This is a genomic window from Brachyspira sp. SAP_772, from assembly GCF_009755885.1.
GTDB lineage: Bacteria > Spirochaetota > Brachyspiria > Brachyspirales > Brachyspiraceae > Brachyspira.
This window is the reverse complement of record NZ_VYIX01000001.1, coordinates 461,372-692,057: the sequence shown is the minus strand read 5'-3', so window position 1 is coordinate 692,057 and position 230,686 is coordinate 461,372. Positions and strand designations below refer to the sequence as shown.

At 27.9% G+C, this 230,686-nt stretch carries 187 protein-coding genes, 2 tRNA genes and 3 pseudogenes (2 of these 192 cut by a window edge); 66 read left to right on the top strand and 126 right to left on the bottom strand.

Features of this window, described 5'->3' with window-relative positions:
• Window positions 1–130: the beginning of a trehalose operon repressor gene (treR, locus tag GQX97_RS03005; protein WP_157150470.1), read on the bottom strand. The gene continues 581 nt to the left of window position 1, outside the view; only the first 130 of its 711 coding nucleotides appear in the window; it begins with the start codon at window positions 128–130; the stop codon falls past the left edge of the window.
• A 223-nt stretch (window positions 131–353) separates the two neighbouring features.
• On the opposite strand from treR, the gene GQX97_RS03000 reads away from it, so the two are divergent.
• Window positions 354–1,544, top strand: a complete 1,191-nt coding sequence (locus tag GQX97_RS03000) for an acetate/propionate family kinase (RefSeq protein ID WP_157150469.1) — start codon at window positions 354–356, stop codon at window positions 1,542–1,544.
• A gap of 88 nt (window positions 1,545–1,632) precedes the next feature.
• Here GQX97_RS03000 and dut read toward each other — a convergent pair whose 3' ends face one another.
• Genes dut through GQX97_RS02985 form a run of 3 tightly spaced genes read right to left on the bottom strand, consistent with a single transcriptional unit; the run spans window position 1,633 to window position 3,829 of the window.
• Window positions 1,633–2,067 (bottom strand): dUTP diphosphatase, encoded by a 435-nt coding sequence (gene dut, locus GQX97_RS02995; RefSeq protein WP_157150468.1) that lies wholly within the window; start codon window positions 2,065–2,067, stop codon window positions 1,633–1,635.
• Between the two features lie 17 nt (window positions 2,068–2,084).
• A complete protein-coding gene (locus GQX97_RS02990) occupies window positions 2,085–3,470 on the bottom strand; it encodes a GntP family permease (RefSeq protein ID WP_157150467.1) in 1,386 nt (461 codons plus the stop codon).
• Window positions 3,471–3,511: 41 nt separating this feature from the next.
• On the bottom strand, window positions 3,512–3,829 hold the full coding sequence (locus GQX97_RS02985) for an HPr family phosphocarrier protein (protein WP_157150466.1): 318 nt from the start codon (window positions 3,827–3,829) through the stop codon (window positions 3,512–3,514).
• A gap of 130 nt (window positions 3,830–3,959) precedes the next feature.
• Here GQX97_RS02985 and GQX97_RS02980 point away from each other — a divergent pair, with 130 nt between their 5' ends.
• Both GQX97_RS02980 and GQX97_RS02975 read left to right on the top strand, forming a co-directional pair.
• Window positions 3,960–4,523: an ankyrin repeat domain-containing protein gene (locus GQX97_RS02980; RefSeq protein WP_157150465.1), complete on the top strand. Its 564-nt coding sequence runs from the start codon at window positions 3,960–3,962 to the stop codon at window positions 4,521–4,523.
• Between the two features lie 102 nt (window positions 4,524–4,625).
• Window positions 4,626–4,937 (top strand): DUF1232 domain-containing protein, encoded by a 312-nt coding sequence (locus GQX97_RS02975; RefSeq protein ID WP_157150464.1) that lies wholly within the window; start codon window positions 4,626–4,628, stop codon window positions 4,935–4,937.
• Window positions 4,938–4,973: 36 nt separating this feature from the next.
• Here the strand turns inward: GQX97_RS02975 and GQX97_RS02970 are convergent, their stop codons facing one another.
• The 3 genes from GQX97_RS02970 to yedE form a co-directional block, all read right to left on the bottom strand.
• Window positions 4,974–6,272 (bottom strand): glutamate-5-semialdehyde dehydrogenase, encoded by a 1,299-nt coding sequence (locus tag GQX97_RS02970; RefSeq protein WP_157150463.1) that lies wholly within the window; start codon window positions 6,270–6,272, stop codon window positions 4,974–4,976.
• A 90-nt stretch (window positions 6,273–6,362) separates the two neighbouring features.
• Complete coding sequence (locus GQX97_RS02965; protein ID WP_013243047.1) at window positions 6,363–6,596, bottom strand: SirA family protein; 234 nt, start codon at window positions 6,594–6,596, stop codon at window positions 6,363–6,365.
• Window positions 6,597–6,851: 255 nt separating this feature from the next.
• A complete protein-coding gene (yedE, locus tag GQX97_RS02960; protein ID WP_157150462.1) occupies window positions 6,852–7,931 on the bottom strand; it encodes a YedE family putative selenium transporter in 1,080 nt (359 codons plus the stop codon).
• Window positions 7,932–8,192: 261 nt separating this feature from the next.
• Here yedE and GQX97_RS02955 point away from each other — a divergent pair, with 261 nt between their 5' ends.
• The 3 genes from GQX97_RS02955 to GQX97_RS02945 all read left to right on the top strand — a co-directional run bounded on the left by GQX97_RS02955 (window position 8,193) and on the right by GQX97_RS02945 (window position 13,376).
• Window positions 8,193–8,543 (top strand): aspartate 1-decarboxylase, encoded by a 351-nt coding sequence (locus GQX97_RS02955; RefSeq protein ID WP_157150461.1) that lies wholly within the window; start codon window positions 8,193–8,195, stop codon window positions 8,541–8,543.
• Between the two features lie 54 nt (window positions 8,544–8,597).
• Window positions 8,598–12,902 (top strand): BadF/BadG/BcrA/BcrD ATPase family protein, encoded by a 4,305-nt coding sequence (locus tag GQX97_RS02950; RefSeq protein ID WP_157150460.1) that lies wholly within the window; start codon window positions 8,598–8,600, stop codon window positions 12,900–12,902.
• Between the two features lie 231 nt (window positions 12,903–13,133).
• Window positions 13,134–13,376 carry a PepSY-like domain-containing protein gene (locus GQX97_RS02945; RefSeq protein ID WP_157150459.1) on the top strand — a complete coding sequence of 81 codons (243 nt, stop codon included), beginning with the start codon at window positions 13,134–13,136 and terminating at the stop codon, window positions 13,374–13,376.
• Window positions 13,377–13,443: 67 nt separating this feature from the next.
• On the opposite strand, the gene GQX97_RS02940 is transcribed toward GQX97_RS02945, so the two are convergent.
• Complete coding sequence (locus GQX97_RS02940; RefSeq protein ID WP_157150458.1) at window positions 13,444–15,531, bottom strand: glutamine synthetase III; 2,088 nt, start codon at window positions 15,529–15,531, stop codon at window positions 13,444–13,446.
• 475 nt (window positions 15,532–16,006) lie between these two features.
• Between GQX97_RS02940 and GQX97_RS02935 the strand changes: the two genes are divergently transcribed.
• A complete protein-coding gene (locus GQX97_RS02935) occupies window positions 16,007–17,986 on the top strand; it encodes a DUF4954 family protein (RefSeq protein ID WP_157150457.1) in 1,980 nt (659 codons plus the stop codon).
• 6 nt (window positions 17,987–17,992) lie between these two features.
• Window positions 17,993–18,850, top strand: coding sequence for a 50S ribosomal protein L11 methyltransferase (locus GQX97_RS02930; RefSeq protein ID WP_157150456.1), 858 nt, complete (start codon window positions 17,993–17,995; stop codon window positions 18,848–18,850).
• Window positions 18,851–18,865: 15 nt separating this feature from the next.
• Here the strand turns inward: GQX97_RS02930 and GQX97_RS02925 are convergent, their stop codons facing one another.
• The 8 genes from GQX97_RS02925 to GQX97_RS02890 form a co-directional block, all read right to left on the bottom strand.
• On the bottom strand, window positions 18,866–19,864 hold the full coding sequence (locus tag GQX97_RS02925; RefSeq protein WP_157150455.1) for a DUF4931 domain-containing protein: 999 nt from the start codon (window positions 19,862–19,864) through the stop codon (window positions 18,866–18,868).
• Window positions 19,864–20,226 carry a response regulator gene (locus tag GQX97_RS02920; RefSeq protein WP_013243056.1) on the bottom strand — a complete coding sequence of 121 codons (363 nt, stop codon included), beginning with the start codon at window positions 20,224–20,226 and terminating at the stop codon, window positions 19,864–19,866. Before GQX97_RS02920 ends, GQX97_RS02925 begins: the two co-directional genes overlap by 1 nt.
• Before the next feature lie 116 nt (window positions 20,227–20,342).
• On the bottom strand, window positions 20,343–21,131 hold the full coding sequence (gene proC / locus GQX97_RS02915; RefSeq protein WP_157150454.1) for a pyrroline-5-carboxylate reductase: 789 nt from the start codon (window positions 21,129–21,131) through the stop codon (window positions 20,343–20,345).
• The gene (locus GQX97_RS02910; RefSeq protein WP_157150453.1) at window positions 21,128–21,571 is read right to left on the bottom strand and encodes a PaaI family thioesterase; all 444 of its coding nucleotides are present in this window, start codon (window positions 21,569–21,571) and stop codon (window positions 21,128–21,130) included. Before GQX97_RS02910 ends, proC begins: the two co-directional genes overlap by 4 nt.
• A 13-nt stretch (window positions 21,572–21,584) precedes the next feature.
• Window positions 21,585–23,549, bottom strand: a complete 1,965-nt coding sequence (gene nagA, locus GQX97_RS02905; RefSeq protein WP_157150452.1) for an N-acetylglucosamine-6-phosphate deacetylase — start codon at window positions 23,547–23,549, stop codon at window positions 21,585–21,587.
• Window positions 23,550–23,558: 9 nt separating this feature from the next.
• The gene (locus GQX97_RS02900) at window positions 23,559–24,326 is read right to left on the bottom strand and encodes a glucosamine-6-phosphate isomerase (RefSeq protein WP_157150451.1); all 768 of its coding nucleotides are present in this window, start codon (window positions 24,324–24,326) and stop codon (window positions 23,559–23,561) included.
• A gap of 33 nt (window positions 24,327–24,359) precedes the next feature.
• Complete coding sequence (locus tag GQX97_RS02895; protein ID WP_157150450.1) at window positions 24,360–27,086, bottom strand: heparinase II/III family protein; 2,727 nt, start codon at window positions 27,084–27,086, stop codon at window positions 24,360–24,362.
• Between the two features lie 9 nt (window positions 27,087–27,095).
• Window positions 27,096–29,225, bottom strand: coding sequence for a hypothetical protein (locus tag GQX97_RS02890; RefSeq protein ID WP_157150449.1), 2,130 nt, complete (start codon window positions 29,223–29,225; stop codon window positions 27,096–27,098).
• A gap of 407 nt (window positions 29,226–29,632) precedes the next feature.
• Between GQX97_RS02890 and GQX97_RS02885 the strand changes: the two genes are divergently transcribed.
• Complete coding sequence (locus tag GQX97_RS02885) at window positions 29,633–30,823, top strand: sodium:proton antiporter (RefSeq protein ID WP_157150448.1); 1,191 nt, start codon at window positions 29,633–29,635, stop codon at window positions 30,821–30,823.
• 120 nt (window positions 30,824–30,943) lie between these two features.
• Here the strand turns inward: GQX97_RS02885 and GQX97_RS02880 are convergent, their stop codons facing one another.
• From GQX97_RS02880 to GQX97_RS02850, 7 genes are all read right to left on the bottom strand, one after another.
• Window positions 30,944–31,162 carry a putative Se/S carrier-like protein gene (locus GQX97_RS02880; RefSeq protein ID WP_157150447.1) on the bottom strand — a complete coding sequence of 73 codons (219 nt, stop codon included), beginning with the start codon at window positions 31,160–31,162 and terminating at the stop codon, window positions 30,944–30,946.
• Between the two features lie 12 nt (window positions 31,163–31,174).
• Window positions 31,175–32,290, bottom strand: a complete 1,116-nt coding sequence (locus GQX97_RS02875; protein ID WP_157150446.1) for an aminotransferase class V-fold PLP-dependent enzyme — start codon at window positions 32,288–32,290, stop codon at window positions 31,175–31,177.
• A gap of 5 nt (window positions 32,291–32,295) precedes the next feature.
• On the bottom strand, window positions 32,296–32,868 hold the full coding sequence (gene yedF, locus GQX97_RS02870; RefSeq protein WP_157150445.1) for a sulfurtransferase-like selenium metabolism protein YedF: 573 nt from the start codon (window positions 32,866–32,868) through the stop codon (window positions 32,296–32,298).
• Between the two features lie 36 nt (window positions 32,869–32,904).
• Window positions 32,905–33,315 (bottom strand): biopolymer transporter ExbD, encoded by a 411-nt coding sequence (locus GQX97_RS02865; RefSeq protein WP_157150444.1) that lies wholly within the window; start codon window positions 33,313–33,315, stop codon window positions 32,905–32,907.
• 31 nt (window positions 33,316–33,346) lie between these two features.
• Complete coding sequence (locus tag GQX97_RS02860) at window positions 33,347–34,120, bottom strand: CAP domain-containing protein (RefSeq protein WP_157150443.1); 774 nt, start codon at window positions 34,118–34,120, stop codon at window positions 33,347–33,349.
• Window positions 34,121–34,241: 121 nt separating this feature from the next.
• Window positions 34,242–35,609, bottom strand: coding sequence for a phosphoglucosamine mutase (gene glmM, locus GQX97_RS02855; protein WP_157150442.1), 1,368 nt, complete (start codon window positions 35,607–35,609; stop codon window positions 34,242–34,244).
• 256 nt (window positions 35,610–35,865) lie between these two features.
• Complete coding sequence (locus GQX97_RS02850; protein ID WP_157150441.1) at window positions 35,866–36,654, bottom strand: hypothetical protein; 789 nt, start codon at window positions 36,652–36,654, stop codon at window positions 35,866–35,868.
• A gap of 242 nt (window positions 36,655–36,896) precedes the next feature.
• Here GQX97_RS02850 and GQX97_RS02845 point away from each other — a divergent pair, with 242 nt between their 5' ends.
• The 5 genes from GQX97_RS02845 to GQX97_RS02825 all read left to right on the top strand — a co-directional run bounded on the left by GQX97_RS02845 (window position 36,897) and on the right by GQX97_RS02825 (window position 43,686).
• Window positions 36,897–37,679 (top strand): SDR family NAD(P)-dependent oxidoreductase, encoded by a 783-nt coding sequence (locus tag GQX97_RS02845; protein ID WP_198391192.1) that lies wholly within the window; start codon window positions 36,897–36,899, stop codon window positions 37,677–37,679.
• Window positions 37,680–37,737: 58 nt separating this feature from the next.
• Entirely contained in the window at window positions 37,738–39,225 is a 1,488-nt protein-coding gene (locus GQX97_RS02840) for an FAD-binding oxidoreductase (protein WP_157150440.1), read from the top strand.
• An 81-nt stretch (window positions 39,226–39,306) separates the two neighbouring features.
• Window positions 39,307–40,740: an FGGY-family carbohydrate kinase gene (locus tag GQX97_RS02835; protein ID WP_157150439.1), complete on the top strand. Its 1,434-nt coding sequence runs from the start codon at window positions 39,307–39,309 to the stop codon at window positions 40,738–40,740.
• 103 nt (window positions 40,741–40,843) lie between these two features.
• A complete protein-coding gene (locus tag GQX97_RS02830; RefSeq protein ID WP_157150438.1) occupies window positions 40,844–42,142 on the top strand; it encodes a nitrate/nitrite transporter in 1,299 nt (432 codons plus the stop codon).
• 17 nt (window positions 42,143–42,159) lie between these two features.
• Complete coding sequence (locus tag GQX97_RS02825) at window positions 42,160–43,686, top strand: BCCT family transporter (protein ID WP_157150437.1); 1,527 nt, start codon at window positions 42,160–42,162, stop codon at window positions 43,684–43,686.
• 40 nt (window positions 43,687–43,726) lie between these two features.
• Here the strand turns inward: GQX97_RS02825 and GQX97_RS02820 are convergent, their stop codons facing one another.
• The gene (locus tag GQX97_RS02820; protein WP_157150436.1) at window positions 43,727–44,293 is read right to left on the bottom strand and encodes a hypothetical protein; all 567 of its coding nucleotides are present in this window, start codon (window positions 44,291–44,293) and stop codon (window positions 43,727–43,729) included.
• A 326-nt stretch (window positions 44,294–44,619) separates the two neighbouring features.
• Here GQX97_RS02820 and pyrB point away from each other — a divergent pair, with 326 nt between their 5' ends.
• The 8 genes from pyrB to GQX97_RS02780 all read left to right on the top strand — a co-directional run bounded on the left by pyrB (window position 44,620) and on the right by GQX97_RS02780 (window position 54,412).
• Window positions 44,620–45,699, top strand: a complete 1,080-nt coding sequence (gene pyrB, locus GQX97_RS02815; protein WP_157150435.1) for an aspartate carbamoyltransferase — start codon at window positions 44,620–44,622, stop codon at window positions 45,697–45,699.
• Complete coding sequence (locus GQX97_RS02810; protein ID WP_157150434.1) at window positions 45,696–46,898, top strand: dihydroorotase family protein; 1,203 nt, start codon at window positions 45,696–45,698, stop codon at window positions 46,896–46,898. Before pyrB ends, GQX97_RS02810 begins: the two co-directional genes overlap by 4 nt.
• 219 nt (window positions 46,899–47,117) lie before the next feature.
• Window positions 47,118–47,699, top strand: a complete 582-nt coding sequence (gene nadD, locus GQX97_RS02805) for a nicotinate (nicotinamide) nucleotide adenylyltransferase (protein ID WP_157150433.1) — start codon at window positions 47,118–47,120, stop codon at window positions 47,697–47,699.
• A gap of 7 nt (window positions 47,700–47,706) precedes the next feature.
• Window positions 47,707–48,597, top strand: a complete 891-nt coding sequence (locus GQX97_RS02800) for an ABC transporter substrate-binding protein (protein WP_157150432.1) — start codon at window positions 47,707–47,709, stop codon at window positions 48,595–48,597.
• A gap of 139 nt (window positions 48,598–48,736) precedes the next feature.
• A complete protein-coding gene (locus GQX97_RS02795) occupies window positions 48,737–49,261 on the top strand; it encodes a hypothetical protein (protein WP_157150431.1) in 525 nt (174 codons plus the stop codon).
• A 26-nt stretch (window positions 49,262–49,287) separates the two neighbouring features.
• Window positions 49,288–50,949, top strand: coding sequence for a carbon starvation protein A (locus GQX97_RS02790; protein WP_157150430.1), 1,662 nt, complete (start codon window positions 49,288–49,290; stop codon window positions 50,947–50,949).
• 138 nt (window positions 50,950–51,087) lie between these two features.
• Window positions 51,088–51,507 (top strand): hypothetical protein, encoded by a 420-nt coding sequence (locus GQX97_RS02785; RefSeq protein ID WP_157150429.1) that lies wholly within the window; start codon window positions 51,088–51,090, stop codon window positions 51,505–51,507.
• 52 nt (window positions 51,508–51,559) lie between these two features.
• Window positions 51,560–54,412 carry a tol-pal system YbgF family protein gene (locus tag GQX97_RS02780; RefSeq protein ID WP_157150428.1) on the top strand — a complete coding sequence of 951 codons (2,853 nt, stop codon included), beginning with the start codon at window positions 51,560–51,562 and terminating at the stop codon, window positions 54,410–54,412.
• 5 nt (window positions 54,413–54,417) lie between these two features.
• Here the strand turns inward: GQX97_RS02780 and GQX97_RS02775 are convergent, their stop codons facing one another.
• From GQX97_RS02775 to GQX97_RS02760, 4 genes are all read right to left on the bottom strand, one after another.
• Window positions 54,418–55,446: a glycosyltransferase family 9 protein gene (locus GQX97_RS02775; RefSeq protein WP_157150427.1), complete on the bottom strand. Its 1,029-nt coding sequence runs from the start codon at window positions 55,444–55,446 to the stop codon at window positions 54,418–54,420.
• Window positions 55,447–55,466: 20 nt separating this feature from the next.
• Window positions 55,467–56,090 (bottom strand): SIS domain-containing protein, encoded by a 624-nt coding sequence (locus GQX97_RS02770; protein ID WP_157150426.1) that lies wholly within the window; start codon window positions 56,088–56,090, stop codon window positions 55,467–55,469.
• A 22-nt stretch (window positions 56,091–56,112) separates the two neighbouring features.
• Window positions 56,113–57,048 carry an alpha/beta fold hydrolase gene (locus GQX97_RS02765; protein WP_157150425.1) on the bottom strand — a complete coding sequence of 312 codons (936 nt, stop codon included), beginning with the start codon at window positions 57,046–57,048 and terminating at the stop codon, window positions 56,113–56,115.
• 83 nt (window positions 57,049–57,131) lie between these two features.
• Window positions 57,132–57,755 (bottom strand): flavodoxin, encoded by a 624-nt coding sequence (locus tag GQX97_RS02760; protein ID WP_198391191.1) that lies wholly within the window; start codon window positions 57,753–57,755, stop codon window positions 57,132–57,134.
• 175 nt (window positions 57,756–57,930) lie between these two features.
• Between GQX97_RS02760 and GQX97_RS02755 the strand changes: the two genes are divergently transcribed.
• Entirely contained in the window at window positions 57,931–59,442 is a 1,512-nt protein-coding gene (locus GQX97_RS02755; protein WP_157150423.1) for a DUF4836 domain-containing protein, read from the top strand.
• Between the two features lie 7 nt (window positions 59,443–59,449).
• A complete protein-coding gene (locus GQX97_RS02750; RefSeq protein ID WP_157150422.1) occupies window positions 59,450–60,172 on the top strand; it encodes a TlyA family RNA methyltransferase in 723 nt (240 codons plus the stop codon).
• Here the strand turns inward: GQX97_RS02750 and GQX97_RS02745 are convergent, their stop codons facing one another.
• The 6 genes from GQX97_RS02745 to GQX97_RS02720 all read right to left on the bottom strand — a co-directional run bounded on the left by GQX97_RS02745 (window position 60,173) and on the right by GQX97_RS02720 (window position 69,623).
• On the bottom strand, window positions 60,173–61,372 hold the full coding sequence (locus tag GQX97_RS02745; RefSeq protein ID WP_157150888.1) for a cyclic nucleotide-binding domain-containing protein: 1,200 nt from the start codon (window positions 61,370–61,372) through the stop codon (window positions 60,173–60,175).
• An 84-nt stretch (window positions 61,373–61,456) separates the two neighbouring features.
• The gene (locus GQX97_RS02740) at window positions 61,457–62,734 is read right to left on the bottom strand and encodes an oligosaccharide flippase family protein (protein ID WP_157150421.1); all 1,278 of its coding nucleotides are present in this window, start codon (window positions 62,732–62,734) and stop codon (window positions 61,457–61,459) included.
• Window positions 62,735–62,761: 27 nt separating this feature from the next.
• Window positions 62,762–64,390, bottom strand: coding sequence for a GldG family protein (locus GQX97_RS02735; protein ID WP_157150420.1), 1,629 nt, complete (start codon window positions 64,388–64,390; stop codon window positions 62,762–62,764).
• Window positions 64,391–64,488: 98 nt separating this feature from the next.
• A protein-coding gene (gene prfB, locus GQX97_RS02730) for a peptide chain release factor 2 (protein ID WP_157150419.1) occupies window positions 64,489–65,593 on the bottom strand; the annotation gives its coding sequence in 2 pieces (ribosomal slippage) (window positions 64,489–65,520 and window positions 65,522–65,593; 1,104 coding nt in all).
• 23 nt (window positions 65,594–65,616) lie between these two features.
• Window positions 65,617–66,795: a galactokinase gene (galK, locus tag GQX97_RS02725; protein ID WP_157150418.1), complete on the bottom strand. Its 1,179-nt coding sequence runs from the start codon at window positions 66,793–66,795 to the stop codon at window positions 65,617–65,619.
• Window positions 66,796–66,974: 179 nt separating this feature from the next.
• Entirely contained in the window at window positions 66,975–69,623 is a 2,649-nt protein-coding gene (locus tag GQX97_RS02720; RefSeq protein WP_157150417.1) for a calcium-translocating P-type ATPase, PMCA-type, read from the bottom strand.
• Window positions 69,624–70,056: 433 nt separating this feature from the next.
• Between GQX97_RS02720 and GQX97_RS02715 the strand changes: the two genes are divergently transcribed.
• On the top strand, window positions 70,057–70,746 hold the full coding sequence (locus tag GQX97_RS02715) for an L-fuculose-phosphate aldolase (RefSeq protein WP_157150416.1): 690 nt from the start codon (window positions 70,057–70,059) through the stop codon (window positions 70,744–70,746).
• A gap of 152 nt (window positions 70,747–70,898) precedes the next feature.
• Window positions 70,899–73,133 carry a transglycosylase SLT domain-containing protein gene (locus tag GQX97_RS02710; protein ID WP_157150415.1) on the top strand — a complete coding sequence of 745 codons (2,235 nt, stop codon included), beginning with the start codon at window positions 70,899–70,901 and terminating at the stop codon, window positions 73,131–73,133.
• Here GQX97_RS02710 and GQX97_RS02705 read toward each other — a convergent pair whose 3' ends face one another.
• The 6 genes from GQX97_RS02705 to GQX97_RS02680 all read right to left on the bottom strand — a co-directional run bounded on the left by GQX97_RS02705 (window position 73,134) and on the right by GQX97_RS02680 (window position 76,777).
• The gene (locus GQX97_RS02705) at window positions 73,134–74,147 is read right to left on the bottom strand and encodes a hypothetical protein (RefSeq protein ID WP_157150414.1); all 1,014 of its coding nucleotides are present in this window, start codon (window positions 74,145–74,147) and stop codon (window positions 73,134–73,136) included.
• Between the two features lie 9 nt (window positions 74,148–74,156).
• Window positions 74,157–75,443: an LptA/OstA family protein gene (locus tag GQX97_RS02700; protein ID WP_157150887.1), complete on the bottom strand. Its 1,287-nt coding sequence runs from the start codon at window positions 75,441–75,443 to the stop codon at window positions 74,157–74,159.
• A 46-nt stretch (window positions 75,444–75,489) separates the two neighbouring features.
• On the bottom strand, window positions 75,490–76,056 hold the full coding sequence (gene lptC, locus GQX97_RS02695; RefSeq protein WP_157150413.1) for an LPS export ABC transporter periplasmic protein LptC: 567 nt from the start codon (window positions 76,054–76,056) through the stop codon (window positions 75,490–75,492).
• Window positions 76,022–76,582 carry an HAD family hydrolase gene (locus GQX97_RS02690; RefSeq protein ID WP_157150412.1) on the bottom strand — a complete coding sequence of 187 codons (561 nt, stop codon included), beginning with the start codon at window positions 76,580–76,582 and terminating at the stop codon, window positions 76,022–76,024. The genes lptC and GQX97_RS02690 overlap by 35 nt, the downstream gene beginning before the upstream one ends.
• Before the next feature lie 14 nt (window positions 76,583–76,596).
• Window positions 76,597–76,669: transfer RNA gene (locus GQX97_RS02685), tRNA-Arg, on the bottom strand.
• 25 nt (window positions 76,670–76,694) lie between these two features.
• Window positions 76,695–76,777: transfer RNA gene (locus GQX97_RS02680), tRNA-Ser, on the bottom strand.
• Between the two features lie 222 nt (window positions 76,778–76,999).
• On the opposite strand from GQX97_RS02680, the gene GQX97_RS02675 reads away from it, so the two are divergent.
• Window positions 77,000–77,404 carry a metal-dependent transcriptional regulator gene (locus GQX97_RS02675; protein ID WP_157150886.1) on the top strand — a complete coding sequence of 135 codons (405 nt, stop codon included), beginning with the start codon at window positions 77,000–77,002 and terminating at the stop codon, window positions 77,402–77,404.
• A 242-nt stretch (window positions 77,405–77,646) separates the two neighbouring features.
• On the opposite strand, the gene lysA is transcribed toward GQX97_RS02675, so the two are convergent.
• A complete protein-coding gene (lysA, locus tag GQX97_RS02670; RefSeq protein ID WP_157150411.1) occupies window positions 77,647–78,885 on the bottom strand; it encodes a diaminopimelate decarboxylase in 1,239 nt (412 codons plus the stop codon).
• Window positions 78,886–79,053: 168 nt separating this feature from the next.
• Here lysA and GQX97_RS02665 point away from each other — a divergent pair, with 168 nt between their 5' ends.
• Together GQX97_RS02665 and GQX97_RS02660 are read left to right on the top strand one after the other, a co-directional pair.
• Window positions 79,054–79,416, top strand: coding sequence for a hypothetical protein (locus GQX97_RS02665; RefSeq protein WP_157150410.1), 363 nt, complete (start codon window positions 79,054–79,056; stop codon window positions 79,414–79,416).
• Between the two features lie 20 nt (window positions 79,417–79,436).
• Complete coding sequence (locus tag GQX97_RS02660; protein ID WP_157150409.1) at window positions 79,437–80,222, top strand: hypothetical protein; 786 nt, start codon at window positions 79,437–79,439, stop codon at window positions 80,220–80,222.
• Between the two features lie 6 nt (window positions 80,223–80,228).
• Here GQX97_RS02660 and GQX97_RS02655 read toward each other — a convergent pair whose 3' ends face one another.
• A complete protein-coding gene (locus GQX97_RS02655) occupies window positions 80,229–80,651 on the bottom strand; it encodes a response regulator transcription factor (protein ID WP_157150408.1) in 423 nt (140 codons plus the stop codon).
• 126 nt (window positions 80,652–80,777) lie between these two features.
• On the opposite strand from GQX97_RS02655, the gene GQX97_RS02650 reads away from it, so the two are divergent.
• The 4 genes from GQX97_RS02650 to GQX97_RS02635 all read left to right on the top strand — a co-directional run bounded on the left by GQX97_RS02650 (window position 80,778) and on the right by GQX97_RS02635 (window position 85,094).
• Window positions 80,778–82,511 carry a motility associated factor glycosyltransferase family protein gene (locus GQX97_RS02650; RefSeq protein WP_157150407.1) on the top strand — a complete coding sequence of 578 codons (1,734 nt, stop codon included), beginning with the start codon at window positions 80,778–80,780 and terminating at the stop codon, window positions 82,509–82,511.
• Between the two features lie 75 nt (window positions 82,512–82,586).
• Window positions 82,587–83,702 (top strand): Xaa-Pro peptidase family protein, encoded by a 1,116-nt coding sequence (locus GQX97_RS02645; protein ID WP_157150406.1) that lies wholly within the window; start codon window positions 82,587–82,589, stop codon window positions 83,700–83,702.
• Between the two features lie 3 nt (window positions 83,703–83,705).
• Window positions 83,706–84,311, top strand: a complete 606-nt coding sequence (locus tag GQX97_RS02640; protein ID WP_157150405.1) for an HNH endonuclease family protein — start codon at window positions 83,706–83,708, stop codon at window positions 84,309–84,311.
• An 84-nt stretch (window positions 84,312–84,395) separates the two neighbouring features.
• Window positions 84,396–85,094, top strand: a complete 699-nt coding sequence (locus tag GQX97_RS02635; protein WP_157150404.1) for a hypothetical protein — start codon at window positions 84,396–84,398, stop codon at window positions 85,092–85,094.
• A 270-nt stretch (window positions 85,095–85,364) separates the two neighbouring features.
• Here GQX97_RS02635 and GQX97_RS02630 read toward each other — a convergent pair whose 3' ends face one another.
• From GQX97_RS02630 to GQX97_RS02580, 10 genes are all read right to left on the bottom strand, one after another.
• A complete protein-coding gene (locus GQX97_RS02630) occupies window positions 85,365–85,895 on the bottom strand; it encodes an SRPBCC family protein (RefSeq protein ID WP_157150403.1) in 531 nt (176 codons plus the stop codon).
• Window positions 85,896–85,924: 29 nt separating this feature from the next.
• Window positions 85,925–86,617, bottom strand: a complete 693-nt coding sequence (locus GQX97_RS02625) for an ankyrin repeat domain-containing protein (protein WP_157150402.1) — start codon at window positions 86,615–86,617, stop codon at window positions 85,925–85,927.
• A gap of 96 nt (window positions 86,618–86,713) precedes the next feature.
• The gene (locus tag GQX97_RS02620; protein ID WP_157150401.1) at window positions 86,714–87,793 is read right to left on the bottom strand and encodes a hypothetical protein; all 1,080 of its coding nucleotides are present in this window, start codon (window positions 87,791–87,793) and stop codon (window positions 86,714–86,716) included.
• 101 nt (window positions 87,794–87,894) lie between these two features.
• Window positions 87,895–89,175 carry a hypothetical protein gene (locus GQX97_RS02615; protein ID WP_157150400.1) on the bottom strand — a complete coding sequence of 427 codons (1,281 nt, stop codon included), beginning with the start codon at window positions 89,173–89,175 and terminating at the stop codon, window positions 87,895–87,897.
• 199 nt (window positions 89,176–89,374) lie between these two features.
• Window positions 89,375–91,255: an ankyrin repeat domain-containing protein gene (locus GQX97_RS02610; protein ID WP_157150399.1), complete on the bottom strand. Its 1,881-nt coding sequence runs from the start codon at window positions 91,253–91,255 to the stop codon at window positions 89,375–89,377.
• 203 nt (window positions 91,256–91,458) lie between these two features.
• A complete protein-coding gene (locus tag GQX97_RS02605) occupies window positions 91,459–93,333 on the bottom strand; it encodes an ankyrin repeat domain-containing protein (RefSeq protein ID WP_157150398.1) in 1,875 nt (624 codons plus the stop codon).
• A gap of 79 nt (window positions 93,334–93,412) precedes the next feature.
• Window positions 93,413–93,967 carry a DUF2271 domain-containing protein gene (locus GQX97_RS02600; protein ID WP_157150397.1) on the bottom strand — a complete coding sequence of 185 codons (555 nt, stop codon included), beginning with the start codon at window positions 93,965–93,967 and terminating at the stop codon, window positions 93,413–93,415.
• Between the two features lie 45 nt (window positions 93,968–94,012).
• Window positions 94,013–97,105, bottom strand: coding sequence for a type I restriction endonuclease subunit R (locus tag GQX97_RS02595; RefSeq protein ID WP_157150396.1), 3,093 nt, complete (start codon window positions 97,103–97,105; stop codon window positions 94,013–94,015).
• Window positions 97,106–97,526: 421 nt separating this feature from the next.
• On the bottom strand, window positions 97,527–98,786 hold the full coding sequence (locus tag GQX97_RS02585; protein WP_157150394.1) for a restriction endonuclease subunit S: 1,260 nt from the start codon (window positions 98,784–98,786) through the stop codon (window positions 97,527–97,529).
• An 8-nt stretch (window positions 98,787–98,794) separates the two neighbouring features.
• Window positions 98,795–100,384, bottom strand: a complete 1,590-nt coding sequence (locus GQX97_RS02580; RefSeq protein WP_157150393.1) for a type I restriction-modification system subunit M — start codon at window positions 100,382–100,384, stop codon at window positions 98,795–98,797.
• Between the two features lie 427 nt (window positions 100,385–100,811).
• Here GQX97_RS02580 and GQX97_RS02575 point away from each other — a divergent pair, with 427 nt between their 5' ends.
• The 4 genes from GQX97_RS02575 to GQX97_RS02560 all read left to right on the top strand — a co-directional run bounded on the left by GQX97_RS02575 (window position 100,812) and on the right by GQX97_RS02560 (window position 106,608).
• Entirely contained in the window at window positions 100,812–101,225 is a 414-nt protein-coding gene (locus GQX97_RS02575; RefSeq protein WP_157150392.1) for a rhodanese-like domain-containing protein, read from the top strand.
• Window positions 101,226–101,430: 205 nt separating this feature from the next.
• On the top strand, window positions 101,431–102,588 hold the full coding sequence (locus tag GQX97_RS02570; RefSeq protein ID WP_157150391.1) for an MFS transporter: 1,158 nt from the start codon (window positions 101,431–101,433) through the stop codon (window positions 102,586–102,588).
• 272 nt (window positions 102,589–102,860) lie between these two features.
• Window positions 102,861–104,606 (top strand): cytochrome c biogenesis protein CcdA, encoded by a 1,746-nt coding sequence (locus tag GQX97_RS02565; RefSeq protein WP_157150390.1) that lies wholly within the window; start codon window positions 102,861–102,863, stop codon window positions 104,604–104,606.
• A gap of 433 nt (window positions 104,607–105,039) precedes the next feature.
• Window positions 105,040–106,608, top strand: coding sequence for an ankyrin repeat domain-containing protein (locus GQX97_RS02560; RefSeq protein WP_157150389.1), 1,569 nt, complete (start codon window positions 105,040–105,042; stop codon window positions 106,606–106,608).
• Between the two features lie 73 nt (window positions 106,609–106,681).
• On the opposite strand, the gene rpiB is transcribed toward GQX97_RS02560, so the two are convergent.
• The 11 genes from rpiB to ilvB form a co-directional block, all read right to left on the bottom strand.
• Window positions 106,682–107,131 carry a ribose 5-phosphate isomerase B gene (gene rpiB / locus GQX97_RS02555; protein WP_157150388.1) on the bottom strand — a complete coding sequence of 150 codons (450 nt, stop codon included), beginning with the start codon at window positions 107,129–107,131 and terminating at the stop codon, window positions 106,682–106,684.
• 38 nt (window positions 107,132–107,169) lie between these two features.
• The gene (locus tag GQX97_RS02550; protein ID WP_157150387.1) at window positions 107,170–107,877 is read right to left on the bottom strand and encodes an acyl-[acyl-carrier-protein] thioesterase; all 708 of its coding nucleotides are present in this window, start codon (window positions 107,875–107,877) and stop codon (window positions 107,170–107,172) included.
• 537 nt (window positions 107,878–108,414) lie between these two features.
• Entirely contained in the window at window positions 108,415–109,131 is a 717-nt protein-coding gene (locus GQX97_RS02545; RefSeq protein ID WP_157150386.1) for a polyphenol oxidase family protein, read from the bottom strand.
• Window positions 109,124–109,360 carry a hypothetical protein gene (locus GQX97_RS02540; RefSeq protein ID WP_101503436.1) on the bottom strand — a complete coding sequence of 79 codons (237 nt, stop codon included), beginning with the start codon at window positions 109,358–109,360 and terminating at the stop codon, window positions 109,124–109,126. Before GQX97_RS02540 ends, GQX97_RS02545 begins: the two co-directional genes overlap by 8 nt.
• Window positions 109,361–109,498: 138 nt before the next feature.
• The gene (leuB, locus tag GQX97_RS02535; protein ID WP_157150385.1) at window positions 109,499–110,587 is read right to left on the bottom strand and encodes a 3-isopropylmalate dehydrogenase; all 1,089 of its coding nucleotides are present in this window, start codon (window positions 110,585–110,587) and stop codon (window positions 109,499–109,501) included.
• Between the two features lie 18 nt (window positions 110,588–110,605).
• On the bottom strand, window positions 110,606–111,088 hold the full coding sequence (gene leuD / locus GQX97_RS02530; RefSeq protein WP_014936083.1) for a 3-isopropylmalate dehydratase small subunit: 483 nt from the start codon (window positions 111,086–111,088) through the stop codon (window positions 110,606–110,608).
• A 215-nt stretch (window positions 111,089–111,303) separates the two neighbouring features.
• Window positions 111,304–112,551, bottom strand: coding sequence for a 3-isopropylmalate dehydratase large subunit (gene leuC / locus GQX97_RS02525; protein WP_157150384.1), 1,248 nt, complete (start codon window positions 112,549–112,551; stop codon window positions 111,304–111,306).
• 221 nt (window positions 112,552–112,772) lie between these two features.
• A complete protein-coding gene (locus GQX97_RS02520) occupies window positions 112,773–114,269 on the bottom strand; it encodes a 2-isopropylmalate synthase (RefSeq protein ID WP_157150383.1) in 1,497 nt (498 codons plus the stop codon).
• Window positions 114,270–114,645: 376 nt separating this feature from the next.
• Entirely contained in the window at window positions 114,646–115,641 is a 996-nt protein-coding gene (gene ilvC, locus GQX97_RS02515; protein ID WP_157150382.1) for a ketol-acid reductoisomerase, read from the bottom strand.
• 67 nt (window positions 115,642–115,708) lie between these two features.
• Window positions 115,709–116,236 carry an acetolactate synthase small subunit gene (gene ilvN, locus GQX97_RS02510; RefSeq protein WP_157150381.1) on the bottom strand — a complete coding sequence of 176 codons (528 nt, stop codon included), beginning with the start codon at window positions 116,234–116,236 and terminating at the stop codon, window positions 115,709–115,711.
• A gap of 21 nt (window positions 116,237–116,257) precedes the next feature.
• A complete protein-coding gene (gene ilvB, locus GQX97_RS02505) occupies window positions 116,258–117,931 on the bottom strand; it encodes a biosynthetic-type acetolactate synthase large subunit (protein WP_157150380.1) in 1,674 nt (557 codons plus the stop codon).
• A gap of 399 nt (window positions 117,932–118,330) precedes the next feature.
• On the opposite strand from ilvB, the gene GQX97_RS02500 reads away from it, so the two are divergent.
• Window positions 118,331–118,639: a phasin family protein gene (locus tag GQX97_RS02500; protein WP_157150379.1), complete on the top strand. Its 309-nt coding sequence runs from the start codon at window positions 118,331–118,333 to the stop codon at window positions 118,637–118,639.
• A 66-nt stretch (window positions 118,640–118,705) separates the two neighbouring features.
• Complete coding sequence (locus tag GQX97_RS02495; RefSeq protein WP_157150885.1) at window positions 118,706–120,382, top strand: AarF/ABC1/UbiB kinase family protein; 1,677 nt, start codon at window positions 118,706–118,708, stop codon at window positions 120,380–120,382.
• On the opposite strand, the gene GQX97_RS02490 is transcribed toward GQX97_RS02495, so the two are convergent.
• The 7 genes from GQX97_RS02490 to GQX97_RS02460 form a co-directional block, all read right to left on the bottom strand.
• Window positions 120,383–121,060 carry an SH3 domain-containing protein gene (locus GQX97_RS02490; protein WP_157150378.1) on the bottom strand — a complete coding sequence of 226 codons (678 nt, stop codon included), beginning with the start codon at window positions 121,058–121,060 and terminating at the stop codon, window positions 120,383–120,385.
• Between the two features lie 9 nt (window positions 121,061–121,069).
• The gene (locus tag GQX97_RS02485; protein WP_157150884.1) at window positions 121,070–122,749 is read right to left on the bottom strand and encodes a BatD family protein; all 1,680 of its coding nucleotides are present in this window, start codon (window positions 122,747–122,749) and stop codon (window positions 121,070–121,072) included.
• Entirely contained in the window at window positions 122,733–123,575 is an 843-nt protein-coding gene (locus GQX97_RS02480; protein WP_157150377.1) for a tetratricopeptide repeat protein, read from the bottom strand. The genes GQX97_RS02485 and GQX97_RS02480 overlap by 17 nt, the downstream gene beginning before the upstream one ends.
• A gap of 14 nt (window positions 123,576–123,589) precedes the next feature.
• On the bottom strand, window positions 123,590–124,606 hold the full coding sequence (locus tag GQX97_RS02475) for a VWA domain-containing protein (protein ID WP_157150376.1): 1,017 nt from the start codon (window positions 124,604–124,606) through the stop codon (window positions 123,590–123,592).
• Between the two features lie 45 nt (window positions 124,607–124,651).
• On the bottom strand, window positions 124,652–126,238 hold the full coding sequence (locus tag GQX97_RS02470) for an amidohydrolase (protein ID WP_157150375.1): 1,587 nt from the start codon (window positions 126,236–126,238) through the stop codon (window positions 124,652–124,654).
• A gap of 57 nt (window positions 126,239–126,295) precedes the next feature.
• Window positions 126,296–128,107 (bottom strand): ABC-F family ATP-binding cassette domain-containing protein, encoded by a 1,812-nt coding sequence (locus GQX97_RS02465; protein WP_157150374.1) that lies wholly within the window; start codon window positions 128,105–128,107, stop codon window positions 126,296–126,298.
• Between the two features lie 418 nt (window positions 128,108–128,525).
• Complete coding sequence (locus tag GQX97_RS02460; protein ID WP_157150373.1) at window positions 128,526–129,884, bottom strand: FAD-dependent oxidoreductase; 1,359 nt, start codon at window positions 129,882–129,884, stop codon at window positions 128,526–128,528.
• Between the two features lie 254 nt (window positions 129,885–130,138).
• On the opposite strand from GQX97_RS02460, the gene GQX97_RS02455 reads away from it, so the two are divergent.
• Window positions 130,139–130,855: a gamma-glutamyl-gamma-aminobutyrate hydrolase family protein gene (locus GQX97_RS02455; RefSeq protein ID WP_157150372.1), complete on the top strand. Its 717-nt coding sequence runs from the start codon at window positions 130,139–130,141 to the stop codon at window positions 130,853–130,855.
• 75 nt (window positions 130,856–130,930) lie between these two features.
• Window positions 130,931–132,541 (top strand): peptide ABC transporter substrate-binding protein, encoded by a 1,611-nt coding sequence (locus GQX97_RS02450; protein ID WP_157150371.1) that lies wholly within the window; start codon window positions 130,931–130,933, stop codon window positions 132,539–132,541.
• Between the two features lie 24 nt (window positions 132,542–132,565).
• On the opposite strand, the gene GQX97_RS02445 is transcribed toward GQX97_RS02450, so the two are convergent.
• From GQX97_RS02445 to GQX97_RS02430, 4 genes are all read right to left on the bottom strand, one after another.
• A complete protein-coding gene (locus tag GQX97_RS02445) occupies window positions 132,566–133,072 on the bottom strand; it encodes a DUF2147 domain-containing protein (protein ID WP_157150370.1) in 507 nt (168 codons plus the stop codon).
• A gap of 29 nt (window positions 133,073–133,101) precedes the next feature.
• Window positions 133,102–133,839 carry a hypothetical protein gene (locus GQX97_RS02440; RefSeq protein WP_157150369.1) on the bottom strand — a complete coding sequence of 246 codons (738 nt, stop codon included), beginning with the start codon at window positions 133,837–133,839 and terminating at the stop codon, window positions 133,102–133,104.
• A 142-nt stretch (window positions 133,840–133,981) separates the two neighbouring features.
• Entirely contained in the window at window positions 133,982–135,238 is a 1,257-nt protein-coding gene (locus GQX97_RS02435) for a tetratricopeptide repeat protein (protein ID WP_157150368.1), read from the bottom strand.
• A 23-nt stretch (window positions 135,239–135,261) separates the two neighbouring features.
• Complete coding sequence (locus GQX97_RS02430) at window positions 135,262–135,564, bottom strand: hypothetical protein (RefSeq protein WP_157150367.1); 303 nt, start codon at window positions 135,562–135,564, stop codon at window positions 135,262–135,264.
• 253 nt (window positions 135,565–135,817) lie between these two features.
• Between GQX97_RS02430 and GQX97_RS02425 the strand changes: the two genes are divergently transcribed.
• Together GQX97_RS02425 and GQX97_RS02420 are read left to right on the top strand one after the other, a co-directional pair.
• Entirely contained in the window at window positions 135,818–138,835 is a 3,018-nt protein-coding gene (locus GQX97_RS02425) for a DEAD/DEAH box helicase (RefSeq protein WP_157150366.1), read from the top strand.
• A 281-nt stretch (window positions 138,836–139,116) separates the two neighbouring features.
• A complete protein-coding gene (locus tag GQX97_RS02420; protein ID WP_157150365.1) occupies window positions 139,117–139,986 on the top strand; it encodes a leucine-rich repeat domain-containing protein in 870 nt (289 codons plus the stop codon).
• A gap of 492 nt (window positions 139,987–140,478) precedes the next feature.
• Here the strand turns inward: GQX97_RS02420 and GQX97_RS02415 are convergent, their stop codons facing one another.
• The 3 genes from GQX97_RS02415 to glgP all read right to left on the bottom strand — a co-directional run bounded on the left by GQX97_RS02415 (window position 140,479) and on the right by glgP (window position 144,988).
• Complete coding sequence (locus GQX97_RS02415; protein WP_157150364.1) at window positions 140,479–141,594, bottom strand: hypothetical protein; 1,116 nt, start codon at window positions 141,592–141,594, stop codon at window positions 140,479–140,481.
• A 38-nt stretch (window positions 141,595–141,632) separates the two neighbouring features.
• A complete protein-coding gene (locus GQX97_RS02410) occupies window positions 141,633–142,331 on the bottom strand; it encodes a DUF554 domain-containing protein (protein WP_157150363.1) in 699 nt (232 codons plus the stop codon).
• A 92-nt stretch (window positions 142,332–142,423) separates the two neighbouring features.
• The gene (gene glgP / locus GQX97_RS02405) at window positions 142,424–144,988 is read right to left on the bottom strand and encodes an alpha-glucan family phosphorylase (protein ID WP_157150362.1); all 2,565 of its coding nucleotides are present in this window, start codon (window positions 144,986–144,988) and stop codon (window positions 142,424–142,426) included.
• Window positions 144,989–145,275: 287 nt separating this feature from the next.
• Between glgP and GQX97_RS02400 the strand changes: the two genes are divergently transcribed.
• Complete coding sequence (locus GQX97_RS02400) at window positions 145,276–146,523, top strand: hypothetical protein (RefSeq protein ID WP_157150361.1); 1,248 nt, start codon at window positions 145,276–145,278, stop codon at window positions 146,521–146,523.
• A gap of 181 nt (window positions 146,524–146,704) precedes the next feature.
• Window positions 146,705–147,361: a hypothetical protein gene (locus GQX97_RS02395; protein WP_157150360.1), complete on the top strand. Its 657-nt coding sequence runs from the start codon at window positions 146,705–146,707 to the stop codon at window positions 147,359–147,361.
• A gap of 75 nt (window positions 147,362–147,436) precedes the next feature.
• On the opposite strand, the gene GQX97_RS02390 is transcribed toward GQX97_RS02395, so the two are convergent.
• On the bottom strand, window positions 147,437–149,251 hold the full coding sequence (locus GQX97_RS02390) for a methyl-accepting chemotaxis protein (RefSeq protein ID WP_157150359.1): 1,815 nt from the start codon (window positions 149,249–149,251) through the stop codon (window positions 147,437–147,439).
• Window positions 149,252–149,441: 190 nt separating this feature from the next.
• Window positions 149,442–151,579: pseudogene (locus tag GQX97_RS02385) on the bottom strand (ankyrin repeat domain-containing protein).
• 284 nt (window positions 151,580–151,863) lie between these two features.
• Between GQX97_RS02385 and GQX97_RS02380 the strand changes: the two are divergent.
• The gene (locus GQX97_RS02380; RefSeq protein ID WP_157150358.1) at window positions 151,864–152,736 is read left to right on the top strand and encodes a flagellin; all 873 of its coding nucleotides are present in this window, start codon (window positions 151,864–151,866) and stop codon (window positions 152,734–152,736) included.
• 132 nt (window positions 152,737–152,868) lie between these two features.
• On the opposite strand, the gene GQX97_RS02375 is transcribed toward GQX97_RS02380, so the two are convergent.
• Window positions 152,869–153,240 (bottom strand): ArsR family transcriptional regulator, encoded by a 372-nt coding sequence (locus GQX97_RS02375; protein ID WP_013243179.1) that lies wholly within the window; start codon window positions 153,238–153,240, stop codon window positions 152,869–152,871.
• Between the two features lie 2 nt (window positions 153,241–153,242).
• Window positions 153,243–153,476, bottom strand: coding sequence for a hypothetical protein (locus tag GQX97_RS02370; RefSeq protein WP_157150883.1), 234 nt, complete (start codon window positions 153,474–153,476; stop codon window positions 153,243–153,245).
• A 193-nt stretch (window positions 153,477–153,669) separates the two neighbouring features.
• On the opposite strand from GQX97_RS02370, the gene GQX97_RS02365 reads away from it, so the two are divergent.
• Window positions 153,670–153,855 (top strand): (2Fe-2S)-binding protein, encoded by a 186-nt coding sequence (locus GQX97_RS02365; RefSeq protein WP_157150357.1) that lies wholly within the window; start codon window positions 153,670–153,672, stop codon window positions 153,853–153,855.
• Between the two features lie 5 nt (window positions 153,856–153,860).
• Here the strand turns inward: GQX97_RS02365 and dapF are convergent, their stop codons facing one another.
• Window positions 153,861–154,700: a diaminopimelate epimerase gene (gene dapF / locus GQX97_RS02360; RefSeq protein WP_157150356.1), complete on the bottom strand. Its 840-nt coding sequence runs from the start codon at window positions 154,698–154,700 to the stop codon at window positions 153,861–153,863.
• Between the two features lie 56 nt (window positions 154,701–154,756).
• Window positions 154,757–155,011 carry a hypothetical protein gene (locus tag GQX97_RS02355; protein WP_232473246.1) on the bottom strand — a complete coding sequence of 85 codons (255 nt, stop codon included), beginning with the start codon at window positions 155,009–155,011 and terminating at the stop codon, window positions 154,757–154,759.
• Window positions 155,012–155,316: 305 nt separating this feature from the next.
• On the opposite strand from GQX97_RS02355, the gene GQX97_RS02350 reads away from it, so the two are divergent.
• Entirely contained in the window at window positions 155,317–155,883 is a 567-nt protein-coding gene (locus GQX97_RS02350; protein ID WP_157150355.1) for a hypothetical protein, read from the top strand.
• 81 nt (window positions 155,884–155,964) lie between these two features.
• Here the strand turns inward: GQX97_RS02350 and mtnK are convergent, their stop codons facing one another.
• Window positions 155,965–157,161 carry an S-methyl-5-thioribose kinase gene (gene mtnK, locus GQX97_RS02345; RefSeq protein ID WP_157150354.1) on the bottom strand — a complete coding sequence of 399 codons (1,197 nt, stop codon included), beginning with the start codon at window positions 157,159–157,161 and terminating at the stop codon, window positions 155,965–155,967.
• A 197-nt stretch (window positions 157,162–157,358) separates the two neighbouring features.
• Between mtnK and GQX97_RS02340 the strand changes: the two genes are divergently transcribed.
• Both GQX97_RS02340 and GQX97_RS02335 read left to right on the top strand, forming a co-directional pair.
• Window positions 157,359–157,841, top strand: coding sequence for an ATP-binding protein (locus GQX97_RS02340; RefSeq protein ID WP_157150353.1), 483 nt, complete (start codon window positions 157,359–157,361; stop codon window positions 157,839–157,841).
• 25 nt (window positions 157,842–157,866) lie between these two features.
• Window positions 157,867–159,405, top strand: coding sequence for an ATP-binding protein (locus tag GQX97_RS02335; protein ID WP_157150352.1), 1,539 nt, complete (start codon window positions 157,867–157,869; stop codon window positions 159,403–159,405).
• 2 nt (window positions 159,406–159,407) lie between these two features.
• Here the strand turns inward: GQX97_RS02335 and GQX97_RS02330 are convergent, their stop codons facing one another.
• From GQX97_RS02330 to GQX97_RS02320, 3 genes are read right to left on the bottom strand one after another with little or no spacing between them, the layout of a single operon-like run.
• Window positions 159,408–159,875, bottom strand: a complete 468-nt coding sequence (locus GQX97_RS02330) for a zf-HC2 domain-containing protein (protein WP_157150351.1) — start codon at window positions 159,873–159,875, stop codon at window positions 159,408–159,410.
• On the bottom strand, window positions 159,872–160,426 hold the full coding sequence (locus GQX97_RS02325; protein ID WP_157150350.1) for an RNA polymerase sigma factor: 555 nt from the start codon (window positions 160,424–160,426) through the stop codon (window positions 159,872–159,874). Before GQX97_RS02325 ends, GQX97_RS02330 begins: the two co-directional genes overlap by 4 nt.
• Before the next feature lie 9 nt (window positions 160,427–160,435).
• On the bottom strand, window positions 160,436–160,882 hold the full coding sequence (locus GQX97_RS02320) for a Spy/CpxP family protein refolding chaperone (RefSeq protein WP_157150349.1): 447 nt from the start codon (window positions 160,880–160,882) through the stop codon (window positions 160,436–160,438).
• A 211-nt stretch (window positions 160,883–161,093) separates the two neighbouring features.
• On the opposite strand from GQX97_RS02320, the gene GQX97_RS02315 reads away from it, so the two are divergent.
• Entirely contained in the window at window positions 161,094–162,131 is a 1,038-nt protein-coding gene (locus GQX97_RS02315; RefSeq protein WP_157150348.1) for a hypothetical protein, read from the top strand.
• Between the two features lie 64 nt (window positions 162,132–162,195).
• Entirely contained in the window at window positions 162,196–162,918 is a 723-nt protein-coding gene (locus tag GQX97_RS02310) for a polyprenol monophosphomannose synthase (RefSeq protein ID WP_157150347.1), read from the top strand.
• A 5-nt stretch (window positions 162,919–162,923) separates the two neighbouring features.
• Here the strand turns inward: GQX97_RS02310 and aroA are convergent, their stop codons facing one another.
• Together aroA and ftsY are read right to left on the bottom strand one after the other, a co-directional pair.
• Window positions 162,924–164,192 (bottom strand): 3-phosphoshikimate 1-carboxyvinyltransferase, encoded by a 1,269-nt coding sequence (gene aroA / locus GQX97_RS02305; RefSeq protein WP_157150346.1) that lies wholly within the window; start codon window positions 164,190–164,192, stop codon window positions 162,924–162,926.
• Between the two features lie 18 nt (window positions 164,193–164,210).
• Window positions 164,211–165,167, bottom strand: coding sequence for a signal recognition particle-docking protein FtsY (ftsY, locus tag GQX97_RS02300; protein WP_157150345.1), 957 nt, complete (start codon window positions 165,165–165,167; stop codon window positions 164,211–164,213).
• Between the two features lie 179 nt (window positions 165,168–165,346).
• Between ftsY and GQX97_RS02295 the strand changes: the two genes are divergently transcribed.
• The gene (locus tag GQX97_RS02295) at window positions 165,347–166,627 is read left to right on the top strand and encodes an ankyrin repeat domain-containing protein (protein ID WP_157150344.1); all 1,281 of its coding nucleotides are present in this window, start codon (window positions 165,347–165,349) and stop codon (window positions 166,625–166,627) included.
• Here GQX97_RS02295 and hisS read toward each other — a convergent pair.
• Window positions 166,624–167,865, bottom strand: a complete 1,242-nt coding sequence (gene hisS, locus GQX97_RS02290; RefSeq protein ID WP_157150882.1) for a histidine--tRNA ligase — start codon at window positions 167,863–167,865, stop codon at window positions 166,624–166,626. The genes GQX97_RS02295 and hisS overlap by 4 nt on opposite strands.
• Before the next feature lie 41 nt (window positions 167,866–167,906).
• Window positions 167,907–169,175 carry a protein kinase gene (locus tag GQX97_RS02285; protein WP_157150343.1) on the bottom strand — a complete coding sequence of 423 codons (1,269 nt, stop codon included), beginning with the start codon at window positions 169,173–169,175 and terminating at the stop codon, window positions 167,907–167,909.
• 198 nt (window positions 169,176–169,373) lie between these two features.
• Between GQX97_RS02285 and GQX97_RS02280 the strand changes: the two genes are divergently transcribed.
• Together GQX97_RS02280 and GQX97_RS02275 are read left to right on the top strand one after the other, a co-directional pair.
• The gene (locus GQX97_RS02280; protein WP_157150342.1) at window positions 169,374–171,185 is read left to right on the top strand and encodes a glycoside hydrolase family 10 protein; all 1,812 of its coding nucleotides are present in this window, start codon (window positions 169,374–169,376) and stop codon (window positions 171,183–171,185) included.
• A gap of 129 nt (window positions 171,186–171,314) precedes the next feature.
• Entirely contained in the window at window positions 171,315–172,415 is a 1,101-nt protein-coding gene (locus tag GQX97_RS02275; RefSeq protein ID WP_198391200.1) for a SpoIID/LytB domain-containing protein, read from the top strand.
• Window positions 172,416–172,994: 579 nt separating this feature from the next.
• On the opposite strand, the pseudogene GQX97_RS02270 reads toward GQX97_RS02275, so the two are convergent.
• A pseudogene (locus GQX97_RS02270) lies at window positions 172,995–173,324 on the bottom strand (tyrosine-type recombinase/integrase); the annotation flags it as partial.
• A 64-nt stretch (window positions 173,325–173,388) separates the two neighbouring features.
• Window positions 173,389–174,045: a suppressor of fused domain protein gene (locus GQX97_RS02265; RefSeq protein ID WP_157150340.1), complete on the bottom strand. Its 657-nt coding sequence runs from the start codon at window positions 174,043–174,045 to the stop codon at window positions 173,389–173,391.
• Between the two features lie 403 nt (window positions 174,046–174,448).
• Here GQX97_RS02265 and GQX97_RS02260 point away from each other — a divergent pair, with 403 nt between their 5' ends.
• The 3 genes from GQX97_RS02260 (at window position 174,449) to GQX97_RS02250 (ending at window position 179,927) form a co-directional block, all read left to right on the top strand.
• Window positions 174,449–175,534, top strand: a complete 1,086-nt coding sequence (locus GQX97_RS02260) for a carbamoyl phosphate synthase small subunit (protein ID WP_157150339.1) — start codon at window positions 174,449–174,451, stop codon at window positions 175,532–175,534.
• Complete coding sequence (gene carB, locus GQX97_RS02255) at window positions 175,527–178,718, top strand: carbamoyl-phosphate synthase large subunit (protein WP_157150338.1); 3,192 nt, start codon at window positions 175,527–175,529, stop codon at window positions 178,716–178,718. Before GQX97_RS02260 ends, carB begins: the two co-directional genes overlap by 8 nt.
• 264 nt (window positions 178,719–178,982) lie before the next feature.
• On the top strand, window positions 178,983–179,927 hold the full coding sequence (locus GQX97_RS02250; protein ID WP_157150337.1) for an ADP-ribosylglycohydrolase family protein: 945 nt from the start codon (window positions 178,983–178,985) through the stop codon (window positions 179,925–179,927).
• Between the two features lie 246 nt (window positions 179,928–180,173).
• Here GQX97_RS02250 and GQX97_RS15135 read toward each other — a convergent pair whose 3' ends face one another.
• The gene (locus GQX97_RS15135; protein ID WP_368666549.1) at window positions 180,174–180,371 is read right to left on the bottom strand and encodes a pentapeptide MXKDX repeat protein; all 198 of its coding nucleotides are present in this window, start codon (window positions 180,369–180,371) and stop codon (window positions 180,174–180,176) included.
• A 143-nt stretch (window positions 180,372–180,514) separates the two neighbouring features.
• On the opposite strand from GQX97_RS15135, the gene GQX97_RS02240 reads away from it, so the two are divergent.
• Entirely contained in the window at window positions 180,515–181,504 is a 990-nt protein-coding gene (locus GQX97_RS02240) for a hypothetical protein (RefSeq protein ID WP_157150335.1), read from the top strand.
• A gap of 59 nt (window positions 181,505–181,563) precedes the next feature.
• Here the strand turns inward: GQX97_RS02240 and GQX97_RS02235 are convergent, their stop codons facing one another.
• The 4 genes from GQX97_RS02235 to GQX97_RS02220 all read right to left on the bottom strand — a co-directional run bounded on the left by GQX97_RS02235 (window position 181,564) and on the right by GQX97_RS02220 (window position 185,186).
• Window positions 181,564–181,956, bottom strand: coding sequence for a hypothetical protein (locus tag GQX97_RS02235; protein ID WP_157150334.1), 393 nt, complete (start codon window positions 181,954–181,956; stop codon window positions 181,564–181,566).
• Between the two features lie 62 nt (window positions 181,957–182,018).
• A complete protein-coding gene (locus GQX97_RS02230) occupies window positions 182,019–182,594 on the bottom strand; it encodes a phosphoglycerate mutase family protein (protein ID WP_157150333.1) in 576 nt (191 codons plus the stop codon).
• Window positions 182,595–182,695: 101 nt separating this feature from the next.
• Entirely contained in the window at window positions 182,696–183,466 is a 771-nt protein-coding gene (locus GQX97_RS02225) for a hypothetical protein (protein WP_157150332.1), read from the bottom strand.
• 115 nt (window positions 183,467–183,581) lie between these two features.
• Window positions 183,582–185,186, bottom strand: coding sequence for a gamma-glutamyltransferase family protein (locus GQX97_RS02220; RefSeq protein ID WP_157150331.1), 1,605 nt, complete (start codon window positions 185,184–185,186; stop codon window positions 183,582–183,584).
• Window positions 185,187–185,350: 164 nt separating this feature from the next.
• On the opposite strand from GQX97_RS02220, the gene GQX97_RS02215 reads away from it, so the two are divergent.
• Window positions 185,351–186,553, top strand: coding sequence for a pyridoxal phosphate-dependent aminotransferase (locus GQX97_RS02215; protein WP_157150330.1), 1,203 nt, complete (start codon window positions 185,351–185,353; stop codon window positions 186,551–186,553).
• A gap of 44 nt (window positions 186,554–186,597) precedes the next feature.
• On the opposite strand, the gene GQX97_RS02210 is transcribed toward GQX97_RS02215, so the two are convergent.
• From GQX97_RS02210 to GQX97_RS02195, 4 genes are all read right to left on the bottom strand, one after another.
• A complete protein-coding gene (locus tag GQX97_RS02210) occupies window positions 186,598–187,308 on the bottom strand; it encodes a hypothetical protein (RefSeq protein ID WP_157150329.1) in 711 nt (236 codons plus the stop codon).
• A 782-nt stretch (window positions 187,309–188,090) separates the two neighbouring features.
• Window positions 188,091–188,522, bottom strand: coding sequence for a rhodanese-like domain-containing protein (locus tag GQX97_RS02205; protein WP_157150328.1), 432 nt, complete (start codon window positions 188,520–188,522; stop codon window positions 188,091–188,093).
• An 88-nt stretch (window positions 188,523–188,610) separates the two neighbouring features.
• The gene (locus GQX97_RS02200; protein ID WP_157150327.1) at window positions 188,611–190,353 is read right to left on the bottom strand and encodes a CASTOR/POLLUX-related putative ion channel; all 1,743 of its coding nucleotides are present in this window, start codon (window positions 190,351–190,353) and stop codon (window positions 188,611–188,613) included.
• Window positions 190,354–190,362: 9 nt separating this feature from the next.
• Window positions 190,363–190,899 carry a hypothetical protein gene (locus GQX97_RS02195; protein ID WP_157150326.1) on the bottom strand — a complete coding sequence of 179 codons (537 nt, stop codon included), beginning with the start codon at window positions 190,897–190,899 and terminating at the stop codon, window positions 190,363–190,365.
• A 162-nt stretch (window positions 190,900–191,061) separates the two neighbouring features.
• Here GQX97_RS02195 and GQX97_RS02190 point away from each other — a divergent pair, with 162 nt between their 5' ends.
• Complete coding sequence (locus GQX97_RS02190; protein ID WP_157150325.1) at window positions 191,062–191,979, top strand: DUF4912 domain-containing protein; 918 nt, start codon at window positions 191,062–191,064, stop codon at window positions 191,977–191,979.
• Between the two features lie 49 nt (window positions 191,980–192,028).
• On the opposite strand, the gene ispH is transcribed toward GQX97_RS02190, so the two are convergent.
• The 16 genes and pseudogenes from ispH to GQX97_RS02110 form a co-directional block, all read right to left on the bottom strand.
• On the bottom strand, window positions 192,029–193,762 hold the full coding sequence (ispH, locus tag GQX97_RS02185; RefSeq protein WP_157150324.1) for a 4-hydroxy-3-methylbut-2-enyl diphosphate reductase: 1,734 nt from the start codon (window positions 193,760–193,762) through the stop codon (window positions 192,029–192,031).
• Entirely contained in the window at window positions 193,762–193,953 is a 192-nt protein-coding gene (gene rpmB, locus GQX97_RS02180) for a 50S ribosomal protein L28 (protein ID WP_014932896.1), read from the bottom strand. Before rpmB ends, ispH begins: the two co-directional genes overlap by 1 nt.
• 124 nt (window positions 193,954–194,077) lie before the next feature.
• Window positions 194,078–194,722, bottom strand: coding sequence for a phosphate signaling complex protein PhoU (phoU, locus tag GQX97_RS02175; protein ID WP_157150323.1), 645 nt, complete (start codon window positions 194,720–194,722; stop codon window positions 194,078–194,080).
• A 43-nt stretch (window positions 194,723–194,765) separates the two neighbouring features.
• The gene (gene pstB, locus GQX97_RS02170; RefSeq protein ID WP_157150322.1) at window positions 194,766–195,563 is read right to left on the bottom strand and encodes a phosphate ABC transporter ATP-binding protein PstB; all 798 of its coding nucleotides are present in this window, start codon (window positions 195,561–195,563) and stop codon (window positions 194,766–194,768) included.
• 22 nt (window positions 195,564–195,585) lie between these two features.
• Window positions 195,586–197,376, bottom strand: a complete 1,791-nt coding sequence (gene pstC / locus GQX97_RS02165) for a phosphate ABC transporter permease subunit PstC (RefSeq protein ID WP_157150321.1) — start codon at window positions 197,374–197,376, stop codon at window positions 195,586–195,588.
• Window positions 197,377–197,457: 81 nt separating this feature from the next.
• The gene (locus GQX97_RS02160) at window positions 197,458–198,264 is read right to left on the bottom strand and encodes a substrate-binding domain-containing protein (RefSeq protein WP_157150320.1); all 807 of its coding nucleotides are present in this window, start codon (window positions 198,262–198,264) and stop codon (window positions 197,458–197,460) included.
• 454 nt (window positions 198,265–198,718) lie between these two features.
• The gene (locus GQX97_RS02155) at window positions 198,719–200,170 is read right to left on the bottom strand and encodes a catalase (protein ID WP_157150319.1); all 1,452 of its coding nucleotides are present in this window, start codon (window positions 200,168–200,170) and stop codon (window positions 198,719–198,721) included.
• Window positions 200,171–200,474: 304 nt separating this feature from the next.
• Window positions 200,475–200,762 (bottom strand): thioredoxin family protein, encoded by a 288-nt coding sequence (locus GQX97_RS02150; protein ID WP_081445689.1) that lies wholly within the window; start codon window positions 200,760–200,762, stop codon window positions 200,475–200,477.
• 101 nt (window positions 200,763–200,863) lie between these two features.
• Window positions 200,864–201,148: pseudogene (locus GQX97_RS14900) on the bottom strand (thioredoxin family protein); the annotation flags it as partial.
• A gap of 139 nt (window positions 201,149–201,287) precedes the next feature.
• The gene (locus GQX97_RS02140) at window positions 201,288–202,235 is read right to left on the bottom strand and encodes a hypothetical protein (RefSeq protein ID WP_157150317.1); all 948 of its coding nucleotides are present in this window, start codon (window positions 202,233–202,235) and stop codon (window positions 201,288–201,290) included.
• Window positions 202,236–202,270: 35 nt separating this feature from the next.
• Window positions 202,271–203,695: a PTS sugar transporter subunit IIC gene (locus tag GQX97_RS02135; protein ID WP_157150316.1), complete on the bottom strand. Its 1,425-nt coding sequence runs from the start codon at window positions 203,693–203,695 to the stop codon at window positions 202,271–202,273.
• Between the two features lie 139 nt (window positions 203,696–203,834).
• The gene (locus GQX97_RS02130; RefSeq protein WP_232473242.1) at window positions 203,835–203,978 is read right to left on the bottom strand and encodes a hypothetical protein; all 144 of its coding nucleotides are present in this window, start codon (window positions 203,976–203,978) and stop codon (window positions 203,835–203,837) included.
• 110 nt (window positions 203,979–204,088) lie between these two features.
• Window positions 204,089–204,406, bottom strand: a complete 318-nt coding sequence (locus tag GQX97_RS02125) for a thioredoxin family protein (RefSeq protein WP_157150315.1) — start codon at window positions 204,404–204,406, stop codon at window positions 204,089–204,091.
• Between the two features lie 55 nt (window positions 204,407–204,461).
• On the bottom strand, window positions 204,462–205,472 hold the full coding sequence (locus GQX97_RS02120; RefSeq protein WP_157150314.1) for a permease: 1,011 nt from the start codon (window positions 205,470–205,472) through the stop codon (window positions 204,462–204,464).
• A gap of 27 nt (window positions 205,473–205,499) precedes the next feature.
• Window positions 205,500–206,543 (bottom strand): ACR3 family arsenite efflux transporter, encoded by a 1,044-nt coding sequence (gene arsB / locus GQX97_RS02115; protein ID WP_157150313.1) that lies wholly within the window; start codon window positions 206,541–206,543, stop codon window positions 205,500–205,502.
• A gap of 28 nt (window positions 206,544–206,571) precedes the next feature.
• The gene (locus tag GQX97_RS02110) at window positions 206,572–206,892 is read right to left on the bottom strand and encodes a helix-turn-helix transcriptional regulator (RefSeq protein ID WP_157150312.1); all 321 of its coding nucleotides are present in this window, start codon (window positions 206,890–206,892) and stop codon (window positions 206,572–206,574) included.
• 162 nt (window positions 206,893–207,054) lie between these two features.
• On the opposite strand from GQX97_RS02110, the gene GQX97_RS02105 reads away from it, so the two are divergent.
• Complete coding sequence (locus tag GQX97_RS02105; protein WP_157150311.1) at window positions 207,055–207,570, top strand: flavodoxin family protein; 516 nt, start codon at window positions 207,055–207,057, stop codon at window positions 207,568–207,570.
• A 32-nt stretch (window positions 207,571–207,602) separates the two neighbouring features.
• Here the strand turns inward: GQX97_RS02105 and GQX97_RS02100 are convergent, their stop codons facing one another.
• The 3 genes from GQX97_RS02100 to GQX97_RS02090 form a co-directional block, all read right to left on the bottom strand.
• A complete protein-coding gene (locus GQX97_RS02100; protein WP_157150310.1) occupies window positions 207,603–208,187 on the bottom strand; it encodes an RlmE family RNA methyltransferase in 585 nt (194 codons plus the stop codon).
• 11 nt (window positions 208,188–208,198) lie between these two features.
• Window positions 208,199–209,605: a lipopolysaccharide assembly protein LapB gene (locus GQX97_RS02095; protein ID WP_157150309.1), complete on the bottom strand. Its 1,407-nt coding sequence runs from the start codon at window positions 209,603–209,605 to the stop codon at window positions 208,199–208,201.
• Between the two features lie 128 nt (window positions 209,606–209,733).
• Window positions 209,734–210,270, bottom strand: coding sequence for a PadR family transcriptional regulator (locus tag GQX97_RS02090; RefSeq protein WP_157150308.1), 537 nt, complete (start codon window positions 210,268–210,270; stop codon window positions 209,734–209,736).
• A 225-nt stretch (window positions 210,271–210,495) separates the two neighbouring features.
• Between GQX97_RS02090 and GQX97_RS02085 the strand changes: the two genes are divergently transcribed.
• From GQX97_RS02085 to uvrA, 3 genes are all read left to right on the top strand, one after another.
• Window positions 210,496–211,743 carry an OFA family MFS transporter gene (locus GQX97_RS02085; protein WP_157150307.1) on the top strand — a complete coding sequence of 416 codons (1,248 nt, stop codon included), beginning with the start codon at window positions 210,496–210,498 and terminating at the stop codon, window positions 211,741–211,743.
• Between the two features lie 181 nt (window positions 211,744–211,924).
• Window positions 211,925–213,871: an NAD(P)/FAD-dependent oxidoreductase gene (locus tag GQX97_RS02080; RefSeq protein ID WP_157150306.1), complete on the top strand. Its 1,947-nt coding sequence runs from the start codon at window positions 211,925–211,927 to the stop codon at window positions 213,869–213,871.
• Between the two features lie 512 nt (window positions 213,872–214,383).
• Window positions 214,384–220,200 carry an excinuclease ABC subunit UvrA gene (gene uvrA / locus GQX97_RS02075; protein ID WP_157150305.1) on the top strand — a complete coding sequence of 1,939 codons (5,817 nt, stop codon included), beginning with the start codon at window positions 214,384–214,386 and terminating at the stop codon, window positions 220,198–220,200.
• 296 nt (window positions 220,201–220,496) lie between these two features.
• Here uvrA and GQX97_RS02070 read toward each other — a convergent pair whose 3' ends face one another.
• Together GQX97_RS02070 and GQX97_RS02065 are read right to left on the bottom strand one after the other, a co-directional pair.
• Window positions 220,497–222,776 (bottom strand): hypothetical protein, encoded by a 2,280-nt coding sequence (locus tag GQX97_RS02070; protein WP_157150304.1) that lies wholly within the window; start codon window positions 222,774–222,776, stop codon window positions 220,497–220,499.
• Between the two features lie 42 nt (window positions 222,777–222,818).
• Entirely contained in the window at window positions 222,819–223,643 is an 825-nt protein-coding gene (locus GQX97_RS02065) for a viperin family antiviral radical SAM protein (RefSeq protein ID WP_157150303.1), read from the bottom strand.
• Between the two features lie 177 nt (window positions 223,644–223,820).
• Here GQX97_RS02065 and GQX97_RS02060 point away from each other — a divergent pair, with 177 nt between their 5' ends.
• Window positions 223,821–226,358 carry a helicase C-terminal domain-containing protein gene (locus GQX97_RS02060; RefSeq protein ID WP_157150302.1) on the top strand — a complete coding sequence of 846 codons (2,538 nt, stop codon included), beginning with the start codon at window positions 223,821–223,823 and terminating at the stop codon, window positions 226,356–226,358.
• A gap of 723 nt (window positions 226,359–227,081) precedes the next feature.
• Here GQX97_RS02060 and GQX97_RS02055 read toward each other — a convergent pair.
• From GQX97_RS02055 to gyrA, 3 genes are all read right to left on the bottom strand, one after another.
• Window positions 227,082–227,870 carry a hypothetical protein gene (locus GQX97_RS02055; RefSeq protein WP_157150301.1) on the bottom strand — a complete coding sequence of 263 codons (789 nt, stop codon included), beginning with the start codon at window positions 227,868–227,870 and terminating at the stop codon, window positions 227,082–227,084.
• 371 nt (window positions 227,871–228,241) lie between these two features.
• Window positions 228,242–228,949 (bottom strand): hypothetical protein, encoded by a 708-nt coding sequence (locus tag GQX97_RS02050; RefSeq protein WP_157150300.1) that lies wholly within the window; start codon window positions 228,947–228,949, stop codon window positions 228,242–228,244.
• Window positions 228,950–229,166: 217 nt separating this feature from the next.
• Window positions 229,167–230,686, bottom strand: partial view of a DNA gyrase subunit A gene (gyrA, locus tag GQX97_RS02045; RefSeq protein ID WP_157150299.1) — the 3' portion only. The gene runs 979 nt beyond the window's last position; only the last 1,520 of its 2,499 coding nucleotides appear in the window; the start codon falls outside the window, past its right edge; it ends in the stop codon at window positions 229,167–229,169.

Genomic DNA, 230,686 nt, shown 5'->3' with positions numbered 1-230,686 from the left:
TAGTGTCTCTTGAAGCATCATATTCTTTCATCAAGTCATGTTCGCTTGGAAGTATATCTCCTTTTTTGTAGTATCCAAATTTTATTTTATCAAGTAAACTATTATAAATATCTTCGTACTTCGATGCCATTAAAAACCTCTATTTAAAATTAAGGTATTATAATACAAAATTATATCCTTGTAAAGATTAATTATAAATAAAAAATATTTTTACATAGTAATAAATATATTATTTAATAACTTCTTTTTATATGTTTATGCTATTTTAAAATCAAAAAATATTTAAGTTTTATTGATAAATATAATTAGTATGTTATAATGAGTCAATTATAAATAATAATGGAGTTATTTTTATGAATGTATTAGTGATAAATTCTGGTAGTTCTAGTATTAAATATCAATTATTTTCTATGCCTGAAGCAAAAGTATTAGCAAAAGGTCTATTAGAAAAAATAGGCGAAGAGACAAGTGCTTTAAAACACACAGCAGTAGAAAAAGGCAAAGAAAAAAAGATAGAACAAAAAGTTCCTGATCATAAAGCAGGTATGAGTTTAATTTTTTCTCTTTTAACAGATAAAGAAGTAGGCGTAATATCTGATATGAGTGAAATATCTGGAGTAGGGCATAGAGTAGTACATGGCGGAGAAGCATTCAGCAAAAGTACTTTAATAACAGATGAAGCTATAAAAGCTATAGAAGCTTGCTGTGAAATTGCTCCTTTACATAACCCAGCAGGTTTACAAGGTATAAGAGCTTGTCAAGAAATATTAAAAGATGTAAAAATGGTTGCTGTATTTGATACAAGCTTCCATCAAACTATACCTGAACATGCTTATATGTATGCAGTGCCTCATGAATGGTATGATAAATATAAAGTTCGCCGTTATGGTTTCCATGGTACTTCTCATAAATATGTATATGGTGAATTCTGTAAGGCGACCAATAAACCTAATGCTAATGTTATAGTTTGCCATTTAGGTAATGGTGCTAGTGTAACTGCTGTAAAAAATGGAGAATCTGTTGATACTAGTATGGGTTTAACTCCATTAGAAGGTTTAGTAATGGGTACTAGGTCTGGTGATATGGACCCTGCTGTTGTTACTTTCATGATGGGTAAAGAAAATTTATCTGCTAAAGAAATTGATAATATTTTAAATAAAAAAAGCGGACTTTTAGGTGTTTCTGGTGTTAGTAATGATATGAGAAACTTGGAAGAAGCTTCTAAAACTAACCCTAAAGCTGAGCTTGCTATAAAAATGTTTGCTTATAGAGTAAAAAAATATATAGGTTCTTATATGGCAGCACTTGGACATCTTGACGGTATAGTATTTACTGGTGGTATTGGTGAAAACAGTGCTTCTGTAAGAGCTAGAATACTTGAAGGTTTAGATGAACTTGGCATTAAATGTGATGCTGATAAAAATGCTAAGGCTAGAGGTTGTGCTAGTTTTGAAAAAGATGGTGCTCCTATTAAACTTTATGTTATAGCTACAGATGAAGAAAAAGCTATAGCAATGGACACTTACAATATTGCTTTGAAATAATAATTAAATAAAAAAGTTTAAAATAAAAAATAGGGTGCTTAAGTGCATCCTATTTTTATTTTAAATAAAAATGTAAAAATCATATTAATTATATACTTGTGCTTCCAAAACCACCTTCTCCTCTAATAGAGTCAGAAAGCTCTAGAACCTCTTCAAACTCTGCTTTTTCTACCTTTGCAAATACCATCTGTGCAATTCTATCACCTGCATTAATAGTAAAAGGTTTATCTGTTAGAGCAGCTAATATAATTTTTAATTCCCCTCTATAATCGCTATCAATAGTAGCGGGAGAGTTCAAACAAAATATTCCATGTTTTAAAGCTAATGAACTTCTGCTTCTAATCTGAGCTTCATAACCTTCTGGTATTTCTATATATAAGCCTGTAGGCACTAAAACTATGTCATTTTTATTTAATGTAATAGGCTCATCTATATTGGCATGTAAATCTAAACCTGAAGCTCCAAGTGTTTGATATTTAGGAAGTGGATTTTTTGATTTATTGATTACTTTTATTTTTAACATTTTCACCTTCTTTATATTTATTTTAATAAAAATGAGAATATCATAATTATAATTAGAGCAGTAGCCCCTTGCACTACAGTAGCTAAAGTTCTTGCTTTATATGCATCCTGAACACTTAAACCAGATAATTCTACAACTACCCAGAAATAGCTGTCATTGATATGAGAAAATACCATAGAACCAGCACCTATAGACATTAACACTAAAACTTGTGATATTGGAGTAGTATATCCTAATGTATCAAGTAATGGTGCAAACAAACTAGCAACTGTAACAACCGATATAGTTGAAGAGCCTAAAGAAATTTTTAAAAGAGATGCAAGCAAGAAAGGAAGTACTAATCCCAAATTCACAGAAGCAAACACATCTCCAAGTTCAAATATAATGTTTGTAAGCTCTGTAGATTTCAAAACTTCAGCAAAAGCTCCGCTTGCCCCAACTATAACTAATATATTTCCAGAATCTCTTACCCCATCACCAATCCACATATACATTTCATCTCTATTAAAATTATGTATAAGTAGTAGTGAAAATAAAAATCCTATAAATAATGCCATAGTAGGCTCACCAAGAAATATAAACATATTCTTTATAAAGCTATCTTCATCTAAATGCAAAGAATTAAATCTTACTATAGACCCTATAGCCATGAGTATAATCGGTACAAATATAGGTGCAAATGATTTGAATGCTGAAGGAAGCTTTTCCATATCATCAATAACACTTTCATAACTATAATTATTTTGTTTATATTCCTTCTTTTTTACATATTTTGATATAAATATACCATATATAGCACCAGCTAAAGAAGTAGGTATAGCTACAATAAGCCCTATTGCTATAACAGTAAATAAATGCTCTTGTAAATTGAAAAGATTAATAACAGCAGCAGGTCCTGGGGTAGGAGGTATTAATGCATGAGAAGCATATAAACCTGTTGATAATGCTACAGATAATGCTACAGGTGAAGCTCCGCTTTTTTTTGCTAATGCTTTTCTTAATGGTGTTAATATTAAATATCCAGAATCACAGAACACAGGTATAGAAACAATAAAACCTAATATATTCATAGCAAGGGCAGGGTGGGATTTTCCAACTATTTTTAAAATTATCTCACCAAGCTTATATGTAGCTCCAGACATCTCTAGTATATTACCAATAATACTTCCCAAAATTATTATAATTCCAACACTTCCCAAAGCATTTCCAAAACCTTTGCTTATTAGAGAAGCAATTTCATTTATATAATTAGGATTTCTGTTTGAAGGTACATGCAAAGTAAATGATAAAAATATAGCAACCATTAACATTGCTATAAAAGGATGCACTTTAAATTTAATAGTAAGTAACATTACTATTAATATAGAGATTATAAGCATGGTTATTATTGAATAGCTAATCATAGTCTACAACCTGAAAGTATTTATTTTGAAATGAATATTATTTACTCTTCTTCTTCTTCTGGAACTTCTGCATTAATATAGCCTTCTTCAAAGAAATACAAAAGTTCTTTTTCAGCATTTTTAGCAGCTTCTTCCATTCCTTCTTCATATTCAATTTCAAGTATTAATTTAGCATCGCAAAAAGCACCAAGCCCCATGATATTAAATACACTTTTTGCATCTGCTCTCACACCATTATAAAGTAAAAATATGCCTAAATCAGAGTATTCTATTTTACTTGCTATTTGTGATAATACTCCAGCTGGTCTTAAATGCATACCATTTTTACTTTTAATTGTTACTACATTAGTTAATGTCATTCAATAACTCACTATATTTGTTTTTCTTTATAATAACATATATTTAATAATTTTCAATAATATGTTATCATAAAAAATATTGAGAAAAATTAATATTTTGTTATACTTATTATATTATTGAGGTTATAAAATGAGAAATACTTTTTTACTATTATTTTTTTTGATATTATTTTCATCAAATTTATATAATATAACTCCAGATGAAGAAGAGTTTTTATTTTGGGCTAGTTATGGACATATGGATAAAGTAAAAGATTATGTATATAACAAGAAAGTTCATATAAATGTACAAGATAATGATGGTAATACTGTGCTTATGAGAATAGCTTCTTCAAAAGCAATTACTAAAGAAAATATGCAAGTAGCAGAATTCCTTATAGATATGAAGGCAGACCTCAATGTAGTAAACAATTACAGATATACAGCTTTAGTTTTGGCAATAAATAATAACAACACAGAAATAGCAAAACTTTTTGTAGAGAAAGGTGCTAAACTTGATATAGCTGACAACAATGGATATACCGCTTTGATGTGGGCAATAAAAAAAGAAAATGCCGAAATGGTAAAACTTCTCATAAATAAAAGAGCAAATATTTATCTTAAAACAAAAGACGGTGAAACAGCTTCCAGCATAGCAAAAGATACAGGAAACAGCCTTATAATAAGAATGCTTGAGATTGCTGAGGCTTATTAACATATTTTTATAGAATTATGTTGACAAATTAAAATCCTTATATATAATGACTTTAAATTATTTCAATCTATATATATTTTTTATCAAAAATAGGGGTTATTTATGAGCGAATATACAAATAAACCTGCACAATATAAAATAACACCTTGGATACCTTTAATATTAGCAATTATATACACAGTTTCACCTGTAGATTTAGTGCCTGATGTTGTACCTGTAGTAGGCTGGTTAGAAGATGCATTATTTCTTATAGTAGGAGGACTTAACGGTATACAGAATGGTGTTTTAGAAGATAATAGTTCATTAAAGAAAATAATTAAATTTTTAAAATGGGGACTTTTAATTGTTGGGATAATAGGTATATTGATAATTATTCTTTTGGCTGTTTTAGTTTTTAAAGTGACTACAAACTAAAAAATAACATTAAATATATATTATTAGTTTTTAATATTATTTTATTCTTTTATGTTTAAAACTAGCTTTGTGGTTTACATAATCATCTACTATCTGGTAATTGCCAAAAAGTTTATATTTGTATATAGTTAAACCCTCTAAGCCAACAGGACCTCTTGCATGAGTTTTGTTTGTAGATATTCCAACTTCCGCACCAAAACCATATCTAAACCCATCAGAAAATCTTGTTGAAGTGTTGCAGTATACATTAGCAGAATCTACATAAGTCATAAACTTTTCTATATTGTCTTTATTTTCTGACACTATTGAATCTGTATGATGAGAGCCGTATTGGTTTATATGATTATATGCTTCTTCTGTGTTTTCTACTATTTTTAATGATACTTCTTTATCTCCATATTCTAAATGCCATTCTTTTACTTCGCCTATATCCGATTGATTAAGTATTTTTCTTACTTCTTTACAACCGTTCATTTTTATATTATTTTCTTTAAATAGATTATAAAGCTTTGGCAAATATTCATTAGCTATGTTTTTGTTTATAAGTATAGTTTCAACAGCATTGCATGCACTTGGATATTGAGCTTTTGAATCTAAACATATTTTTAATGCTTTTTCTTGATTAGCTGATTCATCTATATATAAATGGCATATGCCATCAGCATGCCCAAGCACAGGTATATTAGTGTTTGATTTTATATATTGTACTAAACTGTTTCCCCCTCTTGGTATTATAAGATCAACATATTTATCCATTGATAATAATTCTTTTATATCCTCTCTTGTAAATACCAAATTAACAGAGTTCTTTGGAAACTCTTTAATACTTTCTAATGTTTCGTTAATGATGTTAAATATTGCTTTGTTTGTGTTCTCTCCCTCAGCACCGCCTTTAAGTATAACAGCATTAGAAGATTTTATACATAAAGAAGATATTTGAGATATAACATCAGGACGAGCTTCAAATATTACAGCAATTAAACCAATAGGGCAGGATATTTTTTTTAATAATAAATTATCATCAAGCTCTGTTTCTAATAATACTTTATTAATAGGGTCTTCCAATTTTACAACATCTTTTATACCAGAAATAATATCTATCATTTTGTTTTCGTCTAATTTTAAACGATTAAACATTGAAAGAGAAATTTTATTTTCATCAAGAAGTTTTTTGGCATATTCCAAATCTTTTTTATTTGCTTCAAATATAATACTTTTATTTTCTTCTAATTTATCTGCTATTTCTAATAATGCTTTGTTTTTTATATCAGTATTTAATGATTGTAATTTGTATGTAGAATCTTTTGCATTTTTTACCAAGTCTATTAATTGCATTATCTCTCTCCAAAAAAAGTATGTTTAAGTATTATAATAGTTAATAATTAAATTGTCAAAAAAGTTTATTATTCTTTTTTATTATTTTTATTATTTCTTTTTTATTAAAGTAACCAATATATCTTCATTTTCTATATGTTCAAAACTTCCTTCATATCCATATTTGATGCATCCTCGAATCACACTTTCACAGCTTGAATGCCCGCTAACTAAAACTTCTATAACTGTATTTAATTCTGTATTGTTTATAGCGGCACATTTAGCCTGAAAAGATGCCTGCGAACAAGACATTCCTCTAGTATCTATTTTTATAGTCTCTTGCATAAAAAATCCTTTTATGTATTTTTGATATTTTGTAAGATAATATCATCATAATAATATTAGGATATCAAATTATTATAATCAACTTATCAATAAATTCTTAATTAAGTTATTATAACCTCTACCGCTACTTTATATTACTATAATATATATATTCTAATAATATAACGTAGCGGTAGAGTTCATTATATAATCCTTATTATATGGTATATTTCTTATTATATAATGACAACAACCTGCTGCACAGTAAGAAACATATCATTGATTTTCTTTCATAGTAAATCCTATAATAACACAGAATACTAAACCTAAAATAACAGCAAACATACCATATATTGTAGGGCCAGCAGTAGAACTTGCCAAATTAAAATTATGAGCAAATCCAGCACCAACAAGCATTCCTATAACAAATACAAAACTATCCATATTTCCTTCAGCAGATTGTATAAACTGTCTTCCCGGACAACCAGCACCTAAGGTAAATGCCAAACCTGTAAGAATCATTGATACAGTGTTCCACAATATGTTAGTATGAGCTATAGGCTGATTTTCCATAGAAACATTAAATCTGCTTGTTATTATGTTTACTACTAAAGCAGCAACAATAAAAGCTATAACACCTTTAGTCATATGGAAATCTTTCATAAATATTCCATCTCTAACACCGCCAACAGTACAAAATCTTGATTTTTGAGCTATGAAACCTATTATAATAGAAACTATTAAGGCTACAATTAAAGGAGCTTTCATGCTTCCGGGACCAGACTCAGAGAAAAATATAGCTCCGCCTTCAGAGAATTTTGTTTGTTTTAATAATAATATTAATAGTATTATTGATATTATTAGAGGTATGAATCCTACTAATTTATTATTATATGCTTTTGGCTGACCCAAAGAGAAATTTTGTTTCCAGAAGAAAACACCAATTCCTCCGCCTATAATAATACCTATTAATCCAAATATAGCATTAATATCTCCGCCAGCTATTCTTAATAATGTTCTCCAAGGACAACCCAAGAAAACTAAAGCACCAATCATAGCGAAGAAACCTAAAATAAATCTTATAATAGGAGAACTTCCGCCTTTAGGAGAATATTCTTTAGAGATTAAAGCAGATACTGTAGCACCAATAACAAGCCCTATAAGTTCAGGTCTTATATACTGCACAGCAGCTGCTCTATGCAATCCCAAAGCCCCAGCTAAATCCCTAGTGAAACATGCAACGCATATTCCCATATTGGCAGGGTTTCCCATTACAGAAAGCCAAGCCGCTAAAGCTCCAATAATGGCACCAGATACTATAATGCCAATGGAGCTTGTGAAAATGTTTTTGTTCATTTTCAACTCCTTTAATAAAATTTTTTCATACTATTTTTATTTAAATATAAATAGTATTTTTATGTAGTTAATTATAGAGAATTTTTATGCGTTTTTCAATAGTTATGTTTATTAAAATATGTATTAAATGTATAACAATATACAAAAATACAATAGTGTATATTAACTATTATAATTGAATAGTGTCAAATCTTATATTGACTTTTTTCACCATAAAAGTAAAATATTTGTAAGTTTTATTTATGGAACATTATTTTTATTATGATGCGTGAAGTAATAAAATCTAAAATAAATAGATTGACTGTAACTAGAACTGATCTTAATTTCAAAGATTCAATTACCATAGATGAAACTTTAATGGATAAATCTGATATACTTGAGGGGGATATAGTATCTGTAATAAACCTTAGCAATGATAATAGATTCGAAGCTGAGGTGATAAAAGGTATAGCAAATACTGGTATAATAAGCATAAATGGCAAGTATGTTCATCTAGCTAAAAAAGATGATGTAATAGTTGTATTATCTTATGGCAATATACCAGAAGAGCATATAAAAAAACATATTACAAATATTATTCAAGTAAATATGCATAATATGGTTATAGACTAAATAGAGTTTATGGCTTTTAATATAGATATTTAATTTTTATTTATGGAGAGATATATGAAAATTATTTATAAGGCTGGTATTGATATTGGTTCAACTACTGCAAAAATGGTTGTATATGATAATAAAAACAATATGATATTTAAAACTTATACTAGACACAATGCTGATGTCAAAGAAACATTACTTTCTATATTAAGAGATTTAAAAACCAATCATGGAGATATAGAGTTATTAGTATCTATGACAGGTACTGCTGGTATGGGTATTAGTGAAAAAACAGGCATTAGTTTTGTACAAGAGGTAATTGCTTCTTCAACAGCTATTAGAAAGATTTATCCTTATGGAAGAACATTGATAGATATAGGCGGAGAGGATGCAAAAATCATAGTATTCGATGACAACTTCAAAGCTGATATAAGAATGAATGGTAACTGTGCAGGCGGAACCGGTGCCTTTATAGACCAAATGGCTACACTTCTTAATGTTCATCCATCAGAGCTTTCAACACTTGCAGAAGAGTCTACTTCTATTTACCCAATGGCAAGCAGGTGCGGTGTATTTGCTAAAACAGATGTACAAACTCTTATTAGCCGCGACATACCAAAAACTGATATTGCTAAAAGTATATTCCAAGCAGTGGCTGTTCAAACAATTAATACTCTCGCTAAAGGTTTTGAAATTAAGCCTAAAATATTATTTACAGGCGGACCTTTAACATTCCTTCCAGAATTAAGAAGAACATTTTTAACTCTTTTGAATGCTACAGAAGATGATATGTATACAGTTGATCACCCAGAATTAACTGCTGCAATAGGAGCTGCTTTTGGTGAAGATGAAGAGCAAACAGAAATAAAAGTTTCTGATTTTATAAACTTGGTAGAAAACATTTCTTCTGATGTAAAAATAACTAATTCTAAACATAGAGAAGCATTATTCAGCGGACAAGAAGAATATGAAAAATGGCTAGAGGAACATAGCAAAGACAAAGTAAAATCTGCTGATGCCTCAACTGTTAATGGTAAAAACACATTCTTAGGTATAGACTCTGGTTCTACTACTACAAAAATCGTTATTATTGATGATAAAGGACAAGTGGTATTAAGACACTATAGAAACAATAACGGTAATCCAGTAGGTGCTGTTACAGAGGGACTTACAGAGATTAAAAAAGAATTAGATGAAAAAAATATAAAAATAAATATAGCAAGAACTGCTGTTACAGGATATGGAGAAGATTTAATAAAAGCTGCTTTCAACATGGATGAAGGTATTGTTGAAACTATGGCTCACTACAGAGGTGCTAAGGCTTTTGATAAAGATGTAAGCTTCATTCTTGATATAGGCGGACAGGATATGAAAGCTATATTTATTAAAGACGGCATTATAGAAAACATTGAAATAAATGAGGCTTGTTCATCAGGCTGTGGTTCATTTATAGAAACATTTGCACGCGGCATGGGTTATAAAGTAGCTGATTTTGCTAATATTGCTTGCGAATCTGCTAGCCCTTGTGATTTGGGAAGCCGCTGTACAGTATTTATGAATAGTAAAGTAAAACAATCTTTAAGAGAGGGCTCTTCAGTTGCTGATATTTCTGCTGGTCTTGCTAAGAGTGTTACATTAAACTGTTTTACTAAAGTATTAAAAATTACAGACACTTCTATTTTGGGTGAACATATAGTTGTTCAAGGCGGTACTTTTAAGAATGCTGCAGTGCTTCGTTCTGTAGAAAAGTTCTTAAACAAAAAAGTTATTCGTCCTGATATCTCTGAACTTATGGGAGCTTATGGTTGTGCTTTGCTTGCTTTGGATACTTACAATAAAGAAAAAGAAGATACAACATTTATAGGTTTAGATAATTTACAAGAAGCTAATGATTATGAGAGAAAACAGCTTACTTGTAAGGGCTGTGAAAACCTTTGTACTGTTACAAGATTAAAATTCAAAGACAGTAAATCATTCTACACAGGAAATAAATGTGAAAGAATATTCACTAATAAAGGCTCTAAAGAAAGAAATTATGGAATGGATATTACTCAGAAAAAACTTTCTTTACTATTTGACAGACCTTTAGCCCCTGTTTCAGATGATGTAAAAGGCGTTATAGGAATACCTAGAGTACTTAATATGTATCAAAACTTCCCATTCTGGGCTACTATACTTGTAGAATGCGGATATAGAGTACAATTATCATCACCTTCAAGCATGGCTGTTGCTGAGAAGGGTTCTGGTACTGTTATGAGTGATAATATATGTTTCCCTGCTAAAATAGCTAATGGACATATATATGATTTAATAGAATCTAATGTAGACAGAATATTCTATCCTTCTGTTGTTTTAGAAAAAAAAGAAAATGATGGTAGTGATAATAGCTATAACTGTCCTGTTGTAACAGGTTATCCTGATGTAATAGACAGTTCTATAAGCCCATTAACTAAATATGGTATAGCTTTTGATGCTCCAACAATCTCTTTCTTAAATGAAGATTTACTTTATAAAGGCTGTAAAGCTTATTTTGTAAAAACACTCGGTATAGATAAAAAAGATTTCGACAGAGCATTCAAATTAGCTCTAAAAGAACAAGAGAGAGTAAAAGCAGAATTAAAAGAAGAAGGCAAAAAAATAATAGAGCATGCTAAAGAAACTCAAACACCTGTTATACTTATAGTAAGCAGACCTTATCATATAGACCCGCTAATCAATCATAAAATACCTGAAACTATTGCTTCATTTGGTATTAATGTACTTACAGAAGATGGTCTTGATATTGATGAATCTCTTGCTGATGTTCAAGTATTAACTCAATGGTCTTATCCTAACAAGATGTTTAGAGCAGTTTTGTGGGCAGCTAAACAAAAAGATATAAAACTTGAAGTTGTACAAATTAATAGTTTCGGCTGCGGTCCTGATGCTACTACTTCTGATGAAATAAAATCAATACTTAATGCTTATGGTAAAAATCCTACTTTGGTAAAAGTTGATGAGATTTCAAGCCCCGGAAGCATAAGACTTAGAATACGTTCTATGATAGAAAGTATGAAGATGAAAGGTGATTTTATACCAAAAGAAAAACCAGAAAGAACTATTATTAAAAGATATGAGAAAAATGATAGACGTGCAATACTTGTTCCTAAATTCGCACAATTCTATGACCCTATGATTTTAACTCTGCTTCAAAGAAGCGGATATGATACAATACCTCTTCCAGAGCCAGATATAGATTCTGTAGAAACAGGTTTAAGATATGCTAACCAAGATATATGTTATCCAGCAACAATAGTAGTAGGAGATATTATAAAAGCTGTACAAAGCGGTAATTATGACCCTGACAAAATAGCTGCTGGTATCACTCAAACAGGCGGACAGTGCCGTGCTAGTAACTATGCTTCGCTTATAAAAAGAGGCCTAATTAATGCTGGTTATCCTAATGTGCCTGTTATTACTGTGGGTTTAACTGTTATTAATGATCAGCCCGGATTTAAGCTTTCAAAAATAGATATGATGAAAGAAGGTATTATTGCTATGCCTTATGCTGATGCTATATCTACAATGTATTATTATACTGCTGTGCGTGAGGTTAATAGGGGAGAATCTTTGGCTCTTGCTAATAAATATATAGCTTTACATCCAAAAGATTTTAACCTCGGTGATACTGACAAATTATTAAAGCAGGCAGTTAAAGAGTTTAATGCTATTGAAACTAAAGACTTATTATTGCCTAAGGCAGGTCTTGTTGGTGAGATATATGTAAAATACAATAACTTTGCTAATGGGGATGTTTGTGATTGGCTTATGGCTAAGGGAATAGAAGTTATAGTTCCTCCTGTATTTGACTTCTTTGTACAAAAGGTTATAAGTGAGCAAGTAAACAGAGAAACTAATGCTAGGGATGTATCTTTACTTGGCTATTATGGTTCTAAATTGTCTGAGAAGGTTATAGATGCTAGAATAGATTCTATAAACCAAATAATGTCTAAGTTTAAAGGATTTAGACCTGTACACCATATAAGACAGATTGCTGAGAATGCTGCTAAGGTTACTGCTATGACTAACCAATTTGGTGAAGCTTGGCTTTTACCCGGTGAGATAGCTACTTTTGCTGAAGAGAATATCAATAATGTGCTTTGTTTACAGCCTTTTGGTTGTATTGCTAACCATATTATAGCTCGAGGTATTGAAACCAGACTTAAAACTATATATCCTAATTTGAATCTTCTTTATTTGGATATGGATGCTGGTGCTAGTGAAGTTAATACTGTAAACAGATTAGAGTTCTTTGCTCGCTCTGCTAAAGACAGTATGAACTCTATTATGGTTGATGATGATATAAAAGAGGCTATCGGAGCATATCATAAATAATTAGTAAAATAAGAATGTAAATATAAAAAGGTTTGCAAATAAATATTTGTAAACCTTTTTTATTATATATAGTCAAAATGTAAAGTTTTACCTATATTTTTTAAAAAATAATAAAAAATTGTAAAAAAATTGTTATTTTTTTGTAAAATAAATTGACATTACTCTAAAATTGTATTATAATATAATTATAAGATAACTTAATAAGGATAAATAAAACAAAGGAGTAAATTTATGAAAAAATTATTTTGTTTATTATTTGCTTTTTCTATAATTGGAAGTTCTTCTCTTTTTGCTGATTGGATTGTTCCTCTTAGTAAAGTTCCTGCTGCAGTTAAAAACGCTGTAAAAAGAAATTATCCAAGAGCAAGAATTTGGAAAGTAGAGATGGACGATGGGTTGTATCATGTGGAACTTAGTAATGGTATAGAGTTAGAAGTAACTAGAAGAGGAAGAATTGTTGATATAGATTATTAATTTTATAACAAAAAGGCTTGCAAAACAATGTAATTTTGCAAGCCTTTTTAAAAAGATATTATAATCTTTAAGCTAAGCTATATAACATATCTCCATAAGTTGGAAGTTTCCAATGTTTTCTAGAAACAGTTTTCTCTAGCTCATCAATTATAGGACGCATTTCCTCTATACAAGCTAATACTTTATCTCTAAAAAATACACTAGACTTTGATACATTCTTTATCTTTTTTGATTCAGATAAATAATCTTCTAAAGTTTTTAATTTCTTATAGAGATTATTAGTTAAATTAGTTATTTTATCTAACAAATCTTTTTCTATATCATATTTTATTTTTAAATCTTTCTTTTTCTCACATATATTAACAAGCTCTTCGGTATAATCTAAAGAGAATGGAATAATATATTTATTAATCATATCTATTAAAGTAAGTGCTTCAATATTAATTACTTTACTATATTCTTCTAAGCTTATTTCATATCTTGAAAGAACTTCAGCTTTTGTTAGAACATTATGTTTTGTAAACAAGTCTATATTTTTTTGAGCTATAAATGTTTCAAGTGCTTCAGGAGTTGTTTTTAAATTACATAAACCTCTTTTAGAAGCTTCTTTTACCCATTCATCAGAATAATTGTTTCCATTATAAACTATTCTTTTATGTTTTTTAATGTTTTCTTTTAATAGCTCTTCTAAATCTTTATCAAAATCTGAAGACTTTTCTAATATATCAGCAAATTGAGATAATGCTTCAGCTACTATTGTATTTAATACAATATTAGGACCAGATACTGATAAACTAGAACCCACCATTCTAAACTCAAATTTATTTCCAGTAAAAGCTAAAGGAGAAGTTCTGTTTCTATCTGTTGAATCTTTTGTGAATCTAGCAAGAGATGGTACTCCCATTTCCATTTCTACCGCTTCTCTTTTTTTGTATTTTTTTGAGTTTTCCATAGACTCTATTATTTCAGTAAGTTCATCTCCAAGAAATATTGATATGATAGCAGGAGGTGCTTCAGATGCTCCCAAACGATGATCATTACTTGCACTTGCAGTTGTTGCTCTTAACAAGTCCTGATATTCATCAATAGCTTTCATTATTGCAACTACAAATAATAAAAACTGCTTATTTTCTGAAGGTGTTTTACCGGGTTCTAACAAATTAAGACCTGTATCTGTACCTATAGACCAGTTATTATGTTTTCCGCTTCCATTAACTCCAGCGAAAGGTTTTTCATGCAAAATACAAGCTAAATTATGTTTTTCTGCTATTACCTTCATAAGCTCCATTGTAATTTGGTTTTGATCTGTTGCCATATTAGTTATTGTAAACTCTGGAGCAAGTTCATATTGACCGGGTGCTACTTCATTATGTTCTGTTTTTGCAATTATACCAAGTTTCCAAAGTTCATTATCCAACTCTTTCATAAACTCTAAAACTCTTGGCTTTATAGCACCAAAATAATGATCTTCCAATTCCTGACCCTTTGGAGGACAAGCACCAAATAATGTTCTCTTACAATATCTTAAATCTGGTCTTTGTAAATATAAATCTCTATCTATTAAAAAATATTCTTGTTCTGCACCTACTGTTGTATATACTCTATTAATATCATTATGACCAAATAATTTTAATATTCTCTTTGCTTCTTTTTCTAAAACCTGCATAGAGCGAAGCAGAGGTGTTTTTTTGTCTAAAGATTCTCCGCTATAAGAACAAAAAGCACTTGGTATGCATAAAGTATTATCTTTAATAAAAGCATAAGAAGTAGGGTCCCAAGCAGTATATCCTCTAGCTTCAAAAGTACTTCTTAATCCTCCAGAAGGGAAACTTGAAGCATCAGGCTCTCCTTGAACAAGCTCTTTACCTGTAAACTCCATACGAACTTTTCCGTCTTTAGTTTGAGTTATAAAACAAGTATGCTTTTCTGCAGTTACACCTGTCATAGGCTGAAACCAGTGAGTAAAATGTGTTGCTCCCTTTTCTATAGCCCATTCTTTCATCGCATGTGCTACAACATTTGCCAACTCTAAATCCAATCTCTCACCATTTTTGATTGTTTTTATTAACTTTTTGTAAATGTCTTTAGGAAGTTTTTCCTGCATTACATTATCATTAAATACATAACTTTCAAATATATCAGGTAATTTATCCATATTCTTCTCCCAAAAAGAAATTATATATTTTAAATTAAATATTATAACACTATATAGAAATAATTTCAACATTACTATATACAGTTAAATTAATTTTTTTTTGTTTTTTTTTATAATAAATTTATATTTTTTTATATATACTTACCGCACGGTAAAAGAAATTTAATATACAAATAAAGTGAAAATATAGTTTTAATTATGTTAATAAGTTAGTTTAACGTGCGAAAAAAGAGATAAAAATTTAATGAAAATTGGATAAGGTATACTTTTATAATAGAACATTTTAGAATATTAAAGCAATAATTTTACACAATGCACCAAATTCAATATGATGATAATAAAAAATGCTAATATACTTTCAACTAAAATATTAATAAACATAATATTTACAATTATTTTAAATTGATATATAATAATTATAATTTTTAATTTTTTTACATAATTATGAAATTATGTTTTAAACAAAGGAATAGTTATGAGTTATTTTTTTGTAAAAGAAGATAAAGAGTTTAGAAAATTAAAAGAAAATGAAATTGATTTCTTAAAAAGCCAAGGATGCTCTTCTCAAAACTGGGATAAGATATTAATAAAGAATGTTGATTTAACTAGAATAAAAGATGTTACTTTTCATGGGAAAATAAAGATTAACGAGCTTAATGGAAATGTAAGATATTATAATAAACTAAAAGTACTTGCATCAATAAATAGAGCTACTTTAATAAATGTATCAATAAATGGTAATGTTTATATAAATAATATAGGACGCTTTATTGCAAATTATAAAATACAAAATGGGGTTATAATAGAAAACGCTGGTGCTATATATATGGAAGGGGAGAGTAGTTTTGGAAACGGAGTAGAAACTTCTCCTATAATGGAAGGAGATGGAAGAAGCGTAAAAATATTTTATAGGCTAAACTCACATATAGCTTATATAGTTGCAATGTATAGACATAAAAAATTAATGCGTGATAATATAAACAAAATAATAGATGATTATGCTAAAAGTAAAACTAAGAAATTTGGAAAGATAAAAAAGCATGCTCAAATAATTAATGCAAGAATAATAAAAAATTCTCTCATAGACCCTTATGCTACAATAGAAAATACAGATGAAATAAATAACACCACTGTAATAAGCACAAAAGAATGTCCATCATATATAGGCACATCTGTCATATTAAAAGATTCTATTGTATTAAAGGGAGCTCATATAGTTGATGGCACTGTTATAAAAAAAGCATTCATTGGAGAGGGGGTTAAATTAGGAAGACAATTTTCTTGTGAGGATTCATTACTATTTGCAAATTGTGAAGGAGAACATGGAGAGATGTTTTCTATATTTGCTGGTCCTTATACAGTTACACATCATAAAGCAACACTTTTAATAGCTAGTCATTTCTCATTTTTTAATGCAGGAAGTGGCACCAATCAAAGCAACCATATGTATAAATTGGGTCCTTACCATCATGGTTTTATGGAGAGAGGATGCAAAACAGGAAGTAATTCATATATATTATGGCCTTCTCATATTGGTGCTTTCACTACAGTTATAGGTTCTCATTATGATAATGTTGATACTTCTGATTTTCCTTTTTCATACATTACAGAACATGGTTATCATCAGACAAGACTTATTCCTGCTTTAAATTTATTTGGTGTTGGGCTTTCTAGAGATGAAAACAAATGGAAAGAAAGAGATAGAAGAGTAGGGGATAAAAAAGATTTAATTATATTTGATGTTTTTAGTCCTTATACTGTTTCAAAAATGCTTAAAGCAGAAGAAATATTAAATAATATAAAAAAAGAAATTGTAAATGAAGATGTTGAATATATCAAATACAAAAATATGATTATAAAAACATCATCTCTAAATAAATATTCAAACAGATATTCCATTGCAATAGATTTGTATTTGTACAATAAACTTCTTGAATATATAAAAAAATCTGATAATTTAAATGATATTTTTAATGATACAAATAAATTTTATGAAACTTGGGTTGATGTTGGCGGGCTTATATGTGCAAAAGAGAAGTTAGATAATGTTATATTAGACATAGAACATAATAATATTAATAATGTTCAAGATTTAGTACAATCTTTTGAAAAACTATATAATGATTATAGTATAGATGAAAAATCTTGGGTTATAAATATTATTAAAAAAAGATACAATATAAATACTATTAATACAGATGCTATATTAAAAATACTCAAAGAACATTTATCACTTCTTACTACTTCATATGAAATATTTTATAGAGATGTAAAAAAAGAATATGATTTAGCAAAGATGGTTAGCTGTGGAATAGACGATAAAACTGCAATGGAAGAAGATTTTAAAGCTATAAGAGGAACTGCTAAAGATAATGCTTTTGTTATTAAGTATAAAAATGATGTAGAAACAAAGATAGAAGAGATAAATAAATTAATAAAAAAGTTAGGAAATTAATAAACGATGAAAATATATTCACTTTCAATAAATATAAATATAGGTTTTGAGGACATAATAGAAGCTACTATAGAAAGCGGAATATTAGATATATTAGGCTATAATATAGAGTTTCCTATAAACAACAATAATATTGCTGTAGTTAATATATATAATGAGAATCAAGAAAAATTAGAAAACAATTTAAATATAATAAAAGAAAATATTGATGATATATCAGAATATAATTATGAAATAAAAGAGTTAAACTCAGATGAATATTTAACATCATATATGGCATTTTTAAAACCTTTTCAAATTGGAGAAATAACAATAGTTCCAAATTTAAAAGATGATAATAATACTAATGAAGATGCTCTATATATAGCTAAGCAATATGCCTTTGGTACAGGTACTCATGAAACAACATCTTTAGCTTTAGATATGATTAATCAATATTCTAAAAATAATAATATCTCTTCTAAAATGGTAGCGGATATTGGATGCGGAAGTGGTATACTTTCTTTATTTTGCTATAAATTGGGTGCTAGAAATATTACTTCTGTAGATATAGATATTGATGCTGTTAATTGCACTTTAGATAATGCTAAATATAATAATATAAAATTAAATAATGTTTTTTTAGGAAGTGCTGATAGTTTAAGTAATTTTCAATATGATTTAGTAATATCAAATATAGAAACAGATGTATTGATAGAAATATTACCTAGTCTAAAAAAAATACTAAAAGAAAATGGACATTTAATATTGTCTGGAATATTATCAGAAAAAGAAAGCTCTATGAATGAAGCTATAAAAGAAAATAATATAACAATATTAGATAGAAAACAAAAAAATGATTGGGTATCTCTTCTTTTAAAATAACTTTTTTATAAGTTTTTATAAAGCATTTTTTAAATCATTAGTAGCATCTTCTGGCGTAATTGAGTTTATAAATACACCGCTTCCAAGTTCATACCCTGCAAGTTTGCTCATTTTAGGCATTATATCCAAAAACCAATGACTTGAATGAGAATATTTTTTTTCTAATGCTGGAGTAAGAGTATGAAGCACATAATTAAAACTAATTTCTCCAAGAACTTTATTAATTCTATTAAATACATCTTTAACAATACTTGCAAATTGAGATATACAATCTTCAGAATATACTATACTGTCTGAATGTTTTTTTGGCAGTATATAAATTTGATATGGTGATTTCGAAGCGAAAGGAGATATAGCTATAAAATCATTGTTTTCACATATCACTCTTTCATTAATTTTTTTCTCTTCTTCTATCATACTACAATAAACACATTTTTTATTTTCATTATAATATTCTAAAGAGCCATATATCTCTTCCATTATTTGAATAGGTATGAATGGAGTAGTCATCATCTGTGCATGTGAATGTATTAAACTAGCTCCAGCTTCCCTTCCAAAGTTTTTAAAAAGCAAACTATATAGCATATCTTTTTCTTTTGATAACTCTTGAAATCTCATTATTATAGCTTCAAAAATAAAAAATAAATCTTTTTCTGTGGCATTATAATAATTAAAGTTATGATTAGGGTTTTCTATAATAACATCATGAAACCCCTTACAAATATCCGCTTCAAAGAAATTATTTTTATCAGGCAGCTCATTAGGGCTACTTTGTGCAATTATTGGATATTTATTTGGTACTATTCTTACTATCCAATTTTTATTATCATCAAATATTATAGTAGAATGTTCAGGAGTTTTATCCTCATTTCCTTTACAAAATGGACAAGTAGCCTCAGAAGTTAATATGCTATGCTTTTCTTCAGTATTAATATAATCACTTGGCCTTCCCATTCTTTCGGAAGCTATAATAACAGATTGCTTAGTAATTGGATCTTTTCTTATGTGAGGCATTACCCTATAAGCCTTTTAATCTTATCTTTAATTTCTGTAAGATTACCAGATTTTAATATATATCCATCTGCATTCCATACTTGAAACTCATGTCTATAATTATTATAGGCAGTACATATTATAATAGGTAATTCTCTATGATTTTCACGAACCTTTCCGAGAAAGTCTAATCCGTCCATTTTAGGCATCTTTATATCTAATGTTATTAAATCTATATGTGGATTATCTTTATTAATCATTTCTAGGGCTTCTTCTCCACTATCTGTGGATACTACATTATATCCCTCATCTTTAAACTCTTCTTCGAAAAGTGTTCTGATGCTTTTTTCATCATCAAGCACTAATATAGTTTTCTTAGGCATATAAATGCTCCTTAATAATCTTAGTTATATTATAATTATAGAATAAAAAAAGTCAAATAGATTTTCACATAATAAATATAACAATATTTTACCAAAAGTGTCAATACTATTTTTAACTATTTTCTCTCACTATCTATAGATTTTTGATAAGTAGCTATTAAAGCTTCTATCATAGCACTTCTTGCAGCCTTTTGTTCCAATACTTCAATACCTTTTATAGTAATACCAGCAGGAGTACAAACATTATCTTTAAGCTCAGCAGGGTGCTTTGTTGATTCCAAAACCATAGAACCCGCACCTTTAAATACCTGACTTGCAATCTCTATAGCACTTTTTCTGTCTATACCCATTAATACTCCAGCATCACTCATAGACTCTATTAATACATACATAAAAGCAGGTGAACATCCAGCCATAGCATTATAAGCATGTATCTTCTCTTCTGGTATTATTTTAACCATTGCAACCTTACTTAAAAGTTCAACTATAGCTGCTTCAAGTATTTTATTCTGAGATTCTACAATAGATATAAATCCATTACAAGTTTTTACAGGAGTATTCGGCATTATTCTAATAATGTTTTCTGTATTAAATAATTGTTTTAACTCAGCAATAGAAACTGATGCTGCAACACTTACTATTGTAGTATCTTTTTTTATATTGTTTTCTATCTCTTTAGCAATATCCTTAACCATATAAGGCTTAACTGCTATAAATAAAATATCTGCTTCTTCTGCTATTTTTTTATTATCATTAAATGTTTTTACTTCAAGATTTTTTTCTATTTGTTCTTTTTTTTCTTTTGTCTTTACGCTTGCTATTATATTATCTTTATTTATACCAGCTTTAATAAAACCTTCTATTAGAGCTAACCCCATAGCACCAGCACCAATAAAACCTATCATTTTATATCTCCTTTATTATCATCTCCATAACTATTTGGAACTACAACCATAGTACCAAGCATTTTAGCTAATATTTTATTCTCTTCATCTAAAACATTAGCCTCAACAACTATTAAGCTTTTTCCTGCCTTCAAAACTTCTCCAATACATTTTATTTTTTTACACACAACAGGACGAAGATAATTAATTTTTAAATCTGATGTTACAACATGCTTTCCTTCTTCAAGAACACTAAAAGCAGCAAACCCAGAAGCAGTATCAAGCATAGTAGCAACCATACCCCCATGCATAAACCCTAAAGCCTGAGAGAACTCCTTCTTATTTTCTAAAGATATTACAACTCTTCCAACATCTGCATCTTCTAATTTACAATCTATAAAATTCAAAAAATCCTGATTATAAAATACATCAGAAAGTTTTTTATATATATTCTCTTGCATTTTTTATTTTCCTTTATACATTACTTTCCCATTCATAGTCATAATTATATTCTTTATAATTACCCTTAAATACTACACCTTTTACAACTAACTTTTCATCTAATATAACTAAATCAGCAATATATCCCTCTTTTATCCTTCCATATTTATCATCTATACCCATAACCTGAGCAGGATAAAGCGAAGCCATCTTTAAAGCCTCCTCAACTGTAGCACCAACTTGATTAACAATATTTCTTACAGACTGACTCATAGTAATAGAAGCCCCACCTAAAGTACCATTATCATCTATAAGTCTGTTTCCATCTCTATGTATCTTTTTGCCAGCCCAGTTATATTCTTTTATCTCTGGAGCAGCGGCAGGAGCTATAGCATCCGTTACAATACAAATGTGCCCTGTCTTTAATTTGTAAGCAAGCTCCACAGAAGCAAAATCACAATGCACCCCATCACATATTAAACCAGCATACATATCCTTAGTTTCAAGCACAGCACCCACAGCGCCGGGCTCTCTAGAACCCCAAGGACGCATAGCATTAAATAAGTGAGTAGCAAAAGTTATTCCATAAGGGATTTTCTCTTTTATTTCACTGTAAGTACCGTTAGTGTGTCCTACAGATACCACCTTTCCAGCTTTAGCAAATGCCTCAATTACTTTACCGTCTACCATCTCTGGAGCTAATGTTACCATAACACATTTTGAAGCATTAATCTTTTTTATCATATTCATATCTGCTTCTCTTATAAACTTATCATTATGAATACCTCGTTTTTCATGAGATATATAAGGACCTTCAAAATGTATGCCAAGTACACCTATAACAGATAAATCTTCTATTCTGTTAAATAGGTCTATAATCTTTAACATATATTCATCACCGTTTGTAATTACTGTAGGCAAATAAGAAGTACAGCCATATCTCTGGCAAACTTCATTCATATTTTTTAAAGTATCAACTGTTGGAGTAGAGTTAATATCATAGCCTCCTATGCCATTAACTTGCAAATCTATATATCCGGGAGCTACTATTTTTCCTCCCAAATCTATTCTTGTAATTACAGCATCAACATCTATTTCTTTCTCTACGCTTTTTATAATATTGTTTTCTATTATTATACAATGCCCATCTATAAACTTCTCTCCATCAAATATTCTAATGTTTGTAAGAGCATAATAGGATTTATAAAGCCCTTTAATAAGCTCTTTAGGATGAAGGCTCTTACTCTCTAAGCTCTTAGCATATTTATAAGTTTTTACTTTTAAATCGCTGCTTGACTCTTCATCTGCTACAATTATAAGTTTTTTATGTTCCTGTAAAACAGAAGTAGGGTAGAACTGACTTATTGCTCCTTCAACACAATGAGACAATGCATCAGATACATCATAACCATTAGCCATAACAAGCACATATCTTGCATTAAAAGCCTCTTCAAATCCAAGAGTAAATCCTTCTCTCGGAAACATTTCTACAGGCATATTGAATTTTTTTGCCTCATAGCTTCTAATTATCTCACTTATCTTTTTATCCCTCACACTTCCTTCTAATGATGAACTTGGAGTATTAAGTAAAAAACTTCCATCTTCTGCTAAATTGTCTATTAGTAATGTTATGTTTCCTAGTTTTTTTATTATGTTTGACATTCTCCTTGCTTCTTTTTTTCTGTCTGTAACTTTACTGTTAAATAAGTGCACATTTTCTTTAGGAATGTCTATGTATTTTAAAAAGTTTTCTTCTAAATAGTTTTGTGATATGTCTGAGTCTATATATTCACCAGAAGAGACTATATGTATATTTTTAAATGATACTATATTATCATTATAAAAAGATAATAGTTTGTCATAATAAGCTTTATCTACATATCTTAAAGGAAAAGACAATACAAAAGGCTTTTTTCTGTCAGAATAATCTAATATACATTTTACAGTATAATATGCTGCCCATTCATAAACGCTTTCATTAGTTATAATTATTCTCATATATCCTCCTTAAAATAATTTTTGTTTTATCTTCATTGATACTGTTTGACTTGATAATCTCAAAGATGATTCATAATCTGCTATTACAGTAACATCACTATGTTTTTGCAATTTGCTTAAAGGCGAAGAGTTACTTATACCGCATTCTAGGCAATCTCTAAGAGAGCAAGAATTTTCTATACCAGATGATGTGAGTAAAATTGTATCAACTATATCTATAATGCCCATTCCCATACTAAATACCATAGTTGGCACTTCTTTTTCAAATTTTGTTTTAATTGCTTTTATGGAATGTTCGCTTAATGTTTTTAATCTAAATAATGATGATAATGATGACATTCTCTCATTTCCTGCTGAAGTAGAATCTGGGGTTAGTGAATACCATACAACATCGAATCTGCCTATTTTTTTTATTATTTCTAATTGATTGTCCATTTGACTTTCATCTTTACTTCCGTCAAATAAAAATTGATTTTTTTTGGGGATATCTAATTTTGAAAGTAAGTTCTCTTTTAAAAAATATGCTTTACTATTTTTATCATCTTGAGATAATCCAACATATTCTGATTGCTGAAATATAAATATATTTTTAAAATTAATATTATAATTTTTTACGTTTTCTATTATTGCTTTATAAATATCTTTTGTATCATATTCGCTGGATACGGAAATATAGAGTTTTTCTTTCATTTTTTGTTTCTTTTCCAAAAAATGCAAAATATGATTTGCTGTGAAATATGTATAATCCTTATAAGAATCTGCTATATATATATTCATAAAAAAAATAAGTCCTCAACAATTTAATTAAAATTAATGCGGGCTTATTATAACACTTTCTCTATTTTCTGTATATACTATTTTATCATTATTATTTGTAGAAGAAGATTGATAAATTATATTATAGTCTTTATATCCTGCTTTAAATGATAAATTTGTATAATTAAAACTATTTATTGATATATTTGTATTAATAATATTTCTTCGTTCTTTTATATCCACATTATTTTTAGGCATTGTTATAACCATTACCCAAGGACTAAATCTTTTTGTATTATCTATAGTTGAAACTTTTGCTGTATATAACTTTTGATTTCCTATATTAGTTTCTGATACTTCATAGTTTAATTTATCTTCTGATAAAAGTTTTATATAACTTGTAGAATATTTACCATCAATAACAAAACCATCATTATTATTACTAATAGGAAGTTTGCTATTTATATTCCATTTATATTTATAGCCGTTAATATAGTTTTCATTATTTATATTAGGCAAGGCTTCTATATCTTCTTTTATTACTAATACATTTGGTTTTAAATAATAAAATGTTCTTTCAAAGTTTCTGAGTGTTGTTTTATAAGTATAAACATTATTTGCTTTAGCTTTAACAAAAAATAGTTTATTGTTATTAGTTGTGCTTATTATTTTTGAAAAACTTGATGGTTTTTCTTCTATTCTATATTCATTAGTGGTATCAGATATTATTATAGTATTATGAAAATCAGCATATGCAAATATTTCTTTATCATCATTATAATAAAAATATCCAAGTTCATCTATTATGCTGTCCCCATAATTATAATAAACAAAACTCATTCTGTCATTATGATTAAGACCATAGGAATTATATGCATTATAACCTTTAGCATATACTCCTAAATATTGACTGCTTAATGATTTTATATCTCTATTGTATATCGCAGTTTCTATATTTCTAAAATAGGCACTTTGATAGTCGTTATTTAAAGCACTAATAGCATCATCTTTTATAGAATGATTATTCCATAAAAGCATATAAGGCAAATACTTTATATCAATAGCTTCGCTTTGTCCAAATACAGAATAGTTTTTATAAAGTGCATTGTTATATGTTTTGCTTAATAGCTCCATAATTGCACTTCTTGCACCATTATCAAAACGCATTTTACTTCTGCCGTCTATCAATGTGTATCCAACAGGTAAAGTATATCCTGATGGGTATCCTACAATAGATAAATATTTGCCTATATTTCTAAATGATTCATATTCAAAAGCATTAACAATACCAGCATTTTTTAAAGCATTAGCATATATAAAAATATTAAAAATAATTTCAAAAGAATTATCCAAAGAAGCTTTTAAACTTCCATCATCTTCAAACATGCTAAATATTACAGAGTTTATATATTTAAGAGAAAATAAATACCAGCTTCTCACTTCTTCTTGATATAGGTTTTCATTTAGCATATTTAATGATATTAAACCTAATGTTGTTATATATTTTATGTTGTTAGCATCTCTATATAATGAAGGATTATTAATTATGTATTTATATAATATGTTTCCATAATCTATAAATTTCTGTTTTATTAACACTATCTCTTCAGATGATAATTCATTGTATAATATATCAAAAGGCATTAATAAGGAATTTGCTAATATGTATGATGCTTCTATATTATTAAAGTTTTCTATGCTGTTTTCATTTAGAAGTGTAATATCTTTTATTATTTGTTTTATATCATACTGAAATGTGTTATTCTCTTTTTCTAAATAAGCTCTTAAGCTCATAAGCATTATATGTGATGGAAGACTAGCAAAATATATTTTATTATTATTTTCATTAGTGTATGATATATTATCTAAATACCATTTACCTACATTGTTTGAAGTGTATAGCTTAAAATAATTAAAATTTCTTAAAAATGCTGATTGAGGCATTTTTTTAGAATTATATATATTATTTAACAAATTTAGAGTGGCAGCATCTGTAAAAATAAAAGGTCTTTGAGTATTAGCTCTTGTATTTGTTATAGTATTAATATCTTTAGTTTTATCGGTTATAAAAAAGTGATATATTTTTCTTAAATTAGTATCTCCATTTTCATCTAAAGCAATATACCATTTTCCATAATCTAGTTTATTTGTAATATCAAAAAAATTATTATTTCTAATTGTATATTCATATGAATTATTAAAAGATAAGTCTTGTGATAAATACACTCTAAACAAATTCAATTTTTTATTAATCATAAAAAAAGGCGGATTGCTTCTTGCTATATGACCGCTTTCAGGTAAAACTAATACCATTGTATTAATGTTTTTATATTCATTTATTTTTTCATTTAGAGAAATTGTAACTTTTTCTTTTGTATCATAACTTCCAACACTCTCTAAGCTTATTTCTATATTTTTTATTTTTTCATTAGATAAATACGGAGTAAAATTTGTGGCGTATAATTCTACATTAATAGTTTGATTAACAACTGGGTTTACAATAGAATATCTTTTTTTTATATTATCTTCTTCAACACATATATCTAGTAGGGTTGGTATATTATCAGTTTCTATATTATAACTTAACATAATACCATTTTTTATTTTTTTATTCATTTCTAATTCTATGTATTTAGGATATATTTTATTATATTCAGGAAAAGTTATAGTATATGAATCTTCTTTTTTATTATAAACTGCATTTATCTCTCCAACAGTAACATTTTTTGATGAACAAGAGATTATGTTTATAATAATAATAAAAATAAAAAATAAATACATAAAAAACTTCTATTCCAATCTAACTCTATGTAAACCTCTAAGATAATAAGTTATATCTTGTATGTTTTTATCTATCATTTGTTTATATTCATCTGGTATATTTTGATCTCTTATAAGCTTAAACATATCAAGACCTTCTTGCAAATTACCAAGCAAACTTATTCTAGCAGCATTTCTTAATATTTTTTTGTATTTTGAATAATACATATTTTCAGGCATATTATCAAAGCCATAAGTAATAACAAGTTTCTTTTCATAATCATCAGTATCATCGAGAAGTTTCATTCTCATAGTAGGAGTTTCACTAGCAGGTCTTAATTGAGTTTCTGGTTTTGATAATTTACTTGTTTCTTTTGGAGCTTCTACTTTTACTGTGATATTTGGAACTTGCTGATTTGGAGATGATGTTGTTATAGTTTGTTTGCTTCCATCTTCATTGTTTGTAACTATTGTTTGACCTGCAGATTGAGGGCTGTAACCTTCATTTATTTCAACTCTGCTGTTTTCAATTTTATCTATTATTGTAAATGGACGTTTTTGAGCATTATCATTTTGGTATGTGTCTTCTAATCTGCTTTCCACCAAATCTTCTAATTGTTCTGATGCTTTGTTTAATCTATCTTCTCCTTCTGTTATAGTTTCTTTTTTATTTTCTTTTTCTTTTTGTTCCCTATAATCGTCCATAGCAGCACACATTATGCCTGCCATTTTTTTTATACCTTCTTCTGTTGCGGGGTCTATATCAAAAGCTTTATCTTCTTGTATGTTCAAAGTATCAGTGGTTCCATTAGGGTCTAATGGGTTTTCTGGCATGTTTGGATTATTATAATAATTAACTTGACTGTTTTTAATAGTTGAAGCTATGTCTTTTGCTGAACTTTGTATATTGCTTCTTATTAGTCTTAATTTCTCTTCTTCTTTTTTGAGGTGCTCTCTTTTTTTGTCTAATAACTCTCTTTCTTTTTTTATTCTTTTTAATATTTTTAAATTTTCTCTAAATTTTTCTTTATCTTCTTTTGAAAGTTTATTAGCATTTTTTTTGTTTTCTTTTAATTGTTGTATTGCATTTTTTAATTTCTCAGTAACTTCTTTTCTTAAAGCTTCAGACTGTTCTAATCTCTTTTTTAAATCATTTATTTCTTTTGCATTACCTTTAGAGCCTTTATTTTCTTCTTTTAATGATTCTATCTGTTCACTTAATTTTATATTGTTAGCTTCAATTTTACTTTTTTGATTCTCTGATTCTTTTAACTTGCTTTCTAAATCTTTTATAAGTTTTGAACTTTCTTTGTCCTTCTTGTCTGTATCTTTATTTGCCTGTAATGCTTCTTTAATTTTTGAGTTAAGCTCTTTATTTTGATTTTCTATTTTCTCTTTTTCTGCTTCTAGAGTCTTTAATTTGCTTTCTAAATCTTTTATAAGTTTTGAAGTTTCTTTGTCCTTCTTGTCTGTATCTTTATTTGCTTGTAGTGCTTCTTTAATTTTTGAGTTAAGCTCTTTGTTTTGATTTTCTATTTTCTCTTTTTCTGTTTCTAAAGCTTTTAATTTACTTTCTAAGTTTTTAATTAATTTTGAAGTTTCTTTGTCTTTTTTGTCTGTATCTTTACTAGTTTGCAATGCCTCTTTTATTTTTGAGTTAAGCTCTTTGTTTTGTGCTTCTATTTTCTCTTTTTCTGTTAATAAAGCTTTTAATTTGCTTTCTAAGTCTTTAATTAATTTTGAAGTTTCTTTATCTTTTTTGTCTGTATCTTTATTAGCTTGTAATGCTTCTTTAATTTTTAAGTTAAGCTCTTTGTTTTGTGCTTCTATTTTTTTCTTTTCTTCTTCAAGTTTTTTATTATTTTTTTCTAGTAGCTCTAATCTTTTTTTTAGTTTAGTTATATCTTCATTAATTGTTTTTACATTGTCGGTTTTGTATTTTTTTATATTTTCTTCTAACTGTTTTATTTTTTCTTTATATTTATCTTCAAGCTTTTTATATTTATCTTCTAATTTCTTTTTTTGCAAATCTATTACTTTTATGTATTTTTCATTTAGTTCAATGATTTTTGCTTCAGATTTATCTAATTTTGTTTGCAATTTCTCAGCAATTTTTTTATAGTTTTCTTTATTTTCTTCAGTTGTTTTTTTTACAGCCATTTTTTAAACCGCCATTAAATATATTATAATACCTATTCGTATTAACGGTAATTTTTTTAATATGTTAACAAAAATATTTTTTTATTTTATATTAAAAATTAATAGTTTACAAAAACTTGAAATAAAAAATATTTGTGATAGAATATTTTGCAAGATAAGGAATGAGGTCTCCTTAGATTATTTAATTAATTTTAAATAATTAAACCGCTTATTTATTTTTAATTAATCAAAAAAATATAAAAGCTGATGACTTCTGCAAATTTACAATTTTTTATAAACTTAAATTATTTTTTAATACTTAATTTAAGTGATTTATGATTTTTGCAGATAATAGTTTTTATATTTTCTAAAATCTCTAATTCATAAATCAAAAAACTATATAACACAATTAAAAAGGATTTAGTTTTATGCTTCTTAGCTTGGCATTAATATTTTTATGCGGAATGATACTTGGAAAAATATTCTCCCTTCTAAAACTTCCATCGCTTTTAGGACTAATAATTACAGGTATAATACTTGGTACATACTGCTTTAATTTGCTAGATAATTCAATACTTTCAATATCAGCAGATTTAAGAGAATTGGCTCTCATTATAATATTAACAAGGGCAGGGCTTAATCTTGATATAGAAGATTTAAAAAAAGTAGGGCGTCCTGCAATATTAATGTGCTTCGTGCCTGCAAGTTTTGAAATAATAGGAATGATTTTAATAGCCCCAAGACTTTTTGATATTAGTTTATTAGATGCGGCTTTAATGGGTTCTGTTGTAGCTGCTGTATCTCCTGCTGTGCTTGTGCCGAAAATGCTTAAACTTATAGATGAAAAATACGGCACCAATAAAAGCATACCGCAACTATTAATGGCAGGTGCTTCTGTTGATGATATATTTGTAATAGTGCTATTTACATCTTTTACTTCACTTGTTAAGGGTGGCAATATTTCTTATCTTAACTTTATAAAAATACCAACTTCTATTATATTTGGACTTTTACTAGGGGTGATTATAGGCTTTATATTATCAAAGTTCTTTACTAAATTCCATATAAGAGACAGTGCCAAAGTAGTGATAATATTGAGTGTATCTTTTATACTTGTAAGCATAGAAACTTCTATATCAAATTTATTCGGCGGTGTTATAGGAATATCTGGGCTTCTTGCTGTTATGAGTATTGGGGCTTATCTTAAAAAATCAAAAGAAGAGTTATCAAAAAGGCTTTCATTAAAATACTCAAAACTTTGGGTAGCTGCTGAGATTATTCTTTTTGTGTTAGTTGGGGCTGCTGTAAATATTAATTATGCTCTAAAGAGTGGAGTTTTAGGAATTGTATTAATATTTGCTGTTTTAATATTTAGAATGCTAGGAGTATTTGTATCATTAATAAAAACTAAACTCAACAAAAAAGAGAGAATATTTTCTATGATAGCATATTGCCCTAAAGCAACAGTGCAGGCTGCAATAGGCTCTATTCCTTTGTCGTTAGGTTTTGCCTCAGGAGAGATTATACTTGTAATAGCAGTACTTGCAATATTAATAACAGCACCGCTTGGAGCTTTTGCAATAGAAGCTTCTTACAAAAAGCTATTAGAACATGAATAATATATATGGTATCATTATATATATTTATTTCTTAGATATAAAATTTAAATACTTGCACTTTTTGCAACGGGAAAAAGTTGATAATTTTTATAAAATAAATTAGCCAATTATATTTATATATTATTCGCTATCTTTTATTAATACCACTAAACCTGCTGCCTCAAGCAGAGAAACTATATATACTTTGTCATTATCTTTTATATCTATAGCCATATTGCAAACACCAAATATAGGTTCTGGTGCAGGACGTACAATTACTTCAATACCAGCATCCTCTAATATTTTTTCTGCCTTTATTAAATCTCTCGGTGTTTTTAAATAACAAAAACTTTTAGTCATATATTAAAAATCCTATAATTTATTTATAAGTACATCAGCTAAATATTCTAAATCTTCTTTTGTAGTATATGGTGAAAAAGAAAATCTTATAGCACCATTATTATTGTTGTAAAAATTATGAGCTAAAATTGCACAATGAAAACCATATCTGCATTCTATATTATAATCATCATACAATCTATGAGCAATTTCAGCCATATGAGAATCACTCTCTATAGAAAATAAAAAACCCTGTGAAGATTTATCTCTAGACCAAATTAGTTTATATTTATTTGAGCTTTCTATTTTTTTTATAGTGTCTATCATGTCATCTATTGTTATATTCCATGATGGTCTATTCTTTAATGCAGCCAAAAGCCCTATAATACCCACAGTATTAGGAGTTCCAGCTTCATATATCTCTGGCACACTGTAAGGAGTTTCAAATCCATCTCCAAAGCCTCCGCCAAAATAAGACGCTTTAAGCTTACTAGGGTCTTTCACATAAAAACCGCCTGTACCAGTAGGACCAAGCAACCCCTTATGACCAGTAAATGCTAAATAGTCTATATTCCACTCATCAGCAAATATATCGCCAACACCTACATATTGTGTGGCATCAACGAGTAGGGGAATATCTTTGAGAGTTTCTTTTATCTCTTTTATTGGCTGTATAACTCCGCTAATATTGCTTTCCATATTAACTATAGCAAGCGATATTTTATTATTTTTTACTATTTTAGATAAAGCTTCAATATCAATTTTGCCTCCTTCTTTTGAAGGTATTAATTGATATTCAACTTTTTTGTTTTTATATAAATGATAAATAGGTCTAAGTACTGCATTATGCTCTAATGATGAAATTAGAATTTTTGTGTCATGCAAATCTAAGCCTATTAATATATCATTAACAGCCCTTGTTGCCCCAGAAGTAAATACAATGTTAGAATCTTTTTTTGTGCCTATAAACTTATTTGCTAAAAGCTCTCGGCACTCTTCTATCTTTTCAGTAGTGTATTTGCCTCTTTTGGTGTTTACCCTTCCATAAGTGCCTCCGATATTAAGTAAAAAATTACTCATATCTTCAGCAACTTCTTTAGGTTTAGGGAAACTCGTTGTTGAGTTATCAAAATAATAATATTTGCTCATAAAAATTATGCTCTTATTACAGCAGAAGCATTAGCCATAGCCTCTATTATACCAAGCATATTAGTTTGTTCTTCTACTTTTATTCCTTCTAATTCATAAAACTTAACACAAGTTCCGCAGAAAAATATTTTTATTCCAGCATCTCTAAGCTCTTGTAATAAGCTTTTATAAGGCTCATCTATTCCTAAATAAACACCGCCATTATAGCAATATAAAGCTTCAGGTTTTGGACTAGCATCTTTTAAAGCTCCTAAAAATGCTTTTAATAATAATTCTCCAAGTTCATCGTTTCCTTGTCCCATAGCTTTTTTATCTACTACAGCTATTACAGGGCCTGATGATTTTTCTTTTGATGATTCATTTTGAGATAATTCTTTGTTTTTTGTTATTTTGAAATTCATTCCATCATTAGTATAAGTTATATTATTATTATTAAGAAAATCAGTTATATTATGGAATGCTACCTCATCATCAATAAGAACCTCAATCTCTTCATTAATACTAGCATTTGTTAAAGCTGTTTTAGTTAATATTAAAGGTTTTGGGCAAGGAACGCCTCTTGCATCTACTGTTTTCATAAAAATACTCCTAATTTATTATATATTAATAATTTTTTAATTATTATTTTGCGTGTCTGTTGCTATACCTAATCTTGTAAAACCAGCATTTTTTACACTGTCTATCACAGATATTAAAACTTGAGTTCTAACATCTTCATCTGACCTTATCTCTACAGGTTTGGCTAATTCTCCTTCAATTTTTGCTAAATTGTTAAGATGTTCGTCTATATCGTTTACTGCCTCTTCATTAACATATATGCTACCTTCTTTTGATATAGTTATTATTATATTTTCATTTTTTTCTTTGCCTACAGCCGAAGTAGACTTTGGTAAACTAATTTCTATTTGAGGAGTTTGCATGATTGTAGCTCCTATCATAAAGAATATTAGCAAATTAAATACTATATCCATCATAGGAGTTAAATCTATACCTTTTTTTATTGTAAACCTATGTCTAAACTTCATGGCATTAATCTCTTTTATTATTGTTTAATAATTATTTAACTGTTATAACTCTTGTGTTGCTTGAGAAATGTTCTCCTTTATAAAGAAGTGAAACTTTGTATTCTCCTTTGCCATATTCTGCTTTAAATGTTTTACTTATAACAGTGTTTCCTGCATCTGTAACATCATATATCACTTTACCAACATAAGTTTGACCATCATCTCCAACTATTTTAGCTTGAGGATCAGCCATTTCAACAGCTATTTTAAAATCTGTGAAAGGTGCTTTATTTAATATTCTATATTGTACAGTAATATCATCACCATATTTCACTTCAGGCTTAAAATTAACAGACTCAGCTACAATATTTGCCATAGTTACAGTAGCATATACCCCAATACCTCTTTTTGAAGCACCAACTCCCATAGCATTAAAATCTTTTGATAATATTACTTTTTTGTAGTCTGGTGTATTCATTAAATTTTTAACAATACTAGCTGCTGCATTTTTATCAGTTAATGGTATGACATCTAGCTTTGTAAAACTTTCTGTAATATTTCCAACCATCTCTGGATATAATTTTAATTGTCTTCCTTTAGAATCAAGACCTTCTAAATCTGTATTACTAAAAAATTTATTCTTAGCCATATTATCACTATGATAAAGTGCTAAAGAATGTAATCTTTGATTGTTTGGAAGAGGTGGAAGTGATACTTTGCTTCTTTCTAAATTAATTAATCTAAATACCTCATCTTCTATAACATCCGCGTGTAATGCAAAAGATGATATTAATATAAAAATCATTACTAAACTAATTTTTTTCATTGTAATTTATCTCCAATTTATTTTTCTATTATAATAATAAAACTATTTTTTTATAATTTGTAAAAAATATAAATTACATAATAAATAAAAAACATAATAGAGTAGGGTAGTAGTAAGTTTTTTATTTAGCTTTTTTAGATTTATTATTATCTTTTATCATATTAATTGCTGTAGAAATTAACTCTTTAGCTTCTTTTTTAGTCTTTGCCTCAGCAATAATACGAACTATAGGCTCTGTATTTGATGAGCGAACATGAAGCCAAGAGTTTTCTAAATCTATTTTTATTCCGTCTATAGTTGTTATTTTAGATTTAGGATATTTCTCTTTTATCTGCTTTAAAAAACTATTTTCATCAATTTTTGCTACTTCCAATTTTTCTTTTACAATTTCATATTTTGGTATTTCGTTAACTAATTCTTTTATACTTTTTCCAGTAGATGCCATTAATTCTAATATTAAAGCAATACCTAAAAGCGAATCTCTTCCGGGAGTTACAGCAGGAACTATTATTCCTCCGTTTCCTTCACCTCCAAAATATAATTTATTTTTCACAACATGAGAAGAAACATTTATTTCACCAATCTTTGTGCGGTCAACTGAATATCCTTTTTCTTTAGCTAAATCATCTATCATTCTAGAAGTAGACAAATTTACAGCAGCATTTCCTTTTCCAGATAACCATAAATACTTAGCACATAAAGCTAAAGTATATTCTTCGCTTATTATACTGCCGTCATCTAATACTAAAGCAAGTCTGTCAGCATCAGGGTCTTGAGTGAATCCTATATTTACTTTGTTTTTCTTTACTAATTCAGATAAACTTTTCATACTTGCAGCAGAAGGCTCAGCAACATGGGCAAACTTACCAGTATGCTCTTTGTTTATAGAAACCTCTTTAACTCCTAAAGCTTTAAGTAATGGTGGAGTAGCAAATAATCCAGTTCCATTAACATAATCACAAGCAACCTTAAAATTAGCTTTTTTTATCTTTTCAACATTTATAAATCTTAAAATGCGCTTTATATGCTCTTCTATAGCATTATCTATTTTTTGATAAGTTCCAGTCTCTAATGCCTTAACAAATCTTTTAGCATTTTTATCATAAAGCTTCATAAGCTCATTAACAGCCTTTTCATCTAAAAAATGCCCGCCTTTGCCTATAAGTTTTAAAGCATTCCATTCTATAGGATTATGGCTTGCAGATATCATAATTCCGCCATGTATTTTTAATTTTTCTACCATATATAATGCAGTTGGTGTTGGTGTTATTCCTATATCTATTACATTTATTCCAGATGCCATCAATGTAGCTGCAACAGCATTTAATATAGATTCTCCTGTTATTCTTGTATCCCTTGCTACTAAAATTTTTGCCTTCTTTGGAAAAAGAGATGCAAATGCAGACGTATAATCTACTATAGTACTTATATCTAAACCATCGCCAATAATACCTCTAATTCCTGATATACTTGTTTTTAAAGTTGGCATTTTATTAAACTCCAATTTTTTTATATTTATTTGCTTTTATTTTTAATTATTTTTTAAATATGATAATTTATCAATAATCTTTTGTCAAGGAAAATAAATAAAATATTAAATATAATAAGAAGATTATATAAAATTTTGCTTGCTGTAGCTGTATAAATAAGTAAATATATACTTTATAAAAGAACCTATATATAAGTTAACATAATATACATTATCGGAATATAAAAATAATTCCAATTTTATTTATAGAGATTACTTACCAATTTATATCCTCTATTTTCATAGAATATTTTTCTATGTTTTTATTTGAAAACTCTATTTCTTCTAAATCAACATCACTAATAATGCCTTTTAATTCATATAAATCTGCCCATTTAAATAAACCCTTAGTTTGGAATTTTTCGTAGTTTGCTATAAGATAATTATTCTTAGAAATTTCCATAAGTTTTTTTTCAACCATATTTTCTAATAATGTATCCATAAAAAGACCTCTTTGAGGATCTATAGATTGCGTTCCAAAGAAAGCTTTTTCTATATTGAGATTATTAGCTATATTATCAACATACTCCCCATTAAAGGCGTAAAATTGCTTTTTTATAGTACCTCCTATTACTAAAAGTATTATATTTTTATTTATAGCTAAATCATAATAATTCAAATAGCTTCTTAATACCAATACAGAGTTACTTATAATTGTAATGTTTTCTTTATTCATTATTATAAACGGTATCATTAGAGACATTGTTGTGGAGCTTCCAGACAAGCATATAACATCACCATTATTAATTAATTGATGAGCTTTATAAGCTAAAGCATTTTTTAATATGTTTTTAATATTATCTTCTTGTATATTAATATATGAAAACGGCTTGTATATTATATTGTTTTTATCTATTAATATCCAATTTTCATCTTTTAATTGCTGCAGCATTCTATATGCGGTAGAAGTGCTTATATTAAAATTCTCTTTTAAAGAATCAATATTTGTATTTATGTTTTTATAAATGAAAGATAATAAATCTTTTTTTTCTATTAATTGTTTCATAACCATCCTAATAAAAAATTAAATAAATTATATATTTATTTAAAAAATTATCAAACATCTTATATAGTGTTTCTAATATTTTTTGTAAATATAGCATTTTAATCATTATTTTTCAATATTATTAATAATTTTCTCAAATATTTAATAAAATATTAAAAAAAATACTGATTTTATTGACAATCATGCTTAAATTTCTATACTAATTAACATAAGAATTAAATATAATTTTTTTGGAGGAAATTATGTATAACATAACAGATTTCAATATGAATTATTTCTCATTAGCTGGTAAAAATGCAATAGTTACTGGCGGAAATACAGGTTTAGGACAAGCTTTTTCATTGGCTTTAGCTACAGCTGGAGCTAATATATTTGCCCCTACTATTATGGATGATAATGGAGAGACAAAAAAACTTGTAGAAGCTAGAAATGTAAAAATGGAAACTATTATTGGTGATATAACAGAAAAAGGCTTCCCTAAAAAGATTGTTCAGGAATGTGTAAATAAATTCGGCTCTGTTGATATATTGGTTAACTGTGCTGGTATGTGTATAAATAGACCTAATGTTCTTGAGTTTACAAGAAATGAATGGGATAAAATGATAGCATTAAATTTAACAGCAGCTTTTGAAATGAGTTATGAAGTAGCACATTATTATATACCTCAAAAAAGTGGAAAAATAATTAATATTTGTTCTATGTTTAGTTTCTTAGGCGGTCAATGGTCTCCTGCTTATGCTGCTTCTAAACATGGTATTGCTGGACTTACTAAAGCTTATTGTGATGAATTAGCACAATTTAACGTACAAGTTAATGGTATTGCTCCGGGATATTTTGCAACACCTATCACTAAAGAGACAAGAGCTAATCCAGAATCTAATCAAAGAGTATTAAATCACATACCTACTAATCGTTGGGGAGATACTCATGATTTAATGGGAGCAACAGTATTTTTGGCTAGTAAAGCATCTGATTATGTTAATGGACATATCTTATGCGTAGATGGCGGATACTTAGTAAGATAATAAATTATTTAAAAAATTATTAAAAATAAATTAAATGATTATATATAGGAGTAAACTTATGAAATGGAAACAAGTAGAAATTCATGAATCTAGAAGTAAATTATCTAGAGAAGAAATAGTAAAAGGTCTTTTAAATATTCTTCCTAAAGAACAAGTTATAACAGATGAACAAACATTAAAAGAAAACAGCTGCGACAGATTTAGAAAATACCCTTCAAAAGGTTTTGGTATATATACCCTACCCTATCCTGCTGCTGTTGTTAAAGTAAAAAGCACAGAAGAAGTTGCTAAAGTATTAAAATTTTTGAATGAGAATAAAATCAACTGCGTACCAAGAACAGGAAGCACAGCTACTGAAGGCGGTTTGGAAACTACAGTTAAAGATTCTGTTGTTGTAGACGGTTCTTTAATGAAAAAAGTTATAAAAATAGATGAAGAAGCTATGCAAGTTACTGGAGAATGCGGTGTAATTTTGGGAGATTTGGAAGATAAACTTAGATCTATGGGATATACTACAGGACACTCTCCTCAATCAAAACCTCAAGCACAATTAGGCGGTTTGGTTGCTACAAGAAGTATTGGACAATTATCTACTTACTATGGTGCTATAGAAGACATGATAGTTGGAGTTGAAGCAGTATTCCCAGATGGTACTATCACTAGAATTAAAAATGTTCCTAGAAGATCTGCTGGTCCTGATATTCGTCACGTTATAGTTGGTAATGAAGGTACTTTATGCTATATTACAGAAGTTACAATCAAAATATTTAAATATATGCCTGAAAATATGGTTTATTTAGGCTGGAAAATAGATGATATGCATAAAGGTTTAGATATTATTCGTGAAATAATAGTAAGTGGTTTACGCCCTTCTTTATGCCGTGTTTATTCTGAAGAAGATGCTCATCAACATTTCTATGCTTGGCATGAAGGCAAATGTGTTTTAACATTCGCTACTGAAGGTCTTGCTTCTGTAGCAAAAGCTGCATCAGAAGAAATAATCAAAATAGTAGAAAAATATCAAGGCGTTGAAAGAGTTGATCCTAAACTCATAGAAAATTGGTTCTCTAATTTGTGCTGGGGACAAGATAAAATAGATGCTGAAACTGCAGATATGAAAGCTAATCATAGATTGGGATACACTACCGAAGTTTCAGGTACTTGGGCTGTAATAAAACAAATATATGATAATTGTATCGCAAGAATTAAAAAAGATTTTGCTCATATGGATGACATCACTATGTTAGGAGCACATTCTTCTCATAGTTATCAAAATGGTACTAATTTGTATTTCGTATACGATTATAATATAAATTGCAAACCTGAAGATGAAATAAACGAATACCATATACCTCTAAACGCTATGATAGTAGAAGAAACTTTGAAAGCTGGCGGTTCTATGTGTCACCACCATGGTATAGGAAAATATAGAACAGAATGGACTAAAGAAGAGCATGGCAGTGCTTATTATATCTTAGAAAAGTTGAAAAAGACTTTTGACCCTAATGATATTATGAACAAAGGTTCTATATTTAGAGATAATTAATTTATAAATTTTATACGTTTTGGGTTCCTTGCTGTATAATAAAATTATATAGCTTTGGAACCTTATTTATGGAGTTTTATTATGAGCAAAAAATACATTTTAGGTATAGATGGCGGTTCACAAAGTACAAAAATAGTTATTTTTGATACTGAAGGAAACATTGTTTGTGAAGGCAAAGAAAATTTAAGACCAATGATATATAGAAAACCGGGATATGTTGAACACCCTGATGATGATTTATATGATTCATTGAGAGTTGCAAGTAAAAAAGCATTGGCTAATTTTAAAGGAGACTTAAAAAATATAATCGGCGTTGGTTTATGTACTATAAGATGCTGTAAGGCATTTTTAAAGGCTGACGGAAGTTTGGCTGAACCAGTAATGAGCTGGATGGATGTTAGAGCTTATACACCTTATGTGCATGAAAACAAAGAAGTTAAATACATAACAGCTTCTACTGGTTATATGACTCATAGACTTACAGGTGAGTTTAAAGATACAATTTCAAATTCTATACCATTTCAATTTCCAACAGATATAAAAACTTGGGATTGGGATTCTAATGATGAAGCTTTCAAAAAGTTTAATGCTCCAAGAGATATGTTTTTTGAATTACAAATGCCAGGCACTATATTAGGATATATTACCAAAAAAGCATCTGAAGAAACTGGAATACCTGAGGGCATACCTGTTATAGCAACAGCAAATGATAAAGCAGTAGAAGCCTTAGGTGCTGGACTTATAGATCATGATACTTGTTTAATTTCTTTAGGTACTTATATAGCTTCTATGGTTTTGGGAAGCGAGAATACAGACGATGGAAAGAGTTATTTTACTAATTTTGCAGATATACCTAATGAATATTTATATGAAAGCTCTGGAATAAGAAGAGGAATGTGGACTATTAGTTGGTTTAGAGATTTGCTTGGAGAAGAAGTAATAAATAGAGCTAAAGAAAATAATATGCATCCAGACCAATATCTTGATAATTTAGCTAAAGATATTCCTGCTGGTACTTATGGATTAATGGTAATTTTGGATTGGCTTGCTTTAACTAGTGAACCTTATAAAAGAGGTGTAATGATAGGATTTAATGAAAAACATCATGCTGAGCATATATTTAGAGCTATTATTGAAGGAATAACTTTAACTATGAAAAATCATGCTCAAAATATGTTCAATGAATTAGGTATAAATCCAAAAAGACTTATAATTTCTGGAGGAGGTTCAAACAGCCCAGTATTCATGAAATGTATGGCTGATGCTTTCGGACTTCCTGCATATAAAAATGTTGTTAATGGTGCTGCTAGCTTAGGTACTGCAATAAATGTTGCGGTTGGACTTGGTGTTTATTCTGACTATAAAGAAGCTGTAGAGAAAATGGTGAGAATAAAAGAAGTTATAGAGCCAGATATAAAAAATAATGATATATATAATAGAATGAATGAAGTTTATAAGAGTATACCTCCTTCTATAGAAGATATATTGAAAAGAAGTCATGAGATTTTTAAATAATAATTTATGATTTTTTAATATATTCATTAATTTTTATTCATATATATGAAAGGCTATTATTTAATTACGGCTAAGATGATTAATTAAAATAATGGAGTGCAACATGAGTGATATATCTAATACAAGCAATAAATTAAGATATTTTAGAATATTCTTATTAATATTAGGTTCTGGGGTAATATATCCTGTTTTATATTTGAGACAGAACTATCAAACTTCTATAACTTTAATATTTGATATGACTGTTCAAGAGCTAAACTTTTTATATTTAATTTTGGGTATTATGAACATAATAGGATATGTTCCAAGCGGATTATTGGCTGATAAATTTTCTGCTAGGAAATTAGTTTCATTATCATTATTCCTTACAGGAGTTTTTGGTCTTTGGTTTGCTCAAATACCAGATAAAAAATTTCTAGTGTTTATTTATATTGGTTGGGGTATTTCAGCTGTTTTTACATTCTGGAGTGCCTTGATGAAAGGTATAAAACTATTAGCTAAAAAAGATGAACAGGCTAGAATATTTGGTTTCTTGGATGGAGGAAGAGGTTTAATAGAAGCTATACTTGGAGTTATAGCGGTAAGTATGTTTGCATTTATATTAGGAGATAACACTAATGATGAAGTATTAACTAAGAAAGCATTGCAATCTATTATATATATGTATTCATTTTTATGTATACTAATAGCTATATTAATTTTCATGTTTCTTAAAGAAGATAAAAAAGAGAATATAGAAAATACTAATTCTCAAAATAATGAAAATAAACCTGTAGTAAAAAGAAATATGCTTGAAGATATAAAAGTATTACTTACTATTAAAGAATATTGGTTAGCTACAGCTATAATATTTTGCGGTTATACTATTTATTGGACAGTATATTATTATTCAGGTTTTTTAACAGTTAATCATGGCGTTACAGCAGTAATGTCTGGGTATATTTCTGTAGCAATGTTATGGATGCGTCCTGTTGGAGGAATTGGCGGAGGTATGCTTGGAGATAAAATAGGAAGAACAGTTACAATTTCTATAGCTATGTTCTCTGGTGTTGTATTATTATTACTAATGTCATTATTCAACTCTTTCCCTATAGTTATATATTATGTATTAGTAATATTAACAGCTTTAATAGGATATGCTTTAAGAGGTTTATATTGGTCTACATTAGATTACTGTGATATACCTGAACATATTTTAGGAAGAGCTATAGGACTTATGTCTATGCTTGGATATTCTGTAGATATTTTTATTCCTTATATAGGAGGAAGAATATTTTCACATTATAATGACGGCCCAATGGCATATACTGCTTATTTTTTAATGTCAGCATTTATAGGATTAATAGGATTAACAGTTACTTTGATACTTCATTTTAGATTGAAAAAAGCATCAAAATTATAAAATGGAGGTTAACGCTTATGAAAGAAAATAAGTTAAGATTATTAGCTTTTATCCCAGCTGCTATCGTTCTTATAACTGTAGTAATATCATCAATATTGATTCCAAAATCTTTTATTGGTGTATCTACTAAGATAAATGATTTTATTTTGGATAAATTTAGCGGTATATTAAGTTTAACAGCATTTTTAAGCTTAATATCATGTTTCATCGCATATTTTTCTAAAATAGGTAATATAAGAATAGGCGGGGAAAATGCCAAACCTATGTTTTCGCGGCTTAAAAGTTTTTACATTACATTATGTACAACAATAGCTGCAGGTATAGTATTTTGGGGGACGGTTGAGCCTAGTTATCATTTAGCTTATCCGCCTGCATCTTTAAATATAGAGCCTTTCTCCAAAGAAGCTATTAAATTTACTATAGAAACTATGTTTATGCATTGGACATTTAATCCATATGCTATATATACTTTGCCTACAATAGTATTTGCATTAGTATATTTCAATATGAAAAAACCTTTCTCTGTATTGAGTCAATTTTCTTTTTCTAAAATAGAAAATAAAGACTGGTTATTTCAAATTGTAGATGCTATATGTTTATTGTCATTATCTGCTGGTATTATATCATCATTTATGACTGTTACAATTAATATAGGCGGGGCGGTTTCATCTATAACAAAAATTAAAAGCGGTGAATTATTATGGGCTGCTATATTGATAATTATGTTTTTATTCTTTACATTATCTTCTATAAGCGGTCTTGCCAAAGGTATAAATTTATTATCTAATTTTAATATGATAATATATTTTATAATATTGGCATTTGTAATATTATTCGGTCCATTTAGTTATTCTTTAAATGCATCGATAGAATCTTTTGGAGGATATTTAAGCAACTTTTTTGATAGGAGTTTAATGACTGGTACAATATTTGAAGACCCATGGTCAAAATCGTGGACTACTTTTTATTGGTCGAATTGGATTGCATGGGCACCTATATCAGCATGCTTCTTAGGAAGATTAGCTTATGGGCATAGGGTTAAAGATGTTATACTTTACACATTTATATATCCTTCAATATTTTCTATTGTGTGGATAACTTTTTTCAGCGGATATTCTATATATTTGCAGATTAATAATGAAATAGATGCTATAGGTTTAATAAATAGCGGAAACATTGATTTAATTCCATATATCGTATTAAATCATTTGCCTCTTGGAAATATTTTAGTTCCATTTTTTCTTATTATAGTTTTTATAAGCTTTGTTACTTCAGCAAATTCAATGACGAATGTTATGGCTGCTTTATCTTCTACTGGGATCACTCCCGATAATCAAGAAGCAAAGATGTCTTATAAATTATTTTGGGGTATATCTATAACTATTATAACATATGTTATGTTGAAATATACTAATATAGATGGTATAAAAATGTTTTCTAATTTGGGCGGTTTTCCTGCTATGTTTTTTCAAATATTTACTTTTATTAATTTAATGATTATTATAGCTAATAAACATAAAGATAAATATAAAGATATTTTTTAGCTTTATAAAAGGCAGTATATTTAATATGCTGCCTTTTTTATTAAAACCAATACCTAAAACCAAAATCCCCATAAAACCTAAAGAAATCACTAAATGCCCAACCGCTATTTTCTGGATACCATCCAAATGTTGCAAAGCCTCTAGTACCCACAGATATAACGTTTAATGCAGGGGTTAATTGCAAAAATATCTCCCAATCTTTCTCTACTATAAATGACACCCCAACAGGTATTCTAAAATCAGCTTCTATATTTACATACTTAGTTCCAAAATTAAAAATAGCTTCTACACCGGGACCTAAGTAAAGCATAACATCAGAATTGCCTAATTGCCCTAACCTAGTCGTATATCCCCACCAATCTGCACTAGCACTAAAACCAAACCAAGATGCTCCCTTACTAGATATACCAAGATTTAATATTCCTCCAAACATAAAAGGTATCCCTTCAAATTTACCAGTTACTCCTAAAGAAGCTTGAAGAGGAAAACTAAATCTTAAAGAAAAACCAAATGCTGAATCTGTTGGATAATATGAAAACAACTTATGGCTAGATGCAGTATAAATTAAAACAGTAAAAATTGAATATATTATTATCTTTTTTAACATAATGTAAACTCTATATAATTATTATAATATATTATATTTTAAAAATAAATACAATAATTACATATCTATTTTTAATCTAAGCTGCTAAAAAGAAATTTTATATATTGATTTTTTTTTATTTTAATATAAAATTAGGCTAATTTATAGAATATAGGAAATATTATGAATGGTATAATAAAAAATACATTTTATTTATTGTCGTATTTTCTATGTTTGTTTAAATTAACAAATGCAGAATTTTTAAAAGGGAATAAAATTGCTGTTTGGTGATTTTATTCCCTTTTTTTATGATGTAAAAAACAAATAATTATCTAAGGGATGTTAAAATGAAAAATTTTATAGGTATTAAAGAAATGTCAAAAGAAGAGATTTTGGAAGTATTAGATGTTGCTAAAAAGTTAGACAATACTCCAAATATGGAAAGAAGAAAAATAATGGATGGAATGATAATGACAAGCCTTTTCTTTGAGCCTTCAACAAGAACTAGACTTTCTTTTAATTCGGCAGCATATAAAATGGGATTAGATGTTATAGGTTTTGACAACCCTGATGTTTCTTCTATAAAAAAAGGAGAATCTTTAAGAGATACTATAATAATGGTTTCTGCATATTCTGATGTAATAGTTATGAGACATTCTATAGATGGAGCTGCTAAGTTTGCTGAAGAAGTTACTGACTGCCCTATAATTAATGCTGGAGATGGTTCTAATGAACATCCTAGTCAAACATTACTTGATTTATATACTTTAAGAGAGGAATTCGGAGGCATTGAAAATAAAAAAATAGCATTCGTTGGAGATACCAAATACGGAAGAACTGTTCATTCTCTTTCTAAGGCATTAAAAATGTTTAATGGAGAGTTTTATTATATTTCTCCTGATATTATTCAAATTCCTGATTACATATTAAAAGAGTTAGATGATGCAGGAATTAAATATCATAAAGGCAGTAATTACGAAGAAATATTAAAAGAAATTGATTGTTTATATATGACAAGAATACAAAGAGAACGTTTTGAAAATATAGAAGATTATGAGAAAGTAAAACATGCTTTTAATATTTCAAAATCCACAATAGTAGGAAAATGTAGAGAAGATATGATTATAATGCATCCGCTTCCAAGAGTTGATGAAATTAGTATTGATTTAGATGATACAAAATATGCTAAATATTTCATACAAGCTAAAAATGGTATACCTATAAGAATGGCTATGTTAGCTTTATCTATAGGTGTAATAGAAAGCAGTGCTAAGAAAAAAGAAAAAGATTATGAGTTAATAGAAAATAAAGAAATTGTTTGTCAAAATAAAAAATGTGTTACTCATTTTGAAGAGACAAAAAATAAAGTCGCTAGAAGAAATTATGGAGATTTTTGTTATTATTGTAATAAAGAGATAAGAAAATGATAATAAAGAATGCAAAAATAGAAAACAATATAGTGTCAATCATTATAGAAAATGAAAAGATAAAAAAAATAGATTTTGATAATAATTTTGAAATCTATAAAGACAGTAATATAGTAGATGCTAATTATAATTATGTTTTATGCGGTATAATAGACCCTCATGCTCATATGCGAGACCCGGGGCTTACACATAAAGAGGATTTTTCTTCAGGAAGCAAAGCTGCAGCAAGAGGAGGCGTTACAACATTTTTTGATATGCCTAACACTATTCCAAACACTATAACAAAAGAAAGCTTAGAAGAAAAAAAGAATATGATGATTGGCAAGTCTTATGTTGATTATGGTTTTCATTTTGGAGGAAGTAAGGCTGACAACACCGAAGACATAAAACAAATTATAGATAAAGCAGCCTCTACAAAAATTTTCTTTAATGCTTCTACTGGAAATATGCTTGTTGAAGATGATAAAATTTTGTATAAATTATTTGAAGCTTCAAAAATTGTTACAGTACATGCAGAAGACAAAATGGTTGATAAGGCAATAAATATAGCAAAACAAACAAATACTCCATTATATTTATGTCATTTATCATTAGAAAGCGAAATTAATTCTCTTAAAAAAGCAAAAGATTCTGGTATGATAATTTACGGCGAAGCTACCCCACATCATTTATTTTTGAATACTGAAGATGTTAATAAAAATGAAAAAAACAAAATGCTTCTTAGAATGAAACCAGAGCTTAGAGAGAAATCAGACAATAAAGCATTATGGAATGCAATATTAGACGGCACAATAGACACTATAGGAACAGACCATGCACCGCATTTGTTAATCGAAAAATTAGAGAAACTTACCTACGGCATACCTTCTATAGAGCATTCATTGGAATTGATGTTTAAAAAAGTAAAAGATGCTACTATAGATATAAAACTACTAACAAAAATTATGAGTGAAAATGCTGCGAAAATATTTGGCATAAAAGACAAAGGCTTATTAGAAGAAGGATTTGATGCTGATTTTGTAATAGTAGATTTGAATGATGATTCTCTTATAGAAGAGAAAGATATAATTACAAAAGCCTCTTGGTCGCCTTATGTAGGTTTTAAAAGAGGGGCTAAGGTTATAACTACTATAGTGAGAGGCAATGTAGTTTACAATAATGGCAAGTTTTATGAAGGTTTTGGCAAAGAAGTTTTTTAAGTAAAAATATATACATTATTTTATATTTAATTATATTCTAAAGATATAAAACATAAATATTTGCACTTTTCGCGAAGCGTACCCGGAGGGTAAAAACTTTTTGCGACGGGAAAAAGTTGATTAAAATACACTTACAAAATATAATTCTCTAAATATATAAAAAATATGCTTGCAAATTATTATTTAATAATTAAACTATAATTCTATTTGGTAGTTTCTATGAAAATTGCAATACTAGGCGGAAGTTTTGACCCTCCTCATTTGGGGCATTTAATATTAGCTGATACTATACTGCATGAACTTAAATGCGATAAAATATTATTCATTCCAAGTAAAATACCTCCGCATAAAAATATAAGCGGCAAAGTTTCTGATGATGATAGAATCAATATGCTAAAATTATCTATAGAAGATAATAACAACTTTATATTAGATGATTATGAGATAAAAAATGATTGTGTGTCTTATACAATAAAAACTTTGGAATATATTTATAATAATTATAATTTTGAAGATAAACCAATTCTTATAATAGGTGCTGATTTGGTAAAGGACTTTGATAAATGGAGAGAGCCTGAAAAAATTTCTAATTTATCTAATATTATAGCTCTTAATAGAGATGATAATAGCAATTTAATTAGCGAAAATATTGAAAAATATAATATAAAAACTATACTAGCACCAAGAATAGATATTTCATCAAGCCTAATTAGAGATAGAATAAAAAATAACGGCTCTTTTATGTATTTTGTGAAAGATAAAGTTTATAAATACATAAAAGAAAACAATTTATATTTATAGGAATGCTATGAAAAAAACATTTGCTCTTTTATTTTTTTTAATGTCTTTTAGTTTGTATTCTTTTGAAATGAGTTTATTAAATGGCCCTACTGCAATAGGGGCAATAAAAATGATTAATGATTATAAAAAAATAAATATAAGCATTATAAACTCCCCTAACAATATATTAGCTTCTATCATAAAAGGTGAAGTGGATATTGCTGCTGTTCCTGCAAATATGGCTTCTATAATCTATAACAGAGGCTTAGATTATAAAGCGGTGGCTGTTGTATCTGAAACAAAAATGTTTATAGTATCTAGTGATAAAAACATAAAAAGCATAGACGATTTAAAAAACAAAACTATTTACTGCGGATTAAAATTATCTACTCCAGATTTAATGCTTCAATATTTAATAAAAAATGAAAATATAAAAGGAGTAAATATCAATTATTCTCTAGGTAATTTAGATTTATCAAAAGCATTAGCTTCTAAAAATGTTGATATTGCCATACTTCCAGAGCCTTTTTTATCTTCTGCATTATTAGAGAATAAAGGCATCAATATAGTAGTTGATATTTCAAAATATGTTCCACCATACCCTGTTGCTGTGCTTATTGCCAAAAAAAGCTTTATAGAAAATAACAATGATTTATTAAAAGAAATATTAAATGAATATAAAAAATCTACTGAATATATTTTAAATAACAAAGAAAAAATCGAATCTTTAATTAAGCAAACTTCAATATTGATTAATGCTAAGGCTGTTGTTTATGGTATAGATAGGATGGGGATTACTTTTTATAATGATAATAACATGAAAATAGAATTAAATAATTATTATAATTTTATATACAATTTTGATAAAAAACTTATAGGAAATAAGATTCCAAAAGATGATTTTTATTATATTTTTTAACAAATAATAATATTTTCTAATAAATAATAATTTTTTCTAAAAAAATGATATTTTTTTAGAAAAAATTCACATTACTTTATACAATAACTTGACAAAGCCTTTATTATTTATATACTTTCTTACACAAGAGAGTTTTTATATGGCTAGATTAAATATTGATAATGAAGAAGTAAAAAAATATATATTTTCTTTGTCAGAAAAATTAATGAGGCATTTTGACTTAGAATATCAAATTGATAAAGAAAATGAATATTTTGATCTCTATGCTTTTCATAGAAATGATTTTTTTAAATCTTTTATTACTACATCTACAGTTTATGAAGGATATTCTGTATTCGAGCATATGCTTGTTCGTTTTATAAAAGATTGTAAATTAGAAAACATAGAAGAATTTCAAGATATGTTAGTTAGATTAACACCTATTCTTTCAAACCCTAATAAATTTCATAAAAGAAGTATAATCACAGGAATAATTATAACAGATATTTCTTTAGAAAAAGAATGGGAGAAAATAGTAAAAAAGTTCTTTTATAGAGTAAGCTATAAATTATCATTTCATGGCTGGTCTGAAACTGAATATGCAATAGTGTCTATAAAGGACAAAAATATTTATTTGCCAAAAATGAGAAAAAAGGAATTAAAAAACCTTCTTTTGGATTTTTAATATAAAAAATTAATTAAGGAGATTTTATGAATGCTTTTCTATTATTAATCATTGGGATAATAGCCTTTTTTGTAGCTTATGTAACCTATGGTTCATATTTAGCTAAAAAATGGGGTGTTGATCCTTCAAGACAAACGCCTGCACATACTTTAAAAGATGGCAGAGATTATGTACCTACTGATGCTAAAGTATTATTAGGTCACCACTTCTCGTCTATAGCTGGTGCTGGTCCTATTACAGGTCCAATTATTGCTACTATGTTTGGTTGGCTTCCTGTATATTTATGGATTATATTCGGTTGTATATTCTTTGGCGGTGTGCATGATTATGGTTCTCTAATAGCTTCTCTAAGACATGAAGGTAAATCTATTGGTGAAGTTATTAGACATAATGTTGGTCAAAAAGGTAAAATAATGTTTACTCTTTATGCATTCATTACTATTTGTTTGGTAGTGGCTGCATTCTTGGACATTACTGCTAGCACATTTGCTGTAAATGTTGACACTTACAGAGAATCTGCTGCTGCTGGTACTGCTAGTATGTTATTTATCGCTTTGGCTTTATTATTTGGTTTCTTAGTATACAGAAGAGGAGTTAATGTTGCTGTTTCTACAATAATAGGTGTTGTATTATTAGCTGCTATTATATTTATTTCTGACAAATTCCCATTCCTTGCTTTAGAAAAAACTCCTTGGCAAGTTATATTAACTATATACATCATATTAGCTTCTTTAATGCCTGTTTGGATATTATTACAGCCTAGAGACTATTTATCTTCTTTCTTACTTTACGCTATGATTATAGGCGGTGTATTAGGTTTAGTTTTAATGCGTCCTACTTTGACTGCTCCTGTATTTACAAGCTTTACTCCTAGTGAAGGTAACTATTTATTCCCTATTCTATTTATTACAGTAGCTTGCGGTGCTATATCTGGTTTCCACTCACTTGTAAGTTCTGGTACTAGCTCTAAACAGCTTAACAGTGAAAAAGATGCTAAATTAGTAGGTTATGGTGCTATGCTTATAGAAGGTGTAGTTGCTATAGTTGCTTTAATGAGTGTTGCCGCTATAGAAAGTACTGGTACTCCTGCTGCTAGATTTGCTTTAGGTGTTGCTACTTTCATGACTTCTTTTGGTGTACCTCTTGGTATAGGTCAAACTTTTGTTACTTTGGCTTTTGCTTCTTTTGCTCTTACTTCTTTAGACAGTGCTACTCGTATTGGAAGATATTTGATACAAGAATTAGGTGAATATACTGCTGCTGATGGTAAAGTACACAAAACTATACTTACTAATCCTTATATTGCTACTGCTATTACAGTTCTTATATCTTTAGGATTTACTCTTTATGGTTATACTAGAATATGGCCTATATTCGGTAGTGCTAACCAATTATTAGCTGGTTTATCATTGCTTGCTGTTGCTGCTTGGATAAAAAATCGTCAAGGCAGAACTTCTTGGGAAAATGTTATACCTTTAGTATTCATGTTTGCTGTTACACTTTCTGCTTTATGTTTAGTTGTTTATACAAACTTCAAAAAAGCTACTTTCGACGGTTATGTATTAGCTTGTATTGCTGTTGTAATGATTATATTAGCTGTTATAGAATTATTCATCACTGGTCAGTGGGCTAGAAAATTACCTAAAGAGGGTGCTGTTAATCCTAATGACCCTATTAAAAACAAATAATATTAAATCATTTTATTGATATTAATACCCGCTTTCTTTAATGGAGGCGGGTTTTTTACTGCACTAAATTTTAATCTAATCTAAATTTTACTCTTGTCGATAATTAAGAAAAATATATTAATTAAAGAGTGCTGTTTTATGTCTAATAAAAAATTCATGATAAAAGAAGAGAAGGCAGTGTTTGCCGATATTCGTTCTGCTATATCTATTAGTTTATTCGATAGCGAGTTGAATAATTTTGATGGAAGCATTGATGTGGACGTGAGGAGAGCTGTTATATATAATAAAATCGTATTTGAAAACTTAAGCAAAAGATTACTCTCATATTATGCAAGCAGAGAAGATAATAGAAACAAAAAAAAGGAGCTTTCTCTAATAAGAACTCTAAAAAAAGAAAATAGTATATCTAAAGAAAAATTATATTATTTAGAAAATCCTGATGAAAATAGTTTTAAGTTTTTAGATGATGTTCTTGATAAGAATAAAAATGTTAGAGGATACAGTGAATATATAATTTATTCACTATTTAATCATTATTTTGACTATATCAAAAACTAATAGTTTTAAATATTATTATCCTTAAAAAAGTAGTTAAAAGGATTATATTATTATGAAAAAAATAGCTATAGCATTTTTAATATTGATTTTTACCTGCATAAACATATTTTCTCAGAATGCTGCTCCTAATGATGAAAGAAATATAGATAGAGAATTCTATAATGCAGAAAAACTTTTCTTTCAAAAAAAATATAATTTTGCAAGAGAAGCTTTTTTACTTTATCTTAAAAGAAGACCTCTATCAACAAATGATATGCTTTATTATTATATAGGGGCTTGCTATTTCCAAGATAAGCAATACGAAAATGCTATAAATTATTATAAATTAGCTTTTGATATTAATGATTCTTATTCTTTTTGTAATAATATAGCCAATTCTTATTATCAATTAAAAAATTATGAGGAAGCTTTAATTTGGTATAATAGAGCAATAGAGAGACTTTATTCTCCGTATAATGCAAAATTAAATTATGAAGTATTAACCAATTACACAGTATCACAAAATGTTGTAACTAATACTATTTTTATTCTTGATAACAGTAGTAGTAAAAATAACATTACTAATTTATCATTGTCAAACGATGTTATATCAAATGATACTTTATTAGGCACAAACAATATTATAACTAATACTATATTATCTAATAATATTATAGCATCTAATACTATCTCTACAAATAATGCAAATAATTTTACTAACACAACAGACACTATATCTGATGCTATAAACAATCTAAATCAATCAAATGAAAACATAAAAAATCTTATAAACAATACATTTACAAAACTTCCATTATTTACAAATGTTGTTGTAACTAATACATTTACTAATGAATATGAATACACAAACACAACTGTAATTTTTGAAGTTAATACTAATTTTATGTTGGAAGTGGTAGACCCAACAGTATCAGAAACTAGTCTCCCTCCAAACTTAGAAGCTACTAATGAAAATGCTACAAACTCTAACTCCCCTATTCTTGCAACCAATTCAACTGCTACAGGTTCTACTTATGTGATAACAGAGGAAAATCCTTATATAGTAACAAATATAATGATAATGACAAATATAATAGACACTAACGGAAATAGTGTTTCAATAAAAACTAATGTTGCTTCTGTTGATTTATATAATACTTGGGGACTATATTATAGTGCTTATCTTAATATGGGACATACTTATTTAACTTTAGGCGACATCACTAATGCAGCAATATCTTATGAAATATTTTTAACTAATGTGGGAAGTGATTATTATCAAAAAGAATCTTTAGAGAAAGTAATATCTCTTATAAGAAGCAATGATACATCTATAAAGTTTATGCCTTTTACAAACAATTACAGAGTAACAACAAACAATGACGGAAGTATTACTACAGAAAATGTATTTCCAAATTTTGACTATGAGAGAGAGACAATATATCCTAATGGGGTTAGAATAGTTTATGAGAATGGAAAGATAGAAAAAACAAAAATATATTCTAATAATTATGAAGTATCTGACACTATATATCCTTATGGAAAAAGAGAAATAGAGATAGTGTCTGAAAATGGAGATAAAAGAGTAGAAACTTATATGATAGATAATTCAAAATCTATTAACACTAAAACATCTTCAGGTGACATATATGAATATACCCTATATCCAGACGGCTCTTTTATAAATAGAAAAACTTTAGAAAATAATAAAGCATTTGTAGTAGAAAGGTCAGACGGCTCTATTACCACAAATTATAAAGATGAAAATGGAGCATTTTTCTACAGCAGAAGCTTAGACGGTACAGAAGTAAAAAGAACAGAAGACATTGAAGGAAATATTACTACAGAGACAAGAAGAGTTGATGGAGCTTTAATAGTAAAAACAGAAAATCCAGACGGAAGCTACACAGTTGTTGCTAACTATGTTGACGGAAGCATAGGCACTACTACAGTTGATACAAATGGAATGAGTAATTTAAAAATAGTTTATCCAGATGGAAGAGTTGAAGAGAGAAGTTCACAAGGAGCAGGAGCTGGTACTTTCTCTTATAATGTAAAAGCTGATGACGGAAGCATTATAACAAAAACATATAATGAAGACGGTTCTTTTACAGTGGTAACTAAAAAAGTTGATGGAACTGTAATTACTGATACTGTGGGCACTGACACTATAAGCGAAATAAAAATGCCAAACGGCACTACAATAAAAAGAATAATAAGACAAGACGGTTCAAAAGAAACAACTACGCTTAATAAAGATTCAAGCAGTATAACAGAAGTTGTAGCGGCAGATTCCAGCAGTGTAACAACAACAATAAAACCAAATGGAAGCAGCATAGTTGTTGTAAAAGATATTTATGGAAATACAGAAACTACAACTACAGAGGCAGATGGAAGTACATCTACTACAAAAACTACAACAGACGGAAAAACTACAATTAATGAAGTAAGAGCAAATGGCGTTACAATAGATATAGAAAATGACGGAAGAAATAAAACAACAATAGCAAAAGATGCAGAAGGTTATGTGTTGGAAATGAAGCAGTATAGAAATGAAGACCCAGAGATTATATTAGTTGATGCTTTAGGAGAGGCTGTTGATATAGAAACTGCAAGAACAATAATAAGAAATATGGATTTAAATATTAAGGCAGAAGATATAGACAATTTAAAAGTTGTTCAAGAGGAAGTTGAAAATGTTGCAACAGAAGATAATACTACAGTAGATGAAAATGAAGAAGAAAATATTACTGAACAGAATACACAAAATACAGAAAACACAACTATAGAGGAAACTACTACACAAGAAACAGACTCTACTCAAAACATAGAAGCTAATACAGTTGAAAATAATAATGCAGAAAATGCTGATAATAATATAGGAAATAACACACAAACAACAGAAAACAATACTCAACAACAGTAAAAATATTATAAATATCCTATCTTTTTCAGTATTCTAGTTGCTACTAATTTTGCATCTATATCTTCTATACATATGTGATTATTTGGGCAGTTTTTTCTTTTATAGCATCTTGCACATTCTAAACCTTCTACTCTAATGGTTTCAGAGTTTTCTGCTATAGGTCCTACTCTCAATTCACTAGTTGGGCCAAATATAGCTATAAGCTGTTTTTTAAAAGCACAGCCTGTATGCATTGGAAAAGAATCAGCTGTAATCATTCCCAATGACTCTTTTATTAAATAAGCTAACTCATTTAAATTAAAATAACTTGATGTGTTTAATACATTTTCAAAACCATTAGCTATTTCAATACATTTGTCATTATAGTCCTTTGTTGCTGATATTACTATTTGTATTTTACTTATCTTTCTTATCTCTTCAATTATCTCTCTAGATTTTTTTACAGATAAATCTTTAGTATCCCATCTTGAAAAAGGAGAAAACACAATATAATCTTTATCTAATTTGATATTTAAACTTTCTATTTTTTTATTAAAAACATTTTCTATATCGCTTGGCAAAAAATAGTCTAAATCAGTACCATCACTTGGGCAGCCAATATAATCCAAAAAAGAAAGAAGTCCAACTATAGCATTAATATCTTTATAATAATTGCTTTTAATTCCAAACCATTTTCCTTTAGCAAACTTCTTTTTTGAATGGCACAAATAAAGAAATATAACGCTCCTCTCAAGACCTTGTAAATCTATTGCTATATCATAGTGCTCTTTTCTCACTTCTTTAATATGAGAAAAAAACTCTTTAATTGTAGAGAAAAACTTAGAAGGCGAAGCAAATATTTCTTTTTCGTATTTATATATATCAAGCACATATAATTTATTGATATATGGATTATTTTCAAGTATACCCAAAGCTCTTTTATCTGTTACTACATCAATAGTACAGTCACTTTTCCATTTCTTTAACGCCCTAATAACAGGTGTTGCATGAAGTACATCACCAAGAGAAGTTTGTTTTATTAAAAGTATTTTCATAAACTTTATAAAATATTATATTACCTATCTTCTTTAAAGAAATATTCTTCTACTCTTATACAAATTTCATGATAAATAGCTTCATGATATTCCTGAGCAATATATGTTTCTTTTGCAGGAGCCTTTATAGCAATATCTGCCATCTCTGCAAGTTTACCGCCATTATTATTTGTAAAAGATATTATTTTTATCCCCATAGCCTTAGCAACTTTAGAGGCATGTATAATATTTTTAGCGTTACCTGATGTACTTATAGCGATAAAAACATCCCCCTTGTCACCAAAAGCTAATATCTGCTGAGCAAATATTAAATAAGGGTCTCTATCGTTTAAATAGGCAGTAGAAAGCCCCATATGCGATGTTAAAGCAATCGCCCTAAGAGGAGCTTCTAAATTATCAGCAATATATTCCCCCTCTTCCATAGATAAAAGCTCTTTTCTAATCTCTTCTTTTATTGGTCTTTTTTTTACAAAACTTTTTAATAATTCACCCGCAATATGCTCACTGTCACAAGCACTTCCTCCGTTCCCAGCTATTAAAACTTTATTTCCATTTTTATAACAATTAATTATAGACTCTATTGCCAAATCTATATTGCTTTTTATAAGTTCTAATTCTTTAAACCTCTCAATTAAATTAGCCATAATAAACAACTTCCTTTATTCATTAATTTTTAATATGAGCATTAAGCCACTCAACTATTTCATTCATTACATCATACCTTTGCACATCGTTTAATATTTCATGTCTTCCGTCTTTATATAAACTTATATTAACATCATTAAGCCCCAAAGACTTATACATTTCATATACCCATTTTACACCCTTTCCCATATCTCCAACAGGGTCTTTATCTCCAGATATTAAAAGTATAGGAAAATCCTTACTCATATTAGAATAATTATCTTTATCTGAAATCTTATCTATCAAATTAAATAATTGTATATAAGTCTCTATACTAGCAGGCTTATTAGCAAAATATTCATCTTCTAATACTTTATTAATCTCTTCTTTATCTGAAGTAAGCCAAGCTAAATGTGATTTATCTTTAGGAAAATATTTTTTTCCATATCCTCCAACAGATAATTTATCTAATAATTTAGCTCTTTTCCTTCCTCCAAAAATTGACTTTTGAACATTTGCTATTAATTTGCCAATACTTTCTATTTTAGTAGGTTTCCCCTTAGTACCCATTATAATAGCACCATTCAAATCTCTATGATATTTTATTAAGAATCCCCTTGTTAAAAAAGAACCCATACTATGCCCTAGCATAAAATATGGGATATTAGGATAGTCAGCTTTCACTGTAACCATTAGATGCTTCATATCACTTATTATTAAATCAGCTCCTTTTTTATCAGAAATATGTCCTATACCATCTTTACTAATTGTACTTCTTCCAAACCCTCTATGATCATCAGCACATACTAAAAAGCCATTCTCTGCTAATTTAGTACCCAACTCCTTATATCTTCCAGCATGCTCGCCAAGTCCATGAACTATTTGTACTATTGCTTTGGGCTTAGTATCTGGAGTAAAAATATAAGTATACATTCTATGTCCGTCATCAGATATTAATACTCTATTTTCCATTTTCATAAATACATCTCCAAATCACAATTATTATGTAAATTGTATACTATTTTTTTTCTTTATGCAAATATTAACATAATATTGAAAAGCTATTTAGATATATCTACTTTTATTTTTTTTAGCCAATTATTAATTTTTGAATCTAAATCAGATACATCTTTTCTCTTTATAGATATATAATTTAATACTTTGCTTTCAGGGCATGTTTCTTTTATATAAGAAATACTTTTATATACTCTTGAACCGCCACTCAAAATAAATGGGGCTATATTTTTACCACTCAAATCATTTTTTGATAAAAAACTTTTCATAGGCAAAGCCATATCCCCTATCCATATTGGATATCCTATAATAATATTATCATATCTAGATAAATCAACACTACCATTCAATTCTGGAAGTTTATCATTATCTATATCCTCTTCTACTTGAGCTACCATGTCATCATATTCATTTGGATATGGTATTTTTGTTGTAATTTTATATATATCCGCCTCAGTAATTTTTTTAATCTTATTAGCTACTATTTCTGTAGTTCCATTCCATGAATAATATACTATAATTGTTTTACTTCCATTAAACTCTGTATTTACAACAGATGCATTATGTTCATTTAATAAAGCAGATTTAGTTATTTTCCTATCGTTAATATTTGAATTGCATGATATTATAAACAACGACAATAATGCAAAAACTTTAGTTATTCTTTTCATTTTATATAATACTCCCATATATATAACTAATAAACTATACACTTTGAAATATTTTTTTTAATTAAATTTAAAATATTTTTTATTAAATAGTATTTACATTATACTTGACTTTTAATTTTTAGTCTAATATAATATATTAAGTTGGTTTATAAAATTTAAGGAGAGTTTTAGTAAAATGAAAAATATAATATCTATAGTTGTTTTAATGATAACTCTATTTTCAACTTCTGTAATACAAGCAGTAGAAACAAAATATATTCCAAGTACTTCTCAGGCTGTATTTTCTATAAAACTAAATGAATTATCGTCAAAAGCTGAAATTAGTTTACAAAAGACTCTTAATAAATTATTTATGCAAAAATTTGCTGATAATTTCACTGCATATAGAGATGATGAGTATGTAGTAGAAGCTATGACTAACAAATTAGAACAGATATTAGATTTTTCTAAACCTTCAAAAATAGTTTCATTTAATAGTTATCAAGAAGTAGCAGTAATGATTGATGTATTAGATGCAACTGAATTAAATAGAATAATGATAAAAATAGCAAGTCAGGAGGATAAATTAATATCTTTTAGTGAAAATTATACTTATAGATATTTTTATCTTGATGATACAACTTTAATATCTTGGAATGATGAAGTATTTACAGTAGAAATGAAATTAGATGATGTTTATTGGTATAATGAAGAGCTTAATAAAGAAAATAATATAATAAATATTGCTAATTTAATATTTGATACTACTTCTCCTCTTACAAATGAAAAATTTATAGAATTAGAAAATCAAACTAATGATTTTTATGCTTGGGTTGATTTATCTTTACTTTCTGATGAAACAGATGAGTTTACAAAGTTCTTATTTGGAAGAAGCTATGAAGGAATATCTAAAGAAAGCTATAAAGATGCTATATTAACAACTAAGGTTAACTTTAATGTTGGAAATGCTGATATAGTTATAGACACATATTCTCCAAATTATCCTTATGATAGTTCTTTACTTAAAAAAGAATTAGCAGATAATATATATACTTTTGTTAATGGTGAAAACAATTATGGATTTTTATCATTAGCTTTCAATAGCACTGAACTTTCTAAACATTTAAAAACTATGTTTGGAGAACAATTTCCATTTACTGAAGATTTTGCTCAGTTAGAAGAATATGGAGTTGATGTTTATAAACTTGTAGAACTTTTAGGCGGTGATATATTTATATCTGCTTGGGATACTGGTAATGAAAATGAAGATCCTGATTTATTAATTTCTGCTTCTATTACTGATGAAAACACAATAAAAATCTTACTTGATGCTTTGGCTGATGATGTTAATAATGATATCTATACACTCGCTGGTAATACTTGTTATGTTAAAGATTCTATACTTTATATATCTAGCAACCCTACTGTTATAGAAAAAATAGTAAATAATGAAATACCTAATGTTAAGCTAAGTGAAAATCAAATTAATTTAGCTAAAAATAATACTCTTGTATTTTATTTAGAGTTAAATTCTAATTTGGATCTATATGGTATTGGAGATGAATATACTGAAAACTTTGAATCTGTATATTTTACTTCAAATATATTAGAAGCTAATCATTCTCAATTTGTAATAAGAATAAATACAAGAGATAAAGAAAAAAATGCTTTAAGCGTTATTAAATATTTTGTTGGCGGATTAGAATAATATTTAAATGAGATTAGATGAGTATGTACATCATAACGGATATACTGAAAGCAGGGCTAAAGCACAGGATATAATATTAGCTGGCTGTGTATTTGTTAATGGTGTAAAAGTAACTTCTAAGGCTCAAAAAATAAAAGATACTGACAAAATAGAAATCATACAAAATAGAAAATATGTATCTAGAGCTGGAGACAAGCTAGAGAAAGCATTATTAGAGTTTAATCTTTCTGTAGAAAATAAAATATGTTTGGATATAGGAGCTTCTACAGGAGGCTTTACTGATTGTCTTCTTCATTATGGAGCTGAAAAAGTTTATGCTTTAGATGTTGGTCATAATCAGCTTGTATACAAACTTAGAAGCGATAAAAGAGTAATTTCAATAGAAGATTTTAATGCCAAAAATATAAAAAGAGAAATGTTTGAAGGAGAAATACCTTCTATTGTAGTTAGTGATGTTTCTTTTATATCTATTTCAAAAATTGCTCCTATTATATTTAAAGAATTATATGATTTAGAATATTGGGTGAGTCTTATTAAACCTCAATTTGAAGCAGAAAAAGGTGAAGTTTCAAAGGGTGGAATTATTAAAGATGATGTATTAAGAGAAAAGATAGTTAATAATGCAATTGATAAAATTACAGCGATAGGATTTAAAGAAATAAATAGAACTATCTCTCCAATAAAAGGCTCTAAAGGAAATATAGAGTATTTATCATATTTTATTATTTAATTATTTCTTTATTTTATTTGATGTTCTTTGTTTATATATCTCATACTCTTTATAAAACTCTTCTATATCTTTTATCATAATATATCCATCATCAGTTATAGAAACAGATTTTATTTTTTTCAACTCTGCTTCTTTATTAGCATCAGCTGTGATACCAACCATAGAACAAAGGTCGTTAAAATTGTATGGGAATATTATCTGTCTTGTATTTTTAAATATTAATTCATATTTGATTAAAGCTTCTAATATAATTACAAATCTACTAACATTATTATTAGCATTAAAAGATTTTATTCTAGATATTGTAATATAAACTCTCATGCTCATAACTTTTATAAGATAGAGCCTTATACTATTATCTCTTAATACTAATTCCATAAACTCCTCTTTTTTGGCAAGCTGTATAATAGAGTCTTGCAATACCACCGCTGTTGTAAAAAGAGGCCTAATATCACTTTTTGGTGCATATCCATTGAGTATTTCATTATTTACGCACACCCTTCTTGTAACTTGTCTAGAATTAAATATATTATATACCCCTAGTTTTCCATATCTAATAATATAAATATAATCATTATACTGAAACTCTGTATATAAACAATATCCCTTTTTAAACTTATAAACATTATTATCTATATATTCTGGCTCTTCTATTTTTCCTAACTGCTGTATTTTATTTCTTATAACCCCAGCATCTTCTGCATTAGGGTTTAATTCTAAATATTTACTGTATATCTTTGATGCCGCATCAGTATAACCATTCTCTTCATATATGCTAGCCATACTTATCATATCTATTCTATTTTTATCAGTATAATAATTATAGCCTGTATTAACTTTACTCAAAAAATAATAATATCTATTAATCCATCTCTCCATATTAAGAAGCAAATACTCATATACCTTATTTATTATATTAGCATTTTCAATCTTTTCTATCTCATAAACATTCATTTCCAAAACTTCAACATCTTCTATTGCCTTAACTGTAGATGTATAAGGTTCATTTATAACAGCATTAAAGAGTCCTATTATTTCACCTTCTTTATATTCTATTGTATAATCATCTGCAAAATAATTGTATGCCAAAACTTTTCCTTTGATAATTATATAGAATTTATATTTAGGGTCTTGCCCATCTATGAATATTGTTGATGATTTTGGAAATTTAATTGTTTTGTTAGTCTTCTTATTCATAATACAAACCCATTATTAAAACTTGATAGTTTAATTTTAATAAAAATAATAAGTATGTCAATAGTGTTTATGTATTTTTATTTAAAATTAATATTTTTTATTAGTTTTTAATATTATTCTATGTATTAATATAATTAAAATATTGTATACAAGTAATGCTATAAAAAACACTTTCATTACAAACATAAAATTTTCAAAAGTTCTTAGTCCATTTCTCAGAGAAAAATACACATAAGCAAATATAATTAAGTACCCATAAAAAGGAGCAAATAATTTATAAGCAAGTCCATAATTAAATGTAATAACAGTAAATCCCAAAGAAAAGCCAAATATTACAGCTTGCGGTATTAATGGAATGATAGCCTCATATCTATTTGTAAACTGTATCAATACAACTTGTTTAGCAAATATAATTAAAAATACTGACAAACAAATAGAAGCAAATACAAAAAGTGCTATAGAATAATAAAGTATCTTTTTTTCTTTATTTTTATTATTATCTTTTTTAGCAATTAATATGTAAGAAAACATCACAGAGGCTATCGGAGTGCCTATATAAAAAAACATTTTTATTATTAATGATATTGTAGAATAGTACCCAGCACTCGTTTTATCTAAATATCTATTGGCCATTAATACATCGCTTAATGATATCCAATTAAATATAAAATTTATTATAACAATATTTATTATGTAAGTTAAAAATATATATAAGTTTTGCTTAGAGAAATATGTATTTATTTTTTTGGGAGAAACAAAATAAGGAAGTTTAAGTTTTTTTAGTTCAATTAAATTAATAATCAAATACAAAACACAAAATAAAGATACTGATATAATAGCTTTTTCTAATGTAAGCCCAGTTATAATAAAATATGCTAAAAGTAAAATCTTAGCTAAAAATATTGCTATTAAACTTGCTATATAATCATAAGCTATATAATTATTAATTTTTAATATAGATTGCGACACTATAGTTAAAATACTAGTAAATATTCCTATAGATATTATCAAAAGAGAAGTGTAGCTTTTTATATTAAAAAGTATATCAAAAAGAGGTATAGATAATATATATAATAAAAATATTACAATAGCAATAATATATCCATAAGCCCAATAGCTTTTGGCATCTTCATCATCTTTATAGTTATGCATTATATAATAACTAAAACTAGATACCGTAAGAATTATTATAGAATATATATTTATAATACCATTATAATGAGCAAAATCTGATATTGATAAACTTCTATTTATATAAATTGAAGAAATATAATTTAATACACTTGCAACACCATTTATAAATACTAATAATGCATAATTAATATAATATGAATATTTTTTATATAATGCTTTTATATTATACATATTATATTAATTACACAACCTTTATATTTATCTTCTTCTTAAGAACCATATAAGAATACCTAATATACCAAACAAACAAGGCAAACCAATTTGAGCAACATATCTAATAAAATTAGTTTGAGTTGTTGTAAGAGTAAGATTTTTAATACTAGCCTCTTTTGGTCTTATAGTTATTTTCTGTCTTGCCTCTAATAAATAAGCAACAGTATTCATAAATAAATCTTTATTACCCGCAAAAGCAACATCCACAGATTGACCTTGATCAGGGTTAATATATGCATTTAGAGCAAAAGTAGCATCTCCAAACACAACAATTCTTGCAGGTATATCCCTTCCTTCTATATCATAAGTTCCAGCAATAGCCAAAGGTACAGGACCAGCAATATCTGTTCTTGGATTAAATCTTGCACGAGATAAATCAAAAGTAGCTTCTTCCTTACCATACCCTTGTGGAGAAGTAGTAATTATATTCTCAAAACTTCCGCTATACTTGCTTTCTCCAGATAAAATACTTCTTGCCACAACCAAACAAGCAAATACATTCCCCTCTTTTAAAGTTTGAGTTATAGGGTGAGTTGTATATTGAGGAACTACATTAACAGGTATAACAACACTTGATACAGGGTCTATTATATAATCATTTTTAGTTTTAAATCCCCAATCAGATAAAAATATATCTAAATTAGAATTAAAATTACTTCTATCCATAAAGCTATCATAAAGCACAAGTAATTTTCCGCCTGTCTTTACATAGTTATCTAATTTTTCCATTTCAAAATCGCTAAAAGTTTCAACAGGAGAAGCTATTACAATTAAAGAAGCATCTGTTGGTATATTTTCTAATATAATATTTAAATCTCTTACTTTATAATTTTCATTTTCCAAATAAGTTTTAACATAAGATAAACCCTCTCCGCCTCTGTCTTGTAACTGTCTCTCTCCATGACCAACTGTAAAATATACAACATAAGACTCTTGTTCTAATAAAGTATATATAGCCTGAGTAAATTTTTCTTCTCCAACAAATAAAGGCTCTGAAGTAACCTTAGATTGACTAGTTAAATCTTTTCTATATACCCTCACTTGTTTACCTTGACCATAGCTAAAAATTATCTCACCAACTTGAGTCATTTGATATTTACTTTTAGCAGAAGGTTTTTCTATAGGGTTAATATATTCAACTGTAATATGTTTGCTTAATCTTTGATATTGATCTAATAACAAATCAGAACGCCAATCAGCAGAAGTTGGGTCTGTACTTGGAGACCTTAAAACAACTATTGATAATGGACTATCTATTCTAGAAATTACATCCATAGTTTGCTGAGAAACTGTGTAAGATTTATTTTGTGTTAAATCAAATCTTATTGGGAAGTTTACACTTATAATATAAAGCCCTACTAAGATAGCTAAAACTATAAGAAGCGAAAGTATGCCAAAAAAAGCTTTATGAACAAATCTTGTTTTTAATAGAGATACTATATTATTTTTTTCTATTATAACCGTAATAGTTGTAAGTATTAAAGTTATAGCTAATACAATCCAAAAAACAGCAGTAGGTCTTTGTGTAACAGCGTAGAAAAATATCCAAGCGAAAAATAATAGCACCCAAGAAGCAATAGTAGCAATTTTTAAATTAAACTTTTTATTTGACATTGATTATAAATTCCATTTTTTATTAAGATTTAATTGAAATGTTTTAATAAATTTCAATACTGTTTTTATAATCGTATAACTATAGAAATACTTTATAATTATTTTTTTATTTGCTGTTTAAGATAAGCAGATATAAACTCGTCAATATTACCGTCCATAACAGAGTTCATATTACCAGTTTCATGTCCAGTTCTCAAGTCTTTAACCATCTGATAAGGCTGAAAAACATAACTTCTAATCTGATTACCCCAAGCAATATCGGTTTTTTCCCCAGCTATTTTTTGTTTTTCTTTATCGAGCTTTTCTTTTTCTAATTGATAAAGTTTAGCCTTAAGCATTTTCATAGCCATATCTTTATTGTTATGCTGACTTCTCTCAGCCTGACATTGAACAACTATATTTGTAGGTATATGAGTTATTCTTATAGCAGAAGAAGTTTTATTAACGTGCTGACCGCCTGCACCAGAAGCCCTATAAGTATCTATTCTCAAATCAGCCTGATTAATTTCTACTTCAATATCTTCATCTATATCAGGCATAACACTCACAGCAACGAATGAAGTATGCCTCTTAGCATTAGCATCAAAAGGTGATATTCTCACAAGTCTATGAACCCCTATTTCAGAGCGTAAATATCCATAAGCATAAAGCCCCTGTACATAAAAACTTATTTGTTTTATACCAGCCTCATCGCCGGGAAGCTCATCAGTAGTTTCAACCGTAAAGCCATGTCTCTCACAGAAACGCACATACATTCTTGAAAGCATAGAAGCCCAATCGCAGCTCTCTGTACCGCCTGCTCCAGCATTCAAAGTTAAATATGCATTCTTACTGTCAAACTCACCAGAAAATAGATTTTTGGTTTCCAATTCATTAAAAACCTTCTGTAATTCTATACATTCAGTTTCTAATTCTTTTTCCATATCTGAATCATTAGATTCTATTGCCATCTCAACAAGTTCATAAATATTGTTGGCATTTTTTATTAAATTTTCAATAGGCTCTATCTTATCAAGAAGAAGCATCCTCTCTTTCATTATTTTTTGGGCAGCAATATTATCATTCCAAAAATCATCTTTAGAAGATATTTCATCAATCTCTTTTACCCTTTTATATATAGCCTCAGGGTCAAAGATACCCCCTTAAAACTTCAGCCTGCTCTTTAATCTCTAATACAATATTTTTTATTTCAGATAACGTCATAATATTTTCCAATGTATCAATTATTATTCAATAGGGAGTATTCTAACGCCATTAGTAGATTTTACAATATAAACATCAGCATCCCTTCTAGTTTTCTCTTTATAATTAGTATATAAAGCTTCTATTACATTTTCAACTTCAGATTTCTTAAGTACAATCAATACTCCGCCACCAAAACCTGTACCAATCATACGTGCCCCTATTACACCATCCATTTTTGAAGCTTCCTCTACTAAAATATCTTGCTCTGCAGTAGAAACTTCATACAACTTACTTAAACCCTCATGAGTTTTTGAGATTAATGATGCTAAATCTTTAATTGCACCTTTTTTTATAGCTTTTACAGCTTGATTTACCCTATCTTCTTCAGAAGACACATATAAAGCTCTTCTTTGTTCTTTATTCTGTAAAGTTTCTTTAATAAAATCAGCATCTTTCGGCTTTAAATCTGATAAATATTTAATAGAGGACTTTTTTTCTTTAAGCTTTTTTAAAGCATTATCACATTCTCTCTTTCTAGCATTATATTCACTGTCACTCGATGTTCTTTTTTTATTACTATTAACTACAGCTATACAATATTCACCTAAATTTATATCTAAATATTCATAGCTCATTTTAAACATATTAAATAATAGTAAACTGTTTTCTTTTCCTAAAAATATAGTGATATGGTCGCTTAATGAAGTTCTATGAGAAGCATATTTTATCTCCCCTTCATAAGATAATTTAGCTAATTCTATAATATCAGTTTTATCTAAAGCATTTATGTCAAAAATAGCATAAGTTAAACAAGCACATAAAGAACTAGATGAAGCTAATGAAGTATTAAAAGGCAAATCAGTATATGCATAAATATCCATTCCAGTTATTTTATATTCTCTTTCTAATAATACTGAAAAAACGCCCTTAAAATATACAGCCCATTCATCTTCTTTATTCTTTTCTAATTCATTAAAAGTAAATGATTTTTTTGCTTTAAATGAATGACCATAAATATTGATTTTATTATCTGGTCTTTTTCTAACTACTAAATAAGTACCTCTATCTACAGCAGCTGTAATAGTATCCCCGCCTGAATAGTCTATAAGTTCTCCTATAAAAGTTAGTCTTCCCGGAGCAAAATACAATTTTACTTCGCCTTTTTGACCAAAGACATCTCTAAATCTTTCTACTAATCTTAAATGTAATTTTGGTGTCATATAACCTTCTCAGTTAAATTATTTGTTATTTATATTATAAATTTTAAAAAAGTCAACTATTTTTAACAGATAATATAATCGATAATATTATTAAAAAGTTAACATATTTTTATACATTTTTATTCCGTTAAAAATAACATATAAAACCTAAAAAGTCAATTATAAATAGTATTTACAATTTATCTTTTTCCAAAAAACAATTTAGCACATAGTTTAAAAATTTCAGATGCTATAATTACTACAAAAGATAAAGCAATGATTTTTACCCAAGTATAGAAACTTAAAGGTACAGTATTAAAGAAAGCACCAGCAAACTGTGTAGCTAATATCTGTAATACAAAAGTACCAAGCATACTTAAAAGCACTAATTTGTTATCAAGGAAATGTTTGAATACACTATCATAACCTAATTCTCTGCTGTTGAAAGAATTAAATATTTGAAACATTACAAACATAACAAATAATACAGTAGAAGCCTCATTATCGCTTACATTTAATATATTAAGTTTACTTTGAAGCATAAATAGTATAATCATAACAGTACCAGAATATATAATTTTTCTAAGCATACTTAAAGTAACAATATTGGCATTTCTTTTAATAGGCTTTCTTTTCATTAAATTGCTTCTAATAGGTTCAAGTCCTAAAGCGATAGCAGGAGGTCCGTCCATAATAATATTTATCCATAATAACTGTATAGCTGTAAATGGAGCTTTAAATCCTGTTAATGTAGATAACAATACAACTACAACAGAAGCAAAGTTAACAGTAAGCTGGAACTGTATAAATCTTTGGAAATTGTCATATATACCGCGTCCCCACTGAACTGCTTTAACTATTGTAGCAAATGAGTCATCAAGAAGCACTATATCGCTAGCCTCTTTTGATACCTCTGTACCTGTTATACCCATAGCAACACCAACATCGGCATTTTTTATAGCAGGAGCATCATTTATACCATCGCCAGTAACTGCAACAACATTTCCCATCTCTTTTATGGCATTAACAACACGCATTTTTACTGTAGGTGTGCTTCTCGCTATAACAGAAATCTTACTTAAATTCTGTTTTAATGTATTATCGTCCATTGCATCTATGTCTTTTGCCTCAAGAACTATACTATTTTCATCAAGTATTTTTAATTCTCTTGCAATCGCCCTTGCTGTAACTATATTGTCTCCTGTAAGCATTTTTATGTTTATACCAGCACTTCTGCACTGCTCAACCGCATCATAAACCTCTTTTCTAACAGGGTCAGATATAGCAACAAAACCGTCATATATCATATTGCTTTCAAGCTTTTCTCTTATATTCTCTACATTATCATCAACTTTCTTATGAGCAAATGCTATAACCCTCTTTGCCTCCTCCTGAAACTTCTCTATAGCCTCTTCTATACATTTTTTCTCTTCACTGCTGATACTGCACATAGCCATTATTTTTTCAGGACTTCCTTTTGTAAATACAATGCTTTCACCGTCTATTTTGGCAACAGTAGTCATATTTTTTGTTTCTGATGAGAAAGGATATTCATATATTGTTTTTGCACTTTCTCTTATACTTTTATAATCAAAACCAGACTTTTTAGCCCCCACAAGTAAAGCACATTCTGTAGGATTACCCAAAAACTTAATTTGCCCATCTTCTTTATAATCAATATCTGCTGTAGAGTTAATAGCAAAGTTATTAATTATATTTTTATCTTTTATATTTTCAGGCTCCACATAAGTACAATTAACAAATAATTGATTTAATGTCATTTTGTTTTCTGTAAGAGTTCCTGTTTTATCAGAACAAATTACATTAACGCTTCCTATAGTCTCACAGGCAACCATCTTTTTAACTAATGCATTTTGTCTAGCCATTTTTATAATATTAATAGATAAAGACACAGCTACTATTGTAGGAAGTCCCTCTGGAACAGAAGCAACAATCAATACTATACTAGTGATAAAAGCTTCAGATATAGTTTCAAAATTAGCAGTTCCAAGTCTAATATGATTAACTACTTGAATTATAAATACTATCATAGAAGCAGTGATACCAAGTAAAGCTATTTTTTTACCCAATTCTGCCAATTTCTCTTGTAGAGGTGTTGAAGTTCTTTTTGTTTTAGAAAGCTCTCTTGCTATTTTACCAAACTCTGTAGAATCTCCAACCGCAGTAATAACCATTTTTCCATTACCAGTAGTAACGAAAGAACCCGAATAAGCCATATTTATTCTATCTGCCACCGCTGTTTTTTCATCAGTAATTACAGCATCAGCATCTTTTTCTACTGGAACACTTTCACCTGTTAAAGCAGATTCATCTATATTAAGCGATACACTTTCAATAAGCCTACCGTCTGCAGGAAGCTTGTTTCCTGTTTCTATGAAAGCAATATCTCCAACAAGCAAATCTTTTTGATTTATTATCTCTATATTGCCTTCTCTTATAACTTTTACTCTAATATCTTCGTTTATGCTATTTAAAGCCTCAAATGCCTTAGCACTTTTTCCTTCCATCACTATTGTAATTGTGATAGATAAGCTTATAGCTATAAATATACCCAAACATTCCAAAAAGTCCGCATGCCCGCCATTAAAATATGCTACAGTGTTTACTCCTATTGCTATTAAACCTGCAAATATAAGCATAAGTATCATAGGCTCTTTTAATGCTTCTAATATTTTTTGAAGCAATGTGGCACTTTTCTCTTTGGTAAAGCTATTAGCACCATACTTCTCTAAACTTAATTTTTGAGCTTCTTTTGTGAGACCTATTTTGGTGTCAACATTAAGCTCTTTAAGAATATCTTCTTTTTTTCCTAAAAAACTATTTATCATAACAACCTCTCATTTATAATAAACTGTAAAAAAATGCATAAAAAAAGACTCATGCATAAATAAATCATCAAAGTATTTTGTATTAACTTTAAAAATTTATTTATACCTGAGTCTCATTAATTAAGGCTAGCCAAACTTCTATTATTTGTTGGATTTTTTTCTAGAAGTTGCGATTGTTGACTTTGCCACGTAAATATACGTCAATTACTCCCTCTGAGTATGCATATATAATAAACTATAATTTATATAATGTCAAGCAAATTTATATTAATTAAATATTAAAAAATCAAATTTTATAATTTTAAAACTTTTGCAATAAATTAAAATAAACAAAATATAGAAAAAGATAAAAAAGATGATATAATAATTTAAATAAAAATTAATAAACTTTTTAAAAATACTCATTAAAGATATTTTAATTTAAGGAGAAAAAATGCCTGCTCTTAATAGAAAAGATTTAGCTAAAAGCATAATAGAAGCTTGTTTAAATATGAGAAGAGATGGAGTTAATCAAGGCACATCTGGAAACATTAGCATAAGATATAAAGATGGTATGCTTATTACACCAACTAGCATGCCTTATGAGATTATGACACCTAATGATATTGTTTTTGTAGATGGAAATGGAAATCCAGAAAAAAACAAAAAACCTTCAAGCGAATGGAGATTTCATTTATCAATTTTAAAAGATAACCCTCAATTTAATGCTGTAATACATAATCACGCTATTTATTCTTCTATGGTTTCTATATTGAATGTAGACTCTATTCCAGCTATTCATTATATGGTAGCTGTTGCGGGAGGGAAAAAAATTCCTTGTGCAGAATATGCAACTTATGGCACTCAAGAGTTATGCGATAATATTTCAAAAGTTATGAAAGGATATAAAGCTTGTATATTAAAAAATCATGGGCTTTTAGTAGCTGATGAAACATTAGAAAAAGCATATAGTGTTATGATAGAAGTAGAGAATCTAGCTAGACTATATATTGGTGTTAGAAACATTGGAGATTATAATGTTTTATCAGACAGCGAAATGGAAATAATTTTAGCTAAGTTTAATAATTATGGACTTAACGTTGAACATAAAAAAACAGCTTCCAAATCTTCTAAAAAGAAATAACAAAAAAATAATATAAACATATTTTTTATACCAATAAAAAATTATAATATTCTTAAATAGAATTACACATAAATAATCTAAATATTATTTGCAAAAAGAGAGAAAAAATAATAAAATAATATAGTTAATATAATATATATTAGTAGGTGTTTATGAAAAAAAAGATTATTATCTTTGCTATACTTTTTGAATTAATTATTATAATAATGACTTCTGGATTAGGAGCTCAAGGAAAAGCAGAAATACCAGATATTGTATCAAAAAATAAAATAAATTACGGCAGTGCATTAAAATTATATAATGATAAACAATACAAAAAAGCATACGCACAATTTACAAATCTAATTAACAGCAGCAATGATTTATTAATAAGAGATTATATTATATACTATGGAGCAAAAAGTGCATTAAACACCAATATGTATGATGAAGCAATAGATTTATATTCTAAAGTTATGGAAGAATACCCAAGATCATCATTATATCCATTTGCTGAACAATATAAAGCATTAGCTGAGTTCTATAAAGATGATTATCCTATAAGCAATTTTTTTAATAGCAACAAACAAAAATGGATAAAAGAGTTCGTTGGCTTAAGAGCAATGAGAGAAACAGATGATACTAATAAAGCTAAATTAATAGCATTAGAATTATCTAAAAGATATATAAACAGAGAAGCTTTAATATATTTAAATAATAATTTTGAAGATGAAATATATAAGTTTAATAATGATATAAAATATAAAGCAGCAGTAGAGTTATATGATGCAGGATATAGAACTGCAGCTTTAAAATATTTTAACAATCTTATAGATCTTAATGCCTACAAAAACAATTCAACATATTATAAAGCAAGAATTAATCAATTAGCAGGAAATAGAGAAAGTGCTTCTACATTGTTTAATGAATATCTTGCTAATACTAATAATAAAGAGTATAGAAAATTAGCAATTTATTGGAATGCTAATAATTATGAAAGATTAAAGAATTATACTAAAGCAAGAGAATTATATAATACTTTTTTAAGAAATTATCCAAAAGATAGTTATGTGCCAAGAATTTATAATAGCTTTATTAATATAAGCCTAAACAGCAATAATCTTCCAGAAGCTAAAAAATATTTAACAAACACATTAAAAAACTTTCATAACAATAGATATACAGAACTTTCATTAAAAAGTTATTTAAGAAAGGCATTAAAATTAAAAAATAAAACTGAAACATATTATGCTATTAGTGAATTAGAAAAGATATATCCAAAATATAGACATGACTTTGTATTATCATGGTATATGTGGGCTGCTGAAGAATTAGGAGATACTGAAATAAGAGATAAGTATATAATGAAAAGCCTGCTAGAAAGTAAAAATCCTTTTTATGTAAAAGGGGCTTTAAGTTTAGCAACACCTGAAATGGTAAATTATGTATCTCAAAGTAATACTTACTATTTAAATGAAGCTAAAAAATATTATGCTGATTCAAATTATACTAAAACTATGCAGATGCTTAATAATATACAGTTTATAGATTATATAGTAACAAAAAAAGAAGATAATTTGGTAAAAGAAGCAAGAGCAATAGCTAAAGAAATATTTATGCAAAATAAATTTGTTCAGGACTTTTATTCTAATAAAAAAGAAAATGAAATATTTAATGAATTATCTTTACAGACAAGAGAGGAAGTTAATAAACCTATATTATTATATTATTATGGGGATATGGATAATGCATATAGAGAGTTTAATGGTATTTATCAAAAAACTCAGGTAACTTATCCTTTATTTTATTATGCTGAGAAGATATACAAATCATCATTAAATACAAAGAGATTTATGCAGATTTGTGCTAATATAGGAAAGTATTTTGGATATAATTATTATGACAATGTGGATTTGCTTCCAGATGAGTTTAGAAAATATGTTTATCCTAGATATTTTGATGAATATGTTGTACCTGAAGCAAGATATTATAAAATAGAGCCAAACTTTGTATATTCTATAATGAGAGAAGAGAGTTTATTTGATGTAAAAGCAAGGTCATATGTTGGAGCAATGGGGCTTATGCAATTAATGCCTACAACTGCCGCTGCTGAAAATAAAAAAGCAAGATACAGATATAACCCTCTAAACCTAACAGATGCTAAACAAAATATTAATATTGGTATATCTCATTTAAGCTGGCTATTCCAAAACCAAAACGCTAGTAATTATGCATTGGTTGCTGCTAGTTATAATGCTGGTTCTGGAAGGGGTAACAGATGGAAAAGAGAATACGGCACAAATAATATGTATCGCACTGCAAGATTTATAGACATAGAAGAGACAGAGTTTTATGTTGAGAGAGTAATGAAAAGTTATGAGTATTATAGCAGATATTATAAAAATTAATTAATGTTTTATACTGTCTTTATAATATTTAAGTCCCTTATATGGAGCTCTTAATTCATAATTTATAATATTATTATACCAATCAATATAATTAAAGTTTTTAACTTCAGACATAATAGAATGATTTTCTTCTGTATGTATATCATATTTATTAAACATCATAGCAACAGTTTGAAGCATATAATAAGAAAATATATCATCTAAAGTTCTGCTGTCAATTTTCACAACACCTCTTTGTGAAGAAAAAAGTTTATTGTTAGAAAGAAATGGATAAGTACTAATTACAGCTAAAGATTTTGTGTTTTCAATATTTTCATTTTCAAGTACTAACCTATCTATAACACCGCCCTCAGATATAGCTTTAGCATCAACTCCTTTATAGTTTGCTGTTATTGGCATATTTATTATTATAAGATGTGAATCTATTTTAGAATCTTTTAAATCACTTCCTATCACTCGCCAATACTGTGCCGTATACATGGCCACAATATCATCTCTTAATAATTTTTTTCTATCTTGTAATGGTGTGTTCCAGAGTGTTAATATATTTTGTTTAAAAGTAGGTGCTATATTTGAAGCTAATTCTTCTAATGAAGTTGTAGAACTATCATAATCAAATAAAGTTTTTAAGCTTCCGTAAGTTTCATTAGAAAGAGAATAGTAAAGAATATTTTTTGCTAAAACACTATTACTTGTTTTTTTTATATCAATATAATCTTTTTTAAAGAGCTCTATATTATTATTAAGAAGTTTTCTATTTTTCTTGTAAAAGTCTTCAACATTAATTCCTTCTTTTAATACATATTTTATTTTATAGCCCAATAAATTATAAGTTAACAATGGAAGCTTTGAATTGAAAATATAAAAAAAATCTGATGGATTTAATGCCGCTATATTATTATCTTTAACATATGTAATATTTACAATATATTCTTTATTTTTATTAAGAGGCTTCATTGGTTTATTGCAAGAGAAAAGTATAAATATTAGCGTAAGTAAAAATATTTTTTTCATAATGCTTAATCACTCAGACATAGAACCGCTAACACCGTATGCTTCTATTCTTTCAGTTTCTATATAATATCTAATCTCTCTTCCTCTAACAATACTTTTATCTTGTGCCAAATATGGATTTTCTCCCCATAACCTTAAATACTTAGCTTTATCAAAATATGTAGCCCAAGCACTTTTTGAGTTCATATCCTTCATTTCAACATTAACATTTCCATTAGCCCTCAACTTCTCATCATCATTAAATATCTGCATAGTAACTGAAGTTATTTTCATACTTCTATTCTCTAAATAAGCATGCGGTGCACCACTCACAGTAGCAACTTTAGTGTCAGGATCAAGATGAAGTAAATCACCCTCTAATGATATACTTTCATCATAATCTACCATAACAACATCATTATGAAATATAATATCTCTAAATTTTTCATCTCTTTTATATTCTATCCACTCACCAAAGGATATTATTCCTCTATCTGGTATTCTAACTGAAGGATCTTGATACATATATATATGCTCATTATCCATATCATATATAATGTACCCTCCTTTAAGTATCATATTCTCTTCAAAAAAATATGCATTAACATTTCCATAAGCATACAAAAATCTATTAGTCTGATATTCCCCGCCTTTTTCATCTAAAAAAAGCCTGTCTGCTGTTACAACATTATAATTGCTAACTTTACTACTTTTATTTTCATTAGTACTGTCATCGCCTTGAACATAATCATTAGTTTGAAGTATATATATTTTGCTTCTTCCCATTACATTTGCAGTGGAAGTTTTTGCATTATACTCTAATATCTCACCTTCTATTCTATCATTTCCCTGATAAAGTCTTGGATTTCCTTTTAATATAGAAATTTGCGTATCCATATCATAAACCAATTCATCAGAATATCCATCTGTTCTTCTATCATTTTCTTTGTCTATATGTATAAGATGAACATTGCTTATGGCTTTTGCTAAAGGAGTATTGAAATCTCTCTCCATAAGAGTACTTTTTATTGTCATATTGTTTGTAGATGAGCGAAGTATTGGATTATTTCTAGCATATGCATATCTAGTTTTACCATTATAACTAGCATATCCTGCATCTATTGTAGAACCATTAGTTTTACTTAAAAGCCTCACCTTTCCTGTAAATGTGGCAAGTTCTGTTTCTTTATAAAAAGTCATCTTATAGCTTGTTATTAAGGCAGATTTATCTTCTAATCTAGAATTACCTGTATATTGAAATACTTGATTTTTATTATCATAGGTAAATTTATCAGCACTTCTTTGAGATTGAGGTATTAATTGAGATATTAAAACAAATAAAATTATTAATGAATATAAAAGTTTACTCTTCAGCAATTGGTACTCCTATAGCATTACCTTCATCTTTTTCATTATATACAGTAATGTTTTCCATAGCAACATCTCCTTCCATGCTGCTTCCAGTAAGCCAACTTCCATCTTCTTGCTCTACTCTAATTGGTACAGGGCTTTTAAAATGACTTTTCTCATGATCGTACTGTACATACTCAGTATATAGAGTACTATTATTAGAAGATTTTGCAACAACATTAGTAAATATTTCTGTATATAAAGTATTTTTATTTATTTTTGCAAACTCTCCTGATACTCTAGCAGCAATAGTGCCATCAGCATCATAAGTATAATTACGTGAATCATATAACTCTATTAAAGCCCTACTGTCATAAAACTTAGCATTAGTTGCAAACATATCCATTTGTTTAAAATTTGTAATATAGCTTTCTCTTCTAAAACCATAAAACTCCATTTCAGGCGGATGTTCAAAATTATCATCACCAGTACTTTGACCTATCTTGCTAAAATCGGTACATGATATTATAGAAAATATCATTATATTAAAAAGAATAAAACTCTTTGATAATTTTTTCATAATCACCCCTAGCTTTTAATACCATATCTATAGCAATTCTTACAGCACCATTTCCCCCCTCTTTATCTAATACTATATTAGCATTTTTTTTTACTTCACTTATAGCATTTTTTGGTGCAAAAGAAAATCCAACATATTTTATTGGTGCTAAATCTATGACATCATCCCCCATATAAGCAACTTCTTCATCTTTTAAACCATATTTTTCTATTAATGTCAAAAGAGCAGGCATTTTATGCTCTTCACCCTGTATTAAATCTTCAAAGCCATGAGATTTAAACTTATCAAATCTTTGTTTTATACAATTAGCCTTACTTCCAGTAATAATAGCAATTTTTATCCCAGCTTTTAATGCCATTACTATACCCATACCATCTAAAGTATTGAAAAACTTACTTTCTATACCATTATCATCAAATATAAGTTTTCCGTCAGTCATAACGCCGTCTATATCAAAAACGAATAATTTGATTTTTTTGAGTTTTTTAAGATTAAAATAGTAGGAAAAAAAATGTTTTAAATTCATGATTGTAATGTAATTGGGGCTTACAGGACTCGAACCTGCCCACCCGGTTTAGGAAACCAGTGCTCTATCCTGATGAGCTAAAGCCCCTTATTTAAAGAAGCTCAAAGCAAATCGGAGAGTGTGGGACTCGAACCCACATGGGTGTTAGCCCGGCGGTTTTCAAGACCGCTGCTCTACCAATTGAACGAACTCTCCAAAATTAAATATGTCATGTATTATAACATATTAAAAATAAATTTCAAGTTTTTATTTATAAAAAATTATTTACAAATATATTCTGTTTTTACACAATTCATTACAAAATAATAATATAATTCTTTATTTTTAATAAAAGTTTTACAAAAAATGAAAAATTATGTATTTTATATTGACTTATATATTTTTTATATTAAAATCATTTATATGAGACAACAAGAAATGACACCAATATTAGAAAATTATTTAGAAACTATCTACAATTTAGAAGTAGAAAAAAAATCTAAAGAAGCTATTAGAATCACTGATATAGCAGATTTAGTTGGACGCTCAAAAGCAAGCGTTAATACTGCTATAAAAACATTATCAAAATTAGGTCATATAAAACATGAACATTATGGAGATATAGAATTAACTGATTCTGGAAGAGCTATAGGAAAAGATATAGCTGAAAGACATGCAATATTTTATTACTTTCTAACTAAAGTTCTAAATATAGAAGAAAAAACAGCAGATGAAGAAGCTTGTTTAATAGAACATGCTATGAGCAGAGATACGGTACATAAGTTTAAAGAGTTCCTCTGCGATTATTGTAAAAAAGAAAATATTTTAAACAAACAAAATTGATAATATCGAATATAATTCACATTATTAGTATTTTATAAATATATTTATTGACAAAAAATAAATTATGATAATACACGGAACTTTATAACAAAAAAGTAATATACTAAAAATATAAATTTAAAAAACCATTATAATTATTATACATTTTTTATTAATGTATAATCACAAAAATACTATTATATTATAAATAATATAAATATTTAATCAAACTTTATTTATAATAATTAAAATAGATAGAAAAATTATATTATTTCATCTTTTATCATATCTTCAAAGCTTTGTCTTTTTCTTATAATATAATGTTTATCTTTATCTATCATTACCTGTGATATTAATGGACGAGAATTATAATTGCTAGCCATACTAAAACCATAAGCACCCGCATCAAGCAAAGCAACATAATCTCCTGCTTCAAGAGTTTCACATTCTCTGTCATTAGCAAATACATCAGAACTCTCACATATAGGACCTACAAAATCATAATTTGAATATTTATCAGTTTTTACTAAAGGCATTATTTCATTATAAGCTTCATACATAGCAACTCTAACATAATCATTCATACCGCCATCTAAAATAGCATACTTTCTGCTAAGCTCTTCTTTAATATATTCAACTCTCATTATTAAAGCACCAGATTCAGCCACAAAATATCTTCCGGGCTCTGTAGTAACACTAAGATTCATCTCTTTAAGAAGTTTTATACTATCTTTTGTAAACTTGTCAAAATCAAACCCAGAATGTGCCCTATTGTATCTTACTCCAAATCCGCCGCCTATATCTATATTTTTAATGCTAAATCCTAAACTATTAACCTCTGATATCAAATCTCTCATTACAAGTATTGCCTTATAAAAAGGTTCAGCATCAACCATTTGAGAGCCTATATGCATAGATAATGAATCTATTTCTATATTATCTAAAGATTTTAATATATTAGCATTTTCTCTAATTGTTTTGATACTGATACCAAATTTATTACCGTTAATTCCTGTTGTAATTTTTTCATGTGTATGGGCATCTATGTTTGGATTAACCCTTATAGAACATTTTACTCTTCTTTTTAATTCCTTTGCTATAGAGTTTATTCTTATTGCCTCTGGAATAGATTCTATATTAAAACGCTTTATATTTAATTCTATTGATTTTCTTATCTCTTCTTCCGTTTTAGCAACACCAGAAAATACTATATTCTCTGCTTTTCCGCCTGCTTTTATATATTTTAAAGTCTCTCCAATAGATACTACATCGCCACCTATCCCCTCTTCTATCATCATCTTTAATATAGATAAATTATTCTCCGCCTTAATAGCATAAACTATAGAATGATCTTTTATATCAGAAAACACATTCTTTAAAAATCTAATCTTTTCTAAAATATCATTTTTTGAATATATATAAAAAGGAGTCTTATAAACATCTGTAATATTTCTAATTTCAATATCTTCACACATTAAAATATTATCTTTATAGTATATCATTTAATAAACTCCTATTTTGCTATTTAAAGTTAAGCTATGATACTACATATAGAATAAAAGTCAACGATTTTATTATGCCTTATATTTTTAACTTGCAATAAAATAAAAATTATATATATTTATTATTATAGGATAAATTTATGGCATAAGATACGGAGATTTTAAAAAATGCCTATAGCACCTTTAGACTTACAAGTGCTTTATATGCAGCAATCGCATATAGGCAGGATGGAACATGTAAGAATGGCAGCCAAAACAATAGCCATGCAATCTGAAGATAAGGATATACATAGAGATTCATATATAAAAGATTCTACAGTTGTAAAATCAGAAAATGTTTCTGAAGATACTAAAATTAAAGAAAAAAAAGATGAGCAAAAAAATAAAGGCTATATGTCATATAGGAAAAAAAATAAAAAGAAATCTATATTTAATCAAGATTATGATGACAGCCAAAATAATAATATAGAAATAGAAGAAGTATCTTTTACAGAACAAAGTAAAGGGCTAAAAATAGATATATTTGGATAAAAATAGGATAACTCTTAAAAATGCAAATCTTAATTAGTATAATAATCAATGTTATAATATTAGCAGTTGTGATACCTTTATTTTATGTATATATAGTTTCGAAGGCTAGAGAAAGATTAGAAAAAGAGGTTATAAAAAAAGCTAGAGATGAAATTGAAGCATTAGTGAAAGAATTTAATAATATAGCATTAAGTAGAATATCATTATTAGAAGATGCTATAACTAGAGCTAATAATTTAAATAAACAGCTAAATGAAAAAGACCCTCAACTTAAAGAATTAAAAGAAAAAAAAGAAGCTACTTTAAATGCAAATATAAAAATGAAATATAATGTATCTGCTGCAGATGAAAAAAACATATTAGACATAAAAATAGAAGATAATGAAAATAATGAGAGTAATGAAAATATTGAAAAAACTAACAACGAAGAAAATACTATTTTAGACATCACAATAGAAGAAGATAAACAAACTGAGAACACACAACAAAAAATAGAAAACAACTCTCAAAAAGAAGAAACAAAAACTAGCAGGTATGACGAAATAAGAAGAATAAAAGAAAACAGCAAAAAGGAAGCTATAGAAAAATTAAGAAAGCAACTAGATATGACTATAAAAAATAATATAACCCTAAGCAAAAATAATAATTTAGAAGATAAAAACAATACCTACAATACAGATGACAAAACAAAACATGATAATATACTAAAACTGCATAAAGAAGGTCTTAGCAATAAGGAAATAGCAGCTCAATTAAAATGCTCATTAACAGAAGTTGATATCATTATAGAACTAAATAATAATTAAATATTATTAGAGATAATCATATCTTTCAAGTATTCTTGCCAAATGTGCAATTATTATCTGACGCTGAATTGGTTTTGCAATATATGTATCTACTTTAAGATTTACAAATTCCATAAAAGTATCTTTATTGGTATGCGAAGTAACAACAACTATTTTACCTTCATAATTTAACGCTCTTATTCTTTTAAGTAAATCTAAACCATTCATCTGAGGCATTTCAAAATCAAGCATTATAATATCAGGTTTATCTGGTATTTCTCTTAAATATTTCAAAGCTGCCATAGCACTGTCTGCTTCCATAACAACATTAAAATTTTCTGAAAGTAATATCTTTTTTTCTGCTATTCTTATAATACTAGAATCATCTACTAGCATAACTTTATATTGTTTACCATTTTTATTATTAACACCCAATGGAGCTGTTGCCATAATTAATTCTCCAAAAATATAAGTAAATAATTTTTTAAATATAACGCATAATATAGTATTACATTATTACGGTTTTGTCAATTACATATTTGATTTTTATCTGTTTTTTTGTTATGATATTAGAATATGAATATATCTATAAAATTACATAGTAAATTACAACAAGAAAAAGAAGAATTGACCGATATTTATAAAATTGATACAAATAAAGACGGTTTAAAGATAATATACAAAAATAATAGAGCAATACATAGTAAATATAATATAGAAAATGAATGTAAAAGAGCATTAGAAAATATAAATAAAAACAAAAATCTAATAATAATATACGGCTATGGCTTAGGATATATATTAAAATATATGTTAGAAAACATTAACAACTATTTTAATAATGAAATTATAAATGATTTAAAAATAATTATTGTTGTAGAAGATACTGCTATATTTAAATATTCATACTACAACATTTATTCTACAGACAAAGAAAACATTTTTTTTATAGATAATGAAGATGATATAGACTATATAAACAAAATAATAGATTATAAAAATATCAATGGCATAAATCTTGTAATGCTTCCATCTCTCACCAAAGAAGAAAAAGAAAAAGCTAATATATTTTATACTGACATATTAAATAATATGGAGAAAGAATTATCTAATATATTAACAAATATGTATTTTGAAAATATATGGACAAAAAACATTATATTTAATAGTGAGTATATTAGTAAGTCATCTGATATATCTGTATTAAAAGATGCTTTTAAAAATTTCAAGGCTTTATTAATATGCCCCGGGCCTACTTTAGAATATTCTATAAAAAAAATAAAAAATAACAGAGATTTATTTATTGTAATATGTGTAGATACCGCTTATAGTGTGCTTTGCAAAAATAATATAATACCCGATTTTGTAATTACTGTAGACGGAGGATTTTTTAATTCTTTAGATTTTATTTATGAAAGTGCAAATTTTCCATATTTAATAATGGATATAGCTTGCAATAAAATAATACCTAAAAGATTAGAAAATAAAACTAATTTAATAAGATTTAGTTCAAATGAAAGCTTAGAATTGATAAAATATATTAATGAGTATACTAATATATCAGTATTAAATACTTCAAGCACAGTAGCAAGCACTATGATAGATTTTGCATACTATACAGGTTTCAAAGATGTGCTTTTAATAGGTTTTGACAATAGCTATCCATTTTATCAAAGACATATTAAGCATACATTGTCATATGAGTATATGATAAACAAAACAAATAAAATAAAAACCTTCGAATCTTATTATTTTAATACAATAAAAAATAACACTAATATTGATGTTTACCCTCCTACAGAGTTTGTATTTGAAAACCAAATAGAATATTTTAGAAGTTTCAAAGATAAATATAAGAATATGAATATAAAAAGACTAACTTATGATGCTGTAAAAATAGAGTATATCGAAGAGGGAAATATTGATGACTTTACATTTGATAGAAATATAGCATTAAGTATAGCAAAAGAAAAGTATAAAGAAAATGATAAAATAAATATAAAAGAAGCCTATAACAAATTAAAAACTATATTAGAAGAGTTTAAAATTAAAATATTAGATATTTATAATGAAGCAAAAAACACTAATGATGAAGATAAAATAAATAGTATTTTTACATATTCTAATAAAACAATAAAAGATTATCAGGAGAAAGCGAGTATACTTAAAACAATACTATCTTCTACTATGATGATGTCTAATAAAGCTAATTCAACAAAAAGAAATAAACTTATATTTCTACTAACTGAAACACTAAGCAATGTTACTTATTTTTTAAGCAGAATAGATATAGCTATAAAAAAATTATAAAAATATTAATTTTGACAAAATATAATTTATTAGTATAATATTATGTTATATAAACATTTATAAGGTAGGCAAACAATGTCAGCATTAAAAACATTTACAAGTAAAGAAAATAATAAATTTGATTATGATTCTAGATTAAATAGATTATTAGATATCACTAAAGAAACTATCTTAATAACCAAAAACGAAAACATATTTTATTTAACAGGTTTCAAAGGCACAGCAGGCTGGCTTTTAATATATGATTCTAAAAAATATTTATTTGTAGATTCTAGATATTTTGAAGTAGCAACTAAAATTACTCATAAAACTACAGTTGTTTTAGTAGCTAATACTTATCAAGAATCTTTAGCTGATTTTATAAAAGAAAACAACATAAAAGAAATAAGTGTTGCTAAAAATGCATTATATCTTACTGATTATGAAAATATAGTAGCTTCTATGGTAAATAATTCTATTAAAGTTGGTATAAGCAAGGCAGATATAGACTCTATAAGAATAGTAAAAGAGAAAGAAGAAATTAATATAATAAAAGAGAATCTACACAGTGCTGAGAAAGCTATGATAAAAATGCTATCAACTGTAAAAGAAGGAGTTACAGAAAAAGATTTGGCAGCTGAATTGGAATATCAAATGAGAAAAGAAGGCGGAGATAAAACAGCATTTGATACTATACTTCTTTTTGGAGATAGAACATCTCTTCCTCATGGAGTTCCTTCAGATAGAAAATTAAAACTTGGTGATAATATTTTGATGGACTTTGGTTTATCAAGAGATGGATATAAAAGTGATATTACTAGAACTTTCTTTTTTGGAAAAGGTGATAAATTTGATGAGATGCAAAAAATATACAATATAGTAAAAGAGGCAAATGAGAAAGGAGCGGCAGCTATACATTCTGGCATATATGGAAAAGATGTTGATAATGTAGCAAGAGAAGTAATAAAAAATGCAGGATACGGACAATATTTTGGACATGGGCTTGGACATGGTGTTGGACTTGAGATACATGAATCTCCTAGATTATCACCTATAGTTGATCATATACTTGATGGTGGGGCTGTAGTTACTATTGAGCCGGGTATATATCTTCCGGATTTTGGCGGAGTTAGAATAGAAAATATGGCTATAGTAACTAAAGATGGTCCTGCAATTTTAAATAGCACACCAACTGATTTAATTGTATTATAAAATATGGCTAGAAGAAAAAAGAAAAAATTAAATAAATTATTTTTGCTTTTCATAGCAGTTGTTTTGGCTTTAATATATTATTATAATGATAAATATGATATAATAGAGGCTAAATATTTTTCTGATAAAATAGAAAGATATAACAGAGATGATTGGGGAAGATGGACTGACGATGATAATAACGGGCTTAACACTAGAAATGAAGTTCTTTTGGAAGAGTCTTTAATAGAGCCTGTAATCTCAAATAATAGAATAATATCTGGAAGATGGTATGATAAATACACTGGTAAATATTTCGATGACCCTAAAGATTTGGATATAGACCATTTAGTGCCTTTAAAAAATGCGTATATGAGCGGTGCCAGTAATTGGAGCAAAGAGAAAAAAAACAGATATTATAATTATTTAAAAAATGAGCATCATTTAATAGCCGTTTCAAGAAGTGCTAATCGTTCTAAGAGTGATAAATCTCCTCTTGAGTGGCTTCCAGAGAATGAAGAGTATCAATGCGAATATATTAGACAGTGGTATAAGATAAAAACTGATTGGGGGCTTACTATCGAAGAGGGTTTTGATGAGCTTTCAAATAGAATCTGCAAAGGAAAATAAAAAATATTCATGTTCTCCATTTTTAATTGACAAAAGTATGTAATAGTTTATCATAAAAGATAATAATCATATGAGGAGGCTATAATGAAAAAGTATCTATTTCTAATGATATTAATAATCAATAGCTCTGTTTTTGCTAAAAGCGGTTTTGAGGCTATAATAAATGCTAATATTGGTAAATCTATTGGCATACCTATTGGCGCTATTGGAGCAGATAGAAAAACTTCTTTTGGTTTTGATGCTGCACTTACTGCTCAGCTTGGTTATTTAGCAGATTTCAATAATAATATGGCTATGAGTATATTAGGAGAAATAGGTTTTAGTCATGATAGTTTTTCTTATAGAGTTCCTAATACAATATATCAAAGACATACTGTTCGCAATCAGTTTACTAGTTTACAATTAGGAGTGCTGCCTAAATTTAATATTAATAATTTTTCTCTAGGATTAGGAGCTGGAGTAAAAATTCCTTTTCATGGAAGAATAGAAACATATACAAAAGTGTCAGATACTGAAAGTACTAAATATTATCAAAAGATTAATTTTAATGATATAAAATCAATGTATAATCAAATGTTTGTTATACCGTATGTAAAATTAACTTTTGATTGGTTTTTCTCAGATATAAATTATAAAACTAGAGAATTTGTGGATACAAGAGATTTTGGTATAGGCTTTTATTTGGGATATAATTTTGGACCTAAATCAAAAACTTACATAGGAACAGATAGCTTCGATATTGGTTTAGAGCTTTCTTTGAGATTCAAACCTGCTAAAAATTAAAAAATATAAAAAGGGCATTATTTCTATTAGGTAATGCTCTTTACTAAATACTATCTTTAGTTTTTGAAATTAACATAGCCTATTTTAATTATATCAATTCTAATGGTTTCTTATATAAATATATTTTTTCCTTGTGCTTTTGATTATCTTTATACAATATCTTTATTATTAACATCAATCACATTAATATTACTATTTTTATAATTATAAAGAATTAGATTATTTAATAAATTTTATGCTTTTATTACCACATTAACAATTCAATAATCTCTATTTTTTATTAACGTATTTTTTTAATTTAATTAAAAACTCATTTTTACCATTTTCATCTGTAAGAATATACTTAAAAATAAATCTAAAATAAGGGTGATAAACATATGATGTCTCTTTTATTGTTATTTTCGTTTTATCTTCCCCTTCATCTTCTAATATATATGTCCACAAAACGGTAAACTCATTTTCTAATTTCACAATAGAAACCTCTGTTCTATCATCAGTATTAATTCTTCTTACTTCGGTTAGCTCTTGAGAGGTTTTTCTGTCACTATATGTTTGTATGATTTTTAATTTATTATTTTCTTTTTTTTCTACATTAACAAAAGATAAATACTTTAACCATATAGGATAATTCTCATAATTTACCAATAAATCAAACAAGTCATTTCTCTTTATTTGCAAAACAGAGTATTTTGTTTTTGTAAATGATGGAGACAATTTTTTTCCTATATGGTTAGGTACTATTATCATTACAGCCATTAATATCAATGGAAGAATTACAAATACTGGAACTAAATAGAACATATTATTTTTTTATTTACTCTTATAAAAAATTAATTACAAGAAGCCTTACCTGTTCTTACATTTATTCCGCCTGCTGCTTTTATCATGCTAATAATATTTTGATTTTTTGATTCGCAAGCATAAGTATACGCAGTTTTATTTAATTGCTTACTTACAATATTTACATCTACTTTTTTGTCTAATAAAAACTTCACAGCATCTTCTCTACTATTACCAGCAGCTACCATAAGCATTGTTTCGCCATCTCTTTTATCTTGCTCATTTAAATTTAGTTTACCATTATACAAAGGATATAAATATTCAATTACCTCAATGTTTCCTCCAAGTATAGCAGATTTAAAAGCACTAGTAACATCAGCAGTGTCTCCTGCATATAAGTTAGCTCCTCTATCTACTAAATACTCAACTATATCCAAATATCCTATAAATGCTGCCCAACCTAAAGCTGTTTGTTTTAAACTTGCTGTATCTTGAACTTCAATATCTTGTCCTGCTTCAACCATTTTTTTTATCTCTTCTAAATTACCCTCTTTAACAGCATCAAACCATTTAGCATTAGGGCCTTTTGATCTTTCTCTGTAAAATATTCTATGAGAAAGTCTTCTTGGGTTTGCTAAATTTGTTAATTGTTCTGGAGTTAACCTTGGAAATCTCTCAACTTGTGAATATAAAGATAATGACATCATTAATCCAGCAATCATAAATAATATTATTTTTTTCATTTTTACCCCCCTAGTAGTAAAATTATGTTTATTATACTTTATATTATAATATTATCAATATATTAATATAAAAATAAAAAAACGTTTAATTATCATTTACATAAACAAATAATACAAATAATGTTCTTTCTTTATATAATCTCTTATATTCTTATTATCAATAAATATTTTTTCGTATCCTTTTTCTTTCATTATTATAATAAATGAATCAGTTACTCCAAAAATTAAATTATCTATATTAGAATAAAAATCACTCTTGACATTATATTCTTTTAATAATTCTTCAGCATCATTTACTAAGTCTTTAAAATAAGGTGTAATTAATTTTTGATTATTCAAATCATAAATAAGAGAAACATTATTTATTATAATTTCTTTACTATCATCTATTTTTACAAGTCTTTTATACATACAAATAGTTTTTTCATCAAAGTATAATATATTAAAAGCATATAAATCTTTAATTTTTATAAAATATTTTCTTAATTCATAAACAGAGATTTTTTTCAAAAATGAATTAATTTCGTCTGACAGTTCTTTTTCTTTTTTATCCTGAAAATCTTTTGAATAACTAGATTCAGCGTTAATGTCAAAATTTATTTTTTCTTTATTATCTATAAATGCATAATAAAAATTGAATAAATAATTAAGAATTATAGTTAATTTTCTATAGTTTTTTAAATATCCAAATTTGTATATATTAAAATTTTTTATATTTATTCTAGGTTCATTTATTAATTCAAAAACTCCTTCTATTTTTTTAGAATTAATCTTAATAACGTACTCAGCTTTTGAAATATTATTATTTTTTAAATTGATTTCTGCAATATTTTTTATATTAGAGATTATAAATTCTTCTTTGCTATCATAATCAAAAACTTCTATTTTACTGCTGTTTCCTCTAATTTCATAAATACCAAACAAATCCGCATTATTTATAAAAATTTTTCCTCTATACAAATAATGTATACTCTCATCAATATTTTCAAATTTATTGCAGTAAATGTATATATTATTAATCTTATCTTTAAGTACAGTAAAAGTTATATCTTTTATTTCAAAATAAGGACGGTATTTATTTTTCATTAAAAGTTTAAAAACAATAATTAAAATAATAGTAAAAATAATCAAAGCAAAATATTCGTTATAGACAATACTATATAATAATTCTTTCATAATCTTTATTTAACTCCAAAAATTATTTTACATTTATAATTTAATAGTCAATTAATGTAAATAGTAAAACTCAAAAAACTAAAAATTTTTAAATATCAAAATCAATTAAATAAATAAGCCAAATAATGCTCTTTATTTACATACTCTTTCACATTCTTATTATCAATAAATATTTTTTCGTAGCCTTTTTCTTTCATTATTACAATAAATGAATCAGTTACTCCAAAAACTAAATTATCTATATTTGAATAAAAATCGCTAGGGGCATTGTATTTTTTTAATAATGCTTCAGGCTCATTTACTAAGTCTTTAAGATAAGGGCTTATTAATTTTTGACTGCCTAACTCAAATATCATAAACATATTATCTATTTCAGCAAGCTCTAAATCTTCTAACTTTGAAACTCTTTTATATAAAGATATTGTTTTATCATCATAGTATAATATATTAAAACTTTTAAACTCTTTAAGTTCATTATAATAATCAGCATAATTATCAATATAGTTTAAAATACTCTCATTCATTAATGATTTCCAATGTCTTTTTTTAGAGTCTTTTACATAAAGTCCAATCATGTCTTTATTTTCTTTTATTTTATCTTGCAAAAACTCATCTGAAAACTCTTTCACTCCATTAATAGATGAATTTATTTTTTCTCTTCCATTAATAAAAAGATAATCAAAATTAAATACATTACCTGAGAATATTCTCTCAGAACTGAATAAAATACCTTTATAATTAATTAAATTAAATATTTCTACATTATGGAGTCTTATTATTTCTGCTTCATCTTCCCTTATAATTTTAAAAGTTCCTTCTATTTTTACTGGCTCTCTTAAAGTTTTTTTAATATTATCACCAACATAGTCAACAATACTGTCATAAGGCTTAAACTCAATAACATACTCAATTTCTGATTGTGAAGCATCATCTAATTTTGTTTTGAATTTTATTTCAGCAAAAGTTTCTGCTTCATATCTATAATTTCTCTTGCTATCTGATGAGTGTTTAGTAGTTAAAATTGGATTATCTTTATCATAATAATTTTTAACTGCTATTCTCTCAGATGAAAAATAAACATCATTTATAATAAAACCATTATCATTATTTATATATATTCTTCCTATATATGGAAAAACATCATTTATAGATAAATATAAATCATTATGATTATCATTTGTTCTATGCTCATAAACATAAACATATATATTGTTTACTTTATCTTTAAGCATAAAAAAATTATTTTTATAAAATCTTACAGGGTTTTTCTTAGCATTATTTTTAGGTATATTAATAATTATTATGACAAGAGCTACTAAAATCACTACAGCTAACAAAATTATTATATCCTTATCCATAAATTTAGTTATTAAATTTTTCATAATATCTCCTATTATTGTTATGTTCGCCTCAGCTTAATATAAGCTGCCAACTAAAGTTGTCAACTGTTTCGGTTCACCTGTTTTAGTTGTTATGTTCGACTCAGCTTAATATAAGTTGCCGACTAAACTTGTTAGCTATTTCGGCTCACCTGTTTTAGTTGTTATACTCCCGACTACAGCTTAACACTTTAAAATTAAATTAATCAAATAAATAAGCCAAATAATGCTCTTTATTAATATTATCTTTTATTTCATCTAAAGAAATAAATAGTTTTTTCTCTCCGCTTTCTCTCATCAATATAATACCAGCTTCTGTTATAAGAAAAATTAAATTATCTATATCCTTATAAAAATCAGTATTATATCTTTTTAATATCTCATCAACATTATTAACAAAATCTTTCAAATAAGGACTTATTAATTTTTCATTATCTAAATCAATTATGAGCGATATATTATTTACCAAAAGATTATTATCAGAGTCTATTTTAGCAAATCTCTTGTATACACATATTGTTTTATTATCAAAATACACTATATTATCAGCATTGTAAAAATCTTTTAGTTTGTCATAATATTTAGTTTTTATATCATTAAATAAAGCTTTATCATGTTTCTTTAAAATCTGTTCAACATTTATCTTCAATTCATTTTTTTTCTCGTTATATAGTTCATTATCTCCGTTTATATATGAATTAATTCTATCATTATTTTTTATATTGAAATAATAGAGATCAAATAAATAATTAAGAATACCTATAAAATGATTATGTTTTGCAGCCTTACTAAATATTAATTTAAAATCTCCTATCTCAACATCAAAATTTCTATTTACTTCAAAAACTCCATTTATAATTTGAGAGTCAGATAGTTCCATAATATAGTTAATTTCATTTTTATCATCTTCGAGAAAATCTTCAAGAGAACAATCAAATTTTATGATAGCTTTTTCACTTCTTTCTACAAGAATATCATACCAGCTAAGATATTCTTTATCATTTTGTTTATTATCATCAAAATCATAAATAGCAATATAATTATCCATAAAATTACTAAGTATATTATAATATCCTTTTAGCTTATCATTATTTATAAATATATTTCCCAAAAAACCACGCATTACAGATACTACTCCGCCATAATTAGCATAACAGTAAATATACATATTATTTACTTTATCTTTAAAAGTTATAAACATTGACATCTCTGGATAAATACTAGGAATATATCTTCTTTTATACATATAAATAATAGCTATAAGAACACCTATAAGAACAACTATAAGAATTAAATATTTACCAAATACCAATTTAAAATAATATAAAAAATTATCAGTTTTAGCTCCGTTTAAAACTAATATAGCTGCTATATCTTCATTACCTTTATCAAATGCTATTTCAAGCCCTTTGTCTAAATTCATTTTGAATTTATTTCCAAAGAATAAAAATTTCTTTTTCAATAGCCTTTTTAATATAGGTTTACTTTCTTTATTAACTGCCAACAAAAACTCATCATTTATATCATCATCGTTTTTATAATGTTTCAAGATAATTTCAACAGCATCAAAAGAATAATCATCTACAGCACTGTAAAGAGCCGTCTTAGCATTAATAGATTTTTTATAAACATCAGCATTATTTTCAAGTAAGAACTCTACTATATCAKTTTTACCGCCATATCCTGAATAAGTATAAAGCAAAGTATAGCCATCATACACTCCGTTTATATCATATTTTTGTACAAACTTCTTAACATCTTCTAAATCACCAAAACCTTCTGCAGTATTTTGATATTCATCTTCTAAACTATCTATTTCTATAACATTATATTTTTTATAAAGTTCTATTTTCTCTTTTGATAATTTTTCTGCTTCGTTTTTAACAAAGATTTCACTTTCAATAACGATTTTCATATCTCCTTGATGGTCTTTTAGCATTTCTTTTAATTCATTTGAAACCATTTCATCAAAAAGATTTTTAAAGTAATTAGTATCATAATCCTGAGAATATAGAAATAAAGATGTTATTATTAAAAAAATAAAAGATACAATTATTCTGAAAATATTTTTATTTTTTAACATATTTTACCCTCATAAAATATTATAGGAATAATATACTATAAGATGTATATGTCAATATAAAATAATAAATGCATTTAAGGCATAAAACTTACATTTTTTATAAGTTTATCTGTTATTTTTTAACTATATTTTATAATAAAATAGTTATGGATAGTAAATTTATTTATCTTACTTTATATAATTGTTTAGCCATAAACTAAAAATTAATTAAATAAATAAGATAAATAATGCTCCTTGTTTATATTATACTTTATATCATCTAAAGAAATAAATAGTTTTTGCTCTCCGCTTTCTCTCATCAATATAATACCTGCTTCTGTTATAAGAAAAATTAAATTATCTGTATCATTATAAAAGTTTTTAGGAACATTATATCTTTTTAATATATCATCAGCATTATTAACAAAATCTTTCAAATAAGGACTTATTAATTTTTCATTATCTAAATCAATTATGAGCGATATATTATTTACCAAAAGATTATTATCAGAGCCTATTTTAGCAAATCTTTTGTATACGCATATTGTTTTTTCATCAAAATAAACTATATTATCAGCATTATAAAAATCTTTAAGTTTGTCATAATATTTAATTTTTATATCATTAAATAAAACTTTATCATGTTTCTTTAAAATCTGTTCAACATTTATCTTCAATTCATTTTTTTTCTCGTTATATGGTTTATTATCTGCGTTTATATATGAATTAATTTTATCATTGTTTTTTATATTGAAATGATAGAGATCAAATAAATAGCGAAGAATATTTATAAAATGTTTATATTTTGCTATCTTTTTAAATATTAATTTAAAATATTTTACCTTAATATCAGGATTTCTATTTACTTCAAAAACTCCATTCATAATTTTAGAATCAGATACTTCCATAATATAGTTAATTTCATTTTTATCACCATTTATAAAATCATAAAGAGAACAATCAAATTTTATACTGGCTTTTTCATTTCTTTCTTCAAGAATATCATACCAATTTATATATTCTTTATCATTTTGTTTATTATCATCAAAATCATAAATAGCAATATAATTATCCAAAAAATTACTTACTATATTATAATATCCTTTTAGATTATCATTATTTATAAATATATTTCCCCGAAAACCCTTCTTTACAGATAATAGTCCGTCAAATAGTTTGCCATAATAAACATAACAGTAAATATACATATTATTTACTTTATCTTTAAAAGTTATAAACATTGAACTCTCTTCATAAATAGTAGGAATATATCTTCTTTTATATACATAAATAAGAGAAGAAAATAAAGCAATCATAATAACTATAAGAATTAAATATTTACCAAATACCAATTTAAAAGAATATAAAAAATTATCAGTTTTAGCTCCGTTTAAAACTAATATAGCTGCTATATCTTCATTGCCTTTATCAAGTGCTATTTCAAGACCTTTGTCTAAATTCATTTTGAATTTATTTCCAAAGAATAAAAATTTCTTTTTTAATAGACTTTTTAAGATTAACTCATTTTCTTTATTAACAGCTAATAAAAACTCATCATTTATATCATCATCGTTTTTATAATGTTTCAAAATAATTTCAACAACATCATAAAAATAATCATCTACAGCACTGTAAAGGGCTGTTTTACCATTAATAGATTTTTGATAAACATCAGCATTATTTTCAAGTAAGAACTCTACTATATCAGTGCTGCCTCTATATCCTGAATAAGTATAAAGCAAAGTATATCCGTCATATACTCCATTTATATCATATTTTTCTACAAATTTCTTAACATCTTCTAAATCACCATAACCTTCTGCAGTGTTTTGATATTCATCTTCTAAACTATCTATCTCTATAACATTATATTTTTCATAAAGTTCTATTTTTTCTTTTAATGCTTTTTCGAGAAGATTATCTATATATCCCTGAGGGTCTTTTGCCATTTCTTTTAATTTATCTTTATTTGTAAACATTTCATAAAAAATATTTTTATAGTAATTAGTATCATAATCCTGAGAATATAGAAATAAAGATGTTATTATTAAAAAAATAAAAGATACAATTATTATGCAAACATTTTTATTTTTTAACATGTTTTTCCCTCATAAATATTAAAAAGGTTTTATATTATACTATAGGAATGTATATGTCAATATAAAAGAATAAATGCACTTAAGGCATAAAACTTACATTTACATTTCTTATTATGTCTATTTTTTGAGCTTCAGGCTTTGAATATTTAGCTGATGCTTTTTGTGAATTAGCTTGATTTCCTACATTTATAACCGAAGTATAAAGCACATTATTATCCTGATATATAGTAGCTTCAACAACTATTCTGTAAGTACCGTCTTTTACTATATTTCCTTGATTGTCTTTGCAGTCCCAAGTTATATTAACTTTTCCTTGTTTTGGTGTAGGTTTTGATACAGCATCAATTATTTTTTTATCAATACTTTTTACATTAGCTTTTTTTTGCCAATTGTTTAAAGACTGTTCTCTATATGTCCAGCCTTCTCTTCTTCCTGAAAAATCTGTAACATATATTGTAGCTATATAATTGCCGTTATTATCTTCTGCCCAAATAGCTATTTGATTGCTTGAATACCCCGGTCTTTTTGTGTAATCGAAACTTATATTAACTTTTTTACTATTACTCTGAGCATAATTTTCATTGATGTATGATATAGCAAAAATAACAAATATTATAATAAAAAGTTTTCTCATAAAAACCTCCAATTATATAGTTATATATTATCAAACAATTATATATTATACTAAACCGGAATATTTTTCAAAGAAAGATTGCAATTTTTCTACAACAATTTGTTTCTTCTCAATTTTATTGCCTTCCTTGCTAAATCTTGATACCGGAGGAAGTATTTTATCAATATCTATTCCTGAAGTTATTATCTCTCCATATTCAAAACAGTTTGCTATAAACTCATTCGTTTCTTTTTCTTTTAAATTTTCTTCTTCGATTATTTTCTTTAAATCCTTCTCTTTCTCTTCTCTCACATATTTATAAAACTCTTCTTGTATATCTGTTTCTGAAGTATTCATTTGATTAATAAAGTTTTCAATTAATTCCCTCTTGCTTCTTAATTCAATACCTGCATTAATTAATTTTCTAACATATTCTATTATAGTAGGTTTGTCTTTGTTCTCTTTTTTATATTTTGCAACTATTATAAGTATATAGTCGATATTTACTTCAACTTGTTTAATTAACTCTATCTCAAATACAACATCATCTTGAATATTTTCCATTTCAGGGTTATTTTTAGTAATCTCTGCATATAAATCATTATATTTTCCACTGTAATCCTGAAAATCTATATCTGACATTATTTTCTCTCTGTCTTCTCTAAATCTATCAAAAGCAGAAAGTGTATTTCTGATTTTTAATAAATCTCCAAATAATTTTATAAATTCTTTTTTCTTTTCTTCTGTAACAATAGGCTCGTTAATAGGAAAGTGAGTTTTAAGTAAATCAGCAATTTCTGTATATCCTAAAACATGCTCGCCGTTCTCATTATAACCGCCCATGTAATCTTGATAACTTCTGAGCAATGCTATAGACTTGGCCTCCTTATCTCCAAAAACCGCAAGTGCTTTGTTTGTGTTTTCTTCTAAGTTCATAAAAGAAACTATATTTCCAAAAGTCTTAACAGAGTTTAAAATTCTGTTAGTCCTTGAAAAAGCCTGTATAAGTCCATGCATTCTTAATCGCTTGTCAACCCATAAAGTGTTTAATGTAGGAGCATCAAAACCTGTTAAAAACATATTCACTACTATTAAAATATCTATTTGATTATTCTTCATTTTCATTGAAACATCTTTATAATAATTTTCAAACTTATCATCAGATGTATCATAATTCGTATTAAACATTTTATTATAATCTTTTATGGCATTCTCAAGAAACTCCTTCGAATCCTTATCAAGATTTTTTGTTTCAAACTCTTCATCTTGAATTATTTCATTATTCTCATTTTGTACAAAACTAAATATTGTAGCTACTTTTAAATCGCTTTTAGTTTCTCCTATTTGTTTTTGAAACTCTTTATAATATTTTTTAGCAGCTTTTATAGATGATACCGCAAAAATAGAATTAAAGCCTTTAACTGTCTTTTTCTCTTTTATCTCTGCAACAGTGTTATACTTTGATTTAGCCATCGCCTCTACATTCATAATAACATCATAACTATAACTTGAATCAGAAGCATTCCTATAAGTTTTTTGCTCAAAATGTTCTAATATATATTTTACTATTAGTTTTATTCTATCATCATGTAAAAGTATATCATCAGTATTTATGCCCGGCACCTTCTTATCTTCAAAATCTTTAACCTCTTTTACAGTATTAATATAATCCACACGGAAAGGCAAAACATTTTTATCACGAATAGCATCCACTATTGTGTAGGTGTGAAGCTTTTCTCCGAAAGAATTTTCAGTGGTTTTGAGATTTGGATATTTTTCGTAGTCTTCTTCTTTTTTAAAAATAGGTGTGCCTGTAAAACCAAATATATTATAATTTTTGAAAGCCTTTTTTATTGCTTCATTCATATCGCCAAATTGAGAACGATGACATTCATCAAAAATCATTACAACATGCTTTTTATAAACTTCATGATTCTCATTTTTCTGAATAAACCTTGATAATTTTTGAATGGTAGTAATAATTATTTTTGCACCATTGTCTTCTAATTGCGATTTTAATATTTTTGTTGAAGTGTTGCTGTTTGCTGCCCCTTTTTGGTATTTATCATATTCTTTCATTGTCTGATAATCAAGGTCTTTTCTATCAACTACAAAAAGCACTTTATCTACAAAAGGAAGTCCTTTAGCAAGAGTGGCTGTTTTAAAACTTGTAAGGGTCTTTCCGCTTCCTGTGGTATGCCAAATATAACCGCCTGATTCTTTTTTAGACCTTATTTTATGATTTTCAGATATTATAATTTTGTTTATAATCTTCTCTGCTGCTGCAATCTGATATGGACGCATAACCAATAATTTTTTATCTGAAGTAAATACACAATATTTAGTTATTATATTTAATAGAGTGTGCTTTGCAAAAAAAGTCCTTGTAAAATCAACTAAGTCTGGAATAATCTTGTTTTCAGCATCTGCCCAAAAATTAGTAAACTCAAAAGTATTTGATGTTTTTACTTGATTCTTAGTATTACGCACATGCAGGTCTCTTGTGGTGTTTGAATAATATTTTGTATTAGTGCCGTTTGATATCACAAATAATTGCACATATTCATAAAGTCCGCATCCAGCCCAGAAATTTTCTTCCCCATATTTGTTTATTTGATTAAAAGCCTCTCTTATATTAACGCCCCTTCTTTTTAGCTCAATATGAACCATAGGAAAACCGTTTATTAAAATAGTAACGTCATATCTCGCTCTTTTTTCTGAGTGCGTTTCTGTGTATTGATTAATAACCTGCAGATGATTATTATATATATTATCAGCATCTATTATAAAAATATTCTTAGGCTCTCCATTATCCAAGTCTAATGAAAATATACGCTCTTCATGCATTTTATAAGTTTTATCAACAGCCTTTTCATTACCATTTACTATAATAGAATTAAAAAGATTATTCCATTCATTATCTGTAAAATTATAATCATTTAATTTTTCTAATTGAGTTCTAAGGTTTTTAATTAAATCATTTTCATTTTTTATATTTACGTATTCGTAGCCTTGTTCGGTGAGCTGTTTAATAAATTCTTCTTCGAGTTCTGCTTCAGATTGATATTTAGTTCTAGTTCTTTCAATAGGAGTATATTTAGCGACAACAGTACTTTCCTCAGACATTTTGATGACGTCAATTTTCTCATTGTTTTTCATACAAACGACTCCTTATTTTTATACTTGCCGTATCGGCTTGCCGCACAACACCGCCCTGTTTTAATCATAGCCCTTTAGGCGTGCGGGGGAGTGCTTTCTAATGTACGATTAAATTATAAAATTTATCATAAAAATGCAGTTCTTTTGGTTCTTTTATACCAATAAAAGAACTGGGGTGCGGGGCAAAGCCCTGCAAATACTTTTTTATATTAATATATATTTTTATTTTACTCAACTTTTTCCCGCGTACGAGCTGTACCACCTTTCCGCACGACAACGCTCTGTTTTAATTATAGCTTTTCAGGCGTGCGGGGGTATTGCTTTTTAATACACTACTAGCCGTAGGGGCTTTCCGCACGGTAATACTTTGCTTTAATCATAGCCTTTCAGGCGTGCGGGGATATTGCTTTTTAATACACAATTATTTATTCTTCTCCTTAAAAGTAAGTAATTTATCTCTGTAGTATTCGTACTGCTTTTTACGCAATTCAATCTCAGCGGGCAGTCCCCTAGTGATGTCATTGCATAGCGTGTCGAATTGGTCAAGTATTTTAACGATACGTTCCTGCTCCTCTAATGGTGGAAGAGGTATTATTATATCAAGTACTTTTGACATATCAGGGTGCTTAATTCCTGAACCTCTATAAAATGTATCTATAAGTTTTCCTTTAGACATTACAATATAATATAAAAATTTATTATTGAGTTTACTTTTATCTTTTGATGTCATTATACGATTATCAGCTGTAACAAATTTTCCTTTATAATATTTTATACAATCTATAACTGCCCTAGATTTACCCCAAGGTATAGTTACTACTTCACCATTGCATAAATTATTACCTGCTATTTTTTCAGTTGTCCAACCTGTTTTTTCTCCTGTAGATAATAAAAATACATCTCCACTATCTTGTTCCATAGCAAATAGATCACTGGCTAATAGATAAGGATAATTTATTACTTCAGGTTGTTTTTTTCTATCAACTGAATTAAATTTTTTATCCCATATTGTAACTGACCACAAAGGTACATATTCAACCTCGTCGCCGAAAGTCAGCAACTTGTCCCTATAATACTCATACTGCTTTTTTCTTAATTCTAATTCTCTATTTAATAAATCTTGATATTTTGTAAAAGTGTCTAATATACGAACTATCTCTTTTTGTACTTCTATTGGCGGTATTGGTATAAAAATTTTTCCCATTTTCTTTTTAGATACATTAAACCTCGTTACTCCGCTTGCTGTTTTTATTATTTTTTTTCTTAATTCTGTTGAACGAAAAAGATATTTGGAAAAATCTGGAAGCATTATTTCTGGCTCGTTAAATCTAAAACCAAAACAGAAACTATTTAAATATAGTTTTTCATTTAATTCGTTAGTAACAACCGAAGACATTCCGCATTCTTCTATTGTTTCCGATGAACCTGTAAATATTATATCTCCATATTTAACAATATTTTGTTTTTCTTTTTCTCCTATTTGTACAGTATCATTTATATTTGTGTTTACTGATAAGTTTGAAAATACATTCATATAGGTTATATATTTTGCATTACCGTCTTTAAAATCATCTTTCTTTTTTCCATTTAAACCTGCATAAAAACTTCCAAGTTCCGATAATGTTTTATACTCCACGCCGTCGGGGCAGTGTTTCTTTAAAAACTCTTTTAGCGTGCTCATAATATTTTTTAGGCCTCTATTTCCTTGATTATCTTATCTATATTCTTACGAAGCTTACTCTCTTCTAAAACTATCTCCTCCAAATCTTTATTTAACACTTTTATATCTACTTTCTCCCTTGTGTCTTTCTGCTCTACATAAGTGGATACTGACAAATTATAATCCTGTGCCTCTATCTCTTCCTTGCTTGCTAAATAGCATTTATGGGCTTTACTCTCCCTAGACTTAAAATAAGACAAAATATCTTCTATATTCTTATCGCTTAATTTATTATTGTTCGTTGCCTTTTCATAATCTTCGCTTGCATCTATAAATAAAGTCTTGCTGTCTATTTTTGATTTTGATAACACCATGATACAAGTAGCTATTGATGTGCCGTAAAATAAATTGTCTGGAAGCTGTATTATGCATTCTATATAGTTATTGTCTATCAAATATTTTCTTATTTTCTGCTCGGCGCCTCCTCTGTACATTATACCCGGAAAACATACTATTGCTGCAAGTGCTGCAGTATCGAGCCAAGAGAGTGAATGAAGAATAAATGCAAAGTCGGCTTTTGATTTTGGTGCTAATATTCCTGCAGGAGAATAGCGGGGGTCATTTATTAAAATAGTATTATCTTCACCTTCCCATTTTATAGAGTATGGCGGATTAGAAACTATTGCATCAAAAGGTTCATCGCTTAGATGTTTAGGTTCTGTCAAAGTATCTCCGTGTGCCATATTAAATTTTCTATAATTTATGCCATGCAAAAACATATTTATTCTGCATAGGTTGTAGGTAGTGATATTTATTTCCTGACCGAAGTAATATATTTCGTCTTTATCTTCATGTAATATTTTTTGGAATTTTAAAAGCAAAGAACCGCTTCCGCATGCAGGGTCATATACTCTTTTAATTTCACTTTTTCCAGTAACTGCAATTCTTGTAAGAAGCTCCGAAACCTCTTGAGGAGTAAAAAACTCTCCTCCGCTTTTTCCCGCACTTGATGCATACATACCCATCAAATACTCATAAGCATCACCGAATGCATCAATTGAATGGTCTTTAAAATCTCCAAGCTCTATATCAGCAATGCCGTTTATAAGTTTTCTTAATCTCTCATTTCTTTTAATTACAGTAGGTCCTAATTTATTACTATTTACATCTATATCATCAAAGAGCCCTGCAATTTTAGCTTCGCTTTCAGTTCCTTTAGCGGAGTTTTCTATATCTTTAAATATTTTCTGAAGTTTTTCATTTAGGTTATGTTTTTCTTTGCTGTCTTTTTTGCTATTTTGATTATTAGCTTCTTTTCTTATATTTTCAAAGAGTTCGCTCGGATATATAAAAAATCCTTGTTCATTTATAATATCAGCTTTTACATTTTCAACATCTTCATCTTTTAAACTTGCATAATTAAAATCTTCATAACCTGCATTCCATTCATTTTGATTTAAATAGTTTGCAAGATATTCAGAAATATACCTATAGAAAAGCATTCCAAGCACATACTGTTTAAAATCCCAACCGTCAACACTTCCCCTCAAATCATCAGCTATTTTCCATATTTTGCTATGAAGTTCATCACGTTCCATTATGCTTTTATTGTCTGCCATTTGCTCTGCTCCCAATTATATAGATTTACATAATTATAAAATTATTTAATGATTTTTTCAACATTATTAAAAATTAACACATTAGAAAATTAATTATTTTATAGGAATATACCCGCTTTCTTTAACTAAATACTGCCCATCTTTAGAAAGAATAAAATCTATTAATTTTTTAATATTAGGATTTTTGTCTATAGCTTCTTTAGTTGTTGCAGCATAAAATGTGCTTTATAGACTATAAGAGTCGTTTTGTATATTTTCTTTATTTGGTTTTATATTATCTATAGAGAGAATTTTTAATAATAATTTTTTTGCGAATGATATCATAAAACTAAAATAACAAACTATATAAAAAATATATTTATTTAAGCTATTGAATTTTTTTATATTTTTTATATAATTAAGTATACATATATAGGGTATATTAAAAATGAGCAATACATTATCATTAATTATATTATTAATAGCAGTTTTTATAATAATAACTTTTGTGAAGAAAATAATATTTGCTATCATGAGTAAAGGTAAATATAAAAACATAAAACTTAGTGAAGCTATAGAATTATATAAAAATAATAAAAATATAGGTTTAATTGATGTGAGAAGTTATCAGGAAGTGCAATATAGCGGATACATAAAAAACAGTGTAAATATAGCTTTAGATGATAGCAATTTTAATAACAAAATGTCTAAACTAGATAAAGATAAAGAATATATAGTTTATTGTGCAAGCGGTTCTAGGTCTTCTATGGCTTGTATGCGTATGTATAAATTGGGTTTTACTAAAATAAATAACCTTACATATGCTGGATATTATGCTCTTAATAATGCTTTAAAAAAATAGTTTTCAGTTCTTTTTTATTTTAACTATTTTAGCTTATAATAAAAAATAAAAAAACAATGTTTAAATAATTAAAATTCATTTCTTAGCAAATTATCTTATATTAATATTTTTTAAATATATAAAATTCTAAAATATCGATTGACAGATAAAAAAAATAAATATAGAATTTATAGCTAATTAATAAAAAAATAGGAGATTATTAAAAATGCCTTTTGCTATATTTATGCTTACTTTTTCAGCATTTGGTATTGGTACAAGCGAATACGTTATAATGGGGCTTCTTTCTGAAGTTGCCAAAGATTTAAATATAAGCATACCCAAAGCAGGAACTTTAGTTTCAATGTATGCTATGGGGGTTGTTGTAGGTGCTCCTTTGCTTGCAATACTAACAATGAAGCTTTCAAGAAAAATTACTTTAATTTCTTTGATGATTATGTTTATAATAGGAAATATTTTATGTGCTATAGCTCCAAATTATAATTTTTTAATGGTTGCCAGAGTTCTTGCAGCATTATGTCATGGAACTTTCTTTGGAATAGCATCTGTTGTTGCTTCAGATATGGCTGGAGAAAATAGGAGATCTCAGGCTATAGCAATAGTATTTATGGGCGTAAGTTTGGCAAATATTTTGGGCGTTCCTATAGGTACTCATATAGGAGAACAATTTGGATGGAGAGCTACTTTTTATCTTGTCAGTGCAATAGGAGTGATTGCAATATTAGCATTGATTATATCAATTCCTTCAAAATTACCTATGCCTAGCGGAGATGTTATCAGTGAATTTAAAATATTAAGACATAGAAGAGTTTTTATACCTTTATTATTATCAGTATTAACATCAGCTAGTTTATTTACAATATTTACTTATATAGATCCTATACTTCAAAAAGTTACTATGGTAAATAAAGAAACTGTTATAAAGATACTATTTTATATAGGTGCTGGACTTACTACAGGAACATTTTTAGGAGGAAAACTTGGAGATAGGAGTTTGATGAAATCTTTAATTTCAATAATGATTTTAATGATAATTATTCAAATTGTAATGTTATATGTAAATACAAAACTTATACCTATGATAATAGATTTGATAGCTTGGAGCATAGGGGGATTTGCAATATGTCCTATGCTGCAGTCTTTGGTTGTAGAGCAGGCTAAAGGGGCACCGAATTTAGCTTCTACATTTAATCAAAGTTCTTTCAATTTAGGAAATGCTATAGGTGCTAAATACGGAGGAATATTAATTTCATTTGGAGTGCAGTATAAAGATTTATCTATATATGCTGCTATAATAATGATTATAGCAATAACTATTACTTTGTATTTTAGGCATTATATTAAACATAGAGTAAGTAATAATTAGATATAAGTCAATTTTGTAAATCTATTATTAACTTTTTTGCTACAGGAAAGCTTTGAGAAAAAGTGATTACTGTAGCTTTACAAATATATAAATTTAAAAAACTAATTTTTTGAAAAACTATAGTTATTTGGTATGTAATAATCAAAATAATTTTTTAGAAACTCTATTATAAAGATAACTATTAAAAATAATATTTTTTAACAAAATACTAAAATAAATGTTATAATATACAAACAAAATATATGGTAAATATGATAAAAAGAGGTACATCAATGAATATAAATCAATTTAAGTATTTTAAATATATTATAATTTTTATTTTTACTTTAGCATGTATTTCTTTTGCTCAGAATAATAATTTAATCAATTTAAACCAGTTCGACTATTTAAATAAAAACCCTGAAATTAATTTTACTTTAGAAACTAATGATAATAAAATTACAGTAAAAGCAAATATTCCAAATGGTTATTATGCTTATTTAGAATCTAAAATAGCAAATAAAATATTATTTTTTGCAGACAATAAAGAAATAAATACAACATATCCAGAAGGTGAAAAGTATCATGATGATATAATAATAAAAGGAGAACAAGAGTTCATATTAAACGATGTTGATATAAATAAAATTAACTTTATAAAAGTAACTTATCAATTATGCTCAGCAAAAGACAATATATGCTTACAGCCTCAAAGCAAAGTAATATATGGAGAAGAAGTTGATATATCAAATAATAACATAACAGATGAAAAACCAGAGAATGCTACTTCTATAGAAAGCTATATAAAAGGAAGCAATAATATATTTATAACATTAATTTTAATATTCGTAGCAGGGCTTGCATCTGTGCTTTTACCTTGTACTTATCCCCTACTCTCAATTACAGTATCTATTTTGGGCACAACAACAGACGAAAAAAACAATAAAAAATCAAGTGTATTAGCTTCACTATTATTTGCATTAGGGGTAATAACAACATACACTCTTTTGGGTGCTATAGTTTCTGTGGCTGGATTTGCTTTTCATAAAACTATACTCTTTGGAAGCATTGGGTATAACCCTATTATTTTAACTATATTAGTGCTGCTATTTTTATACTTTACTTTTTCAATGGCTGGCTTTTACGAAATTAAAGCTCCTAGTTTTTTACAGTCTGCTAAAACAAATGCCTATGCTAAAAAAAATCAATCAATATTTCATAAATATATAATGGGGCTTCTTGCAGGAATAGTTGCAACTCCTTGTGCTGCTCCAATAATAGCAGTTATATTAGAAATAGGTTTTCTTAATCCTGTATTCGCTACTCTTTATATGGCTGTTTATGCTTTGGGATTTGCTTCTGTATTATTTGTTCTTGGTACATTCGCTTCAATACTTACAAAAATGCCTAAGGCTGGAACTTGGATGGTGTATGTTAAATATATTTTCACTTTCCTAATGATGATAATAAGTTTCTATTATGCTAATATACTCTTTGGTGTTTTAGGCTTTAATAAAATAAGTTATATATTAGCATCTGCTACGATATTAATATTTGCTGTCTTAGTTTACATAATAAAAAATAAAACTGCAATGTTGAGTGCATTAGAGAAAAAAATATTTGTTTCTGTACTTATAATATCTATAGCATTAGGAAGCACTTACGGATTTATAAAACAAAAAAATGAAGTTTCAAATATGATATCATATACTGAAGCATTAGAACTTTCAAAACAAAATAAAAAACCTATACTAATAGATTTCTCTGCTGTTTGGTGTGCAAATTGTTATGAGCTTAAAGAGAAAGTATTTGTAAATGAAGCGCTAAAAAAGTTTATAGATGATAATTTAATTTTCACTGAAGTAGATGTTGATAAATACAAAAATATTTCTGATGAATATAATGTTAAATGGCTTCCTTGGATAATAGTTATTGACAGTGACAAAAACATATTATACACAAAGAATTCGTTTTCAAGTTTTGATGATGATATGGCTTTGAATATAAAAGAAGATTTAGAGAAAATAATTAATAAATAAATTTGATATATACTGAAATTTTTTTAATTTTATTTTTAAATTTGTTATTTGTGGAGGCGTTTCCCCCTGCGAAGCGTGCCCTTAGGGTACACCCCCCACTTCTTTTGGCGACCAAAGGGAGTCCTTCAGGGCGACTGTAGGAAGTGCCTGTAGGTATGACTCAAAGAATCAAAAGGACTGCATTGTACGAAGTCCAGATCACGAAACGTATATGATTTTATTGAAGACAAGATTCTGGTTATAGGTACATTACGTAAGGTACTGAAACACATTATAAATTTAATATGAGTTTAGTCAGCTTAGCTGTGCATCGATAAAGTCTAGCTATGGTGCAGTAATGCGAATGTAGCAAAAAGAACGACATAAAAATTGACAATTCAAAAATATGTTAGTATAATGCCTTCAATATTCTAAAAATATTTAAGGAAGTTTTATGAAAAAAATTATATTGATAACAGCTTTAAGCATTCTAATAAGCTGCAATAATAATAATTCTGACAACACACAAATAAATAACAATGCATCAAATAACAATATACAAAATACAAATCAAGATGCAAGCCATCAAACAAATACAATAAAAAAGAAAAAGATAGAATTCAAAAATAAATATCCAATTCAAAACTATACAGAAGCAGAAGTTGATGAAATATTATACAAAACTATTGACAACGAATTAGCCAATTATGGAATAGTTGACTCTGCTAAAAAAGAAAGAAGGGAAGAAGAAAAACAAAGATTAGAACCTATAAAAGATTTGCTCTTAAAAGGCATAAACAGTAAAGATGAAAATGGGGACGGCATATTAATTCTAATGCATGAACTTGGTTATAGGAATTATACTTATAATGATTTAATAAAGTGGCTTGTTGAACATGGTATTAGTTTAGATGATACTAGAATACTAAATTATAATTATACTGATGAGATAATAGATTATTTATTAGATAGCGGAGTTAATTTTGATTATCAAACAGTATATAATAAAATTAACTCAGAAAATAATAATTATAATTTAATATCAAAATTGATTAGAAAATTAGAATCTGCCAATTATTATTTTTCTGATATAGATTATCAATTACAAAGCGACTTATTATTTGAAGCGATTTTAAACGACAATTTAGATTTAGTAAGATTATTTTTAAAACTTGGTGCTGATATTAATTCCATAAACAGAATGAGCGATGGTTATGTGGGAACTCCTTTGATGTATAGTGCCTATTATGAAAAGTATAATATTATGGATTATTTAAAAGAGAACCATGCTGATATTACTATTCACTGCTTTCAAGATAGAGAAGAATTAGAAAGTATTCATACTTATGATAGTCATATATCTTTTGTATTGATGGAAAATTTTCCTCTCTTAAGTCCTACCAATTTAATTAATACTGTTATCACTGGAAACAACAATGAAGATTTAATGATAAGAATATTAAATAAAATATCTCAAACTTTTAAATTTGCAGATACTAGTTATATTTATTCTCCTGCATCACAAATTGAATTTACAAACAATAATGAAAAATATATTTTAATACAAAGTCATATATTAAATGAAGAATATTTACAAAATCTTATATTAATGGAAAAATATGCATATGATTTTGAAATAAACGATAAATATTTTAATTATGTAACTATATGGAAAAGAGATAAAAACGATGAAAATAAAGCACAGTTTATAACAGGTTTTTATCCAATGCAAAATGATGACTACTCACAAACTTATGATATTGCTTCATCAGTAAATTATATGACAATAGAAGCAACAGATGACGGCACATATTATTATACATTCATAATAGAAAACAATGATTTTTATTTAGATAAATTTTCTTTATCTAAGTATAATCGATCAGATCTTAAAAAAAAAGAAGAAGAACATTATTATAATTATAAAACAGATGCTAGTAAATTTAATCACACAAGCAGAATAAAAGCTATTGATTTAGAAATAGGTTTCTTTAGTAAGTTAATAGAAGAATACAATAAATAAAATAAAGGGCTTTAAGTTTTTTAATTAACTTTAAGCCCTTTATTTTTGTAAATCAATAATAATTTATAAAAAATTAAATTTCCTCGCCGTTCTCTATTTTTGTAATAAGTCCAACCCTTTTAGCATGTCTTCCGCCTTCAAACTCAGCATCAATCCATTCCTTAACAATCATCTTAGCCAAGTCAACACCTACTACCCTAGCTCCAAAAGCTATTATATTAGAATTGTTATGCAATTTAGAAAGTTTAGCAGAATAAGGCTCACTGCAAACTGCCGCCCTTATTCCTTTTACCTTATTAGCAGCAAGTGAAATACCTATACCTGTACCGCATATTAAAACTCCGCCATCAAAATTTCCATTAGCAACTTCTTCAGCAACCTTTTTTCCATATATAGGATAGTCAACACTTTCTGTAGTATGCGTACCAAAATCAGTAACACTATGTCCTAATTCTTCTAAATATTTTATTATCTCTTTTTTTAATTCAATAGCTGAATGATCACAGCCTATAGCAATTTTCATAATATTAATTCCTTTTTATTTTTATATGATATATTATACTATAAACTATAAGAAAATTCTATTATAGCATAAGTTTTATTATCTTCACTATCAAACTTAAGTAAAACTTTATCATTAATTAAAGCTTTCTTTACAACTATAGTATCTCCCAAAGCAGCAGGTACTCTATATTCTATTCTTATTCTTTTATAATTATCTTCTACATAATCTATTGCCATATCAATATATCTTGCATTATTTACATGATTATTGTCATCTATAAAATATTTTTTTACTTTAAATCTATCAACTTCTTTTAAACTTTCATTATCAACTTTTATCTTTCTAGGCAAATAATGCATTTCTTGCTTTTCATCAAATTTAATTTTTTTAATAAAATCAGAAGGCACTCTAATTAAATTACCATTAGATAAATCAACAAATCCTCCTATAGCATAACAAATAACAAGTTCATTATAATTTTCATCATATATTACAGTATTTCTATAACCATAAGCCTCATTACATTCATACACATAAGTACGTACTATAACTTTGTCGCTATATTTTGGAAGTTTATATATATCAACTTGCCTAGATACCAAAAACATACTAACATTATTTTCATGGAAATATTTTGTAAGTTCTTCCTCAGAATCTAATTGAAAAAATGAACAATCCTGCATTAAATCAAATATTGATGAAGTTTTTAAAAGTCCATCTTTATCAATCTGACTAGTACCTACAATAGCCTTCATTTCATACATAAATAATAAAACCTTTTTTAATTAAAATAATTTCAAATATTATAATACTAAAATAATAATTGTCAAAGCAATTAGACTTTCAATTTCATACAGCCGCACGGTTAGCTGATTTCTTATATAATAAAAATTGCTATAATTAAAATATTTATTTTTATATAAAAAGTTCATCGTGCGGTTAATAAAACTTTAAATTTAAAAAAACTCTAGGGTGGGAAGCTATGAATTCAGATAAAAGTTATTAAAATAAATAAAATTATAATTTAAAAAAACAAGCATAAAATATTGAGGGTGGGGAGTGAGAATAAAATTTTTTTTACATACCCCGCCCTTTTACATATTTTGCTTAATTTAGTAAATATAGTTTTTTATTTTTTTAATACTAAAAAAGAAAAAGCATGCCCGCCCAAGTTTATATTAGATTAAATGCTAAATTTGCCGCACGGTTAACAATATTTTATAAATAGAATAAATTAAAAAATAGAAATTGATATAAGTTATAAAATCTATTTAGCGTGCGGTTAAAATAAAAAAATAAAATTATAACAATACCCCAAGAGTAAGTATTCTTCCAACTTGAACACCATCTCGTCTGTATGAGTAAAACTCTTTATCATAAGTATTAAACTGAGAAATTTCTATATTATCTTCTAAAACCCCTAAATTAAGCATTTGCTCTCTTATCTCAAGCCCATTATCAAAATGCCATCTATTATTAATCATAACCTTATTTTTGAAATGAACTGCTACTTCATCACCTACCTCATAATCTTTTAAAGCTATGTAAGGAGCAATATAAACATACATTTCTGAAGGCTCAGCATTATATTCTTTTATCATTAACTCAATAGTTTTAGGTACTATCTTATCACGCGTTCCTTTCCAACTAGAGTGAATAGCTGCCATTGATTTTGTCTTGCTGCAATATATAATAACAGGGGCACAGTCAGCAGTTTGAACAACTAAAGGTACATTCTTAAGATTTGTTATCAAAGCATCAGTATTTTCTACAACTTTCTCCCTTCCTCCAAATGAAGCTATATTATTTTCATCTATTTTTACTATATTTACTTGATGAACCTGATGCATAAAAATGGATTTATTTATATCAAGATTAATATATTGAAAAAAATCATCTTCTCTTTTTCTTCTATATTCAATCGTTACATCTTTAGCATTAATATCTTTTTCTTTAGGAAGCACAGCTATATATATTTTATTATTATTATTTTTCAAAGGATAAATAATATTAAGCATTTTTTAATCTTTTAATTTCAGCTTCTAATTCTTTTACTTTATTAGTAAGGTCTTTAGTTTCGCTTCTAGATTGTTCCATAATGTTTTCATACAAAACAAAAAACTTCTGTGCATATTCTAGTTTTTGTTTTAATTCATTTATCTCTTCTTTATAGATGTCTATCTTAGAAGAGAGAAGTTTATTATCTTCCTGCAATTCTAGAATAGTTTCTTTATCATTATATTCCACTTATACAAATCCTAATTTTTTCTATATAATATAATTATGTACATTAAAATTAAATTGTCAAGTTAAATTACATAATTATATTATCATAATCAAGTAAATATGAACTATAATACAAATAATTATTTAACTATTAATTTTTTATATATTAGATACAATAATATCTGCCATTTCAGAACATTTTACTAATTTGTATAAATTATATATATTTTTATCTTTAGGCATAATATCTATAGTTCTATAACCCTCTTCTATAGTTTTATAAACAGCTTTCTCTATATTATCTGCTTCTTTATCTAAATTAAAAGAATGTCTAAACATCATAGCAAGAGAAAGTATAGTACCAATAGGATTAACCAAATCTTTACCTGCAATATCAGGAGCAGAACCATGAATAGGCTCATATAATCCAAGAGTACTATCAGCAAGACTTGCAGAAGGAGCCATACCAATAGAACCAGTTATAACGCTAGCCTCATCAGAGAGAATATCGCCAAACATGTTTTCTGTAACTATAATACCGAACTGAGAAGGATTAGCAATAATCTGCATAGCAGCATTGTCTACATACATATCATTATATTTAATGTCGCTATACTCTTTTGATAAATTATTCATAACCTCACGCCACAACTTAGAAGTATGAAGTACATTAGCTTTATCAACAGAAGTTAAAGGCTTTTTTAGTTTTCTAGCCATCTCAAAAGCAACCTTACCTATTCTTTTTATTTCGTTTTCATCATAAGGCATAATGTCTGTTGCTTTTTTTGTGTTATTAGTGTTTTCAAATTTATGCTCTCCAAAATACACTCCTCCTGTAAGCTCTCTTACTATAACAAAATCTATATCATTTTTAGTGATAATCTCTTTTAGAGGTGAAGCATATTCTAATGATTTAAGCATTTTTATAGGTCTAATATTAGCATAAAGCCCCATACCTTTTCTTAATTTAAGAAGCCCCTTCTCTGGTCTATTCTCAGGAAGCACATTGTCCCATTTAGGACCGCCAACAGCACCCAAAAGCACAGAATCAGAAGATTTGCATTTTTCTAAATTTTCATCAGTTAAAGGAACTCCATATTTATCTATAGAAGCTCCCCCCATATCAACATATTCTAAATTGAATTTATGAGAATATTTTTGCTCTATTTGTTTTAATATATCAATAGCCTTAGAAATAATTTCAGGACCAACACCATCCCCTTCAATAACAACAATATTTTTTTCCATAAATAATTATCCCTTAAATTAATTTTTTAAAGAGTTTAAAAGCCCATTAGAGTTAATGATATTTTTTATAAACTCTGGAAAAGGCTCTGCCTTGTAGCTTTCATTTTTTGTAATGTTTGTAATAATGCCGCTGTCAAAATCAACTTCAACTTCATCCCCTGCATTTATTTTTTTGCTAGCCTCATCGCATTCTAATATAGCAAGCCCTATGTTAATAGAGTTTCTATAAAATATTCTAGCAAAAGATGAAGCTATAACGCAAGATATACCAGATTCTTTAATGGCAATAGGAGCATGCTCTCTTGAAGAACCGCATCCAAAATTCTCTCCTCCCACCATTATATCACCTGCTTTAACCTTGCCTACAAAATCTTTATCAATATCTTCCATACAGTGGGAAGCTAACTCTTTATGATTAGCAGTATTTAAATATCTTGCAGGAATAATAACATCAGTATCAACATTATCCCCATATTTATGAACGAAACCTTTAGCTTTCATATTATCTCCTATAATAAAGTAATTATTTTTTATCTATGGTCCTGTCCACCGCTATACATGTTTTGTAATTCTACTATTCTTTTGAAGTACAAACATAGATTTGCTAAGTATACTTATATCAAATTAAATACTATATAATTAGTATAACTTAATTTGCACTTTTTGGTTCTTTTTGCGGCGGGAAAAAGAACAACAAAATTTACAAATTTAATTTTTTACTTAGGCTCTGTTATGTATCCTGTCAAAGCACTGTATGCTGCTGTAGCAGGACTAGCCAAATATACTTTTGAAGTTTTATCCCCCATTCTTCCAACAAAGTTTCTATTAGTTGTAGTAACAGCAACCTCATCATGTGCAAGTATTCCCATATATCCGCCCAAACAAGGTCCGCATGTAGGAGTTGATACCGCACAACCAGCGTCAATAAATATATCCATATAACCTAATTTTATGCACTCTTTATAAACTTTTTGTGTAGCAGGAATAATTATGCATCTTACATTCTTAGCTACTTTTTTGCCTTTTAAAATATTTGCAGCAATAGCCATGTCAGATAATCTTCCATTTGTGCAAGAGCCTATAACAACCTGATCAACTTTTATGTCTTTTAATTCTTTAGCTTCTTTTGTATTTTCTGGTAAATGAGGACAAGCAACTGTAGGCTCAATTGCAGATAAATCAATATCATACTCTTTTTCATAAACTGCATCATCATCAGCTTTAAAAATAGTATAATCTCTTTTTACTATGTCTTTTAAAAATTCTATAGTTTTGTCATCAACTTCAAATATTCCGTTTTTTGCACCTGCCTCAATAGCCATATTAGAAATACAAGCCCTATCGTCCATAGTAAGAGATGAAACACCCTCTCCCCTAAACTCCATAGATTTGTATAATGCTCCATCAACGCCTATCATACCTATAATATGAAGTATAACATCTTTTCCAGATACATTTGGCTTTAACTTTCCTTTAAGATTAAACTTAATAGCAGAAGGCACCTTAAACCAAACCTTTCCAGTAGCCATAGCAGCAGCCATATCAGTGCTTCCAACACCAGTAGAAAAAGCACCAAAAGCCCCATAAGTACAAGTATGAGAATCAGCACCAATTATAACTTCACCGGGAGCAACTAAACCCTTTTCTGGTAAAAGTGCATGCTCAACACCCATATCACCCACATCATAATAATGAGTAATATCATGCTTATTAGCAAAATCTCTGCATTGTTTGCACTGCTCTGCAGCTTTAATATCTTTGTTTGGAGCAAAATGGTCCATAACCAAAGCTATTTTTTCTTTGTCAAAAACTTTATTAAAACCGTATTTCTCAAATTCATTTATAGCAACAGGGCTTGTTATGTCATTGCCTAAAACTAAATCGGTTTTAACCATTATAAGCTCACCTGCTTCAACCTTATCAACTCCAGCATGTGCAGCTAAAATCTTTTGTGTGATAGTCATGTTCATATCCTTAAATTAATTTATACTAAAAATTATTTTTTATTATTTGCAGGGCTTTGCCCCGCACCCCACTTCTTTTGCTGCCGCAAAGAAGCAAAAAGGCTGCATTTTTAGCTAAAACTTAAACTTTACAATACATTTTTAAAATATATTATAATTAATATATCATATAAAAAGGGCTTTTACAATCTATTAAAAATTGCATAAGCCCTATATAAAAATTATAATTTATTCAAACCATTAATATAAGCCATCAAACTTGCCTGTATAATATCAGTACTTACAGCTCTTCCAATAACTGTTTTGTCATCAGAAGCAAGTCTTACAATAACCTCTCCCAAAGCATCTTCGCCTTCAGTAATAGCATTAATAGTATATGTAACCAATTTAGCTCTATTTGATGTTACAGAGTCAATAGCTCCAAATGCCGCATCAATAGGTCCGTTTCCTTTACCTATAGCCTCAACAACATTGTCTTTATTGTCAATTATAGATACAGAAGCAAAAGAAGATATTGAATCACTGTCATTAACCATAAAGCTTTTTAATGTGTATGTAGGGTTTTCTATATTTGTGTTTCCTATCAATAATGCTTCAATGTCAGAATCTGTAACTACTTTTTTCTTGTCTGCCAAAGCTTTAAACTCTACAAACTTATCTTCTAAAGCTTTATCATCAATGTCATAACCCAAAGATTCAATTCTATCTTTAAAAGCATGTTTACCAGAATGTTTACCTAATACCATTTTATTTTGAGGTATTCCTATATCTTCAACATTCATAATCTCATAAGTAGAACGTTCTTTTAATACACCATGTTGGTGAATACCAGCCTCATGTGCAAAAGCATTAGCACCCACTATAGCCTTATTAGGAGCAACCACCATACCAGAAATTGTAGATAATAATTTTGACACTTTATAAATGCGTTTAGTGTTAATATCAGTGTATGCATTATAAAAATCTTTTCTTGTTTTTATGCCCATTACAATCTCTTCTAAACTAGCATTACCAGCACGCTCACCTATACCGTTAATAGTACATTCTACCTGAGTAGCACCAGCCAACACTGCAGACAAAGAATTAGCAGTACCAAGTCCTAAATCATCATGACAATGCACAGATATATCAACATTCTCTATGCCCTTAACATTCTCTTTTAAATATTTTATTAAGTCAGCCATTTCAAGAGGAGTAGTATATCCAACAGTATCAGGAACATTTATAGTAGTAGCACCGTTTTCTATAGCAACAGAATAAGCCTTAGCTAAAAACTCTCTATCGCTTCTTGATGCATCTTCAGCAGAAAACTCTATAAACTCAAATTTGGTTTTAGCATAAGAAACAGATTCTTTTATAGTTTCTAATACTTGCTCTCTGGTCATCTCTAATTTATGCTTTAAGTGTATATCACTTGTAGCTATAAATGTATGAAGCATAGGGTGTTTTGCCTCAGCAAGAGATTCATAAGCTCTGTCTATATCTTTTTTGTTGCATCTTGCCAAACTAGCCAATTTAGCATTTTCTACAACCTTGCTTACTTCTCTTATAGCATTGAAATCATCATCAGAACATATAGCAAAACCTGCTTCTATTATATCAACGCCTAATTTATCTAATTCAGCTGCCATCTCTAATTTTTCAGCCAAATTCATAGTACAACCGGGAGACTGCTCTCCATCTCTTAAAGTAGTATCAAAAATTTTAATCTTTCTCATTGTTAAAACCTTTTTATAAAATAACCATTGTATAATTAAATATTTTTATTGTTTGTATAAAAATTGTTTATTTTTTCTTGTTCTTTTTCCCGCAGCAAAAAGAACCAAAAAGTGCAAAATAGTATATATAAATAATATAAATTATCTTTTATATATAATATGATTTATTAAATTATTATCAAATGCAGTTCTTTTGGTTCTTTTATACCAATACCACAGGCACTTCCTTCGGTCGTAAAAGAACTGGGGTGCGGGGCAAAGCCCTGCAAATATTCTTATAAAAAAACTGACTTTTGATAAACTTTAATTTTTTTATTGTATAAACAAAAACTCCTATATAAAAATATTTAATTATAACACTGAGTCTAGATAAAAATTACTTTTTAATCCAGCTCATCATCTTTCTTAACTCTGCACCGACTTTCTCTAATTTATGCTCACTCTCTAATCTCTTAGTAGCATTAAATTTAGCCTTGCGTCCTGCACTAAACTCTTGAATAAACTCACTAGCAAAAGTTCCGTCTTGTATCTCTCTCAATACTTTTTTCATCTCTTTTCTAGTTTCATCTGTTATCATTCTTCTGCCAGTTCTGTAATCGCCATATTCAGCAGTGTTTGAAATAGAATATCTCATCATAGCAAAACCGCCTGAATATATCAAATCAACGATTAATTTCATTTCATGTATACATTCAAAATAAGCCATTTCTGGTTCATAACCTGCTTCTACTAAAGTGTCAAAACCAGCTTTCATTAACTCTGTAACACCTCCGCATAATACTGCTTGCTCACCGAATAAATCAGTTTCAGTTTCTTCTCTGAAAGTAGTTTCTAATATACCAGCACGTCCTGCACCTATTCCAGAAGCATAAGCTAATGCATAATCTTTAGCCCTTCCGCTTTTATCTTGATAAACAGCTATTAAACTAGGAACTCCTCTTCCTTCTAAATACTGACTTCTTACAGTGTGTCCGGGTCCTTTTGGAGCTACCATTATAACATCTATATCTTTAGCAGGCACTACAAATTGAAAATGAATATTAAATCCATGAGCAAACATTAACACATTACCCTCTTTCATATATGGAGCTACCTGACTATTATAAATATCAGCAGCAACCTCATCTGGTACAAGCATCATAACTATATCAGCAGTCTTAGCAGCCTCTGCTACTTCCATTACTTTAAATCCAGCTTCCTCTGCCTTTTTGCAATTAGCACTGTCTTTTCTAAGTCCTACTATAACATTCATTCCGCTGTCTTTTAGGTTCTGTGCATGAGCATGACCTTGACTGCCGTATCCCATTATAGCTATAGTTTTTCCATCTAATAATCCTAGATTACAATCAGCATCATAATATTTTTTTATCATTTTATTTCTCCTTAAAATATTTGTTTTTTAGTTTATTAAAATATTTATTATAAATTATTTAAAATTATCAAAACTCAAAATTGTTTATTATATTCATATCAGGAACATCATCGCCCAGCTGTATAGATGTTACTCCCGTTCTTGAAAGCTCTAATATATTGAAATCTTTTAAAGCCTCTAAATAACCGTCTATTATAGAAGCAGAAGCTGTAATTTCAACTATCATACTCCTACTTCCTATATCAAGTATAAGACCATTATGTGCATTAGTGATATCGCAAACTCTGCGTTTATTAGAATCATCTATTTCTATTTTTACTAATAATAAATCTCTTATTATACTATTACAATGATCTATCAAATGAACAGAATGAACCTCTATAAGTTTAGAAGTTTGCTTCATAATCTGTGTAATATGTAAATCATCTCCCTCTGTAACTATAGTCATTCTTGATATGCTAGGCACACAAGTTACAGAACAAGTAATAGTTTCTATATTAAAACCCTTTTGACTAAATAATAAAGTTATTCTGTTTAATACCCCAGAACTATTATCTACAAATAAAACTAAAACCCTTCTTTGTTTATTATTCATATTTTTTGCTCCTACTATTTTTTAATCTACTATTATATCATCTACTGTTCCGCCTGCTGGTATCATAGGTAAAACTCTCAAATCTTTATCTATAACACATTCTATCCAAACAGGACATTTACATTTTAATGCCTCTTCAAAAGCACTCTCAAATTCGCTTATAGTTTCACACCTAAAACCTTTAGCTCCAAAACCTTCAGCTACTTTCACATAATCCATTTTTTTATTTATATCAGTGCTTGAATATCTAGATTCATAAAATATAGTTTGCCATTGTCTTACCATACCCAATGTGCTGTTATTAAGTATTATGCTTATAATAGGTAAATTATATTCAACAGCAGTAGACACTTCATTTAAATTCATATAAAAAGAACCATCACCTGTTATATGAATTACTCTTCTATCTGGCTTAGCAACCTGAACACCTAAAGAAGCACCATATCCAAATCCCATAGTTCCCAAGCCTCCACTAGTTATAAAGCTCCTTGGCTTAGTATGGCGTATATATTGAACAGCCCACATCTGATGCTGACCTACATCGGTAACATATATAGCAGCATCTTTAGTTTTTTCGCCTATTATATTCATAACTCTACTAGGATAAATGCCGTCTTTATTTGTGTTTCTCTTAATATCTTCCTCTTTTTCTTTTGATATTAAATCAGATAAATATTTTACCCATTCATCATCTTTCACTCTTTTTACAAGTTTATTAAATCTATCTAATACATCATTCAAATCGCCTATTATACTATAATCAACATTAACGTTTTTATTAATCTCACTTCTGTCAATATCTATATGCACCTTTTTAGCTCCACCACCAAATTTGGAAGTGTTCAAAGCAACTCTGTCGCTAAATCTTGTGCCTATAGCAAGTATTAAATCAGCTTCATTCATAACCTTATTAGCAGTAGCAGAGCCATGCATTCCGAGTAAGCCAATATTCAATTTTTCATTATAGCCCAATACACCAGCCCCCATTAATGTATGAACCGATGGTATATTAGAGTTAATCATAAACTCTCTTAATTTATCGCTTGAATCTTTAGCTCCGCCCCCAAAATATATAATAGGCTTTTTAGACTCATTTATTAATTTTGCTACTTCTTTTATTGTGTTTTCATCTTCAGAACTTATTTGAACTGGTTTTGGAGTAATTTTTTGTTTGCTTACAAATTCTGTTTCTGCTATAGTTATATTTTTTGGTATATCTATTAAAACAGGTCCCTTTCTTCCAGTATTTGCTATATAAAAAGCTTTTCTAATTGTATTAGCCAAATCATTAATATCTCTAACAACAAAATTATGTTTTGTTATGGTCATTGTTATTCCGGCAATATAAACCTCTTGGAAAGAATCTTTACCTATCAAACTTGTAGGTACATTTGCTGTAATAGCAATCAAAGGCACACTGTCCATATATGCTGTAGCTAATGGTGTTACTAAGTTGGTTGCTCCCGGTCCGCTTGTTGCAATTACAACGCCTGTTTTTCCGCTGGCTCTTGCATATCCATCAGCAGCATGACAAGCACCTGCCTCATCAACAGGCATTATATGCTTTATTTTATCTCTATATTTATAAATAGCATCGTATATGTTTAAAGCAGCTCCGCCCGGATAACCAAATACAGTGTCAACCCCCTCCTCTATTAAAACTTCAATTAAAATATCTGAACCATTCAATTGCATAAAAATCTCCTAAAATCTACTGAAATATAGTATTGCAAAAATATATACAAATATAACAGAATATAATTTATTATTTTTTTGTTTTATTTTTTGTGTGTGTAATTTGTTATGATAAAAACTTTACAGGATAATAATGAGAGATAGGAGAATAATAGATATGCTAATTTGATTGAAATGTGTGAAAAATGACTTCATTATTCATCTTCTCCTTATCTTATTTTTATAGTATTATATAATACTTCTAATAATATTGCAATAGCAAAAGCAAATATTTTTTATAAAAAAATATACAATAAAATATAATCAAAAAAAATACTTATATATAATTTGAGAGTGTTGACTTTTTATTAAAAAAAAAGATAATAAAATAAATTAATAATTTCCTAAGGAGGAATAACTATGGGAATTTCTGATGAAATAAAATCTGGTATTTATACTGGTATAGGATTTATGCTTAAAGGAAAAGAAAAAGTAGAAGAGGCTGCAAAAGAGTTTATAAAAGATAAAAACATGAGCACAGAAGAAGGTGAGAAATTTGTAAAAGAAATGGTTAGTAAGGCTAATGAAACCAAAGAAGAAATAACTCAATATTTGGATGAAAGAATACAACACACTATGGATAAAGCTGGTTACGTAAAAAAAGAAGAATATGATGCTATAAAAAAAGAATTAGAAGAATTAAAAAGCAAAATAAATAATCAGCAATAATTTACAAACAAAAAATTATAATATTATTATCTTTAATAATAAATAAATATTTTGGGGCATATCGTGATGAAGGGGAAAAAATCTTTAAATAGGACAAAAGAAATTGTATCAGTTATAATGGCATATGGTTTTAAAGATATAATTGCTGTTACTCCTATATTAAAATTAGTAAAAAATCCAATACAAAAATTTAATGTAAAATATAAAGGAGTGGATTTAAGAAGCTACACACGAGGCCAGAGAATAAGAATGGCTTGTGAAGAACTCGGGACTACATTTATAAAGCTAGGACAAATACTTTCAAACAGAAGCGATATACTTCCTAAAGACATTATTGATGAATTAAAAAAACTTCAAAATAATGTTAAGCCTTTCGATGAAAAAGAGGCTGTAGCAATAGTAGAACAGGAATTACAAAAACCTATAAGTGAAGCTTTAGAGTCTTTTGACACTACCCCTAAAGCAAGTGCCTCAATTTCCCAAGTACATATTGCTGTATTAAAAACAGGTGAAAAAGTTGCTATAAAAGTAAAAAGACCAAACATAGAAGAGAATATACTTAATGATATTGAGATAATTACTTGGCTTTCTTCTATATTAGAAAAATATAATGAAGAGTTTGCTTTAATAAGACCAGAGAAGTTAATAAAGGCTTTTAAAAATCAGCTCTTACAAGAATTGGATTTTAATTTTGAAAAAAACAACACTATAAAATTTCAAAAATATTTCAAAAATAATAAAAATATAAAAATAGCAAAAATCTATGAAGAATATAGTACAAAAAATATATTGACAATGGAATATATAGAAGGAATTAAAATCTCTGATATTAGTCCTGATGATACAAGATATGACAAAAAAAAATTAGTTTCTATTGGTGTTGATTGTGTATTGGAGCAGATATTTAAATTAGGTTTCTTCCATGCTGACCCTCACCCCGGTAATTTAATGGCTTTGGATAATAATGTATTATGTTTTTTAGATTTCGGTATGATAGGTTTTATTCCTCCAACTTCAAAAGAGGCTTTCTCTTCTCTTATAATGAGTATTAATAATGCTGATTATATTAATCTTTCTAAAGCCGTATTAGATTTATGCGACCATAGTGAAATACAAAACATGGAAGATTTTAATATGGCTATATTTATGCTTATAAACAAATACATAGATATGCCATTAGAAAACATTAACATAGAAGATATATTCAATGAACTTATATCTATAATAAGAGAGTTTAGGCTAATGCTCTCTGGAAATATAATGCTTCTTATAAAATCATTAATAGTATTAGAAGGCGTTGGAAGAGATTTGGATAAAGACCTTAAATTAGTAGAACATATAAAGCCTTTTGCTTTCAAATATGTTAAAGAACAATTAAAACCTGATAATCTATTAAAACAATCTAGAAATGTAATTAGTGATTATTTTCATGTTTTAAAAAATGTGCCTTCTGATTTGGGTGAAGTTATAAACCTAATGAGAAAAGGCAATATTAGAATACAGCTTGAACATAAAAAACTTGACACTCTTGCAAATACTTTGGATAGCTTGGGAGACAGATTAAGTTATTCTATAGTATTAGCTTCATTAATTATTTCAAGCGGACTTATAATAGCTACCAAAATGCCGCCTCTAATACATGGTATATCATTAGTTGGGCTTGTGGGATTTTTATTATCTGGAATAATGGGATTTATTATGATTATAAGCAGATTTATAAGAAAGTATGTAAAGAAAAAATAATTATATCTTTTCAAAGTACTCTTTGTTAATCCAGCCTTTTGATATCCCATTAACATAATACCAATTAGAAGACTCTTTTATCACTCTAAATTTCTCACCCTCATATACACTAGAAACTATATCAGACTTTAAACTGCTCCCGCTATATATGTTGGTATTTTTAACTATTATAATATAATCTGATTTTATAGTGTTATATGAGTATATAGAAAAAACAAGTAAAATAACAGATAAAATTAATAATAACCAATTTGTGTGTTTCTTTTTCATAAACGATACAAATAAAAACACTGTAAAAAATACGAACAAAACCAAACTTACATAAAAACCAATTATATAAAAAGAATCATAATCTTTTCTCTCTGTTATTTTATTTATATTGTTTTTAATATCTTTGTCGAAAGGTGCTATATTCAAAGCTCTCTCATACCATAACACAGCATAACCATTACTATTAATCTCATAATATGAAGAAGCTAAATTATAATACAAATCTTTAGAAACAACATTAGAGCTTACTAAATTAAGATATAAATTATTGGCTTCTATATACATTCCTTGATTATATAAATCATTTGCATTTTTAAATATATTATTGATGTTCTCTAAATCATTTTGAGCAAAAAGGAAATTGCATCCAAATATTAAAAACATTATAATAATTTTTTTAATACTCATAAATAAAAGTCACTTCTTTTTATTAATACTAGTAATTATTTCAATAGCCTTACTATGATAATCTATATTTTCACTCGATTTACTTCCAGAATAAAGCTCCCTCTCACAAGAATCTATTATAGATTTTATTTCTTTTATTTTCTCTTCTTCTGCTATGCCATTTAATTCCAAATAAATATTTCTAGAGTTCGTATTTAATTTCTTTTTAATCTCTTTTTCAATATAAGAAATAACACTCTTACAATACTCTTCCCTATTTCCTTCGTTATAATTTGTGATCATAACACTAATACCAGATTCTTTATTGTTATTTGAAGAAGCTAAAGCTAATGTTTTAAGCTTTTTCGAAAAAACTATAATAAAAGAAAATACTATTAAAATAAGTATATAAATATAAACAATATTAATATTCAATAAATTAAAAGGCTTTTCATTTTTAATATAAGTGTCTTTAATATTGATGATATTAGGTTCATTATTATTATCAACAAAATGAGAAGAGCCAATATTTCCGCCCATCATAGAAAAAGATATATTGCCTGAATAAACATTACTATAGCTTTTAGCATCTGGAGAAAAATAACAAAAAGCTATATTTGACAAACTAAACTCTCCGCTATTAGTTGCCACCATCACATATTGTTTTGTCTTTTTAGCCATCATTTTATCATCTTCAAACCAATTAGTTTCATAAGTTTTAGGCTGATAAACAGAAAAATATTTATTGATATTTGTATCAATGCTAGGCATATTTATAATAGAAGTATTACCCTCTCCAAAAACCTCTAAACTAACAACAACCTCTTCACCTATTTTCAAATTAGTTTTGTTAGCCTTAACTGTAAAATCAAACTCTCCAACACCGCCAGAAAAGTTTTTGTACCCAGTGTTATCAGGAAGAGGAAGCACCTTTATGTTATATTCTTCTTCCCCATAAAGCACCCTATCAAAAAACATATTATTCTTTTCAAAAACAAACTCAGTAGTGATGATGTTTTTATTTCCATCTTTTAGAGCGTATAACACCTCTTTTTTTAATGGTATAACACTTACTCTCTTTCCGTCAATTATCTCTGTAAAAGAATTGTACTCTGAAGAATCTGTATAAGAAATAAAATCTGTTCTGTCAGCTATTTTAGATATGCCAACCACATTAACAGGAACATGAGTGTAGGCTTTTTGTGTAATATATATAGGCTCATACAAATATACTTCTGTTTTGTTTATAGTGTTTTCAACATGTATATCTTCAGAATAATTCATAAATCTGTCAAAAGAATCAGAATCAGGAGCATCGCTTTCTCTTTCTCTAACAGGCTCATCTACAACTTCTAAAGTAAGGGGATTTGCTTTGTAAGTTGTATTATCTATCTTTACAGTGATATTATCTATATTATATATTCCAACCCTATTTGCCACATAAGTATAACTATATGTTTGAATGGATTTAAAAGTTCCCCCGCTTAATGTCATATTTCTTGTCTGCGAAGTTCCTCTCAATAATAAACCATCTATATTTGGTATGGTAACTTTTCCTTTTGTATTATTAATAGTTACAGATAAACTAAAAACTTCACCGATACCTATTTTTTCATCAGAGAGTTTAGCTGTAATTGTAGTTTGAGAAAATAAGGCAGAAACATTTAATAAAAATAATAGAATAATTATTACTTTACCAGTCTTTATCAATTCTTCCTCCGCCATAATATTGATCATCATTTTCTTTATCTTTTCTATATTGTCTTAATGAATCTAAGAGCCTATCAATATCAGTTTGAGTGTTTTTCTCTTCATCATCTCCGTTGTCGTTGCCATTATTATTATTTTGATTATTGTCTTGATTATTGTTTTGGTTATCATTATTATTTTGATTATTCTGCTCATCATCATTATTTTGATTGTCTTGATTATTCTGATTGTTGTCTTGGTTATTTTGATTATTGCCATTATTATTTTGATTGTTGTTATTATCCTGATTATCCTCACTATTTTGATTAGAGTTAGCATCATCTTGATTATCATTATTATTATTTTGAGCACTCTCGCCGCTATTTTTTTTCTGCTCTTCTAATTTCTTTTTTGCATATTCTAAAGCACTCTTTGCATTATTATCATCAGGCTTATTTACCAAAGCTTCTATTAACTCTTCTATAGCTCCCGCATAATCTTCTATTTCTATTTTGCTTATACCAGCATTATAATAAGTTGAGTTTTTTATATCTTTAGAAGTTTTTTCTGTAAAGTTTTTTTTAGCCATATCAAAGGCTTGAATAGCAGAGTCCATCTCTCCCATAGAAGATAAAGTAGTGCCCATATTATAATAAATTTCTGGAGATGTAGGCATCTTACTTAAAGCCTTCTCATACAAGCTTATAGCGTTATCATAATCGCCTTTTCTTAATAACCTATTAGCTCTATCAACATCAATCTTCGCTGTAAACTCATTTAAAGACAAAGCATAGGAGCTTGAAAATAATATTAAAAATAGTAACAATACTTTTACTCTAAACAACACAAATCACCTATTTATTATTTAGTATCTTTAATGATACTACTTTTATTATTTTTGTAAAGAACTCTTTTTTGAGTTAATATATTTAATATGCTGGCAACTATAATTAAAATAGTAGAAGCAAACAAGAATATCTGAAATCTATCTTTATAGCTTCTATTATTTTTTATTGTAGAGACACTATCCATATTATTTTTTATATTATTAAATATAGTTTTTAAAGATACATTATCTGCAATATAAGATTTTCCGCCTGTAGAGTTTGCTATTAATTGCAATGTTTTATCATCTCTTTTTGATATAACAGTTTTTTCAGAATAGCCAATATCACTGCTTATGCTAGCTCCAAGTTCAGAACCCACACCAACAGTATAAACACTAATATCATTGTCTTTTAATTCTTTTAATATATTATCAAAATACCCCGCATGGTCCTCACCGTCTGTTATAAGTATGATAGATTTTTTTCCCGGTATATTAACATTAAAAGTGTTTTTAGCAGTAACTAAAGCATCTGCAATTCTAGTGCCCTGCAAAGTTACAGATTTAGTGTTTAATTCATTTAATATATAAGAAAAAGTTTCCATATCCTGAGTAAAAGGCGAAGCCACAAAACTAGTGCCCGCAAACCCAACCAAAGCTACAGAAAGATTATCCGTGTTTTTTACAAAATCTTCTATTTCTAATTTTGCCCTTTCTAATCTTGAAGGCCATACATCATCACCCTCCATAGAACGAGATAAATCTAATAATATAGTTATCATATAATTATTAGTTCTTATTTTTTGCTCTATTATACCCCACTTAGGCTGCATCAATGCAAATATTGATAAAGATAATGCAAGTATTAAAAATGAAGCAGAAAATATTCTTAGTTTGGATATTCTTTTATAATTTTTATCGTTTTTAAAATTTGCATTTTTAGTAAATACAGATAATACCTTATTTACCTTAAAACGAGAAGTCACTAAAAAAAATATTAGTACAGGTATAATTATAAAAAGAAATACAAACTTAAAATCTTCAATAAACATAATACAATAATAATATATTAATTTATTATTTAATCAATAAGAAAATCAATTATCTCTGCTGTATACAATATCCCCATCAATAATAGTTTTTAATACTTTAATATCTTTTATTTCTTTTTTATCCACTTCAAAAATATCTCTATCTAATACAATAAAATCTGCTAATTTATCTTCTTTTATGCTACCTTTGAGTTTATCTTCAGAAGACAAATAAGCACTTCCCATAGTATATAAATAAACTGCCTCTTTAACAGTAAGCTTCTCTTCAGGCATCCAACCGCCCTCTGGCCAACCATTTAAATCTTCTCTATTAACGGCACAGTGAATACCTTCCATTATGTTAATTCCGCCAGCAGGACCAGCAGTACCAAAACCTATATGAATACCCATATCCATAGCAGTTTTGTAAGCATAGCTTGTTTGAGCTCTCTCCTTACCAACACGCTCTTCAACTATATGCATATCATAATTCAAAAATATAGGGTGATAATATATACAAACATTTAACTCTTTTATTCTCTCTAATAATTTTTTATCTGTTATCTGACAATTTATCAAACCGTTTCTTCTATATTTAAAATCTTTAGTATCTTTAATTTTCTCTATTGAGTTTAATGCCATTTCTATAGCAGCGTCCCCAGTAGCCTGTATTATAACAGAATAATCTAAACTATTAGCATATTTTACTAATTCATCAAGCTCTTCTTGCTTGTACTGACTAACTCCCCTAACACCTTGAGCATCATTATAATCTTCTCTAAGTAAAGCAGTTCTTGAGCCTATACCTCCATCTATAACAAGTTTTATACGAGCAACTTTAAATCTATTATCATTAATATATTGATAGTAGTAGTATTGTCTAAAATCGTCTATATCCTGCTTATTAATAAACTCAGCCTGTTCACATACTCTTATTTTTAATTTCTTTTCTCTATGAAGTTTTTGATAAGCATCTATTACTTTCTTATAATCAAAATCAGGAAGCCCTCTTAAATCATCAGTCTGAACAGATGTAATACCCATCTTAAAAAACTCTTCTTGTGTGTCTAATATTATTTCTTTTAATTTATCCATCTCAAGAGATTTTATTTTTGATAATATTAAACTCATAGATTTTGAAGATATAAGACCATTCTCAAAATCTATAGTGTCAGATTTCATGCTCTCAGTAATGCCGCAAAACTCAAGAGCCTTACTATTTGCTACTATCATCTCTCCGCAGCATCTTCTAAAAGCAACAGGATATTCGCTAGATATTTCATCTAAATCATGTTTATTAAGCATTCTCTTCTCTTCAAAATAATCCTGATTCCAGCCTCTTCCTATAAGCCAATTATCACACTTCTCAGCATTTTTAGCAATTTCAATAACCTCTTTTATGGATTTGCAATTACTCAAATCTAGCATAGTATTAAAACGAGCATAAACTACAAAATTAACATTACTGTCATTAAATCCCGGTATAACTGTTTTTCCCTCTAAATCTATTATTTCAGATGCATCCTTATATTTTTTTAATACCTCTTCATTGCTTCCTGCAAAAACTATAACACCATTATCAACAGCAACAGCTTCATAAATGCTGTCATTTTTATCCATAGAATATATTTTAGCATTTTTAAAAACTTTCATTTTTTAAAATCCTCCATAAACTTATAACTCTATTTTTATAGAATATTTTTTTATTTTTTATTCTAACATAGCCTTTATACTATCAATCTCTTCATTGATTAAAAGCCATTCATTTTCTTTCTCTTCTATTAATTTCTTAACCTCTAATAATCTCTTACTCTTATCATCATTATAATCTTTTTCAAAAAAATTTAATATATCAATCTCTTCTTTTTTATAATCCTCTATTTCCTTCTCATATTTTTTTAACATAGATTCAGCCTTAGAAAGCCTATTTCTAATCTTTTTTCTCTCCTCATAATTGCTATTATTTTTTTCTGCCGCACTTGTATCTTTAGTGCTATTAGCCTCTTGATATTCTAATTCTCTCTCCTCTTCCTCTAAAGCCTCCAAACGAACCTTATAAACATATGCCTCATAATCACCATTATAGAGAGAGAGTTTTTTGTCTTTAACTTCTATTATGGTATCAGCTAAAAGACTAGCAAAAGTCCTATCGTGCGAAGTGAAAAATATAGTACCTCCATAATCACGCAGAGAATTAGCAAGTGCCTCAACAGTTTCAAAATCTAAATGGTTCGTAGGCTCATCCAATATAAGCACATCTGCACATTGTGTAATAGCACAAAGCAAAGATAATCTTGCCATCTCTCCTCCGCTCAACACCTTTACATCTTTATTAACATCTTCTCCAGAAAATAAAAAACTTCCTAAAAGTGTTAAAAGCTCTTGAGTTAAAAGACCTTGCTTGGCATTCTTTTTTAAATAAGAAAGTACATTATCATTTGCAGTGATGTTTTTGTAAGTATCTTCTCCGAAATATGCAAGCTTTATACCATAAGAATAATTATAATTTCCAGATACAGGTTTAAGCCTTCCTGCTATAGTTCTTAAAAAAGTGGTCTTACCCTCTCCATTCTCTCCAAGCACCGCAACTCTGCTTCCTCTAGGTATCTCCATTCTCCTGCTTGTTGCCACTACCTTTTCACCATAGCCCACAGATAAATCGTCAGATATAATAGCAAAACCTTTTTTAGATTCAACTTCAGGCAATCTTATTCTCACACTCTTTGCTGGGTGATTAATCTCTATAGTTTTTAATTTCTCTATTTGTTTTATACGAGATTGTACTGCTTTTGCTTTTGATGCCTTATATCTAAACCTCTCAACAAATCTTTCTAAATGTGCCTTTCTCTCTTCTACATTCTTATTATATTTTTTTATTGTATATTCTTTCTCTTCTTTATATTCAAAATAATCTTCTATATTGCCCGGAAAATAAGTAAGTTTACCCTTTTCTATTTCAACAGTTTTCTCGCAAGTAGTCTTTAAAAACTCCCTGTCGTGAGAAACTATTAAAAAACCTCCATTATAATCCATTAAAAAATTTTCTAAATCTATTAATGTATTTAAATCCAAAAAGTTTGAAGGTTCATCCAGTATTAAAAAATTAGGCTCTTCAAGCATCATCTCAGCAAGCTTCACTCTCATTCTATAACCGCTAGATAAGCTTCCAATATTATAATTAACTTTTATATGGTCAATTCCAAACCTGCTAGCTATCTTAGAGCATTTCCAAGATTCTTTTCCGCTAACTCTTACAAGATAATCTATAACCTTCTCACTCTCATCAAAATCTCCCTGCTGACGAAGATAACCAATTCTCACATCATCAGAGAATATTACCTCTCCATCATCTGCCTCTTCAAGCCCCATAAGAATTTTTAAAAGAGTGGTCTTACCCGCACCATTCCTACCTATCATGCCTATTTTGGATTTCTCCTCTATAAGCAAATTAACATCGTCAAGCAAAACTCTGTCTATAAATCTCTTGGATATATTAACTATATTTATAATACTCTTAGCCATCTTCTTTATTTAATTTCAAATTTATTTTATTACTAATTTAGTAAGCAATTTTATAATAGTTTTAAAAATTATTCAATAACATAAAATCATGTTTATATCTTTAAAATATATATTCTAATTTACTTACATTCCCCGCCCTATTAGCTTTTTTGTATTATTTAAAATCTTTACTTTAATTTTATTTAATGCTAAATTTAAAAAGCACCCCACCCAAGCTTTAATTATATTGTTAATCTATTTCTCCGCACGCTAAGCATATCAAAAAATATAATTAAAATTCTATTTCAAATTAATTAATATATTTTTGTTTAATTCAGCGTGCGGGTGTGGAGTTTTTTTAAATTTTAAAATTACAAAAATAAAAAAGCCCTATAGACAATTCTATAAGGCCTTTATTAAAATTATTATAAGTCAATAATTATTTAGCAGTATAAGCAACCATAGTCATCCAAGATAATGGTTTGTTATAGTGAGGAAGGAAGAAGAAGTCAGATAATGCGAAATCTTGAACAGTCATTTCATTAGCTATAGCAAGAGAGAATGCATGTATAGCTTCAGCATGATTATGTTTAGAAGCAATTTGAGCACCTAATAATCTTCCAGTACCTTCTTCATAAACGATTTTTACTAATACATCTTCGTAAGTAGGCATAAATTCTGGTCTTTCAGCATCTCTAAAGAAATTAGATTTAACTTTTAAACCTTTCTTCTTAGCAGTCTCTTCAGACCAACCAGTAGAAGCCATGTTATAACCAAATACACAAATAGCGTTAGAACCTTGTGTACCGCAATAATTAACTTTTTTACCTAAAATATTATTAGCAGCAACAATACCCATTCTTACAGCATTTGTAGCTAAAGCAATATATTCATGAGATTTAGAAGAGCAAGAATATACACTAGAACAGTCTCCTATAGCATAAACATTTTCATCTTTAGAAGATTTCATAGTAGTATCAACTACAATAGCACCATTAGGTAAAGTTTCTAAATAGTCTTTATAAAGTTCGCTATTAGGTCTGAAACCAACAGACATAACTACCATATCTACATCATAAGAACCTTTGTCAGTAACAACTTTCTTAACTCTGTCCTCACCTTCAAATTTCTTAACAGTTTCACCTAAATGTAATTCTATACCAGCATCTTTAATTCTTTTTTCTGCTTCATCAGTAATTTCTTTATCAAAATAGTTAGCCATAACTCTAGGCATAGCTTCCATTAAAATAACTTCTTTACCATGGTTTTTGAATGCTTCTATAAGTTCAACACCTATATAACCAGCACCAACTACCATAACTTTTTTTACTTCTGGTTTAGCTATTTCATCAATAATATCTTGACCTTGTTGATAAAGTTTAGAGAAGAAAATACCTTTTTTAAGCCCATAAGTAGTACCTTCTTGTTTTAAACCTTCAATAGGAGGAGTTACAGGCCAAGAACCAGTAGCAAGAATAAGTTTGTCATAATTATCTTCAAACTCTTTACCAGTTTTTAATTCTTTAACAGTCATTTTTTTGTTAGCCCAATCTATTTTAGTTACTTCATGACCCATATAAACTTCTATTCCTTCGCTTTTTAAACCTTCAGGACTAGCATAGAATAAACCTTTAGGATCTTTTACTACACCGCCAACCCAAAGAGCAATACCGCAAGCTAAGAAAGATATATTATCATTTCTATCATAAGTTACTACCTGACAATTAGGATCTGTAGCTTTTAAAGTTTTTGCTGCCCATGTACCAGCATGGTTACAACCAATTACTATTACTTTCATATAAATAACCCCTTTAATAATTAATTAAAATGTATTTTATTATAATACATTTATTATAATAAAAAAATAGTTATTAGTCAAGTTATTGTATATGTAAAGACAAATTTCAATATTATATTGTATAATAATACGAAAGAATTAAACATATTAATACACAAATAGTATAAATATTTATATTAAATTATACAATATATTTTAGTTTGACAAATATAATAATTTGAATATAATTATCAAGAAAAAAAACGGCTTTGAATATGAATAAAATTATAGCAATATCTGGAAATATATTAATTGAAAATAATATTAAAAAATCATTTGTAAACGATTCTTATATACAATCGGTTGTAAGGGCAAATGGAATGCCTGTTATAATACCAATAATAAAAGATAAAGACATCATAAAAAAAATGGTAGAAAATGCTTCTGGTATTATTATGACAGGCGGAGTCGATATTCACCCATTCTACTTTAATCAAGAACCTCACCCTAAAATTGGAGCTATTTCAAAAGAAAGAGATGAGTTTGATTTTACAGTATTAGATTATGCAGTAAAAATGAAAAAACCTATCTTAGGAATATGCCGAGGTATACAGCTTATTAATGTATATTTTGGAGGAGATTTAATTCAGGATATAGAATCTCAAACTAAAAGCAATATACTGCATTCTCAAACAGCTCCAACAGATGTTGCAACACATAAAATAAAAATAGATAAAAACTCTATACTTTATGATTTATTAGGCGAAGAAAGCGAAGTTAATAGTTTTCATCATCAGGCAATAGGAAAAGTTGCTAAAGACTTTAATATTGCCGCAAAAGCTAATGATGATATTATAGAAGCTATAGAATATAAAGACAAAAATCATTTTATATTAGCTCTTCAATGGCACCCAGAATTAATGTCTGAAAATAATATAAAAATGCAAAATATATTTAATAAATTTATTTTTATTTGTGAAAATAATAAATAAAATAGTATATTTTAATCATATAGTTCTTATTTTTTTCGATATATTAAGAATAGCATTTTATACTTTGGATTTTTTATGAAAATAAATAGGTTTTTGAAATTACATATATTAATTATCTTGGCATCAATTTTATTACTATCATGCCACAAAGAACCTAAAAGGATATTAAATGAAATAACAGTATCAGTTGGAGGCAAACCAAACTCAATGGACCCTTCAAAAATATCATCTATTAACTCTATGATATATATAAATCATTTATTTGAAAACCTCACTATAAAAGATGAAAATGGTGATGTAGTAGCAGGTGCAGCAGAAAAATGGATATCATCAAATAACAACACTATATATATTTTTTATATAAGAACAAATGCGAAATGGGCTGATGGCTTTGATTTAAAGGCTGATGATTTTGTATATGCATGGCAAAGAATAGTTGATCCTAAAACACAGTCGCCTCTCTCTGTATATTTAGAGAACATAAAAAATGCACATGAAATAATAAATGGAAATATGGATAAAGAACAGTTAGGTGTGAAAGCATTAGATAATGATATATTGTATGTTGAATTGGAATACCCTGTTCCATATTTTGATGAATTGGTATGCCATACTGCTTACACCCCTTTGAGAGAAGATATAGTAAGCAAGAATGAAAATAATTGGTCTTTGAATGCTGAGACTATGATTGGCAATGGTGCTTTTCAAATTGTAAGAATAGATGATTATAGGCTTGTTATAAGAAAAAATACAGATTATTGGAACTACAAAAACATAAAAGCAGATATAATTAATTTTGAGTTTATAAATGACCCTAATGAGGCTTTAAGCTTAATAGAAAAAGATGAATTATATTTTTATAATAGCATACCTATAAATAAGAAAGATGAATTGTTTGAAAAAAACATAGCAAGAAATGCCGCAAAAACTTCATTATACTTTTACGAAATAAATAATAAAATAAATCCGCTTTCAAATCCTACCATAAGAAAAGCAATATCATTAGCAATAGATAGAAACTTTATAATAGAAAATATAGTAAAATCTGATGATATAGCAGCATCAGCCATAGTGCCTTATAACATAAAATATAATGGTAAAGATTTTAGAACAGAAAATACAAATGAATATTTCTCTACAGAAGATTATACTAATAATGTAGAATTAGCTAAACAGTTATTAGAAGAAGCAGGATATAAAAACTCAAATGATTTTCCTGTAATAGAACTTCTCACAGATTATGGAGTTCATATAGAAATAGCTAATGCCATAAAAAAAATGCTTAAAGAAAATCTTAATATAGATACTATAGTTATAGCAAAACCATTTAATGAGTTTATAAGAACAAGAAGAAGAGGCAATTTTGACATAGCAAGACGCAGTTGGGCTGGAGGCTATAATCATCCTATGTCATTTTTATCATTACTTCAAAAAGACTATTTATTAAATGAAGGAAAATACTATAATCCTTTATATGATGAAAATATAAGAAATTATTTAACAACTCAAGATATAAAATATTTGCATTCAGCAGAAAAGATTGCTATAGAAGATATGGCTATAATACCTTTATTTTATTATAACAGTATAGTTATGCAAAGTCCAAAACTTATTAATGTTACATGCGACAATTTTGGTGTATACAATTTTAAGAATGCCGAAATTGTTGAAAGTACAGATAATTAATAGATAGCTTATCTCATCTACTAATTAATTTATAGGATTGCCTTCTACTGTTCTTAAACTGCTAATTGGTATATCATTATATTTTTTGGCTTCTTCTTCGGATAATCTTGTCCATTTTACACTAGCACCAACTATCCCGCCTTTATCTAATGAAGCTTTTAGAGATAATGATTTTTTGTCATCAGATAAAGTAACTTTTGCATAATATGAGCTTCCTTGGTCTGTATGATATATTCTTCCAGTTTGCCACTCACCGTCTTTAAACTCTATATCATAAATAAATGTAAGTCCTCTAAGGTCTTTATCTCTAAGGGTTTTATCTGGGTTATGAATATCAAGAGTAGTTTTCGCATCATCTTGAAAAGCAATAGCATAGGCATAAAGTTTATTATTAATTACTATTATCTTAGCTACCTTCATTCTTCCTCTAGGTTTATCAGGCATAGCCCAAAAACCTTCAATATCTTTAGCATTATTTGCCGCATATATGTATGAAGAAAATATAATAATTAATAATATAATCTTTTTCATTACTTTATCCAATTATTAATGATTTTTTATTATCTAATAAACTTATTAAAATCGAGTGTATAAGAAATATAAGCACCTATACCAAAATAATATCCGCTAGCAATCTGTTCAACATAAGGACTAAAATTGATAGATAAACTAGCATCACTATTAAGCACCAAATAAACACCAAGCCCAAGATGATTTAACCCCAACATAGCTTGATTATAAAAGTCATAAGCTAAATGATATTCAAGATATATACCAGCAAGCGAAAAACCAAATAAAGAGCCCGGATACACCCCAATAGCTGTTTTTAGCCTTATATAATTAACAACACCCCTAGGATCATTAAAAAACATAGGCACTTCCAAATTAGCATACATCGTTAAAAAGTCGCCTAGCCCTATTAAATAGTGTATTTGAGGATTTAGTCCAAATTTCTGCTTTGAAGAGCCCGGAAATAATACCTCAACAGCCCCTATAAATCCATTAAAAAATTGAAACCTCGGCATTATAGAAAATTGAGGCTGTCCTTCAACACCTACACCAAGCTCTGGAATATAAGTAAGAGGAAGCACTCTTGCAAATATATCAAAATTCTTTAATATACCAAAATTAAGCATAATGGGACTTGATAAAGTATAATTTTTGTTTCCTATTCTCATATTATCTAAATATAAAGTGCCTCCCAAACGAAGTGCACCTGTCATTCCAGTGTACATGTTGTATGGAAATGAATATGCTAAAGAAGATATTAATATAAATAGTATAACAATTTTTTTCATAAACTTTCTTCAAACAATATTATATATAATTATTATCAAATATAATACATTCTATAAAAAATATCAATAAAAATATATAAAAAAAGCCTAATAAGAATTGCTTCTTAAAAGGCTTTTTATATATGTAAAAATTATTTATTTATTATCTTATATTAACTGCATTTCTTGATAAAAAGTTCTTTCTATCATTAGCATATTTTGTTTTTGAAGTATTAGGGTATTCTGCTAAATATTGATTATATGTTAAATAAGCTTTATTAAAATCTCTTACATTATTGTTGCCTGTTTCATAAATCTCTGCGAGAAGAAGCATTGAATCTGCTCTTTTAGAGAATTTATCTTTTGAAGCCAATGATTTCTCTAGCATATCCAATCCGTCAGAAAGTCTTCCCATTTGTTTTAAGTTATTAGCAACTTCATATACAGCATTTCCATAAGAATAAGTATTAGGATATTTAGCTATAACATCATTAAAATATTTCATAGCCTCTTCATTATTATTCTCAGCTTTTCTCACAATACCCATTGAATATAAAGCAGCTGCCTTTTGATTGTTGTTAGCAGTTTTTAACTCAGAAGCCTTTTTATAAGCATCAAAAGCATTGGTATAATCTTTGTTCAAATTATAAATATCGCCTACTCTAAAATAACTATAAACAGCATATTTTGAGTCTGGATATTGAGAGATTACATTGTTATAAGAAGTTATAGCATTATCATAATCTTTTATATTTTTAAGATCTTCTGCAGATTTAAATAATAAAGCAACTTGAGAATTATCTTCTGCTGGTTTTGTTTTAGTTATTGATGCAGCTTTTTGTGCTTGAGTAGTATTATTAGCACTTGCGGCATTTGTAGCTGTTGTATTAGTCTCTGCTGCATTTGTATTTACTGTATTTGTAGATGTTTCGTTTGTATTTATCATCTCGTTTGTAGCAGCTGTCTCATTAGTAGTTTCAGCATCAAACATTGTAGAATTAGTATCTGTTATAGGATTTCCATTAGTTACATTTATTGTGTATATATATCTTCTAATTATATTATCTTCTGTATCTACTTGGAAATTAAGTTTTGCTATGCCCGGTGTTAATGTAGCGAAAGTGAGAAAGGCATTAGTTTTATCTCTAGTAAATCTCACGAAATCCAAATTTGTAGAATAGCTTGTAATACGAATATATCTGTCAAAGTTAGTAGCATTCAATTTAATAGAAAATAAGCTATTAGCAGCAAAATCTATTGATTGAAGCAAGTCTTTTTCTAAAGGCTCTCCCTTACGAGAAACAGGAGCTTCATTAGTTACCACTTTATCATCTGGCTGTACTGTAATTGTCTCTTGAGCAAATAATAGCCCTGTGAACATAATACAAGAAAACATACATGCAAATATTTTTAAACGCATATTTTTCTTCCTCCTAAAAGTTATTATTTATTTTTTCGGCTTTCTACATAATTCCTTGAGCGTTCTAATTCTTCAAAACTCAAATTATTTTTTGTTGAAAGAATCTCACCTTCCATAACCTTTTTATCATCATTTTTTATAATATCATTAGAAATCATAGCATTTTCTTCTTCCGGAGTTAAAGGCACTACATCAGGCTTTTGATTTAATCCTATAATAACCCCTATTAATACAATAAATACAAACCAAGAGGATAATATTATAATAAATAATTTTCTTTTCTCTGCATAAAAATACTTTATTTTATCAATAATTTTTTTAAGCATTAATTTATCCAAGTAAATATTATGTTAATTAAAATTATAAAACGAAAAAAAAATTTTGCAATCATAATTTTAAATTAATTATATACTACTATAACATATATCATTTAATTTTGTAAATTCTTATATAAACAACAATCAATAATAAAATATCATAAAACTTGACTTTTTTTGTAATTCTATTATCATGAATAGTCAATATTCTAATGTATATAAAAATAGTATTTAGGCTATATTTAAGGATAAAAGCTAAAAAATGGCAGAAAAATTAAAAAAGAAAGATATAAAAGAGAATAATAAACAATCTGATACCCTTTTAGATTATAGCAACAATGAAGAAGATAATACTAATTTTAACATAAAAGATGTAAAAATAATAAATGATGAAAGGCAAAACTGGCTCTACTACACGCGTGCACCTCTAATGGATAATTATAGAGATAATCTTTATAGAGAATATTACAGCATATCAGTATTATTGTCATTACGCGGTGAAGGAAATGAAAAGAGCTTGGGGCTTTCACTTAAACTTATAGACATAGAGAAAAAAAGACAGCTAAGAATTGTAGAGCTTGAGAGTTTTTTATTTTCTTGCGTTACCGGTGATAAACAAAAAATAGAAGATGAAGAATATAGAATAGAATTAGAGGATTTTAGCAGAGGCGAAGCTAAACTTATAAGATTTTTAAACAATTTATATGCCGATGCTTTACAAAATCAAGAAAACGGCAAATTATGGTTTAAAGATTATAATGCCTATCAATGTTTAACTATGCTTAAAGATGTAGCAAATATTAGATTAGAAAGTAAGGTTATAACATTCAGCGATGAAGTATTAAATATTATTATAGAAACCTACTACAATGAAAACAAAGATTTAATATTAGATATAAATATAAAAGACGTAGAGCTTAACAGAGTATATACATTTGGGGAGAATTGCGATTATATATTATACAAAGATATTTTTTATAAAACTAATCCGTCATACCCAAAGATTAAAAAGAACATATTTAAAAAGCCTATAACTGTTAATAGAGCATATATAAAAGATTTTTGTTCAAGGGTGCTTCCAAACTTAAAAAAAGATTTTCACATAGAACTTCCTGAGAACATAAAGGAAAATGAAATATTAGCATTCCCTGCACAGGCATTATTATTTTTGGACTATGATGGAAGCAATGTATTTTCTACTATAAAGTTCAAATATGGTTCTTTTACAGTTGATCCTTATACTAACAAATTCACAAGCAGCAATATGTTTGATAATGAAGTAAATGAAATATATAGAGATAAAGAAAAAGAGGAATATTTTTGTAATACTTTGTCTAAATATTTGGATAAGGTTGGAGATTATACTTTTGCTTCATCGGATGATGAGAAGATATTTTATTTATGCTATAAAATTTTACCTATGCTTCAAGATAAGGGCTGGACTTGTTTTTATAGTGAATCTTTTAAATCCCTAAAATTAAATGTTAAACCTCTTAAAATGAAAGTTTCTCTCACTAAAGATATTAACTTCTTTGAAATTAATTTTTCATTTGAAGGAGTTAAAGAGATACATGATTTATCAGATATTATAAGGGCTGTAAAAGTAGAAAACAAAGAATATATAAGGCTTCAAAATGGTTCATTTGTGCCGATAGATTTAGAGGTTATTGATTATATAGCTAAAATGCTTAAAGATAACCCTATAGAAAACAATGAAGATAATAGATATTTACTCCCAATGTTTAGTGCTCCATACTTTGCTGATATGCTTGAAAAACATAGCGGTATAGAATTAGATTTAGATGACAGTGCAATAGAGACAATATCAAATATAAAAAGAGTTGATTATGATGAAGAACCCCCAAAAAACATAGTGGGAGAGTTTAGAAATTATCAGCTTATAGGTTATAAATGGCTTAGAAAACTTGCAGATATGTCATTAAACGGAATACTTGCAGATGATATGGGTCTTGGAAAGAGTTTTCAGACTATAGCTACAATCTTAAAAGAAAAAGAAAATGGAGAGAAACTCACTTCTTTAATAATAGCACCAACTTCATGCGTTGCCAACTGGTATTATGAAATAAAAAAGTTTGCCCCATCTCTTGAAGCAATAGTTTTAACAGGAAGCTTAAAATCAAGAATGAAAAAGATTAGGGCTGTAAGCAACTATGATGTAGCTATAATATCCTACTCCACTTTAAGAAGAGATGTAAAAGCACTTAGTGAAAATGAGTTTAATTACGTGATACTCGATGAAGCACAGCATATAAAAAACGCCAACACACAAAATGCAAAAACAGTAAAAAGCTTAAAATCATTAAAAAGACTTGCATTAAGCGGTACACCTATAGAAAACAGTATAAGCGAAATGTGGTCTATGTTTGATTTTTTAATGCCGGGTTTTTTAGGCAAACATAAAGACTTTATTGAAGATTATGAAGCTCCTATTTTATCAGGCCTAGAAACTTCAAACGAAGCTTTGGATAATCTCAAAACAAGAATAGCACCTTTTATATTAAGAAGATTAAAAACTGATGTACTTAAAGATTTGCCTCCAAAACACACGGTTGTAAATTACTGCGATTTAACTAAAGACCAAAAAGAGCTTTATATGTCAATACTTGAAGCTGCGAGAATAGAGATATTTGAAACAGTAAAAAGAAAAGGATTTGCACAGTCTCATATAGAAATATTTTCAGCTCTCACAAGACTAAGACAAGTTTGCTGTCACCCAAGACTTATGCATCATGATTTAAGAGGAGACAGTCATACAAGCGGTAAGTTTAATATGTTTATAGAGATGATTAGAGAGGCTATATCAGGGGGGCATAGCGTATTAGTATTTAGCTCTTTTACAAGAATGCTTAATATTATGAGAGATGCATTTAACAAACTCAATATAAATTATCTTTATTTGGACGGCACTACAAAAAACAGAATGGATTTAGTGCATAGATTTAATGCAGGAGAAGCTCCTATATTTTTACTTAGCCTAAAAGCAGCAGGCACGGGGCTCACACTCACACAGGCAGACACTGTTATACATTATGATTTGTGGTGGAACCCGGCAGTTGAAGACCAAGCAACAGACAGAGCATATAGAATAGGTCAAAAAAGAGTGGTAACTAATTATAAGCTAGTAACAAGAGGAACAATAGAAGAGAAGATTTTAGAACTTCAAAACAAAAAAAGAGTGCTTATTGATACAGTAGTAGGCGATTCAATGGGCGACATTAATAAACTAAGCTGGGACGAAGTGAAGAATCTTATTAATTAAATTTTATATTTGCTCAAAATTCAGTTTTTTAATTTTAATTATTTGCGGGGACTATCCCCCTGCGAAGCGTACCCGTAGGGTAGCACCCCACTTCTTTTACCAAGTAGGTACTTTTCAGTATTGGTATAAAAGAAGCAAAACAACTGCATTTTTTACTCAAAAACAGTTATTATCTAATATTTTATACATATTATTAGAATTCTAATAATTGCACTTTTTGCGACGGGAAAAAGAACAACAAAAAATTGACAAACTTTAAAATTTTTAGTATAGTTCATTCTATGCTATCAGATAAAGATTTTAATAAAATTATTTCTTGGGCTTTGGAGTTAAAAATAACAAATTTCCCAAGAAGCAAAGAAGAATTAGAAAATATTGAAGAGCTTGATTTGTATGGTTTGCCTTGTAATTTATTTTTAGATGAAATTTCTAAATTAAAATCATTAAAAAGAATTTGGTTTATGTATAATGATTTTGATGAAATACCGAATTTTATTTATAGTTTAGAAAATCTTGAAGAAATAAATTTATCTGGAAATAATATTAGTTTTATTGATGATAGAATATCAAATTTGAAAAACTTGAAAATCTTTAATATTTATGAGAATAAAATAGGCAGTATATCAAGAGAAATTATAAATCTAAAAAAATTAGAAGTTCTTAATATAAGCGAAAATAATTTAAATGATATTCAGGAAGAAATTTTTTATTTAGAGAATATAAAAAATTTAGATTTAAGTGCAAACAAAATTACTAATATTGATTTAAAAATTTCAAATTTACAAAATATAGAAGCTCTTGATTTATCGAGCAACAATATAGAAATTATACCTAAAGAAATTTCTTATTTAAAAAAACTTAAATATTTAAATATAAGCTATAATAAATATAAAATTTTACCTGAAGAATTATTTAATTTAACAAATTTACAAATACTTTTAATAGGTTCTAATAACTTAAAAGAAATTTCTGATTCTATTTGCAAATTAACAAATTTAGAAGAATTACATATTCTTTCAAGTTCTATAAAAAAACTTCCTGAATTAAAAAAGTTGAAAAAATTAAAAGAATTAATTCTTATAGATACTAAAATAAAGAATAAAAACATTTTTGATAATAATTTTTTTAAGTCTGTCAAAATTATATTTTGAATTTTTTATTTGCGGGGACTAGCCCCCGCACCCCCACTTCTTTTATTGATATAAAAGAAGCAAAACAACTGCATTTTTAACTTAAAAACAGCTATTATCTAATATTTTATATATTATTATAATTCTAATAATTGCACTTTTTGCAACTTTTTGCGGCAGGAAAAAGTTGAATAAAACAAAAACTTTTATGACAAAATATAATTTTTTAGATATGCTGAATTTTTTAAGTCTGTTAAAATTATATTTTTATTTAATTATTTGCAGGGCTTTGCCCCCTGCGAAGCGTGCCCGTAGGGTAGCACCCCACTTCTTTTATTGGTATAAAAGAAACAAAACAACTGCATTTTTAACTTAAAAACAGCTATTATCTAATATTTTATATATTATTATAATTCTAATAATTGCACTTTTTGCAACTTTTTACGGCGGGAAAAAGTTGAATAAAACAAAAACTTTTATGACAAAATATAATTTTTTAGATATATTAAAAAATCAATTAAACTTCTTTATCTTATCCATCCAAGATTTGTATTCTTCGTCTGTAATCTCATCCAATATATTAACATACGGGTTTAACTTCTGATGTAGCTTTGTGAAATAACTATTATCCCACTTTATAGGTTTTGTCCACATGCCTTCACTGTCCATTATAATAATAGGAGTGCCTTCAATTTGAGGTATATCCTCTGAAGAAATATCACTGTGCAAAATATTATCCAAATCAAGCTCTCCATTATCATCTTCTATTTTGTATGAACCATCACTTTGCAAAGCATATATTGTATAGTATTGCTGATGAGCGGTTGTTTCAATAATCTCTTGAGAATACTCCTCCCCTCTTGCCACTTTATAAACTAATTCATTAAACTCAAAATTATCTATTCCATATCTCTTTAATAACTTTTTATTGTAAATCTCATTTTCAAGAAGCGTAATTAAATGAAAACAATTATTAGTATCAGCAGTTTCAATAAAAAATCCTCTCTCAACCTTTGGAGATAATACAAGTATTTTTGTTTTTAATGAAGCATCAATTCCAACATGCAAATATCTCATGCTAGGAATATAAGTTTCTATATACTCTATATATTCAGTAGGCTCTAAACTTCTAAAATATGCACGAAGATTAAGATTGCCGCATGTTAAAGTCATAATCGCAGGAATCATAGTATCAATGCCAGTAAAAGAAGCAAGTGCCTCATAATCTATTCTATACATTATATCAATATCTAAATTCTCTATATCATCAGCTGTTAAATCATCTTCATCTATATTGTATGCCAAAGCAGCATCATTTATATATTTGCAGGCATAATAAATATTTTTGTAAAATAAATCTATTATTCTTTTGCCAATATCCTCATCAATATTATCTTCATGATAAAATGAATGTGCAATAAAATTAGAAGCACTAAAAGATTTTAATATATCCATTTCATTAAGAGCAAGTGAAATCTCTTTGCATATTGCAGGCATATCATTAGAATGCTCTAATTCTTTTAATTTTAAGAACTTTTCATTTTTTGTAATTAACTTTGTATTTTGAACTTCATCTATATTTGACTTTTCTTTAGCATATTCTAAATAATTTTTTAAAACAGTATTCATAAATAATCCTAGTAAAAAATGGCAATATTGTAATTATATCATAAAAAGGAAATATATGGTATAACCAAAACCAAAAAAATAGCATAAATCAAAGCAGGCAAAAAATCTCCCGTTTTAATTTTAATAATATTTAGAAGATTAAGCCCTATCATCATAACCGTAGCTCCTCCAACAGCAGAAACCTCATTAAGCATAGTCTGAGAAACATAAGGCTCTAAAAAAGAAGAAAGTAAAGTTAAAGCCCCCTGATAAACAAGTATGCTAAGTACAGAAAAAGAAACCCCTACCCCATAAACCGTAGACATAAATATAGCAACAAAACCGTCTATTACACTCTTAGTAAATATTAAATCATAATTGCCAGTAGTGCCCGCCTGAAAAGAACCTACTATAGACATAGAACCAGAACAAAAAAGTATTGATGATGTCAAAAAACCTAAACTAAAATTCCCTGCATTATCTTTAAATGAAAAACTTTTTTTTATAAACTTCCCAAAAGATTCTATTTTCTCTTCCACAGAAAGCATAGTGCCTGTAAGACCTCCAAGCATAATAGATATAGCAAATATAAGTATATGCTCAGTAGTAATAGCCATAGAAATACCTATAGTTAAGGATATTATACCTGCAGAGATAAATACAACTTTTTCATATTTTTTTGATAAATTATTTTTAAATATAATTCCAATAATAGAACCAATAAAAACAGCAATCATATTAACAAATACAGCCAACATATTTTTATCCTTATAAAAATAATAAATATACAAATAAAGGGCTTAACTTAATTATTTAAGTTAAACCCTTTGATATCTAAATCAAAATGATATTAGCTCCAAATAATAAGTTTCATATCAAATTTGTAACTCAAATCTTTATTATATGGATACATTCTTATAGCAAAACCGCTCTGTCCGCTATTATTACATACTAAAGAGCCGCTGAATGAATGTCTTCCATTGCCTAAATCAGCAGAATGTTTCATCTCAACAATAGAAGGCTCTATAATATCTTCTTTCATGCTTAATTTACCATAATAAAGTTCAACTCTCACAGAATCAGGTGCTATATCTCCAAGATTTACTATAGTTTTTATTTCAAATTGACTTCCAACTTTTAAATTTCTTGAAGGCATCTCAGAAATAGTGTTTTCAAAAGAAACTTTAGACCATTTAGAATATATATTTTGTTTCCATTCTTTTAATGCTTTAGACTTTTCAAAGTCATTGTTAATCATATGCAAATATCTTTTGCTAGCCTTATTATAGAACTTATTATAATAATCAGCTACCATTCTATTTGTAGAAAATACTGGACAAACAGTTTGCATACTCCATTTCATAGCAGATACCCATTCACGAGGTATATCATCTCTTCCTCTGTTGTTATAATAAAGAGGAATAATCTCGTTTTCTAATACATTATATATAGCCTTACTTTCAACATCATCTTGATACTCTAAATCTGAATACTGCTCTCTATTACCAATAGCCCAACCATTTTGAGCATCATAAGCTTCATCCCACCAACCATCTAATACACTGAAGTTTAAACCTCCGTTAGGCGGAACCTTCATTCCGCTTGTACCGCTGGCTTCTAATGGTCTTCTTGGGTTATTAAGCCATACATCAACACCTTGAACCATATATCTTGCTACATTAATATCATAGTCTTCTAAGAATACTATATGATCTCTAAAATCTTCTCTTCTGCAAATTTCAGATATCTCTCTAATAAGCTCTTTACCGCCATTATCATGCGGATGTGCTTTACCAGCAAATATTATCTGTACTGGTTTATCTTTATTATTTAATATCTTTTTTAATCTGTCTAAATCTCTAAATAATAAAGTTCCTCTTTTATATGTAGCAAATCTTCTCGCAAAACCAATAGTTAAAGCATCTGGAGAAAGTATTTGATCAGCATGCTCTATTTCATTTTTAGTAAAGCCTCTGTTTGTAATTTGAGATTTTAATCTAGTTCTGCAGAAATCAATTAATCTCTCTTTTCTTCTCTCATGAGTTTTCCAAAGTTCAGCATCAGGTATTCTTTGTACCCTCTCCCAAACCTCATGCTCTAAAGGTTTAGTTCTCCAACGAGGACCTAAATACCTATCTAATAAGTTTTGCATATCAAAAGAAATCCAACTTAATGTGTGAATACCATTAGTGATAGCATCAATAGGAAGCTCATCTTCAGGAACTCCTTTCCATATATCTTTCCACATAGCTCTTGAAACATGTCCATGAAGCAAACTTACTCCGTTATTTTCAGCAGATAAATTAAGTGCTAAAACTGTCATACAGAAATTTTCTTTATTGTCATCTGGATTAATTCTTCCAAGTCTTAAGAACTCATCCATAGTCATGCCAATATGTTTAACATACTCGCTAAAATATTTCTGTACCATATCCATAGGAAATACATCGTTACCAGCAGGTACAGGTGTATGTGTTGTAAATACGTTAGAACTATAAACAACCTCTCTTGCCGCATTTTTATCAAGATGATTGTTTTCCATAAGTTGTCTCATTCTCTCTAAAGAAAGAAAAGCACTATGTCCTTCATTCATATGATAAATAGTAGGTTTAATACCAAGTTTATTTAAAGCCTTAATACCGCCAATACCAAGAAGTATTTCTTGTTGTATTCTTGTCTCTAAATTACCGCCGTAAAGCTGAGCTGTAATATCTCTGTCTTCTACGCTATTTTCTTCTATATTAGCATCCAAATAATAAAGCTCTATTCTTCCAACATTAGCCTTCCAAATTTGAGCATAAACTTTTCTTCCCGGAAGATCAACATCAACTTTCATTGTCTCGCCGTTTTTATCTAAAACTTTTTCTAATGCTAAATTAAAAAAGTCATTTTCTATATCATATTCCTGCTGCCAGCCATCAGCATTTAAATATTGTCTAAAATAACCTTTTCTATATAAAAGTCCAACAGCAACAAATGGTAAACCTAAATCACTAGCAGATTTCAAATGGTCCCCAGATAATATTCCTAAACCGCCTGAATAATTAGGCAAAGATTCATGCAAACCATATTCAAAAGAAAAATATGCAATCTTTTCATTTTTTGTCTTTTGAGAATCATCTAAACTATCATACCAAGTTTCCTGATTCATATATGTCTTAAACTCATCATAAACTTCAGCTAAATTCATCATAGCTGCATCATCATGAAGCATAGTATCGAAACATTCCTGTGAAGATTCCCCTAAAAGTCTTATAGGGTTATGGTCTTTTTTATCCCAGTTGTCAATATCTATGTTCCTCAACAAATTAATTGCTTTTTGATTCCAACACCACCAAAAGTTTTTAGTTATTTCCATTAATGGTTCTAACTCTTTTGGTATAGAAGGTGAAACCATATATTTACTTACTTTCATAAATATTACCGCCCCTTAAAATTTAGATGTTTTATTGTATAATAATTTTACAATAAAAGCAATGTATTTTTATACATAGCTATTATTAAATAGAATACATACCTAATATTATCGCATTAATATGAAAAAACAAAAAATATTTTTTTTATAACTTTTATATTTTTTTATAGTTAATACTACTATTTATAACAATATAATTTCTCATTGACTTTTATAATTACTCATTTATAATCAATTTTCATTAATATATACCATTATGAGCTGTATTTATTTTAGGATTTTTAAAAATGCAAGAAAATAATAAACTAATAACTAATATAGATAACATAAATACTAAAATAAAAAAAATATTAGAAAATAATTTAATATCAAATTTGATTATTATTGCTATAGGTGTTATCGCATCATTAGCAATTACTATATATTCTTATTTAAATATTGTAAATATTGATAAATTAATTGATAGTGTTTATTCCACTAATAATTTTAATATTTTATATAGTTTTTATTTTTATATATTTTATTTTTTCTGTTTTAGTTTGATATTCAATATTAATTCAAAGTTTAATTTAATAAATATTATTATAATATTTTTATCTTTTTTATTTGTGTCAATTCTCAATTTAAGCACTATTTTCTTTGCAGCAATTGGTACTATTGAAAACATAGAAGCATATTCACAGTTTTATTATATTAAATATATATTTTCTGTTATCATATTTTTTATAATAATAGCTTTATCATATAACGGTTTTCAAGTATTAAATTCTAAAACCATTTCAGAGTTTTTTACTTTTTCTGCTGATATATCAATATTTGCATGTTTAATAGCAGGTGTAGTATCAACAGTATTTGGAATATTTGCAGCGATAGTTATATTTTTGATAAAAGATATTTTTAATATTTTAGATGAAAAGATTATATTTAAATTAATATTATTATCCATATCATTCTTAAGTTCAATATTTCCTTTTTTGGTATATATAGTTTATAGAAAAATGAAAACTAATATTTCTATATATTTATCAAGAATATTAATGCCTTTTAGTTTATTATTTATATTTATACTTTTGCTTCTTCTATTAATGCCTGATATAAGACCTTATGATAATAGAGTTACTTTTGTACTTTATAATATTATGCTTGCTGTAATAGTATTAAACATGTTCTTTGTAAGAGCTGATTATAAATCAAGCATATTTACTAAGGCTTTATATATTGTTCTTCCTATAGTAGCAATATTGTTTGACATATTAGTATTAACATCTTCTTTGTATAGATTAGCAGAATATGGAATTACCCCAAACAAAATAACATTAGTAGGTACAAATTTGGTTATGCTTGGCAATTTAGTTTTTATAACAATTTTTAACATAAAATCTATTTTAAATATTTTTAAAAACAATGAAGATATAAAAGATATTAAAAACATCACTATAGGAGACAGCAAAAGTGTGTTCTACATATATATTTACGCAGCATGGGCTTTTATAGTATGTTTTATAATGCCTTTGTTTTATAATTTATTTAGCTGATATTTTTTATTAAAAGACAAATTGACTTTTATTTATTATTTTATAGTTTACATAATATTTATTATTTAAAGCCCTAACACTAATAACCGACAATAAAATCTACAAAGCATTAGATTATGCCAAATATTATAACTTTGAATAGTTTACTCACTATTATAAATAAAAGCTAAGGACTACAAATATGAAAACTAAAATATTTATAATTATTGCATCTATAATAATAATTTCAAATAATCTATTTGCTGGATTTACATTAGATTTACTTCCTAAACTTGGAGTTGCTGGAAGTTTTACAGATTTAACAGAAAGTGTAGTTGAAGGTAGAGGAGATTTAAACTTACAATTAGGATATCATTTTCCAATAGGTAAAAAATTTAAAGGTATAGACTTATTATTTGATACAGGGATTAGTTTTGGTTCTTTATCTATAAAAAATAATCCAAGTGATAAATATAGTATAAATCAAATGGATATAATGAGTATTAATACTGGTTTAGCTTGTAAATTTGTAGCAGCTCCTATCTTTTTAGAAAGCACTATTAATACAAACCAATCTACTGCGTATGGTATTTCTATTGGAGCTAAATTTATACCTTTTATAGGCGGTCTTAATGTAAAGCTTAGTCAAGTTCCAATATCTTTATATATAAATCTATCTGCTGAAAGAAGAATATATATTTATGATAAACATGCTTTGGTAGTAGGTATTAATCTTTTTTATGAATATATGTTTTTTAATAAAAATGATATATCAAAACTATTTGCTTCAAGAAGTATAAGTAAGCATCATTCTATTGGAGCTTTAATGAGTATAGGATATCATTTTGGCGGGAATTAATAATAAATAAAAATAAAGGGCTTGTAAATATGCAAGTCCTTTATTTTTTTAATCATAATAACATTTTAAATATCATCAATCATCTGTATTAACTTTAAAATATTCTAATTCTAATGACAAATTATTAGCTCCATCTACAATCTCTTTTCCTAAAATAGAACTCTGATTTGCTAATTCTGAATTTTCCTGAGTAATCTCATTTAATTCATTCATAGCAACATTAATCTGTCTTACGCTATCCTCCTCTTCAGAAGCTGATTCATATATATTAACTAATATATCCGAAACATCTTTAGCCGATTTTTCTATCTCTAAAAGTATCTCTAAAGAAGATTTAACTGACTCATCTCCAATTTCTATCTTAGAAACAGTTTTATCTATAATATTAGTAATATTTCCAGCCGCCTCATTAACATTTTGTGCCAATGCTCTAATCTCGGAAGCTACAACAGCAAATCCTCTTCCCTGCTCTCCCGCACGAGCTGCTTCTACTGCAGCATTAAGAGCTAATATGTTTGTTTGAAAAGCTATTGATTGTATTAATTTTGTAATATTAGAAATCTCTTTACTAGATTCAGAAATCTCCATCATATTATGCGATATTTTATTAACAGCATTAACTCCATTTTGAGTAGACTCCGTAACTTTAGAACTCATATTCTTAGCCTCAAATGAACTCTTTGAAGTATTTGATATAGCAGAAAATAAATTCTCTATAGAGCTTGTCATCTGCTCAACAGCAGCAGCCTGAGATGAAGTTCTATTTGATAAATCATCTATTCCCCCTGATATCTTTTCAGAAGAACTGTTTATAAGAGATATATTAGTTTGCAATTTGGCAAGTATTTCATAAATTACATTTTGCATATCATTAATAGAATTCGCTAAAATACCCGCAACATCTTTTCTATCCAAATCTCTTTTATCAAATTTATTATCAAACCTCCCATTTTTCATAAGCTTCATTACATCAATAGCCCTATATAAATTATGAGATAAAGGTATTACTATTTTTGCCACCAATAAACATTCTAAAACTATAAGAATAATTATACACAAAAATAAATAAAGCATTAAAGAATTAAACTCTGAGTAAAACGGCTTAGCACTTCCCTTAAATACCAATATCCAAGGAGCATTATCTACTTTCTGAATAGAATACCACTCATCTTTTATTATATTCAAATCACCAACATGAGATAATAAATTACCGCTAAAATTAGCAAACGTTTCATAAGTAAATAAATTATTTGTTTCATTTAATATATAATTCTTATCTTCATGAGTCATAAAAATACCATTTTCAGAAACAATATAAACTTCCTCTTCAAAATTCTTTTTTAAACTTGAAGCTATGCCGTTTATATTATCAAAATCTATAGCACAAACACCTTTTAAAGATCCATTAGTATAAACTGCTTTTGAAAATGTTACTGTAAGTTTTTTAGATACATAATCAATATAAGGATTACTTATCATTATATCATTAGTTGTAATAGAAGCCCTATACCAATCTCTTGAAGTTTGATCATATGTTAATGGAAAAGGTTCTAATGAATTTATAAAAATTCCGCCTTGAGAATAAGGAATAGTGTCGCCAAAATAAATATTTAAATAGCCTGAATCAAGTTTTTGAACATTAGTTAAAAAATTTCCAACTTCAACTAAACTAGGATTAGACTCTAAATATGCCCCCATAACGTATATGGTATTTTTTAATTCTTCAACATAACTTTCTGTTCTTGTCTTTGCTTCTAATAGTTTTAGATATCTTTCATTTAAAAACCGCTCTCTATATAAAGGTTTATAAATAATAAAAATTGCTAAAAATAATATTAATAAAAATATTACAAAAGGCGCTATAAATTTCACCATTAATAGATTTTTCATAATACCCCCATAAAATAAAAAACTATTAGGCTAGATAATAACTGTTATTATAAATAAAGTCAAAAAATAAATGAATTTTTTTGGTAAAAATTCATTTTAAAATATTTTATACGAATTGATATTATGTAATTTAGTTATATAAGTATATTACATAACTTTCACGTTATTAAATACTTTTAATAACGTGAAACTATTTTTTGTATTTTTTTAATATATTTTTCATTTCATCTTCATACTCAATATAAAATTCTAAATCTTCACTATTTATAGATGGGTCTGCTCCGTTTTTTAATAAAATCACAAATATATCATATTTGTGATTTTTAGCAGCTACAATTAATGCAGTATTTCCTTCAGTATCAGATATATTAAGATCAGCATTATTTTCTATAAAGAACTCTACAAGATTGATATTATCTCTCCTTACAGCCATCATTAATGGAGTATATCCGTCCCTTCCTTTTTTATTAATATCTGCATTATTATCTAATAATATCTTTGCAATCTCTATCTTTTCTACAACAGTTAAAGCTGTAAGCCCATTATCATCTTGAAAGTTAATATCCCCTCCTTCAGATATATATTTATTTATTTCATCAGTTTTGGAATATAAAACATCAAAAATAAATTGAGAACTTTTTTTATATTCTTCATCATGATGCTCACTAAAAATTTTATACATCTCAGTATTTCCATTTTCGTTAGCATAATATGAACATCTTCTACCATAACCATCTCTTGCAAATACATCAGCTTTATTTTCTATTAAAATTTTTACTATATTAATATGATTATGCATAGCAGCAAGAGTTAAAGCTGTATAGCCTGATTTAGTTTGAATATTAACATCAGCATTATGCTCTATTAATAAGTTTAATATTTTTTTAGCATTGCGGGAAGCAGCATACATTAAAGGTGTAATGCCGTCATTATCAATAGCATTTACATCAGCTCCTCTCTTTATAAACTCTAAAGCTATATCAAAATTATCATCATTATCAGCAACATATTCTAAAGCTGTTTTATTTAACCGATTTTTAAAATTAACATCAGCATTATGCTCTAATAATATTTTTATTATTTCTTTGTGATGAAACTCTGAAGCTATAAGTAAAGCATTAGAACCTATTGAGTTATATAATTCATCTATTGTGTTATTAATATCAATTCCTTCAGCAATATATTTTAAAACTTTATCAGTATCATTCTCAGCAGCAGCATATAAAAATTGTATCTCTCTAGATGAAGCTTCTTTTATTAAATCAGCTATTTCTTTTACATAATGATTTCTATTGTATGCCATATCTAATGCAGTTTTTCCAAATGTACTTTTTAATGTTAAATCAGGATTATATTTCAAAAGAAGTTCAACAATATCTCTATTTCTTTCCTCTACTGCATACATTAAAGGAGTTTTTTTCTGTGATCTGACAAATTAATATCAGCATTATGCTCTAATAATATTTTTGCCATATCATAAGAATTATTATCACAGGCAATTATCAAAGGAGTTTTTTTAAATTCATCTTGCACATTTATATTAGCATTATACTCAAGAAGAACTTTAACTCCTTCAATATTTCTTCGTTCGCATGCATTAAGTAAGGCTGTATTTTGATTGAAATTATTTTTTATTTCAGTATCAGCACCGTTTTCTAATAAAGTCCTCATAAAATCTTTTTTTTCTTTATTGTAAGAAGCAAGCATCAATGCTGTAGAGCCTTTGCTATTTTGAGCATTTATATCTGCACCATATTCTAATAATAATTTTATTATTTCTGTATTAGGGTTGTCTTCCATAGAGATATAATATATAAACGCTGTTTCGCCTCTTTGATTTTTATAATTAGGGTCATAGCCATTTTCAAGTAATATCCTCACTATTTCAGTATAATTTTGACTGCAAGCTATCATTAATGTTGTTAAATAATTTTTTTCTAATTGAGTCTCTACATACATATCAGCTTTATGTTCAAGAAGAATTTTCACCACATCCAAATTGCCATAAATACATGCATATATCAAAGCAGTATAATTATAATTGTTAGTTATATCTACAGAAGCATTATACTCCAATAAAAGTTTTACTATATCAGTATTTCCTTTATAAGAAGCAACCATTAAAGGAGTGTATCCTTCTTTATTCTTAAAATCAATTTCAATATCTTTTTTTTCAATACCATTTTTATTATTTTCAATTAATATTTTTGCTATTCCAAATACATTTATATTTACATAATTATTTTTATCCAATAAATATTTTATTTGCTTAATATCGCCCTCTTCTATAGCATTGAAAAATTCAATTTTTTCTCTATTTGTAAACATTATGAATCCTAAATTTATAAATTTTTAAGCAAAAAATAAAGTTGTAAATACTTATAGATAGTATATAAAAAAATAAAGGAATATCAATAAATATGATTTTATAGAGCAAACAAATATAAAAAAGCTCACAAATATATAATAAACATAACATTTTCCGAAAAATTGCACAAAAAATAAAAAAAATATCTAAAGCAAGCAAAAAAAATTAATAATTAATTGATAGCAACCGATAATATATACTAGTTCAAGGATGGACTAATAAACAATTTTCACGGAGGAACCATATGGTTATCAATAATAATATCAGTGCAATAAATGCACAAAGAACTCTTAAATTCCGCCAAGTAGATTTAAGAAAAGACGCAGCTCAAATATCTAGCGGTATGAGAATCAACCAAGCTGGAGATGATGCTAGCGGATTAGCAGTATCTGAAAAGATGAGAACACAAATCCGCGGTTTACGTCAAGCTGAAAGAAACACTCAAGATGGTATATCTTTCATTCAAACAACAGAAGGTTACTTGGAAGAAACTACTAACATCCTTCAAAGAATTCGTGAATTAGCTATACAAGCAGCTAACGGTATCTACACAGATGAAGACAGACTTTATGTACAAATCGAAGTTTCTCAATTAGTAGATGAAATCGACAGAGTTGCTTCACAAGCTCAATTCAACAAACTTAATATGTTGACTGGAAGATTTGCTAGATCTACAGGAGAAAATACTCCTACAGCTTCTATGTGGTTACACATCGGTGCTAATATGGACGAAAGAAAACGTGTTTATATTGGTACTATGAACAGCCAAGCTCTTGGACTTAAAAATCCAGTTGGACCTGCTACTACTGCTACTTTCATTAGTGTTTCTAACCCTAATAAAGCTAATACAGTTATAGGTATGGTTGATGAAGCTCTTCTTAAAGTATTAAAACAAAGAGCTGACTTGGGTGCTTATCAGAACAGATTAGAAATGACTGCTCAAGGCTTAATGGTAGGCTTTGAAAATATGCAGGCTTCTGAAAGCAGAATTCGTGATACAGATATGGCTGAAGCTTCAGTTAAACTTGCTAAAGATCAAATTCTTAACCAAGCTAACTTGTCTATGCTTGCTCAAGCTAATCAGTTACCACAAGGTGCTCTTAGATTATTACAATAATAATAGCCTAATAGCTTAAAATAAAAAGGGTGATGCTTAATTGCTTCACCCTTTTTTATTATACTACTAAACTTACTTCAATTATTTAATCTATCAAAAAAACTTCAAAATTCACATTACAAAAATACCATTCTAACAGTTTATCACCATCTTAAATTGATTTGATATCTCCTTCTTTATAGCCTGCAAACTCTGTGATATAGATGATTGACTCACATTAAATATTTTAGCCAACTCCACCTGACTCTTACCCTCTGAAAATAATTTCAATAATTGCTTTTGCTTTGGTGAAAGTATTGCTACAACCAAATTTGAAAGCCTCTCATATTCTACATAACTTAAACTATTTGTATAAAGTATATTCTCCAAATCTTTATCTGTTAACACCACTTCTCTACAATAATCCCTATTTTTCTTAAACTCCCTCTTTCCATATCTAATCTTCTTTAACATCTCATCACATAATTTTACACAAGTATTATATTTAGGACATAAATTACACATTATTAATACTCCTTTAATACATATAAAATATCTTCTAAAAGCATAGCTGAATATTCAATAGATGTATCAAAATTAAGCTTCTTTACAGCATTATCAACATCTACCCTCATTATAACCCAATCCTCCCAATTAACCTTTTTATTGTAAAAATAATCATCATCGTCAATATTATCGAGTACTATTTTTACAAGTTTTTTGTTATAATTTTTAAACTTTCTTGTTGGCGGTTTATTCATAACTAAGTCTCCCAAACTAATGTATAGTAATATACTGTATATTACTATAGTAGTTTTATATACTATATACCGTTTTTTTTCAATACCCACTTTGAAGTTTTTTAACATTTTTTTATATTTTTTATGCTTTTGATATTTTTTTGTTTTTTGATTAGAATGGTTAATAAATCATAATAAATATAAGAGCAGTGTAATGATAAAAGAAGATAACAAATATATATGTAAATGTAAAGAATTATCTATTGAAGAGATAGAAACATTAAAAAAAGAATATGGATTAAAGACATTAAGAGATATAGTAAAGAAAACAAAAGCAGGTACAGCTTGCGGAGGATGCAGGAATCGTTTAAAGGAGCTATTTAAAGATAATTTAAGATAAAAACATTATAATTCTACATATCCTCTGTAGGCATATCTAGCTTCACCCTTCATAAAAACAGTATTATCTTTATATGTTAATATCAAATCTCCGCCCAAAAGGTGATTGAGTATAATATTGTCAGTTCTTTTGCTTATAAATCCAGCCACACAAACAGCAGAAGCCCCAGTACCGCATGCCAAAGTCTCTCCGCTTCCCCTCTCCCATGTTCTCTGTATAACTTCTCCTCTACTTATAACCTGCACAAACTCTACATTTGTCCTGTTTGGAAACATAGGATTATTTTCAATAAAGCTTCCTATATCATCAATTCTCATATTTTTAACATCATCTACAAATATAACACAATGAGGATTTCCCATAGATACACAAGTAAAATAATAAGTTTTTCCATTAAAATTAATAGGCTCATCTATTATTGGAGTTTTATCTATAGTAGTTGGTATTTTTAAGCCTTCAAGTATAGGAGAATCCATATCAATCTCAACGCTATCAACTTCATCATTCTTTATAAATAAATTAGCTTCAAGCACTCCCCTCAATGTTTCTATTTTCATGGGATTATTTTTTGATATATTATTATCATAAGCATATTTTGCCACGCACCTTATTCCATTGCCGCACATTTCAGACTCAGAACCATCATAATTAAACATTCTCATAGTTACATCAGCTATTTTGCTAGGCATTATTAAAACAATACCATCAGCACCTATAGAATAATGTCTATGGCTTAAAATTGGAGAATATTTTTTGGCATCTTCAACCGTAAAACTCTCTTTAAAACAATCTATATAAATATAATCATTTCCTATACCATGCATTTTAGTAAAATTTAAAGTCATAAAAATACTCCCAAAAAATTATAACAATTTTATACTTTTTTTACTAAATATCAATATTAATTACCAAATTTTATACCTAAATTGAAAGCTATTTCAAAACTAGAAAAACCGTATTTTTTAATATCATAATTATCATAATAACCAACAGCACCTTCTACAATACTTGGATATCCTTCATATATTTTTTGATAATCTTCATAAGACATATTAGCTATATCATAAAATATGTCAAAATTATATATTAAACTTATTCCAAATAAAAATGCTGTCTTTTCATTAAAATAAAAATAATCATCAATTTGAAGTTTCATAATGGTATAAACAGATAATCAAATTTTCTTTTTATATCTTTGAATGAATATTTTTCGGCTAAATGACTTTTATAATTTTCATCAGCCCCTCCCATTTATGCTTTTTAATTAAATTTGATTTTTTAATTTTGTTTTATTTTATTAATAACACAAAGAAGAACTCCCACCCAAGCTTTCTTAAACTTAAAAACTTATGTAAAAATCATATATAAACAAAACAATTAATATTATACTAGCTGCAAATCTATTGACTTTTTTAATCAATAAATATATATTGAAATTATATTAACAAATGGAGATGTATTATGTTAAGAAGAATTGTGTTATCCGTTATTCTTGCTTTGGCATTAATAACAACTATTCCTACCCAAGCACAAGCTGCATATGCTGATGGAGCTGCTATCGGTGCTGCATTTATGGGTGGTTTCCCTGCTCAAGCTTCTTTAGGCTTAACAGGACAATTTAATGGTGTTCCTTTAATGTTTGGATTAACAGGAAGAGTATTGTTTACCGACAACTATCAGCATTTTGGTATTGGATTTACTATGGATTGGTGGGGATTAAAAATTCCGTTATTAGAAGATTCAGTTGGTATTCATTTCTATTTAGGACCTGGTCTCGGAGCAACTGTTGATTTTGGAAGCCAATATTGGAATATTAATGCTGCTTTAAGAGTACCTATAGGTTTATCTTTCCTATTTGCTAAGAATTGGGAAGTATTTGTTGAAGTGGCTCCTAGTGTAAACGTGCTTAGCCTCGGAAGCGGTGGATTTAGACTATTAGGTATATATATAGGCAATAATGGAAGCGGTTGGACTGCTGATGCATTCTTCGGATTTGCTGGTCAATTAGGATTTAGATATTGGTTCTAATATTTAAGTTTTGATAAAATTATGGCTTAATCTTTCTATTTAAGATTAAGCCTTTTTTATTATTAAAAATTACATATAATCTTACTCTTTTATAAACTCAAATATATCTATTAATTTCTTGCCTTCATTTATAGTATTTCTATTTTTTATAAATAATATTGCCGTTTTTATTAGTGTTCTCTCCATCATAAGTTTTTTATCTGATAAATCAAGAGAAGATATTTCAGCTACCTTAGAATCGCCTACTGTTCTTCTTATCATCTCTGTACCAGCATAACCTATAGAATCTGCTAATATAGAACTTAAATAATATTCTCTAAAACTATCATTTTTATAAAGGCTAAATGTAACTATCTCATTATACTTTTTTCTTAAAGAAATATTTATTTTATCAAAAGTATCTATTATTGTATTTTTTATCCATTGAACAAAATTGCCATTACTAGAAAAATAAGTTTTATTAGCCAAAGAGAAAAATAAATTTCCTATAACATTTCCAATATCATAACCAATAGGCCCATAAAAAGCAAACTCTGGGTCTATGATTTTGATTCCATTTTGATTTATAAATATAGAGCCCGTATGCAAATCCCCATGTATAAGTGCCTGAGAATAATTCATAAATCTATCTCTCAATTTAGCTACTTCAAATTTTAAGATTTCATCATTATACAAAAACTTCTCTACAAAATCTTCTTGTCCTTTAGATATTATATTTCTATTTTTATAATTATAATAAGGCTCTGTTAAAACTAAATCTTCTGTTATATCGCATAATTCTTTATTTATAAAAAGCTTCACATTATCTTTTTTCTCTGCCCTATCCATTACTAAATCTGTTGTTGGAAGCAAAACATTTGATAAAAAATCAGCTATCTCATTAGAGAAATTATCAAACTGTTTTTCTTCCAATAGCTCTTTACGCATATTCTTATAATCAGATATATCTTCCATAGCCAAAGCATGCATATTCTCATCATAAGAATAAATTTTAGGTATATGATTAGGCGACAAGGAATACTCTATTTTTAATATTTCAGCCTCTATTTTGCTTCTATAAACATCTAAAGCCCTTCCAGAAGAGCGTAAAAACTCATCAGCCTGCTTTATTATAATAGATTTATCCTTACTAAAAATCTTAAATACATAATTTATATTGCCGTCTCCTATCTCAATAGCCTCAATTTCTTCATCTTCATTAAAATACTTTAAAACCTTCTTACAATATTCTTTTACATCATCTGTATTCATTAAAAAGTGCTTATCAAATTTACACATTGTTTATGTCCTTAAACTAGTATTATAATTAAATATTATATTAATAAAATACAAAAAATACCACTAAAATACAATTATTCAATATAAAAATTACAACTAACCAACAATACTTTATAAAAAATATAAATATTAAATTTGATATAATATCATTATAATGATATACTTTAGAGTAAAGCTATTATAGGGTTGTTTTTTAAGTGGAAAAGTACATACTAGATAATGATTTAGATAATATAAGCAAACTCATAGAAAATATATGTTTAAAAATAGATAAATATATAATAGATACCGACCTTTTCTCATCAGCATTATATGAAGTAATAATAAATGCTATAGAACATGGTAATCTCAATATATTGTATGAACAAAAAAAAGAGTGGCTTCAAAAAAATATATATAATAAAAAATTGAAAGAATTACTCAAAAGTGAGCTTGCCCAAAATACTAATATAGAATTAACTTTAGATATAAATGAAAATGATCAAATTATCACAATCTCAGTTAAAGATAATGGAGAAGGCTTTAATATAAACAAAGCATTAAAAACAATTAAAGATGAAGGCTTTGCTAGAGAAAGCGGCAGAGGAATTATAATAATAAAATCATATTTTGATGATGTAAAACATAACAAAAAAGGAAATGTTATTACACTCATTAAAAAATTCAATAAGAATATATAAAATAACAATAAAGAGAAAAACTATTATGCCTAAAAAAGTTAAAGATACTAAATTTTTTCATAAATCTCCTGAAATAAAATTAAATACAGGTTTTGTTACATTAGAGAGATTTGTTGCAATAAATGAGTATGATGACGGGAGTTTTTCAAGAGAATATAATTGCGACATCATTAACAGAAAAGGCTCTGATGCTGTTATAATAGTTCCATATACCTATATAAATAATCAAATGCATGTTCTTATGATTAAAAATTTCAGACCTGTGGTTTATTATAAAGAAAAAGTATTAAATAATAAAAGTGCTGAAGAAATAGATGAAAATATTATGTCTTTTTTAGAGTTTCCAGCTGGAATGCTTGAAGAAGATGAACTTAATATGAAAGACAGCAATATGGGTATAAGAAAATGTGCTCAAAGAGAATTGGAAGAAGAAACAGGCTACAGCGTTAATATAAAAAACATTAAGGTTTTAGGTCATCAATATTACAGCTCTTCTGGAATTATTACAGAGAGAATAAATATTGCCACATGTGATATAACAGGATTAAAACCTAAAAAAGTAAAAACAGATGGTTCTGTTATGGAAGAGAATATTGATTCATTATTTGTAGAGTTTAATGAGGCTATAAGATGGTGTAAAGAAGGCATAATAAAAAATGCTGGTACAGAGATTGGATTAAACAGACTTTATTTTTCAATACTCTATGAACAGCAAAAAAAACACACTGATATTTTACAAAAAAGATTAGTTTCTCTCTTTAATGAGATAAACTCTTTGAAAAAAAGTGTTAATTATTATAATAAGCTTATAAGAGAGTTTAAGGCAACTATTACTCATGAACTTAGACATCCTTTTACAGAAATAATGGGATATATTAATTTATTAAAAAGAAAAACATTAGCTGAAGATAAAAAAGAAGAGGCTATTAATGTTATATCTAGAAGTATAAAAAAATTATATGACAATAATAATAATTTAATACAAATTGCTATTAAAGATGATGAGAGCTATAGTTATACTTCTGAATTTAATGTTGAAGATGAATTAAGCTCAATAATAGAAGGATATAAAATTTTATACCCAAAAGACATAAAAACAGAAATAAATATAGAAGAAAATTGTAAAACTCTAATAGGATATAAAGAGAGATTTAGATTAATAATGGAAGGTATAGTTTCTAATGCCTTTAAATTTACAAAGTCTGGAACAATATCTATAAATGTTAGAATGCTTGACACTATTGAAACTAAAGTGATAGACTTATCCCCCGACTTATTTAATTATCATTCTATGCAAAACATCATGCCAAATGAAATAGAAATTACGGTAAAAGATACAGGCAAAGGAATAAAGCAAAGCAAATTAAAGAAAATCTTTATACCATTCTATCAAAGCGACTCAAGATTTGAAAGAGAATACGGCGGCATAGGAATAGGTTTATCTGTAGTAAAAGATCTTCTTGATACTATGCAAGGAGCAATCAATATAGATAGTTCTGAAGGTGCTGGTACTATAGTAAAATTGAGAATACCTTTTGGTGTTGTAAATACTTCCAAAAATTAATTTTATTCCATATAGGCCATATAAGCAGATAATACTACACTATCTTCTTCACTGCTTTGATTATCAGGTGCATAGTCAAAGTATGTAGATAAAAGTGTATAATCATTATAATCGCTATATACATTATCTTCTTGTTCTTGAAAAACTTCTGTTGAAGCTACCATAGTAGAGTCAATAGAAGCTGTATTATTATTGTTGTTAATAACTACTCCCACTCCAACAAATATCAAAAGCATAGCTGCTATAGAAGCAATATAAGGCACAAATTTAAATTTCTTTTTAGTGTTATTCACCTCTATAGGCATTTTACCTGTTAAAATAGAAGACATAGCAAAAATCTCTTCTTTAAACTTCCTGCATTCAGCACATTCATGCAAATGCTCTTCCATTTCCATTATTTCTTCATCATTTAAATCATTATCTTTATATCTGCTAACAAGCATTTCATAATACTCATGTGTGTTGTTCATAAAGTTACCCCCATTTTTTTTATTATTTCTAATAATTTCTTTCTTGCCCTAAATATCCTTGTTCTAACGGTATTAACAGGCAAGTCCAATTTCTCAGATATCTCAGTATAAGAATAATTCTCATATTCTGCCATCATAAGAGGTATTCTAAAGTCATCCTCCAATTTGGACAAACTCTCTGCTATAATTATTTTATTTATACTATCATTATCATGAGCCTCTTGCATCTGAGCATTTCTATATTCTTTAAGCCTGTATTTTTTCTCTCTTTCTTTTTTTCTTATATGGTCAACTGCCCTATTAAAAGAAACCCTATAAAGCCAAGTATAAATCTTAGACCGTCCCTCAAAGCTCTCTCTTTTTATATAGAAGCTAACAAAAACATCCTGCACAATCTCTTCAGCTTCATCATAATTAGAAATAAGAGAATATACTAAATTAATCAAAGGTTTTTTATAAGCCTCCATAAGTTCTTTGAAAGCTTCTTCATCTCCCCTTTTGAAAGCTTCTAAAAAATTATTTTCATCAAACGCCATCTCTGCACCACTCATAAAAAATAATTACCTCATTCTACCACTACGAAGCTGAGCTCTTTGCTGAGGTGTTAATACATCTATTATATCTAAATCCCGAACCATCTTCAAATAATCTCTCTCTGCTTCATAATCTTTTTTAGACTTAATAAGATTCCTTAGCACATTCCTATCTGGATTATCCTTAATAAGTTCTTGTCTTATATTATAATCTATTTTCTCTATTTCTAACCTAATACCTTCTTCTTCTTGAACAAATTTTATAGCTATATCATAAACTTTTTTTGTTTGCTCTTCAGTTAATACTATGCCTGCCATTTGTAAAAAGCGTAAAGCATCCGGCCCCAATTTATCAGTTCCTCTACGCATTCCTTTTCCTGGTCCCATTCCTCTGCCATGACCCGGTCCATGAGGCTGAGCAACAAGCAATGATGAAAATAATAATATAAATAATAATGTAAAGCCTTTTTTCATGTACTAACTAAACCTCTTTAATCAAATATATCTCTTTATTCAAAATATTAGACGTATACATATAAGAAAAAGTTCCCAATTTTTATATATATTTTGTATTATTTTAGGTTATTTACAAAATATTTCAAGAAAATTATATAAATAACCTATTTCAATAAATACTATTTTTATATATAATAAACATATAATTAAAATATTAGGGTTATCATATATGTATAAAATACTATTTTTTGATAATAATAATAAAATAATAATTGTAGCTAATAATTCAAAAGAAAATAATAAAAACATATTATATAAATTGGTAAAACATATTAAAGAGAAAAATGATAATAAAGCAAATATTAAAGAAGAAGATGATAAAATAATAATAGCAAATGATAATTTTCAATATGAATTATTTTTTAATACAGAAAACAATATAAATATAAAAATAATTAAACATCAAGATAAATTAGCTTTTAATAATTTTACATATTTAGAAAATGAATTTCATGATTATATAAATAGCTTTAATATTATATCAGCAAAAAAGAGATTAAAAAAAATTAATGAATCAATTAAAGACAATATGTGGTTGGATTTTATGATTAATGATTATAAAACAGATTTGCATATTGTAGGGAGCAATGATTTATCTTGTTATCATGATATAGAAATAATATTTAAAAATGTAATACATATAGAATGTGATACACATTTTAATGCCTGCCCATCAGAATACGATGTTTTTATGGTAGATGAAAATTATAACAATTCAAATATAAAAATAAATATACATACAGATAGTAAAACATTTCATATAATATGCGAAGATATAGATTATAGCAATAAAATGGTAAGATATGATTATAATTATAATTCCTTATATTCTGCTGACAAAGAAAAGATAATAAAAAAATATGAACTAATAAAAGAAAATGATAAATGGTATCAAGAAAAAGAAAACTCACATAAAGCATTAATTTTTACAGATAAGTTTTTTAACACTAATGATACTATTGGAATAATATTTAGAATATATAAATTATGTTTTGCAAAAGTAAAATACTTTAGGACTTTTTATTATAAGTTTGAGTATTATAAATATGATTATAAAAAAGGATTTGTAGAAACTGAGCTATGGGATGTAGAGTTTTTTAAGCATATAGATTCGGGGTTAATGATAGACTTAAGATATTTGCAATCTATAACTGTTTATGAGGACTTTGTAAAATTGTGTGATGAATTAGATAGTTATTCTAAATAAAAAATAATATTGAAAACATAAAAAAAATAATATATAATATTTCAAAATAAAAAATGGAAACATAATGAAAGCAATAATAATAATACCTACTTACAATGAAAGCGACAATATAGAAAAAATGATTAATACTGTACTAGCACTTCCAGAATATATAGAGATACTAGTAGTTGATGATAATAGTCCAGATGGTACAGCAAGTATTGTTGAAAAATATTTAGATAATAATAGAGTTCATTTATTAAAAAGAGAGAAAAAAGAAGGGCTTGGACCTGCTTATATAGCTGGATTTAAACATTCTTTTCAATATAACCCTGATTATGTTATAGAGATGGATGCAGATTTTTCTCATGACCCTAATTTTGTTGTTAATTTTGTTGATAGAATGGAAAAAGAGAATTTGGATTTGGTGATAGGTTCAAGGTATTGTAATGGTATTAGTGTTGTTAATTGGCCTTTAAGAAGATTATTTTTATCATATTATGGAAATAGATACGCTTCATTTATATTAGGTTCAAAGATAATGGATATTACTGGGGGATTTAAATGCTTTAGAGTATCTGTATTAAAGACTATGAACTTTGATAATATTTTATCTGCTGGATATTCTTTTCAGATAGAGATGAATTATTCTTTTGAAAGCAATGGAAAAAAAATAGCAGAAGAGCCTATTATATTTTATGAAAGGAGAAGCGGACAATCAAAGATGTCTAAAAATATAATAGCAGAAGCATTATTTAGAGTAGTTCGCTTAAGATTTAGAGATAAATCAAAATATTTTAATAAATAATTATATTACTCTATTATAGCACCTATACTCTTAAACTGTTCCAAAAAGTTAAAAGAAGATTTATTAATAGACTGAGCATCATCTATAATGATATCATTATTAGATACTGTAGAAGCAATACTTAAAGCCATAGCTATACGATGATCATTATGAGAGGTGGTGCTTCCTCCTTCTAATCTTTCTACACCCTCTATATAGATTTCATCATCTGTAACTTCTATTTTTGCCCCTATTTTAGTGAAACTATCTTTTAAATCATTAATTCTATCGCTTTCTTTATATCTTAAACGGCTTGCATTATATAATTTTGTAGTTCCTTTAGCAGTAGAAGCTAATGCTGTAATTATTGGAGCTAAATCTGGAATATCCGATACATCTATATCCATAGCATGAAGTTTTCCTGATTTTTTAATTGTAATAGAACCATCTTCATTGCAATTAATAGAAGCTCCCATAAACTTTAATATATTTAATATTTCTTTATCACCCTGTATAGAATATTTATTTAAACCATAAAGAGTAACCTCTCCGCCCAAAGCACCAGCAGCAGCAAAAAATGCAGCATGCGACCAATCGGATTCTATTTCATAATTAAGAGCAGAATATTCCTGAGAGCCGTATATTTCTATAAGTGAGTTCTCTACGTTTTTTGATATTTCTATTTTAGCCTCTTTTAATGTTTTTAGAGTCATAAATACATAAGGAGATGATTCTAATTCCCCTTCAATTATTATTTTGGAATTACCCTCAAGCAAAGGAGCAGCAAACAATAAACCGCTTATAAATTGACTGCTGATATTTCCTTTTATTGTAAAATCTCCGCTTTTTAATTGACCTTTTATTGTAAGAGAGTCTTCCTTTTTATCAAAAAACAACCCTTGTTCTTTCCATATTTGTTCATATACCGATATAGGTCTAGAAAATAATTTTTTAGAGCCAACAAAAGTGGTATTAATATTAAGGGCAGACATTATAGGAATAAGAAGCCTTAAACTAGTGCCAGATTCTTTAACATCTACTACTATATCATTAATAGAATTATCTTTTTTAGGAATTACTCTCAAATAATCCAACTCTGGAACTAAGTCAGCAAAATGAGAAACTGCATTCTTTGTTACTTCTATATCATCGCCAACATTTTTCATCCAAGGTTTTAATATGCTTATCTCTTTAGAAAGAGCAGCAGCTATTAAAGCCCTATGAGCATCACTTTTACTTATTTGTATATATACCGAACCATAAATATCATAAGAAGGTTTTACTACTAAAGACATACGAATCTCCAAAAACAATTATTGCAAAATAGAATCAATAAACTCTTCAGCATTAAACTCTCTAAAATCTTCTACCTTCTCACCAAATCCTCCATAATATATAGGAAGCGATAAATAATGAGCCACGCTTATGGCAACTCCACCCTTAGCAGAACTATCTAATTTTGAAACTATAGCCCCTTGTATATTTAAAGCATTGGTAAATACTTTAGCTTGCTCTATACCATTATGCCCAACATTAGCATCTAACACAAGTATAGGCACAAAATTAAACTCGCTAAATCTCTCTGTAGCTATTTTTTTCATCTTCTCTAATTGCTTAACTAAATTATCCTGATTGTGAAATCTACCAGCCGTATCAACTATTACTATATCAGCATTTGTTGCTTTTGCCTTATCTAAAGCAGAAAATAATACACTAGCTGGGTCTCCTGCTTGCTGACCTTTAACTATAGTTACAGATAATCTATTAGCCCACTCTTCAAGCTGTTCTATAGCGGCAGCCCTAAATGTGTCTGATGCTGCTAATATTATTTTATGATTTTGTTTTAATATGTTTGCTAGTTTTGCAATTGAAGTGGTTTTACCTACTCCATTAACTCCTACTATAAACAATATATTCTTTTCTTTTAATTCTACTTTTTTATTTATAAACTTAGATATTAAAATCTCTCTTAAATACTTTTTTACTTCTGATGAATCTTTTATATTTTCTTTTTCTACAATATCTCTCAATTTTGAAATAATATCTTTTGTAGTTTCAACTCCTGCATCTGCTGTTATAAGCATATTCTCTAAACTTGCAAAAAACTCATCATTAATTGAAGATTTATTAAATAATGATGATAGAGAAAATTTTGATTTTGAGGTTGTTAAAGACACTTGAGGTTTTTTTGATTTATTTTTTAATACCAATAATATTATCAAAACTAAAATAACAACAATGGCTATTATTATATATAAATAATTTTGCATCTATTTATTCTCCAGTAAAAAAATTATTATGATATTATATAAGCTATTAATATTTTTTCAAGTTATGTAATTTTCTAATATATTGTATTTTACTTAGAAGAGAATGCAAAAGTTTTAGTTTACATAAGAAAATTATAGTTTATAATGATTAACAATAATTTAGATAATGGAAAATAATAATGATAAAAAAACTGATAATAATATATATCTTAATAATAAACATATCATACGCACTTACAGAAAATGAAAATAAAATGATTAATGCTGTAAAAACAGGAGACATAAAAACTATACAAAGCATGTTAAGTCAAAATGTTAATCCAAATATAAAAGATGAAAGAGGATTTTATTTAATACATATAGCAGCAGAAAATAATAAAGTCAATTCTATAAAAACATTGAAAAACTCCCCATATTTAGATTTAAATAAATTATTAGATAAAAACACAAAAATTATAAGAAGCAATGAAACTATAGATGCTTCATATTTCTCTGCTATGGACATTGCTGCAATATACAACAATTTTGAAACATTAAAATTATTAATAGATTATGGAGCAAATATTAATTTTAAGATGATAGAAAAGCCAAGAAGTGAATTTGTAGCTTCAAGATATTCTAACTCAAAAATATTAAAAGCATATTTAGATAAAAACATATATTTACTTATGAATAGCGAAGATGTTATATCAATAATGAAAGCAGCTATTTTTGGTGATAATGTAGAAAATATAAAATATTTAGTAATGGCACTTGGTATAGATGTAGACACTAAAGATACAAACACCATGCTTCATTATGCTTCTGGAGTTGGAGCTATAGAATCTATGAAGACACTTATTTCTCTTGGGGCAAATGTTGATAATACTAATTCTTATTTTCAAACAAGCTTGCATTATATTTTAGATATTAATGCTAATAAAAAAACAGAAAGTGTAAGAATACTTTTAGAAAATAATGCCAATATTAATTTACAAGAGACAAATGGAAATACTCCTTTACATTTATCATTAATTAATGCAAGCAAATCTCAAGAATACAGCAAAGTAATAGACATGCTCTTAGAAAAAAATGCAAATGTTAATATTACAAATAACAACAATGAAATAGCATTAAATATAGCAGTAAAAAACAATGATTATAATAATTCTCTAAAACTCATAAACAAAGGCTCTGATATAAATCATATAGATAAATATTATAGCCCTCTGCATATTGCAATAAAAAATAGTAATACAGAACTAGCAAAAGCACTAATAGATAATGGTGCCAATATAAGTTTAAGAGATAAAGAAAAAAATTATAGCCCATTAAATATGGCAATAGAAACAGAAAACTTTGATATATGCAAACTTCTTGTAAGAAACGGTGCCGCTGTGGACAATGTTTCTATAGAATTAGCAAAAAAGTCTAAAAATGAAAATATAAGAAACTTCTTTGAAAGCAGCCGTATGAATTAAAGTTTTTCTATATCAGATAGAGAAACTTCCTTTTCTTCGCTAGTATCCATATTTTTTAGCTTAAACTTATTATTTTTTAATTCCTCTTCACCTACTATTAAAGCATATTTAGCATTTCTTTTATTAGCAGATTTAAACTGATTTTTAATAGATTTAATATTATAATCACAATCGCAAGAAATATTTTTAGCTCTAAGAATCTGCATAATATTTAATACTTCATTTTGAGTCTCTTTAAAAGCTATAACAAAAACATCTAATCTATCATTTATAATATGATTACTGTTTTCAAGCACTATAAGAAGTCTCTCAAGCCCCATAGCACTTCCAACGGCAGGAACGTCTTTATTAGAATTAAAAAGCCCTATCAAGTTGTCGTATCTTCCGCCTCCAAGTATGGCACTCTGTGAACCCAAAGCATTAGTTTGCACCTCGAAAGCTGTTTTAGTATAATAATCAAGCCCGCGTACAAGCATATTGTCTATAGTGAAGTTTTGATTAATTCTAGTAAGCTCATTACATAAAGAATCAAAATGCTCCTTACATTCATCGCATACATAATCATAAAACTTTGGTATATCTTTTAATATCTCTTTACATTTTTCATTTTTACAATCTAATATTCTTAAAATATTATTTTCGTATCTATTTTTACAAGTTTCACAAAGCTCAGTTTTTCTCTCTCCAATAGCTTCTCTAAGAGCCTTATTATAATTAGGCTTACAATTACTGCATCCAACTGTATTAATTAGCAAATTAACATTATCTATGCCGAACTCTTTTAATATATTGATATTTAAAGCTATAACTTCAGCATCTATTATAGGAGAAGTACCCCCAATACATTCTATGCCAAATTGATTAAACTCTCTATATCTGCCCTTCTGAGGTCTCTCAGCCCTATACATAGTGCCCAAATAAAAAAGCTTGTTAATAGCAAACTCATTTTGCAAAGAATTTTCAACATAAGCACGAGCAACCGAAGCAGTGCCCTCAGGTCTTAAAGTAAGAGAACGTCCTCCTCTATCTTCAAAAGTAAACATCTCCTTACCAACTATATCAGTACCCTCCCCGATACCCCTAGTAAAAAGATCCGTATACTCAAATAAAGGAGTCCTTATTCTTTTATAACCATACAATCTTGCTATCTCTTTTATTTTATTTTCTATAAACTCTAACCTCTCAGCAGAATCATAGAAAAAGTCATTTGTACCTCTAGGTTTTTTTATATTAAGCATCATATCTCCATAGCTATTAAATTTTCACAATGCTTAATTATCTATTGATTATTCATATTATTGACTAATTTACCCTCTCTTACTTCTATATAGAGCAAGTTATAATACCCCTTAGTTACTTTTACCCTATTATTATACATCTTATCAGCTATATAAATTTGTACATCATACTCACCTTCAGGCAAATCAATTGTAAAATTATCACTAGAAACATTATATTCTTTTCCAGCAATATTTATTCTAATATTATCGTAAGTATTAACTTTATCTACAAGTACATTTAAAGTATATGTATCTACATTAGAGAAAGTTTCTATAGTCTCATCAACAATTACTTCATTAGTAACTATTTCGTTAGTGATAAAGTCATTTGTATTTATCATCTCATTTGTAACTACAGTATTTGTAAGCAGCTCATCTGTAATAATATCATTAGTTACAGTTTCATTTGTTTCTATATAGAATTTTTCAGTAAATATTTTCTCTAAAATTTCTCTCTCTTCTATATATCTTTCTCTATTGTCACCGGGATCTGGTACTCTGCTTGCAGGAGGATATTCTTCAAAAGAAGGAGAAACCTGTACACCATATGTAGGCAATACTCTATCTTCTGGTATAATAGGCACAGAATCGCTAACTAAAGTATATATATTCATACCATTTTGCGTCCATTGATAAGTATTTGGTTTTACATCTTTAGGTGCAGGTATTTTAGCCAACATTTCTGGAATACTTTTATAGGTGCCTGTAAAATAATCATATATTATAGCCACAGGATAAACTTGAGTTTCTTCAAGTGAAACTAATCTATTATAAAAAGTATTATATGTTTCTTTATCAAGATAATTTAAATATAATGCCCAATATACTGAAGTAGGATAATCAGGATCAAATGGGCTACTATTTGCTATATAATAATTAAATATTCTAGCAGGTAATTCTTTGTCTCCCGGTATAGTGGCAAGAAGACCTCCTAAATATAATAAAGCTCTATTGTTAAAATGAAATATATTATCATTTGGTATTTCTAAAGCTTGTCTAAAATCACTTGCAGCTTTGTTAGCATCATCTATAGTGCCATTATATCTAGCATATTTATGATATCTGCTTATACCTCTATAGAAAATAAATATACGTTTATCCACACCATAAGCATCAGAATATCCATTTTCTTCAAACCATTGTATGGCTTTTTTAGGAACTTGTCTTTGGAGTCTTTCCATATATTCTGGGAAAGTATAGTTATTTTGTGCCATTAAAGGTGATAAAAAAATAGATATCATTAAAATTACAGAAATTATTTTTTTCATTATTTATTTCCTTAGTAGTTTACATATATTATTATTTATTATCGTCATAAAAATCTTAAAAATAATAATATATAAAAAAATAATTTTATAATATAAATTTATATTATTATAAATATTTTTCAAGTGCAAATTATAATTACCTCAATAGTTTATAATAAATACCGAAATTAGTAAATAAATTTTTATTTTGTAGGCTTTATGAAAAAACAAATATTATTTCTAACAATATTGTTATCAATTATATTATCATGTCAAAGCATAGATTATAAAGAAAATAAAATTATCAATAAAATGCTTTTAGAGAGTATAGATGAAGATAGAAGCTTAAATCCTATGTATAGAGAGTTTAGGGCTGCTTGGTTTTCAACGGTTGCTAATATTGACTGGCCTGTAATGGGAGGAAGTGAAGCAAAACAAAAAGCTTTAATAATAAAATATTTAGATACACTTTATAATAATAATTTTAATGCAGTATTTGTGCAAGTTAAACCAGATGCTGGAGTAATATTCAAATCAAAAATTAACCCTACTACAAGGTATTTTTTTGGTATTAATCCAGAAGATGAAAGAGATGATTATCCATTTAAAACAGACATGCTTGAGTTTATAATAAATGAAGCTCATAAAAGAAATATAGAAGTTCATGCTTGGTTTAATCCATATAGAATATCATTAAAATACGACACCAATAAAAGTTATGAAGAACAATTCTCCAAAAAAAACTTTATTCACACTTATGTTTCAAACGGACTTAAACCTGTTCATTGGTATGATAATAGACTATATTTAGACCCCGGTGAGCCTATAAGTTCAAAGTATGTAATAGATTCTGTTGTAGAGGTAGTTGAAAACTATGATATAGACGGTATTCATTTTGATGATTATTTTTATCAAAACTCATTAAACGGCAAAACATATAGAGATTGGCCTGATAAAGTAAGCTCTTCAAAATATGCAAGCAATTTAGGATATGATGCTAATAACACTTCTTATGATAATTATGGAGTTGATGGATTATATGCTTGGAGAAGAAACAATATTAATAATCTAGTAAGCAGTATATATAAAGAAATAAAATCAAGAAAGCCTTATGTAAAATGGACAATATCACCTGCTGGAGTTTGGAGAAATAAAGAGCCTTTAAGCGAATATAATGGAGACCCTAATGGAAGCGATAGTAAATCTTATAATCCAAACTTTGATGCTTTGCATGCGGATGTTTTACTTTGGATGCTTAATGGACAAAAAACAACAACTCTTAGCAATGCCGCAGAAAAAGACGGTTTAAACAAGATGTATATTGATGCAATTATTCCGCAAATTTATTGGAGCTCTTCTCATAGAACAGTGCCTTTTGATAAAATGATTAATTGGTGGGTAGGTCAAGCAAGAAAAGCTACAAATAAAAATATTGCTGACATATATATAGGACATGCATTATACAAAATGGGGAGAGAAGATAAATATGAACCTTGGAAAGATGTATGGGTAATGTCTAAACAGGTTGATTATATAAGATATGTTGGTAAAGGATATATAAAAGGCTCTTCATTTTTTACTATGCATAATATGTATTTAAATGATGTAGGCACTGGAGATTATGGATATAAGGCTATTGATAATATAAAGAAAAATAATTATATATTTAAAGCGATAGTTCCAACAATGAACACAATGAGTGATATCAATACTCCTCCACTAAAATTAGAAAATCCAAGCTTAAAAAAATCTTTTGGTGTAAATGTGATTAGTTTTACAGACCCTAATGAATATAAACTTGATAAATATTCTCATGTTTTAAATGGTGTTTCAGTTTATTATGTAATATACAGAAAAAAAGAAAATAACGGCAAACTTGAAATTATAGATAAAATTAGAAGAGAAGATTTCAATACTAATTGTAAGATAGTTTATAGAGATGAAAAAGCAGATAAAAATGTAAAATATGTATATTATGTTACAGCTTTAGACAGAATACATAATGAAAGCGAATATCTTGTAATACAATAAATATATCAAGTACTTTTATTAACTTCCGATATTAATTTACGATAATTAAAAAACTAAATATATTTTTGGAGGAAAAACATATTTATGAAATTAAATAGATTTTTATTTCTAATATTAGTCTTATTTATAATCAATTCTATTTTTGCATTTGCTCAAATTAATAATATTAAAGTATATTTAACAGATGTAAAAGCTCCATATACAATCAATATAAAAGGTCCATACAAAGCATATAATTATAAATATGAAAGTGAAATAATATCAGGTTTAACAAATGAAACAGTAATGGTTGTAGAAAACAGATTAGGATTAAAAGTTAATGATGTTGGAGTTTATAAAGAGGGAATAGTTTTTGAAACTAAAGACGGTTTTACATTAAACGGCAAAGAATATTATGGTTCATTAAAGTTTATACCTTACAACAACACTATGATAGTAATTAATGAACTAGATATTGAAGATTATGTTAAAGGAGTATTACCTCATGAAATGTCTCCTTCTTGGCCTATGGAAGCACTAAAGGCACAGGCTGTTGCTGCACGTACTTATGCTATATTTCATATATTAAAAAACAATGGTGAAAAACCTTTCGATGTTGACAACACTACAAAATATCAAGTATACAATGGCAGAGAAAAAATTAATTGGAACACAGAGCAAGCAGTAGACAGAACAAAATCTGAAATAGCTGTATATAATAATAAAGTAATAGCTACATATTTTAGTGCTTTATGCGGAGGATATACCGACAGTGCTAAAAATGTGTTTGGAGCTAATGTGCCTTATTTAGAGGGAGTTGAATGTCCTTATTGTAATGCCCAAATAAAACCTTGGACTAATGCTTTAAGTTATAAAGAATTAAATAATGACTTTGCCTTAGAGGCTAATGAAAACTCTTCTATAAAAGTAAATAAAGACCCTAAATCTGGAAAAGCTGTTAATATAAAAATAGATGAAAAAGATATACCTTCAAGAGATTTTAGAAATAAATTATCTCCTGTAATAGTACCTTCTTTACAATTTAGTATAGAGAAAGTAGATAATGGAATAATAATCACAGGTAAAGGAAGCGGACATGGTGTTGGTATGTGTCAGTGGGGAGCTTTTGGTATGGCTCAGGTAAAAAAAGACTATAAAGAAATTTTGAAATTCTATTACAAAGGCATAGAAATAGTTGATTACAATAAAGTAAATATCAAACTTGAACCAGATATATGGATTGAAAATTAATTTATTTTTTAACAATTAAATATAAACGCTCTTTTTATTAAAGGGCGTTTTTTTATTTTAAAATTTATTTCAAAAAAATTTATTTCAAAAACAAATTAATAAATAATTTAACACAAAAAGCTAAAAATTTATTTTATACAAAAAAATATAAAGAAGCCATTAAAATATTTTTTGAAATTTTAGATAATAAGAATAATACTATTGATAATTCTTACATAGCATTTTGTTTAGGTAGAATTGCTAATTTTTACTATGGATTGAAAAATGTAGAAAAGTCCATTGAATTTTTAAAAAAAGTATTTCTAGTTTTCCAATTTTATAATTTTTATATAGTTTGATATCTATATATCATATGCATAAATTACAATCTAAAATTATTATTCTAAAATTTTCGAGTATTCAAAAAAATTATTAGAACTTTCAAAATGTGATGATTTTTATAAAAATGAACCCATCCTATTTATAAAAAATTTAGCAGACCAATACAATCATAAATTATCTAAAGAATATTTTATACAACATGGGTATAATGATTAATAATAATCTTCTATAACAGTAATTATCGCAACACTTAAAATATTATTCTACTTCCAAACTTTTTAAGTATAGTCCTATTATAGCTATATTGCTATGGTTTAATGCTTTTCTAATAAGTTTTATGCCTCTGGTTTGTTTATATAAAGTAACAGCAAAATAATGTCTTATATCATGTATAGAGTAAGCAGCTTTTATTTTACCTTGTACATATAAACGCTTTGAACTCCTATAAAAAATATTTCTTATTACTTCAGAGCTTTTATTTTTGAAAGGAGCATTAAAAGCGATATTATTCTTTTTTAATTATTTTATAACCTTGTCAGTAACTTTTCAACTTATTTCTTTTCATTTTGAATAGGAATAATATTTATTAATTTAGTTTTTTAATAATCAGTTTTTGTAAAAAAAATATTTTTATTAAATCAATTTTTATAATTCATAATAAAGATTCTCTATTATAATCTGTTATATCTGTTCCTATCTTTTGAGCTAAATCTTTTACTGTAATTTTTTTATCATATATAGCATTAAGCTCAGCATCTGTTGCTCCTAAAAGCTCAACAAAAACAACTTTTCCATTTGGAGTATTTATTTCTCCTGCTTCATCTGGTATAGTGATAAAACCTGTGATTTTTGATTTCTGTTCACAATCAATTCCCTCTTTCTGCTTAGTCCATATATATTCATAAGGATTGAAAACTGCTCCGCTTTCAAATGCATATTTTGCTAATTGCTGCAAAAATTTTACTGCTGTTTTTATTTCATTATCTTCTGCATCATCATCTTTTGTATTATTAATTTGTTTTTCATTCATTTTTAATTTAAAAGTAAGCTCGAAACCAAATCCGCTATATTCTTTATTGTCAAATTCTTTTTCATAAAGCTCACTGAATCCGTAAGTAACAAAATGATAGTATCCTTTTCCTCTGTAAATACTTATTCCGTCAAGAGGGTCTTCTCCTCCAAGTTCATAACATATTATAGGTCTGTAATGGAGAGGTTCTTTTTGTTCTGTATATATTTTTTCAAAAGTTTCTGTGATGGCGTCAAAACCTGATGTATTTATCTCTTCATTTAAATCTTCATTACTCATTTTATTCTCCGAATTATTATGTTAATTTCTATAAATCAGTATAACATAAAGAATATATATGGCAAGAATATTTCAATTATTATAAATAGTATTTTTATGCTATAATATAAAATAATTATATTCAAAACCTTTATTTAATATAAATAATTATTATTTAATTTATTTTGTTTTTATAAAAAATGATTGTAATATTAATTATATATGTTATATTTATTGAAAATAAAATTAAATTAAAATAAGGTTATGATTTTTAAGTATTTTACATCAAAAAATATTCTGCGAGTTAGGCAGTTTCATAATAATTTAAAAAACAGATTGGAGATTGGCTTTTTGTCAATTTCTAATCTTTTTTTTATTTTTAGTAAAAATCTAAAAAAAATTTAGAATAATAGGAAGGCAAAAATTGAAACGTTATTTAATACTTGAAGACGGAAGTCATTATGAAGGCATTGGTTTTGGTGCTGATAATTTCAAAATAGGTGAATTAGTTTTTAATACATCTATGACAGGTTATCAGGAGGTGTTATCTGATTTATCATACTGCGGGCAAATAACTGTTATGACTTATCCTTTAATTGGAAATTACGGTATAAACAGAGATGACTTTGAAAGTCTTAATCCTGCAATATTTGGTCTTATAGTAAAAGAGGCTTGTAAAAGTCCTAATAATTTTAGAAATGCAGAAAATATAGATAAATTTTTAAAATTAAAAAATATTCCTGCCATAGAAAATATTGATACCAGAGCTATAACTAAAAAAATCAGAGAAGTAGGAACATTAAAAGCCATAATGAGCGATACTATTGAAAATAAAGATGATGTAGTAAAAATGCTAAAAGAAACACCATATATGAATGACCATGTTAAAAGAGTTTCTACAAAAAATGCCTTTCCTATACCAAACAGAGGCAAGAAAGTTGTATTAATGGATTTTGGTGCAAAGCTTGGCATAATAAGAGAGTTAAGCAAAAGAGATTGTGATTTGATAGTAGTGCCTTATGATACAGATTCTAAAACTATAATGGCATTAAATCCAGATGGAGTAATGCTTTCAAATGGACCGGGGGACCCAAAAGATGTAAAAGAGTCTATAAAAACAATAAAAGAACTTATAGGAAAGGTTCCAATATTTGGAATATGTTTGGGGCATCAGCTTATAAGTTTAGCATGCGGTGCTAACACAACCAAATTAAAGTTCGGACACAGAGGAGGAAATCACCCTGTTAAAGATCTAGAGACTAATAAAGTAAGCATTACAAGTCAAAATCATAGTTATGCCGTTGAAAAAGATAGCTTACATAATACAGACTTAATCTTAACTCATATATCTCTAAATGATGAAAGCTGCGAGGGAGTAAAACATAAAAAATTCCCAGTATTCTCTGTTCAATATCATCCAGAATCTAACCCCGGACCAGAGGATAGTAAATATTTATTTGATAAGTTTATTGATATGATGAATAATAATTACGGAGAGAAAAATGCCTAAAAGAACAGATATAAAAAAAATATTAGTAATAGGTTCAGGACCAATAATTATAGGACAGGCTGCTGAGTTTGACTATGCGGGTACACAGGCTTGTCAGTCTTTAAAAGAGGAAGGATATGAAGTTATACTTATCAATTCAAACCCTGCTACAATAATGACTGATGCGGCTGTGGCTGATAAAGTTTATATAGAGCCTATTAATTTGGACTTTGCTAAGAGGATAATTTATAAAGAGAGGCCTGATGCTATATTAGGTTCTTTGGGCGGGCAAACAGGTTTGAATCTAGTTGTTGAACTTGCTGAAAGCGGAATATTAGATGAATATAATGTTGAAGTATTAGGAACAGATTTGAATGCTATTAACTGTGCTGAAGACAGAGAGCTTTTTAAGAAGCTTATGAATGACATAAATGAGCCAGTGCCTGAAAGTGTGATTGTACATAGTGTTGAAGAGGCAATAGAGTTTGCAAACAAAATAGGATATCACTTGGTGGTGCGTCCTGCATATACACTTGGAGGAACTGGGGGCGGATTTGCACGCAATGAAAAAGAATTAATTGAGATATGTGAGACTGGTTTAAAAATAAGCCCTGTTCATGAATGTTTGGTTGAAAAGAGCATTGCGGGGTATAAAGAAATAGAATATGAGGTTATGCGTGATAATAATGACAATGCAATAGTTGTATGTAATATGGAAAATGTTGACCCTGTTGGAATACATACGGGAGACAGTATAGTAGTTGCTCCTTGTCAAACATTAAGCGACAGAGAAAATCAAATGCTTAGAAATGTGAGCCTTAAGATAATAAGAGCTTTAAAAATATGCGGCGGATGTAATGTGCAGCTTGCATTAGACCCTCACAGTTTTAAGTATTATATAATAGAAGTTAATCCTAGGGTATCTCGTTCAAGTGCTTTGGCTAGTAAAGCTACAGGCTACCCTATCGCTAAAATAAGTGCAAAAATAGCAGTAGGCATGACTTTAGATGAAATACTTAACCCTATCACTAAAAAAAGTTTTGCCTGTTTTGAGCCTTCTATTGATTATATAGTTACAAAGTTCCCAAGACTCCCATTTGATAAATTCCCAAATGCCGACAGACAATTAGGCACACAGATGAAAGCTACAGGTGAAGTAATGAGCATAGGGCGTAATTTTGAAGAATCATTCTTAAAAGCTGTTCGCTCTCTTGAAATAAAATGCGACCATATAATTCATAAAGACGTTTCTGAATACACCACAAAAAAACTATGGGAGCGTATAGAGTTAAGAGATGATTTGAGAATATTTATTATAGCTGAACTTCTAAGACGAAAAGAAGATATAAAAGACATAATAGATATTACTCATATTGATAAATTCTTTTTAGATAAAATAAAAAATATAATAGAATTAGAAAATAAATTATCTAAAAACAAAATGGATATAGAAGTTTTAAGAGAATGCAAAGAAAGAGGTTTTTCAGACAGCTATATAGCTAAAGTTTGGAATGTTGAAGAGATTGATATATACAAATTAAGACATGAAAATGGTATTGTTCCAGTATACAAAATGGTTGATACTTGTGCAGGAGAGTTTGAAAGTGAAACACCTTATTTCTATTCTACTTATGAAAAAGAAAATGAATCTATTAAAAGTGACAAAGAAAGCATTATAGTTTTAGGTTCTGGACCTATAAGAATTGGTCAGGGAGTGGAGTTTGATTATTCTACTGTGCATTCTGTTATGACTATAAGGGAAGCAGGATATGAGGCTATAGTAATAAACAATAACCCTGAAACTGTATCAACAGACTTTTCAATATCTGACAAACTTTATTTTGAACCTCTAACCATAGAAGATGTTATGCATATTGTAAAGCTTGAAAAACCTAAAGGAGTTATTGTTCAATTTGGAGGTCAGACTGCCATCAATTTAGCTGAAAAACTTGTAATGCATGGGGTTAATATACTTGGTACTTCTTTAGAGAACATAAACAGAGCAGAAGACAGGCATGAGTTTGAAGAGATGCTAAAAACTCTAAACATACCTCAGCCTAAAGGGCAAACTGCTATAACTGTTGATGAGGCTTTAGTTATAGCGAAAAAAATAGGCTATCCTGTTTTGGTGCGTCCTAGTTATGTACTTGGAGGGCGTGCTATGGAGATAGTTTATAATGATGCTGCTTTAAAAATATATATGGAGACTGCTGTAAAAGAAGTTAGCAATAAAGCTCCTATATTAATTGATAAATATATTGTAGGTAAAGAAATAGAAACTGATGCCATTGCTGACAGTGAGCATAATGTATTTATACCCGGTATAATGGAGCATATAGAGAGAGCTGGTATTCACTCTGGGGACTCTATAAGCGTATATCCAGCACAAACTATTTCTAAAAAAGTGAAAGACAGTATTATTGATTATACCAAAAGAATAGGAGAAGGATTTAATTTTATAGGGCTTTACAATATACAATTTATAGTTGATAGAGATGATAATGTGTATGTTCTTGAGGTTAATCCTAGAAGCAGCCGAACAGTACCTTTCTTAAGCAAGATAACTAATGTTCCTATGGCTAATATTGCTACTATGTGTATACTTGGCAAATCATTAAAAGAGCAAGGGTATAATGATTTATATAAAAAAGAATCTAACAAAGTATTTGTTAAAGCTCCTGTATTTTCTTTTGCTAAATTAAGAAAAGTAGACACAGTACTTGGTCCAGAAATGAAAAGTACAGGCGAGGCATTAGGGTTTGATATTAACTTTGAAAAAGCACTTTATAAAGCATTGATTGCAAGCGGAATAAAAATACCTCTTCAAGGAAATGTGCTTCTTACAATAGCTGATAATGATAAATCTGAAATTATAGATATGGCAAAGAGATTTTCTAATATAGGATACGGAATATACGCTACAAAAGGAACTGCTAGTTTCTTAAGAAAAGAGGGGCTTTATATAAAAGAAGTTTCAAAGATTCATGAAACAGGATTTCAAAATATAATAGACACTATAAGACTTGGTAAAGTTGATTATGTTATTAACACAATAGAGACTAACAGCAAAACTCATTCTGACAGTTTAGAATTAAGAAGAGCTTCTGCTGAAAATAACATATCATGTATTACTTCATTAGATACAGCATACGCTTTACTTAGAGTAATAGAATCTATGAACTTTAGTATAATGCCTATTGCTTGATCGCACTGAAATAAATATATTTTGTAAAATAGAATTAATATTTTTTGATATTTAGGGCTTTGGTAAGTACACATACATGCATATAGAAATAATATCTGACCGAAGTCCTCAAAGCGTATACGGTTGACTTAACCAAAAGTACAATAAAAAATAATAAACTTAAAGAATAAGTAGATTTTTTCTATTTTATTTTAAATGCTTTTAATAATTAGAAAAATATTTATAATAAATTTGTTTAGTTAATTTTATAATAAGGATTAATATATGAGTTTAGAAAATAAGCTTAAATCTGCAATATTGGGTCTAGCTATTGGTGATGCTTTAGGGGTTCCTTATGAATTTATTTCTAGGGATATTATTAAAAATAATCCTTGTAAAGATATGATTGGATACGGCACTCATAATAAAAAAGCAGGCATTTGGTCTGATGATACGAGTTTAACATTATGTTTACTTGATAATTTGAATAATAAAAATATAAATTATAATAATATTATGGATAGTTTTGTATTATGGTATGATAATGGTAAGTATACTGCTGACGGAGATACATTTGATATTGGAATAACAACAAGTGACGCTATAGATAATTATAAAATCGGAAAAAATCCTATAAAATGCGGACAGTATGATGAATACAGCAATGGAAATGGTTCTTTAATGAGGATACTTCCTATTGCATTTTACATAAAGAAATATTTTGATAGTCAATTATTTGAAAGTAGTGAAGTTATAAATATAATATACAATGTTTCTTCACTAACTCATTCTCATAAAAGAAGTTTGATAGCTTGTGTAATATATACTGCCATAGCATTGAATTTAATAAATGACATGAATATTGAAGAAGCTATTAATAAAGCATTAAAAGATTCTTTTGATTATTATAAAAATGAAAAAGAGCTTAATAATTACAAAAGAATATTTGAATCTGATTTTAAAAAATTTAATGATGTAAAAATAGAAAGCAGCGGATATGTTGTTCATACATTAGAGGCTTCTATATGGATATTATTAAATACTTCAAACTACAAAGATTCTGTATTAAAAGCTGTTAATTTTGGAGATGATACGGATACTACTGCGGCAGTTACTGGAGGACTTGCAGGTTTGTATTACGGTGTAGATAATATTCCAAGTAAGTGGGTCGATGCTTTAATCAATAAAGAATTAATAATTAATATTTGTAATAAATTTTTTGATGATTAATATAACAAAAACTAATTTTTCTATAATATACAAAATAATTATAATTGGTACTATTTCACATATCAAAGTAATATATTAGATAATAATAACTAAATATATTTATAATGTTAGAATAAAAATTATTTTTATACTTATGTATAAATAGAGTTAATAATAAAAAAAACTATATTTTGATTGTGCAAAATGTAGTTTTTTTATAATAAAAATGTATTAAATGTTGACTTTTAAGAAGTTTAATATATAATTTCATATAATTTTATAAATGTATAAAAGGTAAAAAATGTTTAACTTAATCGCATCGCATCGCATCGCATCGCATCGCATCGCATCGCATCGCATCGCATCGCATCGCATCGCATCGCATCGCATCGCATCGCATCGCATCGCATCGCATCGCATCGCATCGCATCGCATCGCATCGCATCGCATCGCATCGCATCGCATCGCATAAATAATTTTTTTATCTTTTATTTAACAACAATATCAAATCTCACAAACTACATATGCTTATTATCTTATAAGCTATTTTTGCTATTGCAAAATAATTATAAGTTAGTATAAATTATAATTTTTTTAGGAGAAATAAAATGATGAAAAAAGTTTTCTTAATTACAGCAGCTTTAATATTAGCAATAAGCTGTTCAGGATCCCCAACAGATCCAACAGGAGATGGCGGTCTTATAGATGAAGGTTCTGGAACTACAGACCCAAATCAAATATCAGCCTTCCTAAATAAATACCCAGGAAGATATTATGTTGAAGATGCAGATGGAGCTATATATATTAATTATAGAATTGAAGGCAGTAAAATATATGAAGGAGAAAGTACAACTGAAATGCAAGGCAGCAAAACTTTATCAGGCAATAAACTTCAAGTAGAAATACCTGGTAACACATCTTCTCAATATGGTTCAGATTGGAATACTAGTATGGAAATATTAAACTTTTCTGATAGCGGTATTCAAGTTTTCCAAAAATTGATATTGTCTAAAGATAATTTTAGTACGATTAGTGGATATCAAAAAGTAACTACAATTAGTGGATTAAAAAAATATGCAGGAAATTATTATCAGTATCAAGGTTATAATGATGGTACAGGTAGCTCAACAGTAGAAAAATATTCTATATTTACAATAGATAGTAGCGGAAATATATATATCACAAACAATATGGCAAGTCAAACAAGATGTTCATTAGATGGAGATGTATTAACTCTTGATTTCACTGATGGGGTATATAAATGTATTCTTCAAGAAAACAGAGCAATAGCTAGTACATTTATAAATAATGTAGAATATTCAACAACAAGTAAAAAATCTGATTTATTAACTCCTTACAAAGGAACTTATACAGGTGAAGCAGTAACTTTAACAGTTGATGAAGCTGATGCTGTTATAACATCAGGTAATTTAATGAACCCTACTGCTATATTAAATGGAAAGGATTTAATAATATATGACTCTTGGCGTGAAAATGATGTACCAAAAAAAGAAGAACATAAAATAGTATTTAATGATGATGGAACTGCTACTTATACTAAGCCTGATAGTACTGAAGTAACATTGACTAAAAATTAATAAATATTAATAAAAAATCAAGCCTGTTCATAATATTTATGGGCGGGCTTTTTTATTGTTTAAGCGTAAATATCAACACTTTCCCCCTTATCTTTTGGGGCTGATATTGCTGATTTTGTTACGCCGCCAGAAATATATACCCTCTTACATTCTGGGCATATAGATGTGTTTAATGTAACATTTTGAAATAATACCTCTCCTCCAGACTTTTGAGCATTTCTTTCATTGTTTGCAACATGCTCTTGTTCATGAGAGGCTACGGCTGATGGGGCATTGGATGGGCTTATATGTGTTGGGGTTTTAAAAGAGACTCCTATATCATTAGAACCGTCTTGATAAGTTCTATTTGCACAGGTCTTACATACACCTACTTCGCTTATTGGAGTTTTATTGTTTGCTGAAAAAGCTGAAATATTATTAAAAATATTGTTTCTATAAGCACCTATTTCCATATAAACCGCCTTTTAATTATTCTAGTATATTATAAACCCATAAAAATAAATATCAATAAATTTTAAAACTCAATTATTAAGTTTAAATCTTCTTTAGTTCTCCACTTATAAAACTCATCAAAAGTTTTTATATCTTTCTTTAATACAGCCTTATAATACTCTACTCCCATTATTTTTATATCATCAGGAGTTTCATATTTTAGCTTTAATATAGTTCTTCTTTTTTCTTCTGTAAGCATATTTATTATATTGTTAGCCACATTCTCAAAATATCCGTCATAATAACTTCCTTCTAGTATATGTATAATATCTATTTTCCAAATATCATAATCTTTATAAACTAAATGCCACTCTATACAATGCTCATCTGTATCTATTAAGTTCGTATATGTGATATTTGTTATTTTTGAAGAACATGCTAATTTTGATATTGCTGAGAAGCTTTTTTCTATATTAAGTTCTGAAGTATATACATGAAAATCTATATCTTTATTTTTCATTAAAAGCCCCATTTTAAGAGAACCCACTAAACTCACCCTTGCATTAATACTCTTAAAAACGTTCTCTATATCAAGCTCTTTAATAATATCAAATGCTCTTTTCTGATTATTTGCCGCAATATCTTCAAAACTCATCATAACCTAATAACCCAACATATACAAAAGAAATAGCCCAAATAAATGGACTATTTCCTTCTTAAATTAAAAAACCTTATATAATAGAAATTATATGAGCAAAATTATTTTGTGCTAGGGCCAAACTTAAACCCTACTTGCAACCCTATATCAAAACTAGAATATTTAATATCTTCAACTGCTACAAAATTACCAAATTGAGGATAATTATTAATAAAATCATTGTTTACAGAATACACAGTAGCTTCTAAACCAAAATCATATCCCAAATATAATCCCACATTAATAGCTAAATTTTGTGCAAAAAATATAGAATAATCAAAAGTTAATTTTATATAAGGTATAACTTTAGTAAGAAACTCTCTAGAAATATAATTATAATCAATTTTTGTATCGCCTTTAACACTTCCATTTTTATAATAATATCTGCCAGCTAAAGGCAATTTTACTCCAGCACCAATCCCTACAGAAAAATTATAAATATTAAACTTTGGAAGCACTCCAATTTGAAGGCTTTCAAAAGTATATGTATCAGAAATATTTTTATCAAGCTTGCTTATATAAGAATAACTATCATGACTATAACCTAATTCTCCAAGCACACTCACACCCATATTAGTATTAATAGCAAACATATATCCAATCTGAACAGATACCCCGGCATCTAATCCAATGCCATTATTTTTGCCAATAGCATTTCTAACTTCACCATTATGAAGATTATTATAATACTCACCCCAGTCAGTTAAATCATAATCATAAACACCAAAACTCATACCAACAGGCACATTTAAAATAAACTCAAATCCGCTAGCAGCAAAACTTGTAGTAGTTATAAGAATAAAAGCAAAAATAGAAAATACAATCTTTTTCATAAATTGCACCGCCAATTTTTATAATATCTTATATATAATATTATAGCTTTTTAATAATATTTTTCCATAAGTTTGTACATTTTTATTTATAAATAGATAAAAAAATAAATATTTCCTAATATCCAATAATAGCAGAATCTGTTCTATAATCACACCCGCCATATAATACATTATTCTCATTTCTAAAAACTATCTGCCCTCTTCCAAAATATCCAAAACTATTTAACTTATCTTTTTTTATTATATTATGCCCCTTACTCTGAAGCTCTAATGCTAAATTATTATCAAAATTATGTTCTAATTCTATATTTTTTTCACCCACCCATTGCCATCTTGGTTTATCTAATGCACTTTGAGGGTTAAGGTTATCATCTATCATATTTCTTAAAACCTGTAAATGCCCCTGAGGCTGCATAAAAGCACCCATTACACCAAATGCCCCAATAGGTTTATTGTCTTTGCATAAAAAACCGGGTATTATAGTGTGATATGGCTTTTTTCTTGGTGCTATAAAATTCGCTGATGATTTATCTAATGAAAAATTAGCTCCTCTATTATGTAATGCTATCCCTGTTTCTGGTATCACTATACCCGAACCAAATCCCATATAATTACTTTCTATAAAAGAAACCATATTTCCATAAGAATCTGCCGCAGCTAAGTAAACTGTATCCCCGCTATTAAATATATAATTTGAAGGTTCTAATGCTTTATTGTTAGTTATAAGTTTTGCTCTTTCTTTAGCATACTCTTTTGAAAGCATCTCCTCAACTCTTACTTTCATGTGTTTTTCATCTGCTATATATTTTTTTGTGTCTGTAAATGCGAGTTTTAATGCTTCTATATCATAATGCGTATTTAACTCATCAAAATTGCTAAGTATATTTAATGCCATTAGCACTGTTATGCCATGACCATTAGGAGGTATCTCATAAACATCATAGCCTCTGTAGTTTGTAGTTATAGGTTCTACCCAATCTGGATAATAATCATTCAAATCTTCTTTAGATAAATAGCCTCCATATTTTTTCATAAACCTATCTATCTTTTCAGCAATCTCTCCCCTATAAAAACTCTCAGCATAAGTGTTTCCTATTTCAAATAGAGTTTTAGCATGATGAGGAAGTTTTACAATGCTGCCAAGTTCTGGGGATTTGCCATTAAAAGTAAAAGTGTCAAACCAATATTTAAACTCTTCTTTATTATCAGAAACCTTTAAATAATTGTTAAAAGCAATATTCCAATCAAAAGCCACTTGAGGCTGTAAAGCATATCCATCCTCTGCATATCTAATAGCAGGCTCTAAAACCTCTAACAATTTTAATTTACCGAATTTTTTACTTAAAGCAGCCCATGTAGCAGGAATGCCTCCAACAGTGATAGGTATAAGTCCATAATGCGGAACACTGTCTAAATTAAGCGATAATATTTTATCAACATCCAAATTTTTTGGTGAAAATCCACTTCCGTTTATAGCATGCAATTTATTATCAAAATAAACTATAGCAAAAGCATCGCCCCCAAACCCATTTGAAGTAGGCTCTACCACAGTTAAAGCAGCGGCAGTTGCAATGGCACTGTCTATTGCATTGCCCCCTTTTTTTAATATCTCTATACCAGCTTCAGTTGCCAATACATTACTGCTTGCAACCATCCCCTTACTTCCAAATACAACATTTCTTGCTGAATTATATTCATTATTATAAAAATTAAACTTCATAAAAACACCAAAAAATATATTTATTTTTAATTATATACTATAAAAAAAATAAATCATCATTAAAAATAACAAATATAACAATAAAAAGTAATTATTTGTATATTGACAATTTTTATTATATACTCTAATATTACTATATATAATAAAGTTTTTGGAGAAAAAAAATGGAAATATCGCAAAGAATTCAAAGGCTAAAAACTTCGCCTGTAAGAAAGTTAAACCCATATGCCGAAGAAGCAGTAAAAAAAGGCATAAAAATCTACCATCTTAATATAGGTCAGCCTGATATTGAAACACCTAAAGTATTTTTAGATGCTATTAGCAAATATAATGGTAAAACCCTTAAATATGAAAATTCAAGAGGTATGAAACCGCTTATAAATAAAATACAAGAATATTATGAGAAGAAAATAGGTGTCCATTATGAGGAAGATGAAATTAATATCACTAATGGCGGTAGTGAAGGATTATTATTTACTTTACTAGCTATTTTTGATGAGGGTGATGAAATATTAGTATCAGAACCTTATTATGCTAATTACAATAGTTTTTATGATGTATTAGATATTAAAAGAAATGCAGTTCGCACTTATGCAGAACAAGGCTTTCACCTTCCAAGCCGTGACGAAATAGAAAAGCATATTACTCCAAAAACCAAAGCATATATGTTTTCAAATCCTTCTAACCCTACTGGGGTTGTATCTACAAAACAAGAACTTGATGATATCGCTTATCTTGCTAAAAAACATGATATGTTTATTATAAGCGATGAAGTTTATAGAGAGTTTGTTTATGGCGATAAAAAAGCTATAAGTTTTGGTACATATAAAGATGTGGCAGAAAATGTTGTTATAGTTGACTCTATATCTAAAAGATTCTCTGCTTGCGGTGCTAGAATTGGATGTGTAATAAGTAAAAATAAGGCATTTAGCACTGCTGTATTTAGAGAATGTCAGGCTAGATTATCTGCTCCTACACTTGAAATGGTTGGTGCTGCTGCTTTATATGATTTGCCTGATAACTATTTTGAAGATGCTAGAAAAGAATATGATAACAGAAGAAAAATCATGTTTGAAGAGCTTACAAAAATGGATGGCGTTGTAATGCAAGAGCCTGAGGGAGCTTTCTACGTGCTTGCTAAACTTCCTGTAAAAAATGCTGAAGATTTTGCTATTTGGTTGCTTAAAGACTTTAATCTTGATGGGGAGACTGTTATGTTTGCTCCGGGTGAGGGTTTCTATGCAACTCCCGGCTTAGGAAGAGATGAGGTGAGAATGTGCTATGCATTAGAGGCTAAAGATATAAAAAGAGCTATGGAGATTTTGAAACAGGGCTTAATTAAATATAGAAAAGAAGTAGAAAAATAATTTTTTGAAAATACATAAGGGGCTGCAAATAACAGCCTCTTTTTTTATATAAAATCAGGCGGGAATTTTTTAACTCTTTCTTTAAATAAAAAATCTATTAACTCTCTGGTTCTTGTTAGAAGATAATATGACCATAATTCTATTGAGCTTTTTCCTAATGTATAAGTATTTATTTCATCTACAGGTATGGCTATTATTTTAGTAGTATTTGAGTTTAAGTTAATTTTTAAGTCTGCTTCATAATATTTATCATTTATTCTAAACTCTGGAAGCATATCATGAACTATGCAGTTTCTTATGCATTGAATTGTTTTAGCTGTATTATATTCATTTTTGGGAAGCATTTTATAATTATTAACTATTGATATTAAAAAGCCTATATTAAATTGTGCTAAATCTTCTACATTTGTAATTTGCTCTTTAATTTTTTTTCCATTATTAAATCTATATACAGAAATATATCCATCTTCTTGCATTTTTTCTTCTAATAAAATCATAAGAGATTGTTCAAACATACTTCCTGCTAAAGTGCAGCTTGCTTCAAAATATCCGAAATAATAATTTTGATGCACCTGATATAGAAGTTTTATCATATGTTCAATGCGTGAATTATTTATTTGTCCTACATGAAGTCTCTGATACTGAAGTTTTTTTCTTCTGTTTTCTGCCTCTTCTAAAAAGCTGTCATTATATCTCTCTTTAAGTGAAAGTTTTGGCTGCTTAACTTTTTTATTTTCATGAGTTTCATTTTGCATATATAGTCCTAATTTGATTGATAGCTACATTATATATTATAAATATTTTTAATAGAAGCATTTTTATTGAATATATTACTTACTTCAAAACTCAACTAATAAATATTTGTATTGTTTTTGATTTAATATTTAGCATGTAAAATATAGTTAGTATTACTTTCGTAACTTGCACTTTTTGGTTCTTTGACGAAGTCCACACCGTGTAGTTGCGGGAAAAAGAACAATAAGATTTTTATCTTTTTTATTGTTTGCAGGGCTTTGCCCCGCACCCCACTTCTTTTATTGGTATAAAAGAAGCAAAAGAACTGCATTTAATGAAGTATAGCTAAAAATATATGGTATTATTCATATATATTTTAAATACTTGCACTTTTGCGAAATATATACGAATAAGCGAAATAATTTGTACTTTTTGCAACTTTTTGCTACGGGAAAAAGTTGAATAAAATAAAAAACTTATATGACAATTTTTTTAAGTTTGTGATTTGTGGTGGCTTTGCCCCTGCGAAGCGTGCCCTTAGGGTACACACCCCCAGTTCTTTTGCCGATAGGCCCCTACTCGGTACGACCGTAGGAAGTGCCTTCGGTATTGGTATAAAAGAACCAAAAGAACTGCATTTTCATGGAATATAGCTACAAACATATATCATTATTTAATATATATTTATAATCAATAAAATTAAAACAATACAAATATTTATTAATTTAGTTTTTAAATAAGTCTATTTTAATAAAAGGGGCTGTAATAAACAGTCCCCACAATTTTTATTTAACAATAATTTTTATTTATTTAAAGCTTTAGATAATTCAGCATATCCGCCATCTTTTAGATAATTCACATTTTTAAATCCATTATCAAGCAAATACTGAACTGTTTTTCCTGAACGTCCGCCTGTCTTACAATAAAATAAATATTTTTTGCTTTTATCTAATGACAATAATTTTTTAGTATAGTCTTTAGTTTTATAATCAATATTGATAGCACCTTTTATAGTTCCTGTTTGTTTTATCTCTTCTGGTGTTCTAACATCAACTAAAACTATATTAGGATCAGATTTCCATAATGATATAAAATCATTGAGAACTAATCCATTCTTATTGACAACTTTTATATTGTCAAGTTCATACACAATCTCATTAGTTTTTGCTGTTTGGGCATTAGATACAATTGTTGTTATTAATAATGCCAAGATAATAAAAATATTTCTTTTCATAGGTATACCCCTTAGTAGTATTTTATATTATTATTAGACGAATATATATAATAAAAAGTTCCTAAAATATAAAAATAATTATTATTTTTTATATATAGCTTGTTATTATTATAATTATTTCATCTGTACTGTCTAATAAAAAATCTGTAGGAGGATTTAAAAGTATATCATCATATCTTTTTATTCCTATTATAATAATTCCTCTGTAAAGTAAATCAAAATAAGCATCCTTAAAAGTTTTATTTTCATTAAAATATTTTGAATATGATGATATTATTATGTCTTTTCCATTTTTGCTTAAAAGTCCATAAAACAAATATAATATATTATAATCAATAGAAGCTTGTGCCATAAGCATACCTATTAACTTACCGCTTACTATAAAATCTCTAACATCATCTGAATATATTAAATTTCTTTTTTGTATGGAGTTTAATAAAGACAATATAGATAATTGTATATTTTCTTTTTTTATTATTTGTCTTATGATAAGAAGTATATTTATGCTTTTTGCATCTGTGATACTGTCTTCAGATATTAAAACTATTTTTGTTATGTTTGAGCTTTTTATTTTTTCTAATAAGAATTGATATTTGTTTTTATGTATTTTTATATCATCATAACTTAAAGATTCTAAGTTTGAGTTTTCTATATATTCTTTTATCTCTCTTACAACATCATTATTATTTTTCTCTTCAGAAATTAACAGAATATTATGAACCATATTACTACTATAATATTTATAATTTTTATTTTCAGTTACAATATCATTTTTATCATTATTTTTGTAAAGACCAACTAATTTATCACTTTTCTTTATTACATATTTACTGTCAGGTACTTTTAAAAACTCCATATCATTTTCTATTATACCTACAAGTATTACGCCTTTATTCATATATTTTAAAGCCACATCTTCAAACTCATCATTTTCAAAATTATGATTGCTTTCTATTTTAAAGTCATTACCGTCATTAGAAAATAAATCCTCATACACGCTGCTAAGACCTGTATATATAATGCTTTGAGAAATAAGTTTATACAATAATTCATATTTATAAAGTATATGAACGGTAAAATTTTCATCTTCCATAGATTTTATTATTTCTAAAGTATCTTCATTATGAACTAATAGACATATATTGATTTTTTCATCATTAGCATTTCTCTCTTCATTTAAAATCTTTTTTAATGCAAGTAAAATATTTAATGACTCAGTATCATCATTATTAATAATAGATATGCTGGAACATTTTTTTATATTAAGAAGTTTTATATTTTCTATTCTGCTAGTAGAGCCTTCTCTTATAATAATATTAGACCTTCTATAACCTTTAATAAAAGAAATTCTCTTTCTAATAATATCAACATTATGCTCAGAAAGCAAAACTATATTTTTAATTTTAGCAATTAAGAACTCTTCTATAATAGTAAGTGCCTCTTCACCATATCCAAGTATTATAGAATGCCCCTTTTCCATAATAAAAGCATTACCCTTACTTAAATTATTTATTCTGTCTTGCAATGCTTTATTAATCATAGCAATGAGAGAACCCCAACCGCATACTCCTATAAAAGTAACCATTAAAAAAGTGATAACAAGCCCAAAACTTCCATCTACAGATGATATATTACCCGTGTCTATAAATTGCATCAAACTATCCCAAAAAGCATCTTTTATAGGATAATCAAATATTAATATTATAAAAGCAGAAACTATTAAGAGAATAATTATTATAACACAAACTAAAAGCATTAATTGATAGAACAACCCCTTATTAAGCATTCTATCAATTCTATATTTAAAATATTTTAATATTTCTTTAATCATGTTTTTTTATTATTTATAAGTTTTAAAATAGTTTAAAATATCTTTATATTTTTTAACATTACTGTTTCCAGACAATAGAACAAATTTGTCAAAATTATCATAAACTTTTTTACCATATTCTACTTCTTTGGCAGCATCATTATTTTTTACAGCATTATCATATTTGTTTTTGTATATAAGAGCAAGCGAATAATAAGAATTAGGGTCTCCCCTCAACTCCAAAGCCTTATTATACATTTCTATAATTTTTTCTTCTTTGTATTCTTTTTGTAAATACGTAGCCCCATACATATAAACATCTCCCAAAGTTGAATATGCAGGATGCTCTTTTAATTCTTTTTTCTTTCTGGAATCTAATATGCTAATACAATATTTTAATTGAGCATATGCCTTTGGACTTCCATCAAACTTACTTAAAGAACTTCCATATTTTGCTACTATATCTAATTGCTGATCCTTACTAGGAGTCATAGGAACAGTAAAATCTTCTTGAGCTAATAAAACAGTACTAAAAATAATGAAAAATAATATAACACTTTTTTTCACGTTCACCCCTTAAAATAATAATATGCAATAATTATCGTAATAAATATAAAAATAATATAAAAATAAAAAAGTAAAAAAGTTATTGACAATATGGTTATTTATTCTATAATTTACACATTAGTTATTACATATTTATAACCCTATACCTATGGAGAATTATTTATGGCTACAACCAAAAAAACAACAACCCAAAAAGAAACAGCTGTAAAAAAAACAGCCGTAAAAAAAGATGTTGCCGCCGCTCCTAAGAAAACTGCTGCAAAAAAAGAAGCTGCTCCTAAAAAAGCAACAGTTAAAAAAGAAACAGCTAAAAAAACTACTGCAGCTTCAGCTAAAAAAACTACATCCAAAAAGGCAACTACAGAAAAAGAATCAGTTTCTGCTAAAAAAACTACTACAGCTAAAAAAACAGTTGTAAAAAAAGAAACAACTAAAAAAACTACAACTGCTAAAAAAACATCAGCAAAGAAAACTGCTAAAAAAACTAAAGAAGAAGAAATAATAATTAAAGTAGAAATTGAAGAAGAAGAAAAAAAGCCGCAATATATACCTGATGATGTTGATATTGTTAGAGAATTACCTGATAGATATAATGAAACTAAATTAACTTTAATGATGAGAGATCCTGAATGGTGCTTTTTCTATTGGGATATATCTGATAATGACATATCTTATCACTCTTTGAAAAACCGCAGAATATCTGTGAGAATATTTCATGTATTTGGTTATGATATTACAAATGGTGAAATACACAGAGAAATTGATGTTAATGCAATTTATGGAGACAGATATATTAATTTAGCTATGCCTCATGCTTATTTCATTGCTGAGTTAGGTTATTATGATGAAAATAATAGATTTATTGTATTAGCTAGAAGCAATATGATATATGCTCCAAGAGATTCAATCAGCAGCAATTATGATGAAGAATGGATGGTTAATGAAGAGATTATTAAATTACTTAAAGCTCCTAAAGCTTTGAGAGAAAGTTTATCTTCTGCTACTATATTTGAGCTTATTGATTTAAGAGCAAATCATTTACAATCATCATCTTCTTCACTTTTTAGAAGAAAAGAATAATTATTAGCGGTATTAAAGATTTTTTGCAAATATATTTTTTGCTTAAAAATTAAATTAATGCCGCTAAAAATAATACATATAATGTAGAATCTATTAATATAGAAAATAAATGTCTGCTTGTTATCACCCTTCTTTTCATCACTATAAATGATACTATGCTGCTATATAAAACAGGGATAAAATATTTCATGTTATTAAAATCTGAGAAAAATATATTGGCAATAACTACACCTATTAATAATATTATTGGTATAATGGCTGTTATTATTGCTAATTTATCTGAATCTATATAAGTAGTTAGAGTAACAGCTCCTGCTATCTTGTCGCTTTGTGAAAATTTTATTTCTATTAAAGCCTGTCTTATAAACATAAATATAAAAACTATACTCACTGAAAATAAATAAGATAATGTATTATCTTTTAATATGTTTCTATTAAGAAGCAATATAGAGCCATTTAAAAGAGTGGTAACAGCAATGGATATTATTATAGCTTTAAATGGTATTAATTTTTTAAATAATCTAAAGAAAAAGGAATTATTAAATCTATCATTTTTTTCAAAGCTCATATTATATGCAGTACCCAAAAGTGTAGATAATATTGTAAGCATTAATATACCAATATCAACATTGTATGCAAGATAAAACATAATTAATGCACTTATAACAATAATAGTTAAAAATGCAGGCTTATATTTCTGATAGAAAAGATAGCGTCTTTTATCACTAATTTTTATAGTATAATTGCTATAACCATTACCCAAACTCATAAATAAATAATATAATGCCACTATCACCCCTATTCTATATTGAAAAGGTTTATCTAAAATATCATAAATAGCATAAGACATTAAAAAAGCACCAAAAGAAAAGAATATATAACCATAATTAAGAAAATCAAATAATTTATTAATGCCTCTATAAAAACTGTTTGAATAATTATCTTTTATAGTTTGAGCAATATCTTCTATGAGCCAATCAGGAGTGGAAGCTCCCGCCATTATGCCTACATTTTTGTAGGAGGTAAGATCTATTTTCTCTAAATCTTCTTTAAACTCTACATAAAATGAAGGCTTTATATTGGAAGCTATTTTGTATAGGTTTCTAGTGTTACTGCTCTCGCTTCCGCCTATAACAAGAACTACATCATTTCTTTTAGCTATATCTAATATTTCATTTTGTCTTTGTTCGGTTGCTTCACAGATTGTATTTTTTATTATTAATTCAGAGTTTTTGTATTTATTTTGTATTTGAGAAACGAATTTATCGAATGTTTCTTTTTGAAGGGTTGTTTGGGCTACTATTAGAGTTTTTTTATCATCTTCTGGAAGCTTATCTATATCTTCGTCTTTATAAACAACATAAACATCTTTTGCAAAACCGCATACACCAATAATTTCAGGGTGATTAGGATTACCTATAACAATAACCCTATAACCTAATGAACTATGTTTTTTTACTAGACCTTGTATTTTTGCGACATATTTGCAAGTAAGATTAACTATTTTTTTTGCATGACTAGATAGAGCTTCTCTTCTTTCTGGAGATATGCCATGTGCTCTTATAATTACAGTTTTATCATCAAGCACAGACATATCATCTTCAGTATCTTCGTAGGTTTTTACACCTGTTTTTTCAAGCATATCTAAAGTTTGAGGATTATGTATAAGATGACCGTCTACATAAATCTCTTCATTGCTTTTAGAGGCTTGCGAGAAGGTTTTTTCAACGGCATATTTAACACCGTCACAAAAACCCGCGAATTTTCCAATTTCTACTTTCATTATTTAGCTTTTACTACTTTGTTTCCTTTAATACATTTAGTGCAAACCAAAGCTTTTTTAGTAGAACCATTAAGTTCTATTTTTATATTTTGCAAGTTAGCATTGAATGAGCGTTTAGTTTTAATATTTGAGTGGCTAACGCTATGTCCATTCTGTTTACCTTTGCCACATATTTCACATACTCTTGCCATCATTTCCTCCAAAAAAGTTAACAATAATTTTGCAATTAGTATATAACAAAAACATAATATAGTCAATACTGCACTGCAAAATTTTTATTAATACAAAATTCGTAAAATTATGGGTAATTTTTAATTATTTTACCCTGTCGCCTGTGCTGTAATAATAAACCCACTTAGCTATATTTTCAGCATGATCCCCCATCTTCTCAAAATACTTAGCTATCATCATCAAATATATTGCCTGATCTGCATTCTCAGTGCCGCTCTTTATTAAATTAACCATAGCATCACGCATCTTGTAGAATAATTTATCCACATAATCATCTCTCTCTATAATGCTCTTAGATAATTCACCATCTTTACTTTTAAATGCCTTAAGACAATTATTAAGCATCTCATCAATAATATTAGACATCTCTATTATAGTGTCAATATTATTTTTATAAACATTTCCTTCTAATAAAAATCTAAGCAAATCGCATATATCCTTAGCCTGATCCCCTATTCTCTCTAAATCTGTAGCTATTTTTAATGCTGATGAAACTATTCTTAAATCGGTTGCAACAGGGTGTTCTAATAATAGCATTTTTAATGATGAGCTTTCTATTCTGTAAGATATTCTATTTATATTTCTGTCATTTTCTATAACCTGATTTGCTAATTCAATATCTCCATTTGTTAAAGCCTTTGTAGAGTTTCTTAAAGCTTCTATTATCATCTCACCTGCTTCAACAACATATTCTGTTAATTTATTTAATTCTTCTTCAAATTTTTTCATTTTTTTTACTCCGTTTTTTATTAAAAAATAATAAGTTATAAAATTAACCAAATCTTCCGGTGATATATCTCTCTGTTCTTTGGTCTTGAGGCTTAGAGAATATATCTTCTGTATCTCTATATTCTATAATCTCACCAAACAAAAAGAAAGCCGTTTTATCAGATACCCTCATAGCCTGCTGCATATTATGCGTAACTATTACTATTGTATATTCATTTTTAAGCTCATCAACAAGGTCTTCTATTTTGCCAGTGCTTATTGGGTCTAATGCACTTGTAGGCTCATCCATAAGAAGTATTTTAGGGTTAACCGATAAAGCTCTCGCAATACATAATCTCTGCTGCTGACCTCCAGAAAGTCCTAAAGCATTTTTATTAAGCCTGTCTTTTATGTCGTCCCAAATAGCAGCCTTTGTTAAACTATATTCAACAATCTCATCTAACTCTGATTTCTTTTTTATTCCAAAAGTCCTCGGTCCATAAGCAATATTGTCATAAACACTCATAGCAAAAAGATTAGATTTCTGAAAAACCATTCCTACATTTTTTCTCAAATACGATACATTAACATTTTTATTATATATATTAACTCCAGCTATCTCTATATCACCTTCTATTTTACAGTTTGGAATTAAATCATTCATTCTATTAAAAGTTTTTAAAAGAGTAGATTTTCCGCAACCAGAAGGTCCTATAAAAGCTGTTACGCTGTTTTTGTTTATATCAATATTTATTTTTTTTAAAGCCTGAAAAGATTCATAATATAAATCTAAATCTCTAACCTTAATAGCTATATCAGTATTAAAATCAAAATCAACTATATTATTTAATTCATTAGCCATATATATTCAATCCCCTTAGAATTTAATAATCTTTTTTTAATTTTGTATTCACTAAAAATAATGAAGCATTAAGAAGTATAACCATTATAAGCAAAATGCTTGCAGTAGCGAAAGTCTGATTAATATAAAGCCCCTCGCTTGAAAACATCCACATCATAACAGAAAAAGAACTCCCCGCACTAAAATAACCCTTCGGCATATATCTAACAGCACCAGCAGTATATATTAAAGCCGCACTCTCTCCAACTATCCTACCAATACTTAAAATAACAGAAGTCATTATTCCAGAGAAACCACAAGGCAAAACTATCTTAAATATTGTTCTCACCTTTGAAGCCCCTAATGCCAAACTACCCTCTCTTAAACTTGAAGGTATTGAGAGTAAAGTCTCTTCTGTTTGTCTTATTATAGAAGGAAGTATTATTAACACTAATGTGAGAGAACCCGCTAATATGCTTCTTCCCATTCCAAACAAATTAGCAAATATTAGCATACCAAAAAGTCCAAACACTATTGAAGGTATTCCCGATAAACTGTCTGTAAATATTCTTATTATAGATATTAATTGACTCTTTGCTTTTGAATATTCTGTTAAATAAATAGCGGCAAATACTCCTAATGGAATAGCTATTATTAAAGACATAAAAAGCATCATAGAAGTAGAAACTATTGCAGGCAAAAGCGTCATTTGAGAATTGTTGCTTTCACCAAATAGTAAATTTAATGTTATATGAGGAAGCCCTCTAATAAGTATGAATAATACTATAAAAACTAAAAGCAGTGTAGATACAATAGAAGCAAATACAGAAATATATTCTAAAATACTAGCCTTTATAGTACACATCTTCATGTCAAACTTTTTAAAAGAAAAATCATTTATATTTGTTTTAAGCTCTTTGTTCTTTCTAAAAAGATTAGAAAAAGAAAATGAAAAATATAAATTATTTCTTTTTAGGATAGAAAGCACTATATTGATTATAAGTATAAATATGAGTAGTACAAAAGCAGTTGCAATTAATGCTGACCTATGATTTCCTGTTGCATACCCCATCTCTAATGCTATGTTAATAGTCATAGTTCTAAAATATGAGAATAAATCTTTAGGTATAAAAGGAGCATTACCTGCCACCATCATAACAGCCATAGTCTCACCAATAGCCCTTCCCATACCAAGCACTATAGCAGAAAATATTCCTGACTTTGCCGCCTTCACTATAACACCAAAAATAGCCTGAGAATGAGTATTACCCAAAGCCCTAGCACCGTCATAGTAATATTTGTAAACAGCTTCCAAATTGTATCTTGTAATTGATGTTATAGTAGGAAGTATCATTATAGCAAGTATTATAGAACTAGCTAACACCCCCTCACCCACATTATTTGGAGAGAAGTTTTTTAGAAAAGGAACTAATACCACCATTCCAAAAAATCCATAAACAATAGATGGAATGCCCGCAAGCAAATCTATTACCTGAGATAATATTACTCTTATTCTTTTTGGAGCAAACATTGATATATAAACCGCCGTAAAAAAACCAAATCCGCCCCCAAGAAATACTGAAAGAATTGTGATATATAAAGAGCCCATAATCATCGGCAATATTCCAAAATCCTTTGTTGAAGGCGACCAATTCATTCCAAAAACAAATTGAAAAAATCCAACCTCTTTAAATATTGGAACACTATAGATAAATATAAAAATACATATTGAAAATACAACTATAACTGAAAATATAGAACATATAAAAAATATATATCTCATTATATTATCTATTATTTCATTAAACTTATATTTATTAATATTCTTACTCAAAATAAATGTCCTTAAAAATTACTTAGAAATAAAAAAAGCCGATATACAAAAAATATTGTACATCGACTTATTCATTTCAAATTAGTTAGCTACATAGCCATTTTCATTTATGACCGCTTTCCCTGTTTCACTATTAATGAAGTCTAAGAACGCCTTAGTTCCTTCATCAAGTTCAATCCCCTTTTTAGTGAATATGTAGAAAGGACGGTATAGCTTGTAGGCATCACTTTTAATATTTTCTACTGATGCTTGAACATATTCATTTTGACCTTTTGCTTTATATGCCAAAGGCTTTATTGTATCATCAATAGAACCCAAAGAAATATATCCAATCTTAGAAGTATCACTCATTACTGATGTCTTAACCTTTCCTGTTCCATCTAATATTTCAACAGTTGCAGGTAATGGATTTTCTTTGCCGATAGAAGTTAAGTCTGTAAAAGCACTTCTTGTACCAGAACCATCTTCTCTTGAAATAGATTTAGTTACACTTCCTATTGCAGTATTGTTCATGTAAAGATTATATAATTCTTCTTCGCTTATCTGAGCAATGTCAGCATCTTTATTAGCGATGATTACTATACCATCTTGACACAATAAATAAGCATCTAAACTTGGTAACTCATCTTCTTTCAAATTTCTTGAAGCCATGCCTATATTGTTGTTGCCGTTTATAGTATCCTGAACTCCAATAGTTGAATCTGATGTTTCTACTGTTACAGTATAGTTGGAATTAGCTTCTTCAAATTTTTCAGCTAGTTTGAACATTAGTGGGGAAACTGAAGAAGAACCTGTTATAACGATATCAGTAGAACTAGAGGCGCCGCCTCCGCAAGAAGTAAGCATGATCATGCTCACGAGACTTAAGAAAATCAAAATCTTTTTCATAATATTGATTTACTCCTAAATAGTTTTAATTGCCAAATTCAAAAACAGCAGCTCTTGAATTGACACAAGTCTTATATAGTAAAAAAAAAATTATGTCAATATAGAAATAAAAATTTATTTTAATTTTTTTAAAATTATTTTTTATTAGATTGTAGTATATTAATGAAGAGTTTTATTAAAATAATAGCTTTTTTATAATGATTTTTTAAAAAAATTTATAGTTTTTATAACCTTTTAAAATCTGGATGTATAAAATATTATGCTTAATAATTAAATATAAATTTTAAATTATGTAAACTGAATTATGTTATTTAAAATATGATAATTTAATTATGTTAACTATATTATGTTAATTAAATCCTAATTCATAAAAACAATAATAGCCAACCGAAATTATCGATTGACTATTATCGTATTATTTATGGAGATTGTTATTTATTTAGTTGTCTATTTTTTATTTTATATCCTTCTCATCAAAACCTAATGCTTTGGCAACCCCTAGTCCATAAGCCTTATCTACATTCATACAATTTTTAATATGTCTTAATTGTACTTCTTTAGTAACACCATTCATATCTCTTGCTGTATTTTCAAACAACACTTGCTTTTGTGCATCTGTCATAAGATTAAATAAAGCTCTTGCATCAGTGTAATAATCATCATCATCTTCTCTATGGTCATATCTATAAGCATCGCCGTAAATTTTCAAAGGAGGTTCAGCATATTCTTTTTGCTCTTTCCATTCGCCTTGTGAGTTTGGTTCGTACTCAACTTTTGAACCATTAGACTCTACTCTCATATATCCATCTCTGTGATAAGTGTTAGGTTTAAACTTAGGTGCATTTACAGGAATGCTTGCATAATTAACACCTAATCTGTATCTTTGAGTATCAGTGTATGAGAATAATCTTCCTTGAAGCATTCTGTCTGGTGAGAATCCAATGCCCGGAACTATTGTAGAAGGACTAAATGCTGATTGCTCTACTTCTGCAAAATAGTTTTCAGGATTTCTGTTTAATTCTAAAACACCAACATCAATTAAAGGATATTCTTTTTGTGACCAAGTTTTTGTTAGGTCAAATGGATTTCTTTTACTTGCATTTGCTTGCTCTTCTGTCATTATTTGAATTTTCATGTTCCATTTAGGGAAGTCGCCTCTCTCTATAGCTTCAAATAAATCTTTTTGAGAGCTTTCTCTGTCTTTTGCTATTATTGCTGCAGCTTCTTCATCCGTTAGATTTTTAATTCCTTGCTGAGTTTTGAAATGGAATTTTACCCAATATCTTTTGCCTTCTTTGTTTATAAAACTATAGGCATGGCTGCTAAATCCGTGCATATGCCTATAACTATAAGGTATACCTCTGTCGCTCATATCTATAGTTATTTGATGAATAGATTCAGGAAGTGAAGTTAAAAAGTCCCATTTGTTTTGAGCACTTCTCATATTAGTTCTAGGGTCTCTTTTTACAGCGTGATTCAAATCTGGGAATTTTAAAGGGTCTCTAAAATAAAATACAGGAGTATTGTTTCCTACCAAATCCCAGTTTCCTTCTTCAGTATAAAACTTAATAGCAAAACCTCTTATATCTCTTTCAGCATCAGCAGCACCTCTCTCACCTGCTACTGTAGAAAATCTTACAAATAATTCTGTTTTCTTTCCAATTTCAGAAAATATTTTTGCTTTAGTATATTTTGTTATATCATGAGTAACTGTAAATGTACCATAAGCCCCAGAACCTTTAGCATGCATTCTTCTTTCTGGTATAACTTCTCTATCAAAGTGTGCCATTTTTTCCATGAACCATACATCTTGAAGCAACATAGGTCCTCTAGCACCTGCCGTCATAGAATGCTGGTTATTTTCTACTGGGGCACCAAATTCTGTAGTTAATTTTTTATCTGACATCTTAATTACTCCTTATTAGTATTTATTATCAATAAATATATTATACTATATAGATATAGTTATTGCAAGTTGAATTCTATATTTTTTACAAAAATAACTATATTTTTTTAATTTTTTTTAATAATTAAAGCCTAAATACATATAAAACTATAATAATATAGATAAATTAATAAATAGATTGATAAATTGATAAAGAAATATTTGATAAATTATAAAGGATACATAAAAATGATAATAAAAAAGAGATGAATATAGTAAAAATATATCCACCTCTTTTTATATAAAATATAATTATAATAAAATATTATAAATTAGCTTTTAATAATTCAATGATCTCTTCTTTACTTAAGACTTTTCCATAAGAAAGAACCTTATCATCTAAAACTAAAGCTGGAGTTGACATAACACCATAAAATGCTATATCTTCCATATTTTCTACATGTTTAATAGCCAAATCAAGTTTAGCTTCTTCTATTGCAGCTATAGTGTTTTCCTCTAATTTTCTGCAATTTTCGCAGCCTGTACCAAGTATTTTAACTCTTGCCTCAATAGGTTCTTCCTGTACTTTTTCCTCTTCACCGAAGGGATCTATAACAGGTCCTCAGCCGCAGCCTCCTCCATTACCAAAAAAAAGATCTTTCCATGACATATAATCTTCTCCTTATAAATTTTATTTTTTATATAATATTTAAATTATAACAATTTTTCTTTTAAAATTCCTATTAGCTTCTCTTCAGAAAGAATTTCTCCATAAGAAACAAGCTCATCATCTATTATAAGAGCAGGTAAAGTCATAACACCATAATATGACATAAGAGCCTTATCATCAGTAGATTTAATAGGAAAATCAATATTTAATTTATTTACAGCATTTTGCAAATTAATAAGCATTTCAGCAAAGCTTTCGTTAGATAATAATAAGATTTTATCAACTTCTCTTTGTACACCCTCATCTTCTAGAGGATCAGGTAAACAGCCTCAGCCAAAATCTATTCTTTGCATATACCCCACCTTAACGTTTTTTATATATACATCATACAGGTATATTAATATAATTGCAAATTTATTTTTAAAAAATATTAAATAAATATATGTTTTTATAGGCTATTATAATAAATTATTTTCTATAAGCCATTCTTCTATAAGTGTGTCTTATACCTCTAAGAGCAATAGACATAGCCATAATATTTTCTGGTAATGACATTCCGCTATAAGCAGCGTCCCCTATATGCACAATATCAGCACCTGCCATCTTTGACCATAAAGTCATCTCTCTAATAGTATTAACATCAGCACCCTCTTGAGAAGTACCTATAGCTGTCTTTGCTAAAACCCCAAAACTATGTATTCTTTTTATCTGTTCATGAACAAAATCAACAGTGTAGCCCGGAAGTGTTGAAGGAGCCCCAACCATAACAACATCGGCACCAGCCTTAACCATATTGTCAAGCTCTTCCATAGAATATACATTATCTCCACCTGCCCCATGCATTTTGCCTGCAATAATAAGAATTTTATCTCCACATACATTTTTTAATTCTTTAGCAGATTTTGCTATATTTTCTATTGTAACACCTGTATTAGGATTTCCTGTAAGAACAACATAATCAAAACCATACTTAAGAAGCTTTTCATAATTTTCTTTTGAAGCTCTAAAACCGGGATTATAATTACTATTTTCTGGCACAGGCTCCAAATTAACTCCTATCAATCTTCCTGTAATCTTTTTTAAATCTCTAACAATATTATCATTATTTTTATTCATCTCATTAACTAAACCTTTTAATCTTGCAGATAACCAAGTTTTCTCTGATGAATCAGGATTTTCTTTGTATAATCCCCAAATAAAAGGCTTATTCATATCAAATAGATTTAATGTAATAAAGTCAGCACCAAATGCACTTGCTGCTTCTGCATTACTAACAGAATCTATTAAAGGCTGATGACCGCAGCAAACTTCTGCCATAACAGACCTTCCTTCAGATTTTTTTATGATATCTTTTAATAGAGATGCATTCATATTTAATACATCTTCTAAAGCAAGCTCAAAAATTCTCTTACCCATAAAATACTCTCTCCTTTTTTATTTTATAATTATTCTTACTTATTTTCTTCTGTTTCTTCTAAAAGAAGTTTTTTATCATAAGCTATTAAAAATGGGAAATATATAGCAGTTAAAACAGCTAAATTAATTAAAACCAATATTATAGATTTCCAATCGCCCCCCGTAGCAAAATAAGCATATAAAGGAGCAGGAAAAGTCCAAGGCACAACAGCAACAGTCTGAGAAATAAAACCTATCTTAGTAGCTATATATGAAATAATAACACATATCATAGGACCTGTAATATATGGCACCATTAAATATGGATTAAGCACTATAGGAGCTCCAAAAACTATAGGTTCATTAATATTAAACAAACAAGGAGCCAAAGAAGACTTTCCTAAAACTTTCATATATTTTGATTTTGCCACAAAAGCCATCAATATAACAAGACCAAGAGTACCGCCGCCGCCGCCAATCCATACAAAAGCATAATAAAACTGATTTGTTAATATATAAGGTATAGCCTCACCACTTATATATGCCTGAGCATTAGCCTCAAAAAGCTGTAAAAGTATAGGCATAGTAAAAGCCTCTACTATAGAACTTCCATGAATACCTAAACACCATAAAAAACATATAAAAAATACCATTATCAATGCACCCGGTAAACTATTTATTATAATAGGAAGCCAGAAGAATAATTTTTGCAATATTACATGTAAATCTATAATTCCAGATGGAAATTGATTTGGAAATAAAGCTGGTATTAAATGAAGAAGCTCAAATAATGACACTATAACTAACAAAGGAATTAAAGCTTCAAATGATCTTATAACACCTTCAGGTACACCATCAGGCATTTTTATAGTTAAGTTTTTCTTTTTAAAGAAATTAAATATAAAACATACAAGTATCACACATAGAAAACCTACGAACATCCCTTTACTGCCCATATTATCCATAGATATTATAAGACCTAAAGATTTTAAAGGAGTTGAAGAAACATTAAAAGTCTCTCCAATATTAGGTAAGCTCTCTAATTTTAATAACTCCATTAAAGCAAGCTGATTTTCTTCTGTTACTACAACTTGAGAAAATGATACAGCCTCTAATGCTTTAGTCCAATCTAAAGTCATAAAAAATGCTATCAAAGAAATTAGTATAGTTGGAATTGTAGGAAGTTCTAAATTTCTTGACAAATGATAAGCTGTACCTATTATAACAAAAATTGATATAATACTCATAGTAGCCTGAAAAGGCATTAATATAATATCTCTATTTAATGCAATCCATTTAAAAAGCCCAACAGTTTCAAACCAAGAACTCGGAACAGGAGGATATGCTATAAGCAAGAAAAAACTACCTACTATAGTTATACTTATAACAGATATAACCCCTTCCTTAATTGCACTAATATATTTATTATTAGACAGCTTTACAACACTATTAAGTAAAAAATTTTCAATAAACTTATTCATAATTATCCCTTATATTTTTTTTGAAGTATAAGATATAAGAGATAATTGTCAAACTAAAATATTACCACAATAATCTGGTAATAAATTGTTATCATCTGCCAATAATCAAACATAATTATATTTTAATTAATATAATTTTTCACACAAAATAAAAAGCATTAAATATTATAGCAATAGTAACAATACAAATAATCATAGGCATTTTTACAACCTTCTTAATCATAAAAGGAAGTAAAAGAGCAGTAACAAACATCATAAATGATAATATAGTGCCTACCCTCATTATAATACAAACTCTATACAATATAAATAACCATAATTTATAATTATTCTATATATATTATATATTATAGATTATAGATATATATAGAATAATTTTATATTAGAAATTTATTACAATTTACCTTTTAATAGTTCAATTATTTCATTTTTATTTAGCACTTTACCATAAGATAATACTTTATCATCTAATACCAAACCAGGCGTAGACATAACTCCATAAGAAGCTATTTTAGCCATATCCTGAACATGCCCTACTTTTAAATCAATATTCATTTCTTTCAAAGCTTCTAATGTATTTTCTTCTAATTTTTTGCAGTTACTGCAACCAGAACCTAATATTTTTATTCTAGCATTTTCTTCATTAGATGATGTTTCGCATGAACCTCCGCAGCTGCAGCCGCAATTTGATTTTTTGTTGTTAGAAAACATAGTTTACTCCTTTTTATAATTTTTTATTATTAATTTATATTAAATAGAAATTAAATCATGCAAAAAGAAAATAAAAATTATTAAATAAATATCCTATTATGATTATCCCTAAAGTTACTATGCCTACAAACAATATTAAAAGAGGCATTTTTACAACCTTTTTAATCATAATCATAGAAGGAAGCGAAAGAGCAGTAACAGCCATCATAAATGATAATATAGTGCCTAAACCAGCCCCCTTATAATATAAACTCTCAGCAATAGGAAGTGTGCCAAATATATCAGCATACATTGGAATACCAACCAAAGAAGCTAAAGGCACAGAATACCAATTATTTTTTCCAAGTATAGAGTTTATCCATGCTTCAGGTATAACATTATGTATAAAAGCCCCAATTCCAACCCCTATAAATATATATAAATAAACCTTTTTTATAGTTTGCATTACCTGATTTTTTGAATATATTACTCTCTCTCTTTTTGTCATTTTTGCTATTTCTATATTAGCATTAGATTTTATATTTTTCACAAAGTCTTCTAAATATCTCTCCATTTTAAGCTTGCCTATTATAGTGCCTCCTAAAACAGCAAGTACAAGCCCAACTACAACATAAGCAATAGCAATCTTCATTCCAAATACACTAGAAAGAAGTATTAAAGAAGCTAAATCTACAAGAGGCGATGATATTAAAAAAGAAAATGTCATAGATATTGGTATACCCGCAGAAGTAAAACCTATAAAAAGAGGTATAGAAGAACAAGAGCAAAATGGAGTAACTGTTCCAAAAAGTGCTGCTAATATATTTGCTGATATCCCATTAAATCTTCCTAATATTTTTTTTGTTCTTTCAGGCGGAAAAAACGATTGAACATATGATATACAAAATATGAGCACTGATAATAAAATAAATATTTTTATAACATCATAAACAAAAAATTGTATAACACCTTTTAATGTTTCTGATATAGCAAAATTATTTAATATATTTCCTATTAAAGTATTAAGCCACTTCATAGATATTATTTGATCTTGTATAAATATAAATATTGTTTTTATGTTTTCCATTTTTTGTAACTCCAAATATTTTGTAAATTAATTTTTAAATTTGTATTTTGTTGCATTTGCTATTTTTACAAGTGTGAGCATTACAGGCACCTCTACTAAAACACCTACAATAGTCGCAAGTGCTGCCCCAGAATTCACTCCAAATAATGATACTGCCACTGCTACAGCAAGTTCAAAGAAATTTGAAGCCCCTATCATGCCTGCAGGTGCTGCTATATTATGAGGAAGTTTTAATAAATAACTTGCCATATAAGATATAAAAAATATTAAGAATGTTTGTAATATTAAAGGTATGGCTATCAAAACTATATGAATGGGGTTTGATAATATAACTTTTCCCTGAAAACTAAATAATAATATCAATGTTAATAATAATCCTATTATAGTAATATTATCAAACTTATGAATAAAAATATTACTAAAATATTCTATTCCTTTTTTACTGCATACATAAACTCTCGTAATAATACCAGCAGTTAAAGGAATAAGAACAAATAATACAACAGATAAAAATAATGTATCCCAAGGCACTGTAACATTTGATATACCTAGTAGAAATTTCACTATGGGAACAAATGCTACAAGTATTATTAAATCATTAGTAGCCACCTGTACAACAGTGTATGACGGATTTCCATTTGTTAAAGCACTCCAAACAAATACCATTGCAGTACATGGAGCAGCCCCTAAAAGTACAGCTCCAACTAAATATTCTTTTGCTAAATCTTTTGGTATGAATTGATTTAGTATAGTATAAAAAAACAATGAAGCTATAAAAAACATACTAAAAGGTTTTATAAGCCAATTTACAATCCAAGTAACAAATAAACCTTCTGGATTTTTTGTAACGTTCTTTATGCTTTGAAAATCAACACTCATCATCATAGGATATATCATAAGCCATATTAATATTGCTATAGGTACAGACACATTTGCATATTCAAATTTATTTAATGTATCTGGTATGATAGGTAAGAATTTAGATATCAATACCCCTATAACCATGCATATAAATACCCATAAAGTTAAATATTTCTGAAAAAAACTTATATTTTGTTTTTTACTTTCCATAATCTTAACGCCTCTAAACATTATTTTATTAATCGCATTTACATTTTATTTTTTTGCTAGTTTTTGATTTATTTGCATATTCTCCATAGGAGTTGAGAATCTTTTTTGCATCTTCAAAGCCTTGTTTATTTATACTATAATGAGTCCATTTACCTTCTTTTCTGCCATTTACTATTTTTGCATCTAAAAGTATTTTCATATGATGAGATAATGTTGACTGAACTATATTTAGTTTTTCTAAAATTTTACATGCACATATCTCACCCTCTTTTAGCATATCTAATATTTGAAGTCTATTCTCATCACAAAAAGCTTTGAATACTAAAGCATCTTTTTTATAATTTTTCATTAAACCTCCTAAAACATATCGAACTTCATCGATATATATTATAGTAAACATATCGAAGTTTGTCAATATGTTTAAATACAAATTTCTAAAAAATATTATACTTGCAAAAATATTCAAATAATATATTATTAGACTAATCTAACATTTAAAGGAGATTGAAAAATGAAATACTCAATAGTTTATACAAGTAAAAGCGGAAATACAGAAAAATTAGCTCTTGCTATAAAAGAAGCTGCTAATGGAGAATGCTTACAATGCGTTAAAGCAAATGAAGTAGATAATACTAAAGTTAATGATTCTGATATAGTATTTGTTGGTGCTGGAAGCTACAAGGGTACTTGCGATGAAGCTGCTGGCAAATTTATGGAAACATTAAAAAACAAAAAAGTATTTTTATTTATGACTGTTGGTTATGGAGATAATCAAGCTTATTATGATAAAATGCTTAATCCTGCTAAAACATTTATAGATTCTTCTAATACAGTAATTGGCACTTATGCTTGTCAGGGTCAGTGGATTGAAGGACAGAAAAAAAATCTTGAGAATATGTTAGCTAAGGCTGCTACTGATGATGAGAAAAAAGTTATAGAAGGCAAATTAGCTAATTATCCAAATGCTATGGGTCACCCTAATGCTGAGGATTTAAATAAACTTAAAGACATAGTTAAATCTTTATAATAATTTTTTTGTAAATTGGGTGGGTTTTATACCTACCCTTTTAACTTTTTAAAACCCTTTGCAAATAAAAACACTTCCCTACTTTCATCTCTTGAACTTTTTGGCTTAAACACTGTTACAGAATCAAAATAATCATTAAGCTCTTTTTTAAAATTAGGCAAATCTTTTCCGTCAAAAACTTTTATAAAAAAATTCCCATTATCTTTTAATACATCTTTTGCCAAATAAAATATTTTCTCACATAAACCTATGGAACGTAAATGATTAGTCTCTCTGTCTGAAGTAGTATTGGGCATAGCATCGCTAACAACAACATCAAACTCTATATTATCAAAAGTGGAAGCGTCCATTTCTTTTATATCGCCAAGAATAAATTTAAATCTCTGATGTGATAAATTATTAGGAAGTATATCAACCCCCACAACAGAACCAGTTTTAATAATCTTATTAAGCATATATTGACTAAAAGAACCGGGAGAGCATCCTACATCAAGCACATTATCAGATGATTTAATAAACTTAAACTTGTTTTGTGCCTCTTCCAATTTAAATACACTTCTAGCTTTATAATTTTCTTCTTTAGCTTTTTTAAAATAAAAATCTTGAACTTTTTTCATAAGATAAAAATTTACACAATCCAGTCTAATTTTTCTTCAGCTCTAGTAACACCAACAGGAACACTTGTAAATGTAGACTTCTCTACTAAACTTTCTAAACGTTTAATACCAACTATATCAATTCTAGACATAGCTGCATATCTAATAGCATCAGGAGTAGCCATAGCACAAGTTACAAGCACAGAATTAACCACGTTAGAACTAACAGCATAATCATACAACTGCACAAGCTCTTCATTAAATATAGGGCTGTAAGACATTCTAAAAAATACTATCTTTTTAGTAGAATGTACGCTCTTACCGTCTTTAGCAAAAATTATAACATATTTCTTATCTGTAGTCTTTAATGAATATGGAATTAAATTCATAGTAGATACTATTTTTAATGCTAAATCAGCAAATTCATTTTCATCAAGTTTAAAGAAGCTTTTAATATTATCACTATATCTTGACTCTTTATATTCAGCCAATTTTTTCTCAGCATCTTTATAATTTGGATTTATTATAATTATATTTTCTAAATACTCTATAGCCTTATTAAGATTTTCCATTCTGCTGTAGCATTCAGATAATTGATATAATATAGCTAAATTCAATTCTTTATCAATACCATCATAAGCAATAGCCATCTCCAAATATTTAATAGCAAACTCTATATTGTTTAATTCTATATAACATAAAGCTATCTCATACAATGATTTAATAGCATATTCTCTATCTTTGCTGGATATTTTATAATGCTTAATAGCATTTTTAGAGTCCAATTTTCCTTTATATGCACGTCCTAAATTATAATTCAAAGCAGGATCATTAGGATATTTGCTTATAATACTGCTCATTATAACTATAGCTTCATTATAATTACCAGCATTAACATAACAATATGCCTTATATTTTAAAGCCTCTTTATTTGTAGAATCATTCTCTAAAGCATTTTCAAAAAATTGAAAAGCTGTGTTATATTGCCTATTATCATAATATATCTTACCTATTTCTATAGAAACATTAACCTTATATTCTCCGCCCAATTTTAATAATGATAAAAACTGAGCTAATGATTCTTCTTTTCTTCCTATAGCATTTAAAGATCTGCCTAAAGATATTACTGTTTCAGGGGAATCATCGCCTGTATCTATTGCATGTCTATATTCAACTATAGCAAAAGGGTATTCTCCCATTTTATAATAGCAATCACCTATAATTTTATATATTTTATATGATTTAGTATGTACTTTATTTTTTGATAGAATATCTCTTAATTTTTTTATAGCTACATCATATTTTTCTGCTGCTATAAAATTATTTACTCTATCCATATCGGACTGGACATATTTTGAATATAATTTTGGCAGTATTCTACTTGCAATAAAAAGTAATATACAAAATACTACAATAAATACTATAATATAAACTGTCATAGTCTTTCTTAATTTTTTTATATTTTATATTATATTACTCGGCATTATTTGCAATATGTAAAGTACTTTTTATTATATAATAAGTAAATTATAGTACTTTTATATTAATAATTTTTTATGATAAAATTTTATTTACCGCACAGCTCTAAACATTTCTCAAGCCATCTGCAAGTATTCTCTTCACGCATAATAGCTCCCATTAATACCAAATAATCGCTAAAAGCATTTGTATTCTTTTCTGGAATAGCTTTAAATTTCTTTTGATTATTTCTTAAATGCTCTAGCCTAGCTATATGCTGACTAAGATGATTTTTTATTAATTCTTCTCTATCTTTTTCTGATAAACAATCTGAGAAAAACAACTGCAATCTAAACTCATCTTTAAAAGTAGGCGGAATATCTATTTTTGATTCAAGCCATTTCATAAAGTCTTTTTTACCAAGTTCTGTTATTGAATATAACTTTTTTTCTAATACATTACCTGATATTTCTATTTTATATTCTACCATACCTTCTTTATGAAGAGTTTTTAATTCTGGATAGATTTGACTATGTTTTGCACTCCAAAACTCGCACAGTGCTTCTTCAAATTCTTTTGTAATATCGTATCCTGTCATGCTTTTTTGATTCAAAAGCCCTAAAATAGCGTATTTTAGCACTCCCATAAAACTGCTCCAATTATTATTTTTAAAACTACTCTATTATATCACTATTAAAATTAAAATCTATAGCAAATAACACATAAAAATTAATATGTATATATTGACATGTTTAATTATATATGTTATTATCGGTATACATTAAAAATATTACTACTTTACTATAAAGAGTAAAAGAATAACATTTTATAAATGTTTTTCATATAAAAAATAATTTATAGGAGTATATTTATGAATTATACCAAAAAAAGGTGGTTTATACTTTTTGTAGTATGTTTAGCCAATCTATGTTTAGGCTCAATTTATACTTGGAGTGTATTTGCAGCCCCTATGGCAGAATATTTATCCGGCATATTGGGAAGAACATTAACTTCTGCAGATTTAGCTATAGTATATACAATAGCTAATAGTGTAGGCCCTATCACAATGATAAGCGGCGGTTGGGTTAATGACAAATTTGGACCTAAAAAAGTTTTATTTGTTGGCGGAATGATGTGGGGGCTTGGAATGCTTCTTTCTGGTTTTGCTACAAGTGTAGGATTTTTAATTGTGTCTTATGCATTAATAGGTGGACTTGGTTTAGGTATGGCATATGGTACAGCAATAAGCAGCTGTATAAAATTCTTTCCAGATAAAAGCGGATTAGTAGGCGGTATTATCACTGCAGTATATGGTTTTGGTTCTGTAGCACTTCCTCCTATAGTTACTACAATAGTTAATAAATTCGATGCTCCTACTGCTTTCAAAATTGTAGGTATAGCTTTTTGTATTATACTTGCATTTTGTTCTTTTACTATAGAAAAATGCCCTCCAAACTTTGTACCAGATGGTTGGACTCCTCCAGAAAAGAAAACTTCAAATGCTGGTCCTGTAAATAAAGATTGGAAAGGAATGCTTAAAACTCCTGCTTTTTATGTAATGATACTTTTATTTACTTGCGGAGCTTTTACTGGAATGATGATTACTTCTCAAGCTTCAGCAGTGGCAAGAAATTTGGTTGGTATGAGTGCTATTGCTGCTAGTACTGCGGTATCGGTTCTTGCATTATTTAATGTATTTGGAAGAATTGTAGCAGGGTATTCTTCAGATAAAATAGGAAGAATATTAACATTAGCTTTTTCATGTATACTTGGTGCAATAGGTTTATTATGCCTTTACAAATCAGGAGAAGGAACTAATGTGATATTCTATATTGGCATATCAATAGTAGGTCTTTGTTTTGGTTCATTTATGGGAGTTTTCCCCGGATTTACAGCTTCAAAATTTGGAACATTAAATAACAGTGTTAATTACGGAATAATGTTTATTGGTGTTGCTATAGCTGGATATTTCGGACCAACTGTTATGGGAAGCATGTATCGTCAATACGGCACTTATCAAAATGCATTTTTGGTAGCATGCGCTTTGAATATTTTTGGAATAGTATTAACAATAATATATTCAATTTTAGACAAAAGAGAGAAGAGAGCTAATTCTTGATTAATAGATAAATAATTATATTTTAGATTTAGCTTAATATAGTATCAAAAATTTAGTTCTTTTGGTTCTTTTATACCAATAAAAGAACTGGGGGTGCGGGGGCTAGTCCCCGCAAAAAAATTAAAAAATTGTTTTTGACAAAACTTTTAACACAAAAATAAAAAATGTAAGGAGATAAAATATGAAACATAAATATCCTAATCTATGTAAACCTATAACAATAGCTGGTGTTACTTTTCAAAATAGAATGTTTTCAGCTCCAATGGGCGGAACTGATATAACTAATGATGGCTGTATAGGACCTAAATCTACTGCATTTTATGAATTAAGAGCAAGAGGCGGTGCAGGTGCTGTTACAGTAAGTGAATGTATGGTGCATCCTGAAACAGACGGCTCTCATGCTTATCATTTAGATACAAAAATATTAAACTCACTTGCTGCTGCTACTTATACTGCTGATGCTATACGCAGACATGGTTCAATAGCAAGTTTAGAATTATCTCACTCTGGTATGTATGCTGGTACATATATGACAGACAAGAGCAAAAAACAAAGTATGGCTCAATGGGGTCCTTCTGACACTGTTCGTCCTGACGGTGTGGAAGTAAAATCTTTAACAAAAGAAATGATTAAAGACATAGTTGCTGCTTATGGTAATGTTGCTGGTCTTGCTAAAAGAGCTGGTTTTGAAATGCTTTTAATACATGGCGGACATGGTTGGTTATTAAATCAATTTTTCTCTCCTTATTTTAATAAAAGAAAAGATGAATACGGCGGAAGCTTAGAAAATAGATGCCGTTTAGCAATAGAAGTATTAACATCTGTACGTAAAGCTGTTGGAGAAAAATTCCCAATAGAGTTTAGGTTCAGCGGTTCAGAATTATTTGATGGCGGTTATGATTTAGACGAAGGAATAGAGATAGCTAAACAGATATCTCCTTATGTGGACTTACTTCATGTATCTGCTGGTACTTATCAAAGAGGTTTTGGCGATACTCACCCTTCTATGTTTAAGCCACATGGATGTAATGTTTATTTGGCTGAGGCTATAAAAAAACATGTTTCTGTGCCTGTATCTACTATAGGCGGTTTAAATAGTCCTGAACAGATGGAAGAGATTATTGCTTCTGGAAAAGCTGATGTTGTTTATATGGCTCGTGCTTTGCTTGCTGACCATGAATTGCCTAGAAAAGTAATGGAAAACAGAGATGAAGAGATAGTATATTGTTTAAGATGTTTTACTTGTATGGCTGAACGTGCTGCTACTGCTACAAGAAGATGTACTGTTAATCCTCTAATAGGAAGAGAGCTTGACGGTGTTGAGATTATGCCAGCAAGAGAAAGTAAAAAAGTTTTGGTTGCAGGTGCTGGTCCCGGAGGATTATATGCTGCTTATACTGCTGCTAGAAGAGGACATAAGGTTATATTATGCGAAAAAGAAGCAGAAATTGGAGGTATATTAAAAAGCGAACAGGCTCTTCCTTTCAAAAAAGAAATGTATGATTTATCTTACACTTATGAATTACTTGCCAAAAAAGCTGGTGTAGAAATTCGTACAAACACGGAAGTAACAAAAGAATTAGTTGAAAAAGAAAATCCTTATGCATTAATAATTGCTGTAGGTTCTACTCCTTTGGTTCCACCTATAAAAGGTTTAGATGGTGATAATGTTGTAATAGTAAATAACTACTACAAAGAAAAAGATAAAGTAACTGATAATGTAGTAGTATTTGGAGGCGGTTTAGCAGGATGTGAATGTGCTATACATTTAGGAATGGAAGGCAAAAAAGTACATCTTGTAGAAATGAGAGATGAACTTGCTCCTGATGCTAATGTAAGACACAGACCTTTACTTTTAAAAGAAGTTGATAAATATGTTACAGTTCATACTGGATACAAAGGAATAGAAGTAAGAAAAGACGGAATATTATGTGTTGACAAAGATAATAAAGAAGTATTAGTTGAAGGCACTAGCGTTATATGTGCTTTAGGACAAAAATCTTGTACTGATACTGTTGAAAAATTAAGAGACACTGCTCCTTTTGTAAGAGTGATTGGTGATGCTGCAAAAGTTGCAACAATAACAAATGCTGTTTATTGGGGCTATCATGCCGCTTTAGACATATAATACGATTCATAATTTCCTATTGGCTTTATAGTATAGAGATATATTATAAAGCCTTTTTAAATTTTACTTACACACCTCCGCCCTATTATATTTATTGTTTTATTTTGGACTTTTTATTTAATTAATTATTATTACTAAATTTGTCAAAGCACTCCCGCCCTAGTTTTTATTAAATTTATAATCTCTTTAACACACGGTTAGCTTACTATTATAACTTTATAAAAATTGAATTATAAATTGGCTTTATTCTTTAATTTTATTCAGCGTGCGGTGAATGATGTTTTAATTTAATTTTATAATAAAAATTCTCAATTTAAAAACTGCTTGGGTGGGAATGCTTTTTTAATGTTTGCTCTAAAATATAATTAAATTCTATATTTAAATTTAAACAGTAAATATTAAAGGGCGGGGTATGTAATAAAATTTATTTATTAACATTTAATATCAGTAAAACCTTTTTTTATATAGATTTTATGTTATAATTGTTTAACTTTTTTAAAAAGGATTAATTAATGTCTAATAATGCTATAGAAATAAGAGGTGCTAAAGAGCATAACCTTAAAAATATATCACTTTCAATACCTCATAAAACTCTAACTACTTTAACAGGAGTATCAGGAAGCGGAAAGAGCTCACTTGCATTCGATACTATTTTTAAAGAGGGGCAGAGAAGATATTTAGAATCATTGTCAGCTTATGCAAGACAGTTTTTGGGTGTTATGGCTAAGGCTGATGTTGAACATATTGAAGGGCTATCTCCTACTATTTCTATAGACCAAAAAAGTGTAAATAAAAATCCTCGCTCTACGGTGGGTACTGTTACAGAGATTTATGACTTTTTTAGACTACTTTTTGCAAGGCTTGGAGTGCCGTATTGCTCTAAATGCGGGCATAAAATTTCTAAGCAAAGTGAAGACCAAATTGCACAAAGTGTTTTAAGAGAGTTTTCTCAAAAAAGAATTTTAGTGCTTGCTCCTATTGTAAGGGATAGAAAAGGAGAGTATAGAAAGGAAATTGAAGAAGTACAACTTGCAGGATACCCTAGAATAAGAATTGATAATATAGTTTATAAATTTGATGAAGATAAAATACCAGAATTAAAAAGATATGAGAAGCATACTTTAGAAATAGTTATAGATAGGATAAAAGTTGAAGATAAATATTTGTCAAGAATTACAGACGACATTGAGAGGGCGATAAGAATAACAAAAGGCTTAGTGGCTTTCTATGAAGAGCATGAAAAAAGTGAGGAAGCATTAGAAATACAAACTGCAGAGAATGCTGAAGAAGATACAAAAACTAAAAAGAAAAAAATAAAAATGAGTAAGCAGTTTGAAATAGATAAATATTACAAACTCTATACAACTGAAAGGTCTTGTGCAAATTGCGGACACTCTATTGCAGATATTGAGCCTAATTTATTTTCGTTTAATAACCCAATGGGAGCATGCACTGTTTGCGGAGGGCTTGGGGTTGAGCATGTATTTACAGAAAAGCATATTGTAAGAGATGAGAATTTAAATATTTATGAAGGAGCTTTATCTTGTTTTGTAGATGATCATATTGGTTTTGATATGGAATATGGTACTGATGAATTAGAAGTGATTGCTAAAACTTATAAAATAGATTTAAAAAAGCCTTGGAAAGATTTAACTAAAACAGAAAAAAAATATTTACTTTACGGCACTGATAAAGAAGTAAAATGGAGAAAAAGATCTTGGTATCATAGCAAAATGGTAGAAGAGAGAGTTCCCGGAATTTTAGACAGATTAAAATATGACTACGAAACTTATAAAATGAATTATTATGCTAATTTTATGGACGAAGTTGAATGTCCTAAATGTAAGGGTAAGAGAATTAATGATGATGCTTTGTCAGTAAAGTTTAACGGTAAAACTATAGCCGATTTCTCTTCAATGACTATAGAAGACTTATATGATTATTTCACTAAGTTAAAATTAAAACCAAATGAAGAAGTAATTGGTGCTCCTATAGTAAAAGAGATAATTTATAGATTAACATTTTTAGTAAAGGTAGGACTTACCTATTTAACAGTAGAACGTTCTTCCCCTACTCTTTCAGGAGGCGAATCTCAAAGAATAAGATTAGCATCACAAATAGGAAGCGGACTTGAAGGTGTGCTTTATGTACTTGATGAGCCTTCAATTGGACTTCATCAATCGGACAATAAAAAATTAATTGAATCATTAAAGACACTAAGAGATAAAAATAATACAGTTATAGTTGTAGAGCATGATAAAGAAACTATGGAAGAATCAGACTATTTAATTGACATAGGTCCTAATGCTGGTGTTAATGGAGGGGAAGTTGTTGGAATTGGTGATTATGAAGAGTTTATAAAATCTGATAAATCATACACTGCTAAATATTTACGTGGCGATGATGATATAGAAATTCCAAAAACAAGAAGAGACGGAAATGGAAAGTTTTTAAAAGTAATTGGGGCTAATCAATTTAATCTTAAGAATATAGATGTTGAGTTTCCTTTGGGTTTATTTATTGTAGTTACAGGACTTTCAGGAAGCGGTAAATCTACTTTAGTTGAAAACATTTTAATGCGTGCATTGCATAATCATTTTTATGGTAAGACTTTAACAGCTGGTGAGCATAAAAAAATAGAAGGACTTGAAAATATTGATAAGGTTATAGAAGTTGATCAATCTCCTATAGGAAGAACACCAAGAAGTAACCCTGCAACATATACAAAAGTTTTATCGCCTATAAGAGATTTATTTGCAGCTACTAAACTTGCAAAAATGAGAGGATATGATAAGGGAAGATTTTCATTCAATGTAAAAACAGGAAGATGCCCAACTTGCGAAGGAGCTGGAGTTATAGAACTTGAGATGCAATTTCTTTCTAATGTATTAGTGCCTTGCGAGGAATGCGGCGGAAAGAGATTTAATGCAGAAACTTTAGATGTAAAATATAAAGACAAAACTATTTATGATGTTCTTGAGATGAGTGTATCTGAAGCGATTGCATTTTTTGATGGCATCACTTCAATCACAAGAATATTAAAAATAATGGAAGATATAGGACTTGGATATATTAAATTAGGTCAGCCATCAACTACACTTTCAGGAGGAGAAGCTCAGAGAATAAAACTTGCAAGCGAACTTCATAAAATATCTACAGGAAACACCTTATATATATTAGATGAGCCTACTACAGGACTTCATTTTGAGGATATAAAAAAATTATTAAAAGCATTGGACGGACTTGTTGAGAAAGGAAATACTGTTTTAGTTGTAGAGCATAATTTGGACGTTATTAAATGTGCTGATTATATCATAGATATGGGTCCTTTAAGCGGAGATAAGGGAGGAAGAGTTGTTGCTGAGGGTAAGCCAGAAGATATAATAAAAGTAAAAGAATCTCTCACAGCAAAAGAACTTAAAGAAATATTAAAACCTTCAAAAAAGAAAAAAGAGAATATAAAAACAGAGAAAACAAAAAAAGAAGAAAACACTTCTCTTATTATAAAAGGAGCTAACAAACATAATCTTAAAAATATAAGTTTAACACTCCCAAAAAATAAAATAAATGTTATCACAGGGGTATCAGGAAGCGGAAAAACTTCTCTTGCATTCGACACTATATTTAAAGAAGGTCAAAGGAGATTTGTTGAATCGCTTTCTACTTATGCTAGAAGATTTTTAGGAAGATTTGAAGATGCTAATGTAGACAAGATAGAGGGCTTAGCACCTGCAATTGCAATAGACCAAAAAAATGTAAGCAGAAATCCTCGTTCAACTGTGGCAACTGTTACGGAGATTTATGACTATTTCAGATTAATTTTTGCAAGACTCGCTAAACCTCATTGCCCTCATTGCTCTGATAAAGATACTCTAAAAGCCGAAACTCCTTCTATACTTGCTACTGAAATTGTTGATACTATGGAGCAGAATAAGCTTGTTATAATATCTCCTTTATATCATAGCTCATTTAATCATAGATTTACTTTTAATGACAATGATGCGAAGGATATTAAAAAGATTATAGAGAAAACAAGAGAAGCAGGATATGTGAGAATGCAGATTAACAATAATGATTATGTTATAGATGATATCACTGAAGAAGACATTAAAGAATTATCAAAAGAAGAGATATATTCTGTAGGCATAGTAATTGATAGAGTTGTTGTTGGAAAAGATAAAAGAGCAAGAATTGCAGATGCAATTGAAAGGGCCATAGATTTATCAAACGGAGTAGCACATATAAAAGCAACTCAGGGAATAATAGTAAAAGAAAGTTTCCATACAAAATTCCCAGCTTGCTTGCTTCATGGAATATTATTTGATTTTGAAGTGACCCCAAGACATTTTTCATTTAATTCGCATTGGGGATACTGTGAAGAATGTAAGGGGCTTGGAAGTAAACCTACATTTAGTATAGACTTAGCTATAAAAGACAGCACAAAACCATTATTTGACGGAGCATTAGACACTGCTATTCATAATATGTTTTCTACTCCGGGAAAATATTATACAGATTCTTTAATGAGATTTTTAAAAAGAAACGGCATAACAAAAAAAGATTTGTATGAAACACCTTTCAATGAACTGGACAAAAAAGTTATTGATACATTCTTCTTTGGAGGCGATTATTCTGTAGGAAATGTTATTACTCAGTGGCATTCTAATAATGATGTTACAAGTGAAGATTATTCAGAATGGAAAGATAAATCCCTTGGTAAATTCTTTATTGATGAGGAGTGTGATTCATGTCATGGAGAGAGGCTAAATGAAATAATAAGGTCTTACACCATACAAAATAAAAACATAAGCCAAGTATGTGCCATGACAGTAGAAGAGGCTATTAATTTCTTTGATGAACTTCCAAACCTTTTAACCGAAAGAGAAAACACTATATCAAAAGAAGCAATAAAAGAGATTAGAACAAGATTAAGTTTCTTAGATAAAGTAGGACTTGGATATCTACTTTTAAGCAGGAAATATGCAACTCTTTCAGGAGGAGAGGCTCAGAGAATAAGACTTGCTAGTCAATTAGGCTCTAAACTTACAGGCGTGCTTTATGTATTAGATGAGCCTACTGTAGGGCTTCACCCAAGAGACACGAATCATTTGCTTGATACTTTAAAAGAATTGAGAGATTTAAAAAATACTCTTGTAATAGTAGAGCATGACAGAGACACAATGAAAGCTGCTGACAATATTGTAGATATGGGCCCTTTCGCTGGTGCTTTTGGAGGGGAAGTAGTTTTTCAAGGCAAATACGATGATATATTAAAAGATAACAATTCACTTACAGGAAATTATTTAAGCGAGAGAAAAAAAGTATTTGAAAAAACTGCTATAAGAAACGAAGAGACTGAATGCATGAAATTAAAAAATGTTTCAACAAACAATTTAAAAAATGTTGATGTTGATATACCGCTTAAAAAGATAGTAGCAGTTACTGGAGTATCTGGAAGCGGTAAGTCATCATTAATAATAGACACCCTCTACCCTGCTCTAAAAAAACGCAGACTCAATCAATACTCAAAATTTGAAAGTGTTGAAATACCTAGCATTGTTTCTGATACTATATTGGTTGATCAAATTTCTATAGTGGGATCTATTAGAAGTACATTAGTAAGCTATAGTAAAGTATTTGATAAAATAAGAAATATATTTGCAAAAACTCCTACAGCAAAAGCAAAGGCTTTTTCTCCGGGCAGATTCTCATATAACGGCAAAGAAGGAAGATGCAATATATGCGAAGGTAAAGGTATAAGAAAAATTGCAATGCACTTCTTATCAGACATGGAAATAGTTTGTGAGGCTTGCGGAGGTAAAAGATATAATGATGAAACTTTATCTGTAAGGTTTAAATCTCTAAACATAGCCGAAGTATTAGAACTCACCGTTGATGAGGCAATAGAGTTTTTTGACTTTGATAAATCAATTACAAAAACTTTATCTATAATGAGCGAGGTTGGGCTTGGTTATATAAAACTCTCTCAAAGGCTTGACACTTTCTCTGGAGGTGAATTACAGCGTTTAAAACTTGCAACAGAGTTAGCAAAAAAACAAGGCGATGAGCATATAGTTTACATATTAGACGAACCTACTACAGGACTTCATTTCGATGATGTTAATAAACTTCTCATAGCTTTAAACAAATTAGTAGAAAAAGGACATAGCGTTATAATAATAGAGCATAACCCTGATGTTATAAAAGCTGCTGATTATATAATTGATTTAGGATTAGAGGGCGGCACTAACGGCGGAGAGATTATTGCAAAAGGTACTGTTAATGAAATTTTAGAAATGAAAAAAGGCTACACTTGGAAATATATTTAGCTAATATAGTATATACTGAAATTTTTTAAATTTATCAATTTTTCTCTTGTTCTTTTTTCACGCCTTCGCACCCATACCTAAAGGTACTTCTTTCAGTCGCCCTGAAGGACTTCCTTCGGTCGCAGGCACTTCCTTCGGTCATGGTGCGGACTTCGTTAAAGAACCAAAAAGTGCAAGTACAAAATTAATTAAGCCATAATATAAAAAATTATATTTTTGAAAAATAAATTAAAACAATGTATAAAATTAAAGGTATTAATTAAAAAAGTAATTAATACCTTTATAAAAATATTCAATTAGAACTCATCGCTTCTGAATTGTGCATCTGTAAGCAAATTATTTTCTTTTATTACATTAAATAAACATTCTAATATAGCGATATAATTTTTATCAATAAACTCTCTTGCTTTTTTAGCATTTATTATTTCTTCATTAACATCACTTGTTTTTTCATTAACCCTATGAGCTAATGAATCTCTTATCTGATTAATAGCTATCCAATTTTTATCAGGCAGTCTTCTTAAAGGTTTTCCTCTATTATCTTTTATAATATCTCCATTTTCATCTTTTTCAATTTTGTTTGATGAATGAAAATGATAGCATAATACATATTCTTTATTATTATATTTTAGATTTAAATTTTCTCCTTTCCATTTAGCATATCTATCAGTAACTTCTTCTCCTGTATCTTCATCAATTTCTCTATGGGCATAGGCATCAGCATTTCTAACATAATCAAATAAACGCATAACTACAAGTTCTTTTCTTGTGTTGCTCATAATCTCATAAATATCTATTAATACATTTTTGTTTTCTATTTTGGTATCTTCTTTTAAAACTTTAGATTTCGCACATTCATTTATTAAGCTAATTATTAGTTTATAGTTATTAAAATCTTCTTTGTTAAAAATATCTATAAGAGTTTTTGTATTATCTTTATTGAGATAATACAAAGATGCTATTAATAAAGGTTCTAATTTATTTTTATAATCATCTATATTTATAAATTTACTTATAAAATCTATTATAAATATAATAACATCACAAATTTGATATTCTATATTTTCATTATGCTCTAAATTATATGATTTACTAAATATATATTTATCAAACAACTGTATTAAATATTGATAAAGAGAATCATTTAATTTTATATAATAATTTTTTTCTTTTCTTAAATCACATAGATCATAATAAAACCAGTACATTCTCTGAATATCTTCAATAATTTTATATACTATATCATAATTTGGTATGATTTTAAAATATGTTTCATTCTCAGACTGAACTGGTTCACCAAGTTTGCATAGACGAATTTGTTTATCTTCTATTCTATTCAAATATTTAATATTTATGTTTGTATATATATCCATAATGATTTGAAGTTTTTCATTTGGGTATTCATGCATCATATTAAATATATAAAGAATAGCAAGCCTTTCTTTTTCTAAATACTCCATTATATTTTTATCATTTTTATCAATCATTTTTACTTCCATACTTTTTTTAGTAAAAATTGATATGGCTTTTTCTATTTCAGAATAATTTGTATATATATTAAACAATGTATATACAAATGTATTAGCAAATACTTTATATATATCATCAATAGTTAAATTATCATATTTTTCTAATTTTCTTATATTATCTTCAATAATATTTTTAGCCCTAACTTTATCTTTTTCATCATTAATATTTTTAGCCCTAACTTTATCTTTTTCATCATTAGTCCTTTTATATCTCTTATAATAAAGTTGAGCCATTATATTTTTTATATGTAATGTATTATTATAATTATTTAATATATCGTACTCTTCTTTCCAAAAATATATATATTGAATTTTTTCATCTATTATATGATATCTATTTTTTAGATATTCACTATAATATTGGTATTTATTTAATACTTTTTTCATTTTCTCAAATTTACTTATTTGGTAACTAAGAGTATCATCAGCGGTTATATAATTTATTAAATTATTATTGCTGTCAAATTCTTTTATTCTGCTTATTATATCTGATATGTATTTATCAATATCATTTAATACTGATATAATTTCATCTTTTACATCTAAATAATATCTGTAAGAATAATGATCAATAAGGCTTGGGGATCCTCTGCTCAATATATCATCATCTTCTTTTATTAAATTGAGATCAAATTTCATAGTGTCAATATGTTTATTTAAATAGCTATGATATAAATAAACTATCATTTCATAGATATTGATGTCTTCAGTATTTTTTTTCTCCATGCATTTTTTTATTTTTATTAATGAAAAAAATAGCACAGTGTCATAATATACTTTTCCATGCATAGCAAGCTTATATTTTAAATGTTTTTTATACCTTATATTTATAATTTGAACCATAGTTGAAATATTTATTCTATTTTCTTCATACATATTAAAAATCATTTTGAGATCTTCACACAATCTAATAACATTTGTTTTATAATCACCTATATAATTTACATTATTTAAGAAGTTTTTATAATTTTCTTCTGTGTTTTTTTCAACCATTTCCAATGTTTTATTTAAATTTTTTTCATCAAAATCATAATATAATTTTTCCATTTTTCTCTCTCCTTTTATAAAATTATACACTAATATATTTCATCAATTAGCTCTTTTGTATCTCTCATAATATTTATCTATGCTGTAATTCATTTTAAAAAACTCTTCCTCTAAATCAACATTATCATCAAATAAGCTCCTTGAGTAAATATATTTATTGTCAATGTTATTAAAAAATCTACCTTTAGCATCAAGCATTATGTAAGACGAAGTCATATTATCATTGTTTTCACTGTAGATTATTTTTTCATTTTCAGCATGAGTATTCAAAAAATAATTAAACTCTTCATCACTTATTAAAAGTTCTTTGCAGGAATTAAGATTTTCTATAGGAAGTACCTGAAATATTTTCCATTTGTTAGGGAGAGCTTTTTCTATAAATGAGTTTAGATTTTCTTTATAATTGTATCTATTAACAACAGTATTTATCTTTAGCTCTTTTCCGCTTTCTTTAATATGGGAAGTTAAATATAGATATTCTTCTTCTGTTATAGGTTTACTATTTCCTACACTTCTTCCAATTTTTATACATGTCTCTTTGTTTAATGAATCTATGCTTAAACCTATAACATTGCAGCATTCTAAAGTTGCTCTTAGTATAGAGTTGTCTTTTAAAAACATTGAACCATTGCTTACTATACTTAATACATGTCCTTGTGATTTTAGATAATATATTAAAGGAATATAGTTTTTGTATATAGTTGGCTCACCACCTACCAAGTTTATATACTTAAACGGTTTAAGTTTTTCAGCTATTTTGAATAAATTTATATTGCACGAATCTTTTGAAGCATAACAGAACTTACAATGCATATTGCAGTTATTGATAAAATGCCAATTAAGTTTTAAGCCATCAAAAATACTCATGATAAATACCTCCGAATTAAACTCGAACATATTCAAAGATATTTTTAACTAAGTATTTTTAGCTTATACTATAAGTATAATATATTATTTATTTTAAATCAATATATTTCATAATAAAAATAATAATAAAAAATATAATTTGACAAAGATTTTAATATAATATACTATCATTCAATAATGAGTGAATATGATGTTGAAATAAATAATGTCTTCTCTTTAGAAGCAATAAATTTTATGAGGAAATCTATAGTTGATTCCTATGGCAATGAAGTATATTTTGGAATCAATTTTAATTCTTTCGGCATATTAGATTATATAGAAGTAATGGCAAGGGGAAATAAAGATTCTGTACCTGCTATAATATCGCTTTCATTAGAGTTTGATGCTGTAATACATAATCACCCATCAGGTCAGCTTACTCCTTCAAGGGCAGATTTGGCTATAGCAAGCGAATTGGGAAATAATGCTGGAGTTGGTTTTTATATAGTTAACAATGATGTTGATGATTTTTATGAAGTTGTAAGGCCAATTAGAAAAGAGAATGTAAAAAATATAGATGCTCCTGATGCATTATTTATGTTCACTGAAAATGGTCTTTTAAGTAAAATATTAAAAAAATATGAATACAGACAAGAGCAAACAGAACTTGTAGAAGCTACAATAGAAGCTTTTAATACAAATAAACATTTAATATCCGAGGCAGGCACTGGAATAGGTAAATCATTTGCATATTTAATACCTGCTTTATTATGGCTTAAAGAAAATAAAACAAGAATAGTAGTTTCAACAAATACAATAAACCTGCAAGAACAAATTATAAATAAAGATTTACCTTCTATAATAGATGCTATAGCTCCAAATGTGAAATATGCTTTAGTAAAGGGGCGTAACAATTATGTATGCATTAAAAAAGTAAAAGATGCTTTGAATGATACTGATAAATTAGATTTTGAAGACCAAATTGAATTTTTTGCAGATATTGATAATTGGCTCAACATTACAAAAGACGGATCTATTACAGATTTGGGCTACAAACCAAAATCTGAATTATGGGAAATGGTTGCCTGCGATACAGACACTTGCACTCATAGAAAATGTGAATATTTAGAAGATTGTTATTTTTATAAAATGCGTAAACAGCTTAATGCAGCACAATTATTAATAGTTAATCATCATATACTATGTGCAGATTTATCTTTGCATGCAGAAACTTCAGGCAGATATAGCCTACTTCCAAAATATACAAAAGTGATAATTGATGAAGCTCATAATTTTGAAAACTCTGCTTCTAGTTATTTTGGAGATGAGGGAAGTAAAAATGGCATATTAAAGGCTCTTTTTTATATATCAAGAATAAAGAAAAATAAAAGACTCGGCGTAATAGAAACTATTAATAATATGGTTAATCAAAATAAATCTTCTATAGAAGTAGACGATTATAGAGAATTATTAGAACTAATTAATACTGTACATGAAACAACTTCAAGAGTAAGAAATGTAGTAGATGAATCTTCAAAACAATTTTTAAACTACTGCCATAAAAACATACAAACAAAAGAAGGTTTAGGATTTAAATTTAGAATATGCCCAGAAATAATAATTAATAATAAATGGAAAGAAGAAGGAATTAAACCTTTAAGAGAGATGGTTTTAGTTATCACTTCATTAGTTAATGCATGCGATAAACTTTATAAAAAATTCTTTGATATAGCAATAGATAAGGGATTTGATTATGAAGAGATAGCACAGATGAGTAATGCCTATCTTGAAAGACTTAAAAGACAATTAATTTCACTCAATGCAGCAATAGATTATAAAAAAGATGAATATATAAGATGGGTTGAAGCAAGAATAACTAAAAAAGGAAATCTCATACTTAATTGGCATCTCACACCTGTTACAGTAGCTAAAAATTTAAATGATTATTTATATTTGAGATTTGATACTGTTGCTATGTATTCCGCTACCCTCACAGTTTCAAAGAGTTTTAATTTCTTTTCTAATAGACTTGGTTTTGACTATATAGAAAAAAATAAAAAGATAGAAATATATTTAGAGTCTCCTTTTAATTATAGAAACAACGCAAGACTTTATATATCAACCGATTCACCAGACCCAGCAAGTGATGGTTTTAATGATTATACATCAAAAGTGCTTCTTAATGTATGCGATATTACAGGGGGGCGTGCATTTATACTTTTTACAGCATTCTCCTCTTTAATGAAAGTTTATGAAACTACTGTTGATAAGCTAAAAGAAAAAAATATTAATGCCCTTGCACAAACTTCTTCAATACATAGACATACTTTACTTGATATGTTTAAGGCATCAGAAAATAATGTTTTATTTGGAGTAGATTCTTTTTGGGAGGGTGTTGATGTTGCAGGAAAGAATCTTGAAGCTGTAATTATACCAAAACTTCCATTTGCCGTTCCTACAGACCCAATAAGTGAAGGAAGATATAAATATATTGAGGAAAATGGAGGAAATGCATTTTTGGATTATGCTCTTCCTTTTGCTGTTATAAAGTTCAAACAAGGTTTTGGAAGACTTATAAGAAGCAAAGAAGACAGAGGCATAGTGTTTGTATTGGATAAAAGACTATATACCAAAAATTACGGCATGCAGTTTATAAACTCACTTCCAAATGCAAGTATATTGAGAGCAAGCATAAAAGAAATTTTTAAAGATATGAACAATTTCTTTGAGCAATAAAAGCTATTAAACTTGCAGTAAAACATATTAAATAATTTAATAATATTTTATTATTTGCAGGGCTTTGCCCCCTGCGAAGCGTGCCCTTAGGGTAGCACCCCAGTTCTTTTACGACCGAAGGGAGTCCTTCAGGGCGACCGTAGGAAGTGCCTTCGGTATTGGTATAAAAGAACCAAAAGAACTGCATTTTATGAAATCTACCTTTAGGTGTACATTAAATTTTAGATGTTATATTACATCGAAGATATATTGTAAAATATAAAGTTGTAGTATTTGTACTTTTTGCAACTTTTTGCTACGGGAAAAAGTTGAATAAAATAAAAAACTTATATGACAATTTTTTTTAAGTTTGTGATTTGTGGTGGCTTTGCCCCCACACCCCCACTTCTTTTGCGACCGAAGGGAGTCCTTCAGGGCGACTGAAGGAAGTGCCGGAGGCGTAACCCAAAGAAGCAAAAGGACTGCATTTAATGAAGTATAGCTTTTTATATATAACAAAATATAAATATTATTTTAGCTTTATATATTCCAAACATACAAAGCTAAAACGTTTGCACTTTCGCGAAGCGTGCCCGAAGGGCGAAAACTTTGACGAAGTCCGCACAGCGAAGGCGGGAAAAAGTTGAATAAAAAACTTAATTATAATAGAAGTATAAGCATGCAATAAAAAAGGCTTAAGGGCAATCAATACCACTTAAGCCTATAAAACTATTTAAGAGCAAATTATTGTCTTGCTGCTTTAGCTAAAACATATCTATTATCACTATCTACTCTACCTTTAGCTATATCTACTAATAATTCTTTAAACTCTTTAAGTACATCTTCTTCATAATCACCATCAACTACATATAAAACTCTTTCATTTCCTTCACCAGTCATAAAATATATTTCATATTCACTATCTCTATCATCATCCTTCTCTGTATTTTGAACCATACAAGCATTTCTGCTATAATCAGTACCTACTTCTGGAAGAGGCATTACTGTACCAACTATATTTCCGCTACCAGCTGGTACTTGTATATCTTTTAACCATTGTAATGTAGAATATTCATCTCTGCCGTCTAATACGCTATTTTCAAATTCTCTTTCAACCATTTCTGAATTTTCATTAAAGAAAATATAAGTTTCTTCTGTTTCTGGTCTTCCATCGTCCCAACCATTTTCTACGCTTACCCAAGCAGTGCTATATAATCTTTCTAATAAATTATATGTACCAGTTTCTTCTGTTTCTTCTGTTGTGATATTACCTGTTGTAACATCAGTAGGACCTGTAATAGTACCACCTGAAGTTGTACCATCTGTTGTTGCGTTATCACCTGTAGCTTGTGATGATACTGAAAGAGCTAGGCTTTGCTGACTATTTACTGATGTACCTCTTAAATCTTTTTTAGACATACTTGGTATATTTTTGCTTACAGTAGACTCTGTAGCTCCGCCTGCACCATCGCTATTAGCACATGAAATTGCTGCCATTGATATTATTGACAATATTAATAGAAATTTTTTCATTTTTCTCTCCTTCATTGTTGTTCATTATTATTTATTGTTATTTATGTATATATTATAAACAAAACACAACTCTTTGTAAAGTTTATTTTACTATTTTTTTAAAAAAATTAAGTTTTTTTTACTATTTTTTTAGTAAATTATATTATTTTTTACTATATTTTTATATATTTTACTTATTTTTACTTTTCAGACTAGTAAAACAAAAAAACATACAAACAATAAAATAAAAACAATATAAATATTTATTAATCCCAAAAGGTTTTAAATAAGGCAATAAATGCAATAAAAAAGGCTTAAGGGCAATCAATACCACTTAAGCCTCTAAAACTATTTATAAAAGTAAATCATTTTTCTACTTTAATTAAGCAAATTTATTGTTTGTTAACATATAGAGTGTATTTATCAGCTCTAATATTAGCACTTGAGCCCTCTCTTTCTACTTGATCTATTATTGCTTGTAATCTAGTTTCTACATTTGTTTGTCTATCACCATCAACTATAAAAAGAGTGTCTCTGTCATAAAGATAATAACCTTCATATTCAACATCATCATCGCCTTTTTCTTCTACTTTAACTATTACAGCATTTCTATTTGCTTGATCTTTTTTAGAATCACTTGCCAAATAAGCCATATCTGTAGGAGTATTTATATCACTCTTTACAACTGTTAAAGTATAATAATCTGTTTCTGGTTTATCTCCTGTTTCATATTCTGTTTCTAGTCTTGAAGAATCTTCATTAAATAAAACAAAAGTAGTTTCTGTTTCTTCTCTTCCATCATCATAGTCCATTTCTGTTTGATACCAAGTTGTAGAGTATAATCTAGTAAGTAAATCAATGTCTGCAGTTGAAGCTTGCTCTTGAATTTGCTGATAAGAAGCACTTATAGATTTAGTTGCTTGATCAGTACCTTCTTTAGTACCTATCCATGATGAAACTGAATCACCATTTTTTTGGTTTTTGTATATACTTGGAACATTTCCGCTTATACCTATATTACCACTATTAGGATCTGTTCCATTGCTACAAGAAATAGCAGCCATTGATATAATAGATATTATTAATAAAAATTTTTTCATTGGATTTTCTCCCCTTCATTGTTGTTTATGCATATATTATAACACAAATGAGTATGCTTTGTAAAGTTTTTTAATATTTTTTTATAAAAATTTAATATTTTTTTACTAATTTTTTATAAATTTTATACTTTTTTTACTTACTTTTACTTTTAAGAGTAGTAAAACAAAAAGCCCATATTAAAAAATACAGGCTTTTTAATAATATTTATTTTTTATTTTATTTTTCGCTATCTGCAGGAACCACAGCCAAATCGCTTACCTTAGCACCGTCAGAAATATTAACTATTTTTACACCCTTAGCGTTTCTTCCCAACTCTGGTATAGAATCAGCTTTTATTTTTATAGTCATGTCATCTGTAGTAACAACCATTATCTCATCTTTATCACCCACAGTTTTTACGCTAACAACATTTCCTGTTTTATTATCAGGTTTAATATAAATCTGACCCTTTCCGCCTCTGCCTTTAGCATTAAACTGCTTAGAAGAAAGTCTTTTACCTATACCATTTTCAGTGATAACTATTAATGATTCACCCTTATGTATACCGTTTCCAGATACACAAATATCATTGTCATCTAAACTAATGCCCTTAACACCAGCAGCAGCTCTTCCCATATTTCTTACTTTCTGCTCATTTATTCTTAAAGCAAGCCCAGAAGCAGTAGTCATAATAAAGTCATCGCCGCTCTCAACAGCAGATACCCCTATAAGCTCATCATTATTCTCTAATGTTAAAGCAAGTATACCCCTCTTCTTAGCATTCTCAAGATGTTTAAGCTCCATCTTTTTAATAGTACCCATCTTAGTAACCATTATAATAGATTGTTTAGGGTTAAAGTCAGATACAGTAAAGTAGCTTGTAATTTTTTCATCTGGTGCCAAATTGAGTATAAACTTGATGCTTTTACCCTGAGAAGTTTTTGTGAGAGCAGGAATCTCATGCACCTTCATCCAGAAAGCCTTACCTCTGTCGGTGAATATAAATAAATAATCTTTAGTAGAAGCAACAAATAAATGTTCTATATAATGTTCACCTTGAGATTTACCGCCCTGAACACCTACACCGCCTCTGCCTTGCGTACGATAGCTTGAAGCAGGTACTCTCTTAATAAAGCCTTGAGTAGTGATAGATACTGCCACATCTTCATCATGAATCAAATCTTCTTCATCAATTTCAGTATCATTAGTTTTGCCTATTATCTCGCTTCTTCTGTCATCGCCATATTTTTCTGCTATGTTTTTAAGTTCATCTTTAATAACAGCAAGTATTTTTTCTGGATGAGCAAGCAAATCTTCACAATAAGCAATAAACTCTCTTAATTGTTGTAATTCTTGTTCTATTTTGAGTTTTTCTAAAGCAGTTAAACGTTTAAGAGGCATATCGAGTATAGCTTGAGCTTGTTTTTCTGATAGTTTAAACTTACTCATTAAAGTGTTTCTTGCAGCTTCAGTGTTTTCGCTCTGCCTAATAATTCTTATAACCTCTTCAATATTAGCCTGAGCTATTAATAAGCCTTCTAATATATGTGCTTTTGCTTTAGCTTGATTTAAATCATATTCTGTTCTTTTTGTTATAACTTCAACTCTGTGATCAACAAAATATTTTATAAGCTCTTTTAAGTTTAATACTTTAGGCTCGCCATTAACCAAAGCAAGGTTAATTATACCAAAAGTAATTTCTAAGTCAGTATGCTTCCAAAGCTGATTTAATACAATCTGAGTAGCAACACCCTTTT

Coding starts and splice junctions, on each gene's coding strand:
- GQX97_RS02265 (WP_157150340.1), bottom strand. CDS start 174,045: ATGAGTAATGAAGATTTAAATGAAGAGATAAATACATCAGGTTTTGAC.
- GQX97_RS02625 (WP_157150402.1), bottom strand. CDS start 86,617: ATGAAAAAAATAATATTATTTATGATTGCTGGATTAATGATGTCATTA.
- GQX97_RS02985 (WP_157150466.1), bottom strand. CDS start 3,829: ATGACATTAACTAATGTAGTAACAATTAAAAGTAAAAATGGTATGCAT.
- GQX97_RS02760 (WP_198391191.1), bottom strand. CDS start 57,755: ATGAAAAGAATAACTAAAGTTTTTGCATTATTGTCGTTGTTTATAATA.
- GQX97_RS02475 (WP_157150376.1), bottom strand. CDS start 124,606: ATGTTTATTGAAGATTTTAAGTTTGTATTTCTTTTTATAATTATACCT.
- GQX97_RS02095 (WP_157150309.1), bottom strand. CDS start 209,605: ATGACAGTTTATATTATAGTATTTATTGTAGTATTTTGTATATTACTT.
- GQX97_RS02425 (WP_157150366.1), top strand. CDS start 135,818: ATGGCAGAAAAATTAAAAAAGAAAGATATAAAAGAGAATAATAAACAA.
- GQX97_RS02585 (WP_157150394.1), bottom strand. CDS start 98,786: ATGAGCACGCTAAAAGAGTTTTTAAAGAAACACTGCCCCGACGGCGTG.
- lysA (WP_157150411.1), bottom strand. CDS start 78,885: ATGATATACTATAAAGATAATATTTTAATGTGTGAAGATATTGAAATT.
- GQX97_RS02155 (WP_157150319.1), bottom strand. CDS start 200,170: ATGTCAGATAAAAAATTAACTACAGAATTTGGTGCCCCAGTAGAAAAT.
- GQX97_RS02100 (WP_157150310.1), bottom strand. CDS start 208,187: ATGAAAAAAGTTCAAGATTTTTATTTTAAAAAAGCTAAAGAAGAAAAT.
- yedF (WP_157150445.1), bottom strand. CDS start 32,868: ATGAAAACAGTAGATGCAAGAGGCGTTCCTTGCCCAAAACCTTTAATA.
- GQX97_RS02595 (WP_157150396.1), bottom strand. CDS start 97,105: ATGAAAAACAATGAGAAAATTGACGTCATCAAAATGTCTGAGGAAAGT.
- GQX97_RS02630 (WP_157150403.1), bottom strand. CDS start 85,895: ATGTTCTATTTAGTTCCAGTATTTGTAATTCTTCCATTGATATTAATG.
- GQX97_RS02080 (WP_157150306.1), top strand. CDS start 211,925: ATGAAACATAAATATCCTAATCTATGTAAACCTATAACAATAGCTGGT.
- ftsY (WP_157150345.1), bottom strand. CDS start 165,167: ATGCAAAATTATTTATATATAATAATAGCCATTGTTGTTATTTTAGTT.
- GQX97_RS02085 (WP_157150307.1), top strand. CDS start 210,496: ATGAATTATACCAAAAAAAGGTGGTTTATACTTTTTGTAGTATGTTTA.
- GQX97_RS02350 (WP_157150355.1), top strand. CDS start 155,317: ATGTTAAGAAGAATTGTGTTATCCGTTATTCTTGCTTTGGCATTAATA.
- GQX97_RS02235 (WP_157150334.1), bottom strand. CDS start 181,956: ATGGAAATAGGTGCTTATAGAAACAATATTTTTAATAATATTTCAGCT.
- GQX97_RS02215 (WP_157150330.1), top strand. CDS start 185,351: ATGGAAATATCGCAAAGAATTCAAAGGCTAAAAACTTCGCCTGTAAGA.
- GQX97_RS02965 (WP_013243047.1), bottom strand. CDS start 6,596: ATGCAAGAGACTATAAAAATAGATACTAGAGGAATGTCTTGTTCGCAG.
- dapF (WP_157150356.1), bottom strand. CDS start 154,700: ATGACTTTAAATTTTACTAAAATGCATGGTATAGGAAATGATTATATT.
- GQX97_RS02335 (WP_157150352.1), top strand. CDS start 157,867: ATGCCTAAAAAAGTTAAAGATACTAAATTTTTTCATAAATCTCCTGAA.
- GQX97_RS02490 (WP_157150378.1), bottom strand. CDS start 121,060: ATGAGTATTAAAAAAATTATTATAATGTTTTTAATATTTGGATGCAAT.
- GQX97_RS02605 (WP_157150398.1), bottom strand. CDS start 93,333: ATGTTAAAAAATAAAAATGTTTGCATAATAATTGTATCTTTTATTTTT.
- GQX97_RS02665 (WP_157150410.1), top strand. CDS start 79,054: ATGCCTATAGCACCTTTAGACTTACAAGTGCTTTATATGCAGCAATCG.
- carB (WP_157150338.1), top strand. CDS start 175,527: ATGCCTAAAAGAACAGATATAAAAAAAATATTAGTAATAGGTTCAGGA.
- GQX97_RS02675 (WP_157150886.1), top strand. CDS start 77,000: ATGACACCAATATTAGAAAATTATTTAGAAACTATCTACAATTTAGAA.
- lptC (WP_157150413.1), bottom strand. CDS start 76,056: ATGAAAAAATTATCAAAGAGTTTTATTCTTTTTAATATAATGATATTT.
- GQX97_RS02860 (WP_157150443.1), bottom strand. CDS start 34,120: ATGAAAAAAATTAGTTTAGTAATGATTTTTATATTAATATCATCTTTT.
- pstB (WP_157150322.1), bottom strand. CDS start 195,563: ATGGCTAATGAATTAAATAATATAGTTGATTTTGATTTTAATACTGAT.
- GQX97_RS02460 (WP_157150373.1), bottom strand. CDS start 129,884: ATGAAAGTAATAGTAATTGGTTGTAACCATGCTGGTACATGGGCAGCA.
- GQX97_RS02210 (WP_157150329.1), bottom strand. CDS start 187,308: ATGCAAAATGAAACTCATGAAAATAAAAAAGTTAAGCAGCCAAAACTT.
- GQX97_RS02705 (WP_157150414.1), bottom strand. CDS start 74,147: ATGAAAAAAATATTTTTACTTACGCTAATATTTATACTTTTCTCTTGC.
- GQX97_RS02820 (WP_157150436.1), bottom strand. CDS start 44,293: ATGTTAAAAAAGATAATAATATATTCAATTTTTACTGTTTTAATTTAT.
- GQX97_RS02365 (WP_157150357.1), top strand. CDS start 153,670: ATGATAAAAGAAGATAACAAATATATATGTAAATGTAAAGAATTATCT.
- GQX97_RS02135 (WP_157150316.1), bottom strand. CDS start 203,695: ATGAATAAGTTTATTGAAAATTTTTTACTTAATAGTGTTGTAAAGCTG.
- GQX97_RS02770 (WP_157150426.1), bottom strand. CDS start 56,090: ATGGCTAATTTAATTGAGAGGTTTAAAGAATTAGAACTTATAAAAAGC.
- GQX97_RS02320 (WP_157150349.1), bottom strand. CDS start 160,882: ATGAAAAAAGGCTTTACATTATTATTTATATTATTATTTTCATCATTG.
- GQX97_RS02640 (WP_157150405.1), top strand. CDS start 83,706: ATGGCTAGAAGAAAAAAGAAAAAATTAAATAAATTATTTTTGCTTTTC.
- leuB (WP_157150385.1), bottom strand. CDS start 110,587: ATGGAAAAAAATATTGTTGTTATTGAAGGGGATGGTGTTGGTCCTGAA.
- GQX97_RS02910 (WP_157150453.1), bottom strand. CDS start 21,571: ATGCAAGAGAATATATATAAAAAACTTTCTGATGTATTTTATAATCAG.
- GQX97_RS02450 (WP_157150371.1), top strand. CDS start 130,931: ATGAAAATAAATAGGTTTTTGAAATTACATATATTAATTATCTTGGCA.
- GQX97_RS02850 (WP_157150441.1), bottom strand. CDS start 36,654: ATGAAACAATTAATAGAAAAAAAAGATTTATTATCTTTCATTTATAAA.
- rpmB (WP_014932896.1), bottom strand. CDS start 193,953: ATGGCAAGAGTATGTGAAATATGTGGCAAAGGTAAACAGAATGGACAT.
- GQX97_RS02840 (WP_157150440.1), top strand. CDS start 37,738: ATGAAATGGAAACAAGTAGAAATTCATGAATCTAGAAGTAAATTATCT.
- GQX97_RS02990 (WP_157150467.1), bottom strand. CDS start 3,470: ATGATTAGCTATTCAATAATAACCATGCTTATAATCTCTATATTAATA.
- GQX97_RS02550 (WP_157150387.1), bottom strand. CDS start 107,877: ATGTATGAAATGAAGGCTATTGTAGGTACTAGTCAGATTGATAAAGAT.
- GQX97_RS02200 (WP_157150327.1), bottom strand. CDS start 190,353: ATGATTAAAGAAATATTAAAATATTTTAAATATAGAATTGATAGAATG.
- GQX97_RS02375 (WP_013243179.1), bottom strand. CDS start 153,240: ATGTGTAATTTATGTCCTAAATATAATACTTGTGTAAAATTATGTGAT.
- GQX97_RS02890 (WP_157150449.1), bottom strand. CDS start 29,225: ATGGCTGTAAAAAAAACAACTGAAGAAAATAAAGAAAACTATAAAAAA.
- proC (WP_157150454.1), bottom strand. CDS start 21,131: ATGATAGGTTTTATTGGTGCTGGTGCTATGGGGTTAGCTCTAATAGAA.
- hisS (WP_157150882.1), bottom strand. CDS start 167,865: ATGCTTAATATAAAAAAACCTAGAGGTACAAATGACTTTTTCTATGAT.
- GQX97_RS02355 (WP_232473246.1), bottom strand. CDS start 155,011: ATGAAACTTCAAATTGATGATTATTTTTATTTTAATGAAAAGACAGCA.
- GQX97_RS02105 (WP_157150311.1), top strand. CDS start 207,055: ATGAAATACTCAATAGTTTATACAAGTAAAAGCGGAAATACAGAAAAA.
- GQX97_RS02945 (WP_157150459.1), top strand. CDS start 13,134: ATGAAAAAATTATTTTGTTTATTATTTGCTTTTTCTATAATTGGAAGT.
- GQX97_RS02055 (WP_157150301.1), bottom strand. CDS start 227,870: ATGAAAAAATTTCTATTAATATTGTCAATAATATCAATGGCAGCAATT.
- GQX97_RS02560 (WP_157150389.1), top strand. CDS start 105,040: ATGAAAAAAATTATATTGATAACAGCTTTAAGCATTCTAATAAGCTGC.
- GQX97_RS02930 (WP_157150456.1), top strand. CDS start 17,993: ATGAAAATATATTCACTTTCAATAAATATAAATATAGGTTTTGAGGAC.
- GQX97_RS02785 (WP_157150429.1), top strand. CDS start 51,088: ATGTCTAATAAAAAATTCATGATAAAAGAAGAGAAGGCAGTGTTTGCC.
- uvrA (WP_157150305.1), top strand. CDS start 214,384: ATGTCTAATAATGCTATAGAAATAAGAGGTGCTAAAGAGCATAACCTT.
- GQX97_RS02295 (WP_157150344.1), top strand. CDS start 165,347: ATGATAAAAAAACTGATAATAATATATATCTTAATAATAAACATATCA.
- GQX97_RS02835 (WP_157150439.1), top strand. CDS start 39,307: ATGAGCAAAAAATACATTTTAGGTATAGATGGCGGTTCACAAAGTACA.
- phoU (WP_157150323.1), bottom strand. CDS start 194,722: ATGAAAAAATTTGAAGAAGAATTAAATAAATTAACAGAATATGTTGTT.
- GQX97_RS02865 (WP_157150444.1), bottom strand. CDS start 33,315: ATGAAGTTTAGACATAGGTTTACAATAAAAAAAGGTATAGATTTAACT.
- nadD (WP_157150433.1), top strand. CDS start 47,118: ATGAAAATTGCAATACTAGGCGGAAGTTTTGACCCTCCTCATTTGGGG.
- GQX97_RS02975 (WP_157150464.1), top strand. CDS start 4,626: ATGAGCGAATATACAAATAAACCTGCACAATATAAAATAACACCTTGG.
- GQX97_RS02500 (WP_157150379.1), top strand. CDS start 118,331: ATGGGAATTTCTGATGAAATAAAATCTGGTATTTATACTGGTATAGGA.
- GQX97_RS03000 (WP_157150469.1), top strand. CDS start 354: ATGAATGTATTAGTGATAAATTCTGGTAGTTCTAGTATTAAATATCAA.
- GQX97_RS02955 (WP_157150461.1), top strand. CDS start 8,193: ATGATGCGTGAAGTAATAAAATCTAAAATAAATAGATTGACTGTAACT.
- GQX97_RS02830 (WP_157150438.1), top strand. CDS start 40,844: ATGAGTGATATATCTAATACAAGCAATAAATTAAGATATTTTAGAATA.
- GQX97_RS02940 (WP_157150458.1), bottom strand. CDS start 15,531: ATGGATAAATTACCTGATATATTTGAAAGTTATGTATTTAATGATAAT.
- GQX97_RS02720 (WP_157150417.1), bottom strand. CDS start 69,623: ATGATAAATAGTTTTTTAGGAAAAAAAGAAGATATTCTTAAAGAGCTT.
- dut (WP_157150468.1), bottom strand. CDS start 2,067: ATGTTAAAAATAAAAGTAATCAATAAATCAAAAAATCCACTTCCTAAA.
- GQX97_RS02810 (WP_157150434.1), top strand. CDS start 45,696: ATGATAATAAAGAATGCAAAAATAGAAAACAATATAGTGTCAATCATT.
- GQX97_RS02140 (WP_157150317.1), bottom strand. CDS start 202,235: ATGGGTAAGAGAATTTTTGAGCTTGCTTTAGAAGATGTATTAAATATG.
- GQX97_RS02190 (WP_157150325.1), top strand. CDS start 191,062: ATGGCTACAACCAAAAAAACAACAACCCAAAAAGAAACAGCTGTAAAA.
- GQX97_RS02220 (WP_157150331.1), bottom strand. CDS start 185,186: ATGAAGTTTAATTTTTATAATAATGAATATAATTCAGCAAGAAATGTT.
- GQX97_RS02110 (WP_157150312.1), bottom strand. CDS start 206,892: ATGAAAAATTATAAAAAAGATGCTTTAGTATTCAAAGCTTTTTGTGAT.
- GQX97_RS02710 (WP_157150415.1), top strand. CDS start 70,899: ATGAAAAAAAAGATTATTATCTTTGCTATACTTTTTGAATTAATTATT.
- GQX97_RS02130 (WP_232473242.1), bottom strand. CDS start 203,978: ATGAGGGTAGGCACTATATTATCATTTATGATGTTTGTTACTGCTCTT.
- arsB (WP_157150313.1), bottom strand. CDS start 206,543: ATGGAAAGTAAAAAACAAAATATAAGTTTTTTTCAGAAATATTTAACT.
- rpiB (WP_157150388.1), bottom strand. CDS start 107,131: ATGAAAATTGCTATAGGCTGTGATCATTCAGCTATTGAATTAAAAAAA.
- GQX97_RS02380 (WP_157150358.1), top strand. CDS start 151,864: ATGGTTATCAATAATAATATCAGTGCAATAAATGCACAAAGAACTCTT.
- GQX97_RS02520 (WP_157150383.1), bottom strand. CDS start 114,269: ATGAGAAAGATTAAAATTTTTGATACTACTTTAAGAGATGGAGAGCAG.
- GQX97_RS02765 (WP_157150425.1), bottom strand. CDS start 57,048: ATGAAAATGGAAAATAGAGTATTAATATCTGATGACGGACATAGAATG.
- aroA (WP_157150346.1), bottom strand. CDS start 164,192: ATGTCTTTAGTAGTAAAACCTTCTTATGATATTTATGGTTCGGTATAT.
- GQX97_RS02615 (WP_157150400.1), bottom strand. CDS start 89,175: ATGAAAAATTTAATAACTAAATTTATGGATAAGGATATAATAATTTTG.
- GQX97_RS02735 (WP_157150420.1), bottom strand. CDS start 64,390: ATGTCAAATAAAAAGTTTAATTTAAAAATTGCTACTATTGCTTCTTGG.
- GQX97_RS02580 (WP_157150393.1), bottom strand. CDS start 100,384: ATGGCAGACAATAAAAGCATAATGGAACGTGATGAACTTCATAGCAAA.
- GQX97_RS02545 (WP_157150386.1), bottom strand. CDS start 109,131: ATGCTTAATATTATTTATCCTTTGAAAAATAATAATAATAAAATATAT.
- GQX97_RS02280 (WP_157150342.1), top strand. CDS start 169,374: ATGAAAAAACAAATATTATTTCTAACAATATTGTTATCAATTATATTA.
- GQX97_RS02090 (WP_157150308.1), bottom strand. CDS start 210,270: ATGGGAGTGCTAAAATACGCTATTTTAGGGCTTTTGAATCAAAAAAGC.
- GQX97_RS02455 (WP_157150372.1), top strand. CDS start 130,139: ATGAATAAAATTATAGCAATATCTGGAAATATATTAATTGAAAATAAT.
- GQX97_RS02925 (WP_157150455.1), bottom strand. CDS start 19,864: ATGCCTCACATAAGAAAAGATCCAATTACTAAGCAATCTGTTATTATA.
- GQX97_RS02845 (WP_198391192.1), top strand. CDS start 36,897: ATGTATAACATAACAGATTTCAATATGAATTATTTCTCATTAGCTGGT.
- GQX97_RS02125 (WP_157150315.1), bottom strand. CDS start 204,406: ATGTTTTCTAACAACAAAAAATCAAATTGCGGCTGCAGCTGCGGAGGT.
- GQX97_RS02435 (WP_157150368.1), bottom strand. CDS start 135,238: ATGCGTTTAAAAATATTTGCATGTATGTTTTCTTGTATTATGTTCACA.
- GQX97_RS02655 (WP_157150408.1), bottom strand. CDS start 80,651: ATGGCAACAGCTCCATTGGGTGTTAATAATAAAAATGGTAAACAATAT.
- GQX97_RS02645 (WP_157150406.1), top strand. CDS start 82,587: ATGTCAGCATTAAAAACATTTACAAGTAAAGAAAATAATAAATTTGAT.
- GQX97_RS02660 (WP_157150409.1), top strand. CDS start 79,437: ATGCAAATCTTAATTAGTATAATAATCAATGTTATAATATTAGCAGTT.
- GQX97_RS02060 (WP_157150302.1), top strand. CDS start 223,821: ATGAGTGAATATGATGTTGAAATAAATAATGTCTTCTCTTTAGAAGCA.
- GQX97_RS02065 (WP_157150303.1), bottom strand. CDS start 223,643: ATGAGTATTTTTGATGGCTTAAAACTTAATTGGCATTTTATCAATAAC.
- GQX97_RS02310 (WP_157150347.1), top strand. CDS start 162,196: ATGAAAGCAATAATAATAATACCTACTTACAATGAAAGCGACAATATA.
- GQX97_RS02635 (WP_157150404.1), top strand. CDS start 84,396: ATGAAAAAGTATCTATTTCTAATGATATTAATAATCAATAGCTCTGTT.
- GQX97_RS02440 (WP_157150369.1), bottom strand. CDS start 133,839: ATGAAAAAAATTGTTATACTATTTATATTAATATCTTCTTTAGCATAT.
- GQX97_RS02950 (WP_157150460.1), top strand. CDS start 8,598: ATGAAAATTATTTATAAGGCTGGTATTGATATTGGTTCAACTACTGCA.
- GQX97_RS02935 (WP_157150457.1), top strand. CDS start 16,007: ATGAGTTATTTTTTTGTAAAAGAAGATAAAGAGTTTAGAAAATTAAAA.
- GQX97_RS02900 (WP_157150451.1), bottom strand. CDS start 24,326: ATGAATATATATATAGCAGATTCTTATAAGGATTATACATATTTCACA.
- GQX97_RS02120 (WP_157150314.1), bottom strand. CDS start 205,472: ATGGAAAACATAAAAACAATATTTATATTTATACAAGATCAAATAATA.
- leuD (WP_014936083.1), bottom strand. CDS start 111,088: ATGAAAGCTAAAGGTTTCGTTCATAAATATGGGGATAATGTTGATACT.
- GQX97_RS02880 (WP_157150447.1), bottom strand. CDS start 31,162: ATGACTAAAAGTTTTTGTTATTTAAAAACACCGAGAGATTTAATAAAG.
- GQX97_RS02875 (WP_157150446.1), bottom strand. CDS start 32,290: ATGAGCAAATATTATTATTTTGATAACTCAACAACGAGTTTCCCTAAA.
- GQX97_RS02565 (WP_157150390.1), top strand. CDS start 102,861: ATGAATATAAATCAATTTAAGTATTTTAAATATATTATAATTTTTATT.
- GQX97_RS02160 (WP_157150320.1), bottom strand. CDS start 198,264: ATGAAAAAGATTTTGATTTTCTTAAGTCTCGTGAGCATGATCATGCTT.
- ilvB (WP_157150380.1), bottom strand. CDS start 117,931: ATGCAATTGAATGGTTCAGATATTTTAATTGAAGTTTTAATAGAGGAG.
- GQX97_RS02325 (WP_157150350.1), bottom strand. CDS start 160,426: ATGAGTGGTGCAGAGATGGCGTTTGATGAAAATAATTTTTTAGAAGCT.
- GQX97_RS02070 (WP_157150304.1), bottom strand. CDS start 222,776: ATGGAAAAATTATATTATGATTTTGATGAAAAAAATTTAAATAAAACA.
- GQX97_RS02790 (WP_157150430.1), top strand. CDS start 49,288: ATGAATGCTTTTCTATTATTAATCATTGGGATAATAGCCTTTTTTGTA.
- GQX97_RS02285 (WP_157150343.1), bottom strand. CDS start 169,175: ATGAAAAAAATAATTTCTGTAATTTTAATGATATCTATTTTTTTATCA.
- GQX97_RS02250 (WP_157150337.1), top strand. CDS start 178,983: ATGAGTTTAGAAAATAAGCTTAAATCTGCAATATTGGGTCTAGCTATT.
- GQX97_RS02755 (WP_157150423.1), top strand. CDS start 57,931: ATGAAAAATATAATATCTATAGTTGTTTTAATGATAACTCTATTTTCA.
- GQX97_RS02795 (WP_157150431.1), top strand. CDS start 48,737: ATGGCTAGATTAAATATTGATAATGAAGAAGTAAAAAAATATATATTT.
- GQX97_RS02800 (WP_157150432.1), top strand. CDS start 47,707: ATGAAAAAAACATTTGCTCTTTTATTTTTTTTAATGTCTTTTAGTTTG.
- GQX97_RS02970 (WP_157150463.1), bottom strand. CDS start 6,272: ATGCAATTAATAGACTTGGTAAAAAATGCAAAAGATTCTACATACAAA.
- GQX97_RS02775 (WP_157150427.1), bottom strand. CDS start 55,446: ATGAAAATACTTTTAATAAAACAAACTTCTCTTGGTGATGTACTTCAT.
- glmM (WP_157150442.1), bottom strand. CDS start 35,609: ATGCCAACTTTAAAAACAAGTATATCAGGAATTAGAGGTATTATTGGC.
- GQX97_RS02465 (WP_157150374.1), bottom strand. CDS start 128,107: ATGGCTAAGAGTATTATAAATATAGTTAATATATCCAAGAGATTTATA.
- GQX97_RS02205 (WP_157150328.1), bottom strand. CDS start 188,522: ATGAAAAGAAATATTTTTATTATCTTGGCATTATTAATAACAACAATT.
- GQX97_RS02445 (WP_157150370.1), bottom strand. CDS start 133,072: ATGAAAAAGATTATATTATTAATTATTATATTTTCTTCATACATATAT.
- ilvN (WP_157150381.1), bottom strand. CDS start 116,236: ATGAATAATAAACAAAGAAGGGTTTTAGTTTTATTTGTAGATAATAGT.
- leuC (WP_157150384.1), bottom strand. CDS start 112,551: ATGACTATCACACAAAAGATTTTAGCTGCACATGCTGGAGTTGATAAG.
- GQX97_RS02390 (WP_157150359.1), bottom strand. CDS start 149,251: ATGAAAAATCTATTAATGGTGAAATTTATAGCGCCTTTTGTAATATTT.
- ilvC (WP_157150382.1), bottom strand. CDS start 115,641: ATGATAAAAAAATATTATGATGCTGATTGTAATCTAGGATTATTAGAT.
- GQX97_RS02690 (WP_157150412.1), bottom strand. CDS start 76,582: ATGAATTTAAAACATTTTTTTTCCTACTATTTTAATCTTAAAAAACTC.
- GQX97_RS02395 (WP_157150360.1), top strand. CDS start 146,705: ATGAAAACTAAAATATTTATAATTATTGCATCTATAATAATAATTTCA.
- GQX97_RS02620 (WP_157150401.1), bottom strand. CDS start 87,793: ATGAAAGAATTATTATATAGTATTGTCTATAACGAATATTTTGCTTTG.
- GQX97_RS02895 (WP_157150450.1), bottom strand. CDS start 27,086: ATGTATTTATTTTTTATTTTTATTATTATTATAAACATAATCTCTTGT.
- GQX97_RS02495 (WP_157150885.1), top strand. CDS start 118,706: ATGAAGGGGAAAAAATCTTTAAATAGGACAAAAGAAATTGTATCAGTT.
- GQX97_RS02470 (WP_157150375.1), bottom strand. CDS start 126,238: ATGAAAGTTTTTAAAAATGCTAAAATATATTCTATGGATAAAAATGAC.
- GQX97_RS15135 (WP_368666549.1), bottom strand. CDS start 180,371: ATGCGATGCGATGCGATGCGATGCGATGCGATGCGATGCGATGCGATG.
- mtnK (WP_157150354.1), bottom strand. CDS start 157,161: ATGTGTAAATTTGATAAGCACTTTTTAATGAATACAGATGATGTAAAA.
- GQX97_RS02920 (WP_013243056.1), bottom strand. CDS start 20,226: ATGCCTAAGAAAACTATATTAGTGCTTGATGATGAAAAAAGCATCAGA.
- GQX97_RS02740 (WP_157150421.1), bottom strand. CDS start 62,734: ATGTATAATATAAAAGCATTATATAAAAAATATTCATATTATATTAAT.
- GQX97_RS02240 (WP_157150335.1), top strand. CDS start 180,515: ATGATGAAAAAAGTTTTCTTAATTACAGCAGCTTTAATATTAGCAATA.
- ispH (WP_157150324.1), bottom strand. CDS start 193,762: ATGAAAGTAGAAATTGGAAAATTCGCGGGTTTTTGTGACGGTGTTAAA.
- GQX97_RS02370 (WP_157150883.1), bottom strand. CDS start 153,476: ATGAATAAACCGCCAACAAGAAAGTTTAAAAATTATAACAAAAAACTT.
- GQX97_RS02420 (WP_157150365.1), top strand. CDS start 139,117: ATGCTATCAGATAAAGATTTTAATAAAATTATTTCTTGGGCTTTGGAG.
- galK (WP_157150418.1), bottom strand. CDS start 66,795: ATGACACCAAAATTACATTTAAGATTAGTAGAAAGATTTAGAGATGTC.
- GQX97_RS02050 (WP_157150300.1), bottom strand. CDS start 228,949: ATGAAAAAATTTTTATTAATAATATCTATTATATCAATGGCTGCTATT.
- GQX97_RS02780 (WP_157150428.1), top strand. CDS start 51,560: ATGAAAAAAATAGCTATAGCATTTTTAATATTGATTTTTACCTGCATA.
- GQX97_RS02570 (WP_157150391.1), top strand. CDS start 101,431: ATGCCTTTTGCTATATTTATGCTTACTTTTTCAGCATTTGGTATTGGT.
- GQX97_RS02400 (WP_157150361.1), top strand. CDS start 145,276: ATGCAAGAAAATAATAAACTAATAACTAATATAGATAACATAAATACT.
- GQX97_RS02575 (WP_157150392.1), top strand. CDS start 100,812: ATGAGCAATACATTATCATTAATTATATTATTAATAGCAGTTTTTATA.
- GQX97_RS02430 (WP_157150367.1), bottom strand. CDS start 135,564: ATGCTTAAAAAAATTATTGATAAAATAAAGTATTTTTATGCAGAGAAA.
- nagA (WP_157150452.1), bottom strand. CDS start 23,549: ATGAGAATAATTATAACTAATGAAAGCGTTTATGAATGGGCAGCATAT.
- yedE (WP_157150462.1), bottom strand. CDS start 7,931: ATGAACAAAAACATTTTCACAAGCTCCATTGGCATTATAGTATCTGGT.
- GQX97_RS02600 (WP_157150397.1), bottom strand. CDS start 93,967: ATGAGAAAACTTTTTATTATAATATTTGTTATTTTTGCTATATCATAC.
- GQX97_RS02825 (WP_157150437.1), top strand. CDS start 42,160: ATGAAAGAAAATAAGTTAAGATTATTAGCTTTTATCCCAGCTGCTATC.
- GQX97_RS02330 (WP_157150351.1), bottom strand. CDS start 159,875: ATGAACAACACACATGAGTATTATGAAATGCTTGTTAGCAGATATAAA.
- GQX97_RS02750 (WP_157150422.1), top strand. CDS start 59,450: ATGAGATTAGATGAGTATGTACATCATAACGGATATACTGAAAGCAGG.
- GQX97_RS02715 (WP_157150416.1), top strand. CDS start 70,057: ATGCCTGCTCTTAATAGAAAAGATTTAGCTAAAAGCATAATAGAAGCT.
- GQX97_RS02225 (WP_157150332.1), bottom strand. CDS start 183,466: ATGAAAAAGATTGTATTTTCTATTTTTGCTTTTATTCTTATAACTACT.
- pyrB (WP_157150435.1), top strand. CDS start 44,620: ATGAAAAATTTTATAGGTATTAAAGAAATGTCAAAAGAAGAGATTTTG.
- glgP (WP_157150362.1), bottom strand. CDS start 144,988: ATGAAAGTAAGTAAATATATGGTTTCACCTTCTATACCAAAAGAGTTA.
- GQX97_RS02415 (WP_157150364.1), bottom strand. CDS start 141,594: ATGAATACTGTTTTAAAAAATTATTTAGAATATGCTAAAGAAAAGTCA.
- GQX97_RS02230 (WP_157150333.1), bottom strand. CDS start 182,594: ATGATGAGTTTTGAAGATATTGCGGCAAATAATCAGAAAAGAGCATTT.
- GQX97_RS02980 (WP_157150465.1), top strand. CDS start 3,960: ATGAGAAATACTTTTTTACTATTATTTTTTTTGATATTATTTTCATCA.
- GQX97_RS02315 (WP_157150348.1), top strand. CDS start 161,094: ATGTATAAAATACTATTTTTTGATAATAATAATAAAATAATAATTGTA.
- GQX97_RS02410 (WP_157150363.1), bottom strand. CDS start 142,331: ATGTTGGCTGTATTTGTTAATATGATTGCTGTTTTTATTGGTTCTATT.
- GQX97_RS02650 (WP_157150407.1), top strand. CDS start 80,778: ATGAATATATCTATAAAATTACATAGTAAATTACAACAAGAAAAAGAA.
- GQX97_RS02885 (WP_157150448.1), top strand. CDS start 29,633: ATGCTTCTTAGCTTGGCATTAATATTTTTATGCGGAATGATACTTGGA.